Genomic DNA, 230686 nt, shown 5'->3' with positions numbered 1-230686 from the left:
GCCAAATATCGTCTCTAGCAGCAACCCGGTTCGTCAAGTATTCGTTTTGCTTGTTGTTTTTGCCGACTAATATTTCAGCTCCGTCGCTGGACAGATAAGCTTCTAAAACAGGTTTAGCATTTTTTTTCTTCTGGATGTTCGCTCTTTTTTTCAAATATCCCCCTTCAATCAATTCTTCTCGAATTTCCTCTAAGTCTTTAGGAGAAGCTGTTTCAAGCTGCTGGAGAAGCCGGTCAAAATATTCGATTTCTTGTTCTGCTTTTTCGATTTGCGATTTGACAACTAAAACGGAATTTTTGGCTTTTTGATATTTTTGGAAATAACTTTGGGCGTTTTCAGAAGGAGTTTTCAAAGGATCAAGCGGAATTTTGATCTTTTGTCCATCCTCGTCATAATAGTTGATAACTTCGACTTCTTTATCCCCTTTTTTCACTGCATGCATGTTCGCTGTCAATAGTTCGCCGTAAAGCTGTAGCGTATTTGCTTTTTCAGCCTCTTTGAGCGTGTGTTTTAGCTTTTGGATTTTCGTTTCATTCTTTTTTCGCTCGTTGATGATGAAGCGTTCTAAATCCTGTCCTTGCTGCTTCACTCGATCGCGTTCCGCTTTCGAGTAAAAATATCGGTCTAGCAATTCGCTTATGGTAGAAAATGTTTTCCTTTCTCCTTTTACATGCTCTAAAGGCAAAATATAAAAATATTCTTTATTTAAAGTTTTTGTCATTTGCGGAACAATGCTTCCGCTTTTTATTTGATTTAAAACGGACATAAGCGTTCTGGCAACCGATTCCTTATTGGCGATTCCAGAGCGGTAGACGATTTCTTTTGCCAACAGAGGCGAGATGCCAGCAAATTGGTCGACAATTTGTTTTTCAAATTTTCCTGAAAACAGATCAATTTTTTTCAAAACCGTTTCTTCTGAAGCATGAAAAGGATTCAATTTGCCTTGGTCTGGAGGAAAAACATATGCGTGTCCGGGCAAAACAGAGCGATGGCGATTGACTGCAGCTGATACATGTTTGATGCTGTCAATGATCATCTTCTTTTCTTGATCGACTAAGATGATGTTGCTATGTTTTCCCATGATCTCGACAAATAATTGTTTCCTGGTGATATCCCCTAATTCATTGCGGGATCTCATTTGCAGCATGACGATTCGATCAAGTCCGACCTGGCTGATTTCCTCAATGATGCTTCCTTCCAAATGCTTTCTTAAAACCATACAGAACATCGGCGGTTCTTGCGGATTATCATAGTTGGAGGCTGTAAGATGAATGCGCGCAAAATTGGGATGATTGGATATAAGCAGACGATAATTTTTACCTTTCTGACGAATTTGCAAGATAAGATCGTGCTTAGAAGGCTGATGAATTTTTGTGATTTTTCCGCCTTCAAGCTCTTGTTTCAATTCTCTTTGAACACAATATGTAAAAATGCCGTCAAAAGACATATTTGCTCACCCTTTTTCCATGAAGTCCAAGAAAAAACTTACTAAATTATAACATGTTTTAGGACAAGGCTGAATATGTTGTTCTTAGAGCGTGTATCAAAAGGTGAAAAGGGGTGAAACAGAAATTCATGAAATGGCATGAATTGACAGAACAAGAAGTAATTCAATCATTGAATGTCGATATAAAAAAAGGATTATCAGAAAAAGAAGCAGAAAACCGCAGAAAAAAATTAGGATACAATGAGCTTGCAGAAGGAAAACGGCAATCAAATCTTTTGTTATTTTTCGGCCAGTTTAAAGATTTCATGGTTCTTGTTTTAATTGCGGCAACCGTCATTTCCGGCCTTTTAGGAGAGTATATTGATGCAGTTGCCATTATTGCGATTGTGATTTTGAACGGAGTTCTTGGATTTATTCAAGAGAAAAAGGCAGAGAAGTCTCTTGCTGCATTAAAAGAACTGTCAAGCCCGCAGACTACTGTATTGCGCAGCGGGAAGTGGGTGAAGATCCCTTCGAGAGAAATTGTCGTAGGGGACTGCATTAAATTTAAAAGCGGCGATCGAATCGGAGCTGATGTGCGTCTCATTCAAGTATCAAGCCTTGAAGTCGAGGAGTCGGCACTAACTGGTGAATCCGTCCCTGTTGGAAAACATACACGCCCATTAAAAGGGAATCAAGGATCCGTTGGCGATATGCAAAATATGGCCTTTATGGGCACGCTTGTAACAAGAGGAAGCGGAGTCGGCGTTGTCGTGGCTACAGGCATGAAAACGGCAATGGGGCAAATTGCAGATTTGCTGCAAACCCAGGAGCAGCAATTGACACCGATGCAGAGAAAATTAGAAGAGCTGGGCAAAGTTTTAATTGTTGTAGCTCTTCTCTTGACGGTATTAGTAGCAGGAATCGGAGTCATGCAAGGACATGCTGTTTATGAAATGTTTTTGGCGGGGGTCTCGCTGGCAGTGGCGGCGATTCCTGAAGGCTTGCCGGCGATTGTTACGGTTGCATTGGCATTGGGCGTCCAGCGGATGATCAAGAAAAATTCAATTGTCCGAAAGCTTCCAGCTGTTGAAACACTCGGATGTGCAACCGTCATTTGTTCAGATAAAACAGGAACAATGACTCAAAACCAAATGACTGTGACAGACATTTGGATAAGCAATAAATCATGGAAGGTAACAGGTGCGGGCTATCAGCCTGCTGGGGAGTTTTTTGAAAACGGAAAAAAAATTGATCCGGCTGCTCATAAACCGTTGAAGCAAATGTTAATGTTTGGAATGCTTGCTTCAACATCTGATATTATTGAAACAAATGGAGAATATTCCCTTGATGGCGACCCGACGGAAGGTGCGTTGATCGTGGCTGGCATGAAAGCGGGGCTGGCAAAATCAAAATTATTGAAGCAATTTCATATTATGCGAGAATTTCCTTTTGACTCCGACCGAAAAATGATGTCCGTCATTGTTCAAGATAAAGACGGAAAATGCTTTGCAGTTGCAAAAGGAGCTCCAGATGTTATATTAGAACGTTCGACACATGTTCTTTGGCACGATAGAAAAGAACGTTTAACGGAGCAGCGAAAAAATGACATTCAAAAGGCGATTTTTCATCAGGCAAACGAAGCATTAAGAACGATAGCAGTTGCATACAAACCGCTTCATACAGGATCTCTACCCCAAGCTGAAGCGGAATCTTCTCTTATTTTCATTGGCATACAAGGAATGATTGACCCGCCAAGACCAGAAGTGAAACAAGCGGTGAAGGAATGCGGTGAAGCAGGCATTAAAACTGTCATGATAACAGGCGATCATGTTATTACCGCACAAGCTATCGCAAAAGAACTAGAAATATTGCCGCCTAACGGTAAAGTAATGGACGGATCATCTTTGTCCAAGCTCACGATTGAAGAATTGGAAGAAGTAGTTGATGATATTTACGTATTTGCCAGAGTTTCTCCGGAGCATAAATTGAAAATTGTGAAAGCATTGCAAAACAAAGGACATATCGTTGCAATGACTGGAGACGGCGTAAATGATGCCCCGGCAATCAAAGCGGCAGACATAGGCATTTCGATGGGAATGAGCGGCACCGATGTGGCAAAAGAAGCTTCCTCTCTTATTCTCGTTGATGATAACTTTGCCACCATTAAAGCAGCGATTCAAGAAGGGCGCAATATTTATGACAATATCAGGAAATTTATTCGCTATTTATTGGCATCAAATGTAGGAGAGATACTAGTTATGTTATTTGCCATGATTTTAGCATTGCCACTGCCGCTTGTTCCGATTCAAATTTTGTGGGTGAATCTTGTAACAGATGGCCTGCCGGCTATGGCGCTTGGCCTTGATCCCGCAGAAGAAGATGTGTTAAAAAGAAAGCCTCGCGATCCGAAAGAAGGGATTTTTTCGAGAGGGCTTGGCTGGAAAATTTTATCTCGTGGGTTTTTAATCGGGCTGTCCACACTACTTGTCTTTTACTTCATTTATGAACGGAATACAGAACAGCTTGCCTACGCGCAAACAGCTGCTTTTGCAACACTTGTTTTGTCGCAATTGATTTTAGTGTTTGATTCAAGAACGGAAAGAACGATTTTTGACCGGAATCCTTTTAACAACATTTATTTGCTGCTGGCAGTCTTTTCATCCATAATCTTAATGCTTGTTGTCATTTATTATGAGCCGCTTCAACCGATTTTCCATACAACGCCTATCATGGCTCGAGATTGGCTGTTTATTTTCGTCATGTCCGCTCTGCCGACATTTTTGCTGGCAGGATCAATTTTAACAAGAAAAAAACGATAAGTTATGTTATAATTTTTTCAGGTGATAGATGCTATTCTATGACCTTTCTTTTTTTCTTTTGTTTTGAAGGCGACGAAAGAACGGATGTGGTACAATGGTATTAAGCATGACGGGATTTGGCCGCTCGGTAAAAACGGTGCAGCAGATGCAAATAACAGTTGAGATGAGATCGGTCAATCACCGGTTTTGTGAAATCAGCGTGCGGATGCCTAAAAATTTTTTTTCGCTTGAAGAAAAAATAAAGAAAGCCGTACAATCTTATATAAATCGAGGACGTGTGGAATTGTACATCACGGTCAGCGGAGAGGGTCTTTTTTCCAGAACCCTAAACGTTGACTGGTCCCTTGCCGCTCAATACATAGACGCTTTGAACGAAATGAAACGCCGTTTTCATATAGATGATTCCATTCGTTTCATGCACCTTTTGCATGATGAACATATTTTTGAAATTCAAGAGGTTGCGAATGAAAATGAAGAGCTTGAATGTATGATGTTAGAAGCTGTTCATGAAGCGGCCAATCAACTTCTGGAAATGCGGGCTGCAGAAGGAAGCAAGCTAAAAGAAGACTTGCTGAAGCATTTGGAAGCGTTAGAGCAAATCATAGAACATATTCAATCAAGAGCCAGTATTGTCGCAAGCAACTACAGAGATAAATTGCAAAAGCGTTTATCCGAGTTTATAACAGGGAATATTGATGAGAATAGAATATTGTTGGAAGTGGCAATTTTCGCTGACAAATCGGATATTACGGAAGAATTGACAAGATTAGAAAGCCATTTGAGCCAGTTTCGAAAAACGATCGAAAAAGATGAACCGATAGGGCGGAAGCTTGATTTTATCGTACAAGAGATGAGCCGGGAAGCCAATACGATCGGAGCTAAAGGGAATGATTCGGCCATTTCTGCTTTCGTTGTGGAATTGAAAACTGTTATTGAAAAATTAAAAGAGCAAGTTCAAAATATTGAATAAAGGCTTTTTAGGGGGAAAAATCATGGGAATTAAATTAATTAATATTGGCTTTGGCAACATCGTTTCAGCAAGCCGCATCATTTCCATTGTAAGCCCCGAATCGGCTCCGATAAAGCGGATGATTCAAGATGCAAGAGAACGAGGAATGCTTATTGATGCGACATATGGAAGAAGGACGAGAGCAGTTGTTATAATGGATTCTGACCATATTATATTGTCTGCCGTCCAACCGGAAACAGTTGCTCAAAGGCTTTCCAATAAAGATGAGCTGTCTGATGAAGGGTAGGGTAAATTTGAAATGCAATTAAAGAAAAAAGGTTTGTTAATTGTTTTGTCTGGACCGTCCGGAGTGGGAAAAGGCACTGTTCGCAAAGCGTTGTTTGCACAAAAAGACGTCAATTTTCAATATTCGATCTCAGTGACGACGAGAACCCCACGGGAGGGTGAGAAGGACGGTGTAGATTATTTTTTTAAAACACGCGAACAATTTGAACAGATGATTAAGGAAAACAAACTGCTTGAATGGGCAGAATATGTTGGGAATTATTACGGTACACCCGTTGAATATGTAGAGAAAACACTTGCAGAAGGAAAAGATGTTTTTCTAGAAATTGAAGTTCAAGGGGCTCTTCAAGTTAAAAAGGCATTTCCTGACGGGTTGTTTATATTTTTACTCCCGCCTAGCCTGGAAGAACTGAAAAATCGAATTGTCACGAGAGGAACAGAGTCAGCTGACTTGATCAATAATCGGATGAAAAAAGCAAAAGAAGAAATTGACATGATGGATTATTATGACTATGTTGTTGTTAATGATGAAGTGAATCTTGCCTGTGAAAAAATTAAAGCGATTGTGACTGCTGAACATTGCAGAAGGGAAAGAGTTGCACAAATGTACAAAAAATTTTTGGAGGTTGAGTCTTGATGCTTTATCCATCAATTGATTCCCTATTAAACCGTATCAATTCAAAATATACACTAGTAACTGTAGCAGCAAAAAGAGCGCGGCAAATGCAGCAAAACAATGACCAGCAATTGGAAAACACGGTATCTGTAAAATATGTCGGAAAAGCGCTGGAAGAAATTGATGCAGGGCTGCTTAATTATGAAAAGATTGAGAAATAATAGCTGCTGTCATAACAACCTACTTGATAGGTTGTTATTTTTTTAAAAAGCTGAGAAATAGGAGGAGAACAAAGTGGCACGTCCGAGACGTATTTTATTGTGTGTAACGGGAGGAATAGCGGTTTTCAAGGCTGCAGCTTTGACGAGCAAGCTGACACAGGCGGGTTTTGATGTGAAAGTGATCATGACAGAATCTGCTACGAAATTCGTCACCCCTTTGACGTTTCAAGTACTATCGAGAAATGAAGTGTTTTTAGATACTTTTGATGAAAAAGATGCGAAAGTGATTGCACATATCGATTTAGCCGACTGGGCTGATTTAGTGCTCGTAGCTCCAGCAACTGCCAATATCATTGGGAAACTTGCCTCAGGGATTGCCGATGATATGGTGACAACGACACTGCTGGCGACAACTGCACCGGTTTGGATTGCTCCTGCAATGAATGTACATATGTATGGCCATCCGGCTGTAAAACGCAACATTGAAACGCTTTATCGGGACGGCTATCAGTTTATTGAACCGCAAGAAGGACATCTTGCATGCGGTTACGTTGGCAAAGGCCGCCTGGAAGAGCCGGACAAAATCGTTGAACTCATTCAAAACCATTTTTCCGATCAAACGAAGGTACCTTCCGTCTTGAATCAGAAAACAATTATCATTACTGCGGGGCCGACAAGGGAAAAAATAGATCCTGTCCGGTTTTTCTCCAACCATTCAAGCGGAAAAATGGGCTATGCGATCGCCGAGCAGGCGAAGGAGCTTGGAGCGAGCGTAATTTTAATTTCCGGTCCGACTTCTCTTGCGCCGCCGGCCGGGGTGACATTTGTGCCAGTTGAAAGTGCTGAAGAGATGTATCATGAAGTGATGAACCATTTTGACAAAGCCGACATTGTGATTAAATCTGCCGCAGTTTCTGATTATCGGCCGAAACAAACATTTGATCAAAAAATGAAAAAAAAGGACGGCTCATTAGTCATTGAATTGGAACGTACGGAAGACATTTTAAAAAGACTCGGCGAGAAGAAAGGAACAAAATTGCTGGTAGGATTTGCGGCGGAAACGGAAAATGTTGAACAATATGCGCTGCATAAGCTGAATGAAAAGAACTTGGATTTAATTGTCGCCAACAATGTAAATGAACCAGGAGCAGGATTTCAAAAGGATACAAATATAGTGACGATTTTTCATAGAAACGGAGAAAAGAAGGCGTATCCGCTTATGTCTAAAAAAGAAGTGGCAAATGCAATTTTAAGAGAAATTGAAAAGCTTTTGAAAGGTGAATAGATAATGCGGTATGCAAGCGTTGTTGTGGATGTCCCGGCAAAAGGCACTGACAAGCTATTTGACTACGAAATTCCAAATAAATTCGCTGGCGTAATCCAGCCTGGCATGAGGGTCATCGTTCCTTTCGGCTCCCGCAAGCTTACTGGATTTGTCGTTCAGTTAAAAAATGAAACAGATATTGACAGTGTGAAACCGATCCATTCGCTTTTTGATCCGGAACCGGTATTAAATCATGAACTGTTAGAGCTTGGCGCATGGCTTAGTGAAACGACTCTTTGCTATAAAATCACCGCTTTTCAGGCAATGCTTCCGGCTGCGATGAAAACGAGGTACATAAAAGAAATCAAGCCATCGAGCTCCGCTCAATTGGAGGATTTGCCTGAAGAGATCAGGACTGCTTTCGAAAAAGGAGGGCCGCTTTCATGGGAGGATTTACCTTCATCGCTTGTCGCCGTCGTTCAAAAGGAAATTCGTAATGGGAATTTGCAAATCGATTATCGTGTCGAACAAAAGCAAAAAAAACGGCTTGTGAAATATGTAAAGCCTCTTTTGCCGGTTCGTGAGCTTGAAGAACAGCTTCAGCATTTGCCAGCTCGCGCCCATAAACAGAAAGAGGTTATTCAATTTTTTATTGATCATCCTAATCCGATTTTATTAACGGAGTTGACGAACAGCATACAAGGAGCTTCAATTGCCGTCAAAGCGTTAATTAAAAAAGGTATTTTGACAGAGGAGCAAGTAGAAATTTACAGAGATCCTTATGAGCATAAACAGTTTCCGAGAACGAAGCCTTTACCGTTAACTGACGAACAAAAACGTGCAATGGAGCCGATTTTAGACAAGCTGAATCGACACGAGCACGAAGTATTTTTAATGTATGGGGTCACGGGAAGTGGCAAAACGGAAATTTATTTGCAAGCGATCGAGAAGGTATTGAATGAAGGAAAAGAAGCGATCGTGCTAGTACCTGAAATATCGTTGACTCCTCAAATGGTTCAGCGGTTTAAAAGCAGATTTGGCAGCCAGGTTGCTGTTCTTCATAGCGGGTTGTCCAGCGGGGAAAAGTTCGATGAATGGCGGAAAATTTACCGGAAAGAAGCGAAGCTTGTCGTCGGGGCGAGATCAGCAATTTTTGCCCCGTTTCAAAATATCGGCATCATTATTATTGATGAAGAGCATGAAACTAGCTATAAACAGGAGGAAAGTCCTCGGTATCATGCAAGGGACGTTGCCATTTACAGAGGGAAATATCATCAATGTCCAGTCATTTTAGGAAGCGCCACTCCGACGCTTGAATCATTTGCGAGAGCACAAAAAGGCGTTTATACGTTGTTAACTTTAAAAGAACGCGTCAACCGCCGTCCTCTGCCGGAAGTCCATATTGTCGACATGCGGGAGGAGCTGAGAAACGGCAACCGATCGATGTTTTCAAGAACGTTGTTTGAAAAGCTGACAGATCGCTTGAAGAAAGGAGAGCAATCTGTACTTTTATTAAACAAGCGCGGCTATTCTTCCTTCGTCATGTGCAGAAATTGCGGACATGTCATAGGATGTCCTCATTGCGATATTTCCCTTACTTATCATCGGCATGGGGAAAAGCTAAAATGCCACTATTGCCAATTCGAAACAGCCATGCCGTCGCGATGCCCAGAATGTGGAAGCGAGCATATCCGCTTTTTCGGAACAGGAACTCAGCGTATCGAGGAAGAGCTCAACAGGCTTATCCCGGAAGCGCGTGTCATACGGATGGATGTCGACACGACCAGCCGTAAAGGAATGCATGAAAAGCTTTTAAACGCATTCGGCGAAAAAAAAGCAGACATCCTGCTTGGAACACAAATGATTGCAAAAGGATTGGACTTCCCTGATGTCACATTGGTCGGAGTGCTTTCGGCTGACACGATGCTCCATCTTCCTGATTTCCGGTCTGGAGAAAAAACGTTTCAATTATTAACGCAAGTAAGCGGAAGAGCAGGCCGGCATGAGCTTCCGGGGGAAGTGGTGATTCAAACTTATACGCCTGAGCATTACTCCATTCAATTGGCAAGCTTGCATGATTTTGAAACATTTTATCGACAGGAAATGAAAATGAGAAAATCTTTTGCCTATCCGCCCTATTATTTTCTCATTCTCATTACCGTTTCCCATCCAAATGCGATAAAAGCAGCTGAAGTAACGGAGAAAATTGGACAATATTTAAAGCTTCATTTATCAAATGAGGCGCAGATCCTCGGTCCTGTCAGTTCGCCAATACCGAAGATGAAAGATAGATATCGATTTCAATGCATGATAAAATACAAACGGGAAAAAAACTTGTATAAAACACTGAAATTATTGTTCGAGCATTATGAAGAGGACATGTCGCAAACGGATTTAAAATTGATGATTGATCTAAATCCGTATACCATTCTATAAATTGGTTATGTAAATTGTTAGCATCATATCTAGTTTTTAGATGTCGATGAGTTGGAAACAATAGAAGGGAGATATGTATGGCGAAAATTATATTTATGGGCACGCCTGACTTTGCTGTACCAGTGCTAAATCGAATCGTAAAAGACGGTCATGACGTTTGTGCGGTTGTCACACAGCCAGACCGCCCGAAAGGAAGAAAAAAACAATTGACGCCTCCGCCTGTAAAAGTGGCTGCAGAACAACATAACATTCCAGTGCTTCAACCTGAAAAAATCCGTCACAAAGAAGAAATAGAAAAAATTTTGGCGTTAAAACCCGACTTAATTGTAACGGCTGCTTTTGGTCAAATTTTGCCAAAAGAGATTTTGGACGCACCGAAATATGGCTGTATAAATGTACATGCTTCTCTTTTGCCTGAGCTGCGAGGCGGAGCACCCATTCATTATGCCATCATGCAAGGCAAAAAGAAGACGGGAGTTACGATCATGTATATGGTGGAAAAACTGGATGCCGGAGATATTTTAACACAAGTCGAAGTTCCAATTGATGAAAGGGATACGGTTGCTACATTGCACGACAAATTGAGCGAAGCAGGCGCCAATCTTTTATCACAAACGATACCGAAAATTTTAGAAAACAGTATAACTCCAATTCCGCAAGATGAAACGAAAGCCACATTTGCCTGGAATATTCAAAGGGAACAGGAAAAAATCGATTGGACGAAAAGCGGTGAAGAGGTGTACAACCACATTCGCGGGTTAAATCCTTGGCCAGTTGCCTACACGGTTTTGAACGGAAAGACGATTAAAATTTGGTGGGGAGAAAAAGTGAAGAAAGAACACCAAGCAGAGCCTGGAACAATTGTTTCCGTCGACAAGGACGGTTTCGTTGTTGCAACAGGAAATGACGTTTCCATTAAAATTATTGAGCTTCAGCCGTCCGGAAAGAAAAAAATGAGTTGCGAGCAATTTTTAAGAGGAACGCAAATTGAAATAGGGATGACATTCGAATGAAAAAACGAAATGCAAGAGAACTAGCAATGGATTTACTAGTGGCCATCGAAGAAAAACAAGCATACAGCAACCTGCTGCTAAATACATGGATTGATAAATATAAATTGGAGCAAAAAGATGCTGCTTTATTGACAGAGCTTGTCTACGGAACCATCCAGCGGAAGCTGACTCTTGATTACTATTTATCGCATTTTCTAGAGAAAAAGAAAAAAATTAGCAATTGGGTGATCCAGCTTTTAAGAATATCGCTTTATCAAATGGTGTATTTAGATCGGATTCCTGACCGCGCGGTTCTTTATGAGGCAGTGGAAATCGCCAAAAAGAGAGGACATAAAGGGATTGCGGCTCTAGTAAACGGTGTTTTGCGAAATATACAACGAAAAGGCCTCCCTACCATTAAAGATATACAAGATCCGATTGAGCGTACAGCGGTAAAGACAAGCGCTCCGAAATGGCTTGTCGAACGGCTTGCGAGTCAATACGGGTTTGAGACTGCGGAAAATATATTATCCTCGCAGCTTTTGCATGCTAAACAGACAGCTAGAGTGAACAAGCTGAAAACGACAGTTCCTCAGGCGATCGCTGCTTTGGAAAAAGAAGGAATAAAGGCGGTAAAGGGAAAGCTGGTTGATGAGGCCATCGAAGCTGTAAAAGGAAATTTAGCGAATACGAGCCTCTATCAAAAAGGTTGGTTCACCATTCAAGATGAAAGCTCGATGCTCGTCTCGCTAGCTTTACATGTAAAAGAAGGAGAGCAAATTTTGGATGCATGTGCAGCTCCGGGAGGGAAGTCAACTCATATTGCAGAGCTTTTGAATAATACGGGTAAAGTCGTCTCCCTAGATTTGCACGAGCATAAAATCCAGCTCATCGAAAAACAAGCATCAAGGCTTGGGCTCTTGAATGTAAACGCAAAAGTGCTGGACAGCCGCAACGCCTCGGAGCATTTTCCGCCAAACAGCTTCGACAAAATTTTAGTGGATGCACCGTGCAGCGGATTCGGTGTCATAAGAAAAAAACCGGAAATAAAATATACGAAAACAGAAGAAGATATTCTTTCTTTAACATCAGTGCAAAAAAAGATATTAGCTTCCGTAGCTGATTTGGTGAAGCCTGGAGGTTTGCTTGTTTATAGCACTTGCACAATAGATAAACAAGAAAATGAGGAGATGATAAAATATTTTTTAAAGGAGCATGATGACTTTCAATTGGATGAGACGTTAAAAGATCGAATGCCGGAAAAAGTTCGACAATACGTCGAAAACGGCTTTGTGCAAATTTTGCCGCAATATTTCAATACCGACGGATTTTTTATCGCGGCTTTGAGAAGGAAGGTACAATGATGGACAAGATGCAAGTAAAACCATCTATTTATTCGTTAAAATATTCCGATTTAAAAGAATGGCTTGAACAACAAGGAGAAAAAGGCTTTCGAGCAGCACAAATTTTTGATTGGCTGTATAAAAAACGCGCTGCCTCTTTCGATGAAATGACCAATTTGCCAAAGTCATTGAAGGAAGCATTGGCGGAGCATTTCGATTTGACAACATTGAAAACAATTGTTAAGCAAACGTCAAAAGACGGCACGATGAAATTTTTGTTTGAGCTCCATGACGGCTATTCCATTGAAACGGTGTTAATGAGGCATAATTACGGAAACTCAGTATGTGTGACAACCCAAGTTGGCTGCCGAATCGGGTGCACCTTTTGCGCTTCCACATTAGGTGGATTAAAACGAAATTTATCTGCGGGGGAAATTGTAGCTCAAGTCATAAAAGTGCAGCAAATTTTAGATGAAATCGGCGAACGAGTCAGCCATGTCGTCATAATGGGGATTGGAGAGCCTTTTGACAACTATGAAGAAATGATGTCATTTTTAAAAATCATCAACGACGAAAAAGGATTGAACATTGGCGCCCGCCACATTACTGTTTCAACTAGCGGAATTATCCCTAAAATTTATCAATTTGCTGATGAAAATTTACAAATCAATTTAGCTATTTCCCTCCATGCACCGAATACAGAACTGCGCACAAAGCTAATGCCGATCAATAAAGCTTTTAAGCTTCCTGATTTAATGAAGGCAGTCAAATATTATATTGACAAAACAGGGCGGCGAATTTCATTTGAATACGGACTGTTTGGAGGCGTAAATGATCAAGTGGAGCACGCACTCGAGCTTGCTGAGCTAATAAAAGATTTAAAATGCCACGTGAATTTAATTCCAGTCAACTATGTTCCGGAGCGGAATTATGTTCGCACGAGCAAAAATCAAATTTTTCGATTTGAACGGACATTAAAGGAACAAGGGATTAATGTCACGATCCGAAGAGAACATGGACACGATATTGATGCAGCTTGCGGACAGTTAAGGGCAAAAGAGCGAAAAATAGAGACGAGGTGAATAAATGAAAACCGCTGTTTTTACTGACAAAGGGAAGGTCAGAACCCATAATGAAGACGCCGCAAGTGCCATTCTTAACCGACACGGGCAAATTTTAGCTGTCGTAGCTGACGGAATGGGTGGCCACCTCGCAGGCGATGTCGCAAGCAGAATGACGATCGAGCATTTTGAAAAAAGCTGGAACGAAGCGGAAAAAATGGAACATCCCGAGCAGGCGGAGCGCTGGATAAACGATCATATTGCCGAAGTCAACGAAGAACTTTTGACATATGCGAATGAACATAAGGAATGTAAAGGAATGGGCACGACGTTTGTCGGCGCCATCTGTACTGAAAGCTTTGCTACAATCGCCCACATTGGCGACAGCCGATGCTATTTGTTAAATAAAGCCGGTTTTGCTCAAATTACCGATGATCATTCATTAGTGAATGAGCTTGTGAAATCGGGACAAATTTCAAAAGAGGATGCGAAAGAGCATCCGCGAAAAAACATTTTATTGAAGGCTCTCGGCACAGAACAATCTGTCGATGCAGATATTAAAACAGTCGGCCTAGAAGTAAACGATTATTTGCTTCTTTGTTCTGACGGTTTATCGAATAAAGTGCAGGAACATGAAATGGAATCAATTTTATCATCCGACCAATCACTGGAAGAAAAAGCGAAGGAATTAATACGGCTAGCAAATGAAAACGGCGGCGATGACAATATTTCTGTCATTATTTATAAACATGTCATCGGCCACGAGAGTGATGGAACATGCTGATCGGCAAGCGGATTAGCGGCCGTTATAAAATTTTGAAAGTGATTGGCGGAGGAGGAATGGCAAACGTTTATTTAGCAAGAGACATTATTTTAGAACGCGACGTTGCCATTAAAATTTTACGATTAGATTTTTCAGATGATGATGAGTTTATACGAAGATTTAGGAGAGAGGCACAATCGGCAACAAGCCTTGCCCATCCGAATATCGTCAGCATTTACGATGTCGGCGAAGAAGATAACATTTACTACATCGTGATGGAGTATGTGGAAGGCAAGACGTTAAAGCAGTACATCCAGCAAAATGCACCTTTGCATCCTAGAGAAGCATTAAATTTAATGGAGCAAATCGTATCAGCCATTGCTCACGCACACGAAAATCAAATTGTCCATAGAGATATAAAGCCGCACAATATACTTATTGACAACCTCGGGAACATTAAAGTGACCGATTTTGGGATTGCTATGGCTCTGACATCAACAACCATTACCCACACTAATTCCGTGCTGGGCTCTGTACATTATTTGTCGCCTGAACAAGCGAGAGGTCAGATTGCAACAAAAAAATCTGACATTTATTCGCTCGGCATCGTCCTGTATGAAATGCTGACAGGCAGGCTCCCTTTTGACGGGGAATCGGCCGTATCAATCGCTTTAAAGCATTTGCAATCAGAAGCTCCGTCTCCAAAGAGATGGAACCCTGAGATCCCCCAAAGCGTCGAAAATATTATTTTAAAGGCGATGGCGAAAGACCCTCTTCACCGTTATTCCTCTGCGGAAGAAATGGGAGAAGATATTCGCACTGCCTTTAATACAGACAGATTAGATGAAAAGAAATTTGAAATACCTGATAACGACGAAAAAACGATCACCCATCCGATTGTTTTACATGATATACCTGAAACTGGGGAACAAACAATCATTCATCATGCAAAGGATCGGCAGCCGTCGGGATTAGAAAAGGAACAAAAGCATGAAAATATTGTAAGCCCTAAGAAAAAAAGAAAATGGCTGAAAATGTTATGGATGGCGACAGCTGTAGTCATCATAGCCATCATTTTAGCACTTCTCGTTCTTCCTAAACTAATCCTTCCAAAAGATGTAGAAGTGCCTGATGTGAGAGGGAAAACATATGAGGAAGCTGTCAACCAATTGCTGAAGGAAGGATTTGATGTCAAAGACACGATTTTGTTGGAAAACGATGAAATTGAAGAAGGATATGTCATAAGGACAGAACCAGAAGCAGGAGAAATGGTAGAAGAAGGTTCTTCTATTATCATTTATGAAAGTGCAGGCAAGAAAAAGGTAACGCTTGATAATTATATCGGGAAGGATATCGAGAGAGTAAGGCAGCTCCTTGAAGTAAAAGGATTTTCCAACATTACAGTATTGGAAGAATATAGCGGTGAAGAGGAAGGAACTGTCATTGACCAATCTCCGAGTGAGGGAGCAGAGCTCATTCCTGATGAAGATGAAATTACATTAACCGTGAGCAAAGGACCGAGAAAAATCACGCTTGCAGATTTAACGGGATACACAGAAGAAGCTGTTAAGGACTATGTGGAAAAAGAAGGTTTATCTTTTTCAAAGAAAGAAGAACATTCCGATGAAGTTCCTGCCGGTCAAGTGATTTCCCAATCACCGAGCGCAGGAAAAAAAGTGCTTCCGGGTGAAAAAATAGAAGTGGTTATTTCCTTAGGTCCGGAAGAAAAGCCGGACAAAAAAGTCGTCCGTGAAGTAGAGATCCCGTTTGATCCCGAAATTCACGGCGAAGAAGCGGAAGTGGGTATTTATATCAATGATGCTGAGCATTCTATCGGTGAACCTTATGAAACATTTAAAATATCAAAGCCTACCAAAAAGAAAATTGAGCTGACGATTCAACCTGGTCAATCCGCTTATTATCAAGTTTTGCTGAATAATGAAGTGGTGAAAACTGAAACAGTTCCTTATCCTGAAAATTAATGAAAAAGGAGGTCATGTATGCCAAAAGGCAAAATTGTTAAAGCGTTAAGCGGATTTTATTACGTATTGGCTGAAAATAAGCTTTATCAATGCAGGGGAAGAGGGGTGTTTCGAAAAAATAAAATTTCCCCTCTAGTAGGAGATGAAGTTATTTTTCAGGCGGAAAATGAAAAAGAAGGCTACATTCTAGAAATTTTGCATAGAAAGAATGAATTGATCCGTCCGCCCATTTCAAACATTGATCAAGGGATCTTAGTTTTTTCCGCTGTAAGTCCAGATTTTAGTGCCAAGCTGCTGGATCGCTTTTTGGTGTTAATGGAAGCCAAAAACATTCGCCCGATCATTTGTATTACAAAAATGGACTTAATTGCAGATCATGTAATAGATGAAAAGATTCGTCAGTTTGCCAAAGATTATGAAAAAATTGGCTATCCTGTCTTTTTGATGACTACAAAAGAGCCTGAAACAGTTAAACAGGTCATTCCTTATTTAAAAGACAGCATTTCAGTGATTGCCGGGCAATCTGGAGTTGGCAAATCCTCCATGTTGAACTGCCTGGATCACCGTTTGCAATTGAAGACAGGAGAAATTTCCGATCATTTGGGGAGAGGAAAGCATACAACGAGACATGTAGAGCTCATTTCATTGGGAGGGGGACTAGTCGCCGATACGCCCGGATTTAGTTCGCTGGAGTTTACGGGTATAGAAGCTGATGACTTGCCGAATTGCTTTCCAGAGATAAAAGAATTTAGCATTCAATGTAAATTTCGAGGCTGTCTTCATCAGAAGGAGCCAAAATGCGCCGTTAAAGAAGCGGTTGAAAATGGAGATATTTCCTCCTACAGGTACGAACATTATCTTCAGTTTTTAGAAGAGATAAAAGAAAGAAAGCCGAGGTATTGAACATGGTTAAAATTGCACCTTCGATTTTATCCGCAGATTTTTCTAGGTTGGCAGAAGAAATTATTGATGTGGAAAAAGGAGGAGCGGATTACATTCATGTTGACGTGATGGACGGCCACTTTGTGCCGAATATTACGATCGGTCCGCTCATTGTGCAAGCGATCCGCCCAGTGACCAAGCTGCCGCTTGATGTTCATTTAATGATTGAACAGCCTGATCGTTATATTCCTGCTTTTGTTGAAGCAGGAGCCGACTTGTTGTCCGTTCATGCGGAAGCCTGCCCGCATCTTCATCGAACGATCCATTTAATCAAATCGAATGGAGTGAAAGCAGGTGTTGTTTTAAATCCACATACTCCTGTATCGATGATCGAGCATGTAATAGAAGATGTTGATCTCGTGCTTTTGATGACGGTTAACCCTGGATTTGGCGGACAAGCGTTTATTCCATCAGTCATCAAAAAAATTCAGCAAGTTTCCAGCATCTTGAAAGAAAGAAATTTGCAAGTTGAGATCGAAGTGGACGGCGGCATCAACGCTGAAACAGCCAAATTGTGTGTGGAAGCTGGAGCAAATGTGCTTGTGGCAGGATCAGCCATTTATAATGAAAAAGATCGCAAGCAAGCGATCAAATCTATAAGAGGAATGTGAAAGAACCGTTTATATGCGGTTCTTTTCACATTTAAAGGAAAAAATTTTTCATTTTTACGTCGATTCTTCAATAGATGTCAAGTACTTTTTTATTTTTTTCATGCATAAAGATATTGTAAGAAAAGTTGATGAAGACGTTCTAATTAGTATCTAAAATACGGATGATGAATATGCTACTTATAGACGTTTTTTAGATTTCTCATGGGGAGGGTAAATATAAATGAGATTTTATACAATTAAGCTTCCGAGGTTTTTAGGAGGAATTATACGGGCAATGCTCGGTTCATTTAAGAAAGATTAAAGAAGCACCTATCAAGGTGCTTTCTGCTTGTAGACAAAGCCAAATGGTGTGAACTCTACAAGCTTTTTTTATACCAAATTATATTGTGGGGATTTACCATTCTGTTAGAATGTTCGGCTTCAACTGGAAAAAATAATAGAGGACACCGATTAAGTGCATGTTGCCTTCGTTTTTAGCAAACTTTCAACAAATACAGTAAATGGCAGGGGTTTTTGTCTTCAATACTAAAAAGCTGCCTCATTTTTCTTCCATTTTTTTTTGTGTAAAAAAGAATTTTTTTAATTTAAAGTAGACTTTATGCGGTTGATTTTGTGTATGCCAAAAGGAACACGGATCGGGCTGAAGAAAGGCAAGGCAAACTGTTTGAGAAAGTGGAATGTATTCCGATCGTTAATATGTAGTAAATAACCTATGTAGTTTTTTTAGCAGTTTGAAAAAATTTCATATTAACGTGGATTTTAAAGTTGCAGAATTCGCCTAAAAAGAAGAATGTGCTTGAAGAAATGTGACATTGGGAGTGCTTCAAAAGGTGAATAAAGAGTATTGAAACAAAACGGTCAGAAGTTTGTTAAAGCGCCGATTTTTTAAACGCTTATTTTCGAAATACTTTTGATCAGAAGATATCGGGATTCGCCGATTTCTTCTGATCATAATCCAACCTCTTGTCGTCTAACTTTTGTTTTATACACGCTCAACTTTTCCAGATTTAAGAGCACGTGCAGAAACGTATACACGTTTTGGCTTTCCATTCACAAGAATTCGCACTTTTTGAAGGTTCGCTCCCCATTTGCGTCTTGAAGCGTTCATAGCGTGAGAGCGTGTATTGCCAAAGCTTGTTTTTTTGCCAGTAATCACGCATTTACGAGCCATTTCTATACCTCCTAACTTGCAAGGAAATTGCTATTTTGACAATGTTTCAAGATACTATAATAATGTAACATACACCCTTGATCATTGCAATATAAATTCACCTCACTTTCAAGAATTTACGCTTGACATCATCATGTATTAATGCTCTTATTATGTAGGGAGCCATGACATTTCTTTAAATCCAAATCATCATATAGTAAAATGTTTGTAATGAACGTATGCTAAAGGAGGAACTCGAATGTCCATCGAATTAAAAACGAAATATGGCCAGATCGAAATTTCGAATGATGTAGTCGCACAAGTTGCCGGCGGTGCAGCTGTTGATTGTTACGGAATTGTCGGAATGGCTTCCAAAAATCAAATTAAAGACGGACTCTCAGAAATTTTACGGCGAGAAAATTTCAGCCGTGGAGTGATCGTCCGCCAAGAACAAGAGAGCGTTCATATTGATATGTATATTATTGTCAGCTATGGAACAAAAATATCAGAAGTTGCTCATAATGTTCAAACAAAAGTGAAATATACATTAAATCAAATTCTTGGATTATCTGTCGATTCCATTAACATATATGTGCAAGGGGTTCGTGTAACGAATCCGTAGAGAAGGAGGAAACATTTGTGGCCAATACTTTGCTTGATGGGAAGCGCTTTGCGGAAATGGTGATTCAAGGAGCGAATCATCTATCTAATAATGCGAAAGTGGTGGATGCGTTAAACGTTTTTCCTGTTCCGGATGGGGATACGGGAACAAACATGAATTTATCCATCACAGCTGGAGCAAAAGAAGTACAAAAACATGTTTCATCAAATATCGGTTCTGTAGCTGGAGCATTTGCAAAAGGTCTGTTAATGGGCGCGCGTGGGAATTCTGGGGTTATTTTATCCCAGCTTTTTCGTGGGTTTGCAAAAGCGGTTGAAGGAAAAGAATCGATCAATGCGGATGAATTTGCTAAAGCTTTTCAAGCAGGTGTTGATACTGCCTATAAAGCTGTTATGAAGCCTGTTGAAGGGACCATTTTAACGGTTGCAAAAGATGCTGCGAAAAAAGCTGTTAAAACAGCTAAATCAACCGATGATCTGACAATTGTTATGGAAGAAGTGGTAAAAGAAGCAAAGGAGTCATTAAAGAGAACGCCTGAGCTTCTGCCTGTCCTAAAAGAAGTGGGCGTTGTGGATAGCGGTGGACAAGGACTTGTATTTATTTACGAGGGATTTTTGGCAGAATTAAAGGGAGAGAAAATTTCCGAATCCCCTAAGCTTCCTTCGATGGACAAACTGGTAAGTGCAGAGCATCATAAAAATGCACAAAGTCATATTAATACAGAAGATATTAAATATGGATATTGTACAGAATTTATGGTTCGATTTGAAAAAGAAAAAGAGCCGTTTTCTGAAAAGAAATTTCGCGAAGATTTATCCCGGTTCGGAGATTCGCTTTTAGTAATTGCCGATGATGAACTTGTCAAAGTACATATCCATTCTGAACAGCCTGGCGAGGTATTGACATACGGGCAGCGCTACGGCAGCTTATTGAATATGAAAATTGAAAACATGCGCGAGCAGCATAGTACAATTGTCAATAATCAAACGGAAAATGTATTATCTACTGAACCGGCGGCACCCAAAAATGAAAAGTACGGAATTATCGCGGTTGCCATGGGCTCGGGAATTTCCGACCTTTTTACATCAATTGGTGCAACAAAAATTATTGAAGGCGGCCAGACGATGAATCCAAGTACTGAAGATTTTGTAAAGGCTGTCGAACAGTTGAACGCAGAGAATATTATTATTTTGCCGAACAATTCCAATATCATTATGGCAGCCAATCAAGCAGCACAAATAACTGATAAAAATATAAGAGTCATTGAAACGAAAAGCGTTCCTCAAGGATTATCCGCCCTGCTGGCTTTCAATCCTGAACTCGGTTTAGAGGAAAACGTAAAGGCGATGGAGGAAGCAAGCAGGAATGTGAAAACAGGACAAGTCACATATGCTGTAAGGGATACAAGTATTGACGGACTTGCGATAGAAAAAGGAGACTTCATGGGGATTTACGAGAAAACCATCGTCGCAAAAGATAAAAGCAAGCTTGAAGCTGCCAAAAAATTGTTGGATCAAATGATCGATGAAGAGGATGAAATATTGACGATTCTCCAAGGAGAAGATGCATCCGAAAACGAAGTAGACCAATTAGTCCAACATGTTGAAAATCATTATGAACATATCGAAATTGAGGTTCATAATGGAAATCAGCCATTATATTCTTATATTTTTTCAGTTGAGTAGAGCAGGAGGGCTTCGGCCTTCCTCTTTTTATTTCACGGTTTAAGTATTTTTGGTAAACTAAATATCGATATTTCAAACGGTTTTAAAGGAGGTTTCCCGCGGCTAAGTTCAAAGCTGCAAACAGAACATGAACCAATTGCTACAACCGGTCACAGCGGTTAAAGGGGTAGGAGAACAAACAGAACGTTTGCTGCATGATATGGGAATACATACTGTTTCTGATTTGCTTTATTATTTTCCTAATCGCTATGAAGACAACCGTTTAAAGGATCTTGCTGAAGTGAAGCATAAAGAAAGAGTGACAGTCGAAGGAAAGGTTTACAGCGAGCCATTGCTGACCTATTACGGAAAGAAGCGGTCGCGTCTTTCCTTTCGCCTGCTTGTCGGCCGTTATGTTGTCACTGCAGTTTGTTTTAATAGACCATATTACAAACAGAAGCTTGCTATCAATCAAGTTGTTACCGTCTCTGGCATTTGGGACCGCAATCGGCAAACTGTCAATGTTCAACAGATTCATTTTGGGCCTCATAAGCAAAATCAAGAAGTAGAACCCGTTTATTCAGTCCGCGGAAAGCTGACTGTTTCAGAGCTAAAACGGATTATCAGGACCGCCATCCAGTCGTATTCCAGTTTTATTCCAGAAAATTTGCCGGAAATGCTCAGGAAGCGATATAAATTGCCGATGAAAGAAGAAGCGGTAAGAGCCATGCACCTTCCCAAAAATGCCGATGAACTGAAACAGGCAAGAAGAAGATTTGTTTACGAAGAATTTTTATTATTTCAATTGAAAATGCAGGCGATTAAACATTTTCGCAGGTCTTCCTCAAGAGGAATTTCTCATCATTTTGATCGAAAAGAATTGCAATCCTTTATCGACACGCTTCCTTTTTCATTAACAAACGCACAAAAGCGTGTCGTTTCGGAAATTTTATCCGATATGTCTTCACCCTACAGGATGAACCGCCTTCTTCAAGGAGATGTTGGATCAGGGAAAACCGCAGTTGCTGCCATTGTGATGTATGCCGCTGTGTTAAGCGGCTATCAAGCGGCATTGATGGTTCCGACGGAAATTTTAGCTGAGCAGCATGCGAAATCATTGTCAAATCTTTTTTCGCATACGTCTGTCCGCATCGCTTTATTAACAAGCTCAATCAAAGGGAAAAAACGAAAAGAGCTGCTTCTTCAGTTAAAATCCGGGGACATTAACATGATCATAGGGACGCATTCCCTTATTCAGGAGGAAGTGAATTTTTGCCGTTTAGGGCTTGTGATTACGGATGAACAGCATCGGTTCGGCGTCAATCAGCGAAGAATATTGCGGGAAAAAGGAGAATTCCCAGATGTGTTATTTATGACGGCAACTCCTATTCCAAGAACTCTTGCTATAACTGCATTTGGCGAAATGGATGTTTCCATCATTGATGAAATGCCTTCCGGAAGAAAGAAGGTAAAAACATATTGGGTTCGGCCGGAAATGTTAACCCGAATTCTAATATTTATTGAAAAAGAAGTGAAAAAGGGCCATCAAGCGTATGTGATTTGTCCGTTAATTGAAGAATCGGAAAATTTGGATGTCGAAAATGCTGTGACAGTGCACAGTCAATTAACTCAATTTTATCAGGGCAGAATTCAAATCGGCCTTTTGCATGGACGCATGTCACAAGAAGAGAAAAATCAGGTGATGATGGATTTTAGCGAAAATAAAGTGCAAGTTCTTGTCTCCACGACAGTAGTGGAAGTGGGCGTAAACGTACCGAATGCCACGGTCATGTTAGTTTACGATGCGGAGCGGTTTGGTCTTGCCCAGCTCCATCAGCTGCGAGGAAGAGTTGGCCGAGGAAGCTTGCAATCCTATTGCATACTGCTTTCAGATCCGAAATCAGAAATAGGAAAAGAAAGAATGAGAATTATGACGGAAACAGATGACGGCTTCCGTTTAGCTGAAAAAGATTTGGAGCTTAGAGGTCCAGGAGATTTTTTCGGCAAAAAACAAAGCGGCATACCAGAGTTTAAAATCGCCGACATGGTCCATGATTACAGAGCGCTTGAAACTGCGAGATCTGACGCTGCCAAACTGATTCAGTCTGATGCTTTTTGGAAAGATGAACAATTTGCGCCGCTCCGCGATGATTTAGAGGCTTCCGGAGTGTTGAGCGGAGAGAAGCTGGATTAGCCAAAAAAGAATTCATGGTTGCAAACTTATTTCTTTGATTATATACTTGTTATTAGTACCTAGTCTTAATACTAGTCGGACGGTGTAAAAAATGAGACGCAGTAAAAAGGAAAGACAGCGTTTATTGTTGGAAACAATTCAAGAAACGCCTTTTATTACAGATGAAGAATTAGCTGAAAAATTTGGCGTCAGCGTCCAAACCATCCGTTTGGACAGACTAGAACTGTCGATCCCGGAATTAAGAGAACGAATCAAGCATGTCGCTGAACGAAAACTTGAAGATGAAGTCAAATCCCTTCCGATTGATGAAGTGATCGGTGAAATTATTGATCTTGAGCTCGATAAATCAGCTATTTCGATTTTTGATGTTAAAAAAGAGCATGTTTTTAGCCGAAATCAAATTGCACGCGGCCATCATCTATTTGCACAAGCGAACTCTCTTGCCGTTGCTTGCATTGATGATGAATTGGCATTAACGGCTAAAGCGACAATCCGTTTCACACGGCAAGTAAAAGAAAATGAGCGCGTTGTCGCAAAAGCAAAAGTCACTCGCATTGACCGAGATAAAGGCCGAACGTTTGTTGAAGTAAACAGCTATGTCGGCAACGAACTCGTTTTTTCAGGTGAATTTGAAATGTTCAGATCTGCGAATCAATCTAAAAAGGAAGGGGCAAAACATGAAGATAGCCATTGATGCAATGGGGGGAGACAACGCGCCTCAAGCGGTTGTAAAAGGAGCATTAAGAGCGCTTGATGAATTTTCTGATTTGGAAATTGAATTAATCGGAAATGAGTTGCTGATCACTCCATTGTTAGAAGGTAGACATACAAACGTTTCTATTTTTCATACAGAAGAAAAAATTGAAAATGACGACGAACCTGTTCGGGCTGTGCGCAGAAAAAAAAATGCGTCGATGGTCATTATGGCTGAAAGAGTTCGTGATAAAAAGGCGGATGCTTGCATTTCAGCTGGGAATACAGGCGCGCTTATGACTGCCGGTCTGTTTATTATCGGCCGTATAAACGGCATCGACCGGCCGGCGCTGGCACCAACGCTGCCGACCCTTGATGGAAAAGGCTTTGTGATGCTCGATGTCGGCGCTAATGCAGATGCGAAAATGGAACATCTGCAGCAGTATGCAATCATGGGCTCCGTTTATGCAGAAAAGGTGAGAGGGATCAAATCTCCGAGAGTTGGCTTGCTCAACATTGGAACGGAGGAAAAAAAGGGGAACGAATTAGCTAAACAGGCTTTTCAACTTCTGTCTCAATCGCCGATCAACTTTGTCGGCAATGTAGAAGCGCGCGACCTGCTGTCAGGAGCGGCTGATGTTGTAGTAACGGACGGTTTTTCAGGAAACATTGCTTTGAAAGCCATTGAAGGCACAGCACTTTCGGTATTTGCCATGATGAAAGAGGCGTTGACAAGCTCTTTTACAGCGAAAATTGCTGCAGCTGTTTTGAAGCCGAAATTAAAAGGACTAAAGAAAAAAATGGATTATTCAGAGCATGGCGGGGCTTGCTTATTCGGGCTGAAAGCACCGGTGATCAAAGCCCACGGTTCATCCGATGAGCTGGCTATTTTTCATGCTATTCGCCAGGCTCGGGAAATAGTGGCGAACTCCGTATCTTCAACGATAGAAGAAACGATTCAGAACATGCAAATGAAAGGGGATTGACAATGGGGAAAACTGCTCTTCTGTTTCCGGGACAAGGCTCTCAGCAAGTCGGTATGGGAAAAGATTTTTTTGATCAAGTTCCCATTTCCAAGGAAATTTTTCAAAAAGCAAATGAACGTTTAGACTTTGATTTAACTTCTATTATTTTCAACGGTCCGCAAGAAGAATTGACGTTAACATACAATGCACAGCCTGCACTGCTGACGACAAGCGCTGCGATTTTTGAAGCATTGAAACAGTATGAAGTCGTTTTTGATTATGTTGCCGGACACAGCCTGGGTGAATATACAGCATTAGTGGCGGCAAACGTCATGACAGTTGAAGATGCAGTCTATGTTGTAAGAAAGCGCGGTGAACTGATGGAAAAAGCGGTTCCTGCAGGAGAAGGATCCATGGCTGCCGTTTTAGGTATGGTGCAGGAAGAACTTGAAAACATAACAAAACAAATCTCGAATGAAGGCACACTAGTACAACTGGCAAATTTAAATTGTCCCGGGCAAATCGTTATTTCTGGAACAAAAGAAGGAGTACAAAGAGCTGGAGAGCTTGCTAAAGAAAAGGGCGCCAAGCGGGTAATCCCGCTGGAAGTAAGCGGTCCATTTCATTCTGAATTGATGAAGCCGGCTGCCAGCGAGCTGTCCAAAGTGCTTGATGAAGTGACCATTCAAGATGCATCCGTTCCTGTCATCGCAAACGTGACTGCTGCTCCTGTTCAAAATAAAGATGAAATCAAGAGCCTTTTGATTGAGCAGCTTTATTCTCCTGTTCGATGGGAAGAAAGTGTACGGTCGATGATTCAAGCAGGGGTGACAACGTTTATTGAAATCGGTGCTGGAAAAGTTCTGACAGGTCTTGTCAAAAAGGTGGATCGCAGCGTTAAAACATACAATATTTTTGATTTGTCATCATTAGAAGCAGTTGTTCATGACATAAAGGAGGTATGATTATGCTTTCAGGGAAAACGGCCCTTGTAACGGGAGGGAGCCGCGGAATCGGCCGAGCGATTGCTATTGATCTTGCCAAAAATGGCGCGGATGTTGCTGTAAATTATTCTGGTAATGAGGAAAAAGCCAATGAAGTGGTAAAAGAAATTGAATCCTTAGGACGGAAAGCTTTTGCCATTCGCGCTAATGTTGCAAATGCTGATGAAGTAAACAGCATGGTCAATGAAGTAATCGAACGATTCGGCCGTCTCGACATTCTTGTAAATAATGCCGGAATCACGAAAGATAATTTGCTTATGCGAATGAAAGAATCAGAATGGGACGACGTGATCAACATAAATTTAAAAGGTGTTTTCAATTGTACAAAAGCGGTCACAAGACAAATGATGAAGCAGCGTTCCGGCAGGATCATCAACATCGCATCGATCGTCGGTATAGCTGGTAATGCTGGACAGGCAAACTATGTAGCGGCTAAAGCCGGGATTATCGGACTGACGAAGACGACTGCGAAGGAGTTGGCGGGCCGAAATATTACAGTAAATGCTGTAGCGCCAGGTTTTATTTCAACCGATATGACGGATCAGCTCCCTGAACAAATAAGAAATGAAATGCTCAAACAAATTCCGCTCGGACGTTTCGGCGAGCCGAATGATATTGCCAATATGGTAACATTCATTGCTTCTGATAAAAGCTCCTATATGACAGGGCAAACACTTTGTCTCGACGGCGGAATGGTCATGTATTAATTTTGAATTCGTTGTAGTAATATGAAGACAAATCTTCTATAATACTGGAGGGAGGTGAAAGTTATGGCAGATGTATTGGAGCGTGTTACGAAGATCATCGTCGACCGTCTCGGAGTTGATGAATCTGAAGTAAAGCTTGAATCCTCTTTTAAAGACGATCTCGGCGCCGATTCCCTAGACGTTGTTGAACTTGTTATGGAATTAGAAGATGAGTTCGGCATGGAAATTTCCGACGAAGAAGCGGAACAAATTGTGACTGTAGGGGATGCAGTTAATTACATACAGAGCAAACTATAATTGCATGTTTTTAAAAAGTCCCGTATCTTTGCGGGGCTTTCTCCCTTTTCATCCCTTTTTTTGTTAACATTAAGTAGAGGTTTTTTTCATTTGTTTAGAAAATGGAGGTAACGTATGCCTAACAAAACAAATTTAAAAAAAAATTTTTTTAAAAAAATAGAAAAGTTTCGTGATTTCCAAGCAAAAATCGGCATTACGTTCACGAATGAAAAGCTCTTATTTCAGGCTTTTACACATTCATCCTATGTGAATGAGCATCGCAAAAAACCGTATGAAGACAATGAACGGCTGGAATATTTAGGTGATGCAGTATTGGAGCTGACGGTTTCGGAGTACTTGTATAAAAAATATCCGACAATGTCTGAAGGCAATTTGACAAAGCTGAGAGCTGCCATTGTTTGCGAGCCATCGCTTGTTACTTTTGCCAACGAGCTTTCTTTTGGCGAACTCGTTTTGCTCGGAAAAGGAGAGGAAATGACTGGGGGGCGCGGTCGTCCAGCTCTTTTAGCTGATGTCTTTGAGGCATTTATCGGCGCTTTGTATTTGGATCAAGGCCTTGAGTCAGTCACTTCTTTTTTAAATAAGGTCGTTTTCCCGAAAATCGACGAAGGTGCTTTTTCTCATGTGATGGATTTTAAAAGCAGATTGCAAGAGCTTATTCAACGTGACGGAAAAGGTGTTTTGGATTATAAAATTTTGGAAGAAAAAGGCCCCGCTCACAATAAAGAATTTGTTGCAACCGTATCTTTAAACGGAGAGGTGATCGGTTCTGGAGTGGGCCGTTCCAAAAAAGAAGCAGAACAGCATGCAGCTGAACAAGGATTGCAAAAATTAGGCGAATTCCCCCAAAAATAAACGGGGGATTTTTTATTGATATTGCTCCGATCATTTTTTGTTATGGTAAAATAGGAAAGACTTATTTGGAATGAAAGGGGATCACCATGTTCCTCAAACGTTTAGATATCGTAGGATTTAAATCTTTTGCAGATCGGATCAGCGTTGATTTTGCTGGCGGTGTTACCGCTGTTGTCGGCCCAAATGGGAGCGGAAAATCGAATATTACAGAAGCTATTCGATGGGTTCTTGGGGAGCAATCAGCAAAATCGTTAAGAGGATCCAAAATGGAGGATATTATTTTTGCTGGAAGCGATACTCGCAAACGTTTAAATATGGCGGAAGTCACTTTAACTCTTGATAACGGCGATCAGTTTTTGCCGATCGATTATCATGAGGTAAGTGTGACAAGAAGAGTTTACCGCTCTGGAGAAAGTGAATTTTTTATAAACAAGCAATCTTGCCGCTTAAAAGATATTATCGACCTGTTCATGGATTCCGGGCTCGGAAAAGAAGCGTTTTCAATTATCAGCCAAGGAAAGGTTGAAGAAATTTTAAGCGCGAAACCGGAAGATCGGCGAACAATTTTTGAAGAAGCGGCTGGTGTGCTAAAATATAAAACCCGAAAAAAGAAAGCTGAAATAAAACTTGCTGAAACTGAAGAAAATTTAAATAGAGTTCAAGACATTTTATATGAACTGAATGCGCAAATTGAGCCCCTTAAAATGCAGGCATCTATTGCAAAGGATTATTTGGATAAAAAGGAAGAACTGAAGCAGCATGAGGTCGCTCTTCTCGCGCATGAAATCGAAGAGCTTCATGATAGATGGGAAGCATTGAAGCGTTCGGTCGAAGAAAATCGCGATCGCGAACTAGAGCTGACATCGCAAATACAAAAAAAAGAAGCGAATCTGGAAGAAATGCGGGATCAAATCAGTGCATTGGATGAATCAATCAATGATTTGCAGCAAGTTCTTCTTTTGGCAAGCGAAGAACTGGAGAAGCTTGAAGGGAAAAAAGAAGTTTTAAAAGAAAGAAAAAAACATGCGGCGCAAAACGAACAACAGTTGAAAGAGCAAATCGCTGAGCTGACTGAACAAATAAATCAATTATTTAAAGAAAAAGAAGAGCAAAAAAGCGTCTATGAAACATGCGAAAAAGAAGTAAAAGAACTAAAATCCTTCCTGCAAAAAAAAGAAAACGAGCTGCTAAGCCTGGATGGAAACATCGAGGAAAAGCTTGAGCAGCTAAAAAGTGACTATTTTGAAAAATTAAATGAACTGGCAAGCGCTCGAAATGAAATCAATTATATTGAGGAACAGCTAAGCTTGCGAAAAGTCAAAGCAGACCGCTTAGACGAGGCAAACGAAAAATATATTTCCGAAAGAAAAGAGCTGAAAAAAGAGAAAGGGAAAATAGAAGCACAGCTTTCTAAAATCGGAAAAACATTGCAAAATCAGCTTTCCTCTTATCATACAGGCTTAAAAACGTTGGAAAGCCTAAAACAACAATATGAAAAGAAGGAATCGCTGCTTTATCAAGCATATCAATATTTACAAAAAGCAAAATCAAAAAAAGAAATGCTAGAGGCGATGCAGGAGGATTATACCGGTTTCTTCCAAGGTGTCCGTGAAGTTTTAAAAGCAAAAAACAAGCTAAAAGGCATACATGGTGCTGCTATCGAGCTGTTGACAACGAAACATGAATATGAAACAGCCATTGAAATTGCTCTTGGCGCGGCAAGCCAGCATATAGTCGTTGACGATGAAGAATCGGCAAGACAGGCGATTGCGTTTTTGAAGAAAAATGCATTCGGCAGAGCGACGTTCCTTCCTTTATCTGTCATCAAAGGCCGCTCAATCCCGAAATATCAGCTTTCGATTGCAGAAAGCCATCCTGATTTTATCGGGATAGCGTCTCAACTCGTGGAATATGAATCAGCATATAAGCCGATCATAGAAAATCTGTTAGGAAACGTTATTATTGCAAAAACGTTGGAAGGGGCAAATGCGATTGCCAAACAAATTCAGTACTCGCACCGAATTGTTACGCTTGAAGGCGATGTAGTCAATCCAGGCGGATCGATGACAGGAGGAGCGGTGAAGCAGAAATCACCTTCTTTCCTTACCAAAAACCGAGAGCTTGAGTCGATTCGCGACAAAATTGCGGAAATGGAAGAAAAGACAGCTTCGCTCGAAAAAGAAGTAAAAAATCTGAAGCAATCGATTGCCAAAAAAGAGAAAGAGCTTGATGATCTGCGGGAAGAAGGATCTTCTTTGCGAATGGAAGAGCAAGCTTTGAAGGGCAGCTTGAGGGAAATTGAATTAAAAGAGCGAAATATTAATGATCATTTGAAGCTTTACGATGCTGAAAAAATCGCCTATGTAGAAGAACAGGAGAAGTTAGATGAAAGAAAAACAAAATTGCTGTCCTCCATCGAACAAATGGAAGGACAAATACAACAGCTAGATTCAGAGATTCGTCAGCTGGCCGAGAAGAAGGAGAAACAGCAAAAATCAAAGGAAGAATGGATGCAGGAAATAACAGAGCTCAAAATTATTCTTGCAGGAAAAGAGGAATCCTTTAAAAATAGTAAGGAACAATTAGCACGCCTTGAAAAAGAATATCATCTGGCGAATCAAAAAAAGAAAGAGGCGGAAAAAGATTTACAACTATTATTGGATGAAATCGACCGCGATCACTCCGGTGAAATCCAATTGGAAGAAATAAAAAAGGAGAAGCTTGAGGACAAAAATAAAACAATTGAATTGATCGCATCCCGCAGACGCCAGCGAATGAGCATGCAAGAAGAGCTGGAACGAGAAGAAAAAGAATGGAAAGAGCTGAAGCGCGCTCATAAACAACTGACGGACGTTCTAAAAGATGAAGAAGTAAAATTAAACAGGCTGGATGTGGAGCTTGATCAGCTCTTGAATTATTTGCAAAATGAGTATAAGCTAACTTTTGAAGCAGCAAAGGCCCGCTTTCCTTTACAGATGGAGAAAGAAGAGGCGAAGAAAAAAGTAAAGCTGATTAAACTGGCATTAGAAGAGCTTGGAACCGTAAACTTAGGGGCAATTGATGAGTACGAGCGGGTGCGTGAACGGCATGAGTTTTTAACAGAACAGAGGGACGATTTATTGAATGCAAAAGAAACTCTTTTTAAAGTCATCGCCGAAATGGATGAAGAAATGAAAAAGCAGTTTTCCCAAATGTTTGCCAAAATACGTTCTCAATTCGATATCGTTTTTAAAGAACTGTTCGGAGGCGGAAAAGCGGATTTAATTTTGACAAATCCCGACGATCTGTTAAACACCGGAGTGGACATTATTGCTCAGCCTCCAGGGAAAAAACTGCAATATTTAAGCCTGCTGTCCGGAGGCGAACGCGCTTTGACTGCAATTGCCCTTCTATTTTCCATATTAAAGGTACGTCCTGTTCCGTTTTGTGTTCTCGATGAAGTAGAGGCGGCATTGGATGAAGCAAATGTTCAAAGATTTTCTAAATTTTTGAAGCGTTTCAGTGAGAATACTCAATTTATTGTCATCACCCACCGGAAAGGGACGATGGAAGAAGCGGATGCTTTATATGGTGTGACAATGCAAGAATCGGGAGTGTCAAAAGTTGTATCCGTCCGCTTGGAAGATACAGTTAGATATGTGAAATCGTCGTGAAAGGAAGAAAAATAAATGAGTTTTTTTAAGAAATTAAAAGAAAAAATTTCAAAGCAGAAGGATTCAGTAACGGCAAAATTTAAAGAAGGGCTTGAAAAAACGAGAAGCTCTTTTACAGAAAGCTTAAATGAACTTGTTTCGCGCTATCGAAAGGTTGATGAAGAATTTTTCGAGGAATTAGAGGAAATTTTGATTACTGCCGATGTCGGCGTTCAAACGGTCATGGACTTGATCGATGAATTGAAAATGGAAGTGAAAAGGCGAAACATTCAAGAACCGAAGGAAGTGCGCGCTGCCATTTCCGAAAAGCTTGTTGAAATTTACCAAGGAGAAGACGGCGCTCCTACCGATTTAAACATTGAAGACGGCCGGTTAAACATCGTATTGTTTGTTGGCGTCAATGGTGTTGGAAAAACGACGACGATCGGAAAGCTTGCACATCGATTAAAAGAAGAAGGAAAATCTGTCCTTCTTGCTGCCGGCGACACGTTCCGAGCAGGCGCCATCGAACAGCTGGAAGTTTGGGGGGATCGGGTTGGCGTAGATGTGATTAAACAATCGGCAGGCTCTGATCCTGCTGCCGTCGTGTATGACGCCATTCAGGCCGCTCGCTCTCGAAAAGTAGACGTCTTATTATGTGATACTGCTGGACGGCTTCAAAATAAGATGAATTTAATGAAAGAGCTTGAGAAAGTAAAGCGGGTTATCGAACGGGAAATTCCAGGTGCTCCGCATGAAGTGCTGCTTGTCCTTGATGCGACAACAGGACAAAATGCAATGAGCCAGGCAAGACAGTTTTCGGAGGCGACAAATGTCACTGGAATTGCCTTGACAAAATTGGATGGCACTGCGAAGGGAGGAATTGTTCTAGCCATTCGAAATGAGCTGAACATTCCTGTAAAACTGGTGGGGCTTGGCGAAAAAATGGACGATCTTGAGAAATTTGATGCAGAGAAATATGTTTATGGGCTGTTTGCCGATTTAGTAGATGAAGCGTAACGTAATTGTGTTAAGAAAAAAACTTGACATCTACAGTTAGAATCGATACACTAAAAACATGTAAAGGCAATTCACTTAACAACAGGGGGTGTTGATGTTGCTTGAAAAAACAACGAGGATGAATTATTTATTTGATTTTTATCAGTCGTTGTTGACGCCAAAGCAAAAAAGCTACATGTCTCTGTACTACTTGGATGATTACTCCCTAGGTGAAATTGCTGAAGAATACAACGTCAGCCGCCAGGCAGTGTACGACAACATAAAACGGACGGAAATGATGCTGGAGGAATACGAGCAGAAGCTTCAGCTGTTCAAGAAATTTAAAGAGCGTAAAAAAATAATTGAAAAGCTGAAAGGTCTGCCTTTCCAATCAGAAATGAAGGAAGAATTTGACCGACTACTTCATCTTTTGGAAAAACTGGATTAGGAGGAGCCGCCATGGCTTTTGAGGGATTAGCCAACCGACTGCAAAACACGATGGCTAAAATCCGCGGCAAAGGAAAGGTTTCTGAAGCGGATGTCAAAGAAATGATGAGGGAAGTTCGTCTTGCTCTTTTGGAAGCGGACGTCAACTATAAAGTCGTCAAAGACTTTATTAAGAAAGTCAGCGAAAGGGCTGTTGGCCAGGAAGTCATGAAAAGCTTGACACCAGGCCAGCAAGTTATCAAAGTAGTGAAAGAAGAGCTGACCGAGCTGATGGGCGGCGAGCAGAGCAAAATTGCCGTAAGCAAACGGCCGCCGACGGTGATTTTGATGGCGGGCCTTCAAGGTGCAGGGAAAACGACTACGACTGGAAAGCTTGCCAACTACTTGCGAAAAAAACATAACCGAAACCCGCTTCTTGTTGCAGCTGATATTTATCGTCCTGCAGCCATTAAACAATTAGAAACATTAGGAAAGCAGCTTGGCATGCCTGTATTTTCACTCGGCGACAAGGTAAGCCCTGTTGAAATAGCCAAACAGGCGCTGGAATATGCCAAAAATGAGCATCATGATTATGTTCTCATTGATACAGCCGGACGCTTGCATATCGATGAAAATCTGATGGATGAATTAAAGCAGGTGAAGGAAGCTGCAAATCCTGATGAGATTTTTCTCGTTGTCGATGCCATGACTGGACAAGATGCCGTCAATGTGGCAAAAAGCTTTCATGATGAGCTTGGCATTACCGGTGTTATTTTGACAAAGCTTGATGGGGATACACGTGGCGGTGCTGCGCTTTCCATTCGTGCGGCAACAGGTGCTCCGATTAAATTTGCCGGGATGGGCGAAAAGCTGGATGCGCTCGAACCGTTTCATCCCGAACGAATGGCATCGCGTATATTAGGAATGGGAGATGTCTTGACCCTGATCGAAAAGGCTCAAGAGAACGTCGATCAGGAGAAAGCGAAGCAGCTGGAAGAAAAAATGAGGACGATGTCTTTTACTTTTGATGATTTTTTAGAGCAGCTTGAACAAGTAAGAAACATGGGTCCTCTTGATGAGTTGATTTCCATGCTGCCTGGTGCAGGGAAAATGAAAGGCTTGAAAAACATTCAAGTTGATGAAAAGCAGCTAAGCCACGTTGAAGCGATCATCCGCTCCATGACAAAAGAAGAAAAAGAGAAGCCGGAAATTATTAATGCAAGCAGAAGAAAACGGATTGCTAAAGGGAGCGGTACTTCTGTCCAGGAAGTAAACAGGCTTTTAAAGCAGTTTGAAGAAATGAAAAAAATGATGAAGCAAATGACTTCAATGACAAAAGGCAAGCGAAAAGGATTTAAATTTCCTTTTATGTAATAAAAATTTATTCTGTTAAGAAAAAACACTTTACAAACTTTTTGATCATTGATAATATTCTATTTTGTTGAAAATATTTCGGAGGTGTAAAAAAATATGGCAGTTAAAATTCGTTTAAAACGCATGGGTGCAAAAAAATCTCCATTTTATCGCATTGTTGTAGCTGATTCCCGTTCTCCTAGAGATGGACGTTTCATTGAAACGATCGGTACGTACAATCCAGTAAAGGATCCTGCTGAAGTGAAAATTGACGAAGAATTGGCTCTTAAGTGGCTTCAAAACGGTGCAAAACCGTCTGACACTGTTCGTAACCTGTTTTCGAAACAAGGGATTATGGAAAAATTCCACAATGCGAAATATAGTAAATAATGTGTGATTATTATGGAACAGTTAATAACAACAATTGCCAAAGCTATTGTTGATCATCCGGATGAAGTCAAGGTGAACAGAGAGGAGAAAAAAGGTGAAATTGTATATACTCTTTCTGTTCACCAAGACGATATTGGCAAAGTGATTGGAAAACAAGGCCGTATTGCAAAAGCGATCAGGACGGTCGTTTATGCAGCGGCTAGCGGCAAATCAATGAGAGTAACGCTTAAAATTAATGATTAAAAGGTGAGGGGATTGCTCCTCGCCTTTTTTACAAAAGAAGAAAAGCTGATTTCGCAGGATCAAAAAATCACATTTGAAATTGCGACGATTCCAGACCTCCCTCTTCTGGCCAGAAGGGAAAAGCCGGGAGGGATCTTCCATGAATATACTCCTCGGAGCAATTTTATGACTGGAGGAGAGAGGAATGAAAATCATTTATCCGATCACAGTAAAGCAAATATTGACGGAAAACAGCAAGGAAAAACTGATTCATAAATGGCAGGCAAAAAAAGAAGAAATGAAACGGGAATGCGATCAATTATATTTTCAGCTGAAAAAAGCTGAAAAAACAACAAAAAACCAGTCCATCATTTCCCAGTACCATCAGGAAATCAACAAAAGAAAGGAAAAAATGAAGTTGATGGAATTTAAGCTTCAGCAAATCGATATGCTCCCTCTAGGCAGCGAATTAAAAGAACGGGAAGTGAACGCAGTAATCGAAGTAAAAGAAGGCGACAACTGGGATCAATTGCTGAATGAAAAAACGATTGTGATCGAAGATGGAGTAGTAAAAGAGATTCGCTAGAGGTGATCATATGGCCGAAAAATGGTTTCAAGTCGGAAAAATTGTCAATACGCACGGAATTCGCGGCGAAGTGCGCGTCGTTTCCGTAACTGATTTTCCTGATGAGCGATATAAACGCGGAAACCGTTTATACATTTTTCAAAAAGACAAAGAGCCTGTTGAAGTCATTGTCAAATCTCATCGAATTCATAAAAATTTTGATTTATTGTCTTTTGAAGGGTATGATTCGATCAATGAGGTTGAGCCGTTTAAAGGCTCAGACATAAAGGTTCCAGAAAGCCAGCTTGGCAGCCTGGATGAAGGAGAATATTATTTTCATGAAATCATCGGATGCTCCGTGTATACCGAAGACGGTGATGAGCTGGGGATCATAAATGAAATTTTAACGCCCGGTGCCAACGATGTGTGGGTTGTCAAACGAAAAGGCAAAAAAGATTTGTTGATTCCATATATCGAGGATGTTGTGAAACATATTGATGTGAAAGAGAAGCGAGTCATCATTTTTCCTATGGAAGGGTTATTGGACAAATGATTATTGATGTACTGACTTTATTTCCTGATATGTTCGCTGGAGTTTTTAACCAATCGATTTTAAAAAAAGCTCAGGAGAAGGATGCTGTTTCGATTAACGTTATTAATTTTCGAGACTATTCAACAGACAAGCATCAGTCGGTCGATGATTATCCGTACGGTGGCGGTGCCGGCATGGTATTAAAGCCGGAGCCGATCTTTCATTCTGTTGAGGCTGTAAAAGAAAAGCGAAACGCACAGCATTCGAAAGTCATACTTGTTTGTCCGCAAGGAGAACGCTTTACCCAAAAAAAAGCAGAGCAGCTGGCTCAAGCAGATCATCTAATATTTATTTGCGGCCATTATGAAGGCTACGACGAAAGAATCCGTTTTCTTGCGACAGACGAAATTTCAATTGGAGACTTTGTCCTGACAGGCGGTGAGCTTGCCGCGATGGTCATCATTGACTGTGTTGTGCGTCTTCTACCAGGTGTTCTCGGAAATGAAGAATCGCACCAAAATGATTCTTTTTCAACGGGACTGCTTGAACATCCGCATTACACCCGCCCTGCTGAATTCAGGGGGATGAAGGTGCCTGATGTGTTATTGTCAGGCCATCACGAAAAAATAGCCGAATGGCGGGAAAAAGAATCGCTCCGAAGAACATGGGAGCGCAGACCTGACTTATTGGACGGCTATTCTTTAACGGAAAAGCAAAAAAAATGGCTGGAAGAAATAAAAAAGGCGAAATGAATGCTTGCAAATGGTTTGTTTCCTATGATAAGATACGTTTTGTGACATAGACAGCCGGTCTTGTCTTTTTAAAACGATGTTCCGCTGCAAGCATCTTGTATGAGCATCTGTTGGAAGGAGATGATTGCGATGCAAAAATTAATTGAAGAAATTACGAAAGAACAACTTCGCACAGATTTGCCTGAATTTAGACCTGGGGATACCGTCCGTGTTCACGTGAAGGTTGTTGAAGGCTCCCGTGAACGGATTCAGGTTTTTGAAGGAGTTGTGATTAAACGCCGCGGCGGCGGTATTAGCGAAACATTTACCGTTCGTAAAGTTTCTTACGGCGTAGGTGTTGAACGTACATTCCCGCTGCACACTCCAAGAATTGCGAAAATCGAAGTTGTTCGCCGAGGCAAAGTGCGTCGTGCAAAACTTTACTATTTGCGCAATCTACATGGTAAAGCAGCTCGCATTAAAGAAAGATAAACATTCGAACATAAAAAGGGCTTGTATTCAATACAGGCCCTTTTGTCATGTGAGCAGTCATTCACTTATGAATTCATTTAATATTTTTGGAAAAAATTATTTAACGAAAGCATAATCTGTTTAAAAATAGGTGGACATGTTCTTTTGTTAAGCCAATAATTGTATTAAAATAAATAAAAAACCATTTTAAAAACATAAAGGTGTGAAAGAAATGTCACGTAAAAAAAATGAATTTTTTGAGTGGATGAAAGCTCTAGGTGTCGCCGTCTTGTTGGCGGTCGTCATTCGGACGTTTTTCTTTGCTCCGATTGTCGTTGATGGAGTTTCCATGATGCCGACATTACAAGACCAGGACCGAATGATCGTGAATAAAATCGGAACGAAGCTTGGTGAAATAAAACGCTTTGACATTGTCGTCTTTCATGCAACGGAAGAGAAAGACTACATTAAGCGTGTCATCGGTTTGCCTGGCGATCATATAGAATATAAAGATGACACCCTCTACATTAACGGCAAGAAGTATGAAGAGCCATACTTGGAAAAATATAAACAAAACGGCGTGGATGGCCCTTTAACAGAACCATTTAAACTTGAAGACATTATTGGAAGATCAACTGTGCCTGAAGGCGAATTGTTTGTTATGGGTGATAATAGAAGATACAGCAAAGACTCGCGGCATATAGGGACCATTCCGATTGAATCAGTTATGGGGAAAACTAATTTTGTTTATTGGCCGCTTTCTGAATTTGGAGTTGTAAAGTAGGTGAAGTAGATGACGATTCAATGGTTTCCAGGGCATATGGCAAAAGCGAGACGGCAAGTTGTTGAAAAATTGAAACTGATAGATATTGTCTATGAACTTGTCGATGCCCGAATCCCTCAGTCATCGAGAAATCCGATGATTGATGACATTATTGCCAATAAAAAAAGAATTTTAATTTTAAATAAAAAGGATATGGCAGACGAAAGCATTACGAAAGAATGGATTCAGTACTACAAAGAACAGGGCATTGCATCAATAGCCATCGACTCGCAAACAGGATCAGGACTAAAACAAATCGTGCAGCTTTCAAAAGAACTGCTCGAAAAAGAACGTGAAAAAATGAAAGCAAAAGGGGTAAAACCAAGGGCGATCCGCGCATTAATTGTTGGAATTCCGAATGTCGGCAAATCAACGCTGATCAATCGCCTTGCAGGAAGAAACATTGCCAAAACCGGCGATCGTCCAGGCATAACGAAACAGCAAAGCTGGATCAAGACAGGAAAAGAATTGGAGCTGCTCGATACCCCAGGCATTCTTTGGCCGAAATTTGAAGATGAAGAAGTCGGGCTGAAGCTGGCTGCGACAGGCGCCATTAAGGATGAGATTTTAAATTTGCAGGATGTAGCAGCTTATGCGATGCGATACTTGATCAAGCATTATCCAGATCGTTTAATGGATCGCTATCAAATCGACAATCTATCAAATGAAAATGAAATCGTCGACTTATTTGATCATATTGGAAAAAAAAGAGGCTGTTTATCAGCTGGCGGCCTGATAGACTATGACAAGACGGCGGAAGTGTTCATAAGGGATGTTCGGACATTGAAGCTGGGGAAAATAAGTTTTGACCGGCCAAATGAATAAAGGCACGCATTCCGCGTGTCTATATTTTATTTTTAACAAAACTCGTTCACTTGAGAGAAGCGGTGCAATCGGCGCTTAACCGGTTAATCGGTTTTCCTTTCTTGACGGGTAAAGAGCTTTCGGGAAATAGTAAAAAAGTCTTGAAAGTCATTTGAGCATGTGAAAAATAGACGCTTAATCAAATTGCAGCCGAGGAAGCCGTTCATGTACAAACTATTCGAACGAAATTTACAAATGCAAATATTAAGGGAGAGGTTGAAGAAAGTTGAATTTAACGGCGAAGGAAATTGAAGAAAAGCTCAGTGCCATCCATGATATAAACGACCCTTTTTTTCTTGCCTGCCAAAAAGATGAGCGGAAAACCGTCCAAAAATTAGTAAAAAAATGGCTGAAGCAATATGAAAAAGAGCAGCAATTGAGACAGCAGTTTCAAAACATGTGCAAATACGAAAGAGCATTGAAAGAAAAGGGATTTCGAATGCTGGCAGGCATTGATGAAGTGGGAAGAGGGTGTCTTGCAGGTCCGGTCGTTGCTGCTTGCGTGATTTTGCCTGATGAATTTTATTTGCCGGGGCTGACGGACTCGAAAAAAATTTCGAAGCAAAAACGGGAAGAGTTTTTTCAATACATAATGGATCTGGCAGTAGATGTCGGGATTGGGTTTGTGTCGGCAAAAGAAATTGATGAACTAAACATTTACAATGCGACAAAAAAAGCAATGCTTTTAGCCATTGATCAGTTAAAGCAGGCAAAGCCGGATCATTTATTGATTGATGCTCTTGAATTACCAATTAATATTCCGCAGCTTTCCATCATTAAGGGTGATGAAAAAAGCATTACGATTGCAGCAAGCTCCTGCGTCGCAAAAGTTGTGAGAGACAGGTACATGGAAGAGCTGGGAAAGCAATTTCCGGAATACGGCTTTGAACGTCATGTGGGCTACGGCACAAAGCAGCATTTGGAAGCGATCGAGAAGCACGGTGTGACGGAGCATCATCGGAAAAGCTTTGCTCCTGTACAAGATGCGTTAAACTTTTTTAACGGGTGATAAGAATGAATGAAATATCTGCTCTTCTTAGGAAGATAAGTCTTCAATCTCTTTTTGATCCCGCGGCCAAAACATTTCAAGATCAAGAGATTGTGAAAGGAAAAGTGTTGAAAATTTATCCTAATTCTCATGCATTGCTTGCAATTGGAAAAATGAAATTAACCGCTGCTGTTGAGGCGGATATTCAAGCAATGAAAACTTATTGGTTTCAGACTGAAGTAACGGAAAGCGGAATCAGACTGAAGCTTTTGTTTCCGGAAAAAGATGAAGGTCATACAGGCCGAGCTATTCTTGAACATTTCCGCCTGCCTGCTGACAATACGGCCTCGCAGCTTATTGATTTGCTGCTGGAAAATGAAATTCCTTTTTCCAAAAAAGACTTGGCTCTTGCCATCAACATTTTGCAGTCCTTTAAGGGAAAAGCTCCTCGTGAAAGTTTATTTCAGGCGCTTCTCATCGCTTTTGAAAAAAAACTGCCAATTGCGGAGCATGTCATCCGTCCTTTGCTGGCTGTTCTAGACGAGAAGAAGCTGTCTCAGCTCCTTTTTCAATTAGACGAAATGTTAAACAATAGCGGAAGAGCCGAGGACATGAAAGATCTAAACCGAAACCTGTTTCAGCTTACAAACCTTCGTTTTCTTTATAAAGCCGAAGAAGTGAACCAAATATTGCGGGAAAGAAATGACACCTTTTCCAAGCAATTGTTGAATAAGCTTGAATTTTGGATGAAAGAAAATCCGCTAGCCATTAAGCAGCTTATACTGAATGAAAACAGTGAGCAAGCATTGCTTCAACCATTCACAAAAGACAAGGCGGACGGAAGTAGAATTGGACAAATGCTGAACGCGGAAGAAAAAAATACGTTGAAAGCGATGTTTCAGCAAAGCATCCACAACGTTTCCGCTCAAGAAGTGAAACAATTGTTAAAAACAGCGATAGCCAAAATCGGCTTATTTGAACATGCTGAAAGCAGTAGCGGTCAGAGTGAATGGCCATTAAAGACACTGCTTATAAAATATTTGCAAAATATGGAACATTCAAGTTTAAGAGGGGAGATGGAGCGCGCTTTAGATTACATAAACGGACAGCATTTTATGCGGGAACAAAAAGGACCTGTTGAACAATTTTTTATTCATGTCCCCATTCAGTTAGGAGAGCAATGGACGGATATTACAATCCAAATCAACGGAAAAAAAGACGAAACAGAAAAAATAAATCCTAATTTTTGCCGAATCGTTTTTTCATTGTATTTAAAAGAAATAAAAGAAACAGTAGTGGACGTATTCATTCAAAATCGCGCTGTAAAAGTTACGATTTACAACGACATTCTTGAAGAAAGCGATATTGTTCAGCATTTGGGAAGCCTTCAGGAAAATTTAAAACAAATCAATTATGTTTTAACAGGAGTTTCTATCCAAAAGGGAAAAACGGATGAACAAACTCAAAAGGTCATTTCCGGACAACCTTACCAGAAGGTGGACATCAAAATATGAAAAAAGAAACAAAAGATTTAAAAGCTGTTGCCCTCAGCTATAACGATGAAAAGGACGCCGCGCCAAAAGTATCGGCAAAAGGTAAAGGGTATGTCGCTGAAAAAATCATTGAAAAAGCGAGAGAAAACAATGTTCCGATTCAAGAAGATCCCTCGCTTATTGAACTTTTGTCAGAAGTGGAAATAAATGAGCAAATTCCCGAGGAGCTTTATGAAGTGGTAGCTGAGCTTTTAAGCTTTATATACCGCTTAGACCAGCAAAGATGAAATAAACGACGTCTTTTTATAAAGAATGGTAGACAATGATGAAACATTTTTATACAATGAAAGCGCAGTCTAAAATTGCCTCGAAAAGGCTAAGATACATAAGTTAGGAGGATGGGATATGAATATCCATGAGTACCAGGGGAAAGAAATCCTCAGAAAATACGGCGTCACGGTACCGAACGGCAAAGTTGCGTTTTCCGTTGAGGAAGCGGTTGAAGCTGCAAAAGAGCTGGGTACTGACGTAGTGGTAGTCAAAGCGCAAATTCATGCTGGCGGCCGCGGGAAAGCTGGCGGAGTAAAAGTAGCGAAAAGTTTAGAAGAGGTTCGCGAGTATGCTAGTGAATTGTTAGGAAAAACGCTCGTTACACATCAAACAGGACCAGAAGGAAAAGAAGTCAAACGTCTTTTAATTGAAGAAGGCTGTGACATTAAAAAAGAATATTATGTTGGTTTTGTTGTTGATCGCGCAACCTCCCGCGTTGTTTTGATGGCGTCTGAAGAAGGCGGCACCGAAATTGAAGAAGTGGCAGCGAAAACACCGGAAAAAATCTTCAAAGAATATATTGATCCGGCAGTAGGACTTCAACCTTTCCAAGCTCGCCGAATCGCATTTAACATTAACATTCCGAAAGAATTAGTCGGACAAGCTGTTAAATTTATGTTGGGACTTTATCAAGTATTTGTCGAAAAGGATTGCTCCATTGCGGAAATTAACCCGCTTGTCGTTACAGGCGACGGAAAGGTTATGGCTTTGGATGCCAAACTAAACTTTGACTCCAATGCATTATACCGTCAAAAAGATGTGTTGGAATATCGTGATTTAGATGAGGAAAATCCGAAAGAAATTGAAGCTTCAAAATATGATTTAAGCTACATAGCTCTTGATGGCAATATCGGGTGCATGGTAAACGGAGCAGGTCTTGCCATGGCAACGATGGATATTATTAAATATTACGGCGGTGAACCAGCAAACTTCCTAGATGTCGGCGGCGGCGCAACGGCAGAAAAGGTTACGGAAGCGTTTAAAATTATTTTGTCGGATGAAAACGTAAAAGGGATTTTCGTCAATATCTTTGGAGGCATTATGAAATGCGATGTCATCGCACAAGGTGTCGTTGAGGCGACAAAACAAGTTGGCTTGACGATCCCGCTAGTCGTTCGTCTTGAGGGAACGAATGTTGAGCTTGGTAAAAAAATACTAGAAGAGTCAGGCCTAAATATTACATCTGCAGAGTCTATGGCAGACGGGGCGCAAAAAATCGTTTCATTAGTGAAATAGGAAAGCGAGGGAGAAGAATGAGCGTATTTATTAATAAAGATACAAAAGTAATCGTTCAGGGGATTACTGGATCTACTGCGTTATTCCATACGAAACAAATGCTTGAATACGGAACGAAGATTGTCGGCGGGACATCCCCAGGCAAAGGCGGTCAGGAAGTCGAAGGAGTTCCGGTTTTCAACACGGTTGAAGAAGCGGTGAAACAAACCGGTGCCAATGCTTCCGTTATTTATGTCCCAGCTCCTTTTGCAGCGGATGCCATTATGGAAGCGGTTGATGCGGAGCTTGACCTAGTCATCTGTATTACAGAACATATCCCGGTTTTAGACATGGTCAAAGTAAAAAGATACATGGAAGGAAAGAAAACTCGATTAATCGGACCGAACTGCCCGGGAGTCATCACACCTGGCGAATGTAAAATCGGCATTATGCCTGGATATATCCACACTAAGGGACATGTCGGAGTCGTTTCCCGTTCAGGTACTTTGACATATGAAGCGGTTCATCAGCTTTCGCAAGCAGGCATTGGTCAGTCAACGGCTGTTGGAATTGGCGGGGACCCTGTAAACGGCACAAACTTCATTGATGTGCTAAAAGCATTTAACGAAGATCCGGAAACATATGCCGTCATTATGATTGGTGAAATCGGGGGTACAGCGGAAGAAGAAGCAGCTGAATGGATTAAAGCAAACATGACAAAACCAGTCGTAGGATTTATCGGCGGACAAACAGCACCTCCAGGAAAACGCATGGGACATGCGGGCGCAATTATTTCCGGAGGTAAAGGAACAGCAGCGGAAAAAATTAAGAAAATGAATGAATGTGGTATTAAAGTCGCAGATACTCCTTCCGTTATTGGTGAGACGTTAATCTCAGTTTTAAAAGAAAAAGGTTTATATGAAAAATGCAAAACTCATTAAAACAAAAGGAGTAGCCACAAGGCTATTCCTTCTTTATAGAATTGAGGTGAGGGCTATTAATCCTAGAAATTTATTAATAAAACTCGCTCATTGCAAAGGTGCGGCAAAGAGAAGAATCGTTCAGCTTTTTGAACAGGAAGGCATGTATGAAGAAGCTCTGCATCTAACGCCTCAAACATTAGCCACCCGTCTGTTTATTCCTCCTAAAAACTATTCAACGTTTATAGAAGATTACCAATCCATTTCAACGGAGAGCCTGCTAAACTATTATAAAAACAGGAATATCCATCTGATTACGATCATTGATTCCCATTATCCAACGTATTTAAAGCATATTTTTGATCCGCCTCCCGTTTTATTTTGCCAAGGGGATATTAGTCTATTAAAAAATATCCGAAATTTAAGCGTTGTCGGAACCCGTCATGCATCGAAATATGGCTGCGACCTTGTTCAATATTTTGTTACGCATTTGGCGAAGCAAAAATTTACGATAATCAGCGGGCTTGCCCTCGGTATTGATGCGAAAGCCCATTGGACGGCCATTGAGGAGAATTCGAAAACAATTGCCGTAATCGCTGGCGGATTTGATCATATTTATCCGAAAGAAAACATGGAGCTGGCTAAAATCATCCAAAAGGAGCATCTTCTCCTCTCTGAGCATCCTCCATATAAAAGACCGGAAAAATGGATGTTTCCAATGCGAAATAGAATTATTAGCGGATTAAGCTTAGGAACCTTTGTTGCTCAAGCTTCCAAACGAAGCGGTTCTCTTATCACTGCCCAGCATGCTTTGGAACAAGGGAGAATCGTTTTTTCACCCCCGGTGCCATTATTTGATCCATTATTTCAAGGGAATATACAATTGTTAAAGGAAGGGGCAGCGCTTGCCCTGTCACCTGATGAGATTATAGAAGAATTAAAGCCGATGTATGAAGAAAAATAATTTTTTTGCGTCTAAAGGCGGAAGCTGATGAATACTGTTTGACAAAATGCATTGGAATATTTAATAATAGTGAAGATTATTTTAACAGTTGAATGATCAACAATCATTTTCATAAACTGATGCATAAAAAGAGAGAAAACCTCTTAAGGAGGAAAAATGAATGTCGGACTACTTAGTCATTGTGGAGTCGCCAGCAAAGGCGAAAACAATTGAAAAGTATTTAGGAAAAAAATATACCGTGAAGGCTTCAATGGGCCATGTTCGGGACTTGCCTAAAAGTCAAATGGGAGTTGACATAGAGCACAATTTTCAACCAAAATACATCACGATAAGAGGGAAAGGGCCGGTTCTGAAAGAGCTCAAGAACGCTGCTAAAAAGGCGAAAAAAGTTTTTCTTGCAGCCGACCCGGACAGAGAGGGAGAGGCGATTGCGTGGCATTTAGCGCAAAGCTTAGATATTGATATCCAATCCGATTGCCGCGTTGTGTTCAATGAAATTACAAAAGATGCGATCAAAGATTCTTTTAAATCGCCAAGAGCTATTAACATGGATTTAGTTGATGCCCAGCAGGCAAGAAGGGTATTAGACAGGCTGGTCGGCTACAATATCAGCCCGATCCTTTGGAAAAAGGTAAAGAAGGGTTTAAGTGCCGGGAGAGTTCAATCTGTTGCTGTCCGTCTAATTATCGATCGTGAAAATGAAATTAAACATTTCAAGCCTGAGGAATATTGGACGATTAACGGAGACTTTCTTAAAGGAACGGAGTCGTTTGAAGCTGCTTTTTGGGGTGTTGAAGGCAAAAAAAAGGATTTGAAAACAGAAGAAGATGTAAAACAGGTGCTCCAAAAAGTTATTGGAAATGAGTTTACTGTAACGAAAGTAACAAAAAAAGAACGGAGAAGAAATCCTGCACCTCCATTTACAACTTCCTCTTTACAGCAGGAAGCTGCAAGGAAACTCAATTTCCGTGCGAAGAAAACGATGATGGTAGCACAACAGCTGTATGAAGGAATAGACCTCGGCAAGGAAGGCACTGTCGGATTGATTACTTATATGCGTACCGATTCCACGCGAATTTCAGACACAGCGAAATCGGAGGCAATCAGTTATATTGAAAAGATGTTTGGCAGTGAATATGCGCAAGCCAAAACGAGAGGAAGTCAGAAATCAGGCAATGTTCAGGATGCTCACGAAGCGATACGGCCGACCAGCGCTTTTCGAAATCCGGATGGAATAAAAGACTTTTTAACAAAAGACCAATATAAATTATACAAACTGATTTGGGAACGATTTATCGCGAGCCAAATGTCGCCGGCTGTCATGGATACGATGAGCGTTGATTTGGAGAACAATGGTGTTATGTTCCGTGCAAACGGTTCAAAAATCAAATTCCATGGTTTTATGAAAGTATATGTAGAAGGGACGGACGATCAAGAAGAAGATAAAAGCAATCGTCTTTTGCCTGATCTTCAGGAAGGGGATAAAATCTTTTCAAAAGATTTAAAACCGGAGCAGCACTTTACACAGCCGCCTCCAAGGTATACGGAAGCGAGGCTTGTCAAAACGCTGGAGGAATTAGGCATAGGACGTCCTTCTACATATGCACCGACGCTCGATACCATTCAAAGAAGAGGGTATGTTGCGCTTGAAAACAAACGATTTGTCCCAACAGAACTTGGCCAAATTGTCCACGAGCTGATGATGGAATTTTTCCCTGAAATTTTGGATGTGGAATTTACTGCGAAAATGGAGCATGATTTAGATGATATTGAAGAAGGAAAAGTAAATTGGGTAAAAATTATTGATGAATTTTATCATGATTTTTCAAAGAATGTTAAAAAAGCCGAAAATGAAATGGAAAAGGTAGAAATAAAAGATGAATATGCCGGTGTAAAGTGTGAAAAATGCGGAAGCGAAATGGTTTACAAAATGGGAAGGTACGGAAAATTTTTGGCTTGCTCCAATTTTCCAGACTGCCGCAATACAAAACCGATTTTAAAAGAAATCGGTTTGAAGTGTCCGAAATGCCATGAGGGAAATATTGTGGAGAGAAAGTCGAAGAGACGCCGCGTATTTTATGGATGTGACCGTTACCCAGAGTGCGATTTTATTTCTTGGGAAAAGCCGGTTGAAAGAAAATGTCCGAAATGTGGAGAAATTTTGGTAGAAAAACGTTTGAAAAAAGGTGTTCAAGTGCAATGTTCTTCTTGCGACTATAAAGAAGAACCGCAGCGTTAACAAATATCTTCTCTTTGGTGAGCAATGTAAAGCTCACCTTCTTCATGGAGATATTTCGGCAGTTTTTTACGAAAACACAACAAGAAGAGAGCTTTTATAAAGACGGAGGAGTGCTAAAATGAACAATCAAGTTGTCAACGTTATCGGTGCTGGGCTAGCTGGAAGCGAAGCGGCATGGCAAATTGCCAAAAGAGGAATTCAAGTTCGCTTGTACGAAATGCGTCCAAAAAAGCAAACTCCGGCCCATCATACGGATAAATTTGCTGAACTGGTCTGCTCTAATTCGTTGAGAGCCAATTCTTTGACAAATGCAGTCGGAGTATTGAAAGAAGAAATGAGAATGTGTGACTCCGTAATTATTTCGGCTGCTGATCAATGTTCCGTTCCGGCTGGGGGTGCACTTGCCGTTGATCGCCACGAATTTGCGGATATCGTCACTAAACGGGTGAAAGAACATCCCAATATTACCGTCTTTCACGAAGAAGTGACGGACATTCCAGAAGGGCCGACGGTAATAGCAACAGGACCTTTAACTTCAGAAGCATTATCGGAAGCATTAAAAAAGCTTACTGGCGAGGAATATTTATATTTTTACGACGCAGCCGCACCGATAATTGAAAAAGACAGCATTGATATGGAAAAAGTATATTTGAAATCAAGATACGACAAAGGGGAGGCTGCATATTTAAACTGTCCGATGACAGAGGAAGAGTTCGATCGCTTTTATGAGGCATTAATCAGCGCGGAAACTGTTCCTCTAAAAGAATTTGAGAAAGAAATCTTTTTTGAAGGATGCATGCCGATTGAAGTCATGGCAAAGAGAGGAAAGAAAACGCTTCTTTTCGGACCGATGAAGCCTGTCGGCTTGGAGCATCCCGAAACAGGAAAGCGTCCTTTTGCCGTCGTCCAGCTGCGGCAGGATAATGCGGCAGGGACTTTGTATAATATCGTCGGCTTCCAAACTCATCTAAAATGGGGTCCGCAAAAGGAAATCATTCAGATGATTCCGGGGCTTGAAAAGGCGGAAATTGTCAGATATGGAGTGATGCATCGAAATACGTTTATCAATTCCCCGAAACTGCTTAGACCAACTTATCAATATAAAGGGCGCGAGGATTTGTTTTTCGCCGGACAAATGACTGGCGTAGAAGGCTATGTTGAGTCAGCTGCTTCCGGATTAATAGCAGGCATTAATGCGGCATGCCTCGTTTTGGGAAAGGAATTGATTGAATTTCCTGATGAAACAGCAATGGGAAGCATGGCAAAGTATATTACAACGGCAGATCCGAATAATTTTCAGCCGATGAATGCGAATTTTGGTCTTTTTAAACCGCTTGACACCCACATTAAAGTGAAAAAAGAAAGAAATGAACAATTGGCAAAAAGAGCACTTCAAACTATTCAAAAAATTTCGAAAAAATTATAAAATGGATTGAAAGGGCTACTGCAAATGTGATACGATTTAGTAGCCCTTTGTGAGGTGCTAATAGTGGAAAATGTTAAGAATTATTTAAATTTATTCATTGAATATTTACAAATTGAAAAAAATTATTCACAATATACAATTGTGAATTATCTGCATGACTTGAATGATTTTTTTTCTTTTATGGAAAAAGAAGGGTTAGAAAGGCTGGATGACGTTCAATATTCAGATATACGTGTTTTTTTGACGGATTTAAGCAAAAAGTATTCCAAAACATCCATTTCCCGTAAAATTTCAAGCATTAGAACTTTTTATCATTTTCTTTTGCGGGAAAAATATGTAACGGACAATCCTTTTTCTTTAGTGTCACTTCCGAAGCGAAAAAAAGCGATCCCTAGATTTTTATTTGATGAGGAGCTGGAAATGCTGTTTTCCATTTCCGACCTGAATGATCCGCTCGGGCAGCGGAATCAATTGATTTTGGAATTTTTATATGGAACGGGAATCCGTGTAAGCGAATTATGCCAAATTCGCCTTGAAGACCTGGATTTTTCCATTGAGACCATTTTAGTAAATGGAAAAGGAAACAAACAGCGCTATGTGCCTTTCGGAAGCTATGCACGTCAGGCAGCGGAACGATATATCCATGATGGCAGAAGCAAGCTGATGAAAAATCAGTCCGGACAGGATCATCGCTTTTTGTTTGTAAACCATCGGGGAAAGCCTTTAACAGCAAGGGGAGTTCGGTATATCTTAAAACAGCTGATAGATGCTTCAGCAAAAAATCTGCATCTTCATCCGCATATGTTTAGGCATACTTTTGCAACTCACCTCTTAAATGCTGGAGCTGACTTAAGAAGTGTTCAAGAACTTTTGGGCCATGTTCATTTATCATCAACGCAAATTTATACCCATGTGTCAAAAGACCATTTGAAAAATGTTTATATGGCCTACCATCCACGAGCAAAAGATTCTTAAAGGGAGGCTTGCAATTGTCAACATTTCATGCGACAACGATTTTTGCCATTCGCCATAAAGGACAATGCGCGATGGCAGGTGATGGACAAGTAACACTTGGCAATCAAGTTGTGATGAAGCATACAGCACGAAAGGTCCGAAAAATTTATAATGGAAAAGTGCTTGCTGGATTTGCGGGATCTGTTGCTGATGCGTTTACGCTGTTTGAAAAGTTTGAAGGCAGCCTGGAAGAGTATAACGGCAATTTGGCAAGAGCGGCTGTGGAAATGGCAAAAGAGTGGCGAAGCGACAAAGTATTAAGACAATTAGAAGCAATGTTAATTGTGATGGATGCCCAAAAGCTTCTGCTCCTTTCTGGGACGGGTGAAGTAATCGAACCGGATGATGGCATTTTAGCTATCGGCTCAGGGGGAAATTATGCCCTTGCTGCAGGCCGTGCATTGAAACAATATGCCGGTGAACAAATGTCTGCCAAAGAAATCGCTAAATCCGCTCTAGAAATAGCAGCAAATATTTGCGTTTTTACGAACAATAACATTATCGTTGAGGAACTTTAGAAAGGAGGGAGGCGAATGAAAAAAATGCAATTATCTCCGAAACAAATTGTTGAACGATTAGACCAATACATAGTCGGTCAGGAAGAAGCGAAAAAAGCGGTTGCTGTTGCGTTAAGAAATCGATACCGGAGAAGCTTATTGGATGAAAAAATTCGCGATGAAGTAGTTCCGAAAAACATTTTAATGATTGGTCCGACTGGGGTTGGAAAAACTGAAATTGCTAGGAGAATTGCAAAGCTCGTCGGCGCGCCCTTTGTAAAGGTGGAGGCAACAAAATTTACAGAAGTAGGGTATGTCGGGCGAGATGTGGAATCGATGGTCCGCGATTTAGTGGAAACTTCCGTCCGGCTTGTGAAGGAAGAAAAAATGCAGGAAGTAAGAGCTCAAGCGGAAGAAAACGCCAATCGCAGGCTGATCGAGCTCCTCGTCCCGAGTAAGAAAAAACAGGCTGCTTACAAAAATCCTTTAGAAATGCTTTTCGGAGGAAATCAACAAACAAATTCGTTCGAAACGCAGGGAGAAAATGAACAGGATCTAAAGGAGAAGCGGAGAGAAATCGCCCGCAAATTAGCAGCAGGCGAACTGGAAGACCATTTTGTTACGGTTGAAATTGAGGAACAGCAGCCCTCTATGTTCGATCTCCTGCAAGGGACAGGGATGGAGCAGATGGGCTTTAATATGCAGGATGCTTTGAACAGTCTTCTTCCAAAAAGGAAGAAAAAAAGAAAGCTTACTGTGAAAAACGCCCGAAAGGTTTTGACGAATGAAGAAGCAGCAAAACTGATTGATATGGACGAAGTGACACAGCTTGCCATTGAACGCGCGGAACAATCAGGCATCATTTTTATCGATGAAATCGACAAAATCGCCAAAAACGGCCACAACAGTTCTGGTGCTGATGTTTCCCGCGAAGGTGTGCAAAGAGATATACTTCCAATCGTGGAAGGATCTGCAGTTGTAACAAAATATGGCACCGTAAAAACCGACCATATACTCTTTATTGCAGCTGGCGCTTTTCACATGGCGAAGCCATCGGATTTAATCCCTGAGTTGCAAGGGCGTTTTCCGATTCGCGTGGAATTGAAAAAGCTAACGGCAGATGATTTTGTCCGAATTTTAATTGAACCGGATAATGCTTTATTAAAACAATATGAAGCATTATTGGAGACGGAAGGTATAAAATTAGAATTTTCTGACGAAGCTATTCGTAAAATTGCTGAAATTGCTTACCAAGTGAACCAAGATACAGATAATATTGGGGCAAGAAGGCTTCATACCATTTTAGAAAAACTGCTGGAAGACTTGTTGTTTGAAGCGCCGGATATAAATTTAGAAAAGGTTGTGATTACACCGAACTATGTGGAAGAAAAATTAAATAAAATTGTTCAAAACAAAGATTTAAGTCAATTTATTTTATAAAAAGATGAAATTTTTTAGGAGGATTTGAGATCATGGAGTTATTAGAAAAAACAAGAAAAATTAATGCGATGCTGCAAAAGGCGGCAGGAAAACCTGTTAATTTTAAAGAAATGGCGGAAACATTAAGCGAAGTCATTGAGGCAAATATTTTTGTGCTCAGCCGCCGAGGAAAAGTATTAGGCTTCGGCTTGAACAAGCAAATAGATAATGACCGCATGAAAAAAATGCTGGAGGAAAGAAAATTTCCTGAAGAGTATACGAAAAGTTTATTTAATATTACCGAAACGTCACCAAATTTAGATGTATATAGTGAATATACTGCATTTCCTGTTGAGAACCGCGAGCTCTTTAAAAACGGATATACGACCATTGTACCGATCATCGGAGGCGGAGACCGCTTAGGAACCCTTATATTATCTAGACTGGGAACCCAATTTAATGATGATGACCTAATATTGGCTGAATACGGGGCAACTGTTGTTGGAATGGAGATTTTAAGAGAAAAAGCCGAGGAAATTGAAGAGGAAGCGAGAAGCAAAGCGGTTGTTCAAATGGCAATCAGCTCTTTATCATACAGCGAACTCGAAGCGATCGAACACATTTTTGAAGAATTAAGCGGCACAGAGGGATTGCTAGTTGCAAGCAAAATTGCTGACCGCGTCGGCATTACCAGATCTGTGATCGTCAATGCGCTTCGCAAGTTAGAAAGCGCTGGAGTCATTGAATCTCGTTCTCTTGGTATGAAAGGCACATATATTAAAGTGTTAAACAACAAATTTTTAGTTGAACTAGAAAAATTAAAAAACCATTAAAAGAAAGCTGCTCTAAAGGTTTGTTTATCAAACCTTTTGAAGCAGCTTTTTATAAATGTTTTCTACAAATTTCTTCTTGAAAATCGGCTGATTTGTCCAATTTCAATAAGTTCTAACCTCCTACTCATCCCTCTGAAAAAGCTGCAGAATCAAATTCCAATGTTAAAAAAGTGATAGTCATTTAGAACTAGAAAAAAAATAATCGCAATGTACGACGATTTTTTACAAATTATACATAGACTTTAAGCTGTTTCTTTTTTAAAATAATATTTATAAATTAGCAAAATTCGACATTTTTACTTCTTATTTCTTTTGCAATACAAGATCATCATACTTTTGGAGGGAGCAATGAAAATATTTTCTAATTCAATAGCCAATTTGGAGCAGGCAATTCGAATTTCTTCCTTAAACGGAAAAGTTATAGCCAATAATATTGCAAATGTGGACACTCCAGGGTATAAAGCGAAAACAGTTAATTTTAAAAACGTTTTGGATCAACAAATAAAACTGGATGCATATCGGACCAATCCGCGTCATCTTCCTTTTGTGGGCAGCGAAAGCACATCGATTGTGGAAACGAGAACAAACAGTGCTTATCAGCATAATGGGAATAATGTCGACATTGATCAAGAAATGGCAAAGCTTGCGGAAAATCAAATTTTCTACAATGCATTGATTGACAGATTGAATGGCAAATTTAATTCATTAAAAACAGTAATAAAAGGTGGTCGTACATAATGGGGATTTTTCAGTCTTTGAACATTTCCGCATCAGCTTTAACAGCTCAGCGGCTGAGAATGGATGTCATTTCATCGAATATGGCAAACATGGAGACGACTAGAGCTGAATATGTGGACGGGCAATGGCAGCCTTACCGCCGGAAAATGGTTGTAACAGCAGAGGATACAAAACCTTTCTCAGCTTTTCTGAATCAAGAGCTGAACGGCGTTGGAAACGGCGTGAGAGTTCAAGCCATTGTTGAGGACGAGACGCCTTTTAAAATCGTTTATGATCCCGACCATCCTGATGCAGACGAAAATGGCTATGTTTCTTTGCCAAATGTAGATCCTTTAAAAGAAATGGTCGACTTGATCAGCAGCACGCGCTCATATGAAGCAAATGTTACAAGCTTTAATGCATCGAAAAACATGCTGCTGAAAGCATTGGAAATAGGGAAATAGAATAGGAGTGATGTAAATGATTGAGCAAATTTCTTTTCCGACTCAATCGATTCAGCTTGAAAACCGAGCACAAAGTACGGAAAATTCTGGGAAATCATCCTTTTCAGATATGTTGAAAAAATCGCTGGAAGCTGTCAATGAAGCTCAATTAAATTCCGATCGGCTGACAAATGCTCTTGCAGCAGGACAAAATGTAGAGCTTCATGATGTCATGATCGCAGCACAAAAAGCGAGCATTTTACTTGAAGCAACTGTTGAATTCAGGAATAAAGTCATTGAAGCTTATCAAGAAGTGATGAGAATGCAAATATAATTAGTCTATTTAGAAATGGAATGTCATTATCGGGGGATCAGAAAGAATGAATCAAAAACTACTGCAAATAAAGGATACAATTTTGTCATTTTGGAGGCAAAGGACAAAATGGCAAAAAGCCCTCATCATCGGAGGCGCATCGCTCATCATCATTGCCATTATCGTTTCGTCAATAGTTTTGTCAAAACCGAAAATGATACCGCTATATACGAATTTATCATTGGAAGAAGCTGGCCGAATCAAAGAAACCCTCGATAACAAAGGGATTCAATCGGAAATAGCCGATAACGGAACAACTATTAAAGTGCCAGAAAGCGAAGCAAATGCACTGAAAGTGGAACTTGCTGCTGAAGGTATTCCTGAAAGCGGAAATATCGATTATTCGTATTTTGGACAAAATATCGGTTTTGGCATGACAGATAATGAATTTGATGTATTAAAATTAAAAGCTACACAAACAGAACTGGCCAATTTAATTAAAGAAATCGAAGGCGTAAAAAACGCTAAAGTGATGGTCAATTTACCTAAAGAAACGGTATTCGTCGGCGAGGACGCAGGAGAAGCATCAGCTTCCATTGTTTTAAATTTGGAGCCGGGTTACAAGCTTGATCAATCGCAAGTGAACGCACTCTATCACCTTGTTTCCAAGAGCGTGCCGAATTTACCGGTTGAAAACATTGTTATAATGGACCAAAATTTTGATTATTATGATTTGAAACAAGAGGATACACCTGGCACTAATTTTGCTTCCCAGCTTGAAATCAAATCGGAAATTGAAAAAAATATTCAACGGCAAGTTCAAAGAATGCTGGGTACGATGATGGGCCAAGACAAAGTGGTTGTCAACGTATCAGCTGATATTGATTTTACCCAGGAAAAGCGGGAAGAAAACTTAGTGGAGCCAGTTGATGAAGAGAACAATGAAGGAATTGCCATCAGTGCAGAACGGATTACGGAAACATACACAGGTACTGGGGCGCAAGCTGCCGGCGTTGCTGGAACAGGTCAAACAGATGTCCCGAATACATATCAACAGGCTGCCGGTGCAAACGGAGAAGGAGAATATGAAAAAATTGAAGACCGAATCAATTATGAGGTAAACCGGATCAAACGGGAAATTGTTGAAAGTCCATATAAAATTAGAGATCTGGGCATTCAAGTCATGGTTGAGCCCCCGAATCCGGAAAATCCAAATTCGTTGCCGCAGCAGAGTGTAGATGATATTGAACAAATTTTATCAACAATTGTTCGGACAAGCATCTATGAAGATCCGGAGGCCGAGCCGTTAACGGATCAAGACATTGAAGATAAAATTGTAGTTTCTGTTCAGCCGTTTTCAGGCAAAATAAATGCGGATGATTTGGAGGAGCCATCATCATTCCCAATTTGGGGCTATGTGTTAATTGGAGCAGGCATTCTGCTTCTTGGATTGTTATTCCTATGGTGGTGGAAAAGACGGAGAGACGAAGAAGATGAATATGAAGATGATGAATTTGACGAAATAGAAGAAGTGGTACCGCAGCCTGTGCAAGAAGAAGAATCTGTCGAGCAAACGAAAGCAAATGAGCAGCGTAGGAAGCTTGAGGAGCTTGCCAAAGAGAAGCCTGACGAATTCGCTAAACTATTGCGCACTTGGCTCTATGAAGACTAGGGGGAAATGACATATGAAAAAGTTAAACGGTAGGCAAAAGGCTGCTATTTTATTGATCTCCTTAGGTCCGGAAGCTTCTGCTTCCGTTTATAAACACCTCACGGAAGAAGAAATTGAAAAGCTTACATTAGAAATATCGAGTGTACGGAAAGTGGATTCGCAAAAAAAAAGAAGAAGTGATCGAAGAGTTTCATCAAATCGCCCTTGCGCAAGATTATATTGCCCAAGGGGGGATCCAATATGCGAAAGAGGTGCTTGAGAAAGCATTAGGAGGGGAAAAGGCAAGTGAAATAATCAGAAGGCTGACATCTTCTCTTCAAGTACGGCCGTTTGATTTTGTTAGAAAAGCAGATCCGGCTCAAATTTTAAACTTTATACAAAACGAGCATCCGCAAACGATCGCTTTAGTTTTGTCTTATCTGGATGCCAAGCAGTCGGGACAAATTTTATCGAGCTTGCCTCAGGAAGTTCAAGCGGATATTGCAAGAAGAATCGCCATTATGGACCGCACATCCCCTGAAGTAATTAATGAAGTTGAACAAGTTTTAGAGAAGAAACTTTCTTCTACTGTAACGGAAGATTTCACAGAAACGGGTGGAATCGAAACAGTAGTGGAAGTGTTAAACGGTGTCGACCGCTCGACAGAACGAACGATACTGGAAGCACTAGAAGTGCAGGACCCCGAGCTTGCCGAAGAAATCAAAAAGCGGATGTTTGTATTTGAAGATATTGTTACCTTGGATAACCGCGCCATTCAGCGCGTCATTCGCGAAGTGGATAATAATGATCTCATGTTGGCGTTAAAGGTTGCGTCGGATGAAGTGAAAGAAATTGTCTTTAAAAATATGTCAACTAGAATGGCGGAAACATTCAAGGAGGAAATGAATTACATGGGTCCTGTTCGGCTTCGTGATGTAGAAGAAGCGCAATCAAGAATTGTTGAAGTGATAAGAAGATTAGAGGATGCTGGCGAAATTGTGATCGCTCGAGGACAAGGAGATGAAATCATTGTCTAGAGTCATAAAATCCGGCCATGCTTGGTCATTGCACAAGCCGCACAAATTGACGATCAGAACGATCCAAATTCAGGAAGAGTTCGCCGCTTCCGATCAAAAAGAGAACACACAGCGCTCACAGTTCCTTGAGGCAGCCCATTTGGAAGCAGAGAAAATTTTAGAAAAAGCTGAAGAAGAAAAAACGCGATTGCTTAAGGAGATCGAAAAAGAAAGGGAAGCTTGGCAGGAAGAAAAGGCGCGCCTAATAGAAGAAGCAAGAAAAGAAGGGTATCAAGACGGTTTTGAAAAAGGGAAAAAAGATGGACTTCAAGAGTATGAAAATGTGATTGAATCTGCCAGACAGGTAGTCCAGCTTTCCAAAAAAGATTATGAGAAAAAAATAGAAGCTTCCGAGGAAACCATTATTGAAATTGCTGTAAAAGTAGCGGAAAAAATTATTGCAGCCAACCTAAAGCGAGAGCCTGAACTGTTTACTGGATTGGTTCGCGAAGTGATTTGTGAAGTAAAGGAATATCCAGAAGTCAAAATATACGTTCACCCTGACAAATATGAATTTATGCTTGAACAAAAAGAAGAATTAATGGAACTATTTACAACCAAAACAGAGCTCTATATTTTTCCAGATGTAAATTTGCCCGAAAACGGAATTTGTGTGGAATCGCCATTTGGAAAAATTGATGCGAGCATTGATACACAGCTGGAGCAATTAAAAAGCAAGCTGTTAAATCTTGTCAGGGAGGATTGAAGCGATTGAAACTAGCTCAATTGATCGACCATATAGATCGGCTGGACTCTTATAAGAGATATGGAAAAGTGAAAAAAGTAGTCGGACTCATGATTGAATCACGCGGACCTGAATGCTCCATCGGTGATGTTTGCTATGTACATGTAGGGAAAAATGAAAAAACGCTGGCAGAAGTTGTCGGATTCAAAGAAGAAAATATTCTATTAATGCCGTTTACAAAGGTCAACCAAATTGCACCTGGCTGTGTCGTGGAAGCAACAGGCTCGCCCCTGAAAATAAAGTCGGGAATCAGCCTGATCGGAAAAGTATTAGATGCATTTGGCCATCCTATGGATGGATCCAATCTTCCAAAAGGTTTAACGACTATTCTGTCTGAAAATGAGCCGCCGAACCCGTTAACCCGGCCGCCGATCATCCAAAAAATTGAAGTGGGTGTGAAAGCAATTGACGGTTTTTTAACGATTGGGAAAGGTCAGCGGGTAGGTATTTTTGCAGGAAGCGGCGTTGGAAAAAGTACTTTGCTCGGAATGATCGCAAGAAGCTCAGGAGCAGATATAAATGTGATTGCCTTAATAGGTGAAAGGGGAAGAGAAGTTCGAGAATTTATTGAGAGAGATTTAGGCGAAGAAGGGCTAAAGCGGACGATTATTGTGGCGGCAACCTCCGATCAGCCGGCTTTAATGAGAATTAAAGCTGCCTATTCTGCAACGGCGATTGCAGAATATTTTCGAGATAAAGGATATAATGTCATGTTTATGATGGATTCAGTCACGAGAGTAGCGATTGCGCAAAGGGAAATTGGACTGGCTGTTGGGGAACCGCCGACGACAAAAGGATACACCCCTTCAGTGTTCGCCATGCTTCCTCGACTTTTAGAAAGAACAGGAAATAATGAAAAGGGTTCGATCACAGCCATTTATACTGTCTTAGTTGATGGCGATGATATGAACGAACCGATAGCGGATACTGTGAGAGGAATTTTGGACGGGCACATTGTGCTCGATCGCGAGTTGGCGAATAGAGGACATTTTCCTGCAATTAATATTTTAAAAAGCGTCAGCCGCCTTATGAACCATATTGTCGAACCGGCGCATCTGGAAGCTGCGAACAAACTGAAAGCATTGTACTCTACATATACCGAGTCAGAAGATTTAATTAAGATCGGCGCATATAAAAGAGGCTCTTCAAAAGAAATGGATCAAGCAATGGATTATTATCCGAAAATAAACGGATTTCTTCAGCAGCATATGAATGAAAAAATAACATTTGAGGAAAGCGTACAGCAATTAATTTCGCTACTTGAAGAAGGTGACAAGACATGACATACCATTTCCGCTATCAAAAAATATTGGATGTAAAGGAAAATGAGAAACGAAAATCATCAAAAGAATATGAAGATTCCGTTGAAAATTTTAAAAAAGTTGCAACAAAGCTGTACACATTTTTAAAGCAAAAAGAGGAGTTCGTAAAGCTTCAAGAAGAAAAATTGAACAAAGGGATGTCCGTTCAAGAAATTAAGCAGTATCAACAGTTTGTTCAAAATTTGGAAAAAACAATTGAGCATTACCAGCAGCTTGTCATTTATTCTCGTAATGCGATGAATGAAAAACAGTCGATTTTGATGCAAAAACATATAGAAGTAAAGCAATATGAAAAAATAAAAGAAAAAGATTACAAGAAATTTATGGAGCTAAGGAAACGAGAAGAAGGAAAAATGATGGATGAAATATCAATCATTACATATTCGTTTCATAGAAATTAGGTGGAAATGATGGCGAAAAAAGAAAAGAAACGAGGCGGTTTAAAAACTTTCTTGACCATATTTTTATCACTTTTTAGTCTTGGGCTTGTCGCCGTAATCGTCATGTTTTTTCTCGGCATTCTGCCGGCCCAAAATATTCCGATTATTTCGGACTTAGCGCAAGGAGGTCAGAAGCAAGAAAATCTTGAAAGGCTGAACGAGCAGCTGGAAAAAGAGCAAGAAGAGCTCAAGCAAAAGATTGAAGAGCAGGAAAGCACAATCAATCAGCTGCAAGAACAGCTGAAAAGCAAGGATGAAGAAATACAAGAGCTGACACAGCAAATCAACTCATTGGAAAACGCAGCTCAAACCAATCCGCAAAAAAATCAACAACAAGCCGTTGATATTGCGAAAGTATATGGAGAAATGTCAAGTAAAAAAGCAGCTGCCATCATTACAGAGCTTTCTGATGATGAAGCAATCAGCATACTATCATCTTTAAAAAAAGCCGTGCTTGCTAGAATTTTAGAAAAAATGACTCCCCAAGACGCTGCCAAATATACGAAGTTGTTATCCGAGCAATCAGCAGCTCAATCTGAACAACCAGCAGCCGAATCTGTACCATCAGCAACTGAAGAGGCAGCTGCTCAATAAATAACTTACATGACATTCTGATCATATTACAGGAGGTGAACAAATGGATGCCATTAAATTGCAGTTTTTCCAATTGAACACGCGAAACATACAATCAACAAACGGAGAAGAAAAAAAGGAAGAGTCAACTTTTCAAACGTTTTTTGATCAGCTTGTGAACATGAAGCCAGCCGATCAGGTGAAAGGAAATGAACCGCAAAAATTTGAAATCGAAACAACTATCTTAGAAGAGTTGAAAAATGCGATCAAAAATTGGCTCTCTCTTGACATTTTGTACGATCAGGAAACAGACGCTCAAGACAAACAGGAGAGAGAAGACAGCAGTTTATCTTCTGTCAGCCAACCTTCTTCTGAAAAGTTGGAATTGACATTTGCGAGCAATATGGAACTGAATGTTGATCATACGGAGCAAAGTCCGGAAAAAACTGTACTTTTTCAGCAAATCACTGCTATTTTAGCTTATTTACAACGAAATGAGCCGAGCGAGTTTATTCGAATGCTCGAAGTTTTTGAAACCATTACTAGAAAGTATGGCGATCTAGGCAGCACGATGCTTCAAAATATTTTAACAGCTGTTCGGATTGGACAATATGAGAATCACAGTGCTACCATAGCTGACATATTGCCTAATGATCTAGAAACATCAGAGCCGCTTCATTTTATACAACAAATGGACACGAATAAGAAACCATTTGTGCAGCGTGAGGAAATATTGGCAAGAACACATCCTCTAATGGAGTTTGTTCAACAAGAGAGCCGTGCTGAACAAAAAAGTGTTGGAAATTTCCTAACGGGCCAAACGAAGGATACGTTTGAGTTGACTCTTACATCATACATAAACAAATTTGGCTCAGAAAATCCGGCTTCGCAAATTGATTCTGAACTGAGTATAGACGTCCAAGAGGAATTTTTTCAAAAGTTAAAAGACGTAATAAAAACAAGTCGATTTGGCCAGCTTCCCAATGGCGCACAAAAATTGACGATACGACTCACTCCGGAGCATTTAGGGACCATTACCATTCAATTAATAAAAGATGGCGACCAAATGAGCGCCAAAATTAAGACATCGACTCAATCAGCGAAAGAATTGTTAGAGCATAGTATTCAGCAGTTAAAGCATTCGCTGCCGAATGTAACATTGCAAATTGACCGCTTTGATATTTTTGACGAAGAGCATTATTTCTTTCAAGAAAAAAGAGGACGTGGCAATTCGCAGCAACATAACGGGGAAGATCAAGAAAAGCATCAAAATGAACAGCAGAACGACCAAACTTTTATGGAAAAATTAAAAGAGTATGTAAATGCCATTATATAGGAGGTTCTTATGAGCGGAATTTCCATCGACAGCTATTTGTTATCGACCTATACAGAAAACAAAGCAAGGGAAGCTAAGTCAACTCTTGGAAAAGATGATTTTTTGAAGTTATTGATTACCCAATTGCAATATCAGGATCCGCTAAATCCAATGGAAGATAAAGAGTTTATTGCCCAAATGGCGAATTTCTCAACATTGGAACAAATAACAAACATGAATAAATCGCTTGAAGCCTTTTTAAAATCGGATGCACTCATCAAATATTCGCAGCTCATCGGCAAATCGGTAGAATACTCAAAAGAAGGTGAGCAAAAGCAGAGCATTGTCAAAAGCGTGCGGATGAATGGAGATACAGTCATCATTGCGCTTGCCAACGGCGATGAAGTGGAAAGCTCAAGTATTACGAAAGTATCCGAAGCTGGAGAAAACGATTCATCTGATCAGGAAGGATAATAATATTAACATTTTAAAGAAAGGGAGAGGTTCATATGTTGCGTTCCATGTATTCTGGTATTAGCGGAATGAAAAATTTCCAATTAAAATTGGATGTCATTGGCAACAATATCGCGAATGTCAACACGTACGGCTTCAAAAAAGGACGTGTCACTTTTAAAGAATTAGTCAACCAGCAAATTTCAGGCGCTAGCGCCGCTGTAAATGGACGAGGAGGTATAAATCCAGCACAGGTAGGATTGGGTGCGGCAATCGGAACAATCGACACTGTTCATACATCTGGACCAACTCAATCAACGGGAAGACTTCTTGATGTAGCGATCAGCGGAGACGGTTTTTTTCCTGTCGGAGTGATTACCGATTTAACGAGAGTCAACATTGATTACGCAGGGCAATTTGGAGACAATAAAATTTTGGGTGCCATTGATAGAGCAATTGATTTAGCATACACCCGCGCTGGAAACTTTTATTTGGATGCAAACGGATATTTAGTAACTGGCGAAGGGCTTTACTTAATTGGCGAAACAGGTGAAAAAATTCCTCCGACAGATCAAGGAATTCAAAAAGCAAATGCAGCGCTTCAGCAAATCACGTCTTTCAATACACCTTATAAAAATATGTATGAATCGTTGAGAGACATTTCAAAAAGAGCGAATGCATTGATGGAAGCTTATGAAGCATATAATGATGCGGTGGAAATATGGGAAAAAGACGGACGACAAAACCCATCACCTTTATACACCTCTATGCAAAATGCACGTAATGCTTTAATTGATATATGGACAGAGTTTAATGCAGCCATTACAAACCCAACGTCAGGGTTTGGGAATATTCGAAACCAGTTTGAAACGGCAATCGGACAATTAAATAATTCTATTAATAATTTTAACAATACACCGCCATATACTGACGTCATTACAACAATCACGAATCCGATTCTGCCGATTACAGCGGGGGATTATCCGCAAAATCCGTCAACAGCTATCCCGTTAGGTTCAAGTGCTGACACGAATACGCTTGATTTAATGACGAAGTTGATCGGGACAATTGAGAATTATAAAGTTGCCCTTAACAATGTTGGGCAAGCAGTCATTAAATACGAAGATATTGCCGAAAGTTTAAAAGAGGCGCAATGGACGGATTCGTTGAGCGGAGAAGCCGGTCTCATCCAAATTCCGCTTTCGGCTAAAAGCTTTAGCATCGGGCCTGATGGAAAGGTTACGTTTATTGATCGAAACGGTCAGTTAAAAGTCGCTGGACAAATCCGGCTTGCGAACTTTCCAAATCCAGAAGGATTAGAAAAAATCGGAAGCAATCTTTTTAGAGAAACGCCTAACTCTGGTTCTATCGACAAAAATGGCAATGGGCTGCAGCTTAACGAACTTTCCGTTCCAGGAGAGGATGGAGCAGGCTCATTGATTAATAGTTCACTAGAAATGTCCAATGTGGACTTGGCGGAAGAATTTACGGAAATGATTGTGGCACAAAGAGGTTTTCAATCAAATACGAAAATCATCACAACTTCTGACGAAATTTTGCAGGAGCTCCTTGGCTTAAAACGTTAATAGGAAGAACGGGGGAGCTTGAAACGTGATCAAATTAACAAAACTGAATGGCGAAGCTTTTTATCTGAATGTGTTGTTAATCGAACGGATTGAATCGTTTCCTGATACGACTATTACGTTAATATCCGGCAAAAAATATATAGTAAAAGATTCACAGACGGAAGTAGTAACAAAAATCAATGAGCTTTATAAACAATTTGGTTTTGGGAAAGCTTTCTATTTCGGGGGACAAGAAAATGAGTAAAAAATTTATAACTGCATTATTAATCGTCATTTCAACCGTTGGAATTGCTGCACTGACTACGTTTGTCGTCATGGAATTTTTTACGAAGGATCCGGTAGAAGCGAAAAACCGCTCCATCGACGAGGTGGTGGAATCGTCATTTGATGTTCCTGAAATTACGACAAACTTAAAAAGTAAAAATATTGTAAGACTTTCTTTCAAAATTGAAGCATCTGACAAAAAAGCGAGAGAAGAATTAGAAAAGAGAGAATTTCAAATAAAAGATATTATTATAACCGAACTGGCAAATATGGAAGCAAAAGATTTGGAAGGGCAAGCTGGAATGGACCGCTTTAAAGATACGATTAAAAAGAAGGTCGATGCGCTTTTACAAGAAGGAGAAGTGAAACAAGTGTACACGACTTCCTTTATCCTTCAATAGACAAAAAAGGGATAAGGAGGTGATGTTCTCATTATGTCAAATGAAATTTTATCGCAAAGTGAAATTGATGCGCTATTATCTGCATTAACGACCGGTGAAATGAATGTTGATGAATTAAAGAAAGAAGAAGAAGCAAAGAAAATAAAAGTTTACGATTTTAAACGTGCTCTTCGTTTTTCAAAAGATCAAATTCGCAGCATTACTCGAGTGCATGAAAATTTCGCAAGGCTTTTAACGACGTATTTTGCTGCGCAATTGCGGACATATGTCCAAATAACCGTCACGTCTGTAGACCAGCTGCCCTATGAAGAGTTTGTCCGTTCCATTCCGAAAATGACGGTTTTAAATGTTTTTGAACTTGGGACACTTGATGGAAGAATTATTATGGAAGTGAACCCAAATATTGCGTACGCAATGATGGATCGGTTAATGGGCGGTTTCGGGGCTTCCATGAATAAGATTGAACAATTAACAGAAATTGAAATGAAAATTATTGCATCCATTTTCGAAAAAACTTTGGAGCACTACCGTGAAGCTTGGAGTACCATTTTGGACATTGAGCCTTGCATGCAGGAATTTGAGGTAAATCCGCAATTTTTGCAAATGGTATCTCCAAATGACACAGTTGTTGTTATTTCCCTTAATACACAAGTGGGAGAAGCGAGCGGAATGATAAACCTTTGTATTCCCCATGTTGTGTTGGAACCAATTATTCCAAAGCTTTCCGTCCATTATTGGATGCAATCAGAAAGGAAAGCCCAAAACTCTGTGGAAACGGAAGTAATCAAAAACCGGATAAAGCTTGCAGAAGTTCCGGTGGTTGCGGAATTAGGGACGTCCGTTGTGACAGTTCAAGAGTTTCTTGAAATGCGAGTGGGGGATATGATCCGTCTTGATCAATCGACCAGCGACCCGTTGGTGATTAAAGTAGGTGACGTCCCTAAATTTTTTGGACAGCCTGGCAAAAAGAACAAGAAGCTGGCCGTTCAAATATTAGGCCACATAGAGAGAGGTGACGAAGCTGATGACTGATAACATGTTGTCACAAGAGGAAATCGATTCTCTATTAAAAGGGGGAAATCAAGAATCAACTGAAACTGACAATCTATTGAATGATATTGAAAAAGATACGATTGGGGAGATAGGAAATATTTCTTTTGGCAGTTCTGCTACCGCTTTATCATCCTTGCTTAATCAAAAAGTAGAAATCACTACTCCGAGCGTGTCAATTATTAATAAGCAAGAACTGGCAAAGGAGTTTCCACATCCATACGTAGCAATAGAAGTAGTTTTTACAGAAGGGCTGTCCGGCAGCAATCTGCTTGTAATTAAACAAAGCGATGCTGCTGTCATTGCTGATTTAATGATTGGCGGGGATGGTTCCAACCCGGACGAATTGGGGGAAATTCAATTAAGTGCTGTCCAGGAAGCGATGAATCAAATGATGGGATCTGCTTCCACATCAATGTCAACCGTTTTAAATAAAAAAATAGATATTTCACCGCCTCGCCTCGAATTATTGAATGTTAAAGAAGGGGAAGGAACCGATGCTATTCCTGATGATGAACTGCTTGTGAAGGTATCCTTCCGATTAACTGTCGGCAATTTAATTGATTCGAATATTATGCAGCTCTTACCCCTTGATTTTGCTAAACAGCTCGTTGTTGAATTAATGAATAAAGCGAGTAAAGAGGCATCAAATAACGTGCAAACAGAACCTGAAGAAGCGCGAGAAAATCAACAGCTGCATATAGAAAAAAGCGAGAAGGAAAAAGCTCAGCCTGTTGAAGTTAAACCTGTTGAATTTGCGACATTTGATGAACAAACGAATCAATCTGTAGACACGCACAATTTGGAGCTGCTGCTCGACATTCCTTTAAATGTAACGGTTGAGCTTGGAAGAACAAAAAGATCCATCAAACAAATTTTGGAATTGTCTAAAGGATCCATTATCGAGCTTGATAAGCTGGCCGGGGAGCCAGTCGACATATTCATAAACAGCAAAAAGGTAGCAAAAGGTGAAGTAGTTGTCATCGACGAAAATTTCGGTGTTCGCGTAACGGATATCATGAGTCAAGCAGATCGGATAATGAATCTAAAATAGTTGATAGGAGTGAGGAGCAAAATGTCAAAAAGGATTTTAGTCGTTGATGATGCAGCATTTATGAGAATGATGATCAAAGATATATTGACAAAAAATGGATATGAAGTAGTAGGAGAGGCTGCAGATGGTGCGCAGGCAGTCGAAAAATTTAAAGAATTGCAGCCTGATTTAGTCACGATGGATATTACAATGCCTGAAATGGATGGCATCACTGCTTTAAAGGAAATCCGCAAAATTAATCCAAATGCAAAAGTTGTCATGTGTTCAGCGATGGGACAGCAGGCAATGGTAATCGATGCTATTCAAGCTGGTGCCAAAGATTTTATTGTGAAACCTTTTCAGGCCGATCGTGTACTGGAAGCTATTCAAAAGACATTGGGATAAGGAGCATTTGCATTGAAACGACGTATTACATATTTGTGCTGTTTATGGCTGTTGTTTTTTTATGTTCCAATAAACGCCGATTTCGTGCATGCAGCCGTGAAAAATCCCACCGTTGAGGAATATTTAAAACAGCAGACATCCGATCAACAGGATGAAAAAAAAGAAGAGAAAGCGACGAACGAATTGGTTGAAGATGGTGGCAACAGCACCTCCTTATCAGTATTCGATGCTTTGAAAATGATTTTTACACTTATTCTTGTTTTAGGTCTCTTAATCTTTTTATTAAAATTTTTAAACAAAAAAATGAAGCTTCCGCAAGAAACTAAATACTTACAAAATCTCGGCGGCATTTCCTTAGGACAAAACAAGTCCATCCAGCTGGTGAAGGTGGGGAATCGCATTCTAATCGTTGGCGTCGGGGATACGATTGAACTATTACAAGAAATTAATGATGAAGAGGAATATAAGAAAATTATCGACATGCAGAAAGAGCCCGGCAACAATTCTTTTGAACAAAATATGATGCGCTTCATTCTAAATAATCATAAACAAAAGGGTAGCGAGAAGACCTCCTTCAAAAAAGAACTGGAATCACTATTAAAAGAAAGACGTGAACAGATGCAGCGTCTTCGGCAGAAAGGATCAAAAAAATGAGTGAGTTTTTTAGCTATTTTAATCAAAATGATCCGGAAAATGTTGCGACGACTGTGAAGCTTTTGCTTCTGCTCACCGTTTTGTCCATTGCACCAGGGATATTGATTTTAATGACTTGCTTTACGCGCATCGTCATCGTGTTATCGTTTGTGCGAACTTCGCTTGCTACCCAGCAAATGCCGCCCAACCAAGTGCTCATCGGCCTTGCACTTTTTTTAACCTTTTTTATAATGGGACCGACTTTTCAAGAAATACATGAAAAAGCTTTGAATCCTTTGTTCAACAATGAAATAACTATTGAGGAAGCGTATGAACAGGCGGAAAAGCCGATAAAGGAATTTATGAGCAAACATACGAGACAAAAAGATTTAGCTTTGTTTTTAAATTACGCCAATATTGAAAATCCTGAGACGATTGACGATATTCCGCTCGTGGCTTTAGTGCCTGCATTTGCCATCAGCGAATTAAAAACAGCGTTTCAAATAGGTTTTATGATCTTTATTCCTTTTTTAATCATTGACATGGTTGTATCAAGTGTCCTCATGTCAATGGGAATGATGATGCTTCCTCCTGTCATGATATCATTGCCTTTTAAAATATTGCTGTTTGTGCTCGTGGACGGCTGGTACTTAGTTGTCAAATCATTGCTGCAAAGTTTTTAAAATAAGTAGGTGAGCCAATGAGTACCGAAATGATCCTTTCCATAGCAGAAAAAGCGGTTTATACAACTTTAATGATCAGTGGGCCACTTCTTTTAATATCGCTTGTTGTCGGCTTAATTGTCAGCATCTTTCAAGCAACGACACAAATACAGGAACAGACATTGGCGTTCATACCAAAAATTGTGGCTGTTTTGGTCGGATTGATTATTTTTGGCCCATGGATGCTATCTGTCATTTTGTCGTATACACATAATATTTTCAGCAATCTCAATCAATTTGTTGGATGAGTTGAATGATGATGCTGGAGTATTATCCGCTTTTTTTGCTTGTGTTTACAAGAATAACAGCTTTTATTGCAACACTTCCATTATTTTCATATCGGAATATTCCGATGCGGTTTAAAATTGGCATGTCTTTTTTCCTTTCCCTTATCATCGTCATGACGATCGATGAGGGAAAGGTTGACTTAGATGCGAATTTCTACCCGCTGATAATAAAAGAAGTTTTAATCGGACTATTCATTGGTCTGATCGCATATATCATCATGTCAGCTGTCCACATTGCAGGAAGCTTAATCGATTTTCAAATGGGGTTTATCATCGCGAATATTATTGATCCGCAGACAGGAGTTCAAACGCCGTTAATTGGACAATTTCTTTATTCTTTTGCCCTATTGCTCATGCTGAGCCTAAACGGGCACCATATGCTGATTAACGGGATTGTATACAGTTTTCAAGTAATCCCTCCGGATCAATATTTTATTCCGATTTCTGATGGAGCTGTTGCCGAACAAGTTTTGAAGGCGTTCAGCAAAATGTTTCTCGTAGCATTTCAAATGGCGCTTCCGATAGTCGCTTCGCTCTTTTTAGTTGACCTTGCTCTAGGGATTGTTGCCCGGACAGTTCCGCAAATGAATGTATTTGTCATTGGGTTTGCCATTAAAATTGGCGTCAGCTTTCTGATGATGGTGCTCGTTTTAGGCATTATATTTATGCTGATTCAGGGGCTTTTCCAATACATGTTCGATGTGATGAGAACCTTAATGAATTTATTAGGTGATGGCGCATGAATTATTTACCGTTAGATTTGCAATATTTTGCCGGAGAAAAAACGGAAAAAGCGACTCCGAGAAAGCGGCAGGATGTCAGGAAAAAAGGGCAGGTTGCCAAGAGTCCCGATTTGAACACAGCCATCACCATGTTTTTAGTTTTTCTGTCATTGCTGTTTTTCGGGAAAACGGTGATTGATAATATTTTAAACATGTTCCATTCTACTTTTGAAGATTATTTGTTGACGGATATCACAGAAGAAAATGTGCATTCAATCTTTAATAAATATGTATTGGAAGGCGCTCAAATTACCGCTCCATTCATGATAGCAGCCTTCGTTGCTGGGGTTTTCAGTAATTATATTCAAGTTGGATTTCTTTTTACAACTGAACCGTTGAAAATGAAATTAAATAAACTGAATCCGATTGAAGGATTTAAACGCATATATTCCATTCGGGCAATTGTCGAGCTTTTGAAATCGATCTTAAAAGTTTTCTTTATCGGCGGGGTAACCTTTGCGTATATTTATTTCAATTGGCAGGAGATTTTGCGACTTCCGCAAATGCCGCTTGAACGAGCTTTTGCTTCAATTTCAAAGCTGGCGGTGCAGATAGGACTATATGCTTCAGGTGCGCTTTTGTTCATCGCATTGCTAGATTACTTGTATCAAAGATGGGATTTCGAAAAAAACATTCGCATGTCTAAGCAGGAAGTAAAAGATGAGTACAAAAAAATGGAAGGCGACCCGTTAATTAGATCGAGAATTAAACAGAAACAAAGGGAAATGGCGATGAGAAGGATGATGCAGGAAATTCCGAAAGCTGATGTCGTCATTACGAACCCTACTCATTATGCAGTTGCCTTAAAGTATGATGAAAAGGAACACGATGCACCTGTCGTAGTTGCAAAAGGAACAGATTTTGTCGCGCAAAAGATCAAGCAAATTGCCAAAGCCCATGAAATCATAACAGTCGAAAACAGGCAGCTCGCTCGTTCCTTGTATGACCAAGTGGAAATTGGCGAGATGATTCCTGAACAATTTTTTAAGGCTGTGGCTGAAATTTTAGCTTATGTTTATCGTCAAAAACAAAAAGTGTAACAATTTTGCTAGGAGGAAGTATCATGTCAGCAAGAGATTTATCGGTTATAGTAGCTGTCATTTTAATTGTTGCCATGCTTATCATCCCGCTGCCTTCATGGCTGCTGAGCATATTGATTATCATTAATATATCTCTTGCCTTGCTCGTCCTCCTTACATCCATGAACATTGAAAAGCCTTTACAATTTTCAATCTTTCCTTCTCTTTTGCTTTTGTTAACGTTATATCGACTCGGCTTAAACGTTTCCACAACGCGTTCGATTTTAGCTAATGGAGAAGCGGGAACAGTCGTGGAAACGTTTGGAACTTTTGTTGTCGGTGGAAATATCCTTGTTGGTTTTGTCGTATTTATCATTTTAGTTATTATTCAATTTGTTGTCATTACAAAAGGATCTGAACGGGTAGCAGAAGTGGCAGCCCGCTTTACGCTTGATGCCATGCCCGGTAAGCAGATGAGTATTGATGCAGACTTGAATGCGGGAATCATCTCGGAAGACGAGGCAAAAAAACGGAGAGAAACGATTGCAAGAGAAGCAGATTTTTATGGCGCAATGGACGGAGCAAGCAAATTTGTAAAAGGAGATGCGATTGCTGGTGTCATAATTGTGCTGATCAATATTATTTTCGGAATTATCATCGGCATGATCCAGCAGGGGCTTTCTTTTCAAGAAGCTGTTTCAAAATTCACGCTTCTTACAGTTGGAGATGGATTAGTCAGCCAAATTCCAGCTTTATTAATCTCAACGGCAACAGGGATTGTTGTCACGAGAGCTGCTTCTGACGGAAATTTAGGACAAGACATTACGAACCAGCTTTTAGCATTTCCAAAGCTGCTGTATGTTACCGCAGGAATCATCTTTATTTTAGGTATTGTTACTCCGATTGGTCCGATCGTAACAACTCCGATCGCTCTCATGTTTGCTTTCTTAGCATTTGCGATGAATCGTACGAAGAAACAAATTGAAAAAGACGAAGAGATTGTTGAAGAAGAAGTGGAAATGAACGAAGCGAAAAGTCCGGAGCAAGTGATGAATCTTTTATCGATGGATCCAATTGAATTTGAATTCGGATATGGTTTAATTCCTCTTGCTGATAGCGGACAAGGGGGAGACCTGTTGGATCGGATCGTAATGATCAGAAGGCAGCTTGCCGTAGAATTGGGCCTTGTCATTCCTGTCGTCCGAATACGGGATAATATCCAATTAAAGCCGAATGAATACAGATTAAAAATTAAAGGAAACGAAGCGGCGAAAGGTGAAATTATGCTCGATCATTATTTGGCGATGGCGCCAGGAATGGATAATGATTCGATTGAAGGGATTGACACAATTGAGCCTTCGTTTGGACTTCCTGCAAAATGGATCAGCGAACATTTAAAAGAACAAGCTGAATTGGCAGGATATACGGTCGTCGATCCTCCTAGCGTTGTTTCTACTCACATTACGGAAACGATCCGGAGGCATGCTCATGAATTGCTTGGACGACACGAAACAAAACAGCTTGTCGATCATTTAAAAGAAACATACCCGATATTAGTGGAAGAAGTTACGCCGAATCCACTTTCTATAGGAGATATTCAAAAAGTTTTGGCGAAACTGCTTAAAGAAAAAATTTCTATTCGAAATTTGCCGGTTATTTTTGAAACATTAGCTGACTATGCCAAATTTACAACAGATCCGGAAATTTTAGCTGAATATGTAAGACAGTCGCTGGCAAAACAAATTACAAGCCAGTATGCAAAAGAAGGGGAGACATTGAAAGTCATTACTCTCTCCGCTCAAGTAGAAAAAGCCATTGCCGATGGCGTGCAGCAAACGGAACGAGGAACCTTTTTGTCATTGGAGCCGCATGTATCACAAAGGATTGTCGAAGCCATTGCAAAAAATGTGGAACAGCTGGCAATGGAAGAGCAAACGCCAATCTTGCTCTGCTCGCCTTCTGTTAGAATGTATGCACGGCAGCTGATCGAGCGATATTTGCCTGATGTACCCGTATTGTCATACAACGAACTTGAATCAAACATTGAAGTACAAAGTGTCGGAGTGGTGAATATTTAATGAAGATTAAAAAATTCAAAGCCCATACTATGCAAGAGGCGATGAAGACGATTCGCAGCCAACTCGGTCAAAATGCTGTCATCCTCAATTCGAAAGTCGTCTATACTGGTGGATTTCTAGGAATGTTTAAGAAAAAAATGATTGAAGTGGTGGCGGGCATTGACGAAGAAGATGAAATGATCAGCGGGTTCCAAAAAGAAAAAATAGAACATCAAACGGACCAACAATTAGAGATGTCTCCTGTACTGAATGAAATAAAAAAACTGAAGGATCTCGTTCAATCCATGTCCGTAAACAGTACTGTTATTCATCCTGACCTAAAAGAGATCGAACAAAAAATTGATTCGTTAGGTTTGCTGCAGCCGATTAAACAGGATGTAATCGCATCTATACTGGAAACATATTTGATCCATCAAAAAAAGCTGACAAACGAACAGCTGGAATTTCAATTGAAGAAAGAGTTAAAAAAGAGGATTTCGGACATTCCTTTTCACGGCATTACTTTTTCAAAAAAATTTGTGAATGTTGTAGGACCAACCGGTGTTGGAAAAACGACGACATTGGCAAAGCTTGCCGCAATCTGCAAAATAAATTACAAGAAAAAAATCGGATTTCTTACGACGGACACTTATCGAATTGCTGCGATCGATCAATTAAAAACATATGCCGAAATTTTAAATGCCCCGCTTGAAGTTTGTTATAACTCATTTGATTTTCAGGAGGGGAAAAAGAAGCTGAATGACTGCGACATCGTTTTTATTGACACGGCGGGCCGGAACTTCCTTGAACAGCAATATGTGCAAGATTTAAGCGAAACCATTGACTTTCAGGATGAAATGGAAACATTTTTAGTATTTTCTTTAACTTCAAAATTTGAAGATATGGAAAAAGTTTATAACCAATTTTCTCATTTGCCGATTCATCAATTTATTTTTACTAAACATGACGAAACCTCCTCTTATGGAGCTATGTATAACATCGTCTACAAAACAAAGATTGGTGCCGGATATATGACTGACGGTCAAGATGTTCCAGACGACATTCATAAGCTGGATCATGAAACTTTTATTCAATATTTAATGGGGTAGCAGGATATGGATCAAGCAGAACAACTCAGAAGGATTATTCAGCAAAACAAATATGCGGTGATAAAAGACTCTCCGCCTAACCGTCATGCAAAAACAGTGGCTGTGATTAGCGGAAAAGGGGGAGTCGGCAAATCGAATTTCGTTTTAAATTTCGCTTTAAACTTGATCAAAAAACGAAACGACCGTGTGCTGCTGGTAGATTGCGATATTGGAATGGCAAACATCGATCTTTTGCTGGGACAGCAGTATCAAGAAAGATCAATTGTCGATTTGCTGAAAAACCGCATTGGAATTGAACAAATTATCAAAAAAGGTCCTTTAAATTTGCAGTATTTGTCAGGAGGAATGAGCCTTTCCAATATTGTCACAATCGATGAAGCAGAGTTTCAATTTTTTCTTTACGAGCTTGAAAGAATAATAGAGAAATACGACACCATCTTATTTGATATGGGAGCAGGAATTTCGAAAGACAGCTTGAAATTTTTGCTTGCAGTGGACGAAATTATCGTTATTACGACGCCTGAACCGACATCGATTATGGACGCCTACAGTGCGATAAAGCTCATTCACCAGTTTGATCAAGAAAAGGTGATGAAAGTAGTTGTCAATCGATGCAAGAAAAACATTGAAGCGAAAGAAACATGGGAAAAAATTAGAACCACTGCAGAGCGTTTTTTACATAAAACAATTGATTTGCTCGGCAGTTTGCCGGAGGATGATCATGTACAGAAATCAGTCATGGAACAAATTCCGTTTATTTTGCGTTTTCCGAATGCTCCTATATCGAAAGCACTAGAAAATATAACAGAGATGTACTTAAATGGTAAAATAAAAAGAAAAGGATTTATTCATTCTCTTAGATCTTTGTTTTCAAGTAGGTGATGTTTTTGAGTCGTGTAAAGGTTTTGGTTATTGATGATTCGGCATTTATGAGAAAGTTGATTTCCGATTTGCTTTTAGAGAGTCCTTCCATTGATGTGATTGGCACAGCTAAAAATGGAAAAGAAGGAATTGAAAAGATCGCAGAGCTTGATCCTGATGTTGTGACGTTAGATATTGAAATGCCGGTTTTAAACGGGCTTGATACTTTGCAGATTATCATGGACAAGTTTCCAAGGCCAGTCATTATGCTTTCAAGTTCGACGAAAGAAGGAGCCGAAAACACGATAAAATCTTTAGCTTTCGGGGCGTTTGATTTTATCCCGAAACCTTCCGGCTCCATATCTCTTGACATATTTAAAGTGAAAGAAGAATTAATTGCAAAAGTTCTAGCAGCAAAACGGGCAAAAGAAAAAGTTCAGATGTTAAAAAAAGAGATCGACACATTTCCTCGAAAGGAGATGATGAAAGAAAAGAGCCATCGACAGCGAAAAAAATCTTTAATTGCCATTGGAACTTCTACCGGAGGACCGAGCACCCTTCAAAAAATCGTTCCATGCTTCCCGAAAAACCTGAATTCGCCGATTTTCATCGTACAGCATATGCCGCCAGGATTTACAAAATCGTTGGCTGAACGATTAAATGAAATGTCAAACATCGAAGTAAAAGAAGGCGAGCATCAAGAAATCGTCAGAAATGGGGTAGCATACATAGCGCCTGGAGGCAGCCATATGAAAGTAATAGAAAAACAAGGGAATTTATTCATTGAACTGGATCAATCGGAAAAAAAGAGAGGGCACAGACCTTCAGTAGATGTACTGTTTGAATCTTTATCGAATTTAAAATATTATCAAACGATTGCTTGTATTTTAACGGGAATGGGTTCTGACGGGACAAAAGGATTAAAAGCATTAAAAGAAAGGACAGATGCGACAGGGATCGCACAGTCCGAAAAAACCTCCATTATATTTGGGATGCCAAAATCCGCCATCCAAGCGAATGTGGTTGATTACGTGGAAGATTTAATGGAAATTCCGTATTTAATTCAAAAGCTGATCTAAATCCAAGGAGTGTGCTGCCATGGAAATGAATCAATATTTGGACATTTTTATTGAAGAAAGTAAAGAACATTTGCAGTCGTGCAACGAAAAGCTTTTGGAGCTTGAACAAAATCCGGATGATTTAGGAATTGTGAACGAAATTTTTCGCTCCGCCCATACATTAAAAGGAATGGGCGCAACGATGGGGTTTGAAGATTTAGCCGATTTAACACATAAAATAGAAAATGTGTTTGACGCCATTCGCAATCAAAAATTAGAAGTAACGCCTGAAATTTTGGATGTCCTTTTTGAAGCATTGGAGAATTTGGAGGAAATTGTTTTATCGATTGCGGATGGAGGAGACGGCAAAAAAGATGTTTCGGCCATTGTGAAAAAACTGCAAGCGATTGAAAGCGGAGAACAAATTGAAGATGAGACAGCTGAAAATGAAACATCAAGAGAACAAGTGCAGGATGTGAAAAAACTGAAGTTTGATGAATATGACAGGACGGTCATTCTTCAATCAATTGAACAAGGATTTCAAGTATACGAAATCAACATTCGGCTTCGAGAAGACTGCATCTTAAAAGCAGCGAGAGCATTTATGGTTTTTGAATTGCTTGAGAAGCACGGGGAAGTGGTCAAATCATCGCCTTCTGTTGATTTACTCGAAGAAGAAAAGTTTGACAACAATTTTTCGGTTGCCTACATTACGAAGGAAGATAAGGACTTTATCCGGAACAGCCTATTGAAAATTTCAGAGGTTGAAGAAGTACTAGTTGAAAAAGTGAATGTAGAAAAGCCAAGTACTGAAAGAGTACAGCAGTCTGTTTCCAGCATACAATCTAATGCCAGCCAACAAACTGCTGCTAGCAAACAAACTACTGTTTCCAGCAAGCAAAGCCGTCAGCAGAAGGACAGCTCGAAAGACACTAGCCAAAAACAGAAGAAAAACCAGCAAAAGACGATCCGCGTCAACATTGAGCGCCTCGATATTTTAATGAACTTGTTTGAAGAATTAGTCATCGACAAAGGGCGTTTAGAGCAAATATCAAAAGAATTAAATCACTCGGAGCTGAAAGAAACGGTTGAGAAAATGTCCAGAGTTTCAGCTGATTTGCAAAACATTATTTTAAATATGCGCATGATTCCAATCGAAACCGTTTTTAACCGCTTCCCGAGAATGGTGAGAAATCTCGCCCGCGATTTAAATAAAAAAATCAATTTAGTTGTCACTGGCGCTGAAACCGAATTGGATCGGACCGTCATTGATGAAATTGGCGATCCGCTTGTGCATCTAATCCGAAATGCGATCGACCATGGGATTGAAACGCCTGAAACCCGCCTGAAATATGGCAAAAAAGAAGAAGGAACGCTGCGGCTCAGCGCATATCACAGCGGAAATCATGTCTTTATCGAAATCGAAGACGACGGTGCAGGAATCAATCAGAAAAAGGTATTGCAAAAAGCTATTGAGCGGGGAATCGTTACAAAAGAGGCAAGCGAAACATTAACGGAAAAACAAATTCATGAACTCATTTTCGCATCAGGCTTTTCAACGGCTGAAAAAATTTCAGATGTCTCTGGACGGGGTGTAGGGCTTGATGTAGTGAAAAATACAATCGAATCGCTCGGAGGAAGCATCACCATCGAGTCGGAAGAAGGAAAAGGATCTTTATTCTCGATCCAGCTCCCGCTGACATTAACGATTATTTCCGCCATGCTCATTGAAGTTGGAAATGAAAAATACGGTATTCCGATTTCGTCTATCATTGAATCCCTTGTTATTAAAAAAGAAGATATTTTACAGACACATCAAAACAAGGTGATTGATTATCGCGGAAAAATTGTACCTCTAGTGTTTTTAAAAGAAATTTTTGAAGTGGACGCCGAGGATGACCAAGATTATGTTTCAATCGTCGTTGTCAAAAAAGGAGATAAAATGGCTGGTTTAGTTGTCGATTCCTTCATCGGTCAGCAAGAGATTGTTTTGAAATCGTTAGGACAATATTTGACAAATGTATTCGCCATCTCAGGTGCCACAATTTTAGGAGACGGTCAAGTTGCATTGATCGTTGATTGTAATGCATTAATCCAGTAATGCTTGATGGAAGGGGAAGATGAGAATGGCAAATAGTGTATTTAATGAACAGAAGGTCATAGTTTTTCAGCTGCAAGACAAAGAATACGGGGTTTTTGTACAAAATGTGAAATCGATTGAAAAAGTTGACCATATCACCCGCGTTCCGAAAACAGCTGACTATATAAAAGGAGTCATCAATTTGCGCGGTGTTGTCACTCCGATCATAGATTTAAGAAAAAGATTGAATATGCCGGAAAAAGAAATAACAGATCAGACGAGAGTGATTATAGCTGTTCAAAATGAAATGGAAGTTGGATTGATTGTTGATTCTGCCAATGATGTCGTCGATATATCTGAAGACAGTATTGAACCTGCTCCAAGCGTCATCGAACAAGTAGAAACCGAGTTTATAAAAGGAATTACAAAATTGGATAAACGGCTGATTATGCTCCTTGACCTTGAAAAAGTGCTGAGCAAAGAAAATCAGAGGGTAATAGAGCATGAGCAAGTTGTTTGATTTATCAAACAAAAGGATCGATATATTAAAGGAAATTGCCAATATCGGAGCGGGAAATGCCGCAACGAGTCTGTCCCAACTTCTTAATAAAAAAATTGAAATGAAAGTTCCGAACGTTTATGTCGCCTCTTTTAACGATGTGATGGATTTAGCAGGCGGTGCGGAAACAGAGGTTACGGCTGTATACATCCGCATTCAAGAGGATATAACTGGATCGATGTTTTTCATTTTGCCGATCCCGCAGGCTAAAAAATATGCAAAAGCATTAATGAATGATTATGTTCTTCAGGATGCTTCAACTATGAAAGAAATGGAATGCTCTGTTTTGCAGGAGCTCGGCAACATCCTGATTGGATCCTATTTATCTGTTTTATCGAACATGACCAATTTGATGGTTAATCCGTCCGTTCCTGCCATCCAATGTGATATGTTCGGCGCGATTATCAGTCATGCTCTGATCGAGCTTTCGCTTGAAAGTGATGAAGCACTTGTCATCGATGCTGTTATAAAAGAAGAAGGGCATCAAGATTCCGAATTAATAAGAGGGCATATTTTCTTTCTGCCCGACTCACAGTCATATAAAAAAATTTTTGACATATTAGAGGTTTAGTGAAATGGGGCATTTTGAAAATGTTGTAAAAGTCGGTATTTCGGAAATGAATGTTGTGAAAGCTCCGTGGAAAATTCGAACAACTGGATTAGGATCTTGCGTCGGACTCGTCATCTATGATGATGTAAATAAATTGGCAGGACTTGCTCATATAATGCTGCCTGATTCTTCGCTTTCAAACAAGGAGCCTTTAAATTGTGCAAAATATGCGGATACGGCTGTAACAGAATTAATTCGTCTTTTAAAAAACTATGGAGGAAACATCATGTTTTTTAAAGCGAAAATAGCTGGAGGAGCTGAAATGTTTCCGCATCGGCCATCTTCCAAAATCATGCGAATAGGTCCGAGAAATGTTGAAGCGGTCAAACAGCATTTGTTGAGCAGTAATATCCCTATCGTTAGCGAAGATGTTGGCGGTAAAAATGGAAGAACCATTGAATTTGATACGAATTCATTCATTTTGACGATTCGCACCGTCAATCTTGGAGTGAAGCAAATATAGCCGGAGATTGACATTTTAGAAGGAGGAAAAAGGCAATGGTCCAATCGATGACACTGAATGATGAAAGGGTGTACTGGGACAAGTGGTTTCGTCACCGTGATCAAGATGCGGGCAACATGCTCGTCAAAAAATATATGCCGCTTGTCCGCTATCATGTCAGTCGTATTTCAGTGGGTCTTCCAAAAAATGTCGATAAAGATGATTTAATAAGTTTTGGATTGATGGGATTATATGATGCACTGGAAAAATTTGACCCTACACGGGATTTAAAATTCGATACGTATGCATCCTTCCGCATACGCGGAGCCATTCTTGACGGACTAAGGAAAGAAGATTGGCTTCCAAGAAGTTTTCGGGAAAAAGCAAAAAAAGTGGAAGCAGCCATTGAGCGGTTGGAGCAAAAATATCATCGCAATGTGACGCCTAATGAAGTTGCAGAAGAGTTGGGTATGACACCCGAAGAAGTCGTTCATGTCGTCAATGAAAACTTTTTTGCCAATGTCTTGTCAATTGATGAACAATTGCATGACCAAGAAGAAGGGGAACAGATGAACATTGTCCTTAAGGATGATAAAACATTAACTCCGGAAGAGCATCTGTTAAAAGAGGAATTATTTGAGCATTTAACAAAATTGATCTCACAATTAAACGATAAGGAGCAGCTCGTATTAAGCTTGTTTTATAAAGAAGAGCTGACATTAACAGAGATAGGAAACGTGCTGAATTTGTCCACTTCGAGAATTTCGCAAATTCATTCGAAAGCATTATATAAATTAAAAGGAACGCTCGTTAAGCTTTTATCTTAAAAAGAATACAATTAAATGAGGTTGAAACATGGCGGTATTTCTTTTACTGAGCTTTGTTTTGCACATCGTTTCGTTTTACTTTATCATTCTCCTTTATACACGCTATCAAAATGTAAAAAAAATAGAAGAAAAGCAGGAACAATTATTAAAAGAAGCAGAAGATTCGCTCGCGATGTTTTTATTGGAATTAAAAGAAGAAAACAAACAATTTCTTGAACAGCTCGAGCAAAACAGCGCCAAGCCCGGTTCTTTTGATCTCGAAAAATTAGTTACGCAGCTGGAAGACAAGGTGGAAGTGAGCACAATCCAGAAAGACACGAGCGCGGATGTAGAGCCTATCGACAAGGATGCAGAGCTTATAGAAGAGCCTAAAGATAAAAGAAAAAATTTGCATAAACAAGTATTCCAATTATTAGAGAAAGGATATACTATAGACGAAATTGCACAAACATTACATGTCGGCAAAACAGAAATTGAACTCGTCATGAAATTTCAACAAAACGATTGAATTCTTTCTTGATTGCCAAACTTCCATATGTTATATTTGTTTTTGGTGCTAATACACACGTCTGTTGATTTAAGCATCGGTGCTGTTTTGTGCAGTCATGCTTAAAAATGAAGCGGGCGGAGGATGAAAAACCATTAGGAGGAATGAAAATGTCAGTTATTTCAATGAAACAATTATTAGAAGCTGGTGTTCATTTCGGTCATCAAACACGCCGTTGGAATCCGAAAATGAAACGCTATATTTTCACTGAACGGAACGGAATTTACATCATTGACCTTCAAAAAACAGTAAAAAAAGTTGAGGAAGCGTATCAATTTGCAAGAGAGTTAGCTGCAAATGGAGGCAACATTTTATTCGTTGGTACGAAGAAGCAGGCGCAGGAATCTGTTAAAGAAGAAGCAGAACGTGCAGGAATGTTTTACGTCAATCAGCGCTGGCTGGGAGGAACATTAACGAACTTTGCTACAATTCAAAAACGAATTGCTCGTTTAAAAGAAATTGAAAAAATGCAAGAAGACGGCACATTTGATGTATTGCCGAAAAAAGAAGTAGTTCGTTTGAAAAAAGAATTGGAACGCCTTGAGAAATTTTTAGGCGGCATTAAGGAAATGAAACAGCTGCCTGATGCTGTTTATATTATCGATCCTCGCAAAGAGCGCATCGCTGTATCGGAAGCTCGCAAATTAAATATTCCGATTATCGGCATCGTTGACACAAACTGCGATCCAGATGAGATCGATTATGTAATCCCTGCAAATGATGATGCAATCCGCGCCGTCAAATTGTTAACTTCCAAAATAGCAGATGCTGTTTTAGAAGGCAAACAAGGCGAAGAAACTACAACTGCCTAAATGACAAAAGGTGATAAGAGGGGATTTTAGCCTTTTATCACCTTTTTTAAGCATACGAATTGAAGGAGGAACTTTTATGGCAATTACTGCTCAAATGGTAAAAGAGCTTCGGGAAAAAACCGGTGCAGGCATGATGGACTGCAAAAAGGCATTGACTGAAACAAATGGTGATATGGACAAAGCAATAGATTATCTTCGTGAAAAAGGCATAGCGAAAGCTGCGAAAAAAGCTGACCGAATCGCTGCAGAAGGCTTGACATTAATCAAAACTGACGGCAATACAGCTGTTATTTTGGAAGTGAATTCCGAAACAGACTTCGTTGCAAAAAATGATTCTTTTAAACAATTAATTGAAGATTTGGCTAAACACTTGCTGGCAAGCAAACCAGCTGATTTAAAAGACGCATTGGCTTCCAAAATGGAAAACGGTTCAACAGTGGAGGAATACATCCATGCTGCTATTGCTAAAATTGGCGAAAACATTACATTACGCCGTTTTGAAGTTGTCGAGAAAAATGATCAAGATGTCTTCGGCGCTTACTTGCACATGGGCGGACGCATTGCAGTATTAACGGTGCTTGAGGGAACAAATGATGAATCTGCTGCAAAAGATGTAGCAATGCATATCGCAGCGGTTAATCCGCGTTATATTTCTCGTGAAGATGTTCCTCAGGCTGAAGTGGAGCACGAACGCGAAGTTCTTAAAAAACAAGCTCTTCAAGAAGGAAAACCTGCAAACATTGTAGAAAAAATGGTTGAAGGTCGTCTCGGCAAATTTTTTGAGGAAATTTGCCTTTTAGAGCAAAATTTTGTAAAAAATCCTGATCAAAAAGTACGCGATTTCGTCAAAGCACAAAACGCAAACGTAAAAGCGTTTGTTCGCTATGAAGTTGGAGAAGGAATTGAAAAGCGTCAAGAAAATTTTGCTGAAGAAGTTATGAATCAAATTAAGAAATAAAAGTCATGAAAATGTTAAGAAGGGAACACAAGCGAGTGTTCCCTCTTTTTGAAAACCCTTTGTTTCAACTTTTCTATATATAGCGTCAAGAAATAGCTTGGAGGTTAATATGAGTACGCCAAAATATCATCGTATCGTGCTGAAATTAAGTGGAGAGGCGCTTGCTGGAGCTCAAGGCTTTGGAATTAATCCTTCCGTCATACAGTCAATTGCCAGACAAGTAAAGGAAATTGCTGAAATGGGTGTAGAAGTCGCAGTAGTTGTTGGCGGCGGAAACATTTGGAGAGGCAAAATCGGCAGCGAGATGGGGATGGATCGGGCAACAGCAGACTATATGGGAATGCTGGCGACTGTTATGAATTCTTTAGCTTTACAAGATAGTTTGGAAGGACTTGGCATTCCTACCCGAGTGCAAACTTCAATTGAAATGCGACAAGTCGCAGAACCGTACATAAGAAGAAAAGCCATTCGCCATTTGGAGAAGAAAAGAGTAGTCATTTTCGCAGCAGGAACAGGAAATCCTTATTTCTCAACAGACACAACGGCTGCGTTAAGAGCCGCTGAAATCGAAGCAGATGTCATTTTAATGGCGAAAAATAATGTAGATGGTGTATATAGCGCAGATCCAAAAAAAGACGCCTCAGCGGTAAAATATGATGAGTTATCTTATTTAGATTTATTAAAAGACGGGTTGGCTGTCATGGATTCAACAGCTTCTTCATTATGCATGGACAATAATATTCCTTTAATTGTTTTCTCGATTATGGAAGAAGGCAACATTAAACGTGCTGTTTTAGGAGAAAATATTGGAACAATTGTAAGGGGGAAATAAACATGTCTAAACAAGTTCTTTCACAAGCGAAAGAAAAAATGGAAAAAGCTTTATCAGCTTTCAAACGTGAATTAGCAGGTGTTCGTGCAGGCCGGGCAAACGCGTCTTTGCTTGATAAAATTCAGGTCGACTATTACGGAGTTCCAACTCCTGTAAATCAATTGGCATCGATTTCCACGCCAGAAGCACGTTTGCTTGTTGTTCAGCCTTATGACAAATCGACAATCGGTGAGGTTGAAAAAGCGATTTTAAAATCTGATCTTGGATTAACACCGACATCGGACGGATCCGTCATCCGCATTGCCATTCCTCCATTGACGGAAGAGCGAAGAAAAGAACTGACAAAAGTAGTTCGCAAATATTCAGAGGATGCAAAAGTCGCTGTGCGAAACATTCGCAGAGATGCAAATGATGAATTAAAAAAATTAGAAAAAGCGGGCGACATTACAGAAGATGAACTGCGCGGTTTTCAAGATGATGTACAAAAACTGACGGACGAATACATTAAAAAAATTGATTCCGCAACAAAAGAAAAAGAAAAAGAAATCATGGAAGTTTAAACAAAATGAATGTACAATAGAAATGTGCTAAAAACCCTCTTTTCTCACAGGGGGTTTTTTTGTTCAAGAGGATTTGCTACATTTGTTAATGTCATATTATTCTCGGTGGAGGATTCTTATGTTTAATTTTCCTTATAAAAAAAAGAGCAGCAAAGGTTCCAAAAACTTGGTGGCGAAAGAAAACATTTTAGTAAATGAAATACCGGAACATGTGGCCATCATCATGGACGGAAACGGAAGATGGGCGAAAAAAAGATCGCTGCCTAGGATGGCCGGCCATCGGGAAGGAATGAAAGTAGTTAAAAAAATTACGAAATTAGCGAGCGATATCGGCATCAAAGTTTTGACCTTATATGCGTTTTCAACAGAAAATTGGAAAAGGCCAAAAGATGAGGTTAATTATTTAATGCGCCTTCCGGTCGAATTTTTATCGACTTTTTTGCCGGAATTAATACAGGAAAACGTGCAAGTTCGGGTTATCGGCGATCAATCTATGCTCCCCGATTATACGGTAAATGCTGTGAAGAAAGCTGTGAATGAAACGAAGCAAAACACCGGGCTGATTTTAAATTTTGCGTTGAACTATGGCAGCAGAACAGAAATTGTTGAAGCAGTAAAAAAAATATTAAGAGACCGCGAAGATGGAAAACTACATATAGATGACATAGATGAACAATTGTTTTCCAACTATTTAATGACGAAAAAGCTCAAAGATCCTGACCTGTTAATTCGGACAAGCGGAGAAATTCGGCTAAGCAACTTTATGCTCTGGCAGCTGGCTTATACTGAATTTTGGTTTACGGATGTGCTCTGGCCGGATTTTAATGAACACCATTTTTTGGAGGCAATCCGCGAATATCAGCAGAGAATCCGCAGATTCGGCGGCGTATAGAAGGAGCTAAAAAAAATGAAAACACGAATCATTACAGCAATTTGTGCTTTAGCCTTATTTGTACCAATTGTCATTATTGGCGGACTTCCGCTGACAATTGCTATTTATGTGCTCGCATCAGTTGGATTGTTTGAATTATTTAGAATGAAACGATTTCATTTATTTTCATTTCCAGTTTTGTTCAGCTTTATCCTTTTATGGATTTTAATTTTCCCAAACCGTTATATTGATTTGCTTCATCAAATACATATAAGTAAAACTGGCTTTCTTTTTTTTGGCGCGATCCTGTTATTGATCTATACAGTGTTTTCAAAAAATCAATTTTCTTTTGATGACGTTGGATTTGCGCTCATTGCGATCATATATGTGGGAGTCGGATTTTATTTTTTTATTGAAATGAGAGTGTTAGGTCTAGACAAGCTTTTGTTTGCTCTGCTAACGATTTGGGCGACTGATTCAGGCGCTTACTTTATCGGCCGAGCCTTCGGAAAGAAAAAACTATCAGCTGAAATCAGCCCTAATAAAACAGTCGAAGGATTTTTCGGAGGGATTTTCTCGGCAATTTTGGTTGGATTAATTTTCCACTATTTTGCAAATTTTTTACCGACATATGTTCAAACCGTTTTTGTGTCCGTCATTGTTTCTATTGTTGGACAAATGGGGGATTTAGTACAGTCCGCTTTTAAACGCCATTACGGCACAAAGGATTCCGGAACGATTTTTCCAGGCCACGGGGGAGTTCTTGACCGTTTTGACAGCTTGATTTTTATTATGCCGATTTTATATTTCTTCATCCAATTGATCAGTAGACAAGGGGTGACAATGTGAAAAAAATTATTTTGCTGGGTGCGACAGGATCTATTGGGCAGCAAACTCTCGATGTGATTCGAGCAAATCCGGATTCATTCAGGCTAGTTGCGATGTCATTTGGAGAAAATATCGAACTTGGATTGAAGGCTGTTCATGAATTTAAACCAGAGCTTGTTGCTGTCAAAAATCGTGAAATTTATGATCAAATTCGTTTGAACATCCCTTCTAACTGTCAGCTTACATACGGACATGACGGGCTGTGTGAAACGGCTGCTTATCATAAAGGCGAGATAGTAGTGAATGCGGTCATTGGGAGCGTCGGGCTTATTCCAACACTAAAAGCGATCGAAGCGAAAAAAACGGTCGCTTTAGCGAATAAGGAAACACTTGTTACAGCTGGACAAATTGTGACCGACTATGCTCGAAAACACAATGTGCAAATTCTTCCTGTGGACAGTGAACATTCCGCGATTTTCCAATGCTTGAACGGGGAAAAAAAGGAAAGCGTCGAACGGCTTATTTTAACGGCTTCAGGAGGAAGCTTTCGGGATAAATCGCGAAATGAATTAAAGCATGTTACAGTTAAGGAAGCGTTAAACCATCCGAACTGGTCAATGGGCGCAAAAATAACGATCGATTCTGCGACGATGATGAACAAAGGGCTTGAAGTCATTGAAGCACATTGGCTCTTTTCTGTTTCATACGACCAAATTGATGTGCTGCTGCATAAAGAAAGCGTCATTCACTCGATGGTCGAATTTCATGATGGCAGCATCATAGCGCAGCTTGGAACTCCTGATATGAAAATACCGATTCAATATGCGCTTACATATCCAAATAGAATTCCTTCTTATGAAAGCGAAAGATTGGATTTAACAAAATATGGACAGCTTCATTTTGAAAAAATTGATTTTGATCGATACCGTTGCTTAAAATTTGCTTTTGATTCGGGTAAAATAGGAGGTACAATGCCTGCTGTTTTAAACGCAGCGAACGAAGTGGCAGTCAATGCTTTTTTGGAAGATAAAATTCCGTTTTTAAAGATAGAAGAACTTGTAGAAAGGGCATTAGAAGAACATGCTCCGCTTTTCAATCCGACCTTGGAGGATATACAAGAAGCGGATGGAAGGACAAGACAGTTTGTTCAATCTTTAATTAATTAGAGGTGGTTAAATAAGTGAACACGGTGATCGCATTTGTCGTTATTTTTGGCGTATTGGTGTTTTTCCACGAATTAGGGCACTTAGTTATGGCGAAAAGGGCAGGCATTTTTTGCCGTGAATTTGCAATCGGCTTCGGGCCGAAAATTTTGTCGTTTAAACGAAAAGAAACGGTCTATACGATCAGGCTTTTGCCTATCGGCGGCTTCGTGCGCATGGCGGGGGAAGACCCGGAGATGATTGAGGTCAAACCTGGCTATCAGGTTGGACTATTGTTTAATCAGAAAGGACAAGTTGAAAAAATTATTTTAAACAGAAAAGAAAAGTATCCTAATGCAAAAGTGATTGAAGTTGAACAAGCAGATTTGGAACATGGAATGTTTATCACAGGCTATGAAGATGGAGAAGACAGCGGTCTAAAAAGGTTTGAAGTAAGCGAAACATCCTTTTATGTAGTTGACGGTGAAGAAATTCAAATTGCACCTTATAACAGGCAATTTGCTTCAAAAACGCTCGTTCAAAGAACGCTCGCCATTGCTGCCGGACCTTTTATGAATTTTCTATTAGGGTTTTTAGTTTTGTTTTACCTCGGTCTAAGCCAAGGAGTGCCCGTGAATGAACCGGTTTTAGGAGAAATCGTCCCTGACAGCGCGGCTGAACAAGCAGGATTACGGGAAGGCGATGTTGTAAAAGAAATAGAAGGGACGCCGATGAATTCGTGGAAAGATGTCGTTGAAATGATCAGAGCAAATCCGGAGAATGAGCTTCTTTTTTCAATTGAACGTTCCGGAGAAGAATTGGAAATGACGGTAACGCCGGATTCTGTGAAATCCGAAAACAAAACGATCGGCCAAATAGGAGTTTATTCCCCGGTTGAAAAAACATTTTTCGGTTCTTTGAAATATGGCTTAGTTGAGACCTATACATGGTCGAAAGAAATAATATTTGCGGTTGGGAAGCTGATAACCGGACAATTTTCAATTGATATGCTCTCTGGACCTGTCGGCATATATGATATGACAGGAAAAGTTGCAGAAACAGGCTTGACAAGCCTATTAAGCTGGACGGCTCTCTTAAGCATTAACCTTGGCATTATGAACTTGCTTCCAATTCCAGCTCTAGATGGAGGACGCTTATTGTTTTTTGCCATTGAAGCGGTCCGGGGAAAACCGATTGATCGACAAAAAGAAGGGATCGTCCACTTTATCGGATTTGCACTTCTAATGCTGTTAATGCTCGTTGTGACATGGAATGACATCCAAAAGTTTTTCCTTTAAAAAATAATATAGAAATCAAATTCGAGGTGCTTTAAATGAAACAGAGTCAGTCATTTATACCCACAATGAGAGAAAATCCAGCAGATGCGGAAGTTAAAAGCCACCAGCTGCTGTTGCGTGCCGGATACATTAGGCAGACAGCTAGCGGTGTTTATTCGTATCTGCCTCTTGCTCATAGAGTGTTAACCAAAATTGAAAATATTATCAGAGAGGAAATGAACCGGATCGGAGCGGTGGAGCTGCTGATGCCGGCTTTGCAGCAAGCAGAACTTTGGCAGGAGTCTGGCCGCTGGTATTCATACGGATCAGAATTAATGAGATTGAAAGACCGTCATGAGCGTGATTTTGCTTTAGGTCCGACTCATGAAGAAGTTATAACAAGTTTGGTAAAAGATGAGATCAAATCTTATAAACGTCTGCCGCTCACCCTTTATCAAATTCAAACGAAGTTCCGGGATGAAAAGCGTCCGCGGTTCGGTCTTTTGCGGGGACGAGAGTTCATTATGAAAGATGCTTACTCTTTTCATGCTACACAGGAAAGCTTAGATGAAGTGTACGAACAGGTTCGAGAAGCATACAGCCGCATCTTTACTCGATGTGGGTTGAACTTTCGCGCAGTCATCGCTGATTCGGGAGCAATGGGCGGTAAAGATACTCATGAATTTATGGTGCTTTCGGAAATCGGAGAAGATACGATCGCATATTCTGATTCGTCCGATTATGCAGCAAATATTGAAATGGCTCCGGTAATTGCATCTTATGAAAAGGTTGACGAACCGCTCATGGAGCTTGAAAAAAAAGAAACACCAAACAAAAAATCCATTGAAGAAGTGGCGCAGTTTTTCCAAGTTCCGAAGGAAAAATTAATAAAATCCGTTTTATTTAAAGTAGATGAAAAGTTCGTTCTTGTTCTTGTCCGCGGTGATCATGAGGTCAATGACGTGAAACTGAAAAACCTTTATCAGGCATCAGTTGTTGAACTTGCTTCAGCTGAAGAAACAGAGCAGGTAATGGGAGTTTCACCCGGATTTTTAGGACCGATCGGCGCATCCGACAAAGTGGAAATTGTCGCAGATTATGCAGTTCAAGCAGTCGTAAATGGAATATGCGGGGCAAATGAAAACGATTTGCACTATATCGGAGTAAACCCTGATCGGGATTTTACCGTTACCAAGTATGAAGATATAAGATTTATTCAGGAAGGGGACCCTTCGCCGGACGGAAAGGGACGGATCAAGTTCGCGAAAGGCATTGAAGTCGGCCACGTCTTTAAGCTTGGCACAAGATACAGTGAAGCGATGAAGGCAGAATTTTTAGATGAAAAGGGAAAAACAAACCCTATCATCATGGGATGCTATGGTATCGGTGTTTCACGCTTACTGTCTGCGGTGGTCGAGCAATTTCATGATGAAAATGGAATTATTTGGCCTAATAAATTAGCTCCGTTTGAAGTCCACCTTATTCCGGTTAATATGAAAAACGAAGAACAAGTCAAGGTTGCAGAGCAAATTTATCACGATTTGCAGGCGAGAGGATACGAAGTCCTTTATGATGATCGTGCTGAACGGCCGGGTGTGAAATTTGCTGACAGTGATTTAATTGGCATTCCTGTCAGAATAACGATCGGAAAAAGAGCTGATGAAGGGATTGTAGAAGTGAAAGAAAGAAAAAGCGGAAATAGTTTAGAAGTTTCTGTTGATCAGCTAAAAGAGCAGCTTGCCAAACTTCTCCGCTAATGAAGCTGGATGCCGCAGATGAAGCTGGCATAGGTGAAGAGTAGGGGGTCTTGCCTTTATGATAATTTGTCAAACGGGTCAAGCCCCCTATTAACTTTTTGGGAAAGAGGGGAAACCAATGGATGATAAAGACTTGCAGCAGCAAAAAGAACGGTTTCAGATTTTGCTGAAACAGCTTGAAATGACGGATGATCAAATCTACCCTTATTTCCAAAACGGAGCGATCTTAAAATTAACAGTTCATAAAAAATCTAAATTATGGGATTTCTCTTTTCGGCTTGAAAACATTCTTCCATTTCGTATCCTGCAATTGTTTGATAGAAGATTGAACAAAACATTTTCTCATTTAGCCAATGTTACGTTTCACATTACAACTGTGAAACAAGAATATGATGAACAGCTCGTTCAAGACTACTGGGAGTTTTGCCTCCAAGAAATGGAGGGGGTTTCTCCGCCGATATTATCACTGTTAAAAGAACAAATGCCGAAGCTGGAAAAGCAAAAATTAATGATTCGCACGAGAAATGAGACGGAAAATGAAACGATCAAGAAAAAATACGGCCCCATCATCCAGCAGGCGTACGAGAAGTACGGCTTTCCAAAGCTGACTATCGACACGGTGATCGATGCATCTAACGAAGAATGGGAAAAATTTTTGGAGCAGAAGCAAAAAGAAGACGAAGAGCGGATTTTACAAGCAATGATGGAAATGAAGCAAAAAGGAAAGGAAAATCAAACTCAGGAGTCTAAAAAGCTGGAAGGTCCTCTTATTATCGGATACAAAATAAAAGATGACGAAGAAATTCGCACTCTTGATAACATTTTTGATGAAGAGCGGAGAGTCGTCATTCAAGGATATGTTTTTGAGGCGGAAACAAAGGAATTAAAAAGCGGAAGAACGTTATGCACGTTTAAAATTACCGATTATACCAATTCCATTTTAGTCAAAATGTTCGGCCGTGATAAAGAAGATAATGCATTGCTTGCATCGATCAAAAAAGGAATGTGGCTGAAAGTTCGCGGAAGCATTCAAAACGATACATTTGTTCGTGATCTTGTCATGATTGCCAATGACATTAATGAAATCAACCCGAAAAAACGGCTCGATACCGCACCTGAAGGAGAGAAAAGGGTGGAATTGCACCTTCATTCGCAGATGAGCCAAATGGATGCCGTCACATCGATCACAGATCTTGTTGAACAAGCTAAAATGTGGGGCCATGAAGCGATTGCATTGACAGATCACGCAGTTGTCCAATCTTTTCCAGAGGCATATGCTGCAAGCAAAAAGTTTGGCGTTAAAATGATTTACGGTCTTGAAGCCAATATTGTTGATGACGGTGTACCGATTGCTTATAACGAATCGCACAGACTTTTAAGCGAAGATACCTTTGTTGTGTTTGACGTTGAAACAACAGGGCTTTCGGCTGTATACGACACGATCATTGAACTTGCAGCGGTGAAAATAAAAAACGGGGAAATTATCGACCGATTTGAATCGTTTGCCAACCCTCACCATCCGCTTTCAGCAACAACGATAGAACTGACGGGAATTACCGATGATATGGTTCAAAATGCTCCCGACGTCGATGAAGTATTGTACAAATTTAAAGAATGGGCTGCCGACAGCATTTTAGTTGCCCACAATGCAAGCTTTGACATGGGCTTTATTAATGCAGGCTACAAAAAATATTTGCAGGTTAAAAAGGCGGACAACCCTGTCATTGATACTCTTGAACTTGCAAGATATTTATATCCTAATTTAAAAAACCACCGCCTGAATACATTGTGCAAAAAGTTTGATATAGAGCTTGTACAGCATCATAGAGCCATTTATGATGCGGAAGCAACCGGCTATTTGCTTGTAAAATTGCTGCAAGAGGTAAATGAACGAGGAATTCTTTATCATGATGAGCTGAATGAGCGGACTGGGGATTCAAAAGCGTATGAGCGGGCAAGACCGTTTCACGCGACGCTTCTTGTGCAAAATGAAACAGGGCTGAAAAATTTATTTAAGCTTGTATCTCTTTCCCATGTTCAATATTTTTATCGCGTTCCGCGCATTCCCCGTTCTGTATTGTTAAAGCATAGGGAAGGCATTTTAATTGGTTCAGGCTGCGACAAGGGAGAAATTTTCGAAGCAATGATGCAAAAAGGTCCAGAAGAAGTTGAAGAGATGGCTTCATTTTATGATTTTCTCGAAGTGCATCCGCCGGAAGTATATTACCCTCTAATTGAGACGGAGCAGGTTCGAAATGAACAAGCGATCAAAGAAATCATTGCAAACATAGTCAAACTAGGGGAAAAGCTGTCGATTCCGGTTGTGGCAACAGGCAATGTCCATTATTTAAACAAGGAAGATAAAATTTACCGGAAAATCTTAATTTCTTCGCAAGGGGGAGCGAATCCTTTAAACCGCCATACATTGCCTGATGTGCATTTCCGTACAACAAATGAAATGCTGGATGCTTTTCGTTTTTTAGGCGATGAAAAAGCGAAAGAAATTGTTGTGACAAACAGCCAGTACATCGCCTCTCTCATAGGTGATGTAAAACCGATTAAAGATGATCTGTATACACCGAAAATAGACGGTGCCGAAGAAGAAATTCGGGAAATGAGCTACAATCGTGCCAAAGAAATATACGGAGACCCATTGCCGGAAATCGTTCAAGCAAGGCTTGAAAAAGAGTTGAAAAGCATTATCGGCCACGGATTTGCCGTCATTTATTTGATATCTCACAAACTAGTAAAAAAATCTTTGGATGACGGGTACTTGGTCGGTTCAAGGGGATCAGTCGGCTCATCCTTTGTTGCCACGATGACGGAAATTACTGAGGTGAACCCTCTTCCGCCTCATTACGTTTGTCCAAAATGCAAGCATTCCGAATTTTTCAATGACGGCTCTGTAGGATCCGGATACGATCTTCCTGATAAAAATTGTCCTCAATGCGGAGCACCATATAAAAAGGACGGGCATGACATACCGTTTGAAACGTTTCTAGGATTTAAAGGAGACAAGGTGCCTGATATTGATTTGAATTTTTCAGGTGAATATCAGCCGAGAGCACACAATTATACGAAAGTGCTGTTTGGTGAAGATAAAGTGTACCGTGCAGGAACAATTGGCACCGTTGCCGAAAAGACAGCTTTCGGATTTGTCCGCGGCTACATGAACGATCATAATCTGCATTTCCGCAGTGCAGAAGTCGATCGGCTTGTGAAAGGATGTACGGGGGTCAAGCGGACGACAGGACAGCATCCCGGAGGAATCATCGTTGTTCCCGATTATATGGATATATATGATTTTACTCCAATTCAATATCCGGCAGATGATACAAGCGCTGATTGGAAAACGACACATTTTGATTTCCACTCCATTCACGATAACTTATTAAAGCTTGATATACTAGGGCACGATGATCCGACGGTCATCAGAATGCTTCAAGATTTAAGCGGAATCGATCCGAAGACCATTCCAACAGATGATCCGGAAGTAATGAAAATCTTTTCCTCAACCGAATCACTTGGCGTGACAGAGGAGCAGATTGGCTGTAAAACGGGCACTCTAGGGATTCCAGAGTTCGGCACGCGATTTGTCCGCCAAATGTTGGAGGAAACAAGACCGACGACATTTTCAGAGCTTGTCCAAATATCAGGATTGTCCCATGGGACAGATGTTTGGCTAGGAAACGCACAAGAACTGATTCAAAGCGGCACATGTACATTAAGTGAGGTCATTGGCTGCCGCGACGATATTATGGTTTATTTAATCTATCAAGGATTGGAGCCGTCGTTAGCCTTTAAAATTATGGAGTCGGTTCGGAAAGGAAAAGGCTTGATTCCCGAATGGGAAGAAGAGATGAAAAAGAACGGCGTTCCAGACTGGTATATTGAATCTTGCAAAAAAATCAAATATATGTTTCCAAAAGCTCACGCGACAGCTTATGTATTAATGGCTGTGCGGATTGCATATTTTAAAGTGCATTTTCCTCTGCTATTCTATGCAACTTATTTTACAGTCAGAGCGGACGATTTTGACATCGAAACGATGATCAAAGGAAGCACCGCAATCAGAGCGAAAATTGAAGAGATCAGTGCAAAAGGGCTCGATGCTTCTCCAAAAGAGAAGAGCTTGCTGACCGTATTGGAGATGGCACTTGAAATGACGGAGCGTGGATTTTCATTCCAAAAAGTAGATTTATACCGCTCTCAAGCCAAAGAATTCATTATTGACGGCGACAGTCTGATACCACCGTTTAATTCGATACCAGGGCTTGGTACGAACGCGGCCATCAATATTGTCAAAGCGAGAGAAGAAGGAGAATTTTTATCCAAAGAGGATCTGCAGGAGCGGACAAAAATTTCAAAAACGATTATGGAATATCTTGAAAATCATGGCTGTTTGGCATCGCTGCCTGAGCAAAATCAGCTCTCCCTTTTCTGATTTGCGATTCAATTTGCAAACCTGATTAGGTTATGTTATATTCATTTATGGAAATGCTAAAAAAAGCCTAACGAAAGAGTGGGGAAAAAACCCACTCTTTCCTATTGGAACTAGTTTTTTATGACGATTAAATAGATATCTCTTTCTGAAACGCTGAAATTAAGGAGGAAAATATGAGCCAATCTATAACAGATCTCGTCAAAGAACTAGCATCGCCAATTCTTGAAAATTTGCAGCTGGAACTAGTAGATATTGAATATGTAAAAGAGGGGAAAAATTGGTATTTACGGCTTTTTATTGATTCTGAAGATGGTGTCGACATTGAAGAGTGTGGTATGGTAAGCGAACGTTTGAGCGAAAAGCTAGATGAAATCGATCCGATTCCTCACAACTATTTCTTGGAGGTATCTTCTCCAGGCGCTGAACGCCCTTTAAAAACAAAGGCCGATTTTGAAAAGGCTGTCGGGAAAAATGTCGCACTTAAAACTTACGAGCCGATCAACGGGGAAAAACATTTTGAAGGGGTTTTAACGGATTTTGACGGCGAGATTGCCACACTCGAAATAAGAGTGAAAACAAAACCTAAACAAGTGGAAATTCCTTGGGGAAAAATTGCAAAAGCTAGACTTGCCGTTTCATTTAATATTTAAGTGATGAGGAGGAACATCATTTTATGAACAGCCAACTTTTAGATGCCTTGACAGTATTAGAAAAAGAAAAAGGCATTAGTAAAGATGTCATTATAGATGCGATTGAAGCTGCCCTCATTTCTGCATACAAACGCAACTTTAACCAAGCGCAAAACGTGCGTGTCGATATTAATCGCGAAACAGGTACGATGCAGGTGTTTGCGAGAAAAGAAGTGGTGGAAGAAGTAACGGATCCCCGTTTGGAAATTTCCATCCATGATGCGATGAACATCAATCCCCAATATGAAATCGGCGATGTCGTTGAAATTGAAGTGACACCGAAAGAATTTGGACGAATAGCTGCACAAACTGCGAAACAAGTCGTTACGCAGCGAGTTCGTGAAGCCGAAAGAGGAGTCATTTATTCGGAATTTATTGATCGTGAAGAAGATATCATGACCGGAATCGTCCAAAGAACTGATCCCAAATATATATACGTAAGTCTAGGGAAAATAGAGGCTCTCCTCCCACAATCGGAACAGATGCCGAATGAAAAATACGAACCTCATGACCGAATTAAAGTATTCATTACAAAAGTAGAAAAAACAACAAAAGGACCACAAATTTTTGTTTCCAGAACACACCCGGGGCTGTTGAAGCGTTTATTCGAATTGGAGGTTCCGGAAATATATGACGGGATAGTGGAAATTAAATCAGTCGCCCGGGAGGCAGGTGACAGATCAAAGATTTCGGTTCATTCCGACAATCCGGAAGTTGACCCGGTCGGATCATGCGTTGGACCAAAAGGCCAGCGTGTTCAAGCAATTGTAAACGAGTTGAATGGCGAAAAAATTGATATCGTTCGCTGGTCTAAAAATCCTGTTGAATTTGTTGCAAATGCTTTAAGTCCTTCAAAAGTTTTGGACGTTATTGTCGATGAAGAGGAAAAAGCTACAACCGTCATCGTTCCTGATTATCAATTATCCCTTGCGATTGGCAAAAGAGGGCAAAACGCTCGCCTCGCTGCCAAATTAACCGGATGGAAAATTGATATTAAAAGCGAATCGGAAGCGAGAGAGCTGAACATCTATCCTCGCGAAGAGCATGATAGTTTATTCCAATTTGACAATACGGATGATGAACACGGAGAAGAACAAGACGAATAGAGGTGGTTACCAGTGGCAAAGCAAAAGAAAATTCCGATGAGAAAATGTGTGGCGACTGGCGAAATGAGACCCAAAAAGGAGCTTGTTCGAATCGTTCGTTCGAAAGAAGGAGAAGTTTCGGTTGATTTAACAGGAAAGAAAAATGGACGCGGTGCTTATATCACTCTTGATAAAGACTGCATTTTAAAGGCGAAAAAGAAAAATGTGCTATCCGTCCATTTAGATGCGCCTGTTCCGGAATCTATATATGATGAATTAATTCAGCTAGCTGAGAAGGAGAAACCTTCATTGCCATGAATGGACAATGGAAATCTTTATTAGGCCTTGCCTATCGGGCAAGAAAAGTGATTTCAGGAGAAGAACTTGTTTTGAAAGAGGTTCGAAATAAGCGTGCAAAACTCGTTTTATTGGCAGACGATGCTTCTTCTAACACGAAGAAAAAAATTACGGATAAATGTTCGTTTTATAAAGTTCCGCTCGTGATTGCCCCAAACCGATACGAACTTGGGCAATCGATCGGTAAGGAAGAAAGAGTAGTTGTTGCCGTGACGGAAGAAGGTTTTGCCAAGAAGTTGAAGCTTCTACTTGAATAACTACTTTGGGGGTGAACGTATGGGTAAAATGCGAGTATATGAATATGCAAAACAACAAAATATAACGAGCAAAGAAGTAATCCATACATTAAAAGAAATGAATATAAATGTTGCAAACCACATGTCAATGATCGACAGCAATACAATTGAAAAACTCAATGGACGATATCAAAAGGAACAACCTAAGAAAAACGTTCAAAAAGATCATCAACCAAAACAAAAGGAAGAAAAGCATGCAGCATATGATGACATTCCATTTGATGACGATGAGGATATCGTATTGAACAAGAAAAAATCAGGCAAAAAACCTTCTCCAAAACGCGAGGAACGCAAACAAAACGTTCCGATTCAACAAACGAAACATAAAAACAAAAAAAATGGAAAGAAAAACAAAAAAGCGGTTCAAAATGAAGCTCCAAGCAAAAAAGAATTGCCGTCCAAAATTACGTATCAAGGCTCTTTAACAGTCGCTGAGCTTGCCAACAAACTCCATAAAGAACCGTCAGAGATCATTAAGAAGCTCATGATGCTCGGCGTCATGGCAACAATCAACCAAGAGCTGGAGAAGGACATTATCGAACTGATCGCTTCTGAATACGGCGTTGAAGTGGAAGAAGAAATTGTTTTCGATGAAACGGAATTTGAAAAGTATGAAATCGAAGACAAGGAAGAAGATCTTGTCAGCCGTCCTCCTGTTGTGACAATTATGGGGCATGTTGACCATGGGAAAACGACTCTTTTAGATTCCATTCGAAAAACAAAAGTGGCTGAAGGCGAAGCTGGAGGCATTACGCAGCATATCGGCGCTTACCAGGTTGAAGTGGAAGGGAAAAAGATCACATTTTTAGATACACCTGGCCATGCAGCGTTTACAACAATGAGAGCCCGCGGTGCTCAATTAACAGATATTACTGTTTTAGTCGTTGCTGCAGATGATGGTGTTATGCCGCAGACAGTTGAGGCAATTAACCATGCAAAAGCTGCGAATGTGCCGATTATTGTAGCGGTCAACAAAATGGATAAGCCGACGGCAAATCCTGACCGTGTGATGCAGGAATTAACGGAACATGGCCTTGTACCGGAAGATTGGGGCGGCGACACGATATTTGTGCCAATTTCGGCATTAAAAGGTGACGGAATTCCTGAACTATTGGAAATGATCTTGCTCGTTGCGGAAATGGAAGAGTTGAAAGCGAATCCGAATCGTCTTGCAACCGGTACGGTTGTTGAAGCAAAGCTTGATAAAGGCAGAGGTTCAGTTGCAACATTGCTTGTTCAAAACGGAACGCTTCGTGTCGGTGATCCAATTGTTGTCGGAAACACATATGGACGGGTGCGTGCGATGGTGAATGATGTCGGAAAACGTGTAAAAGAAGCTTTACCGTCCACTCCGGTTGAAATCACCGGTCTTCATGAAGTTCCATTAGCCGGCGACAGATTTATGGTATTTGAAGATGAGAAAAAAGCGCGTCAAATCGGTGAAGCCCGTGCGAAAAAACAGCTGGAAGAGCAGCGCAGCGAAAAGACAAAGCTAAGCCTTGATGATTTATTTGAACAAATTAAGCAAAATGATATAAAAGAAATTAATTTAATCGTCAAAGCAGATGTGCAAGGTTCCGTTGAAGCTCTTTCATCAGCTCTTCAAAAAATCGATGTTGAAGGAGTAAAAGTAAAAATTATTCACACCGGTGTCGGTGCCATTACGGAATATGACATCATGCTTGCCTCTGCTTCCAACGCTATTGTGATCGGCTTTAATGTTCGCCCGGATGTGAATGCGAAGAGAACAGCGGAAGCGGAAAACGTCGACATTCGCCTTCACCGCATCATTTATAAAGTGATCGAAGAAATCGAAGCGGCTATGAAAGGTATGCTTGATCCTGAATACGAAGAAAAAGTGATCGGTACCCTTGAAGTGCGGCAAACATTCAAAGTTTCTAAAATCGGTACAATTGCCGGCTGCTACGTCACAGATGGTTCTGTTACACGCGACAGCGGCGTTCGCTTAATTCGGGACGGAGTCGTGATTTTTGAAGGTGAAATTGACACTTTAAAACGTTTTAAAGATGATGTAAAAGAAGTTGCTCAAGGATATGAGTGCGGACTTACGATTAAAAACTTTAACGATATTAAAGAAGGCGACACGATTGAAGCGTTCATCATGGAGGAAGTTAAAAAATAATGCTCGGAATGGTATCATGTGAATGCATGATTTTTGAAGCTTCTTCTTTAAAAGAAAAACGTGCAGTAGTGCAACGAATTATAAAAAGACTGCAAAACAAATTTAATGTCAGTGTTGCAGAAATCGGCTTTCAGGATGCATGGCAGCGGACCGAAATCGGCATTGCCTGCCTTGCATCGAGCCGCGCCATCGCGGAAAAAGAACTGAACCAGGCATTGAAGTTGATCGATTCTTTTCCTGAAATTGAACGAACCATTACAACATTTGACTGGTTTTAGCAAATGAGGTGATGAAATGAGCCTAAGAGCAAACAGAGTAGCTGAACAGATGAAAAAAGAGCTAAGCGATATTATTGGCAGAAAAATTAAAGACCCGAGAATTGGATTTGTAACTGTAACGGACGTTCGCTTAACAGGGGATTTGCAAATCGCTAAAGTATATATTTCTGTATTGGGAAATGAGGAACAGAAGGAAAACACGATGAAGGCGCTGGCGAAAGCCAAAGGATTTATCCGCTCTGAAATCGGGTCGCGGATTCGGCTGCGGAAAACTCCGGAAATTCATTTTGAATTTGACGAGACAATTGATTATGGCAATCGAATCGAATCATTAATCCATGAATTGAAAAAAGAAGAAAGAGATCATGAAAGCTGAGGCATCCCGTTTCACAATTGTGTAACGGGTTCTTTTTTCATGATTGCAGCTGGCAAAAGGAAGGTGTGACTGTGGACGGCGTTCTTCTCTTACATAAACCTAGAGGAATGACTTCAAATGATTGTGTCCAAAAAGTGCGCAAATTGTTTCGAACGAAAAAAGCGGGGCATACTGGTACATTAGATCCGGATGTCTCAGGCGTGCTCCCTATTTGCATCGGCAAGGCAACAAAAATTTCGTCATATTTAATGGCTGAGAATAAGGAATACATTGCTGAAGTAACATTAGGAGCTGCCACTGAAACAGAGGATGCTTCTGGAAGCATTATTGCTGAAAAAGAAGTAAAGCTCCCGCCATCAAAAGAGGAAATTGAACGAGTGCTGGAAAGCTTTCGCGGAGAAATTGAACAAATTCCGCCAATGTATTCTGCTGTAAAAGTGAATGGAAAAAAATTATACGAATACGCGCGTGAAGGGAAAGTAGTCGAAAGGCCGAAAAGAAGGGTTGTCATTCATGCCATACACCTTTTAAGCGATATAAAACAACATGACAAAACGGCTTCCTTTTCCATTCAAGTCTCTTGCTCAAAAGGGACATATATTCGAACTCTCGCGGTCATGATCGGAGAAAAATTAGGGTATCCTGCTCACATGTCTGAATTGGTGCGAATAAGATCCGGCCGTTTTCATTTACATGACTGCGTCACGTTTTCAGCGGTCGAGCAATGTTTAAAAACGGGAGATTTGCCAAACGGTTTTCTTACCATAGAGGAAGCATTAAATCAATTGCCGAAAATTAAAATAAATGATACATTAGCAAAGAAAGTAAAAAACGGAGCGATGTTGGAAATGAACGAGGATTTCCAGCATATTGGACAAAATGATGTTGTAGCAATATGGAATAATCGAGAAATTATTGCCATATATAAAAAGCATTCAGAAAAAAACAATGTGCTTAAACCCGTCAAGGTGTTAAAAACGAATGAATAGGTAAGAAAAGGGGAACTTTCGGTGAAAATGATAAAAATAACACATCCACACCATTTGGCAAAACAAAATGTGCCGAAATCGGTAATGGCGCTCGGATTTTTTGATGGAGTCCATAAAGGGCATCAAAAAGTCATTCAAACAGCTAAACAGAAGGCTGAAGAATTAAATGTTGAATGTGCGGTGATGACATTTGATCCGCACCCATCCATCGTCTTAAAAAAAAATATTCAACAAATAGAATATATTACTCCTTTACAAGAGAAACTGAAGTTTATTGAAGATCTTGGAATTGATCGATTGTATTTAGTCGAATTTACAGAAAGCTTTAGCTTGCTTCAGCCTCAACAATTTGTCGATCAATATATTATCGGATTAAATGCCATTCACGTTGTGGCCGGTTTTGATTTTACATTCGGCCGGTTTGGAAAAGGAACAATGGAAACTTTGCCTTTCTATTCAAGAGGAGCCTTTACGCATACGACGGTTGAAAAGCTGACAGACGGTGAAAGAAAAATCAGCTCTTCCCTCGTTCGAAACGCGATTAAAAATGGTGATGTTTCTTATGCATGCTCTCTTCTAGGGCGGCCTCATCAAGTATCCGGAAAGGTAATCCATGGAGAAAAGCGAGGGCGGACAATCGGCTTTCCAACCGCAAATATTGAACTAAGCGAATCCTACATTACTCCTCCGACAGGGGTATATGCGGTCAAAATCAGCATGAATGGGAAGGAATATGCGGGCATATGCAATATCGGTTATAAGCCGACATTTCATGAAAAAAGACCGGACAAGCCGAGCATAGAAGTTCATATTTTTGATTTTCATGAAGAAATTTATGATATAGATGTGACCGTAAAATGGTTCAAACGAATACGCAGTGAACAAAAGTTTTCTGGTGTGGAAGAATTAATTGCCCAAATCAAACGGGATATCAAGGAAGCTAAAGATTTTTTTCAGCAGCTGGCAGAATCGGATAAAATCACGGCTGAAAAAAATTTTTAATGGAACCTCCTTGCTTTTTCTTGGGAAAAATAGTATTCTTATTCTTGTAACTTTTAACCGCTGCGTGGCAACGCGAGTCACCGACGCTTGCTAGGTAGCCGGGGATTATATTTAGGAGGTGGACAAGGATGGCTTTAACGCAAGAACGGAAAAATGAAGTGATTGAGCAATTTAAAACACATGAATCAGATACTGGTTCTCCTGAAGTGCAAATTGCTATCCTAACTGAAAAAATCAACATTTTAAATGAGCATTTGCGCGTTCACAAAAAAGACCACCATTCACGCAGAGGTCTTTTGAAAATGGTTGGGAAACGCCGTAATTTGTTGACGTATTTGCGCAATAAAGATGTTGCACGGTACCGTCAACTCATCAATAAACTCGGTTTGCGTCGTTAAGTTGTATGGAAGCGGGAGATTTCCCGCTTTTTTACTGTATTCAAAAAAGTTTATGACAGATTACATAAAAACGATATAGATTGAAAAGTTTAAAAATAACATTTTTGTACAATTTATGTGCGAAGATAGACTTTGTCAATGAAAGAGGGGTTCAAAACAAGTATGGATCAAGAGAAACATGTTTTTTCCATAGATTGGTCCGGACGTAAGCTGACTGTTGAAATCGGCCAGCTGGCGAAGCAAGCGAACGGCGCCGTTTTAGTCCGCTATGGAGATACGGTCGTTTTATGTACGGCAACCGCTTCGAAGGAAGCAAAAGGAGTAGATTTCTTTCCCCTAACGGTCAATTATGAAGAAAGGCTTTATGCTGTCGGTAAAATCCCGGGAGGGTTTATTAAACGAGAGGGTAGACCGAGTGAAAAAGCTATTTTAGCGAGCCGTTTAATCGATAGACCGATTCGCCCGCTGTTTCCAGAAGGGTTTCGCAATGAGGTTCAAGTAGTCAGCATGGTGATGAGCGTCGACCAAGATTGTTCTTCCGAAATGGCGGCTATGTTTGGATCTTCGCTCGCGCTGTCAATATCGGACATTCCGTTTGAAGGTCCGATTGCCGGTGTCACGGTCGGCCGCCTTGATGACCAGTTTATCATTAATCCAACTGTCGAACAGCTTGAGAAAAGCGATATCCATTTAATCGTAGCCGGCACGAAAGATGCCATCAACATGGTGGAAGCAGGAGCCAATGAAGTGCCTGAAGAAACGATTTTAGAAGCAATCATGTTTGGCCATGAAGAAATCAAACGTTTGATTGCATTCCAAGAAGAGATTGTAGAAAAAATCGGAAAAGAAAAAATGGAAGTGGAATTATATAAAATCGATGAAGAGCTTGAAAAAAGAGTTCGTGAAATGGCTCTTGCCGACTTATTGCAAGCCATCCAAGTGCCTGAAAAACACGCCCGCGAAGATGCTATTAATGAAGTGAAAGAGAAGACTGTCGCAATTTTTGAGGAAGAAGAAGCAGATGAAGAAACGATTAAGCAAGTAAAAGAAATTTTGCACAAGCTTGTGAAAGAGGAAGTGCGCCGTCTCATTACAGAAGAAAAAGTGAGACCTGACGGACGAAAAATTGACGAAATCCGTCCATTATCGTCTTCCGTCGGAATTTTGCCGCGCACGCACGGTTCAGGTCTTTTCACCCGCGGCCAAACACAAGCTTTGTCTATTTGTACGCTCGGAGCTTTAGGAGACGTACAAATACTTGACGGACTCGGCGTGGAAGAATCAAAGCGGTTCATGCATCACTACAACTTCCCGCCATTTAGTGTCGGGGAAACCGGTCCGATGAGGGGTCCTGGCAGACGGGAAATTGGTCATGGAGCGTTGGGAGAAAGAGCGCTTGAGCCAGTCATACCTTCCGAGCGCGATTTTCCGTACACAATTCGTCTCGTTTCAGAAGTGCTTGAATCAAATGGTTCAACTTCACAAGCGAGCATTTGTGCAAGCACCTTAGCGATGATGGATGCCGGCGTGCCGATTAAGTCGCCTGTTGCTGGAATTGCAATGGGACTTGTAAAATCTGGTGACAACTATACGGTTTTAACAGATATTCAAGGCATGGAAGATGCGCTTGGTGATATGGACTTTAAAGTCGCAGGTACAGAAAAAGGCGTCACTGCGCTGCAAATGGACATTAAAATTAAAGGCTTGTCCCGTGAAATTTTAGAAGAAGCGTTAAAACAAGCTCGCAAAGGCCGCCTTGAAATTTTGAAATCGATGCTGGCGACAATCTCTGAACCGAGAAAACAATTATCGCCATATGCTCCAAAAATTTTAACCATGGTCATCAATCCGGATAAAATTCGTGACGTGATTGGACCTAGCGGAAAACAAATTAACAAAATCATTGAAGAAACAGGAGTAAAAATCGATATTGAACAAGATGGCACAATCTACATTTCTTCCGTAGACGAAGGAATGAATAAAAAAGCGAAGAAAATTATTGAAGATATTGTAAGAGAAATTGAAGTCGGACAAATGTATTTAGGAAAAGTTAAACGGATCGAGAAATTCGGCGCATTCGTGGAACTGTTTAACGGAAAAGATGGTCTTGTCCACATTTCTGAGCTTGCAGAAGAGCGGGTAGGAAAAGTGGAGGATGTTGTGTCAGTCGGTGATGAAATTTTAGTCAAAGTGATGGAAATCGATAAACAAGGTCGTGTCAATTTATCAAGAAAGGCCGTTTTAAGGGACCAAAAAGAGCAGCAAAAGTCTTGACCGGAGCCAGGGAAAACCCGGCTTCTTTTCCATTTTTGCGGTTGGCAGTTCTATCTTGTCCCCTTTTTTCATAGTTTTATAAGTGAAAAAGGGGATGTTGAGATGAAGCGAAAAAAAGGGAAAATAGCCATTTTTATATTGATCATACTTTTTTCTTATGTCATATTGGATAATCGTTATACATTGATCTTTCTTCAGCAATTAAAAGCAAAGCATGAATTGGCTGTATCTGGCGAAAATTCGTTGTATCAAGAAATCGTTGCCAAAGCAAAAGAATATGAAATTCCTCCGGAAAATGCTGAAATACATAGAGTTTGGAAAAAAACGCCCGGTTATAATGGGCGATCAGTCGACATTGACGCATCGTATAAAAGAATGAAGAAAAAGGGTTCTTTTGATCCGAAGCTTCTTGTATTCAAGCAAATTCCACCTTCTGTTCATTTAAGCGATTTGCCGAACGAAGCGATCTACCGTGGACATCCGGATAAGCCAATGGTATCCTTTTTAATAAATGTTGCATGGGGAAATGAGTATCTTCCTAAAATGTTGGCCGTGCTAAAAAAGCACCATGTCAAAGCGACATTTTTTTTAGAAGGAAGATGGGTAAAAGAAAATCCTGAACTGGCTAAAATGATTGTAGAAAGCGGCCATGAAATTGGAAATCATTCATACTCGCATCCAGATATGGCCCGCCTGCCGTCTGCAAGAATTAGACAAGAGATGGAAGAGACGAACAAAATCATCAAAGCGACGACAGGAAAAAACGTGAAATGGTTTGCGCCTCCAAGCGGCAGCTTTCGCAAGGAGGTCGTAGATATAGCGGCAGATATGAACATGGAAACGATCATGTGGTCTGTTGACACGATTGATTGGCAAAAGCCGCGGCCTGAAACGTTAATCAATCGAGTGATGTCAAAAATTCATAACGGCGCCATGATTTTAATGCATCCGACGTCATCGACCGCAGAGAGTCTAGATTCATTAATTAAAAAGATTAAAGAAAAAAATCTTTCCATCGGTTCACTTTCTAGTCTGCTGGATGAAAAACGTCTTGACTGATTGGAAGAACAGGGGGTTACAATTTGATCAAGAAATATACATGCCAAAATGGTGTTAGAATCATTTTAGAATCTATTCCGACTGTTCGCTCCGTTGCTATCGGAGTTTGGATTGGCACAGGTTCTAGAAACGAGACGAAAGAAACAAACGGCATTTCTCATTTTTTAGAGCATATGTTTTTTAAAGGAACAGAAAAAAGAACAGCTAGAGAAATTGCAGAAGCTTTTGACAAAATTGGCGGTCAGGTGAATGCCTTCACCTCAAAAGAATACACCTGCTATTATGCAAAAGTGCTCGATGAGCATGCAAATTATGCACTTGAAGTGCTGGCTGATATGTTTTTCAACTCAGTATTTGAAGAAGAAGAATTAAACAAAGAACGAAATGTTGTTCTAGAAGAAATCAAAATGTATGAAGATACTCCAGACGATATTGTGCACGATTTGTTAAGCCAGGCTGCATTTGGCGATCATCCGCTTGGCTATCCAATTTTAGGCACAGAAAAAACTTTATCTAGTTTTACCGGCGATGCGTTGAAAAGCTATATGGAAAAATACTATACTCCTGACAATATCGTCATTTCAGTAGCTGGAAACGTTCAAGAAAGCTTTATTCAAGAGGTTGAGAAATGGTTCGGCAATTTTAAGTCGTCTCATAAAAAAGAAAAATATAAGGAACCGGTTTTTTTGGACCAAAAAATCGCCAAGAAAAAAGAGACGGAGCAAGCGCATCTCTGCATTGGGTTTAAAGGGTTGAGAGTCGGTCATGACGACATTTACAGCTTAATTGTGTTAAACAATATTTTGGGCGGGAGCATGTCAAGCCGCTTATTCCAAGAGGTGAGGGAAGAAAAAGGGCTTGCTTATTCTATTTTCTCTTACCACACTTCATATGAAGACAGCGGAGTGCTCACAATTTACGGTGGGACTGGAAGAAACCAGCTGAATATTTTATTTGAAACGATTTTTCAAACAATTGAAAAATTGAAAAAAAGCGGTATTACTGAAAAAGAATTAATGCATTCAAAAGAACAAATTAAAGGGAATTTAATGCTTAGTCTTGAAAGTACAAATGCAAGAATGAGCAGAAACGGCAAAAATGAGCTGCTCTTAGGCAAACATCGATCTTTGGATGAAATTATCGAAACGGTTAACCGTGTTGATATCATGAGCGTCAATGAACTTATTCAACATATTTTTACAGATGAATATGCTGTATCTTTAATTAGTCCAGAAGAGAATCTTTCTTCTGCAATTCCAGAATTAAAATGCCTGCTATGATGGATTGGCGGGCATTTTTTATTTGCCAAAAACGTATACATGTATGGAAAGCTATGTTCATCAGTTTCGAATCAATCTCTGCCTGTGAATATGTTCGTATATTTATAATGAAAGAGGGGAGCCAATACTATGCGTTTATCCGAGTTAAGCGGAAAAGAAATCGTCGATGTAAAACGAGCGGAACGTCTAGGCGTGCTCGGTCAAACAGACTTTGAAATCAATGCGGAAACTGGACAAATTACGGCGCTTATTATTCCTTCTTTAAAGTGGTTCGGTTTAAGGAAACAAGGACATGATATTCGAGTACCGTGGGAGCATATCAAAAAAATTGGTCAAGATATGATCATTATTGACGTACCGGAAAATTCCTTAAATAAAATTGATGACTAATGAAGATCCGCCGGCTAAAGAAGCCGGCTTTATTTTTTGGCAATTTTTCGATGCGATTCACCTATCGGCTGCCGCCTACATAATATGCTTAAAACAGGGAGCTAATTATGGTTTTCGAAACTGAACTGAATTGCCATAAAGAAGGTGAAAAAAGGATGTTAACTGGCTTAAACGTTGCTGTAATTGGCGGTGACGCCCGGCAGCTAGAGGTGATCCGAAGGCTATCAGAGCACGATGCCAATCTATTTTTAATCGGATTTGATCAGCTTGAACATGGGTATACAGGATCAGTAAAAATAAACAGCCATAATATTAGTCTGGAAGGAATGGATGCAGTAATATTGCCTGTTTCAGGAACCGGAAGCGAAGGACAGGTCGAAGCAGTTTTTTCCGCTGAAGAAATCGTACTGACAAGAGAAATGGTGGCCTCCACTCCTGAGCATTGCATCTTTTATTCTGGGATACGCACAAAATATTTAGAAGAGTTAATGGAAAAAGAAAAACGAAAGCTTGTACCGATACTGGACCGTGATGATGTAGCGATATATAATTCCATTCCGACAGTAGAAGGGACCATAATGCTCGTTATTCAACATACTGATTTTACCATTCATGGTTCCAACATTGCCGTTATCGGATTTGGACGGACAGGAATGAGTGTTGCCCGCACTTTTGCAGCATTAGGAGCTAATGTGAAGGTAGGCGCTCGCAAACAGAAAGATTTGGCCAGGATCACGGAAATGGGAATGAAGCCGTTTCATTTGAGTGAACTGAAGGACGAATTGTCGTCGATCGATATTTGCATTAATACAGTTCCAGCGTTGGTGTTGTCTTCTGATGTTTTGGCAGCTATGCCTGTCCACGCTCTTATTATCGATTTAGCATCAAAGCCGGGGGGAACCGATTTCCACTATGCTGAAAAAAGAGGTATGAAAGCCATTTTAGCACCTGGTCTTCCAGGAATTGTCGCACCGAAGACAGCGGGCCAGATTTTGGCGAATGCGTTGACAATCCTTTTAACTGAACAGCATCAGCTTGAAAGGAGTATGGATAATGGAAGTGAAAGGTAAACGGATCGGATTTGGTTTAACAGGCTCTCATTGTACTTATGATGCGGTATTTCCGCAAATTCAAAAGCTCGTTGAAAAAGGAGCAAACGTTTTGCCAATTGTCACCTCGACCGTAAAGACGACAACAACTAGATTCGGGGAAGGAGAAGAATGGGTCAAAAGAATTGAAGAAGCGACTGGAAATCAAGTAATTGATTCGATCGTGGATGCCGAGCCTTTAGGTCCGAAAATTCCTCTTGATTGCATGGTCATTGCGCCGATGACCGGCAATTCGATGAGCAAACTGGCGAATGCCTTGACGGACTCTCCTGTATTGATGGCTGCAAAAGCGACTATGAGAAACCATCGCCCCGTTGTACTAGCCATTTCTACAAACGATGCTCTCGGGTTAAATGGCGTAAATTTAATGAAGCTAATGGCGGCAAAAAATATTTTCTTTGTTCCGTTCGGCCAAGATGCACCCCACCAAAAACCGAATTCAATGGTGGCGAATATGGATCGGTTAGTGGAAACAGTTGAACATGCGCTTGAACATAGACAGCTTCAGCCGGTTATTATTGAACATAAAAAATAATCAAACAAATAAAACGCTTTCATGAAAAATCGCTCATCACTTTTTTTGGCTACTGTGATACAATTAAACGTAATACGAATACATGATTATTCGACTCTGATGCATTTTGGAAGGAGATAGATAGAAAATGGCTCAAAAAGGTTTTCATGTAGCAGTTGTCGGAGCAACTGGAGCAGTAGGAACACGAATGATCGAAACATTGGAAAAAAGAAACTTTCCTGTGGAAACTTTAACGCTGTTATCATCCGAACGATCTGCAGGAAAGACAGCTACATTTAAAGGAAAACCAATCACAGTACAAAAAGCGGAACCGGAAAGCTTTGAAGGGGTTGATATCGCTCTTTTCAGCGCTGGAGGAAGCGTGTCGAAGCAGCTTGCACCGGAAGCAGCCAAAAGAGGCGCGGTCGTGATCGACAATACGAGCGCATTTAGAATGGATGAAAACGTTCCTCTCGTAGTACCGGAAGTGAACGAAGAGGATATAAAATGGCATAACGGTATTATTGCCAACCCGAATTGTTCGACGATCCAAATGGTTGTTGCATTGCAGCCGATCCGTAAAGCGTTCGGGCTGAAAAAAGTCATTGTTTCCACTTATCAAGCAGTATCAGGTGCGGGGGCACAAGCGATCCAGGAATTGAAAGAACAGTCTAAAGCGATTTTAGAAGGAAAGCCGTTTGTACCTGAAATTTTACCTGTTAAAAGTGACGAAAAACATTATCAAATTGCGTTTAATGCAATTCCGCAAATTGATAAGTTCCAGGAAAATGGATTTACATTTGAAGAAATGAAAATGATCAATGAAACAAAAAAAATTATGCATATGAAGGATCTGGAAGTTGCAGCGACCTGCGTCCGCTTGCCGGTCGTCATCGGGCATTCAGAATCAGTCTACATTGAAATCGACAGGGACGATGTTACTGTAAATGATATTCGCAATGTATTAAGAGATGCGCCTGGCGTTACGCTTGAAGATGATCCGGCAAATCAAATTTATCCAATGCCTGCTTTTGCAGAAGGCAAATACGATACATTTGTAGGCCGAATTCGCAAAGACTTAGATCGGCCAAACGGCTTCCACCTTTGGGTTGTATCCGACAATTTATTAAAAGGGGCAGCATTAAACTCTGTACAAATTGCCGAAAGTTTAATTAAACTGAAACTAGTATAAGGTGAAAAGAAGAGAGTTGAAGCCATCAGCTCTCTTCTGTTTAGTTATTTTATAGAGGTGAACATCATGAGCATTGTTGTTCAAAAGTTTGGAGGAACGTCTGTCCGTGATGAACAAGGCAGAAGACATGCGTACGAACATATAAAGGAAGCCTTGTCTGAGAAAAAAAAAGTGGTCGTCGTCGTATCAGCGATGGGGAGAAAAGGAGATCCGTACGCAACAGATACGCTGATCAGCCTTGTGGAAGGCGGGATCGACACCATTTCCAAACGTGAACAGGATATGTTGCTGTCCTGCGGAGAAATCATCTCTTCTGTCGTATTTACTAGCATGCTAAAAGGGAAAGGAATAAAAGCGGCAGCTTTAAGCGGAGCGCAGGCAGGTTTTTTGACGACAAATGAACATACAAATGCTAAAATATTAGAATTGAAATGTGATCGCCTGCTCGGGCTTCTAGAAACAAATGATGTCGTTGTTGTCGCAGGCTTTCAAGGAGCACAAGCAAATGGAGATGTGACGACAATTGGGCGCGGCGGCAGTGACACTTCAGCAACAGCACTTGGAGCAGCTTTAAAAGCAGAATATGTAGACATTTTTACAGATGTGGAAGGAGTTATGACAGCGGATCCTCGTATTGTTAAGGATGCAAAGCCCCTTTCATTTGTGACGTATACGGAAATTTGCAATTTGGCCTATCAAGGAGCAAAGGTGATTCATCCGCGTGCGGTTGAAATCGCTATGCAAGCCAAAATCCCGATTCGCATTCGTTCCACTTATTCTAAATCGAAAGGAACGATCATCACTTCTCACCATCAGGACAAACTAGGTGCGGACATAAAAGAACGTTTAATTACTGGAATTGCTCATGTTTCCGATGTCACGCAAATTAAAGTAGATGCAAAAGAAGGGAATTTCCGTTTTCATCAAGAAATTTTTAAAGCGATGGCTACAAGCGGAATTAGCGTCGATTTCTTTAATATTACTCCTAAGAGTGTCATATATACTGTTCATGGGGATGTAACGGATCTTGCTGTTGGAATTTTGAAAGAGATCGGATATGATCCGATGATCACGCGGCATTGTGCAAAAGTCTCAATTGTAGGAGCAGGCATTCAAGGAGTTCCTGGAGTCGCTTCCAAAATCGTTGCTGCTTTATCGGAGGAAGGGATACAAATTTTGCAATCGGCAGACAGCCATACAACAATTTGGGTGCTTGTGAAGGAAAGTGAAATGATTCAAGCAGTTAATGCACTTCATAAAGCGTTTGATCTTGGAAAATAATCGATAAAGGTGTGAGGAACAAGTGGGTATGTTTGGAAGAATTTCAACTGCAATGGTTACCCCGTTTGACAATAACGGGAATATTGATTTTCAAAAAACGGAAAAATTAGTAGAATATTTAATCCATCATGGAACAGATTCAATTGTTGTGGCTGGAACAACGGGTGAATCTCCAACTTTAACAACGGAAGAAAAGCTCGCTTTATTTAAACATGTCGTTTCTGTTGTCAATAAAAGAGTTCCAGTGATTGCAGGGACAGGTACAAACAATACAAGAGCTTCCATAGAACTGACAAAAAAGGCGGAACAAACCGGCGTCGATGCGATTATGCTTGTCACTCCATACTACAACAAACCGAATCAGGAAGGGATTTATCAGCACTTTAAAGCGATAGCAGAAAGCACGCACCTTCCTGTGATGCTTTACAATGTGCCTGGCAGAACATCGTCCTCGATCGCGCCTGAAACGGTTATTCGTCTATCGGAAATTGACAATATCGTTGCGATTAAAGAAGCTAGCGGAGATCTTGATAATATGGCCAAAATTATCGAGAAAACGCCAGATAATTTTGCTTTATACACTGGGGACGACAGCTTAACGCTGCCGACATTATCAATAGGCGGTGATGGCGTTATATCTGTAGCCTCCCATGTTGTAGGAGATGAAATGCAAGAAATGATTCAAGCCTTTTTGTCAGGTGATGTGAAAAAAGCCGGAAGCCTTCATCGAAGACTTCTCCCATTAATGAAAGAACTGTTTAAGGCGCCAAACCCTGTTCCAGTGAAAGCAGCGCTGCAAATAAAAGGTCTGGATGTTGGTCCGGTGCGCTTGCCGTTAGTTCCGTTAACAACAGATGAGCGAACATCATTAGCCGCTGTGATCCATGAATTAGGCTGATCATCGTGATTAGCCTTTTTTTATTTTAAAAATTCCACTCTGCCCCATTCAAAACAGCTGAGTCTAGCGGCTTAATTTTTCGGATAAGTGTGCCTGATATAAATTAACTTGTATTCCATTTCTTTCATCAGGTATAATATTGCTAAGTGCTTTGGACGGGGATATTTAGGGAGGATCACTAACACTTATGAAAAAAGCTGAAAAAATTCAACTTATTGCTTTAGGAGGGGTTGGGGAAGTCGGAAAAAACCTGTACATCGTCGAAATCGACTCGGATATTTTTATTGTGGATGCCGGCTTGAAATATCCTGAAAACGAGATGCTCGGAATTGATGTGGTGATACCGGATATTACATATTTGCTTGAACGTAAAGATAGGGTTCGGGCCATCTTCTTAACAAATGGCAGATTGGATCGGATCGGTGCGATTTTCTACATTTTAAAACATATCAATGCGCCAGTTTACGGAACGAAATGGACAATTGCCTTGACAAAAGAAAGAATGAAGCAATATTCTGTTACCGCTGATTTTCGCGAAGTGAATATGCGAAAGCCTGTACATTTTCCTCAAGTGACGGTTTCTTTTTTTCGCACATTCTCAAATATTCCTGATTCTATGGGAGTTTGTTTCCATACGTCAATGGGAGCGATCGTGCATACAGGCGATTTTAAATTAGAGCAATCCTCGATCGGAAGTCATTTTCTTGATTTTGGTAAAATGGCGGAAATCGGTAATAGCGGTGTTCTTTGTTTGCTTTCCGACAGTATCAATGCAGAAAGACCCGGCTTTTCTGGTTCCGAAGCTCTTGCCGGAGAAATGATCAACGATGTTATGTATAATTCGCCTGGAAGAGTTGTTGTATCTGTAGCAGAGACGAATATTTACCGAATTCAGCAAATTTTCAATGCCGCAGTTGAGACTGGAAGAAAAATAGCAATTATAGGGAAATCGTTTGCCAAAATTATTGAGCTTGCAAGACAATTACGGTATTTAAAGGCTGACGATGATTTGTTTATTCCGGTGTCGCATTTAAAAAAGCTTGAAAAACAAAACTCTGTTCTACTATGTGCAAGCGATTCATTCGATCCGCTTGCGGAAATTTCAAAAATGGCCAAAGGCATTCACAAGCAACATCATATAACTTCCGATGATACGGTTTTAATTGCTCAGACCCCAACACCCGGACAAGAACTTATTTATTCGAAAACGATTGATTTGCTGTTTCGAGCAGGAGCCAATGTTGTTTCGATTGATAAAAAAGCGTTTTTTTCTGGTCATGGCTGCCAAGAAGAGCTGAAGCTTATGCTACATTTAATGAAACCAAAATACTTTATTCCCGTTCATGGTGAATTTAAAATGCAAATAGCGCATGCTAAAATTGCGCAATCGATCGGAATACGCGAAGAAAACATTTTTTTGCTCGATCAAGGAGATGTGGTTGAATTCACCCCTAAATCTGCCAAAACGGTTACAAAAGTACCTTCTGGAAATGTACTAATTGACGGGCTTGGTGTAGGAGATGTTGGAAATATCGTGCTAAGAGACCGGCGTTTGTTATCTCAGGACGGCATTTTAATTGTTGTTGTTACGTTAAACAAAGAGATGAAAAAAATTGTCGCTGGTCCTGAAATTATATCAAGAGGGTTTGTGTATGTCCGTGAGTCTGAAAGTTTAATTTCCAAAGCTACGAAAATGGTGCATGACACACTGTCGTCTTGTATGGAAGATGTTTCAATGGATTGGTCAACAATGAAACAAAACATTCGCGACGTCTTGAATCAATTTTTATATGAGCAAACGAAGCGCCGCCCGATGATTTTGCCAATTATTATGGAGGTTTAGACAAAAAGCAGGCCGACGAAGCCTGCTTTTTTCACATTTTTAAAACGGTTTCCTGGCCGCATGAAAAAATGGATTCCGTTCATACTAACATCATAACGGTAAGAAGAAAGGATGATTGGGATGAACGGAAATGCTGATCAACCGACTGTTCAGCCAGTGGAAAAGGGAAGCGAAAATGTAGTTGACAAAATTCAGCAGTTAGGACAAACAAACATTCCGCAAATGGATCAGGAAACAAACATTCATTGTTTAACCATTATCGGTCAAATTGAAGGACATATACAGCTCCCTGCTCAAAATAAAACAACGAAATATGAACATATCATTCCGCAAATTGTGGCGATCGAACAAAATATGAAAATAGAAGGACTGCTCGTCATTTTAAATACTGTCGGCGGCGATGTTGAAGCAGGACTTGCGATCGCTGAAATGCTTGCTTCGCTTACGAAACCGACTGTATCCATCGTTCTTGGCGGCGGACATTCTATCGGTGTGCCCATCGCTGTGTCATGCGATTATTCATTTATTGCGGAAACGGCTACGATGACGATTCACCCGATAAGGTTAACCGGTTTGGTCATTGGTGTTCCGCAAACGTTTGAATATCTTGATAAAATGCAGGAGCGGGTTATTAGTTTTGTAACAAAGCATTCCAATATTACAGAAGATAAATTTAAAGAGCTGATGTTTTCAAAAGGAAATTTAACAAGGGATATTGGAACAAATGTTATCGGTCAAGATGCGGTTAAGTACGGCTTGATCGATGAAATAGGCGGTGTAGGAAGCGCGATGAAAAAATTGAACGAGCTTATTTTGGAAAGAAAGAATGGAAAAGGAGGGGACATCCTTCAATGATTTTATACACGACTGTTCCTGAAGAGCTCATTTTTCCATCAGATCAAGAAGCTTTTCAAAAAAGGCACATTATTGAGATGAACGGCATTTCATTATTAATAGAAGAAACGGGAGAAAATCAATGCCAAATCGTCAGAGTGCTTTCAACCAATCCAAACCATTATTTATTGGAATCTGTTTTCCCCGGTCAAAAAGTACCTTTTTTTCGAAGCTAACATTCCTTTTAAAGACAACATCGTTGCTAGCATACCTAAATTCAAGTTTGTATGATATAATATGGACACAAACAGTCGTTCGCAGCCAAATAGTGGCTGCGTTCTTGTTTTACATAATACATAGGTGGGATTAAAGTGGCAAAAGTGAAAAGGAAACGAAAAAAGAGAAAAACGGATTGGCAAAATAAACTAAAATTTGAAATAGCGGGACTTCTGCTATTATCATTGTCGATAATCGCTTTAAGCGAATTTGGATTTGCTGGCAAAGCGCTTGTCGCCTTTTTTCGGTTCTTCGCTGGAGAATGGTTTATTATCTTTTTGCTAGGATTATTATGGTTTTCCATATATATATTTTGGAAAAAGACATTCCCTCATTTTTTAACGAGAAGATGGCTCGGGATCTATCTTATAGTTGGCTCAATTTTAATTCTCAGCCATATGAAGCTGTTTGAAAATTTGTCAAAGGGAGGAGTTTTTGCTTCTCCAAGCGTTATATTGAATACTTGGGAGATGTATTTAAAGGAATTAAACGGGGAGGCAAGCGCTCAAGATCTTGGAGGAGGAATGATCGGCGCCGTTTTTTTTGCTGCATCATACTATTTATTTTCTTCAGGGGGCACCCGAATTATTTCCATTGTCTTGATCATAATTGGTTGCATCTTAATTTCCGGAAAATCACTCGGAAACAGCCTCTCCAAAATTGTTGAGTCCATCGGCCGGATTTTCAAAAAACAATTTTTTGCCTTTGTGGATGATATGAAGAACTTATTTTCCTTAGTAAAAAAACAAAAGAAAAAGCAAAAGAAGCATCGCTCCAATAAGGTTCAGGCTGAAGACGATCAAGAACAAGAAGATGAACATTTAGAAGAAAATACATCTGAACCGATTATTTCCAGTTTTACAGACCATCCGGAAATCGTGACAAATGATAAAAAAGAGCCCGAAAATAATTTAAAGCAGGAACAAATTACGCTTGAAGAAAAGGATGAGCCGATCGCCTTTCAGGAGATAGAAAACAAAGATTATAAATTGCCTCCGATTGATTTGCTGTCTCTTCCAAAATACAGCGGTCAGCATGCCGATAAGCGGAATATTTACGATAATGCGAGAAAACTAGAGCGCACTTTCCAAAGCTTTGGAGTGAAGGCAAAGGTTACCCAAGTACATTTAGGGCCTGCTGTAACAAAATATGAAGTGTACCCGGATGTCGGGGTGAAGGTAAGCAAAATTGTCAGTTTAAGCGATGACCTGGCGCTGGCTTTAGCAGCAAAAGATATTCGGATTGAAGCGCCGATTCCGGGAAAGTCTGCAATTGGAATTGAGGTGCCGAATTCAGAAATTGCGATGGTGTCATTGCGCGAGGTGCTGGAATCCAAAATGAACGATCGCCCTGATTCCAAGCTGCTGATCGGTTTAGGACGTGATATAACTGGAGAAGCGGTGCTGGCTGAACTGAACAAAATGCCACATCTGCTTGTTGCAGGTGCAACAGGCAGCGGAAAAAGCGTCTGCATTAACGGGATTATTACAAGCATTTTGATGAGGGCGAAGCCTCATGAAGTGAAAATGATGATGATCGATCCAAAAATGGTCGAATTAAGTGTTTACAATGGGATTCCGCATCTATTGGCTCCTGTTGTGACAAATCCGAAAAAAGCGTCGCTCGCATTGCAAAAAGTAGTAAATGAAATGGAAAGAAGATACGAGCTTTTTTCACATACTGGAACGCGCAATATTGAAGGATATAATGAAATGATCAGAAGGCAAAATTCGCTTTCAAAAGAGAAGCAGCCTGAGCTTCCTTTTATTGTCGTCATCGTGGATGAGCTCGCTGATTTAATGATGGTGGCTTCTTCTGATGTAGAAGATTCGATTACACGCTTGTCACAAATGGCCCGTGCTGCTGGCATTCATTTAATTATTGCGACTCAACGTCCGTCTGTTGATGTAATTACAGGAGTCATAAAAGCCAATATTCCATCGAGAATTGCCTTTAGTGTGTCCTCCCAAACCGATTCACGCACTATTTTGGATATGGGGGGAGCTGAGAAGCTGCTCGGAAGAGGAGATATGCTGTTTTTGCCAGTCGGATCATCAAAGCCGATTCGTGTTCAAGGAGCGTTTTTATCAGATGAAGAAGTGGAAAAAGTCGTGAATTACGTCATTTCACAACAAAAGGCACAATATCAAGAAGAAATGATTCCGAACGAAGATTCCGAGGATCATGGAGATGTTGATGATGAATTATATAATGAAGCGGTTCAACTAGTTGTGGACATGCAAAGTGCAAGTGTATCCATGCTGCAAAGAAGATTTAGAATCGGCTACTCAAGAGCTGCGAGATTAATTGACGCCATGGAAGAGAGAGGGGTAGTCGGACCTTATGAGGGAAGCAAGCCGCGCCAAGTGTTGATTTCTAAAGAAGAGCTGGAGGAACGTTTGTCATAAAAATTTTCGTGTTTTTCATGCAAAAATATTTTAATAACGGGCATACTAAAACTACATTTACTAGAAAGTGAGAGATCGATGGATGGCAAAAGATGCGAAACGTAAAAAAGCAAAAAGCAGTTTGAGCAGCGCCCAAGAAGTCACTTATTCGAGAGCGTTTAAAATGGCTGACAGAGCGGGAGGCTTTTCAGAAAAACATGAAAGCCATTAAAGCATAAAAATGCCAATTATAAAATGCTCCGAACATGTCACCCTAATGGATAGGACATGTTGTGAAAGCAACTGTCTACACCCTCTTTGCGGAGGTGCGCAAAATGGGAAGAGCACATAAGCAAAAAGCGCGTGATAAAAACAAAGCTAAGCTGCCGCAAGTGCCAAAAAATTTGAAGTCAGACGGCAAAAGTATTGAATTTTCAAGAGAGCTTGCAGACAAGGACGATCTTCAAGCATTGGCTCGCTCTGCTGCAGCGGACAAAAGGCAACAGAAAAGAACATAAAGGTTGTTTCAAAAGCTGTGCCTGAAAAATAATGATGAAAGACAACAGAATTCATTTTCTGTTGTCTTTTTAAGTATATGGTATTTTTTTACTTAAAATTGAACAATAAACTGAAACACACAAAAAAGTATTGGGCAACGATCAATAGTGTGTTTTCTCCGAGAATCTGCTAAAGACTTTTTAATTCCTGCATGTTATCGTATAGTATACCCATATTTTATACATAAGAAGGATGTCATAACTCAGCTGATCTGGCTAGAGACATCCTTGCTTTTTGTAAATAATTAACAGTAATATAATTATGTAAACTTTAAATAATAATTCATTTCGTTATGATTTCCTTCAATATCCTATGATTGATATAATTACTAATAACGTGTTTTTTCATGATTGGAAACAATAACATATAGAAAGCTTTCAGGCTTAGGAGGGATAGAATGGGTTTTTTACAAGAGCAAGTAAGCGAAATAAACGGGATTCAGCTGCATACCGTTTCATCAAATGCTTTTAAAACAAATTCACTCATTTTAAGGTTAAAGGCGCCGCTATCGGAAAAGGATGTAACCATTCGAGCTTTGCTTCCCCATGTTTTGCAAAGAGGTACAGCATCCTACCCATCCACAACTGAATTAAGGAAATATTTGGATGATTTGTACGGTGCAACACTGCAAGTCGATTTAGCCAAAAAGGGAGAAAACCATATCATTACGTTCCGGATGGAAATCCCGAATGAAAAATTTTTAAAAGATAAGACACCTTTATTGGAAAAAGGGATCGAATTGTTGTCCGAAGTACTTCTTTCGCCTCCTCTGCAAGAAGGGGTGTTCAATCAAAGCATTATCGAACAAGAAAAGCGGACATTAAAACAGCGCATTCAAGCGGTTTATGACGATAAAATGCGTTATGCGAATTTACGTTTAATCCAAGAAATGTGCAAAACTGAGCCGTACCGTCTGCATGTCAACGGAGAGAAAGAGCATATCGACCAAATTTCTCCTCAACAGCTGACGGATTATTATACAAACATGCTGCAGCATGATGAAGTCGATTTATTTGTGATCGGGGATATTGAAAACGAACAAGTGGCTGATATTGTCAGGAAATATTTCCGTTTAACAAAATCCAATCAACAAGCTAGGGCTGAAAGTGTTGAAAAAAAAATTGAGAAGGTTAACGAAGTTATCGAAGAACAAGACATTACCCAAGGGAAATTGAACATCGGGTACCGCACGCACACAACATATAGTGATCATGATTATTACGCATTGCAAGTGTTTAACGGCATTTTTGGGGGATTTCCGCATTCGAAGCTGTTTCTAAACGTTCGCGAAAAGAACAGTCTTGCTTATTATGCTTCCTCGAGAGTGGAAAGCCATAAAGGCTTGTTAATGGTGATGTCAGGAATTGAAATGAAGAACTACGAACGCGCTCTCACGATTATTCATGAACAAATGGAAGCGATGAAAAAAGGAGATTTTACAGATAAAGAATTGGAACAAACGAAAGCGGTGATCAAAAATCAGTTGCTGGAAACAATCGATACCCCTTACGGAATGACGGAAGTGCTGTACCACAATGTTGTTGCGAAAACAAACCGAACTATTGAAGAATGGATCGAAGGGGTAGAAAAGGTCCAAAAAGACGAAATCGTCCAGCTTGCTGAAAAAATTCAACTGGATACGGTTTATTTTTTGAAAGGGGGCGGATCTTTATGATAAAAGAAATTACATTCGATCAACTGAAAGAAACGTATTATTATAAGAAAATGGAAAATGGATTAGATGTTTATGTCCTTCCAAAACAAGGGATTCATAAAACGTATGCGACATTCACCACTAAATACGGTTCTATTGACAATAAATTCGTTCCAATTGGCAAAGAGGAAATCGTTCACGTCCCGGATGGCATTGCTCACTTTTTGGAACATAAGCTTTTTGAAAAAAAGGATGGGGACGTATTTCAACAGTTTAGTGAACAAGGGGCATCGGCCAATGCATTTACATCCTTCACGAGAACGACATATCTTTTTTCCAGCACGGCAAATGTTGAAAAAAATTTAGAAACGTTAGTAGATTTTGTCCAAAGTCCTTATTTTACTGACCAATCCGTTGAAAAAGAAAAAGGCATTATAGGTCAAGAAATCAACATGTACCAAGACAATCCTGATTGGCGGCTTTATTTTGGACTCATCCAAAACATGTATGAAAGCCATCCAGTACGGATTGACATTGCCGGCACAATTGATTCGATAAATCAAATTACAAAAGAGCAGCTTTATGAATGCTACGAAACGTTTTACCATCCCAGCAACATGCTCCTGTTTGTGATCGGGCCTGTTCAACCGGAAAAAATTATCAAGCAAGTGGAAGAGAATCAGGCAAAAAAAGATTTTAAAAAGCCAACCAATATTGTTCGTGAACAAGTACATGAAAGAGATGAAGTGTTTAAAACGAGTGAAAAAATTTATATGAATGTCAAGTCGTCGAAATGCTTAGTCGGCTTAAAGGCAAAACATCCTTTCCGAAAAGGGGAAGAGCTGCTTACGCATGAGCTTTCCATGAATTTAATTTTAGAAATGCTTTTTGGCAAAAGCTCAAAGCTTTATTTGGAATTGTATGAAAAAGGGCTCATTGATGATACGTTCAGCTTCGATTATACAGAGGAGTACAGCTTCGGTTTTGCTATGGTCGGCGGCGATACCGACCGGCCGGATGAGCTGAGTGAATATATAAAAGAAGCTCTTATGAAAAGCAAGCAATCGTTATTTACCGATGAGCAGCTGGAAGCCGCCAAAAAGAAAAAAATCGGCTCTTTTTTAAGGGCTTTTAATTCTCCTGAATTTATCGCCAATCAATTTACCCGGTATCAATTTAACGAAATGAATCTGTTCGATGTTGTGCAAGCTTTAGAAAATGTAAACATGGACACGATTGAAGCAGTTTTAAAAGAAGCGATTGATGAAGATTATTTAACAGTTTTCCAAGTTTTGCCGAAATCATAATATTGCGGAGGGGAAATCTTGAAAACAGCGTTAGTAACTGGAGCCAGCGGAGGAATCGGAAAAGCGGTTGTAGAAAAATTGGCTCAGGAAGGATATCAAATTTATGCTCAATACTTTCGAAACATTGAACCGTTAAAAGAAGCAATGAAGTTATATGATCAGATCATTCCAGTTTATGCGGATTTGTCATCGGAAAGCGGGACGGAACAATTACTTGAAAACATTCCAACTTCTATAGATGCTCTTATTTTTGCTAACGGTATTTCCCACTACGGACTGATTCAAGATGTTTTGATGGAAGATTATCAAAAAATTATACAGCTTCATCTCACGTCGCCTTTTTTTATTACTCAAAAAGTAGTCAGTGGAATGATAAGAAAACAAAAAGGAAGCATTCTTTTCATCTCCTCTATATGGGGGCAGACAGGAGCCAGCTGTGAAGCTTTGTATTCCATGGCAAAAGGGGGGCAAATTTCCTTTGTGAAAGCACTAGCGAAGGAATTAGCGCCTTCCAATATTCGCGTCAACGCCGTTGCGCCAGGCATGATCGATACAAGTATGAATGATCGATTCTCTCCTGAAGAATTGGAAGATATTAAAAACAGCATCCCCCTTGAAAGAAATGGAAAGCCTGAAGAAGTCGCGAATGTTGTTTTATTCCTTATTAGCGAGCAAGCTTCCTACATTACAGGTCAGGTGATTGCTGTCAATGGAGGATGGTACTGCTGATTCCCTCTCCCGTATAAAAACTGCATGATCAAGGGAAAATAAAAATTGATTAAACGATAAAGGAGGGGAACATATGTCAGTATTGGAAAATTGGAATCAATGGAAAGATTTTTTGGCGGATCGCCTCCAGCAAGCAGAAAGCGGCGGATTGTCCCAAGAGGTTATTTCCAATTTAGCGTATGAAATCGGTGATTATTTAGCAAAGCAAGTGGAGCCGAAAAACCCTGAAGAAAAAATTCTTCACGATCTGTGGAGTGTCGCTTCAAAAGAGGAGCAACATGCAATCGCCAACATGATGGTGAAACTTGTTCAAAATGACAGCGTCCATTAGGATGTTTTTCATTTATTACTGTCAAGTTAGGGCACTTGGTGAAATGACCAAGATGCCCTTTATTTTTTCCTTGCAATTATCCTTTCTTCTTTATCTAAAATGATTTATTATAAATTTATAGGTGTGTTATTTGGGGGTCTTTGAAGGTGGAAAAAACTGAATGGTATTTAGAATATAAAATTCAAAAAAACCGGCCGGGGCTGCTGGGAGATGTTTCGTCTTTGCTCGGTATGCTGAACATTAATATCGTTACGATTAACGGCGTTGATGATATGCGCCGCGGGATGCTTCTGCGCTGCGAAACGATTGAACAAATTAAAAGGCTTGAATCTATTCTGAATACGATGGACAACATAACAGTGACAAAATTGCGGCAGCCTAAGCTGAGAGATCGTCTTGCTGTCCGTCATGGCTTTTATATTCAACGGGATGCAGATGATAAAAAGACGTTCCGTTTTGTTCGCGATGAGCTTGGTATTCTTGTTGATTTTATGGCCGAGCTCTTTAAACAAGACGGTCATAAATTAATCGGCATACGCGGAATGCCGCGTGTCGGAAAAACAGAATCGATCGTAGCGGCGAGCGTCTGTGCGAATAAAAGATGGCTTTTTCTCTCTTCAACCATGCTGAAGCAAACTGTCCGGGAAAGGCTGATTGCTGATGAATACCGGACAGATAACGTGTTTATTTTAGATGGAATCGTCACGATGAAAAGAGGCTCTGAACAGCATTTGCAATTAGTTCGGGAAGTGATGCAGCTTCCGGCAACGAAAGTCGTGGAGCATCCAGATATTTTCGTTCAGAGCTCCGAATATACTTTGGATGATTTCGACTACATTATTGAACTTAGACATCACCCTGATGAAGAAATTACGTATGACGTTGTAGAAAATAATCATCAGCCGTTTGGCCACTCAATTTATAATGGATTTGATTTTTAGAAAGGTGGGTACGTTTTGAGCGAGTTAGGTAACCATCTGAGACAAGCTAGGCTGGAAAAAAACATTTCACTCGATGACTTGCAGGAAATAACTAAAATTCAAAAGCGCTATTTAATCGGCATTGAGGAAGGAAACTACTCGATCATGCCGGGGAATTTTTATGTGCGTGCGTTTATTAAACAATACGCGGAAGCGGTTGACCTTGATCCGGATGTTTTATTTGAACAGTATAAAAATGAAATACCAAGTACATATGATGAGATACCTGAGAAATTGTCCCGCGTTCAAACGCATAAAGAGCTTCCAAAGCCGGCTTCCAAATTTTTAGAGCTGTTGCCGAAGCTTGCCGTCATCGCTGTTATTATTTTGGTGGCGATTATCGTTTGGGTGCTTTCCCAGCGTGGAAGCACAGATGAAGGCGTTCAGACGGAGGACGATACAAAATCCGTCAAAATAGAAACCTCTGGCGTGGAGCCTGAGAAAAAAGAGCAAAATAATATTGTCGATGAAAAAGACCGTTCGGTTGAAGAAACAGAACAAGAGGAGAAAAAAGATGAGAACGCCGAAAATGAAACGAAGCAAACATTGACGGTAAAAGAAGTAAGAGGGAAAGAAACCGTATATGAATTGTCCAATGCGGACAAATTGGTGATCGATATTTCAACCAATGGGAATTCGTGGATAGAAGTGAAGAACGGAAAAGGAAAATCGTTTTTTGCAGGAATGATGCGACAAAATGAGCAGAAAACGGTTGATGTAACAGCGGAAGAAGAAGCAAAAATCGTTGTAGGCGATGCTCGATTTACGACCATTCAAGTGAATGGAGAAGCCGTTTCTTATGAAACGGACCCGAATAAAATGGTTCGGCAGGATATTATCATTTTAAATAACAAGAATGAATAAGTCATCGTATGAGATGGCTTATTCTTTCTTACTTTATGCTAGTGGAGGTACAAAATGAATTTGCCAAATCGAATTACTGTATCAAGAATTATGCTAATTCCAATATTTATGATTGTGATGCTGGGCGATTTTAATTGGGGAAATTGGTCGGTCGGTGAAGAAGTCATCCCTGTCAAACATGTCGTTGGCGCCCTCATTTTTATTTTAGCTTCGACGACCGATTGGATTGATGGATATTATGCACGCAAGCTTGGACTTGTGACAAATTTAGGAAAGTTTTTAGATCCTCTTGCCGATAAATTGCTCGTTTCTTCAGCTCTCATCATATTGGTGGAAATAGGTGCTGCTCCGTCTTGGATTGTCATTCTGATCATCAGCCGTGAATTTGCCGTAACCGGATTGCGTTTAGTTCTGGCTGGTGAAGGAGAAGTCGTAGCAGCTAACATGCTCGGCAAAATAAAAACATGGACACAGATCGTGGCTATTTCCGCTTTGCTTTTACATAATATACCTTTTGAATGGATTTCGTTTCCATTTGCAGACATTGCTTTGTGGGTTGCGCTCTTTTTTACCATTTTATCTGGATGGGACTATTTCATGAAAAATAAACACGCGTTTGTCAATTCGAAATAACCATGTGGAGGATATTGTATGAATGTGAATGCTGAAATTATTGCTGTCGGTTCAGAACTGTTGCTTGGACAGATCGCCAACACAAACGCCCAATTTATATCAAAAAAGCTTGCTGAAATAGGTGTTAATGTTTTTTATCATACGGTCGTTGGAGACAATGCTGAGAGGCTCAAGCATACGATCGAAACGGCAAAAAAACGGTCGAATTGCATCATTTTTACCGGCGGGCTCGGCCCGACAAAAGATGATTTGACGAAAGAAACGATTGCACGTATTTTGAATAAACGCCTCGTGATCGACGAGGCGGCGATGAAAAACATTGAGGATTTTTTTAAACGGACGAAACGGACAATGTCGGAAAACAATCGGAAACAAGCATTAGTTTTGGAAGGTTCTACTGTTTTGCCAAATCATTACGGAATGGCGCCAGGAATGGCGTTAGAGGCGAACGGAATTACATATTTGCTAATGCCGGGCGTTCCGAAAGAAATGAAGCCGATGTTTATCAACTACGGTGTGCCGTTTTTGCAATATCATTACGGGTTAAAAGAAAAAATCATATCGCGTGTACTTCGTTTCTTTGGCATCGGCGAATCTCAGCTTGAAACAGATATAGAGGATCTGATTGATCAGCAAACAAATCCGACCATCGCGCCGCTGGCAAAAGACGGCGAAGTAACATTGCGCCTGACAGCAAAACATGAAGATGAGTCGACTGCGCTGAAGCTGATTGACGAAACAGAAAAAAAGATTTTAAGCCGTGTTGGCCGATATTTTTATGGACACGGTGAAACTTCGATCCAAGAGCAGCTTATGAAGCTTCTAAAAGAAAAGCAATATACTATTTCGGCTGCAGAAAGTTTGACGGGCGGTCTTTTTTCCGAACAGCTGACCCATTTTCCAGGCGCTTCGAATATTGTGCTTGGAGGAATTGTCTGCTATACAAACGAAGTGAAGCAGCATGTTCTTGGCGTGTCGGAAGAAACGTTGAAAACAAAAGGAGCCGTTAGCTCTGAATGTGCGAAAGAAATGGCGGAAAATATAAAAAAATTGACCGGCAGCAATATCGGCATCAGCTTTACGGGAGTGGCAGGACCTGATCCTTCTGAAGGAAAAGAAGTTGGGACTGTCTATATCGGTATTCAAATCGACGATCGGCCGACGGCAGTCTTTGAGCTTCATCTTTCCGGTACTCGGGAAGGGATCAGGCACAGAACGGCAAATTATGGCTGCTACTATGTAATGAATGTAATAAAGGAAATGGAAAACCGGTTATGAGCGTCTTCATCCGGTTTTTTAATTTTTATATAATGAAAATTAAAAAACGAATAAATGTTCCCTTTTTTCTTGGCAAACAGGAAAAAACACGGTATATTTATTTTGAAGCTATCAATTTTTTAAGGAGGAAATTGTATTGAATCATGATCGTCAAGCTGCCTTGGAAATGGCGTTAAAACAGATTGAAAAACAATTCGGAAAAGGTTCGATAATGAAGCTTGGAGAACAGGCTGAGCGAAAAGTTTCAACAGTTCCAAGCGGATCGCTGGCATTGGATGCAGCTCTTGGCGTCGGCGGATATCCTCGAGGTCGGATTATTGAAATATATGGACCGGAAAGCTCCGGTAAAACGACAGTGGCCCTTCATGCCATTGCTGAAGTTCAAGCTCTAGGCGGGCAAGCAGCGTTCATCGATGCGGAACATGCGCTCGACCCTGTCTATGCGCAAAATTTAGGTGTTAATATTGATGAACTGCTTTTGTCGCAGCCCGATACCGGCGAGCAGGCTCTTGAGATTGCAGAAGCTCTCGTTCGCAGCGGTGCAGTCGACATCATTGTCATTGACTCGGTCGCAGCACTCGTCCCAAAAGCGGAAATTGAAGGCGAAATGGGCGATGCGCATGTCGGATTGCAGGCGCGTCTTATGTCACAAGCGCTTCGGAAGCTTTCAGGAGCCATTAGCAAGTCGAAAACCATTGCGATTTTTATTAATCAAATAAGGGAAAAAGTGGGCGTCATGTTCGGAAATCCCGAGACAACTCCAGGGGGACGCGCGCTGAAATTTTACTCATCTGTCCGCCTTGAAGTGCGCAGAGCTGAACAGCTGAAACAAGGAAATGATATGGTAGGAAACAAAACGAAAATTAAAGTTGTCAAAAACAAAGTAGCGCCTCCTTTTAGAACGGCAGAAGTTGATATCATGTACGGGGAAGGGATTTCAAAAGAAGGAGAAATCATCGACCTGGGAACGGAATTGGATATTATACAAAAAAGCGGTTCGTGGTATTCTTACCAAGAGGAGCGTTTAGGACAGGGAAGAGAAAATGCAAAGCAATTTTTGCGCGAAAATCCGGATATTCGCGATGCCATTCAGCAAGAAATTCGCAAGGCATATGGCCTTGAAACGAATGAACCTGTGCAAGAGGGGCAGGAAACGTTCGAGCTTTTGGATGAATAATGTACGCACATCTTAGCGTAAGGCTGGCGGAGTAGCCGGTCTTATTTTTTTGGTCAAAAAAAGCCCCATCCTTTGTTCGACAAGATGAAAACTTGACAAGGGTTATTCCCACATTTAAAATGGATATGTATATTTTTTCATTTTTGCAATATATTTAACATATTTTTTTGGAAAATGTTATTGGGAGAGTAAATGTGTAATGCCGACACTTTCTTTGTGACAAGTTCATAGCAAGAGGAGGTGAAAGAATGGAACTCATTGAAATCATCTCCATTTTGCTTGGCCTAATCGTCGGTGCAGTTGTTGGTTATTTTGTTCGAAAATCCATTGCTGAAGCGAAAATAGCGGGTGCAAAAAACGCCGCGGAACAAATTCTTGAAGATGCTAAGCGTGAAGCTGAAGCAACGAAAAAAGAAGCGCTTCTGGAAGCAAAGGATGAAATTCATAAGCTTCGTTTGGAAGTAGAAAAAGAAATTCGCGAAAGAAGAAATGAACTTCAAAAACAAGAAAACCGTTTAATGCAAAAAGAGGAGAATCTCGATCGAAAAGATGAATCATTAGATAAGCGTGAGGCGATGCTAGATAAAAAAGAAGATTCTCTAAATGAAAGACAACAGCATATTGAAGAGATGGAAAGCAAAGTGGAAAAGATGGTGCAAGAAGGACAAATAGAGCTTGAACGCATTTCGGGTTTATCGCGTGAAGAGGCGAAACAAATCATCCTTGAACGAGTGGAAAAGGAACTTTCTCATGATATTGCTGTAATGGTGAAAGAAGCAGAAACAAAGGCGAAAGAAGAAGCAGACAAAAAAGCAAAGGCAATTCTTTCCCTTGCTATACAGCGCTGTGCAGCAGATCATGTGGCTGAAACGACCGTTTCTGTTGTGAATTTGCCAAATGACGAAATGAAAGGCAGAATTATCGGCAGAGAAGGAAGAAATATCCGCACTCTAGAAACGTTGACAGGGATCGACCTCATCATCGACGATACACCGGAAGCGGTTATTTTATCAGGATTTGATCCGATTCGCCGTGAAACAGCAAGAATTGCGCTTGACAAGCTTGTTCAAGACGGGCGCATTCATCCAGCGCGAATTGAAGAAATGGTGGAAAAATCGCGGCGGGAAGTGGACGAGCATATTAGGGAAATCGGAGAACAAACGACATTTGAAGTTGGCGTTCACGGTCTTCATCCGGATTTGATCAAAATTTTAGGCAGATTGAAATTTCGAACGAGCTATGGCCAGAACGTGCTGAAGCATTCAATAGAGGTTGCCTTTTTAACCGGATTGATGGCTGCCGAATTAGGTGAGGATCAAATCCTTGCAAGACGTGCAGGGCTTCTGCACGACATCGGAAAAGCCATTGACCACGAAGTAGAAGGAAGCCATGTTGAAATCGGCGTGGAGCTGGCAACGAAGTATAAAGAACACCCGGTTGTCATCAACAGCATTGCTTCCCATCATGGGGATGAAGAACCGACATCGGTAATTGCGGTTTTAGTTGCAGCGGCTGATGCTTTATCGGCAGCACGGCCGGGTGCCCGCAGTGAAACGCTTGAAAATTATATTCGCAGGCTTGAAAAATTGGAGGAAATTTCCGAGTCGTTTGAAGGTGTGGAAAAATCGTACGCCATTCAAGCAGGCCGCGAAGTTCGCATCATGGTAAAACCGGATGCAATAGATGATTTAGAAGCTCATCGATTAGCAAGAGATATTCGCAAGCGGATCGAAGAAGAGCTTGACTACCCTGGACATATTAAAGTGACCGTCATTAGGGAAACTCGTGCGGTTGAATATGCCAAATAAAGTGGTACATGAAAATGTGCCGCTTTATTTTTTTTTCAATTTATGCAAAACTATATAATAAACATTTAGAAAGGAATTCATCATGAAAGTTTTATTTGTAGGCGATGTGGTAGGAGCAAAAGGGAGAGAAATGGTTGAACAATATTTGCCGAAGCTGAAGAAAAAATATAATCCTGAAGTAACAATTGTCAATGGTGAAAATTCTGCACATGGCAAAGGAATAACTATGAAAATTTACCAGAAGCTTCTTTCATTGGGAGTTCAGGCAGTGACAATGGGCAACCATACTTGGGATAAAAAAGAAATTTTTGAATTTATCGATGAAGCAAAAGCGTTGGTTCGACCGGCTAACTTTCCTGAAGGCACACCAGGAAAAGGAATCGTGTACGTGGAAGCGGATGGAAAAGAGCTTGCAGTCATAAACCTCCAAGGAAGAACATTTTTGCCGGCAATCGATTGCCCTTTTCGGAAAGCGGATGAATTGATTCAAGAAGCGAAGAAAAGAACTCCATATATTTTTGTTGATTTTCATGCGGAAGCAACGAGCGAAAAACAAGCGATGGGCTGGTATTTGGATGGGAAAGTTTCCGCAGTGGTTGGCACTCATACACACGTTCAAACTGCCGATGAAAGAATTTTAGATAAAGGAACGGCATTTATTACCGATGTCGGGATGACAGGACCATATGATGGTATTTTAGGAGTTGACAGGGAAGCAGTATTAAAAAAATTTTTAACGAATCTCCCTGTTCGGTTTGAAATCAATGAAGGCAGAGGACAATTGAATGCCGTATTAGTGGAAATTGAGGAAGGAACCGGCAAAGCGAAATCGATCAAACGAATATTAATCAATGATGATCACGTTTATTTTGAATAAATTAAATAAAAAAAAATTAAAAATAAGCAGGAATACTGCCAAACTTTAGGGAATATAGTAACTATGGGATGGAACCAATTGTTCAAGAGGTGATGGGTCTTTTGAACAATGCATCTAACAGCATTTGTTCCAATAAATTTTCACGAACCATTGTAAAAAATGAAGGGGGAACTAGGAAATGGAAATATTAAAAGTTTCAGCAAAATCTAATCCGAATTCTGTCGCCGGAGCGCTAGCAGGGGTGCTGAGGGAGCGTGGAGCCGCCGAAATTCAAGCGATTGGAGCTGGAGCATTGAATCAAGCTGTAAAAGCGGTAGCGATAGCAAGAGGATTTGTAGCTCCGAGCGGTGTTGACTTAATTTGTATTCCGGCATTTACAGATATTCAAATAGACGGTGAAGAACGAACAGCCATTAAATTGATTGTTGAGCCGAGATAACATGTTTAAATAAATTAGCTAAACAGTCTGCACTCCTTTTCGGTTGCAGACTGTTTTTTGCTTAAAATGTTGATAATATTTATCGGTTTTATTATAATTTCATTATACAGAAATAAAGAATGGTGAATATTTAAAATTTTTTGTCATTACAAGCATTTAAACTTGTAATTTTGATTATTTAGGGATAAAATTGAAATCGTTTAGGATTATCCCAAAAATTTTAAGGTATGGTGGTTTTGCTGCCAGAACAAGGTTATTATGGCTAAAAATAGCATAATTCATCATCATAGACTTTTCGACAGGGCAGTGGGCCTCTAAAATACCGGAAATGATAAAGATATTTTAGATCCAAAGGAGTGTAACATAGAAATGGTAAACCAACTCTCATGGAAAGTCGGTGGGCAGCAAGGAGAAGGAATCGAAAGTACAGGAGAAGTCTTTGCAATTACGCTCAACCGGCTTGGTTATTACCTATATGGATACCGCCACTTTTCTTCACGAATTAAAGGGGGACATACAAACAATAAAATTCGTGTCAGCACGAAGAAAGTTCGAACGATAAGCGATGATTTAGATATTCTTGTTGCTTTTGACCAAGAAACGATCGATTTTAATTTTCATGAATTGCGGGACGGCGGAATTATACTTGCCGATGCAAAGTTTGGACCGAAAATCCCTGAAGGAAGCAATGTTTCCTTATATTCAGTACCTTTTACGGAAATCGCTTCAGAGCTGGGAACATCTTTAATGAAGAACATGGTTGCAATCGGTGCAACAAGCGCAATTTTGAATCTTGACCCGTCATTATTTCAGGAAGTTGTACAAGACACTTACGGAAGAAAAGGCGAACAAGTCGTCTTAAACAACATGGAGGCGATTAGAAAAGGCGCCCAATATTTAAAAGAAGAATTAGGGTTTGACCGTTCAGATCTTTATTTGGAAAAAGCGGATGGTCAAAAGCGGATGTTCATGATTGGAAACGACGCCATCGCTCTAGGTGCGATTGCCGCTGGTGCACGCTTTATGGCTGCCTATCCGATTACTCCCGCTTCGGAAATTATGGAATATTTGATTAAAAAGCTTCCAGATTTAGGAGGAGCTGTCATTCAGACGGAAGACGAAATCGCTGCAGCCACAATGGCGATTGGAGCCAACTATGCCGGTGCTAGGGCATTTACTTCCTCTGCTGGTCCAGGTTTATCATTAATGATGGAATCGATCGGTCTGTCAGGCATGACGGAAACTCCGCTAGTCATAGTTGATACACAGCGCGGTGGTCCGAGCACTGGACTTCCAACTAAGCAGGAGCAATCGGATTTAATGGCTATGATTTACGGAACACATGGAGAGATACCAAAAATTGTTATTGCACCGAGCACGGTGGAAGAAGCATTTTATGATACGGTTGAGGCGTTTAACTTAGCGGAAGAGTACCAATGCCCTGTGATTGTACTTTCTGATTTGCAGCTTTCTCTTGGTAAGCAAACGGTTGAACCTCTTTCCTATGAATCTATCCAAATTCGGCGCGGAAAACTATTAAATGAAGAATTAGTTCCGGAAGCAGGCAATCAAGGGTATTTCAAACGCTATGAAATAACAGAAGACGGTATATCGCCGCGAGTGATTCCTGGAATGAAAAACGGCATCCACCATGTGACAGGTGTTGAGCACGATGAAACCGGAAAACCTTCGGAAGCTGCCGCAAACAGAAAGGCGCAAATGGAAAAACGGCTTCGCAAATTAGAACAAATAGAGTTCAACAATAAAGTTCATAAAAATGACAAGCATGAAGAGCCGGATATTTTGTTCATTGGCTACATTTCGACAAGAGGGGCCATTGAGGAAGCGATGGAACGTCTAGAAGAAGACGGAGTGAAAGTGAACCATGCGCACATCCGTCTCATTCATCCATTCCCGAAAGAGGAAATTCGCCCGCTCATTGAAAAGGCCAAACAAGTCATCGTTGTGGAGCATAATGCAACAGGACAATTAGCAAATCTTATAAAAATGAATGTCGGATTTGCTGACAAAATTCAATCTCTATTAAAATATGACGGAAACCCGTTCCTGCCGAATGAAATTTATACGCAAAGCAAGGAGTTCACAAAACAAGGAGTGTTGTTCTAAATGGCCACTTTTAAAGATTTTCGCAACAATGTCAAACCGAATTGGTGTCCGGGTTGCGGCGATTTCTCGGTTCAAGCAGCTATACAGAGGGCAGCGGCTAATGTCGGTTTGGAACCGCATCAGCTTGCAGTCATTTCCGGAATTGGATGCTCAGGAAGGATTTCAGGTTATATATATTCTTACGGCTTCCATGGAATTCACGGTCGTGCGCTTCCGATCGCACAAGGTGTAAAAATGGCGAACCAAGATTTAACGGTCATAGCAGCTGGCGGTGACGGCGATGGGTTTGCTATTGGTACGGCGCATACCATTCATTCGATGAGAAGAAATATCGACATTACGTATATTGTGATGGACAACCAAATTTACGGGTTAACAAAAGGACAAACGTCCCCAAGAAGTGATGTCGGTTTTAAAACAAAAAGCACCCCGCAAGGTTCAATTGAATCTCCGCTGTCCGTAATGGAATTGGCGTTAACAGCAGGTGCTACGTTTGTTGCGCAAAGCTTTTCGACAGATTTAAAAGATTTAACTTCCTTGATCGAACAAGCAATTCAGCATAAAGGCTTTTCCTTTATCAACGTGTTCAGTCCTTGCGTTACTTATAACAAAGTGAACACATACGACTGGTTTAAAGAGAATTTAACAAAGCTGAAAGATATTGAAGGATATGATCCTTCTGACAAAAAACTTGCGATGCAAACGTTAATGGAATATAACGGTCTTGTAACAGGTCTTATTTATCAAAATAAAGAACAAAAACCATATGAAGAGCTTGTTCCAGGATTCGGCGAAGTGCCGCTTGCAAAAGCTGAACTGAAACTTAGCAAAGAGAAATTTGACGAATTAGTAGCAGAGTTTATGTAGGAGAGGGGTTCCCCTCTCTCTTTTTTTGATTTCAATTGTTAAAGGAAGAAATCTACTTTTTGCTTATTTCTAGAAATCTTGTATCGAAAATTTTTAAAAAAAGTGTCTTTATTATAAAATAATGGTGCAATATTGTGTTCTGCTACTTAACACGATATACTATAAAACAGTGTACACTTTTAAACATGAAGGAGTAATGCGCCATGAATGAAAAACAACGATTAGCAACCACGCTGGTTAATCCTTCGGACAAAAAATCCGAGAAGGATTACAGTAAGTATTTCGAGCGTGTTTACATTCCGCCTTCTTTAAAAGATGCGAAAAAGCGCGGAAAAGAAGAAGTGAAATACCATAAAGATTTTGTCATTCCTGAACATTTAAAAGGAATGGGAGAAGGCAGAAAGTTTTATATTCGCACATACGGATGTCAAATGAATGAACATGATACGGAAGTGATGGCCGGTATTTTTATGCAGCTCGGATATAAGCCGACTGACAGCACAGAAGATGCTGATGTTATTTTGTTAAACACATGTGCGATCAGGGAAAACGCTGAAAACAAAGTATTTGGGGAAATTGGGCATTTGAAGCCGCTCAAAATGGAAAAGCCGGATCTTATCTTAGGTGTTTGCGGCTGCATGTCCCAAGAAGAATCTGTTGTCAACAAAATTTTAAAGCAGTACCAATATGTTGATTTAATTTTTGGAACACACAACATTCACCGCCTTCCGCATTTGTTGAATGAAGCGTACATGTCGAAGGAAATGGTCGTGGAGGTTTGGTCAAAAGAAGGCGATGTGATTGAAAACCTTCCGAAAGTCCGGAAAGGAAATATTAAAGCTTGGGTCAATATTATGTACGGCTGCGACAAATTTTGCACATATTGCATTGTTCCGTACACTCGAGGCAAAGAACGGAGCCGCAGACCGGAGGATATTATTCAAGAAGTTCGCCACCTTGCAGCGCAAGGGTATAAAGAAATCACGTTACTTGGTCAAAACGTAAATGCCTACGGGAAAGATTTTGACGATATCAAATACGGCCTAGGCGATTTAATGGACGAGCTTCGAAAAATCGATATCGCCAGAATTCGTTTTACCACAAGTCACCCGAAAGATTTTGACGACCGTTTAATTGAAGTTTTGGCCAAAGGCGGCAACCTTGTCGATCATATCCATCTTCCGGTGCAGTCAGGCAGCTCGGAAATATTGAAATTGATGGCACGCAAATATACGCGCGAACAGTATTTAGAATTAGTGCAAAAAATTAAAAAGGCGATTCCAAACGTTTCGTTAACGACTGATATCATTGTCGGCTTTCCAAATGAGACGGATGAGCAGTTTGAAGAAACACTCTCCCTCTATCGCGAAGTCGGCTTTGACAGTGCCTATACGTTCATTTATTCGCCTCGGGAAGGAACGCCTGCTGCTAAAATGAAAGATAATGTCCCGATGGAAGTGAAAAAAGAACGGCTGCAGCGATTAAATGCATTAGTCAACGAAATTTCCGCCCAAAAAATGAAAGAATATGAAGGCAAAGTCGTTGAGGTATTAGTTGAAGGCGAGAGCAAAAACAATCCTGACATTTTGGCAGGGTATACGAGAAAAAATAAACTAGTTAACTTTAAAGGTCCGAAATCGGCGATTGGTCAGCTTGTAAAAGTAAAAATTACAAAAGCCAAAACCTGGACTCTTGATGGAGAAATGGTGGAAGAGCAAATTGGGGTGACATTGTAATGGCGTATACGAAAGACGATATTTTAGAAAAGGCAAAAGAACTGGCGCAAATGATAGCCGAAACAGAGCAAGTTGACTTCTTTAAAAAAGCGGAAGAACAAATTAACGAAAATCAAAAAGTTCGGGAAATGATTGCCAGCATTAAAAGCCTGCAAAAACAAGCCGTCAATTTTCAGCATTTCGGAAAGCATGAAGCTCTCAAACAAGTGGAGGAGAAAATTGACAGCCTGTATGAAGAATTAGATCAAATTCCGATCGTCCAGCAATTTAAAGAATCGCAAATTGAAGTTAACGATCTTCTTCAATTAGTAGCGAATACAATTTCAAACCATGTGACAAATGAAATTATTCGTTCAACTGGAGGTAATCTGTTAACGGGTGAAACAGGCGCCCAAATTCGGAATAAACATGGATCTTGCCATTAATCGTATTAAGGTTTTCAGGCTATTTTTGAAAAAATAAAAACCGTTTGAGCTTATGAACAATCGGTATTTCTATGATTTCGGCCAACCCTCCCTCATTTTGTTTAAAGACGCGTCAGCGTCTTTTTTAATTTTTGGTACATATTTTCTGGCTCATGCATAGAATGAACTAGAAGGATTTATGAAAATATCGAGCTTGTCCTAGCGAAAATCTTTTTACGATCGTTTTGAGGAGGGTTTGGCAAATGGCAGAATATAGGGAAATCATAACGAAAGCGGTAGTAGCAAAAGGTCGAAAGTTTACTCAAGCAACACATACGATTAGTCCTGAGAAGAAACCAGCAAGTATTTTGGGTGGTTGGATTATTAACCATAAATATGATGCGCAAAAACGGGGGAAAACAGTTGAAATCGAGGGAACATATGATATTAACGTTTGGTATTCATTTGATGAAAATACGAAAACAGAAGTAGTTACAGAGCGTGTCAAGTATACAGATGTGTTAAAATTACGATATAAAGATGACAACTATTTAGATGACGAGAACGAAGTGGTTGCCCGTGTTTTGCAGCAGCCGAATTGTCTGGAAGTCACCATTTCTCCAAACGGCGAAAACATTGTGGTTCAAGTAGAAAGAGAATTTTTAGCAGAGGTCATCGGAGAAACGAAAGTGGTCGTCTCCGTCCATCCTAACAACTTGTCTGAATCCGATGAGGAATGGGATGATTGGGAAGAGGATTTAGAGGATGAAATAGAAGATTTGACGCCAGAGCTTTTAGAAGGTGAACCAGAAGAATAATGAAAAACTAGGAGGGCTGCTTCCTAGTTTTTTTATGTCAAAGATTTGATGGAAAAAACTAATTTGCGATAATCGCGCACTGGTTTCCTTGTTTTTTAGTCAAATGTTTGACGGAATAAATAATCTGCGAATAATCGTGCCCTTGCTTCCTGTTTTTTATGTCAAAGATTTGACGGGAAAAACTAATTTTGCGATAATCGCTCGCTGGGTTCCTTGTTTTTTCGGCAAATGTTTGACGGAATAAACAATCTACGAATAATCGTGCCCTTGCTTCCTGTTTTTTATGTCAAAGGTTTGGCGGAATAAACTAATTTGCGATAATCACGCACCTGTTTCTTAATTTTTTATGTCAAAAGTTTAAAGGAATAAACAAATCCGCCATTAATCATGAACATTTATGTCAAAGGTTGACGCAATAAACAAATTTGCGAATAATCATGTATGTGCTTTTTAGTTTTATTGTTTTGTCATAGGTTATTTGAGCGAATAAGTTTTTTTCGGAATAAAGAGTTTGTGCTATAATAAAAGATGTTAACTTTTACATACAGTCGGGGGATGAACATGGCACAATACACGCCAATGATACAGCAATATTTAAACATCAAGGCAGACTATCAGGATGCCTTTTTATTTTTTCGTTTAGGCGATTTTTATGAAATGTTTTTTGAGGATGCCATCAAGGCTTCTCAAGAATTGGAAATTACGTTAACAAGCCGTGATGGCGGGGGCGAGGAAAGAATCCCAATGTGCGGGGTGCCGTATCACTCAGCCTCAAGCTACATCGAACAGCTCATTGAAAAGGGCTATAAGGTGGCAATTTGTGAACAAACAGAAGATCCGAAACAAGCAAAAGGTGTTGTGAAGCGGGAAGTCGTTCAGCTCATTACACCAGGGACATTAATGGAAGGAAAAGGGCTAGGCGAGAAAGACAACCAATATATTGCTTCCGTTACGGTCTTTGAAGCGCTTTTCGGCTTAGCTTTGACAGATATTACGACAGGGGAATCATATGTCACCCTTCTCTCCACAATGGAGGACTGCTTGGGAGAGCTTTATTCCCGCCAAGTGAAAGAGATTGTAGTGGCAGATGATTTTCCTGAGAAACTAAAAAAAATGATATTAGAAAGACAGCCTGTGACATTTTCGATTGAAAAAGACGCAGCTTATCTTGAAAAATTAGACAGCATTGCAGGACATTTGCAAGATCAGCGGCTGAAAATAACGTTTGCAAGGCTATACAACTATTTAGAACGGACGCAAAAACGGACGCTTGAGCATTTGCAAAAGGTGGAGTTTTATCAATTAAATCAATATTTAAAAATTGATATGTACTCGAAAAGAAATTTGGAGCTGACCGAGACGATTCGGTCGAAAGGAAAAAAAGGCTCTCTTCTTTGGCTGTTAGATGAGACGAAAACAGCTATGGGCGCGCGTCTGCTGAAGCAATGGATTGACCGTCCGCTTATTGACAAAAAAGAAATTGAAAAGCGGCAAAATATCGTTGGAATGTTGATCGACCGCTATATCGAAAGAGAAGAACTAAGGGAATTGCTGAAGGAAGTATACGACTTAGAAAGACTGTCAGGAAAAATTGCGTTCGGAAATGCAAATGCAAGAGATCTGATTCAATTGAAAAAGTCGCTTGAAAAAATTCCTGAGATCCGCTCAATCGTTGCTTCGTTAGGAATTGCTGATTCGGAGCAAATAAAAAAAGAAATTGATCCTTGTGAAAGCTTGAAGGAGTTGCTTCAAAAAGCGATCATCGAAAACCCGCCGATTTCAGTCAAAGAGGGGAACATCATTAAGGACGGATTTAACGAAGAATTGGATCGCTACAGAGATGCAGCGAGAAACGGAAAAACGTGGATAGCAGAGCTGGAAAAAAGAGAAAGAGAGCTGACAGGAATTAAATCGCTTAAAATCGGCTACAACAAAGTGTTTGGATATTATATTGAAGTAACGAAAGCGAATCTTCATCTTTTGGATGAAGGAAGATATGAACGGAAACAGACGCTGGCCAATGCCGAACGTTATGTGACACCAGAGCTGAAAGAGAAAGAAGCGTTGATTTTAGAAGCGGAAGAAAAAATCGTTGATCTTGAGTATGAATTGTTCGTGCAAATTCGCGACGAAGTAAAGCAATATATTCCTAGATTGCAGCTCTTGGCTAAAAAGATTGCCGAGCTTGACTGCCTGCAATGCTTTGCTGTAATCAGCGAAGAACGACATTATACGAAACCGTCCTTTTCCGACTCCGAGCTTTACATAAAAGACGGTCGTCATCCAGTCGTAGAAAAAGTGATGGAATCCGAAAACTATGTTCCGAATGATTGCTGGATGAAAGAAGGAAGGAACATTCTTTTAATCACCGGTCCAAACATGTCAGGAAAAAGTACGTACATGCGGCAAATTGCTTTAACGGCTGTTTTGGCGCAAATCGGCTGCTTTGTCCCTGCCAGTGAAGCGGTTCTGCCGATCTTTGACCAAATTTTTACTAGAATTGGAGCGGCTGACGATTTAGTATCAGGGCAAAGTACGTTTATGGTGGAAATGCTGGAAGCCAAAAATGCGATTGTACATGCCACGAATCAAAGCTTGATTTTATTTGACGAAATCGGGCGCGGGACATCGACATATGACGGCATGGCGCTTGCTCAAGCGATAATCGAATACATTCACGACCACATCGGAGCCAAAACATTGTTCTCGACCCATTATCACGAATTAACTGTGCTTGGAGATGAATTGCAAAATGTGCAGAACGTCCATGTTAAGGCAATAGAGGAAAACGGAAAGGTTGTTTTTCTCCATAAAGTGGATGAAGGGGCGGCTGATCAAAGCTACGGAATTCATGTTGCTGAGCTTGCGGAACTTCCTGAAATTCTTATCCAAAGGGCAAAAGAAATATTGAGCAAGCTGGAAGGAGACAATCAGAAAGAGAAACATACACCATCCGTCATCGAGCATTCGGTGGAACGGAGCATCGAGTATTCTGCGGAGCCAAGCCAGCTTTCTTTATTCGGCGATGAAATAGCAGAGAAGAAAAAAGAGCCGGCAGGGAAAAAGCTTTCATCAAAGGAAAAAGAGGTGCTCTCCATCATTTCTTCCTTAGATCTATTGGATATGACGCCTCTTGAAGCATTAAACACACTGTATGACATCCAAAAGAAATTGAAATAGGTGATGATGATGGGAAAAATCATCCTTATGGATGCTAGTTTATCCAACAAAATTGCCGCTGGGGAAGTCGTGGAGCGGCCGGCTTCTGTTGTGAAAGAACTAGTCGAAAATGCGATTGATGCAAACAGCACAGTGATTGAAATTGAGGCGGAAGAAGGCGGTTTGAGCAAAATTCGCGTCGTGGACAATGGGGACGGAATGGAGCCAGATGATTGCGAAAAGGCGTTTAAGCGGCATGCAACAAGCAAAATTAAAGATGAAGCGGATTTATTCCGCATCCGAACTCTCGGCTTCCGAGGCGAAGCGCTGCCTTCGATTGCCGCCGTTTCTCATCTGGAAATGAAAACTAGCACTGGGGATAAACCCGGGACGAAAATTACTTTAATCGGCGGGAAGGTAACAGCAAAAGAGACAGCATCAAGTCGAAAAGGAACGGACATTACGGTCACGAACCTGTTTTTCAATACGCCGGCGCGATTGAAGTATATGAAAAGCTTGAATACGGAGCTTGGGAGAATAACCGACATAGTCAATCGTCTTGCGCTGAGCTATCCAAACATATCGTTTAAATTTACGCATAACGGCCGGCGACTTCTATATACGAACGGCAAAGGAGATGTACGGCAAGTTCTTGCAGCGATTTACGGGGTTCCCATTGCGAAAAAAATGTTTCCAGTCCATTTCCGTTCGCTTGATTTTGACATACGCGGCTATTTATCGTTGCCGGAAGTGACAAGAGCATCCAAAAACTATATTTCTACGATGATCAACGGGAGATTTATTAAAAATCATTCCATTACGAAGGCGGTGGAAGAAGGGTACCATACGCTCCTGCCTATAGGGCGTTTTCCGGTCGTCTATCTTCATATTGAAATGGATCCGATCTTAGTGGACGTAAATGTTCATCCTGCCAAACTGGAGGTCAGAATCAGCAAAGAAGCGGAATTATTTGAAGTCATCGCAAAAGGCATCCAGGATGCATTTAAGAAAAAAGAGCTTATCCCAACCTCTGATACAGTCAAAAAGAAAAAAGAGCACCCGGTAAACGTGCAGCAGGAGATCCAATTTGAACATCTGATCAATGAGGAAAAACAGGATCCAGAATGGACGTTTCAACCAAAAACGGCTGATAATCAATGGAAAGAAGATGATTTGTATTCGATTGATCATAGAGGAGCGGATGAAGAGCAGCAACAATCCTTTTCCTCTGAAAAAATAGCTGAACCTAAAGTTGTCGATGGAGAAACTGAAGTACAAGAGTATTTGCCAAATAACAACGAAGAACATGAAGAGAAGGTTTCGGACAATAATAGGTTGGATGAAAGCCGAGTTCCTCCAATGTATCCAATTGGACAGATGCACGGCACTTACATTTTGGCGCAAAATGAAAAAGGATTATATATAATCGATCAGCATGCTGCCCAAGAAAGAATCAAATATGAATATTTTCGCGAAAAAGTTGGGGAAGTGGCGAGCGAAGTGCAGGAAATGCTTGTTCCCCTAACACTGAGCTTTTCCTCTGATGAAGTCATGGTGATCGAAGAGCATAAAGAAGAGCTGGCTGAGGTCGGAGTGTTTTTGGAGAATTTTGGACCGAACACCTATATCATTCGATCTCATCCAACATGGTTTCCGCAAGGTGAAGAAAAAGAAATTATTGAAGAGCTGATCCAGCAGGTGCTTAATGAAAAAAAGACGGATATCCACAAGCTTAGAGAAGATGCAGCCATCATGATGAGCTGCAAAGGATCAATTAAAGCGAATCAATATTTAAACAATGAAGAAATATTCGCGTTACTAGAATCGCTAAGAAAAGCGTCAGATCCATTTACTTGCCCTCATGGCCGGCCGATCATCATTCATTTTTCCACCTATGAGCTCGAAAAAATGTTTAAGAGGGTTATGTAATAGTTTTCTGCTGCATGTAAAAGATCGTTGTCAAGTTATGAGGTAAATGGAGATGAGAGCAATGATTGGACAAGAGTTGTTTTTTTCGGATTAGAGCAGTATAAAGAGAATATGAAATCAATTGAAAAGAGTATACTCTATGATGAAAAAGGGTATAATACATTGGTGTTTTCTTAAAAATCATGATACGATGAAACAGTGAGTATTTTTTGAAAGTGTGGTCAATATGGAAGAAGAAAAGGATAGACTTGTTGTTTTAATTGGCCCAACTGCTGTCGGAAAGACGAAACTAAGCATTGAATTAGCCAAAAAATTAAACGGCGAAATTATCAGCGGCGATTCCATGCAGATTTATAAAGGAATGGATATCGGAACAGCAAAGATAAAAGAGCATGAAATGGAAGGAATCCCCCATCATTTAATTGACTTAAAGAATCCTTCGGAAGAATTCTCCGTTGCCGAGTTTCAAAAGCTTGCGAGAAAAGCAATTGCCTCGATAACTAAGCGCGGAAAAATGCCGATGATTGTTGGGGGAACAGGCTTGTACATTCAAGCGGTTCTATATGATGATTACCAATTTTCCGATATTCAATCTGACCCTGAAATAAGAAAAGAACTGGAAAATTTTTTGCATGAGCATGGGAATTTAGCATTACACGAGCGTTTACAGGAAATCGACCCTGACAGTGCAGAACGAATTCATCCAAACAATGCTAGGAGAGTCATCCGTGCTTTAGAAATTTACTATAAAACAGGAAAAAAAATGAGCGAGCATATAAAGACGCATGAAGCAAATGAGCGCTATCATACTGCCATTATCGGCCTTACGATGGACCGCGATGTATTGTATCAACGCATTGATAAAAGAGTTGACGAAATGATTGAGGAAGGTTTGATTGAAGAAGCAAAATCACTGTATGATTCTGGAGTTCGCGGTGTACAATCTGCGCAGGCGATTGGATATAAAGAATTATACGATTTTTTTGATGGCAAGGCTTCTCTTGCAGAAGCAATTGAAACGTTGAAAAAAAACACAAGAAGATATGCGAAAAGGCAACTAACATGGTTTCGAAACAAAATGAATGTCAAATGGTTTGATATGACTCCACCTGTCTCGATGGAAGAAAAAGTTAGTGAAATTTTTCATTATATAGCAGGAAAGCTTCTTTCTGAGAAGAAATAATAAATATAGAGGATATGAGGAGGACGAATGATGAAGCAACCGATAAACATTCAAGATCAAGTGTTAAATCAGTTACGAAAAGATGGCACTTACGTGACCGTGTTTTTATTAAACGGTTTCCAAATTAGAGGACAAGTAAAAGCATTTGATAATTTTACGGTCCTCATCGAATCAGAGGGCAAACAGCAGCTCATTTACAAGCATGCGATCTCAACATTTGCACCGCAAAGAAATGTACAAATTGACATTGAAGCATGACGAAAAAACCGGAGATGATCTCCGGTTTTTTCATGAGAAGGAAAGGTTTCGTGGCAGCGGTTCCGAGATGTCAGGTATTTTCTATCTGCAATCCATGTTTTCCTAATTATCGGCTAAACGCAGATAATTTGAATGGTCGTTATTTTTGCCCTTCGCTAATATTTAACTGACCTGTCCTAGAATCTGTACTTGTCCAGGCCGCAAGCCACCCAGGCTTCAGAAAAATACTGCTTAGTTTTTATTAAGACATAGATGAAAAGAAGGTTTGTACTACTTGGCTTTCAGCATAAATATTAATAATAACAACCTTTTTCCATGACATGTTCCTTTAAACAAAGTAGATGTAATTTAGAAGATAAATATAAAAATGAGGTGAAGCCTGTGGAGCGAGCGGTCACCTTCAAAAATAACGGCCAAATGAATATTGTCTTAGGACAGAGCAAAACTGAACTTGAAGGTAAAAAGGAAAAAATCGCGACATATGATCTTTCCATTTCCAAAGCGGCTGTCGAACACAGTGTATTAAAAGAGATTGAACAGGAGATGGGCGCATTAGTTGGAATGGAAGAAGTGAAAAGATTATTAAAGGAAATATATGCATGGATTTTTGTGAATAAAAAAAGAGAAGAACAGGGGTTAAAAACCGGAAGGCAAGCGCTTCATATGCTGTTTAAAGGGAATCCCGGAACGGGAAAAACAACGATCGCGCGATTGATTGGAAAGCTTTTTTTCCAAATGAATGTTTTATCGAAAGGGCACTTAATTGAAGCGGAGCGGGCTGATTTAGTAGGTGAATATATCGGCCATACAGCACAAAAAACGCGCGATTTGATCAAAAAATCACTTGGCGGAATTCTTTTTATTGATGAGGCATACAGTTTAGCCCGCGGAGGAGAAAAAGATTTCGGAAAAGAAGCAATTGACACCCTTGTCAAACATATGGAAGACAGACAGCATGATTTTGTGTTAATTTTAGCTGGATATCCAAGGGAAATGGATCGTTTTTTATCTTTAAATCCCGGACTCGAATCCCGTTTTCCGATCGTAGTTGATTTCCCAGACTATTCAGTCGATGAGCTGATGGAAATAGCAAAATTAATGATGAAGGACAAAGAGTATCGATTTAGCCATGGAGCTGAATGCAAATTGAAAGAGCATTTGCTAAAAGTGAAATATGCGACTCACCCAACGAACTTTTCAAATGGAAGATATGTTCGCAACATTATCGAAAAATCTATACGGGCACAGGCAATGAGGCTCCTGCTTTCTGATAAGTTTGGCAAGGAAGATTTGCTTCTTGTAAAAGAAGAAGATTTAATATTAAACGTATAAGCAGCCCCTAGGCTGCTTTGCTTGATTATTGAAAAGAATTGATTGATAAATCTTTATTTAAATGGGCTTTGAAGAAAGCTCCTGTTTCATTGCTGCACATAATTTACACAAATTCGTTTATTTTTCTCACATAGTTTAGAAAAGAATTTAATTGGCTGAAACGATTAGAATTTGATACTCTTAACGTTGACTCAATAAGTTTTTCTAGTGTTGAAGTGCGTTGATGATTTAAGTTTGGTAATCATTATTTTGACTCAATACGTTTCTGTTTTTAAAGCATACTGAAGATGATTTAGTTGAGTCCTAATTTTGAACTTAGAAACGTTTCTAATCTTGAAGTGCGCTAAGGATGATTGGAGTTTGTATCCTAATTTTGAACTTAGAAACGTTTCTAGTGTTGAAGTGTGCTGAAGATGATTTGGATTTGAACTCAGTACGTTTTGTTTTGAAATGTGCTGAAGATGAATTGAGTTTGATCATCCTACCTTTGAACTTAATAATGTTTCTAAAGTTGAAATGTGCTAAATGATCCTACCTTTGAACAGAGTACGTTATTGTCTTGAAGTGCGCTAAAGAATGATTGGAGTTTGTATCCTAATTTTGAACTTAGAAACGTTTCTAGTGTTGAAGTGTGCTGAAGATGATTTGAATTTGAACTCTGTACGTTTTGTTTTGAAATGTGCTGAAGATGAATTGAGTTTGATCATCTTACTTTTGAATTCAATACGTTTCTTTTGTCTTAAAGTGCACTAAAGATGATTTAAATTTGATAACCTTATCATTGAACCGTTTATCGAAGGTTTAATTCATAACGCATAGCTTATAAATTTGCAGCATAATTGGAGGAAGAAGACGAGTGGAAGAGAAAGAACAGGTGATTCTCGTTGGCGTCAAGTTCATGGAAACCGATGAAGAACAGTTTTTTTATTTAATGGAAGAGCTGAAATCGCTCACGGCTGCTGCGGGCGGCCAAGTCGCAGCTGTTTGCACACAAAATCGATTGAGGGCCGAACCATCTACATATATTGGAAAAGGAAAAGTTTATGAGATTAAACAGCTTATCGAAACGACAGAGGCAAATACCGTTATTTTCAATAATGAGCTGTCGCCCAGCCAGCTGCGAAATTTAGCTCGTCTGTTAGAGGTAAAAGTGATCGATCGGACTCAGCTAATTTTGGACATTTTTTCAAAAAGGGCGAAGTCAAGAGAAGGGAAACTTCAAGTTGAGCTGGCACAGCTTGAATATTTGCTTCCGAGACTTTCGGGACATGGATTGAATCTATCTCGGCAAGGAGGAGGAATCGGGACAAGAGGTCCGGGAGAAACGAAGCTTGAAACGGATCAAAGGCACATCCGAAATCGCATTCACGATATAAAACAACAGCTGTCCCATATTGTTTCCCATCGCGAGCGTTATCGTTCGCAAAGAAAGAGTAATCATCAAACTCAAATCGCTCTTGTTGGCTATACCAACGCAGGAAAGTCAACGCTGTTCAATAAGCTGACAGCTGCTGATTCATTTCAGGAGGATATGGTGTTTGCCACATTGGATCCTATGACAAGGAAAATGTTTCTCCCATCCGGCATGAAGGTGCTCATGACTGATACTGTCGGCTTTATCCAGCAGCTGCCAACAAGCCTTATCGCTGCTTTTCGTTCTACGTTAGAAGAAATAAAGGAAGCAGATTTGCTTTTACATATCGTCGACAGCTCTCATCCTGACTATATTCAGCATGAAAACACTGTGAATGAATTATTAAAAGAATTAGGAACGGACGGATTGCCTGTTTTAACAGTGTACAATAAAAAAGATCAACAACTAGAGCATTTCTTTCCTTCTTTAAAGGAAGACTATATTGTCATTTCTGCTTTTTGTGACGAAGATATAGAACGGTTAAAAACAGCTATTGAAGAAAAATTAAAGAAAAAAATGCATCCTTACGTTGTCTCCGTTCCAACAGGTGATGGGAAACGTCTATCGTTGTTAAAAGCAAATACGCTCGTTTCAACCTTGCAATTTGACGAACAAAATCAGCACTATATCGTTTCTGGTCTAGTGTTTCGCGACCATCCAGTATATGATCAAATTATGAAGAATAAGTAGAAAGGGTTTTACAGATGTTTCAATATTTTACACATGGAAAAAAAATTATGGAGATAGCTCAAAAAGTAGAAAAAAAAATAAAACCATTTCACGAAGAAATTGACAAAGTAGTGGAAGTAAATCAGCTTCGCGTGCTCAGAAGCTTTCAAAAGCATCGGGTGAGCGATTCCCATTTTATTCCCTCAACAGGATACGGATATGATGATATCGGCAGGGATACATTGGAAGATGTTTATGCTGATATTTTTGGATGTGAAAAAGGACTTGTCCGGCCGCAAATCATTTCTGGTACACACGCCATTTCAACGGCTCTCTTCGGCGTATTAAGGCCCGGTGATGAACTCATCTATATTACCGGCAAGCCGTATGATACGCTTGAAGAAATTGTCGGTATCCGCGGAAAGGGGACAGGCTCTTTAAAAGAATTTGGCATTTCTTATCAAACAATTGATCTGACTTCTGAAGGACGAGTTGATTTTGACCGAGTAAAAGCGGCAATCAGTGATAAAACAAAAATGATCGGAATTCAGCGTTCTAGAGGATATGATGTCAGACCGTCATTTTCCATTCAGGAAATTAAGGAAATGGTTTCTTTCATCAAATCAATCAATGAAAAAATTGTTGTTTTTGTCGATAATTGCTACGGTGAGTTTACCGAAGATCAGGAGCCGGGACATGCAGGTGCTGATCTTATTGCAGGCTCTCTTATAAAAAATCCTGGAGGAGGGCTTGTGAAAACGGGAGGATACATCGTTGGAAAAGAAGAGCTCGTGGAAGCTTGCGCGTACCGGCTCACTTCGCCTGGTATCGGAAGGGAAGCCGGTGCAATGCTTTACAGTCTTCATGAGATGTTTCAAGGTATTTTTCTCGCTCCGCATGTTGTTGGACAAGCGCTAAAAGGAGCGATTTTTACCGCTGCAATGCTGGAAGAAATCGGGTTGCGAGTCAATCCTAGCTGGAATGAGAAAAGATCAGATCTAGTTCAGTCCGTTCAGTTTGATAATGCAGATATGATGATTGCGTTTTGCCAAGCGATTCAATCTGCATCGCCCATAAACTCACATGTAACACCGGTTCCAAATGAAATGCCGGGTTATAGCGATCAAGTCATCATGGCGGCCGGGACTTTTGTCCAAGGCTCCAGCATCGAGCTTTCAGCGGATGGACCGATTCGTCCTCCATATGTGGCATATGTGCAGGGAGGCTTGACGTTTGAACATGTCAAAATCGCTATTTTCCATGCCGTCAATGAATTAATAGAAAAACGATTAGTCGAACTATAAAAAAACATTTCATCTGGTTCAGCGTTCTGCTTACGGTTTCTAGGGTAGTTCCGATCATATTTGCCAATTCTCGATTCGTTAAATGGGCTGTCAAACGATAAAGTTTTCCTTGTATAAAAAACCATGTTAAATTTTATGACATTATATTGACATGATATCTTACATTCATCTATAATGTAGATAAGCAAAAGGAAGGAGGGGCTAAAAGAGCATGAATGATCAAGACCGCCGTTCCATGCCGTTGTTTCCAATTAGCATCGTAAAACAGCTGACGGAACTATCTGCCAGACAAATAAGATATTATGAAGAACATGGTCTTATTTCCCCTGCGAGAACGGAAGGCAATCGCCGGTTATTTTCCTTCAATGATGTCGATAGATTGCTTGAAATTAAATCGTTGATTGAGCAGGGTGTCAATATGGCAGGTATTAAGCAAATATTTGCGTATAAAGAAAACGAACAAGAAAGACAAACTTCCGAAAGATCCTCATTGGCAAAAGAAAAATCAGATTTATCTGATGCCGAACTTCGCAAACTATTAAAGGAAGAACTTCTCCATGCTGGAAGAATGAACCGTGCAACATTAAGACAAGGAGACCTTTCACGGTTCTTTCATTGATAATATCGCTATCTAAATTTATTTTTTATATATGAGAGGAGAAATAATATGCCAAAGTACACAAAAGAAGATATTATTCGTTTAGTCCAAGAAGAAAACGTAAAATTTATCCGCCTACAGTTCACTGACATTTTGGGAACGATTAAAAACGTTGAAATTCCTGTTTCCCAATTAGAAAAAGCGTTGAATAACAAAATGATGTTTGACGGATCATCGATTGAAGGCTTTGTCCGCATTGAGGAATCTGATATGTATCTGTATCCTGATTTAGATACGTTTGTCATTTTCCCATGGACAGCGGAAAAAGGGAAAGTTGCCCGCTTAATTTGCGATATTTACAATCCTGATGGAACGCCTTTTGAAGGAGATCCGCGCAACAACTTAAGACGAGTACTGAAGGAAATGGAAGAGCTCGGATTTACCGCTTTCAATTTAGGTGCTGAGCCGGAATTTTTCTTATTCAAACTGGATGAAAAGGGTGAACCAACATTAGAATTGAATGATAATGGCGGATATTTTGACCTTGCGCCGACTGATTTAGGCGAGAACTGCCGCCGCGACATTGTGTTGGAACTTGAGGAAATGGGATTCGAAATCGAAGCTTCCCACCACGAAGTAGCACCTGGTCAGCATGAAATTGACTTTAAATATGCAGATGCCATCAAAGCTTGTGATGACATTCAAACATTTAAGCTTGTTGTGAAAACCATTGCCCGTAAACACGGCTTGCACGCAACATTCATGCCAAAACCATTGTTCGGCGTCAACGGTTCAGGTATGCACTGCAACCTTTCTTTATTCCGCAATGGTGAAAATGCATTCTACGATCCAAATACAGAAGATGGATTAAGCGAAACAGCTTTACAATTCATTGCAGGTGTCATCAAACATGCAACAAGCTTTACAGCTGTGACAAACCCAACTGTTAACTCTTACAAACGTTTAGTGCCTGGCTACGAAGCTCCTTGCTATGTTGCATGGTCCGGCCGCAACAGAAGCCCGTTAATCCGGATTCCTGCATCTCGCGGCATGAGCACTCGTATTGAAGTGCGCAGCGTTGACCCATCTGCAAACCCATACCTTGCCATGGCTGTACTCTTGAAAGCTGGTCTCGATGGCATTAAAAACAAATTAACTCCGCCAAAACCAGTAGATCGCAACATTTATGTGATGACAAAAGAAGAACGCATCGAAAACGGCATTGTCGACCTTCCAGCAACATTATATGAGGCACTTGAAAACTTAAAACAAAACGAAGTCATTGTCAGTGCTTTAGGATCCCATTTATTCGAACATTTCGTCGAAGCAAAAGAGATCGAATGGGATATGTTTAGAACTCAAGTGCACCCATGGGAGCGCGAACAATACATCACTCAATATTAATCCCGAAACCCCTTGACGCTCAAGCGTTGGAGGGGTTTTATATTTGTGGGTGAAAACAATAAATCTAACTTTCAATAAAAAGCACCCACAAAAATTGAAAAAAATTACTCCATAATTGATGAGGTGTATTCTTCATATTTACGCATCGAATCTTGATCAACCGTGAAAGCAGATTTACGGCAAATTCAATTATTCCACACAGACAGAGGCAATGAATTCAAGAACAAGACAATTGATGAAGCTCTAGATACTTTTCAGATTAATCGGTCGTTAAGCATGAAGGGTTGTCCCTATGACAACGCAGTAGCTGAAGCAACCTTTAAAATTATCAAAACAGAATTTGTTAAAGGTAAATATTTCGAAAATTTAGACCAGTTGAAACTGAAATTAGATGATTATGTTCATTGGTTTAATATATTAGAATCCATGGAACACTTGGGTATTTAAGCCCGCTGGAGTACAAAGAGAAACACCTCAAACAGAAAAAATCACCAATCATTTTTCAGATCATGTTCTTATTTTAGATCGTAAGAACCGATTGAATAGACCTAAACCAATTTTTCCAGAATGAAACGTTAAATATGGTCTCACTCTTCCTTCAAATGAATGAGAAGGGAATGAACCGGATGTTTACTTTATTAAAACGGATGGATCAGGTAAAATGGTTGATAAAACACGGATTTCATTGTCGGCAGGCAAACTTTGAAATCTGTTTTAAACGGAAATAAAAAAGAGTCGTCGACCCCCAATCGTGGCAAAAATCCCCGGGGATCGACGACTCTTTCAAATCTTCATTGAGCCCAAGCAAATCAAAGATTTGATAAAAATTCCACTTTTCGCTAAAATAAAAATAACCAGTCAAGCATTAAAAATGAAATGCTTATTTAACAACTTTTTTTGGGGTTTTTATCTTAACTATGAGGAATTGAAACATGATTTTGATAGAAATTTTCTATGGGACTGTGGGGTTTTTATCTTAACTATGAGGAATTGAAACGCTAATATGTGTCGCAACGTATAGTAGTCCAAGTCGTTTTTATCTTAACTATGAGGAGTTTTCATCTTAAATTATGAAGAAAAGCTTTAAACAAAAAGCACGGCCTTTTGATATGATCCCCTTATAGTAGACAGAAAAAAGAAAGCCCATTAATCTGTCTACTATGGAGGGGATTTTTCTATGATATGATGGAAAGTTTAAAAAGAAAGCTGTGGATTTATATTTGAAAGAGGGTATGGGATACAAAGCGGTGGCAAAAGAATTGGGAATAAGTCATTCCATGGTACGTCTTGGCTGAAACTTTTACATAACTGAACCGGATTATTCTAATCGATTTACATAAGCATTTGATCATTCTTCAGTATTTTTGGTTGAGGTTGTCTTCCTGGATCATAAATATGGGGTTGCATTTTTTTGCTTTATCACATATAGTAAGTAGTAAGTGATAAGTAGTAAGTAGAAAGTAGGGAAATCGAAAATACATTTTTAAGGAGGTAAGTCAATTGTTAAAAGATTTAACTATTCCTCAAGAATTTGTATTATTAGCTTTAGACCGTGAAACAAATAAACTAAAATCGATTTTCCGGCAGCATATCGCACTCTATACAGTCATGGCCTGTCTAGTCGAGTTATCTCTAAAAGGAAAGGTACAATTTGAAGACGATAATACAGTAACTATCTTGGATTCTACTCCTACTGGAGATAAGGCCATTGACCGTTTATTAGAAATCATGACTTCGAAAAAACCGAAAAAAGTTAAAAATTGGGCATCTTATTTTTATCAGCATTGGTATAAGCAACGTGAAATTTATAAATTAGTGGTAGAAAGCCTTGTAGAAAAAGATGTTCTAAAAGTGGAAAATACCGAAATCTTGTTTGTCTTACCAAAGAAAAAATATGTAGATGTTGCAAGCACCCGCAATTACATTGTTGAAAAAATCCGTGCTGAATTATTAGAAGAAGGTAATGTGGAAGAGCATACCGTTGTATTAGTATTGTTCTTAAATGCGAAGAAAATGTTAAATGATTATTTTTCTGATTTCGAGCGCAAAGAATTGAAACGAAAAATAGAGCAACTAAAAAAAGAAAAGGTATTTGAAACCATTAAATCTATTGATAAAGCAATTCGAAATATGGATGCTGCAATTACTACCAGTGCATCTGCTGCAACATAAAAGGTGAAAGTAAATGGCAAAACGGAGAAGTTTAGAGAAAATCAAGAAATCAGAGTTTGTAAGTATTAGTGAATTAGTTCGACTTTCTGGTGTTCGTTACAGTACCATTAAATTTTATACCGAGGAGGGACTCGTTCCTTTTGAACAGGAAGATACCAGATTGATGAGAAGATATCCTCGTGTGAAAGCACTTGAACGATTGAAAGAAATAAAAAGGTTGAAAGAAGAAGAAGGGTTAACAATAAAAGAAATTAAAGAGAAGCTGTTATAGTTGTTAATTTGGTCAAATGCTGACAAGCTGGGCTCAGATCTGGTTTAGATCTGAGCTCTTTTAATGTAACACATCATTTTGCATAAATTGGAAATATAATTAAATGGTATCGTATTGATTAGATAATTTGTGGAATTTTCTTATAGTTGATGAGTTTGTCCAATCTAACTCTTTTTTAAAAACATAACTTAAAAGTAGGGATCGCAATTAGCCGTTCACCAATATTCAAAAATCTCCTTGTCAGAAAGGAGGGATAAAGTGGAACATTTAAGGAGATATCAGGGAGAGCCAGTTGAGGTTATCGATCGTAATGGATGGGTTCATAGAGGAGTAATAGAATGGGTCGATCCAGTACGAGGAGGAATGTTTATTCGCACCGGCTTTAGAAGAAGATTTATCCCATTTTTCTTAATCGCTGCTCTTTTTCTCTTAAGATTTGGAAGACGGCGGGTTTTCTAAAAACGATAACTAAAAATCTTTGTCCCATCATTTGAATCCACGTTACTCGATTTGTAAACTGAATAGATGTTTAATCAACACATCTTTAAAGAGCATATAGGTTCTTTTCAGCTATCCCATTTTGTCAACAAGCTATAACCTTGCCGTTTGGCAGGGCTTTTTTATTTTAGTGGAATGAATTATTTGGAGGTGATGCCGCGCTTGAAATTGTTGGGAGGCTGCGCTGTCCCATTTGTGTTTTTTGCAAATTAAAAGTGCAGAGAATTGCAAAATCCTTATTCAGTGATATGCAATGGGCTTTACATGGAGGAGGAGCCATGATAACCTTTTTTGGTTTTGCCGAAACTGTTGAAGCTGGCGCTTGGCTAAAGAATCATGGCTACAGAGGATCCATGTCAAGCTCTTGATGGATAGATCATATATATGTATATTTATACAAAATTTTGATAAAGATATACTGCAACACTCTGTAATTTTTTCTTGCAAAAAACAGATTAAACGTCGAGGATATGGATACAGAAATATCCAACGTTTTACTTTGCGTATCCGTTTATAGACCTCTATCACATTTTAATGTAAAAATCAAGTACATCTTTTGGTGGTGAACCAAATAGAAATAAAAAAGGGAATTTTAAGAAAAAACTACCGGGAAGTTTTTAGATTATTTTCTTAATAATTAGGTAATAGAAGCCGATCAGACATAGGTAGGGTTTTCCTTTCTCTGTAATGTTCCATTTAAATATTTATCAACGGTTCTACGATTTACACCTAGATCTCTAGCTAATTGACTTTTATTCATTTTCATCTTCAAATGCTCCATTAGTTGTTTTCATTTTGGTAAGTCTTCAAGACTCATAATCTCAAAATCAGATTCGACATTAATCGATATGTACATACTAATCACTTCATGATTAGTATGAAATCTAAAGTCAATTTTGTACATTATTATTCAAGCATTTGTGTACATATTTAAATTATCATTTCTAAACGGATCAGGACTGGGAGGAAATGTGCCTTTCCAATCGACCGAAAAGGATTGATTTTACGGACTGGAAGTGGAGCTGGATACAGTGAGTAAAGAGAATAGATTAGGAGGTTTTTGAATTATTTTGTAATCTTTAAAGGGTCATTCGGTGGATGTACATTTAAAAAATTTGAAACGTTAGATGAAGCAAAGGAGAGCGTAAAAGAGTTATATGAAATAGGCTGTAGAGAAGTTTACATGTCACAGGAAGTTCCGATGAAAGTGACGGTTGAGTTTTGAAGTTACGTTTTTAGAAAGAAGAATGAAAATGTTGAAAAAATTGTTAGTTTGTTTAGCAGGCAAATATGGGAGGTAATCTATCTGATACTAGCCCACACATCAACACCCCCATCATCATATGATACGAGGAAAATGAATGAAGGGGGAAAAACGATGGAGATACCCGTTAGCGACTATTTGGTTCATTCTGATGATTCTGATTCGCATCACTCGCATAACTTGTATATTACTACTTGGGACGGCAGGCCTGTACATGTTCACCAATTCTCCGGAGTTACTTCTTTTGATGTAGGCCATAGTCATAAATTTGTTGGTGTGACAGAACCTGCACCAAGTGGTGTTCCACATACACACCGTTATTTTACCTTTACCTCCTTCAATGATGGGCATAGGCATGAGATAAGTGGCGTTACCGGACCGGCTATTCCACTTCCAGGAGGGGGACATTATCACGAATTCTCTGGAGTTACAACAATAAACGGACGAATACCTCACACGCATCAATACAGAGGAAAAACAAGTAGTGAATAAAACTTGATGTGGGGATTTGAAAAAACTCATTCGAAGATTGGATGCAGCGGAACCGAGGTTATAGGCTTAAAAAGGACAAGGTCGTTCTACAGGAATACGAGTCCTCGAGCTGGTGCAGGTAGATTTGACCTTGTCCACTGACTCAACAGATTCGAAATGAGTATCTCAAGTCACGAAAGATTTACGGAAGACCAAAAATTACGCAAGAACTACGCAAACAAGGGATTCGTGTGTCTCAAAAGACGGTCGCTAGAATCATGAGCGAAGAAGGCTTGAGATGCATTACTGTCCGTAAATTCAAAGCCACACGAACAGTAACCATCCTTACAACGTATATTCTAATCTATTGAAACAAAACTTCCAAGCAACGGTTCCAAATGAAGTATGGATGGCCGATATTACGTACATTCCTACTGATGAAGGATGGTTGTATTTATTGAGCGCTATAGATTTATATACACGAAAGATCGTAGGTTGGTATATCGATATACGAATGACCAAAGAATTAGTCATCAAAACGTTACAACGGGCTCTAAACAACGAAAAACCAACGGAACGAGTGATTCATTATTCGGATTGTGGAAGTCAATATGCTTCGAATGACTATCAGCAACTTTTACAGGAACATCATTTTCAAGTGAGCATGTCGAGACGTGGGAACTGTTACGACAACGCTTGTATAGAGTCGTTTCATAGCCTCATCAAGAAAGAGTGTATTTAGCTGAAGCGATTCCGCACGCGGAAAGAAGCGAAACAAGCCATTTTTGAGTATATCGAATGCTTTTACAATCGTAAAAGAAGTCATTCTGCCCTTGGCTATGTATCGCCATGTGAATTTGAAGCTGCATATTACGTTAACCAGAGAAAAGTAGCTGCATAAATTCAGCTATTTCTCTCTGTTAACGTGTCCGTTTTCTTGACATAACACCAAACTTTCCTAACAGGAATGCTCCTATTTAATTGTATTACCGCCATCTATTACAATGTTCTCCCCTGTAATGAAGTTTGCTGCATCACTAGCTAAAAATAGTGCAACAGCAGCTACTTCTTCAGGATATCCGAAGCGACCAAGTGGAATTTCTTTCTTTGCCCTTTCTCCCTTTTCACCACTCCATGCTTTTTTACCTAATTCAGTTAAGATAACTGTCGGGGAAATAGCGTTTACATTAATTTTAAATTGTGCCCATTCATAAGCTAAAACTTTAGTCATTCCAATTACGCCGGCTTTACTTGCACAGTAAGCAACATGATTATCCAATGCGATGAGTGCTGCCTGTGAAGCTAAATTAATAATTTTTCCCCCATAACCTTGTTCAATCATCACATTGCCGATTTTTTGTGACATTTTAAATGTACCGGTTAGATTAATGTCAATCGTTTTTTGCCAATAATCATCGGAAATTTTTTCAGCATCATCAAGTAAAGCAATGCCAGCACAGTTTACAAGAATATCAATTTTCCCAAAGTAATTTTTCGCCATTTGTATTGCTTGGTCCATGCTATCATTATTTGTTACATCACAATAAATCCCGATTGCTTTTTCATCATTAATTTCTTTTGCGATATTACTTACATTTTCTTTTAAATCGAAAATTGCAACCTTTGCTCCCTTTTCAAGAAACAGTTCTGAAATTGCTTTTCCGATCCCGCTAGCACCACCGGTTACGATTGCAATTTTATCCTTAATGTTAAAGTTTTTATCATATCCTTGAAAAGACATGAATACCATCCTTTCTTTTTTATAATATTAAAAATAAAAAATATTAATTTTCGCTTTTTTATGCATTTTATTTCATTTTTTATTATTAGTCAATAAATGAAGGTAGTATATTTTCATAAAGAAACAAAAAATAAAAATAAATAAATATTATTGACAAAAAAGAAAAGTAAGTGATAAAATAAAACCACCAAATGAAAGCGATTGCATTTTTTCTTTTCTTTTATTTGTAAATATTTACTTTTAAATGACGATTAAAATTTTTGGAAAGGGGATAAATAATAATGAAATTAACAGCTATTAATAACAAATCGCAAAATTTTGAAATTCCAAAAACAATGAAGGCAGTTGTTGCTTATGCACCAGGAGATTATAGATTAGAAGAAGTAGAGACTCCCAAGATTGAAAACGATAAAGAGATAATTGTAAAAGTGGAAGCTTGCGGTATTTGTGCCGGTGATGTAAAAGCATTCTATGGAGCGCCAAGTTTCTGGGGAGATGAAAAACAGCCTCCTTATATTAAAGCGCCTATGATTCCAGGACATGAATTTATTGGACAAATTGTTCAAAAAGGTGATGCTGTTACAGATTTTGAAATTGGTGATCGCGTAATTTCCGAACAAATTGTCCCATGCTGGGAATGCCGTTTTTGTAAGCGTGGTCAATATTGGATGTGTGAAAAACATGACCTTTACGGATTTCAAAACAATGTAAACGGCGGAATGGCGGAATACATGAAGTTTACAAAAGAAGCAATTAACCATAAGGTTCCGAAAGATCTACCAATTGAAAAAGCTATTTTAATAGAACCATATGCTTGTAGCTTACATGCTGTACAACGTGCGCAGATTGAATTAGGAGATGTCGTTGTACTTTCCGGAGCCGGTACATTAGGTTTAGGAATGATAGGTGCAATTAAGAAATCCGGGGCCAAAACATTAGTAGTTTTAGATCTAAAAGAAGATCGTTTAGAGTTAGCAAAAAAATTTGGTGCCGACATTGTTATGAATCCGACTAAAGTTGACGTAGTACAAGAAATTAAAAATATGACTGACGGCTACGGTTGTGATGTATACATTGAAGCTACAGGTCATCCTTCTTCCGTTGAACAAGGTCTTCTTGCCATTAGAAAATTAGGTCGTTTTGTTGAGTTTAGTGTATTTGGCAAACCTGTAACAGTTGACTGGAGTATTATCAGTGACCGTAAAGAGCTTGATCTTTTAGGATCACACTTAGGACCTTATTGCTACCCGTTGGTTATTGAAGGAATTGCTAACGGTGATTTCCCAACTGAAGGTGTTGTAACTCATAAGTTACCGCTTGAAGAATTTGAAAAGGGATTTGAATTGATGGAAAAAGGGGAAAAATCTTTGAAAGTCATTTTAGTGCCGTAATGTCTTTCAGAGAAAAAGGGGGGAAATTAATGACAAATTTAACAAAAAAACAGTCGTTTTTGGATCGTATTGGTATTCCTTCTCATCTGTTTTGGGGATATGTTGGAGTTTTAATCTTTATGATGGGTGACGGATTAGAACTTGCTTGGATAAGTCCCTATCTCGTTGATCGTGGGCTTACCGTCCAACAAGCTGCCGGTCTTACAACCGCATATGGAGTAACGATTGCGATTGGGGCATGGTTTTCGGGTGTATTGGTAGAAGCCATAGGTCCACGAAAAACAATGTTGCTTGGTGTGTTGGCTTATACTATAGGTCAAGTACTATTTCTAACTATTGCGTTACCTGAATTACATTACGGTTTGATGATCCCTACATATGCTGTTCGGGGATTTGGCTATCCATTATTTGCCTACGCATTTTTAGTATGGATTACTTATCGGACACCTAGCTATCAATTAGGGAAAGCTGTTGGTTGGTTCTGGTTTGTGTTTACTGGCGGATTAAGTGTACTGGGGGCATATTTCTCCAGTTGGGCCATACCGGTTATTGGCCACATAGGTACTTTATGGGTAGCACTTGTATTTATCGCATTTGGAGCATTTTTAGCGGTAGTTGTGAACCGCGACCAAATTGATGTTAAAAAAGTGGATGAATCTAAGAAAGAAAATAAATTGAAAGAGCTATTAAATGGTATTTTAATTGTCAAAAAAGAGCCGAAAGTTGGAATTGCCGGGATTGTACGTGTTATCAACCAAGCTTCTCAATATGCTTTTCCGTTGTTTTTACCGATTTATTTGGGAAAACAAGGAGTTAGTACAACCGTTTGGTTGAATATTTGGGGAACAATTTTTATTTCTAATATCGCTTTCAACTTAATCTTTGGATATGTTGGTGATAAGTTAGGGTGGAGAAGAACGGTTAAATGGTTTGGTGCTGTAGGTTGTGGTGTATTCACATTAATGCTATTCTACATACCATATTTCTTTGAAGAAAATGTATTTCTAGTCGGTCTAGCAGGTATACTTTGGGGAGCTTGTTTAGCTGGATTTGTTCCACTATCAGCTTTAACTCCTTCTTTAGTTGGTGACGGAGATAAGGGAGCTGCAATGTCAATTTTAAACTTGGGGGCTGGTTTATGTGTTTTTGTCGGCCCTGCAATAGTAACACTATTCTATGATGCTCTTGGCGTTAAAGGTTTAATGTGGTTATTAGCTGGATTATACTTTATAGCGGCTATTTTAACAAACTTTTTAAAACTTCCTGATGAAACGGTCAAAAAAGTATCTAAGAATGTAAAAGAAAAAATAGTTTAAAAACTAAAAATAGTAGTACTATTAAAAAGAAAAGGATTAGCATTAATAATAGTATCATTAATCAAAGTCCTGCGGTAATATGTCAAGGTGAAAAATCATAGAAATTGGAAATTCCCTTGTCCGATGATCCGAAAAAAGGCAATACTGAAGAAACCCAGTATTGGTACATGTAATAAACTGGGTCTAAAGGTTGATATTGGTATACCAGATCGATCCTCTTATCGATCTTCCCCCTTTCTTGGCGTGTAGATTTGACCGTTGCGTAGCAGCGCATCGATCACACGCACGAGTTTTCTAGCGGTGAGGACGAGGGCTCGTTTATGTTGGTGTTTGGGCACTTCCTCATACTTCTTCCGGTAGTACGCACGAAACGTCGCATCATGCCGTTGCACCGAGTTGGCAGCCTCCACTAGGTAGTAACGGAGATAGCGATTGCCGGAACGAATGAGGGAGGTGTCCTCGGCTTGAAAACGGCCCGATTGGTGCTTGGACCATGTCAAGCCGGCATATTTTGCCAAGGCGGCCTGGTTGTGAAACCGCTCGATTTGCCCGATTTCGGCCAGGATGCCTGCGGTATAAACCGGTCCGATGCCTGGGATGGTTTGCAGTGTGTTCGGAATGCCTTCAAGATGGCGGGTAATGGCTTTATCGAGCTCTTTGAGCTGCGATTGCAGGCTGCGGATTGATTGAATCGACAGCCCTAACAGCAAGTCGATGGAATCCTCGACACACTTGGACAACCGATACGACGAACGGGCCGCCTTTTGAATCGACTTGGCGATGCATTCCGGATCGGCAAAGCGATTGCGCCCTTTTTGGCGCAGGAAGTCGGCCAACTGCTTGACATCCATTTGGCAGATGTCATCGAGGCTCCACGACTCAAGCAGCAGTTCGAGAATGGCATGTCCGAAGATCGAACTGTCCACCTCTTGGGTAAAGGAACTGCATTTGTAAAACAAGTGCTGGAGAAAATACTGTTTCTCACGGGTTAACTGGTGGACGAGATGATATCGCATGCGTGTCAGTCGCTGAAGCGCGAGAAACTGCTCCTTGAGGACAGCCGTCATCTTCAGACGGCCGAAGCGAAGCCGATCCGCAATGATCCAAGCATCGATGTCATCCGTTTTCTCCAAGTCGACATAGGCTTCTTTAAACTTGCGAATGAGCTTTGGATTGATCGTAAACACCTTGACGTTCCAAGCCTGCAAGGCCTCCTGCTGGTGGAAAAACATAGCTGGATGCCAACTGTAGACCGAGGTGGCTTCCATCCCGATCAGAATTTCGGTTGGCTTTCGCTTGTTAGCCCACAGGAGGATTTGATCCCGAAGGAAGGTGGCGCCCAGAAGATGATTATCCACTTTGAAGCGTGCGCACGTATTTCCTTCATGATCCATAATGCAGGTGGCTAAGTCGCGTGAGCTCACGTCGATCCCGACGTAGAGTTTCATGAGATCACCTCCTATTGTTGTAGGATCGAGGGGTAGGACTCTTCGGGATGCCCCCGGATCGCGCCTGTTGACCAGTCACCCTCGCATATGAGAACTCACGTTGGACCATGGGCTGCCCTGGAAGCTGCTCCTTCCAGCATGGGGAAAACCAACGGGAACAGCCTGCGGGTTAGACGTCCAAACAGGGGCCGAGGAGACAGACTTTACAAGTAGTCAAAGCTACAGGAGTGAGAAGAGTATCCCCGATGATCCTAAGACCATTATCCAGGAACATTGCGAAAAGTCCAACCCCGGTACGCTCAACCCTTTGTGGGAGGGGCGCGCCCCTCCCACAAAGGCAACCACCCAAGATATGCGATTGTCAAGGAGCGTATCGGACTGGAAATTCGATAAAAAAACTTTCTGAAACTTAGTATACGAGGAGTGTACGTCTGTGAAGAAACTGATAAATGATCCGAAAAATGTTGTAGAAGAAATGATTGAGGGCTATGTAAAAGCCTATCCAGACTATGTTAAACAACTACCTGAAAATAAACGAGCAATAGTTACAACACGTAAAACTCGAGAAGGGAAAGTAGGTATATTAATCGGAGGGGGTTCTGGTCATGAACCAGCCTTTATGGGTTATGTTGGTGAGGGAATGGCAGATGGTGTAGCAGTTGGCAATATTTTCGCCTCTCCATCTCCAGAACCAATTTTGGCAGTAACAAAAGCAATTGATAAAGGAGCAGGGGTCGTCTATTTATACGGTAATTATGCAGGTGATGTAATGAACTTTGGTATGGCAGCTGAAATGGCTGAATTGGATGAGGATATATGTGTAGGTACTGCTATAACAACTGATGATGTGGCATCTGCACCAAAAGAAGAAAAGGGAAAACGCCGTGGGATTGCAGGTGAATTCTTTGTATGGAAAGCAGCGGGTGCAGCAGCTGATTTTGGTTATAATTTAGACGAAGTTGTTCGGGTTGCAAAAAAGGCAAATGAAAATATTCGATCAATGGGTGTTGGTTTAACACCATGTTCATTACCTCAAACCGGTAAACCAAGTTTTGAAATTGGTGATGATGAAATGGAAATTGGACTTGGACACCATGGGGAACCGGGGATAGAAAAAGGTCCGCTTAAACCGGCAGATGAAGTAGCAGATCGCTTAGTTAATGAAATTTTAGAAGATATCGAAATCGAAGAAGGGGATAAAGTGGCTGTCTTAGTAAATGGCCTTGGTTCTACACCATATATGGAACTCTTTATTATGTTTCGTCGAGTTGAAAAATTATTAAGTGAACGTGGGATTAAGATATATCGTTCATATGTTGGAAATTATATTACTTCATTAGAAATGGGTGGCTGTTCAATTACATTAATGAAATTGGATGAGGAATTGGAAAAAATGATTGATCATCCAGTTAATACACCAATGTTTGTACAGAAATAAGTAAGGAGGTCTCTAAATGGAATTTACAGCAAAAGATTTCATGCGCTATTTTAAAGCAGTTGTAGATGTAATAGAAGAACAAAAAGACTATCTGTGTGAATTAGATCGCAAACTAGGTGATGGTGACCATGGTGTAACAATGTCCATAGGCTGGCAAGCTGTAAACGAAAAATTAGAAAATGAATTAGCAAATGAAGAAGATCCCGCTAAAGTAAATACAACTGTCGCCAAAACGTTCTTAAATGCAGTCGGATCATCTGTTGGTCCTTTATATGCCACAGGTTTTATACGTGGTGCAAAAGTCATAAAAGGGAAAACAGTGATTAATGATCAAGATTTAGCGGAATATTGGATAGCTTTTGGAAGAGGGATTCAAGAACGCGGTGGTGCACGGGTTGGTGAGAAAACAATGGTTGATACGCTAGAACCTTTTTTAAACGAACTTGAAGCAAAGGTTAAAAAATCCGGTGACTTTGTTGGTGCATTTACATCTGCTGTGCATCAGGCAAAAAAAGGAATGGAATCTACAAAAGATTTGCTATCGAAAAAAGGCCGTTCTAGCCGGTTAGGAGATCGTTCAATTGGAGTTCAAGATCCGGGAGCAACTTCCTGTTATCTTATATTAGAAACATTCTTAAATTATGTAAATAATAAGGTAGAAAAAGTCGGTTAAAAATCAACACAAATGAATCCATTCTTATTATTTAATGGCACCTTTATTGTATCAAATGTAATAAAGGTGTCTTTTTCAAAAAGAAAATACACCTTTCACTTTATAAATCTTTTAAATGGATAAAATGGATATATAAAAACATAATTTTTTATTATAAGATTCGAATTCTAGGAAAAAACAATAAAAAATAAAGATTTATCATTAAATTTTGTGATTTAGACAAACAATGAAAGCTCTTCTGAGATCCCGATTTTTGAATCCTTTGTAGGAGAATGATTTCCTGGAGTAGTCTATACCCTTCATTCCATGAGGTAGCCCAGATAATAGAAAATTAAAAAGGTGAAATCTCCCAATATTTCTTATCTAGGGAAGCAAATATAAGATTAAAAATAGAGCATATTACAGAAATTTAGAACGTTTTCGATTGTATTTCTTGAATGTGCTGGATTTACTTAACAACAGACGTTCTGCCCTCTCCTTCCTCATCATTTTTTGTGATTGTATTTTGAAGGGATGAAGAAGGAGAGGTCTGCTTGTATCTTAAACTATCCAACTTATTATAAGAATTTTAATTAATTACAAAAAATGTTGATTAAATATAATAAAAAAGTAATCGTTAAACTTTGCACATTTTCTAGGCCTGATTATATTATGAGATAATCTCCTCATGAATCTATAGTATTGTGAAGACAAAGAAGGAAAATTTTTCAATCCATTTTATTATCTTTGCTATCTGTTTAAGAAATTTCTAAATCAAATATAGATAAGAATGATCGATACGGACGCCTTGATCAGCTACTTCCATGCATAGTCAGAAACGATCCCATTATATTGTCGTGTTTTTAATAACCTTACATCCAAATAATACATCCTTACTCTGATAAACAGGTTGGATTATTTTACTCTTACATAAAAAAGAGATGCAGCCAAAAATAATAATATTATGCACCTCTATTTTGAAAAATTTTTATAAAATTTTTATGTTATAATTAATCAGCTGATTATATAAATCGCTTGAAATATTTTGATCAGTAATTAATGTATCAATTTCCTCACAAGTAGCAAAGGTTGCAATTGAACTTGTTCCGATTTTTGATGAATCCAATAGGGCAACAACTTTGTTTGCCTTTTCAACCATCACTCTTTTTAATTCAACTTCATACACATTAAAATCGGTAAGTCCCTCTTCAACTGTAAAACCACTAGCTGATGTAAACAATGTATCAATATTAATTTTGTCCAACACGCTTTTACCAAGGAGTCCTTCGATTGCCATGGATCCCATTCTTGCGATACCGCCGATTAATATAACATTAATTACCGGGTTCTCCTTTAGTTCCAATACTTGAGAAAGGCCGTTTGTTACGACTGTAATATGTTTGTTTGACCCACGTAAAAGCCGAGCTAATTCAAGAGATGTTGTACTCGCATCAAGAAGTATACAATCTTTATGAGAAATTAAATCAATTGCCTTTTTAGCAATGGCAATTTTGGATTCTCGGTTTTTCTTTTCCCTCTCAGAGAAACTCTTTTTTGCAGGAAGATCTTCATTCAAAACAGCACCGCCATGTGTACGAGTTAAAAGCCCCTCTTCTTCTAATATGTTTAAATCAGCCCGTAATGTCGCCTCGGAAACGTTTACATATTTAGCTAAGTCTTTAACAGTTACTCTTTTTTTCTCCCGTAATATATTTAAAATTAACTGTCTTCTTTCTGTCGCAAATAATTTATTCATTTTTTATCCCTCCTAACCTACATAAATTGTATCAATAACGTTTCATTAATAAGTAAAAGTAATTAAAAACAAATAAAAACAACCATAATAATACTTATATCAGTTTAAACAATTATTTGCAATATGGCAAGTAAATAAAAATTTAAAAATAATAAAAAGTTTTGTTTATATTATCGAAACGAAAATAAACGAAAATAAAACTTGAAAATAAAAAGTAAATATAATAAAATGATAATGGATAGTAAAAAATAAAAAAATTAAGATGAATTTGAAAGGGGAAACAAATATGAAAATTGGAATCGGATGTGATCATAATGGTTTTGAATTAAAAGAAATAATAAAAAATTTTATAGAGGAATTAGGACATGAGGTTATAGATTACGGCTGTTATTCGATAGATGCAATTGATTATCCTGACGTTGCATTTAAAGTGGCAGAAGGGGTCAACAAAGGGGAGATAGAACGCGGTATTCTTATTTGCGGTACAGGAATTGGTGTATGTATTGCTGCGAATAAATTTCCGGGTATCCGTGCAGCATTAGCTCATGATGTCTATTCCGCTGAAAGGGCACAGTTAAGTAACGATGCGCAAATTCTTACAATGGGTGCACAAATTATTGGACCGGAAGTGGCAAAGAAAGTTGTATCCGCTTACTTAAACGTTGAATGGCAAGGCGGCTCTCAACGGAAGATAGATAAAATTGTAAAGAAAGAAAAACAATTTTTAACCGAACAAGGTCAACAAGCTATTGCCGGTTCATGTGGTTGCTAAATATGTCATTGTTTTATTTAAAAAGGGGTGGACGTCAGTGCATCGATTAATGTTCGATTTTTTAAATGTGACTGAAACAGCGGCATTGGCTTCGTTTGCATGGGTTGGAAGCGGGAATAAGATGGAAGCGGACCGAGCAGCAACAGAATCAATGCGTACTTTGTTAAATCAGATCCCCATGTCCGGTACAGTCGTGATTGGTGAAGGTGAAATAGATGAAGCACCAATGCTTTATATTGGAGAACGGGTCGGTAAAGGAAGCGGTCCTGAAATTGATTTAGCCGTCGATCCAATTGATGGCACAACTCCAACCATAAATGGTCAAAATGACGCCATAGCCGTTATCGCCGCGGCTCCTAAGGGCGCTTTGCTCAATGCTCCGGATATGTATATGGAAAAAATCGCTACCGGACCTAGAGCAAAAGGTATAATTGATATCAATCAATCATTGGAAGATAATTTATATGCTGTAGCGGAAGCAAGTGGAAAGCAAGTAAATGAATTAACAGTCATTATTCAAGGGAGGGAACGCCATCAAGGAATGATAGATAGTATTCGTAGTCTTGGTGGGAAGGTACTTTTATTTGAAGAAGGTGATGTTATTCCTGCGATTTCCACATGTGTAGAACATTTAAATATTGATATGTTTATCGGCATTGGAGGTGCTCCTGAAGGAGTTTTGGCAGCTGTCGGTATAAAAAGTTTAGGCGGTGATATGCAGGCTAGACTCCTGCCGAGAACAAAAGAGGAGTATGAGAGATGTAAAAAAATGGGGTTATCAGATCCTGAACAAGCGCTTATCCTTAACGATTTAGTCAATGCTGATGATTGTCTTTTTATTGCAACGGGTATTACAAACAACATGTTAATAAGAGGGATTCGTCAAGACAAAAATAAGTTTATTACTCATTCATTATTAATTAACGGAAGAGATAAAAAAATGCGATATACCGAAACTGAGCATTTTTTCACAAGAAAGGCAGCTCTAACAGTATAAGTCCTGCGGTAATATGTCAAGGTGAAAAATCATAGAAATTGGAAATTCCCTTGTCCGATGATCCGAAAAAAGGCAATACTGAAGAAACCCAGTATTGGTACATGTAATAAACTGGGTCTAAAGGTTGATATTGGTATACCAGATCGATCCTCTTATCGATCTTCCCCCTTTCTTGGCGTGTAGATTTGACCGTTGCGTAGCAGCGCATCGATCACACGCACGAGTTTTCTAGCGGTGAGGACGAGGGCTCGTTTATGTTGGTGTTTGGGCACTTCCTCATACTTCTTCCGGTAGTACGCACGAAACGTCGCATCATGCCGTTGCACCGAGTTGGCAGCCTCCACTAGGTAGTAACGGAGATAGCGATTGCCGGAACGAATGAGGGAGGTGTCCTCGGCTTGAAAACGGCCCGATTGGTGCTTGGACCATGTCAAGCCGGCATATTTTGCCAAGGCGGCCTGGTTGTGAAACCGCTCGATTTGCCCGATTTCGGCCAGGATGCCTGCGGTATAAACCGGTCCGATGCCTGGGATGGTTTGCAGTGTGTTCGGAATGCCTTCAAGATGGCGGGTAATGGCTTTATCGAGCTCTTTGAGCTGCGATTGCAGGCTGCGGATTGATTGAATCGACAGCCCTAACAGCAAGTCGATGGAATCCTCGACACACTTGGACAACCGATACGACGAACGGGCCGCCTTTTGAATCGACTTGGCGATGCATTCCGGATCGGCAAAGCGATTGCGCCCTTTTTGGCGCAGGAAGTCGGCCAACTGCTTGACATCCATTTGGCAGATGTCATCGAGGCTCCACGACTCAAGCAGCAGTTCGAGAATGGCATGTCCGAAGATCGAACTGTCCACCTCTTGGGTAAAGGAACTGCATTTGTAAAACAAGTGCTGGAGAAAATACTGTTTCTCACGGGTTAACTGGTGGACGAGATGATATCGCATGCGTGTCAGTCGCTGAAGCGCGAGAAACTGCTCCTTGAGGACAGCCGTCATCTTCAGACGGCCGAAGCGAAGCCGATCCGCAATGATCCAAGCATCGATGTCATCCGTTTTCTCCAAGTCGACATAGGCTTCTTTAAACTTGCGAATGAGCTTTGGATTGATCGTAAACACCTTGACGTTCCAAGCCTGCAAGGCCTCCTGCTGGTGGAAAAACATAGCTGGATGCCAACTGTAGACCGAGGTGGCTTCCATCCCGATCAGAATTTCGGTTGGCTTTCGCTTGTTAGCCCACAGGAGGATTTGATCCCGAAGGAAGGTGGCGCCCAGAAGATGATTATCCACTTTGAAGCGTGCGCACGTATTTCCTTCATGATCCATAATGCAGGTGGCTAAGTCGCGTGAGCTCACGTCGATCCCGACGTAGAGTTTCATGAGATCACCTCCTATTGTTGTAGGATCGAGGGGTAGGACTCTTCGGGATGCCCCCGGATCGCGCCTGTTGACCAGTCACCCTCGCATATGAGAACTCACGTTGGACCATGGGCTGCCCTGGAAGCTGCTCCTTCCAGCATGGGGAAAACCAACGGGAACAGCCTGCGGGTTAGACGTCCAAACAGGGGCCGAGGAGACAGACTTTACAAGTAGTCAAAGCTACAGGAGTGAGAAGAGTATCCCCGATGATCCTAAGACCATTATCCAGGAACATTGCGAAAAGTCCAACCCCGGTACGCTCAACCCTTTGTGGGAGGGGCGCGCCCCTCCCACAAAGGCAACCACCCAAGATATGCGATTGTCAAGGAGCGTATCGGACTGGAAATTCGATAAAAAAACTTTCTGAAACTTAGTATACGAGGAGGTAGTAACATGAAATTTTTCCTTGACACAGCTAATATTGAAGAGATAAAACGAGTAGCAAGTCTTGGATTAGTCGACGGTGTAACGACAAATCCGACAATTATTGCCCGCGAAGGAAGAGATTTTGAGGAAGTTATTAAAGAGATTTGTAGTATTGTGGACGGACCAGTTAGTGCTGAAGTTATCGAGTTGACTACCGAAGAAATGGTGAAGGAAGCACGCGTATTGGCCGGTTGGGCGCCTAATGTTGTTGTAAAAATTCCGATGACTGAAGCGGGATTGGAAGCGGTTAATATTCTTTCAAAAGAAGGAATCAAAACAAATGTTACTTTAATTTTCACAGTTGCCCAAGGCTTAATGGCTGCTAAAGCCGGTGCCACTTATGTAAGCCCATTCGTAGGGAGACTTGATGATATCGGTACAGATGGTCTTCAATTAATTAGAAGCTTAAAAGTCGTACTTTCCAATTACAATTTTAAAACAGAAATTATTACGGCAAGTGTTCGTAGCCTTGAACATGTCGAAGAAGCAGCAGTTGTCGGTGCTGATATTGTAACAATCCCGGGTAACCTATTCCCCAAACTATGGGGACATCCATTAACAGATAAAGGAATTGAACGATTTTTAGAGGATTGGAAGAAAGTTCCGATAAAGGGTTAATTTTATTTGAAAGAAAAGGGCAATCGGAAGTTGACCGATTGCTCTTAGGCATTTATAAAATGTAAGGAGGAACACCAATGGTCAACACAGTTTCCATAGAACAATTATCCATTAATACAATTCGTACTTTGTCCATTGACATGATCGAAAAAGCCAACTCCGGACATCCCGGATTACCGATGGGGGCGGCTCCGTTGGCTTACGTTCTTTGGACGGAATTTATGAAACATATCCCGAAAAATTCAAAATGGTTCAATAGAGATCGCTTTGTTTTATCAGCAGGTCACGGTTCGGCACTTTTGTACAGCTTACTTCATCTTTCCGGTTATAACGTAACAATGGATGATTTGAAAAACTTCCGTCAATACGGTTCAAAAACACCGGGTCACCCCGAAGTGCATCATACAGACGGCGTGGAAGCAACAACAGGCCCATTGGGACAAGGAATTGGGATGGCTGTTGGAATGGCGATGGCAGAAAGATTTTTGGCAAGTAAGTATAATAAAGAAGATTTGTCGGTTATTGATCATAATACATATGCCCTTGTCGGTGACGGCGACTTGATGGAAGGGATCTCTCACGAAGCCGCGTCGCTTGCCGGTCACTTAAAATTAGGCAAACTTATTGTTTTATATGATTCCAATGATATTTCCCTTGACGGTGACTTAAACCGCTCTTTTTCCGATCAAACGGCAAAACGTTTTGAAGCATACGGATGGCAAGTTTTACGAGTAGAAGACGGAAATGATACGAAAGAGATTTATGATGCGATTAAAAAAGCCCGGGAAAATACGGAACAACCGACATTAATTGAAGTAAAAACCGTGATCGGTTACGGTTCGCCGAATAAAGCCGGTAGGTCCAAAGTTCATGGTGCACCGTTAGGTAAAGAGGAAATACAATTAACGAAAAAATTTTACGGTTGGAATCATCCGGATTTCCATGTGCCGGAAGAAGTTTATGCAGATTTTCATAAGAAAATAGTTGAGCCGGGCAAAACTACTGAGGATGCTTGGAATCAATTGTTTACCACTTATAAAGAAAAGTACCCGGAACTTGCCGCAGAATTGGAAGCAGCAATAAACGGAGAGCTTCCGGCCGATTGGGATCAAAAATTGCCGGAATTTACACCAGGTTTTGATACTCTTGCAACACGTGTGTCTTCCGGAAAAGTGTTAAACGCCCTTGCGAAAAACGTACCATACCTATTTGGCGGCAGTGCGGACCTTGCAGAATCAAACAAAACTTACTTAAACGGAGAAGGTGACTTTTCTGCCGAAAATTATGCCGGACGGAACATTTGGTTTGGTGTTCGCGAATTCGGTATGGGTGCGGTATTAAATGGAATGGCACTTCACGGCGGGGTGAAAGTGTACGGAGGAACATTCTTAGTATTCAGTGACTATTTAAAACCGGCCATTCGTTTGGCAGCTCTTATGAACGTACCGGTTACGTATGTGTTTACCCATGATTCCATTGCTGTCGGTGAAGACGGTCCGACTCATGAACCGATTGAACAATTAGCCGGATTGCGTTCCATTCCAAATCTTTTGGTTATACGCCCTGCAGACGGTAACGAAGTCCAAGCGGCATGGCGCCTTGCCCTTGAAAGTAAAGATCAGCCAACCGCATTAATTTTAACAAGACAAAACTTGCCGACATTGAAAGGTACGCAAGAGCTTGCTTATGAAGGGGTAAAACGCGGTGCTTACGTAATAAGTAAAGGAGAAAAAGAAGTACCTGATGCATTGTTGATTGCGACTGGTTCTGAAGTGCAGCTGGCTGTCCACGCACAAAAAGCATTGAAAGAAAAAGGAATTGAAGTTAATGTGATCAGTATGCCGTCTTGGGATCGATTTGAAAAACAAGATGAGACTTATAAAAATGAAGTGTTACCAACAACGATAAAAGCAAGAGTCGCAATTGAAATGGCTTCTCCGCTCGGGTGGAAAAAATATGTCGGCGACCACGGCATCGTAATGGCAATCGACACATTTGGTGCATCCGGAAACGGCAATAAAATCATTGAAGAATACGGCTTTACGGTTGAAAATGTTGTTAATCAAGTTGAGCGGTTAGTAAAATAAATGTAGAAATTTTATGGCAAAAGAGTCGGACGGATGTCCGATTCCTTTTTTTGTGCGCTAGGGTAAAAGTCCTAATCTGTGATAGTAGAAGTAGCGGTTAGCTTAACTCAAGGATCTGAACGGAAGATGTTTGTAGTGATAAGGAATTTGCAGGAAACGAGCGACGCTCTGGAAATAAGCCGAGCGACGGTTATGGGAATATTAGGTATCTAGGATAATATAAAAATCATAATAATGAGATGGGAAAGAGCGAGAGTAAGTACTATCGTTTAAAAGCAAGGGCATTTTTATAAGCTTGCCTTTGCTCAGCGAATCGAGGTGTACAAGTCATGAATTTTGAGTAGTTGATATTTAACCATTTATCGCTTGCCATAACATTAAAAATACATCGGTGTCAACCAGGACTTAATGGATCGGGCCAGATGAATAAATCGGTCTTTTCTGTCAGTATTGTTCAACTATTGAACACGATAGTTGAAGTAAAATTATCACAATCTTTTTAAATCTTACCGTTTGAACAAGTACCTTTTCTTCTTTTACTCTTTTGTTTAGTAAAAAGTCTAAAAAACAATTGAAAGAGGAAGAAGCAGTTAGTTGAGTAAAATAAGAATTGAAAATAAAAAAGCACCCATTTATACATAAGTTAAATGGTGCTTCCAAGTATTTGAAATATAAGTTAATTTCAACAATTGTTCTTTAATCGTTTATTGTAAGAAAATAAAGAATAGAATAGGGGGATGTATCTTCCAAAGTACAAAAATTATTCTACTATTGTTGAAATCTGCCAGGTTATGCCGAATTTATCTCTAACTTGTCCATATGATGGACTCCAGTGAGTTTCTTGAAGTGGCATGATTACTTCGCCACCTTCCTGAAGTTTTCCAAATACTTCTTTTGATTTTTCTACATCATTTAAAGTGATCGCTACTTCAACTTGTGAACCAAGTTGATATGGTTGACCTGGAAATGTATCAGATAGCATAAGAAACGTATTTCCGACTCTTAATTGTGCATGTATTACACGATCTTTTGCTTCAGCAGGAAGAGCGAATTCTGGGTTTTCAGGCAATTCACCGTAAGTTTGAACTCCCAGAACTTCTGCATCCAGTGCATTTTCATAAAATTTCACTGCTTCTTTTCCATTACCATCCATTCTTAAATAAGCATGAACTCCTAAAATCATAAAACACACCTCTTTTTTTCAATTTTTTATCATAATCATCAACAAGAACATACATTCGTAATAATATCACATATTGCATGTGTATGGAAGCACCACATTAAAACAGAGTCAGTCAAGACTTTGTGGGAACTTTTTTGATTCGCTGAAAACAGATGTAAGTCATAGGTTAGCGAACCATTTTTTTGAATTTCATCCGTGAGCGCTTTCGGACTCTCATCCCTTGCCATGACGGACGTATATGTGGTAGCTAACATTATTGCCAGGTTTTCGTAAGTGTTTTCTTCTTTTTTGCCAAAATCACAAAAAGTGGTGATGAATCAAATTTTTTAAGGGGATCATTTTAATTGAAAAACATTTTATTCGTTTTTTTATTAGTATTCTTGGGGGATGCAGTACGAGCAACAAGGATGTAACGGCTGATGCTGATGAATCATCATCCACTTCTCTTAAGGTAGCTGAGGAAGAGGAGGGAAAAGAGGTTATTGAAAACAATGATGGTGAAAAGCAAAAAAATGACTCTAAACGGAAAGCAATGTAAAAGAAAATGTAACTGAGGAAAGTGATGATCAAGAAAAAGGGGAAGAAGTTTTAAAAGAAAATGTAACTAATGAAACGAATGAGAAAGAAAAGGAACCAGAAATGCAGTTCAAAATGAGAAAGCAACAAAAGAAAATAGTGAAAAAGAAGAAAGACAAGAGGAGAAACCTTTTAAAAAAAGCTGAAAACCAAATTGATAACGATTTTATAAAGAATAACTTAAAGATAGGGATGACTCAAGAAAAAGTAAAGAATTTATTAGGGGAACCAAAAGCTATTGGTACTAGTGCTTTGGAAAGCCATAAAGTATGGAGACATGGTTATGTAATCAAAGAAGGCTATGTTTTTGGGGAACAGAAGGATTTTCAAGAAATGGGGATTCGATACGGTGGATGAAAAAGGTCTAAAAATGGAGATTTGCGGATGCAATTGTTCATATTATGGACAGATGAAGGAATTATAAATTATTTTTCTAACTTATTATATTGATAAAAACAATAAACACAAGGAATATCGTGTGTTTGAGGGCGGAACAGTTAAGCAAACAGAACTTTAAATTTTGTAAAGATAAAAATAATAAAAGAATTTTACTTAGTTCTTCCAATATTTTTGGAATGAAAGTTAAAACTATAAAAAGCATTGATATTTACAAATATATAAGGATTTTCTTTTGAAAAGCAAAAATAAAAGCAAGTACAGAATCAACACTAAAGTACACTCTTGGGAACAAGAACACACAATATTAATACTGAAATAACAACATGTTTATTTTGTTTTTGGCATTAAAAAAATGTGGTTGCATTTGGACGACCACACTTTTTTTATTTTGCACAATGATTAGTCCAACAAATGAAAAACAGGATTAGATATACCAATATGAACACTCTTTCGGGTGTTTTTCTTTTTTTGGCAGGAAATCGACACATTTTGTCGAATTGAGTAGACCAAAAGGAGGTTGGTTTAAAATGAAAAAGTTTTTTCAATGTGCCAAAGATCAAGCAATCTGGATTTATTCAGGTATAGCCTGTGCTGTGTTGATCTTATTTCTAAAATAGAATTTAAAACAATAGTATCCTTCGGGGTGCCTTTTTATTTGGAGGAATGACGAACTGTATATATTTGTATCCTTCGTAGGAAGTATCATTAAGATTTTGAGAGTTATTGGATTAGCTTTCACAAATAGTATTTTTTGTATTCCTTGAAAGATGGAACGGAACGTTTTAACGATTATATTGAGAGCTTGTTGAAGAAAGAGATGGACAGAGACTAGTCAATGCATACGGAAGGTTGGCTTTATCTAGCTAGTATTATGTTTGTTTTCAAGGAAAATAGTCGGCTGGCATATAGACTGTTCCATGAAAAAGGAGCTACAGATTAACTAAATTTGTGATTTAACATTATATCTTATTCAATTAACGTGGCGGGATAGTTTAAGAGCTAACATTAAAAATACGAAGAAAGACAGGATGAGCTGTAAATGAAAAAAGTAATAAAGGTAATTTTTAGTATTAGTTTCATATTTTATTTATTAGCACTGGTAATGCTGTTGTTTGTAGGAGTTATGTTTGTGGGAATTAGAGGTCATATATGGACAGACTTATCGTTAATAGAATATTTAAGGAGTTCTTCAAATTTCGTTCCATTTAAAACTATTAGTACATATATTACGGCAATGTTTGACGGAAGTTTGAATATAGGTATACCTATAAAAAACCTCTTTGGTAACTTAATTATGTTTTTACCAATGGGAATTTACCTACCTTACTATATTAAAAAGATAAACAAGGTAGGTGGATTTACGTTCTCAATGATTATATTGTTATTTGTTATTGAAGTAACACAATTAGTTACAAGAAGAGGAAGTTTTGATATTGATGATTTTATACTTAATATGGTAGGTGCTTTGATAGGTTTTGGTATTTGGAAAACAAAAATAGTTCAGAGGTTACTTAAATAGATGTCTCTTACTCTTCAACTAAAGGGGGCTTTAGGTGAATAAGACTAAACTACGATATATAACTTCCAGATAATTGGAAGTTATATTTTTTATATAAAATCAACATTAAACTTTAACATAGCCATTTTTAAAAGGCCACCAAACGATAGCGCGGTAGCTGCGAAAAAAAATTTATAAATTTTTGTGTCTACTTTATTGACCTAATATCAAATCTCCAGTGAATAGTTGTAAAAATATATAAAGAAAAAACGCCTCTCTCATCATTTTCCAGCACCTCGTATCAAATGTAATTATCTCAATTTTTTACTATAAATTTAGAAAGCCGTTTTGCGCCAACATATACTGCGTGAATACATAAATACCCGAAAAACAAAAATAGGGAAACATAAAGACGACCTTTTTCTGTCATTACAATTTCATTAGATAGAAGAGAATAAAAGAACACATACAAATAGAAAAAGGCGAGCATGAGAAGAGCTTCGGAAATATAACCAAGAATTCCTTTTGCACGGTTTAACACGGCGGAAAATATCATATCCATGATCACTGTAATAAAGAGAGTAGTTACAAAAAATTTGAGAACAATTTTTATAGAAGATAGGGTTCCCGATGCATGAATATGAACATCGTTTGTCCATGAAATAAGATGCATTACAAAATAAAAAACAAGAAAAGGAAAAGAAATAATGGCTAAGCACATGAAAGATACAACTGTTTTAGCAAAGATGTGATCTGCCAAAGAATATTTGCTTCTATCTTTCTTTTTCATAATATGAAAAATTCCTCTCTAATTTATTTATTAGAAACGGGAATCGATTTTCCAGATGTTGATTTAACAAAATTAGAAGAAAGTTCGCAAATGCCTCCGTATCAAAACTGGAGGAAATATTAAATTCTTCATAATTAGGACGTTCTACTTGAAGGGTTCAGTTGCTGCTGCAATTAGAGAGTGGCTAAGAGCACTATAGTTGCAAAACAGCATGTAACGAAAGTATGAAAAGCTGTAAAAAGGTATAAAATTATGAAAAAAATATTGGTACTAAGACAACGATTTTTGTTTTAAATTATAAAGAAGGAAATAAGCGGACAACTAAAATAAAATTAGAAAGCATCATATTAATCCCAAATGGGGAGACAAAAAATAGAGGTGCTTGCTTATGATACAATATAAATTTGACATTGAGAAAAACCGTTCGAAAGAGATATTGGAAAATATTATAAATCAATTGTTTCCTCAAAAAAGAATAATCTATGCAATGATTCCTGATTACTACGATGACTTCCTTTTAGAGCTTTCTCCAAAGTTTGTAACAATCAAAAACATTTTGGATGAAAAATATTCCTTTCCGAAAACAGAATACATATTAGGTTATGCAGAGGCTGAAGACTTGTCCTTAGTTTATGAATTTTATGAGCGAGCCAGCGTTATTCCATTTGTTGTTGCAAGTCAAGATATTCCATTCTCCGCTGGCAGAGAAATTGTTGATTTCGAAAAATTTTATGATTACTTTAAAACGAATCTTATTTCTCACTTGACGATAGGTTATGATCAAAAGTTTTTAACCTTTTACAAAAATGAACCTTTACAGCATTAAAATTTTATCTAGCTTTAAAAGCACACTAATCCAAGATGAACTGCTTCCTTTCAAGCAGAACGTGGAAACAATCAGCGGTCTCGATCCTAAACTTCGAATGACTAAGACCATAAAGGGATCGACTGCATTAAGATTGGAGTCGCTAGTCTTGATCCGCAGGACTAAGGCCGTTTAATCATTTTTGATAACGGTGGTTATGGTAAATTTGATTTATTCGTCAACTAAATTTTTTCACATTTGATGTTAGTCAAAAAATGTAAATGGAAACAGAGATTCGAGGTGTCCAAATCGGCCAACAAGCAGCCGATATAAATTATCAGACTGGATCTTTATTTCTTTTGCCATTTACAAACGCCCAAACTGAACCAGAAACAATAGACAGAATTCCAATAAATAAAGAACATTTTTGAAGAATATCGTTACTCTGTTCCGTTGTCAGACATATTAGAAGCAAAGAAAAACCTATAAGAAATTGAGAAATCACCATATTATCTATTTTCAAATGAAACACCTCCCAAGAAAATAATACCATATTTTATGGTGTTTTAGTGCATACGTGAAAAAGTGATTTGAAGAATTTGCGAAACAAAATTGTGTTAAATGAAAAGTATTTAAAAATGCTTTTTTCCATTTTAGAAACGAGTTAAAAGTAATTGCTTACTTTATTAAGGAGTTTGGATTCTTAAAATAAATCGAATTGTAAATATGGCTATTGTAAAAATTGATCGTGAATTATCAGCTTTCTTCCATGGAGAAATCAAGTTTTTCTTGAAAGCATATGAAGAGTAGTAGCACAGACTCCGGCCAATGTCTGTGTTACTTTAGTAGATGTGGAGAAAAGGTCTTAACAGTCCTAAAACATGAGTTCATACAAAAAATCTGGCTTCCTACCATTGTCCTTGCCAGAATCAGTTTCAATGTTGGACCCGGCTGATGCTTGCTGTTTTCAGGATGTCGTAATGTCACAATTCCCAATTCAACATGTCCTTATCGAGTTCCGCAAAGAAAATCTGCAAAACGACGATTGCCCTTGATCTTAGCTAGTCGTTTTTGTTTTAGTATTTTTTAAGCGTAACCTTCTTTTTATTTGGTCAAAGAAATCAATCGTCTTGTTCTTTTCTTTTTTTGCGACTTGCCTGTCTCTAGATGTTGTTCAGCTTCTTTTTCAGTTGTGTTGATTCCTGATGATGTTGCAGCGTTTCATATGATTCAACATCATCACATCAAATATAAAATGAAGGGTATCTTTGCAAGTCATCACCAAAGAGACAGGACATACCTTTCAAACGCTTAAAACATACCGATAAAAGAGATGGACATCAACTATCCCAGTTAAGAAGCATCCTTTGAATAGTACCGCTATCTAACTAATGATTCTAGAAAGGATTGGAGACATTTGAACGTTACGAGTTAAGCCGAATTTTCTCGCAAACTTTCTTGAATTCTTTTGCCCTTTGCTCAATCGTTCGCAATAGTTTTGCATCATTTGGATATATCAATTCAATAGCAGCAATAATATGACCGCTTGTGTTTTTCAAAGGAGCGGCGACAGTGATGAAATCTTGATAATGTTCATCCGCTGAAATTGCATATCCATTAGTTTTTACATGTTTGAGTTCAACTAAAAAGTCCTCAATATTTGAAAAAGCGGTAGCAGTTAAAAGATATTGTTCGGAATAATTGATAATTTCCTCTTCAGATAGTTGCGACAATAAAATTTTTCCAGCACTTGTATAGTGTAAAGGTACCTTTCTTTCTATGTACGTCACATACCCCATGATAAGATGTTCGTAGTCTGTTTTATTAATATAGTAAATGTGTTCGCGGTGCATCACACCAATTTGAACCGTTGCTTTAAATTGAGAAGATAATTTCTTAAGTAAATAGGTAGAATTGCTGATAAGTTTTGTGTGGGCTGTCACAACAGAACTTAAGGAAAGAATGGACACACTTAATCGGTAGCTGTTCAATATGGAATCTTTTACAATAAAGCCTTCGTCTTCAAGATTTTTTACTAGCCGATGAGCAGTGCTGTAGGCGATTCCAAGTTGATCTGAAATTTCTCTAATGGAGTATTCACTTTTTTCCATGGTAAATAAATCGAGAATTCTTAAGGCATTTTCTAAAGAAGAGTAAGTTTTCTTTTTCATGTAATTTAGCAACTCCCGCCTAAAGATTAATTAAAATATCCGAGCATTTTCGAAAGCTTTTTGGCGGCTCGGATGACTTCTTGGGTAAAATAGGGAATATCCTCTTTGGTAATCCGATTACTTCTTCCTGTAACACTAATCGCTGCGATGACTTCATTTGTATAATCATAAACAGGAGCACCGATGCTAATCCCCTGGTAAAATTCATCAATACAAATAGCAAAACCTTGTTTTTGAATTTCCTTTAATTGAGTGATCAGTTCGTGAGCAGATGCAACAGTATTTTGTCCATAACGTACAATCCCGTTTTCTTCAATTTTTTTCACTAACTTTTCTCTTTTCTCCTCTTTTTGATAAGCTAACATGATTTTTCCGCAGGCTGTACAATAGGATGGATTTCTTTTCCCGATGTGTGAATTTAACCGGATCGGATGTTTGCTCTCAATTTTGTCTAAGTATGCGATATCAGTTCCTTCCAGGACTCCTAGATGAACGGCTTCATCCAATTTTTGAACGAGTTCTTCTAAAACGGGTCTGGCTTCTTTTCGAATTTCCATTGTTGTTGTAATGATTTCAGATAAATGGAGAAACATATAGCCTAGCCTATATCGTTTTGATTGAGAATCTCGCAAGATGTAGCCATAATCTTCAAGGGTCACCAATAATCTTTTGGTCGTGCTAATGTTTAAATGAAGCTGTTTCGAAATCTCTGATAGTTTCCATTCAGGATTCTCCTTCGTAAATAGTTTTAGAATGTTCATGGCATTTTTGATTGTGTGAATCGAATAGGTTTCATTCATATGCTTCCTCCAAAATTTTTGAAATTATCATATAGCGAGAATCTATATTTTTATACAACTATTTTTTTGATAAATGTCATATAGCGGGAATGTATACTTTTATTTAACTGTTTTTTATTATAACATCAAATCGAAAAATTCAATAAAAACAAAATATTCATAATTTAGGTGGGATAAAAATGATTCTGAAATTTGAAAACGCATTCAACGAACCTTATGTGGAATTGAAGGATTTTCAAGAAATAAAACTGAGGAAACAAATAAAGTATGTGTATGAAAATTCCCCATTTTATAGAGAAAAATTTAGACAAGCGGGAATTTCGCCTGAAGATATTCAAACGATCGGGGATTTAGAGAAAGTACCTTTTACAACAAAGGATGAGATAAGGGAGAGCCAAAGAATTCAGCCGCCTCTAGGGTTGCACGCGGCCGCTTCTTTAGAAGATGTCATTCGGGTGCATTCTTCATCAGGAACAACAGGGAAGCCAACATATGTTGGGATCACAAGGCATGACTGGGATGTATGGACAGAAATTCTTGCAAGGGTATTGACGACCCACGGGATTGGAAGAGACAGTCGAATCGTTTTTGCCATGGGACTTAGTTTTTTCGTTGGAAGTTCAATGAAAGACGGCATTGAACGATTAGGTGCAACATTTATTCCTATTGGTACCGGCGCTTCTGAACGCGTAGTTCAAAGCATTCAAGATTTTCAGGCGGATGTTCTATTTTGCACCCCTTCCTATGCAAGCTATTTAGCAGAATATGTACGGGACCATTTTCATATGGAGCCTAAAGATCTTGGCATAAAAATTATGTCTGTAGGAGGCGAACCGGGAGGTGGTCTGCCGGAAGTAAGAAAAAAAATAGAGCAAGACTGGGGATGTAAAGTTTTAGAGGCAATGGGAAATGCAGATATGGCTCCTGTCTTGTTTAGCGAGTGTCCGGAACAGGATGGAATGCATTTTATAGGCTCAGACTTTGTCATTTGCGAAATCATTGACCCGAAAACGGGTAAAACGATTCCAATAGCTGATGGAGTAGAAGGGGAACTCGTTTATACAGCGATCGATCGCGAATGCTGTCCGCTCGTTCGCTTCCGCACGAGAGATTTAATTCGGGTTAAAACAGGTGAATGTAAATGCGGCAGAAAAAGTTTCAGAATCAGATGCATCGGACGAACTGATGACATGCTTATTGTAAGAGGTGTCAATGTTTTTCCATCAGCTATTAAAGATGTGGTCAGCAGCTTCCGTCCACAAGTGACGGGAGAAATTCGAATCTTGTTAAAACAAAAACCGCCGTTAGTACATCCTCCTTTACCCATTCAAGTGGAGGTTGAAGACGGGTTAACCGAAAGTGAGCAATCGGCATTGAAAAAAGAGATAGAGAGTACTCTTCGTTCGAAACTGATTTTTACCTCTGATGTTCAACTTGTTCCAAAAGGAACATTACCAAGGTTTGAAATGAAAGCGAAATTAGTTGAAGAAATAAATGTGTAAAAAATTTTTCTATATTAATACTGACTATTTGTTAATAAGATTCATAGAATTTTCATATAGCGAGAAATGTTACTTTTATAAGAAATTTTAAAAAATTTATGGAGGGATAAAATGAATTTACAATTTGTTGATACAACGTTCCGCGATGGATCCCAAAGTTTGTGGGCAGCCGGAATGCGAACAGGAATGATGGAAGCGGTTGCAGAAGACATTGGAAATGCTGGCTTTCGCGTTGTTGAAGTACCCGTTATGCCGATTAATTTCAAAAAGATGATAAGAGATTTAAAAGAAGATCCTTGGAAATTGGTTTGTATGTTGGCGGAAAAAATGCCAAATGTAACAAAAGGTACTATGGGGGAACCGGCCATTTTTCCCTTTGAGATTATAAACGCCCCTGTTGAAGTTGTGAAACTGTTTTATAAGCGGATTGTGGAAACGGGAGTATTAAACAGGGTACAAATTATGGCAAATATTTTCGGGAATGTAGATAAACTTTATCCATGGTATCTTCCGTTTTTAAGAAGTTTAAACTTAGAAGTTGTTCTAGCTCTTTCTTATACTGTTTCACCACGGCATACGGATGAGTATTATGCCGAGAAAACCCGTGAGTTAGCTGCAATGAAACCGGATGTTATTTATTTAAAAGACCAAGGAGGTCTTTTAACACCAGATAGAATCAAAACGTTGATGCCGGTGATTTTGGAAAACGCGGGCGGCATTCCTGTTGAACTCCATTCCCATTGTACAACGGGATTAGCCGAAGCGGTGTATATGGAAGCGGTTAAACTTGGCGTTCGGACCCTTCATACTGCCATTCCGCCGTTAGCGGACGGATCTTCTCAGCCATCCGTTTTCAATACAGTAAAAAATGCCGGATATTTAGGCCATCAAACAAGCTTAGATTTAGAAAGAATCCAGCGGGCTTCAGATAAATTAATGCAAATCGCGAAAGAAGAAAATCTGCCTATCGGACAACCGCTCTATTACGATTATTCCCAATATGTTTACCAAATTCCGGGCGGAGTGATATCAAACTTAAAACACCAATTAAAAGAATTAAAACTTGAAAACCGATTAGATGAAGTATTGGAAGAAACGGTGCGTGTTCGTGAAGATTTAGGCTATCCGGTGATGATTACTCCGTATTCTCAATTTGTTGTCAGTCAAGCTGCGATCAATGTTGCTACAGGCGAGCGCTACAAAGTAGTAATTGATGAAATTATTCAATTCGCTCAAGGAATATTTAGTGAAGACTCTGGTTACACTTGGATGGATCAAAATTTACGGGATAAGATTTTATCTTTGCCGAGAGCAAAACAGTTGTCAAAACCGTCAGATCGAGATGTACCTCTTCATAAAATAAGAGAGCAATTCGGCGGTCCTGATTTATCGGATGAAGAGTTTTTGCTTCGCTATATTATGAAAGGAACAAAAGAAATTGAAGAGATGCGTAAAGCAGGGCCTCATAAGACCTATTTTTCAGCGTCAACTCCATTAGTACAACTGCTAGATAAACTTAGTAAGCAGCAAGATATCACACATGTGCAAATACAAGGTTTTAACAGCTCTTTAGTTTTAACAAAATAAAAAAAGTTTCGGATAGACAGCGGTTGTGTCAAAGAAAACGTAGGAGGGGAAAATATGAACAAAAAAGGATTGGAAATTTTAAGTGAAATGGATGTACAAAACCTTACGGCTCTTATTGAAAAATTAGAGGCATCTTCTTTTAACTTTTTAAAGCTTGAGAATGAAGATTATAAAATTGTAATCGGCAAAAATGGTGTGATCGAATCAAGTGAGACTGAAAAACAAACTGTCCAAGTCGCTGCTGAAACTCCTGTAGAATCAAAAACACAAGAAATTCAGTACCAAGAGGCAGCTGCAACGGAAGAACAAGTGGTGATTGAGGAAGCACCTTCAAACACTTCTAAAGAAATACCTGCCATACAAGAAGGGATTGAAATTATTAAAGCGCCAATGGCCGGTTTGTTTTATGCTCAATCTGAACCAGGTGCTCCTCCATATGTGAAAGTTGGCGACCAAGTTGAAGAAAAGACAACGGTTGGATTAATCGAAGTCATGAAGGTATACAGTGCAATTCATGCGGGAGTAAAAGGAGAAATTGTCGACATTCATGTTGAGGATGCACAACTAGTAGAATACGGCCAACCGTTATTTTCAGTTAAAGTCAAATAGACGTAAGCACCTTTATCATATCGGAAAAAATATAAAATGGTATATCGATTTTTAAGTTCACAAATAGAGGGATCGGTTTTATACCGATTTCTTCACTTTACGTTGCTCTTTTGATGATTGGAAAAACTTAATTTCTATTAAATGAAAGATAGAGGGTGCAGGTCAAATGAATATTAAAAAAATTTTCATCGTCAATCGAGGCGAGATAGCAGTTCGAATTATAAGATCTTGCAAGGTTTTAGGAATCGAAACAGTTCTTGCCGTTTCTGAAGCTGATATAGACAGTCTTCCAGCTCGATTAGCTGACAAAACCGTTTGTATCGGACCAGCTAATTCAACCAAAAGTTATTTAAACATTCCCGTGATCATTACAGCAGCGAAATCAGTTGGGGCAGATGCAATACATCCAGGGTATGGATTTTTATCGGAAGTAGCGGAACTTGCACAAAACTGTCAAGATCAAGGTCTCATATTTATCGGTCCAAAACCGGAGCACATTTCGAAAATGGGAAACAAACTTGTCGCTAGATCAATCGCACAGCAATGCGGCGTCCCTGTTTTGCCAGGTTCCGAAAAAGTGGCATCCTTTGAAGAAGTAATTCAAACCATTGAAAAAATAGGTTTACCCATTATGTTAAAGGCCGCAGCTGGAGGAGGGGGCCGCGGTATGAAAATTATTACCGATTATGCCAATATTAAAACGGTTTTTGAATCAGCCTCAGCTGAAGCGAAAGCAGCTTTCGGTGATGGAACTATGTACGTTGAAAAATATATCCCTAACGCCCGGCATATTGAAGTGCAAATCCTTGGCGATCAACACGGAAATGTTATTCACCTTGGTGAAAGGGATTGTTCAACACAACGCCGGCATCAAAAATTAATTGAAGAAGCGCCCGCATCTAATATTTCTGAGAAACTTCGCCAAGAGATCCGTGAAGCAGCAGTGAAGCTAGCCAAAAACATTTCCTATGAAAATGCAGGGACGGTTGAATTCATTGTGGATCAAGATGAACAAAAGTTTTATTTCCTTGAAATGAACACAAGAATTCAAGTTGAACACCCAGTGACTGAAGCCATTACAGGTGTTGATTTAGTACAGGAACAAATAAATATTGCACGTGGTGAAAAACTTCGCTTTACCCAATCAGATATTCGGTTTACTGGTCATGCAGTCGAATGCCGAATCAATGCGGAAGCACCGGAAGAAGGGTTTCGACCAAGTCCAGGATTAATTTCAAAATGGGAAATGCCGCAAGGACCTGGAGTGAGGATTGATACCCATTGTTACCAAGGCTATTCAGTGCCTTTGTTTTATGATTCCATGATCGCTAAAGTCATCGTCCATGGTTATGATCGAACACATGCCATGAAACGAATGCTTGTCGCATTAGATGAATTTACAGTTGAAGGGATTAAAACAACAATCCCATTTTTAAAAGAAGTTTTACAGGACGAAGAATTTGTTAGCGGAAATGTCAATACCCGTTTGCTTGAAAAAGTTATGAAGTAAACAATGCAAGCAGAAATAGACAGGGCTGTTCAAAAATCGATGAAAGAGCAGTCCTGATTTTTTTATTTTTAAAACATAAGCAAATTGTCTATTTTACTTTTAAATGATATAAATGATGAAGGAGTTAGATTTTACTTCGAATGTCTAGCAAAACATAACTTTATTTAACTTTTCAAAAGAGGTTATCGCAAAACTGTCGATTACCTCTTTTTTGTCTTAATTTTATCGATCTGGTTATAAAAAGTCTCACAAACGGATTCCCGTCTTCTTTATTCACATATTTTTTAACTGTTTTAAAACTTTCCATGTTACTTTGGCGATGTTCTCAGAGACATCCCTTAATACAAATAGTTGATATGATGTTGTTGAATTATTGCAAGCATTTTTCTCTACTAACTGCCTTTTTTGTCCAATTAGAAGGCGACGGAGGTAGTGTCAAAAGAAATATGAAAACTCTTCGAATATTGAAGGCTTGACATTGAGCCTCCACGAGCATGATTCTTTACGCAAAGACGCAGCCAATCCTTGTTGCGTAAGGCTTTATAGCCTATCATACTCGTCACTCAATGTAAAGCCTCGGTGGAAAGATGCAGTCAGAATTTCTCTCCTAAAGGGGGGAGAACGTTTTTTACCCACATGTCCATTCATACCAAGAGTTTTACAGGTTTTTATTAAAAAATTTTTGACAATACGAAAAAATTTAGGGGGAGAGAAAAATGAAAAAATTTAAAATAGTGGTTACTGATTATGAATTTCAAACACTAGCTCCTGAACAAGAAGTGCTTTCCTCATTGAATGTAGACTTCGTAGCTATACAGTGCCGCACTGAAGATGAGGTAATCGCTGCCTGCAAAAATGCCGATGCGATTATTAATCAATACGCTCCTATCTCTGCAAAGGTAATTGCAAACTTAGAAAACTGTAAAGTTATCTCACGATATGGGGTAGGAGTCAATACCATCGATGTGGATGCGGCTACCCAAAAGGGCATCATCGTTGCCAATGTCACAGATTATTCGGTAGATGAAGTATCTGACCATGCTTTTGCTTTGTTGCTTTCATTGGTGCGCAAAGTTGTCAAGTTAAATAGTGAAGTAAAAAATGGAGTGTGGAATTTTAATTTAGGAAAACCAATTTATCGATTACTCGGCAGAACACTTGGACTTGTAGGACTAGGAAGAATTCCACAGGCATTGGCTAAAAAAGCACAATCTTTTGGCTTAAATATCATTGCTTATGATCCATATATCCCGCAAGAGGTAGCCAATCAATTAAATGTTCAATTGGTAGAATTAAACGATCTATTTAAACAATCTGATTACATTTCCGTCCATGCTCCGTTGACGAAAGATACACATGGAATGATCAGCGACGAGCAATTTGATCTTGCGAAAAAGGAACTATTTATCGTAAATACAGCCTGCGGTCCTCTTATTGATGAGGCTGCATTAATTCGTGCTTTGCAGAATGGAAAGATTGCAGGTGCAGGTCTAGATGTTACGGAATATGAGCCTATTCAACCGGGTAATCCTCTTCTCAAAATGGAGAATGTGATTATTACACCGCATGTTGCTTGGTACTCTGAGGAATCGGAAAGTGAACTGAAGCGAAAAACTGCCCAGAATGTGGCTGATGTATTATCGGGATATTATCCTAAATATATAATGAATCCTAGCGTGAAAGAGAAAGTGCATTTAAGAGAAAAGGAATTGTACGTATAAAAGCAACCCGCCGAACTCGGCATCACCCTTTCTCAATTGGCGCTTGCCTGGGTATTGCGCCACCCGAACATCGCAAGAGCGTTAATTGGCGCAAGCCGTCCGGAACAAGTCGAAGAAAACATCAAAGCCGTCGACGTCCAATTAACGGAAGATGTGCTGGAGAAAATCGAGCAAATTCTTGCATAGGTATAAAAGAATGATGAGGAGATCGGTCGAGGTCCAATGATTGTGTAAAATCCACCTCCTGTCCAGCAAACTTAGATATCTGGAAAATAAAGCCACATTATGCCATTTATTTTTATACAAAGTTCTTTATTTGAGATCTATGGTATATCATATACACTTTCTACAATGTTAGAAAGGATGTCAAAAAAACGCTCCTAAAACAGCTACAACCTTTGATATATCCACATTTATAAAAAGAGGCAAGCGAAAAGATTGCCTCTTTTTTGTCGCGTCAGATCGATGCAAAGGATTTCTCTTGAGCGCAGCGAAAAATATGAACAGGAAGGGGAAGGAGGGACTTTGCATGTACAGAAGTATGCATGGATGTGAAAAAATCGTGTTGCGTGTCGATCAGACGTTGAAAGAAGCAGTGCAGCTGTTTATCTGCTACGAGATAAACGAAATTCCGGTAATTGACCGTCAGCGGCGAGAGATCGGTCGATTGACATACAGGATGCTACTAAAAGCGTTGGCGGACAAATGGGATGACGACACAACAATAGAGGCGCTATGGAACGTGCAGGAAACGACAGTGGAACATACAGAAGAACAGCAGGCCGATGTTCCGACTGAAAGCCATGCGCCCGTTTCGGAGCTGGTTGCCGATATCCAGCGGTTGGAACAGGAATTGCAAGGGGCGCATAGCATGGTGGAGATGATGAAAACTGTTCTTGATTCGGCATATGAAGGAATTGCTGTCGTGGACGCGCAAGGCATTATTCGGGAAATAAACAAGGCGTATTGTCAATTTCTCGGCATTCGCCGGGAAGATGCGATCGGAAAACATGTGACAGAAGTCATTGAAAATACGAGATTACATATTTGCATCGAAACGGGTATTCCGGAAAGAGGATTTATTCAAAAAATTTTTGATCAGACGATGATTGTGCATCGCATTCCAATTTGGCGCGAAGGAAAAGTGGTCGGGGCAATTGGAATGCTTATTTTTCAAGGAGTTTCGGAAGTGTATCAAATTTTTCAGCGAGTACAAGAGTTATCGCGTCAATCTAGTCAAAAAGAAAAGCAAGTAAAACGTGCGGCTTCTCCAAAAAAACAAATTTCAGGTGCGGATAGCATTGTCGGCCGCAGCCCAGCGATCGCGAAAATTAAGCAAATGGTGAGAAGAGCAGCGCGTGTGCCATCTACTGTGTTAATTACCGGAGAAAGCGGAACGGGAAAAGAAGTGTTGGCGAAAGCGATTCACCAATCGAGTCCGTATGTTGATGGCAATTTTGTCAGCGTCAACTGTGCAGCAATTCCGGAATCGCTGCTCGAGGCAGAATTGTTTGGCTATGAAGAAGGAGCGTTTACCGGAGCGAAAAAAGGTGGAAAGCCGGGAAAGTTTCAACTTGCCCATAAAGGGACGTTATTTTTAGATGAAATAGGCGATATGCCGCTATATATGCAAGCGAAAATACTGAGAGTGTTAGAAGAGAAAAAAGTGGAGCGAGTCGGAGGCGTGGCGGAAATGGAGCTTGATGTTCGCATCATCGCCGCTACGAATAAAAATTTAGAGGAAATGGTACAAAAAGGTGAGTTTCGCGAAGACCTTTTCTACCGCCTCAATATTATTCGCATTCATATACCTGCCTTGCGGGAGCGAAAAATGGATATCCCTTATTTGCTCGCCTACCATATGGAAAGGATTTGTAAGCAGTTCGGCTTAAAACAAAAAGAATTCACAAAAGAGGCGATGCAAGCGCTTATGGATTATTCATGGCCGGGGAATATTCGCGAGCTTGTCAATGTAGTGGAATGGTTGGTTGGAATGGTGGACGGGCAAAAAATCGAAAAGGAGCACTTGCCTTCTCATATTCTTTCTTCAGCTTTGTTTATGAAAAACGGTCGTGAAATGGAAGAAAGAAAACATATCATCGAACAAACAGATGTTCATTGGCGGGATATTGTCGATAATTATGAACGTGAAAGAATCAAGCAAGCATTAATTGATGCGAAGGGAAATAAAACAGCGGCAGCGCGAAAACTTGGCATGCATCGGTCCACACTTTATGAAAAACTGAAAAAATATAATCTATAAACACGTTGGAATAATGTACAAATATGTCTGGAATATGTCGGATAATTGTCGGTGCATCATTGTAGTAATAAAAAACTGAATATTTAAACTAGCAAAAAAATAGTGGTAGTTCCGGCTTGGCATGACTTTTGCATAATCATTATATTGAAAGCGTTATCAAAAAAGGAGGAAGAACGATGTCACAAGTGTATCAACTTCTCATGCCGAGCCGGATTTTATATGGACGCGGTGCATTTAACGAAATTGGGAATCAGGCGCGTCTGCTTGGGAACAAAGTGCTTATTATCAGTGATCCAGTCATGGAGAAGCTCGGCAATGTCGCGATTTGTGAAGAACATTTACGAAAAAAAGCGCTTCCATTTGCCAAGTATACTGGGGTAGATACGGAGCCGACCGATATTCATGTGAAAGAAGCGCTTGAAATTTGCCGTACAGAGCAGTGTGACGTCATCGTTGCGATCGGGGGAGGGAGCAGCATTGATACAGCGAAAGCGGTGGCGGTCATGATGACGAATGAAGGAACGATTAGCGACTATGTTGGCAATGTCAAGCTGTTTGCCAATAAACCGCTTCCGCTCATCGCCGTTCCGACGACCGCAGGCACCGGTTCCGAGGTCACGAAAGTCACGGTCATTATTGATACGAAAACGAACGTCAAAATGATGATTTCCCAGCCAGAATTATTGCCTGCCGTGGCGATTGTCGATCCGCTTTTAACCGTATCGTGTCCGCCATCGGTTACTGCAGCAACAGGGGTAGATGCGCTATGTCACGCGATTGAAGCCTATATTTCGCGCCGTGCCCATCCACTGACAGATGTGTTGGCTCTATCAGCGATTGAAGCGATCATGGGGAATTTGCGCAAAGCGTATGAAAACGGCAGTGATATCGATGCACGCGAGAAGATGGCAATTGGCGCGATGGTGGCAGGAGCTGCGTTTTCAAACGCATCGGTGACGCTTGTCCACGGGATGTCCCGACCGATTGGGGCACTATTTCACGTGCCGCATGGCGTGTCGAACGCGATGCTGCTGCCGGGGGTGCTGGAATTTACAAAAGAGAGCGCGAAAGAAAGACTTGCAGTGATCGCCCGTCTGATCAAACCGGAATTAAAGACAGCCTCCGATGAAGAAGCGGCCGATGCGCTTATTTTGGAAGTGAAGCAGCTCTGCCGGGATCTCCATATTCCAAATATGAAAACATGGGGAATTGAAAAAGAGCAGTTTGATAAGGTCGTTGATAAAATGGCAGCCGATGCGCTAGCGAGCGGCAGTCCAGGAAATAACCCAAGAGTTCCAACCCATGAAGAAATTGTGCAACTCTATCATGTTTGCTATGATTATGATTTTCGTTCAACGCATTTATCGCTCTAGTCAAAGAAAGGAGTTAATAGGGGAAGGGGGGAAAAGATGATGGATCTTTTTGTAATCGTTCTTGCTGAAGCGATAATGATGAGAGTTAGGTGGAAAGGACTGAATCAACAGACTCAGTCCTTTTTGTTGTATAGCAGTGCTTAGCAGGCGAGTTGTTGCAGATCTATTTTATTATTTGGCTTTGTTAAATTACAATGTTATCTTCTAATATTTTAATACTCTGAATGCATCTCGAACTTTTTTAGCAAATTCCAGTGGCGGCTCGATTGATTGAAAATGCATATACATTGCTCTTGGTTGGTCAAACAACCAGTGGTTATGGATTGCTGTTACAGTAATGTTTCTTTTTCTTAATTCTGTTAACAACGGATTAACCTCTTCTTGAAGCAGTACCGTTTCACCTAGATTTAGAGCATTTCCTTGGAAGTCTAAATTTTCAAAGGAAAAAAATTGAGGGTTAACTAGCGGAGAATTTGTTCTTCTTCCAAGTATTTTAAATGGAATGTCTCTGAATTTCTGCACAAGACATACTCCATTTATAACAGTGCCAGTTCCACCAAGGATTCTTGCAAATTCCCTGCATAGGTCTTTTTTTGAATCTAAACTCATCAATCATCCCTCTTTTCAAAAAAGTATTTAATATCCTTATTGTTATTTGTATGATTTTGGGGCATTTATGAATGGGAAAAAGGTTTACGACAAAAGTGGAATTTATAAAATGCAATATATCGTGGTTAATTGTTTAAAAAAGTCGAATCAAAAACGCCTATTATTAAAAAATGACAATAATGTGTCGGACAAAATGATATTTACTTATCGTTGAATACTCCCTGTAAGCGCTTTAAGATAAAGGTACAGTAAGCAAAAGGAGGAAATGAAGCATGACTCATACAACAGAAAGCCAGTCTAGCTTTCGTGTAAAGATTCAGCGTTTTGGTAGTTATTTAAGCGGAATGATTATGCCGAATATTGGGGCATTTATTGCGTGGGGAATTATTACAGCACTATTTATCCCGACAGGATGGCTGCCAAATGAAACATTTGCGAAGCTTGTCGGCCCGATGATAACGTATTTATTGCCATTATTAATTGGTTATACGGGCGGCAAAATGATTTATGATGTTCGCGGTGGCGTTGTTGGTGCCACAGCGACAATGGGAGTCATTGTCGGTTCGGAAATTCCGATGTTTCTAGGAGCAATGATTATGGGGCCACTCGGTGGTTACCTAATCAAAAAATTTGACCAGCTGATTCAAGGTAAAGTGAAACAAGGCTTTGAAATGCTTGTCAATAATTTTTCCGCTGGAATTATCGGTGGGCTGTTAACATTAGTTGCATTCAAAGGGGTTGGGCCAGTTGTTTCGGGAATTAGCAAAACGTTAGCAGCAGGTGTAGAAAAAATTGTTGATTTGCACTTATTGCCATTGGCAAATATTTTTATTGAACCAGGAAAAGTGTTATTCCTCAATAACGCGATCAATCATGGAATTTTAAGTCCACTTGGCATTGAACAGGCAACAAAAACAGGAAAATCGATTTTATTCCTGCTTGAAACCAACCCTGGTCCGGGTCTTGGTATTTTGTTAGCATATTGGTTGTTTGGAAAAGGAATGGCAAAGCAATCTGCACCGGGTGCGGTAATCATCCATTTCTTAGGCGGGATTCATGAAATTTACTTCCCATATATTTTAATGAGACCAATTTTAATTTTAGCTGCAATGGCTGGTGGAGTGAGCGGGGTATTAACATTTACCATTTTCGACGCTGGGCTTGTGGCGGTTCCATCTCCAGGAAGTATTTTTGCGCTATTAGCAATGACGCCAAAAGGTAATTATCTTGGAGTTTTGGCAGGCGTATTGGTCGCAACGGCAGTGTCATTCTTCGTCGCATCGATTTTCTTAAAATCGGCAAAAAATAACGAAGAAGAAGATATAACAAAAGCGGCTGAAAAGATGCAACAATTAAAAGGGAAAAAGAGTGATGTTGTTGCTGTGTTGAAAAATGAGGAAAAAGCAGTCCCAGCCAACGTCAAAAAGATTGTATTCGCTTGCGATGCAGGAATGGGCTCAAGTGCGATGGGGGCATCTATAATGCGGAATAAAGTGCAAAAAGCAGGGCTGGACATTGAAGTAACGAATACGGCGATTAACCAGCTTCCGCCAGATGCGGATATCGTTATCACCCATAAAAATTTGACGGATCGCGCAAAAGAAAAATTGCCAAACGCTTTCCATGTATCAGTGGAAAATTTCTTGAGCAGTCCAAAATATGATGAGCTCATTGAAATGTTAAAGAAATAAAGGTAGGCGTTTGCTTACCTTTTTTCTTTTCGCAAGAAAGTATTTTATTAAAAGATGGCAACAATAAAAAGGACGAAAAAGCAATATCTATTTCTTGTAATAAAAGGGATCGAGGCCTAAAATTTTTATTGAACAGATTATTTATTATTCTAAATCATGTCAACAATGGTTGCGCATGACGGGGAGGTGAAGGGGCCATGTATATATCTGCGCGGGAGCGAAAAATACTAGATATTTTGTTGTCCAATGACGAAGAAATAACGGTAGGAGAACTTGCTCGGCAACTAGACGTCAGCAACCGTACCATCCACCGGGATTTAAAAGGGATCGAACATATTTTAAAGGATTACCGACTGCAACTTGTTAAAAAAGCAGGGGTCGGCATTCGGGTTATTGGGGAAGAAGAAAAGAAAAAAGAGCTAGCGCTTCATCTATTTCATTTGTCCCATAAGGAATATACACCAGAGGAACGACAGATGATCATTCTGATTGCTTTGCTGGAAGCAACAGAGCCTGTCAAGCTTTTATCGCTGGCAAACGACCTCAACGTTACTGTCGCAACCATTAGTCATGATTTAGATAAAATCAATCAAATGATAGAAAAATACGGACTCTCCTTAATCCGAAAACGAGGATATGGAGTAGAAATTGCTGGATCCGAATCCGCAAAGCGGAGAATGATGAGTGAGCTGCTATTTCGTCACGTGGATGAACATGAGTTTCTTTCGTTAATGAAAGAGTCTATTCAAAAAAAGTCCATCAACACATTAAATACGGTCACAGAAAAACTTCTCGGGCTAGTCGATAGAAAAAAATTGGCCACCATTGAACAACAAATTGAACAGATCAAGGAGGAGCTTCCTTTTACGATTGCCGACAGTTCATATATTGCGCTAGTGGTCCATCTTGCCTTAGCAGTAGAGCGAATCAGCCATGGGGAATCGATTAATTTTGATCAGCAATATTTAGAAACGATTCAGACAACAAAAGAATATAAAACCGCGGAAAAAATTGCGCGATCGTTAGAGCGTGCTTTCCGCATCACGATTCCAAAAGAGGAAATCGGTTATATTACCATGCATTTAATGGGAGCGAAACTTCGCGACCGCCAAGGTTATATGCTAGAAGAGGCAAGTTTTGAAGTAGGCATTAAAGCGCAAGAGCTAATTCGGTTTGTCAGCGCTGAACTGCATGTAGATATTACAAACGATTATACGTTATACGAAGATTTGGTCGTTCATTTAAAACCAGCACTTTATCGCATCCAGCATAACATGGGGATTGCCAATCCGCTTTTAGAAAAAATTGTGCAAGATTATCCGGAACTTTTTGCGGTATTAAAAAAAGGTGTGAAACAAGTATTTCCGGATGTAACCGTTCCAGACGAAGAAATTGGTTATTTAGTTCTCCACTTTGCGGCGGCATTATTAAGGGAAAAGAAAGGATTGCGTGCGTTAGTGATCTGTTCGAGTGGACTAGGGACGGCAAAAATATTAGCAACAAGATTGAAAAAAGAAATTCCCGATATTGTACACATGGAACAGATTTCTGTTTTTGAATTGGGAAACACGGATGTAACGCCATACGACTTGATCGTTTCGACCGTCCCAATTGATGGCTTGGCAAAACCGTATTTCGTTGTCAGTCCAATGCTGCGGGAAGAAGAGATTGTGTCGATTAAACAGTTTTTAAAAAGCAGAAATGCGGTTTCCCGTAAGGAAGATGTGGACGACGCAGTAGGAAGATCTCATGATGTGGTCAAGAAAATGGCTTCCATTCAAAAAATGAGCGAAACCATTCTCCGAATTTTGGAAGGGTTTACGTTACAACAGGTAAATAGCCGATCCATCAAAGAAGTATTAGCAGAGGCATGTCATCAGCTATGGCAAAAAGGAATCATTTTCAACTCTGAGAAAGTTCTTACAGAATTGTTGCGGAGAGAGACATTAGGAGGATTGGGAATACCGGAAACGTCGCTCGCATTGTACCATACTCGAAGCTCTGCGGTGCTTGTTCCTTCTTTTACGATTTATCGGTTAACGGAATGCCAAACAATCAAAGGAATGCACGATCAGCCGATGGCTGTAAATACTATTTTACTGTTGTTAGCGCCCGATTCACCTAGTCAAGAAATGCTTTCCGTTCTAAGCCATATCAGCTCATTGGTCATTAAAGATGAAGATAGCATGGCCTTATTTGCAAAAGGGAATCGCGAACAGGTGTATTCATTTTTGAGCTATCATTTAGACAAGTTTTTTCATGACTATTTTTAACAGCGTAGGGGAGTGAATAACATGTCAATGCCAATTTTACAGAAAGAAAATATTATGTTAAATGCACGAGTAGAAAATAAAACGGAAGCCATTCGTTTAGCAGGGCAAATTTTAGTGAATCACGGTTATGTTGAAGATTCTTATATTGATAAAATGTTTGAGCGAGAAGCGTTAACAACAACATATATAGGAAATTTCGTTGCGATTCCGCATGGTACAGAGGATGCGAAACAACTTGTCAAACATTCTGGTATTTCGATTGTACAAATTCCTAATGGGGTTGATTTCGGAGATGGCAATATTGCCAAACTATTGATTGGAATCGCTGGAAAAAATAATGAACATTTGGAGATTCTCTCGAAAATCGCCATCGTTTGTTCGGAAGAGGAAAATGTAGAAACGATGATTAATGCGGCGACAGAAGATGATATTCTTCGCCTTCTAAATGAGGTGAATTAAACATGTTGGCTGTTCATTTTGGCGCAGGAAATATTGGAAGAGGATTTATCTGGAGTTTGCTTTCTCAATCCGGCTATGAAGTGGTGTTTGTCGATATTAATGATGAAGTGGTCTGCTTATTAAAGGAAAAACAGGAGTATCGGGTCATCATTGCCGATGAACATAAACAAGAGCAGCTGATTCGCAACGTTTCTGCTGTCAATAGTCAAACAGAACGTGAAAAGGTCATTGATTATATCACAAAAGCTCACCTCATTACAACGGCGGTCGGACCGCATATCTTACCGGCTATCGCCACGATTCTTGCGGAGGGGCTGCAAAAAAGAGCCGAGATCAATCAAACACCGCTTCATATTATTGCTTGTGAAAATATGATTGGCGGAAGTGAAGTGTTAAAAAGCCATGTTTTTGCAAAGATTTCCGAAGCAGATAAGCCGTTGTTCGAAAAGTATTACGGTTTTCTAAATTGTGCGGTAGACCGTATCGTTCCGAATCAAAAAAACGAAGATCCTCTCTCCGTTATGGTCGAGCCGTTTTATGAATGGGTGATCGAAAAACGAAACATCATTGGCGACATTCCGCCGATTCAAGGAGCATATTTTGTTGATGATTTAAAACCTTATATTGAGCGCAAGCTTTTTACCGTAAATACCGGGCATGCGATTGCTAGTTATTTAGGATACTATAAAAAATTGCAAACGATACAAGAAGCAATGAATGATGGAGAGATACGCTCGGATGTGGAAAAAGCGCTGCAAGAATCAGGTGCGGTGTTAGTAAAGAAATATGGATGGAATGAAAACGAACATCAAACTTATATTCAAAAAATCATTCAACGTTTTATGAATCCTTCCATTTCTGATGAAGTCGTCCGGGTTGCTCGTTCTCCAATTCGCAAACTTGGGGCGAATGATCGCCTCATAGGACCGGCCACGCAATATTATGACTTGTTGGGACAAGTACCGCTTGGTTTAGTCAAAGGAATTGCCGCACTGTTATTGTTTGACTATGAAAACGATGACGAAGCAGTTGCGTTGCAAAAAACCATTCAAGAAACAGGAGTAGAAGGGGCCCTATACCAATATTCACAATTAGAAAAAGATCATCCTCTTGTTATAGCAATAAAAGATCAATGGCAGCATTTAAAGTAAACGGATGACCTGCCTTGCCAAAACATTGGCAAGGCAGGTTTTTTTCATGGTTTATTAACAACGTTTGGCAGCAAGACAAACGTTTTATAAAAATATTGCGAAAATACCGCAGACCATGTCGATAATGTTCTGCAAAACATATAACGAATACATAAATGCACATAAAATTTTGAAAGCGCATCATTTTTAGAAGTCTGATTACAAGGTTGTAAAAACTTTGTAGTCAGCTTTTTTAGATGTTGGTGTGTGAAAATGTCGATAGATGAGAAACTTTCCGCAGTTCGAAAATACGACGAAAATGTAAAATCGATGAAGTATTTTCACCAACTGTCGTAAGAAATCAAAAAAGTTAATCCGACGTATCGAAATAATGCTTATCCAGTAATAAAACAATATTTTCTTGTTTTTTTAAATTTCTAAATTGACTAAATTTTTATTTTGTCTTACAATATAAAAAACTTACAAACAAACAATAAAAAGAGGGGAGGCCTAAGACTAGACAAATTTAAATTTAAAAATTGTTATTATCTAAATTATAATTGGTGATTTAACTTATCAATGTGAATAAGAAGGGTGTAAATAGAGAAGAAGTAAATTAGATCATAATATCAAGATTAATTATCCATATTGCATACAACAAATAGCGTTTATAAACCAACAAAAAGATTTTTGTAAGCGATTACCTTATGCTTTGTATGAAAAAATGTTTAAATATTAGCAATTTACTGACCCTAATAATAAACAGAACTTATCTAGAGTTAGTAGTTATTACATATCGAAATAGTCGAAGCAATGAAAAATATAGACTCAATGTTAGATGTTGTAATTATTAAATGTTCAAATCATCGTGACGTGAGATGCTGACAATACTAATGTTAAAAAAGAAGGAGGAATAAATATGTTAGAAACAAACACAAATAAAGAAGCCATCGTACAGACAAAATTAAAAAGAAGCCAAGTTCGCTGGTTCATTGTTGCCATGCTGTTTTTAGTCACTTCTGTCAACTATGCTGATCGCTCAACTATTTCTATAGCAGGACCAGCTATACAGAAAGAACTAGGCTTAAGCGCTGTCTCAATGGGGTATATTTTTTCGGCCTTTGCTTGGGCTTATGTTATTGGGCAGATTCCTGGAGGATGGTTTTTGGATCGCTATGGTTCTAAAATTGTCTATGCTTTTAGCATCTTTTTTTGGTCACTTTTCACTTTGCTTCAAGGGTTTGTTGGTTTTGTTAGCGCTGGTGCTGTTGTTGTGCTTTTATTTGTCTTGCGTTTTCTTGTGGGACTATCTGAAGCACCATCATTCCCTGCGAACAGTCGAATAGTAGCGGCTTGGTTTCCATCTCAAGAACGTGGAACAGCTGCCGCTTGCTTTAACTCCGCTCAGTATTTTGCAACAGTTATTTTTGCACCTATTTTAGGTTGGATCACAAGTTCTTTTGGCTGGCCATATAACTTCGCATTTATGGGTGTTTTAGGAATTATTTTGTCTTTTGTTTGGATGAAAGTGATTTACAATCCTAAAGATCATCCCCGTGTAAACCAAGCAGAGTTAGAATATATCGAGCAAGGTGGAGCTCTAATTGACATGGACAAAAATAAGAATAGCAACAAAAGTGATGAAAAACCAAAATTAGTTTATCTGAAACAACTATTAAAAAACCGTATGATGATTGGGATTTATATAGCTCAATTCTGTATTAATACACTTACTTACTTCTTTTCAACTTGGTTCCCAGTATATTTAGTTCAGGAACGCCATATGTCTATTCTTAAAGCAGGGTTTGTTGCCTCTCTTCCGGCAATTTGTGGATTTGCAGGGGGAATTTTAGGTGGTATTTTCTCTGACTATTTGCTAAGAAAAGGCTATTCTTTGACAGTAGCAAGAAAAGTTCCTATCGTTCTTGGGATGTTTATGTCTATGAGTTTGATTATTGCTAACTATGTAGATATGAATTGGATTGTTATTGTTGTAATGGCCCTTGCTTTTTTCGGAAAAGGATTTGGCGCATTAGGATGGGCTGTAATGTCCGATACCTCGCCGAAGGAGTTAGCGGGATTAAGTGGTGGTTTATTCAATACATTCGGCAATATTTCAGGAATTACAACACCGATTATCATAGGTTATATTGTTGAAGGAACTGGATCTTTCAACGGAGCACTTATCTTTGTAGGAGTGAATGCACTAGTAGCTATATTCAGCTACCTTGTTATTGTTGGTGAAATCAAACGTGTGGAACTAAAAAAAGCATGATTAGAATGCACATGCTATCAAGTAAATATAAAAATCTTAATGGAGCATAGATGTCCACATCATGCTCCATCTTATTTATAGCTGCCGGAGACCTTTATAGAACATATTGAAATAAGGAATGGAAGCCGCTTATGTAGGTGGGACTAGTGACCTACTATTAATCATTTCATGGATTTCCTACTATCTCATAAAGATAGATTTTAATATTTAATTTTCTCGCAAAATAAAAAATTTAATTGATTATTTATAAATTTATAAATTGACTAAATATTCATTTTGTCTTACAATATAAATAACTTACAAATAAACAATAAAGGAAACTAATTGGATAATCAGGTTTAACTTTGCGATTTTTTATTTACAATCGAGCAAAAAATAGAAAATAGCTATATTTAGCTTAATTCATATGTGATTTATTTTTTAATATCCAACTCCATAAATAATAAATCAATTTATGAGGTGATAAAATGTTTCAAGTTTCAGTTACAGTCAATACTACCAATTTAACTGATCTCGATTTGAAACAATTGTGTCAGCTCGGTGTAGATTGCATTGACTTTGGTAATGGAAATTCTTTCGAAGGGGTTAAAGAACAAGGATATCCTGACTTAGATAAGCTGTTAAAACTAAAAAAGAGAATCCGCTCATGGGGAATGGATATTAATCGGGTAACTCTTCCTAACATTACAGAGAATTTTATGAAAAACCGTCCTGGAAGTGAAAAGGAACTAGAAAATTCATGTAATGCGGTTAAAGTTTTCGCGGAAGCAGGGATAACACTTGTACGGCAACGTTTTGAAGGTGATGTATTTGAAGGTCTTTCTAGAAAATATAAAGCAGTTCAACGTGGAGGAGCTATTGCGCGCGGAGAAAGTATCGGCCTTATGACAGAAAAACGGCAAAAACCTACATTTGAAGAACTTCAAGACTGGTGGAAATCTTTCCAAATCGCTTATAGAGAGCTAGTCCCTATAGCTCAAGAAAATAATGTCAGAATAGCGATACATCCTTCGGATACGCCACATCCAGATTCACCTTTTGGTGGATTAGGGCTACACAGAATTATTGACGATTTTCCAAATAAAAATGTAGGGTTTGTTTATTGTGTTGGAACAAGAGCTGAAGCAGGAGGGTCATCTTTAGTTCTTGATGAAATCAACTACTTTGGACGAAAAGGAAGAATATTTTTGGTTCATCTTCGTAATGTAAGAGGAAGTTTACCAACCGAAGGGGCATTTGAAGAAGCATTATTAGATGATGGTGATTTAAATATGTTCAGAATATTGCTTGAACTTAGGAAGGTTGGTTATCAAGGATGTATCAATCCCGATCATGTTCCAATTCTGACCGGAGATGAACCGGACTACGACGACAGATGGAAGTATTCCAATATCGGTTGGAAGACTTCCAGCATAGGATTTGCTTATTCCATAGGATATGTAAAGGCCCTAATAGCAGCAATGTATGAATTTGAGGGAAGACCAATATATAAATAATCAATACTGAAGGGGGAGTAATTTTGAAAGTTTATAGAAATAATCGCCCACCATTGTACATACAGGTACATCCGGATGACAATACGGCTATTATTGTAAATAGTGGCGGATTGGATGAAGGCACTGAATTTCCTTGTGGCTTAAAATTAATCGAGCGAATACCGCAAGGGCATAAAGTTGCCCTCCGCGACATTTATGAAGGTGAAGAAATTGTAAGATATGGAGAAGTTATCGGTTATGCCAAAACTACAATAAAAAAAGGGAGTTGGGTAAAGGAATCATTAGTGCTTATGCCGACTCCTCCAAAACTAACTTCTTTAACCTTTTCTAATAAGGTTAAAGAAGTTCTTCCGTTAGAGGAGGAATTCACTTTTTTAGGATTTCGCAACGAAGATGGTACAGTAGGCACCAAAAATATTCTGGGGATTACTACAAGTGTTCAATGTGTAGCTGGTGTTTTAAATGTTGCTGTAAAGAAAATAAAGGAGGAACTTTTGCCTCTATTCCCTAATGTTGATGATGTTATTGCCCTAAATCATGCTTACGGTTGTGGTGTGGCAATCAATGCACCTGATGCAGTAATCCCGATTCGTACTCTTCAAAACTTAGCGAGACATCCTAATTTCGGTGGGGAACTGATGATTATCGGATTAGGATGTGAAAAATTATCTCCCGATCGTTTAAACAATGGCATTAATGACAACATCCTCATTTTACAAAATGAAAATGGATTTATGAATATGATTAATTCCATTATGGAAATGGCCGAAAAAAAGTTAAAAAAACTAAACGAAAGAAAGAGAGAGAAAATCCCTGTTTCAGAATTGGTTATAGGCGTACAATGTGGTGGAAGTGATGCCTTTTCCGGGGTAACTGCTAATCCGGCTGTAGGTTATGCTGTTGATCTCTTAATTAAGTCAGGAGCAACTGTATTATTTTCGGAAGTTACTGAAGTGAGAGATGCGGTGCATCTGCTGGCACCACGTGTAATTAATGAAGAAGTAGGAAAAGCGCTAATCAGAGAAATGGGATGGTATGATAATTACTTAAGAAGAGGGGAAGCCGATCGTAGCGCTAATCCGTCTCCAGGAAATAAACGTGGTGGATTAACAAATGTTGTAGAAAAGTCACTTGGTTCCATTATCAAATCCGGAAGCACACCGATTGTAGATGTATTAGCTCCAGGGGAAAGAGTAAGAAAAAAAGGACTTATTTTCGCAGCTACACCTGCCAGCGATTTTGTTTGCGGAACTCTTCAATTAGCATCAGGAATACATTTGCAAGTTTTCACAACAGGAAGAGGCACACCTTATGGATTATCAATGGTTCCAGTAATCAAAGTATCTACTCGAAGCGAACTACGCGAACAATGGCCTGATCTGATTGATATCGATGCCGGAAAAATCGCTACTGGAGAAGCAACAATTGAAGAAGTTGGTTGGGAGATTTTTAAAGAAATTATAGAAGTAGCAAGCGGAACAAAAAAGGCATGGGCCGATAAATGGAAAATTTATAATGATTTAGTTTTATTTAATCCATCTCCAGTAACATAAATAAAAAATATTAAAAACATATACAATTGTCTTACAATATTATTGACTTAAGTATATAATTAAAGAAAGGCGGAACTTACTTATGGATAAATTAAGAAAATCCCCTAGGGGGATTATGGGATTCCCAGTGACGCCAATGGATTCTAGAGGCAACATAGATCTTGATGGTCTAAGGGCAAATATCGATTTCTTAATTAAATCCGGGCTATCATCAATATTTGTTGTTTGCGGAGCCGGAGAACTGCAATCAGTTAGTAATGATGAATATAAGGAGATTGTGAGAGTTGCTGTAGAGAGAACGAAGGGAAAAGTTCCTCTTTATACAGGAGTTGGAGGAAATATTAAACAGGCTTTGGAACAGGCAAGAATTTCGCAAGAGTTAGGAGCCGATGGATATTTAATCTTTCCTCCTTATCTCATAGACCCTTCCCAAGACGGTTTATATGCTTACTTAAGCACCATTATTAATAGTACAGACTTAAACGCTATCGTATATAACAGAGGCAATTGTTTGTTAGAAGTCGAAACGCTTCAAAAATTATGCGAATTACCACAACTAGTGGGTTTCAAAGATGGAATAGGTAATATTGAGTTGAATGCGGAACTTACGCATGCCATAGGCGATCGCCTCGAATGGATTAATGGAATGCCCTTAGCAGAAGTAACAATGGCTGCTTATCTTAATCTTGGCTTTAAGTCTTATTCATCTGCTATTTCTAACTATATTCCGCATATTTCTATCAAATACTATCATGCGCTGTTAAACGGAAACAAGGCGGAAGCACGTGAAATCTACGAAAATGTAATTCTTCCTATTCATAGAATTAGAAAAAAGAAAAAAGGATATGCAGTAGCACTTATTAAAGCAGGCATGGAAATAGTAGGTTTACCAGTAGGTACTAATGTAAGACCGCCGGTTACACCAGTGGAGAAAGAACATTATGAAGAGCTCGAACACATAATCAAAAAAGCATTAGAAAAATATCCAAATGATGTAAAGGTTTAATTAGGAAACTATTCTTGAAGCAGGATTTGTTTCTATACTTCCTGTCTTATTTACTTTTATTGTCTTTGTACTTGGAGAAACTTTTTTAATAAAGAATGCTTGGTATCTAATCAAATGGCTGTGCCTTTGTTTTTCTAAACAAAGTGTATGTCCGACCTCCATCTCATGGATAGGTTGAACGAAGGAATTCGTGAGATATGGGAGGGTACACCGCCATGAGAAAGGTGAAGATCCAACTGGTGCGATCATCGGAACGCCCATCTCTATTTCCGAGAAATGGGATCGTAGGGGATCTTCCTCCAGAGCTGTTGTATCCAAAAGTTTAAATATATTCAAGATCTATCCTGCCTTCTGGTGCTCATTCTGGATGCATCCTTGCGAAAATCGAAGAAATTCAAAGAAAAAAAGAGAAAATCGATATTTTTATAGAGGGAGGGAGATTAAATGAGTGAACTAAAATACGCTGTAAGTTCGGTACGCAGGAGTACTTTGTCGCAACAAGTTTTAGAACAATTGATACAGCTTCTAGTAAGTGGTAAGTTGAAACCAGGAGATAAATTACCATCTGAGATAGAATTAATGGAACAATTAGAAGTAAGTAGACCTGTTCTGAGAGAAGCTCTAAGATCCCTTGAGACACTAGACATTATAACAAGGAAGCCACGTGGAGGAACATATATTAACGATAAAGTGGGAAGTGATCCTTTTAAGGCGATGCTTGCTGTGTCAATTAATAATGTTCCAGCCATCATTGAAGCTCGTATGACATTAGAGCTCGGATTAGTGACGATTGCTGCTGAAAAAATAACGGATCAGCAGTTAAAAAAATTAAAAGATACCATTGATCAAATCAGAGAACATGCTGATAGTAACTATGGATTTTTAGATAAAGAATTTCATCGAATCATTGCATTGAGTGCTAATAACCCTATTGTTGAAGGAATGATTATTTCCTTACTCATCACACATGAAAAAACAGACAGTTTGATTAAATATAGAGAGCCAGATATTACAATCGAACATCATCTTGCAATTTACGAAGCGCTTAAAAATAGAGACCCAGTAGAAGCTTTCAAACAGATGTACAGGCACTTAAGTTTTGTGCGCAATAAGATTTTAGCTGATTATGAAAATGAGTAATATATGTAATATTAAATATTCAATTAGGGGAACTTTTCATGTGAGTCATTACTCTTTATTGTTTAGGCGAGCGTATTAAAATGTTTGAATCTGATTTTAAAATGCTTAAGCATATGAAAGGAAATAAACCCCTTTTCGAAATTATTTACTGTAAATGGTTGTATTTTCCACAAAATTCCTTATTGCAATAAACGAGTCAAGCCATTTTTCGAGATTAAGGCATGGCTCTATATTCGCATTTTCAAGTGACAAGGGGGATATTAACATGGCGGTATCGGAAGTTAAAACTAAAAAACAAACATATCTCAATTATATAGATGGCAAATGGGTTCACTCATCCACAAAAAAAGTTGATAAAAGCATCAACCCAGCCAATAAAAATGAAATAGTAGGGTATGTTCAACAATCCAATGAAGAAGATGTAAATAAAGCCGTAGAAGCGGCTAAGAAAGCGCAAGTTAATTGGAGAAGACTATCTAGTGTTAAAAGAGGGGAATATCTTTATAAGGCTGCTAGTGAACTGGAAAAAAGAATGGATGAAATCGCAGAAACAATGACGCGGGAAATGGGCAAGACATTCCCTGAGTCAAAAGGAGAGGTACAGAGAGGAATTGCAATCCTTCGTTACTATGCGGGAGAAGGAATGAGAAAGATTGGTGATGTTATTCCTTCTTCAGATAGCGAAGCGCTTATGTTTACAACCCGTGTACCACTTGGTGTTGTAGGAGTTATCACTCCATGGAATTTTCCTGTAGCCATTCCTATTTGGAAAATTGCCCCTGCCATTATATATGGAAATACGGTTGTATTCAAACCGGCTCAAGAAACAGCAGTGACTGCTGCTAAAATTGTTGAATGTTTAGATCAAGCTGGTTTGCCAGCTGGTGTTGTTAATATGGTAACCGGCAGAGGATTGGTAGTAGGAAATGCTATAGCCGAACATCCAGATATTAATGCAATTACCTTTACTGGTTCAAATGAGGTTGGAAAAACAATTGCTCAAAAAGCAGTGGCACGGGGAGCTAAATATCAGCTTGAAATGGGTGGCAAAAACCCTGTAATTGTATTGGATGATGCTGATCTTGACCAGGCTGTGGAAGCAACTGTTAGTGGAGGACTGCGCTCCACTGGACAAAAATGTACAGCAACAAGCCGAGTGTTCGTTCATAGTAATGTATATGATGAATTCAAGGAAAAACTATTATCGAGGGTAAAACAAATAACAATAGGCAATGGATTAAATAATGATACATGGATGGGACCTTGTGCTAGCGAAAAACAGTTAGAAACAGTTCTGTATTACATACGCAAAGGAATCGAGGAAGGTGCCACTTTACTGTACGGTGGTAATCGTTTAGAAGATGGGGAATTTAAAAATGGATTTTATGTGCAACCAACTATCTTTGAAAATGTCTCTCCTAATATGACAATTGCTCGAGAAGAAATATTTGGGCCTGTATTAGCTTTAATTAAGGTGGATACGTTGGAAGAAGCATTAAATTTAGCAAATGATACTCCATTTGGCCTTAGCGCCTCTATCTTTACCAAAAATATAGGAAACGCTCTATCATTCATAAATGAAATTGAAGCGGGATTAGTTCGCATTAATGAAGAAAGTGCAGGCGTAGAGCTACAGGCTCCTTTTGGAGGAATGAAGCAATCTAGTTCACACTCAAGAGAACAAGGACGAGCTGCCATTGAATTCTTTACATCAATTAAAACTGTTCTTATTAAAAGTTAAAAGTGTCTGTTTGTCGCATTCCTAAATTATTGAAAATTAATGGAATATCAGAAAAAGAGAGCCTATCTATCTGTAACTATAACTGAACTGAACCAAAAAGTTAGACACGGAAATTTAGACAATGATTTGGGTATGAGTTCGGTATTGAACCGGACTCATGCCTTTTAATTTTGCCTTGATTCGTTTGTGATTGTAATAATGAATATAATTCTCTAATTCGTGTTTAAAATGCTCCATGCTCTCAAATTCCTCGTATACTAAGTTTCAGAAAGTTTTTTTATCGAATTTCCAGTCCGATACGCTCCTTGACAATCGCATATCTTGGGTGGTTGCCTTTGTGGGAGGGGCGCGCCCCTCCCACAAAGGGTTGAGCGTACCGGGGTTGGACTTTTCGCAATGTTCCTGGATAATGGTCTTAGGATCATCGGGGATACTCTTCTCATTCCTGTAGCTTTGACTACTTGTAAAGTCTGTCTCCTCGGCCCCTGTTTGGACGTCTAACCCGCAGGCTGTTCCCGTTGGTTTTCCCCATGCTGGAAGGAGCAGCTTCCAGGGCAGCCCATGGTCCAACGTGAGTTCTCATATGCGAGGGTGACTGGTCAACAGGCGCGATCCGGGGGCATCCCGAAGAGTCCTACCCCTCGATCCTACAACAATAGGAGGTGATCTCATGAAACTCTACGTCGGGATCGACGTGAGCTCACGCGACTTAGCCACCTGCATTATGGATCATGAAGGAAATACGTGCGCACGCTTCAAAGTGGATAATCATCTTCTGGGCGCCACCTTCCTTCGGGATCAAATCCTCCTGTGGGCTAACAAGCGAAAGCCAACCGAAATTCTGATCGGGATGGAAGCCACCTCGGTCTACAGTTGGCATCCAGCTATGTTTTTCCACCAGCAGGAGGCCTTGCAGGCTTGGAACGTCAAGGTGTTTACGATCAATCCAAAGCTCATTCGCAAGTTTAAAGAAGCCTATGTCGACTTGGAGAAAACGGATGACATCGATGCTTGGATCATTGCGGATCGGCTTCGCTTCGGCCGTCTGAAGATGACGGCTGTCCTCAAGGAGCAGTTTCTCGCGCTTCAGCGACTGACACGCATGCGATATCATCTCGTCCACCAGTTAACCCGTGAGAAACAGTATTTTCTCCAGCACTTGTTTTACAAATGCAGTTCCTTTACCCAAGAGGTGGACAGTTCGATCTTCGGACATGCCATTCTCGAACTGCTGCTTGAGTCGTGGAGCCTCGATGACATCTGCCAAATGGATGTCAAGCAGTTGGCCGACTTCCTGCGCCAAAAAGGGCGCAATCGCTTTGCCGATCCGGAATGCATCGCCAAGTCGATTCAAAAGGCGGCCCGTTCGTCGTATCGGTTGTCCAAGTGTGTCGAGGATTCCATCGACTTGCTGTTAGGGCTGTCGATTCAATCAATCCGCAGCCTGCAATCGCAGCTCAAAGAGCTCGATAAAGCCATTACCCGCCATCTTGAAGGCATTCCGAACACACTGCAAACCATCCCAGGCATCGGACCGGTTTATACCGCAGGCATCCTGGCCGAAATCGGGCAAATCGAGCGGTTTCACAACCAGGCCGCCTTGGCAAAATATGCCGGCTTGACATGGTCCAAGCACCAATCGGGCCGTTTTCAAGCCGAGGACACCTCCCTCATTCGTTCCGGCAATCGCTATCTCCGTTACTACCTAGTGGAGGCTGCCAACTCGGTGCAACGGCATGATGCGACGTTTCGTGCGTACTACCGGAAGAAGTATGAGGAAGTGCCCAAACACCAACATAAACGAGCCCTCGTCCTCACCGCTAGAAAACTCGTGCGTGTGATCGATGCGCTGCTACGCAACGGTCAAATCTACACGCCAAGAAAGGGGGAAGATCGATAAGAGGATCGATCTGGTATACCAATATCAACCTTTAGACCCAGTTTATTACATGTACCAATACTGGGTTTCTTCAGTATTGCCTTTTTTCGGATCATCGGACAAGGGAATTTCCAATTTCTATGATTTTTCACCTTGACATATTACCGCAGGACTTAAGGTACAGTAATTCAGACTTTAATAAGCCAAAGAAATTCTCCATGACCGCATTATCCAAACAATTTCCTTTACGCGACATGCTTTGGGCAATCCCTCGTTCTTTTAATGTGTGTTGATACTTTTTCATTTGATAATGTCAACCTTGATCGGAATGGAGGATGGGGGCGTCTCCTTCTTTTAAACAGTCAAAAGCTTTGTCCAACATTTTGGAAACAAGCGAATAAACAGGCCGACTTTCTATGTTGTAAGCGATAATTTCTCCGTTGTATAAATCTAGAATTGGGGATAAATATAGCTTCTCCCCATGCAAATGGAATTCTGTCACATCTGTCACCCATTTCTCATTTGGTTTCGATGCGTGAAAGTCACGCCCTAAAATATTAATCGCAATGTTCCCCACTTGCCCACGATAGGAGCGATACTTTTTCATGCGGACAAGACATTTTAATCCCATTTCATTCATTAGGCGCCGGACTGTTTTATGATTGATTTTTAACCCTTGATTACGTAATTCTAATGTGATACGACGGTATCCATACCTTCCTTGATGTTCCTCAAAAATTTCCTTCATCCATTCCTTCATTTCCTTATATTTATCTGGACGATTCATTTGTTTGACCCAGTAATAATACGTACTGCGCGCAATGCCAGCGACCTTTACTAGATCGGTGGCTTTAAATTCATGCCTAAATTCAAAGATGATTTGCGCTTTGTCTTGTTCTGTAATTTTTCCTTTTCTTGAAGTAACTTTTTTAAGTAAGCATACTCCATACGTAAACGCTCATTTTCAGCTAATAATGCTTCTTGTGACCCTTCTACTCGTTGAGATTTCTTTGTTTCTTTTTTCATGGATGGACGCTCCTTTTTCTTTGGTTGAAGAGCGTCCATCCCTTGTGTTTCGAATAAATGCCTCCAATTCCACACCGTGCTCGAGGAAGGGATGTTAAATCGGGCAGAGGTTTCTTCGATAGACGCTCCTGTTTCGTTCATATAGTTGATTACGTCCATTTTAAACTCCATGGAGTAATTTGTATACATTTTTTGAAATGCTTCTGATCCATGTTCTCTGTACTTAGCCACCCATTTTTTTAACATCGATACACTTACATGATACTTTTGTGCGGTTACCTTAAAGGAATCTACCTCTTCAAGATAAGCCCTAACTGCAGCTAATTTAGTTTCTAAACTGTATTTAGTCATATAAAAACTGTACCTCCAATGGTTAGTTGTGTCTAACAATTGGGGTGCAGTTCAAACCCGGCTCTCTTTTTTATCGTTTTTGTCGGTGAACTCCGGTTTAATACCTTGATTTTTCATCTAAAAATTTAAGCAGTTTCTAACGATGTATGGGATGGCAATTTCCTTATCTCTGATTGGCTAAAGGTGAAATAGGGATTGTAAAACGCTTTCAATTATTGTATGATGGTACTAAACCGGTTTATGAAAACGCTTATAAATACTAAATCGATTTAGTAATGAAAGAGGGATCCCTTTGAAGAAAGTTACGATGGCTGACGTCGCAAAGTTGGCGGATGTCTCGAAAAGCACCGTGTCGCAATATTTAAATAAACGCTATGAATATATGAGCGAGGAAACGAGAAAACGAATTGCCATGGCGATTAAGGAATTGGGATATCAACCGAATTTTATCGCCCGCAGCTTAAAACAGAAAACAACGATGACAATCGGAGTGATCGTCTTCAACATTATGCATATGCTTACGACGCAAGTGCTGCATGCGATTGAGGAAGAGTGCCAAGAGCGGGGTTTCCATGTTATCGTCTCTAATTCCGATGATGATCCGGAGAAAGAAAAGAAATATATTGAGATGCTGCGGGCAAAACAAGTCGATGGTTTGATTATTTTTCCAACAGGAAAAAACGCTGATATATATCAAAAATTAATTGAAGAACGGTTTCCGCTTGTGTTTGTCGATCGGATGGTTCCGGAGGTCAAAGCGGACGCAGTTCTGCTTGATAATCAAAAGGCTGCTGAATTGGCGGTCGAATATTTTGCTGAGCGTGGTTACGAACACATCGGAATTGTCACTCCGCCGCTTGTTTCCCATATCGTTCCGAGGATGGAGCGCATTGAAGGATTTCGGCAAGCGTTAGTAAAAAAGGGACTTCCAGTTGTTGACGATTATTTTATCACAACGGAGATCCCGCGTATTCAAAAAGAATTGACAAGGTTGTATGAATCCGGACGCTTGCCGGAAGCATTGTTTGCGATCAATGATTTAACATTGATGGAAGTTTTGTATTTTATTAAAGGAAATCATATTAATACTCCTGACGAATTGGCGATCATCAGCATTGACGATGTGCCGTTTGCCCATGTTTATACGCCGACGTTGACGACGATCTCGCAGCCGACGTTTGCCATGGGGAAAAAAGCGGCAGAACGGCTTTTTTTGCAAATCGAAAAAAAAAGCGAGCATCAACCGCAAGTTTTTCGTTTTTCGCCTACGTTTATCGAACGAGGATCGGTAAAGGAAAAAACATCATAGAAAGAGGGAGCAGACATGGAAGCAAAACAACCAGTTGTAATTGGTGTCGATATCGGAACGACGAGCACAAAAGCGGTGGCGTTTGGCGAACAGGGGCGGACGCTAGCCTCCCACGCAATTGATTATCCAATAATACAGCAGCATCCAGGCTGGGCGGAGCAGGATCCGGAGGAGATTTTCGCAGCTGTTGTGAAAACTGTAAACGCTGTTATTTCTAAGTTAAAAATTCCTTCTAGCCAAGTGAAGGCGATCGGATTCAGCGCGGCGATGCATTCATTAATGGCGCTTGATGTATCAGGACGCCCGCTTACCCGCTGCATTATTTGGGCCGATAACCGCAGTGTCGAACAAGCGGAGCGGCTTTTGGATGAATTAAGCGGCATAAGCATTTACAAACGGACTGGAACCCCGATTCATCCGATGTCCCCGCTTCCGAAATTGCTTTGGCTGAAAGAGGAACAGCCTGATTTATTCCGTCAGACGCACAAATTTGTATCGATGAAAGAATATGTGCTTTATCAATTATATGGCCAATATGTTGTCGACTATTCGATCGCTTCAGCAACGGGTCTGTTCCGCTTAGATACGCTTGATTGGGATGAGGATGTTCTTAAACTTCTCGGAATGACAAGAGCGCAGTTATCGAGCTTGGTGCCAACGACGCACATATTGCGGGGGATGAGGAAAGAATGGGCTGAGCAAATGGGCTTGGATCCGAACGTCCCTGTCGTTGTCGGAGCTAGTGACGGGGTGCTCGCTAATGTCGGCGTCGGAGCGATTTTGCCCGGGGAGGCGGCGGTTACGATTGGAACAAGTGGCGCGGTGCGGACGATTTCCCCAATTCAAAAAACAGATGAAAAAGGGCGGACGTTTTGTTATGCGCTTACACCAAATCATTGGGTCGTTGGCGGGCCGACGAACAATGGCGGTATTTTGCTGCGTTGGCTTCGTGACGAATTTGGCAGCCCAGAGCGCGAAGTGGCGAAAAGGCTCGGCATTGATCCATATGAACTGCTGACAAAGTACGCTGAAAGAGTTCCAGCAGGTTCAGAAGGATTGCTGTTTCTTCCGTTTTTGTCTGGCGAACGTGCACCGTACTGGAACGCGAACGCAAGAGGGACTTTTTTCGGCATCAGCCTCCGTCATAAGCGGGAGCATTTTATTCGCGCGGTGATGGAAGGGGTATGTATGAGCGTCTTTTCTGTCGCTCTGGCGATTCGCGATGTCACAGGGCCGCTGTCGGAAATCCGCGTATCTGGCGGTTTTGCGAAATCTCCGTTTTGGCGGCAAATGCTTGCCGATATGATGGGAAAAGAGCTGTTAGTACCGGAAACGCACGAGGCGTCTGCGCTAGGCGCTGCAGCATTGGCATTGTATGCGCTTGGCGATATTCCTTCGCTTGATACGGTGAAAACGTGGATTCATATTTTATCACGCCATGTGCCAAATGAAGAAAATACGCTTATTTATTCCGAACTATTTGATATATATACACGATTATATGATCGCTTAAAGGATGAGTTTGATGTGATTGCTTCTTTCCAGCGTAGAAATGGATAGCTACTAAATCGGTTTAGTTCACATCAAACAGAAAAGAGGAGGAATGGAAATGGGAATCGCGATTGTTATTGCTGCGATTGTTGTGTTATTGCTGCTCATCACGGTTGCGAAAATGCATCCGTTTGTCGCTTTGATTTTGACATCCGTTGGTGTAGGGCTGGCAATGGGAATGCCGCTGATCGCACCGTCGCCGGAAACGCCGGGAATTATTGATTCGATTAAAGCAGGTCTTGGCAATACGCTTGGCTTTTTGGCGATCGTATTGGCGCTTGGAACGATGCTTGGAAAAATGATGGCGGAGTCCGGAGGCGCTGAACGCATTGCGAAAACATTGATTGACCGTTTTGGCCAAAAACGCGTCCATTGGGCAATGATGGTCGTCGCATTTTTAGTGGGGATCCCAGTATTTTTCCAAGTAGGATTCGTGCTATTAATTCCGCTTGTGTTTACCATTGCAATGGAAACAGGAATTTCGCTTGTGACAATTGGTATTCCGCTTGTTGCCGGATTATCTGTCGTGCATGGACTTGTTCCGCCGCATCCGGCTGCGATGGCTGCCGTCGGCATTTTTAAAGCCGATGTCGGGACAACAATTCTTTATTCGCTTATTGTCGGGCTGCCGACAGCCATTATCGCCGGACCGTTGTTTGGAAAATGGATCGGGTCGCGCATGTATAAACAAGTGCCTGGTGAAATCGCCGAGCAGCTTGTACAGCATAAAGAAAAGAAAGACCTCCCTGGCTTTGGCAACACGTTATTTACGATTCTGCTTCCGGTTATTTTAATGCTGGTTGCTTCCATAGCTAATGTTACGCTGGATCAAGCGTCGGAAGCATCGAAAGTGTTGCGCTTTATCGGGGATCCGATCATCGCGCTTTTGATCGCGACGATTTATTCGTTCTTTAGCCTTGGCTACGCTCGAGGATTCAATCGCGATAAAGTATTAAAATTTGCCAATGACTGCCTTGGTCCTGTCGCAAATATTTTGCTTGTCATCGGAGCTGGCGGGGCGTTCAATAAGGTGTTGCTTGATTCTGGCATTGGCGACCAAATCGCAGACTGGGCTACACATTCGCAAATGTCTCCGCTGCTGTTAGGTTGGGGAATTGCCGCGCTCATTCGGATTGCGACAGGTTCTGCGACGGTATCGATGATGACAGCGGCAGGCATTGTTGCCCCAATTGCCGCCAGCATTCCTGGCACGAACGCTGAATTGCTTGTATTAGCGACAGGAGCGGGATCACTCATTTTATCGCACGTCAACGACTCCGGCTTCTGGATGATCAAAGAGTATTTCGGCATGACCGTCAAAGAAACGTTGATGACATGGACCGCAATGGAGACAATTATTTCTGTCGTCGCTTTTGCGCTGATTGCGTTGCTGGATTTATTAGTGTAAGATATAAAAAATGTCAGGCGCTTTCGCAAAACCCTGTCAAGTGGGCATTTCCGACTGAGATCGAATAACAATGCTGTAATAGTCACTTGCACATAACTCTGTCAAGCAGATATTAAAAAAAGAGTATATGAAGCTGCGGCCTTTTCTCGATACTCAACCGGGGAAAGGCCGTTATTTTTTCTTGGAAACGACTGTAATGGTAAAAAATGAATATATTCTTCAATCGAATTACAAGCCTTAAAGAATCACACATTTATTTTTTTTGATCATCAAACTAACCCAGCAGGAAATTGCGTAAGGACTTCTAAAAGCGTGAGACTAATCGCTCGCTGAATCGTATAAAAAAGGAGATGCCGTCAAAACTATGTGTTTTTTGTTCATCTAAATGTAAAAAGCAGGTGAATATGCGAAATTAGAAGAACGGAACATTCGTTAAAAATTCGTCCAACGAAATAAAATTTAGAAGTTGTATTTGATAGAGCATTTTTATTTAGGTTCAAAAGAAAAATCCTTGGACTATTGTTTATTGCTATTATATTTTTCGAATAAATTCGTCCACAGAATAATAGAACACTGCACGAATAACTGCATAAATCAGTAATTCAGGAGGAGACTGTAATGCAAATATAGATTTAGAAAGACAGTATACAATTGCTTGGACTAATAGTCGATTTTCTTTTTTCGTAATACTTTTTTACTTAAAATTTCAGAGAGGATTGATGCGGATACCCCATATAACAAAACAATGAAAGATACATAGAAGCAGCAGATAAAAATATAGGAAATATTTACATCCTGAATCTAGGGATTAGACAGATCGTTATCAGTACTGATACCAACAAATATGTTGTGAGATTTCTAAATAAAAATGCTTTCATTCATACTACACGACCTTTTTCATGTTTATCCATCGATTTTAATACAATGTAAATTAGCAGTAAATGGCAGTTTTATAGAGATTTTATGTTAAGCAGCGATGGATAAATGAATGCGGAGTTGAAAAATATTAAAATATATAGTCCTGTTTGTTTGGACAACTCTTTTTTTGTATGTATACGATATGATTATGCCGAAAAATTTTTTATACATCTTGATAGGAATACCTGTTTTATTAGTAAGTTCATTTTTTCTTTTGAAAATTTTTAATGAGAATCGAGCAAACGATTGAGTTTTAAATATCGACATTTTGAAATTCAAAGGATAAGAATGTAATTTAATTACGGTTCTATGTCAATTGTTTTGGCGATCATTATTGGACGAAAAGAAGCCGGACGTAAAACTCCTGCCTTCTTGACCACAAGGCGACTACAAAAATTTAATGACATTCGAGCTATTAAGGACGATACAAAATGGCTACGGCTAACGATCACAAGCGCAATTATTGTGTAAGTGATCGGAGGAGTCGTAGCTATTATTTTTGCTGCATTGAAGTAAGTGTTTAGTGACGGAAAAAATCGTGCGGTAGACAAGTAACTAATTTGTTGAATTGCTATGCTTCTGCTGTTTCTCTTGCCCTAGGTCTTGAATACACTAATGTTGGAGCAATGACAATTAGAAAGGAGAGATGTTTAAATGGAAGTTATTCTATCAATTGAGTTCACTGCATATGTGGCATTAGCCGTTTTGCTGTACGCAATCCGTCAAGCAACCAATCTTTCGAATCGCTACATTCCGATTGTCGCAGTTGTACTTGGCGTTGCTTTCTCTATTTTTGAAGCCAGCGCTTTCTCATTTGAGGTTTTAGTAAAAGGATTAAAATATGCCTTGTATGGGATCGGATCCGTCGCTGCAATCAAATATGCTCTTGAAAAGACAACGGAGAAATAATGGCAGACATAAATTCGGGGCGGCTGGTTGGAAAAGTATAAAGTGTTTCCTTTCTTGACAGCTGCATAAGCGTACTTGAATCAGTTCGAGGAACAAGCGGTTTGGCCGGAAATGGTAACAACCAGATGGTTCGTTTTTCGGGCAACACCATCACAATGCCAACCAAAGAATATAAAGGTTTTGTTGTCAATGTGAAGTTAAAAAGTACGAAATCTGGGCAGGAAGCGTCGAACATCTAGACGCTTTTTTGTTGATAATAAACGTTGCAAAGCTGAACTTGGTGAAAAAGATTATGTTTAAACCGTAAAGAAGTTAACGCTGCCGGCTATGTATGCGCCTGAGCGGACGAGTTGACCCAAAAATGCTTGAGAAATATTGTTCATATAATTTTTGGATTTCACAATCAATTCTTGTATAAATTTACATCTGGTGTATAATCAATTTGAGATTCAAAGGCAATCACCATATTACAAAATCAATAGATCAAAATGTTCCAAAGAAAGAAGAGATCGAGAAAAAGCTGGTGGAATATTGTCTATGATACAGAAGCAGCAGTAAAAAGCATTCTGGAAAAAACACGGATTTAAACAAATTTGAATTGTCGATCTGCAGACAAACGTTATGTTTTAAAAATAATGAAATTTGTCGTCGACCTCCAATCGTGCAAAAAACCTGGGGGATCGACGACTCTTTCAAATCTCCATTGAGCCCGCACAAATTAAAGGATTGATAAAATATAACTCCTTCGTTAAAATGAAAATAACCAATCAACCATTTAAAACGAAATGCTTATTTAACAACATTTTCTGGGGTTTTTATCTTAACTATGAGGAATTGAAACTGGCGATAAAAAAGACGCGAATGAGTGCGGCGTTGGTTTTTATCTTAACTATGAGGAATTGAAACCCGAACCGGTCACCCAGTCATGACCGTTCCATTCGTGTTTTTATCTTAACTATGAGGAATTGAAACATTTTACATTGACAGTGTTTTCTGACTTCAGCACAACATGTTGATTCTTCTATTTTAATGACTAGGATGATGAAATTTTGCTTGACATCCTCTAGGAAAGTACTAATAGTCGAAAAATTGGAGTGCAATATCACTTGGCTATATGGGGTATTCCCTCATTACAATCACGTAGTGGGGTAAAGGCCCCATAATCATTTCATCATAAATAAGTGGTATGTCAACACTAAACTAGACAATTTTTTGAGGTGTTTCTCTTTGTACTCCACCGGGCTTAAATACCCAATTGACGGTGGAGAAGGAGAAAGCGTACATGGTGAATTTGGTCATAAAGATGTTTTTCCAGACATGTTTTCTAAAATACTATCGTATTCATCCTTAAGGTTTCCCGCGCCTTTTCGCTTTTGTAAAATCATACGGATATGTGAAAATAATTCATTAAACTGTTCACGACCAAGCGCACTTTCAATATCTTCCCATTTTTCTGTGTAGATTTCTTGCTCGCTTTCAGGAATTTTACCGATAATTTTAGCTTTTAAAATATCAGTAACCATTAAATCAAGTCCACGGTCGTTTAAAACAGTAAAGATACGAAAGGCAGAGTCAAAATTCGGTGTGGACACAATAACCATATAGCATAGCGTAGCAATGACACTCGGTAACGTTTTCAAAGTAGATTCATCAAGGTCGTTAAAACGCTCTAAATAAAATAGCGCATTATCCCTAATTAATGCTTGACTGTCTGTTTTTACAGGGGTTTGTTTTGTTAGTTTTGTAATTCCATCGCGCTCTTGAATGTATTTTTTAAAAAAGTCATTGTCTTTCTTACGTAAACGAAGACGATATGTATCTTCAATTTTACGAATTCGGCTACCGCGCTGAACAATAAGTTCGTCAATTTCATTCGCATATTCTTCTGGTAAATAACTGCGAAGAGCAGATAATAAGATAGTTAAAGTCGTTAAACGCTGCTGCCCATCCAATACTTCTGCCTCTGGTTTCTCCCCTTTTACAAGGACAATGCTTCCAAGAAAATAAGGTTCCGGGATTTGCTCAATATTTTTTTCAGTGATTCCGTGATGTTCAATGAACTCAAGTAAATCATCTAATAACTCTCCTGCTTGCTCAGTAGTCCAAGAGTAAGGTCTTTGAACAGAAGGAATGGTAAATAAAAAATCATCACTAAATACTTTATGTAGCGGCATTTCTTGAGCGTTCAGAGGGGTGTGCATCTATTTTCATCCTTTCTTTTCTTTCATAAACTTTAATGAGAGTTAATTAGTTTTTCGTCTCCTAATATATTGTAATATTTTCTTAGCTGTTGATGCGAGAAAAAATCACTCATTGCTCCCATATTATAAATAATATGGAATGGATTGAAACGAACATGTAACTTTCTTCTTGTCAACAATCGAGAATAATAGCGAGAAGAATTTGAGACTAAAAAACATTGCCATAGTTTGTCGAATGTCTGTTGTTGTAAAATGATGTCGAGTATAATGGAAGTATATACTATGTTCGGTAGCGTAAGTAATAGTGGGATTTACATTTGGGAGGTCTAATGAGTGACAACACCATATCAAAGCAAATACTTTGCTTATGAATTAACGAAACAAAATTCCTCACATTCGATAGGGCGGTTAAGTCAATCGCTCATTAATGCGACGGTTGATTTAAACCCACATCAGGTGGAAGCCGCTTTATTCGCCTTTCGTGCTCCATTAGAGAGGGGAGCGATCTTAGCTGATGAAGTAGGATTAGGAAAAACAATTGAAGCGGGACTTATTATTAGTCAATTGTGGGCAGAAAGAAAGCGGAATATTCTTATTATCGTGCCACCTCCACTAAGAAAACAATGGAATCAAGAGCTTTGGGAAAAATTTTATATCCCCTCGATTATTCTAGAAAGTAAAAATTTCAACGAGATGGTACGTTCTGGTCATCGGAATCCTTTCTTACAACAAGATCAAATTGTTATCACTTCGTATCAATACGCTCGAAATAAAGCGGATATGCTACAAAAAGTAAATTGGGATTTAATTGTCTTTGACGAAGCGCATCGTATGCGGAATGTGTATAAAAAATCAAATAAAACCGGACGTACATTACGAGCAGCAACAGCTGGCTATCCAAAAATCTTATTGACGGCAACACCATTACAAAACTCTTTAATGGAATTGTACGGGCTTATTAGTTTTATCGATCCTCATATTTTTGGAGATGAAACAACGTTTAGACGTCAGTTTGCCCGCGGTACGAAAGAAATGTCGGAAATAGATTTTATTGATTTAAAACAACGTATTAAACCTGTTTGCCATCGTACGTTAAGACGGCAAGTTACCGAGTATGTGAATTATACACAGCGTATTCCGATTACTCAGGAGTTTATGCCAACGAAAGCCGAATGGGAACTGTACGAAAAAGTCTCCGCATACTTACAGAGAGACAGACTCTTTGCTTTACCAACAAGCCAAAGGGCATTAATGACATTAGTTGTCCGGAAATTGCTGGCATCTTCTTCCTTTGCTATTTCTGACACATTGCTTTCTTTAATTAAACGACTTGAGCAGTTGTTAGTGGAACTAGAGCGAGGAAAAACAGAAATAGCCGCAGAGCATTCGGACGTTTACGCAGATGTTGATGAATTTGACGATACAATGGAAGAGTGGAGAGAAGAGGAACAGCCATCATACATACGTGAATTATCGTTAGCTGAAATGAAACATCTTGTCCAAAAAGAAAAACAAGAATTAGAAGAATATTATTCACTAGCGAAGTCGATTAAAGAAAATTCAAAAGCGGAAGCATTGTTAATTGCACTTGAAAAAGGATTTGAAAAATTAAGAATGTTAGGTGCAAACGAAAAGGCGGTCATCTTTACCGAATCACGGCGAACGCAAGCTTATTTGCGTGAATTTCTCGAGCGTAACGGTTACACTGGCAAGATTGTATTATTTAATGGAGAAAACCAGGATGAACAGGCGAAGCAAATTTATGAACAATGGCTGGAAAAACATCAACACGATGATAAAATTACCGGCTCAAAAACAGCCGATATGCGTGCAGCCCTTGTTGAATATTTCAAAGAACAAGCATCGATTATGATTGCGACAGAGTCGGCATCAGAAGGGATTAACCTGCAATTTTGCAGTTTAGTCGTTAACTATGATTTACCTTGGAATCCACAGCGGATTGAACAGCGGATCGGACGTTGTCACCGTTACGGTCAAAAGCATGATGTCGTTGTGATTAACTTCTTAAACCATAAAAATGAAGCTGATAAAAAAGTGTATGAAATTCTCTCAGAAAAATTCCGCTTGTTTGAAGGAGTGTTTGGTTCTTCAGATGAGGTACTAGGGTCGTTAGAATCTGGTGTCGATTTTGAAAAACGAATTCAACAAATCTATCAAACTTGCCGCACCGCAGAAGAAATTGAACAAGCATTTAAAAAATTACAAGCGGAGCTGGATGAGCAAATTCAATTAAAAATGAAAGAAACACGTATGCATTTATTGGAAAATTTTGATGATGAGGTCAGAGAGAAGTTACGAGACCATTATCATCAAACAAGCTTACATCTCAATCGTATGGAACGCTACCTTTGGAATTTATCAAAATACGAAGGTGCGAAGGAAGCAACGTTTGATGATGAAACATTGAGTTTTGTCAAAGATCATGAAACATATCAAATGATCTCGCAAGCGAAAAAGCAAGAAAGAGAGAACGTCCATCACTATCGTTTTTCTCATCCGCTTGCACAAAAATGGATTGAGCAGGCAAAGAAGCGAAAACTTATACCAAAAGAAATTACATTCCGTTATTCTGATTACGAAGGGAAAGTGAGTATTTTAGAACGCTTGATCGGAAAAGAAGGATGGCTATCGTTAGACTTGCTTCATGTCGAATCGCTGGAAAATGAACAGCATCTTATTTTTTCAGCGATTGATTTAGAAGGAGAGCAACTCGATCAAGAAATGTGCGAAAAAATGTTTGAACTTCCTGCTGTTGAAGGGGAAGAGATTGAGCTTTCCGAGTCGATTTACAATACGCTTCGCCGGATTAGCGAAGGGCAACAAGAAGCAATTTTAAATGAAATTATGGAGAGAGCATCTGCTTATCTTGATTCTGAATTAGAAAAGCTGGAAAAATGGTCGCAAGACTTGAAAAATAAGCTCGAAAAAGATATAGATGAGATGACAGTTGAAATTGAACATTTAAAAAGAGAAGCAAAACTGACGCGCAATCTAGCAGAAAAGCTTGAAATGAACAAGCAAATTAAGGAACTCGAAAAGAAGCGAAACGAGATGCGGCGAAATCTCTATGACCAGCAGGATGAAATTGATGCACAAAAAGATCGGCTATTTGAAGAAGTAGAGAAAAGGCTAGAACAGCGTACCTCAACAGAACATCTCTTTACGATAAAATGGAGAATCGTGTAACAATAGGAGGGAGTACATTGGCTCAAAAACAAAAACTAGAACTAACGTGGATTGGCAAAGACGAACAACCAAAGCTTGAACCGCGCATTCTTCTCGAAGATCTGGAACTTTCTTATCACGCGAAGGAACGAGTGACGGAAAATGATATTTTTGATAACCGGCTTATTTTCGGCGATAACCTGTTAGCATTGAAGGCGTTGGAACAGGAGTTTGCAGGGAGAATAAAATGTATTTTTATCGATCCTCCATATAATACAGGAAATGCATTTGAGCATTATGATGATGGATTGGAGCACTCTATTTGGTTAAATATGATGAAGAGTAGACTAGAAATATTAAAAAATTTGTTGTCCGATGATGGTTCTATTTGGATAGCAATTGATGATACAGAACTACATTATTTAAAAGTAATGTGTGACGAAATTTTCGGCAGAAGCAATTTTTTAGCAAATATTATTTGGCAACATAGCGTACAGTCTAAAAATGATGCTAAGTTTTTCTCTTTACATCATAATTCAATTCTCGTATATAGAAAATCAGAAAAATTCGTATTAAATCGTCTACCTAGAACGGAGGAACATAATACGGCATATAGAAATCCGGATAATGATCCCAAAGGTCCTTGGAGAAGCGGGGATGTAAGGAGTCCGAACTATCGTGAAAATTTAAGATATAAAGTTATAACTCCAAACGGAAATGTTATTGAACCACCGGAAAACGGTTGGAGATGGAATGAAGAAACATTCTGGAAAAAGGTGGATTCTGGTGAAATTATTTTTGTTGAAAACGAAACAAGAGTTCTAAGAAAAATATATCTATCTGAGCAAAAAGGAAGGGTTCCTGAAACTATTTGGTTTGGCAATGAGGTGGGTACTACAAGAGAAGCTACAAATGAAGTTGCTAGGGTTGTATCAAATGAAGAGAAATTTGCTACTCCTAAGCCAGAAAGATTAATTCAGCGAATAATTGAACTTGCAACAAACGTAGGAGATTGGGTTCTTGATTCTTTTGCCGGTTCAGGTACGACTGGTGCGGTGGCTCATAAAATGGGGCGTCGTTGGATTATGATAGAACTTGGTGAGCATTGCCATACGCATATTATTCCGCGAATGAAGAAAGTGATCGATGGGACCGATCAAGGAGGAATTAGTAAAGCGGTGAATTGGCAAGGCGGAGGCGGATTCCGCTATTACAAGTTGGCGCCAAGCCTGTTAAAGAAAGATAAATTTGGTAATTGGATTATCAATCCGGAATACAATGCGGAAATGCTGGCGGAAGCAATGTGCAAACATGAAGGATTTACGTACAATCCTGATCCAGAAGTGTTTTGGAAGCAAGGTCAATCGACGGAGAATGATTTTATTTATACAACAACACAGCTTGTTACGCAGCAAATGGTTGAGGGAATCGTTGAACAAATGAAAGAAAATGAAACATTATTAATTTGCTGCAAAGCATTTAATGTTAATATCGATGATTTCCCGCAAGTAACGATTAAAAAAATCCCACAGGCAATTTTAAACAAGTGTGAATTTGGTCGCGACGATTATAGTTTAAAAATTAATGAATTACCAATGAAAGAAAAAGAACCGGAACAATTAGAGCTATTTTAGGGGGAAGAGAGATGAATCGTATCGTTAGTGCTATTTCATCCCGGCTTAGTCTTCGAAAACCACAAAAAGAATCACTTGAAATTCTTGCCGAAGTGATTGAACACTTCGGCTTAAATAAACATAATGATCCCGAATCTTTGAAAGAAAAGCTAGAGGCTGTTAATGGGTTATTCCCGTCAGTGACTGATTTTGAACGAGAGTTTCCTTCGCTCTGTTTTGCGTTGGCAACCGGTGTCGGAAAAACACGTTTAATGGGAGCGTTTATCGCTTACTTACATATTGCAAAAGGAATTCGTAATTTTTTTGTTTTAGCCCCTAACTTAACAATTTATGAAAAATTAATCCAAGATTTTACGCCAAATACACCGAAATATGTATTTAAAGGGCTTTCCGAGTTTGCTAATAAACAGCCAAACATTATTACCGGGGATAACTATTTTCAACAGGCACTTTTTTTAGATGATCCAGAGATTGTGAATATTAATATATTTAACATTTCTAAGATTAATAGTGAAGTGAGAGGCGGAAAATCGCCAAAAATTAAGCGGTTAAGTGAGTATTTAGGGGAGAGTTACTTCGATTATTTGAAATCCCTTCCTGATCTTGTTCTATTAATGGATGAATCGCATCGTTACCGCGCGTCTGCTGGGGTTAAAGCAATTAATGAATTAAACCCAATTCTCGGCTTAGAATTAACAGCTACACCACAGGTGGAAAGCGGAAATAAGACGATTCCTTTTAAAAACGTGATTTATAGCTATCCTTTGTATAAAGCAATGGAGGATGGTTATGTGAAAGAGCCGGCTGTAGCGACGAGGGAAAATTTTAATCCAGTAAAATTCGACAACGAACGAGAGTTAGAACGTTTAAAATTAGAAGACGGTATCCGTGTCCATGAAGAAACGAAATTAGAGTTAGAGTTGTACGCTCGGGAAAACAACGAAAAATTAGTAAAGCCGTTTATTCTTGTCGTTGCCCAAGATACGAATCACGCCGAAGAACTTATGAATATTATTGAAAGCGATGACTTTTTTGATGGGCGTTATAAAGGAAAAGTCATTACTGTTCATTCCAATCAGCGTGGCGAAGAAAAAGATGAAACAATTAAAGAATTACTTGCTCTTGAGGATCCAAATTCAAAAGTTGAAATTGTCATTCATGTGAACATGTTAAAAGAGGGATGGGACGTAACGAATTTGTATACGATTATTCCACTCCGTGCCGCAAACTCAAAGACGTTAGTGGAACAGTCCATTGGTCGCGGTCTCCGTCTTCCATACGGAAAACGCACAGGGGTGCCGGCAGTCGATCGTTTAACAATTATTGCTCATGATAAATTCCAAGAAATTATTGATGAGGCGAATAATCCGAATTCCATTATTCGTCGCGGGGTTGTCATTGGCCGTGATGTGGCACAGACAGAAAAGAAATTAATCACAATCGAATCGAACGTAGAAGTATCATTAATCGATGAGTTAGTTGGAAGGAAGGAATCCGCCACTCCTGAAGAGGAAAAGAAACTAGAAATCAAGAAAAATATTGCGGAAACCGTTGTAAGAGCCATTGCCAAGCAACAAACGTTATATAGTTCTAAACAACTAAAAGATCCTGCCGTCCAACAACAAATTATTAGTGATGTTAAGGAAACTTATACGGTATCCCAGTTGTCTTTATTTGAGGAAGAACCCGAAAAAGTGATTGAGGAAATGGTTGCAAAAGCAGTTGGTTTACTTCCTGATCTGTCCATCGAAATCCCGAGAATTATCTTGCAGCCGACCGGAGAAATCTCATGGGGCTATCACGATTTTGATTTAGATTGCAGCTTAATTCCGAAACTGCAACCAGTTGCTGAAAATATTTTGATTGAGCATTTGCGTACTCATCAAAGAGAAGTGTTACAAATTAAAAAAGATGTAAATACAACAGAAGAGCGTTTAGAAGATTATCTTGTCTTTCACCTAATGGATTATCCGGCTGTTTCTTATGAAGATCATGCTGAATTGTTGTATAAGCTATCGGGACAATTGATTACGTATCTTCGCAGTTATTTAAAAACAGAAGATGATGTAAAAAATGTAGTTGTTTACAATCAAAAACGTTTAGCACAGTTAATTTACGCGCAGATGAAAGAGCATTATTATGAAGAGCCGACAAATTATGAGGTCATCGTTCGAGTTGGTTTTGATACATTAAAAAGCAGCAGCGTAGCCGTGGACGCCAATGAGGAAGTACGTGATTTCCGACAGCCAGTAGCAAATAAAGCGGCGATTCGCAGTATGTGTTTTGGTGGCTTTAAGAAATGCCTGTACCGAACACAAAAATTTGAATCTGACGCTGAACGAAAATTTGCCGTAATTTGTGAAAGCGATCCGTCCGTTTTAAAATGGCTGAAACCAACGCAAAATCATATCAAAATTTACTATAATCAAACACAAGCATACATCCCGGATTTCATTGTTGAAACAGATGAAAAAATGTATTTATGCGAAATCAAGGCAACAAACAGAATCGAAGAAGACCAGGAAGTAGCACTGAAAGCCCAAGCTGCCATCACCTGGTGCCAACACGCTTCTAAACACGCCCGCGAAAACGGCGGCAAAGAATGGGTATACTTATTAATCCCACACGATGATGTCGATTCGAATAAGACGATTAAAGGGTTAGGAGCGGTTTATAGGCAGAATTAAGCTTGCAAGGATTCCAGAGAAGATAAATGGTTAATTATTCATTTCCGGCAGAAGTTGTCATAGCTTCTGTCTTTTTTGTTTTTTACAACAGAATTCGACAAATATTTTTGATGACTTTTGATATTGTTTGGGGTGTATATATAGGCCTACTTTATCCAAAAATAAGGGACATGCCGTTTCATTCGGTTATAAGTTAAAACTTTTAGTTTATGTAGCTAATAAATCTACTTGACAAATAGTTATCAAAGAAAGGCTGTAGAGCATAAGATATCAACACTTCTATAGAGAGGAATCTTAAATGTCGGAGGGCAAAGTGATTTTTTTTCTAAATATGAAGGGTGGTGTATGTAAAACAACCCTATGGCTGGCATGAGAGATATGATAATTCACGGCTATTTCTCCATTAATTATCGAATTGTCTGGGATGTTGTTCAGAATAAGATTCCTAAGTTAAAACTACATGTTGAGCAGTTACTAATTGAAAATTAGAGTGGATATTTTTAAAGACCAAATCTTTTTGAGTTAGCATAGAAGATGATAATCGATAATAATTTACTGTCGTTAAAAATCCATACTATCTATTTTCAACCGGCGTTCTCTTAAACTCAAGTTTGACAGAGTACACTAAAGAAAAGCCCGAAAATACTGGTGTTTTGGACTTTACCCACAACACGTACCACTACACTTGTTAGTGGCACGTGTTTTTTTCTAATACTCTAGGAGGCGCTTGTGTGACAAGTGCTTCAAATGCTAGATTTGCTTGACCTTGTAATTCTGTACGAACGATTTGCTCTTCACCATTCACGCGTATTTTCGAGGCCTTCATCTGGCTTACATCATGCAAAATATCCTTTACACTTGTTTGGCATCCTATTTCTTTTAGCTTATAGGCCAAAAAGGATTCCATGACAAGCGCAAGGAAACAAACCATGATATGGCCTCGAATACGAGATTCCACTCGATGGTACATCGGGCGAAGTTCTAGATTCGACTTCAGGTTACGAAAGGCTTGTTCCACTCTCCACAACTCTTTATAGGCAAGTGCTGCCTCTTCATCCGTTAATGACGAGTTGGTACGAATGGCGTACTTTCCGTCAAACTTTTCGTCATTGGATACCTTCTCTTCATCAATTTTGGCCGATGCTTTTTCTATCGTTAAAAACTTGGAATACGCACGGTTTTTGACGAGTCCAGATGGACCGAGTTCATCAAGCTTCGATTGAAGGTTTTCTAACACGACTTGACGACTCGCTCGATCACGTTCTTCAGCGTCCGGATTGTAACAGAGTACATACGTTTCGCCATCGATTTTCTTTGACTTCACTTTTAGATTCGGGAGAACCTTCTTATATGGCCCACGGATGGATAATAGCTCTTGGGCTTTCTTCGACTTTCGTAATTTGACACCCACAATATATTCCATGCCCAGTTCACGAATTTGATCTAAGTTGGCTTCACTAACCATTCCGCGGTCTCCCACTAGAATGACTTTCTGAATAGGATAGCGCTTCTTCAGGTCTTCAACCACCATGCCAAACGTCTTCGTATCATGCATGTTTCCAGGGAAGACTTGATGTCCAATCGGAATCCCTGTTTTGGTCATTAATAAGCCAATCACGACTTGTTTTCGATCTCCACGATGATCTTTGGAGTAACCATAGTGAGCCAGCAGTTCGTCTGCTTCCTCTCCTTCGAAATAGGTGCTTGTCGTGTCGTAAAACACGATATCTACTTCTAATGAGGTTAAATCGGTTAAATGTCCATAAAGTTGTTCCTCAATTTTTTCTTTTTGTTCACTTAAGAAGTCTAATGCACGATAGTAGTGATGGAGTTGGATGTCTGAAAGACCTTCTGCATAAATCGTGTCGATCCATTGTTTGAAGATATAATGTTTACTATTGGGATCCATGAGACGGTTTAACACCATAGCAAAAATGGCTTCGTCATACTGAGAAGCAGCCTCGGAATCATCCATGATTTTACGTAATAGCCGACCAAGCCCTAACTTTTCCCATACCTTTCGGAACAGATAAACCGGCCCAAACTCTTTCGTCCAAAGCACGGAGACAGAAGAGGAAGAGCCTTACCCGTGAATTCGGTCAAAGTAACGCTCTGAAAATTTGGCTAATCCCTCGATTATGTTATCGACAGAGCCATTCTCTAATAAATGTTCTAACCTCCCTAGATTACAAAGCGTTTGTTGCCGAACTTTATTGTCTACACGAAAAGTACGACATATTTGTAGATATTGACGAACTGAACCATTTTTATTTTTTTGCTTATTAATTCGAATATACATAGCACTAATAGTATAACATATATTACATATTATTGGATATACAAAAGTTATCCACATAACACTACATAATGATTATATTTTCGATAAAAAAAGTGGATAACTATTGGTATAATCACCTTTAGTTATCCACATGTAGTGAAATGGTGTCAAACTTGAGTTAAAATCTCTAGTTGCTCATCAAATGTAGTTGGACGTTTAACATTTGCTGTATTTTCTAACCCCCATAAATAAAAAAGCCCCACCTTGGTACACATTGTAAGAGTCGAGGTGGGTTCTGCTAATTTAATCGTAATCTTGTGTAAGTGAAGTGAAATGAAACATACACACATTTCTATAACTAAGATTAAAACAACTTCATCTGTTCGTTGTACAAAGTGTTTTTTTCATCTAACACATAGCCCATGGCGCGGTATCCCGCCAATCTTTTTTCAAACATCTTTTGCATCATCGGGATGTTTTTATCCACGTAGTCATATACACGTACTTCTTGTTTATTTGCATGAATTCGATGCAAGCGTCCGACATATTGTTGCAGGGTGCCTTTCCATGAAATCGGCATGGCTAAAAATAGAGTATCTAACCTCGCATCGTCAAATCCTTCACCGATATATTTTCCTGTTGCAATCACTAATCTTTCCATGTCATCAGGAATGGAAGAAAGTCGATGCAATTGTTCCATCCGTTCTTTTTTCGTCATATTCCCGGAGAGTACAATAATATTTTTAGCAAATCCTTTAAATAATTGCTTTAAAATTTCAACATGTTCAATTCGTTCTGTTAAGATTAGCGGACAACGACCTTCTTCAAGCGCAGATAACACATCATCAAATAATTGCTGATTTCTCTGTTCATTGAGTGCTGTTTCTTTATAAAGTTGCTGAATATCGTTGTGTGAGGACGTAAAGTTCGTATACCTCGGAATTAAACGATGAATAAATGGCCTTACTTTTGCTTGGGTTTTCCCGTCAATTTTATAACGAATAGGACCACATTGCATGTGAATAATAGGGTGTAAACCATCTTTACGAATCGGTGTAGCCGTTAGCCCATACACATACTTGGCGCGAACTTGTTTTAACACTTTCTCAAAGCTAAAGGCAGAAATATGATGGCATTCATCGACAATGATTTGGCCATATCGGGTAATAAATGACTTCAACTGACCTTTGTAATTTAAGCTTTGAATGGTTGCTATATCAATTTTTCCTGTTATTTTGTTTTTTCCGCCGCCAATTTGTCCGATTTCTTTTGATGAAATATTAAGAAACGTTGATAATTGCTCCAACCACTGTTGCATCAACTGTGTCCGATGAACGATGACTAGCGTATTAACTTTTCGTTCCGCAATAAGAGCGGACGCTATAACTGTTTTACCAAAACCAGTGGCTGCTGAAAAAACACCTGTATTGTGTTTCAATAATTGCGATATGGCATCGTGTTGCTGAGAAGTTAACTCACCTTGAAATTCCACCTCAATTGTCTGGCCATCGAATTGATCATCAATGATTTCAGTTTGAATGGATAATGACGATAAAAGGTTAATAACCTCCTCCAAACAGCCGCGCGGTAAGACTAAATATCCTTCCTCATCCCAAGAGCAATTAATCACTCGTGGTATTCCGTATGTAGACATGCGATTTTTCTGAGCTTTATAAAATTCAGGATTCGCTAATGTTGCTAGTTTCGTCAACTTAGTTAAAAGAGAAGAGGGGACTCTATCATTTGGAATGTATAGACCATTCTTTAATTCAATAGTAATTTTCTCTGGATAAACTTCGTTTACAGTAATAGATTTATTTTCGTAAAGCTGTACCACATCTTGTACTTCTTTTTTTGTCATCGTTTGAACAGAAGATAGATACAGCCATTGGTCTGGATAAGGAGTAAAGGATTCATCGACAAATACACTATTGCCGTTTATCCTTGGCTTTCGCTGAAGCGGCAATGCGATTAAATTTCCGAATCCGCCTTTTGGAAGCGTATCTTGATTCGGGAATAATCGATCATAGGAGTCTAAACCTATTTCATATCGTTTTTCCATTGTTTTAGTGAGCAATGTCATTCCCATTTTGCGAGCTAATGAAGCAGGAATCTCTTCGGAGAAGAAAATCCATACGTGTGCACCATTCCCAGATCTTGATCGTTCAATGCTATACGGTACGGAAAACTCTTTACATACACAAACAAACGCCAACACATCTTCTTGCCAATTCTTTTTGTCAAAATCAATCGCCAAAAAGAAACACGTTTCATCTTTTTGCATCGGATAAATTCCAACCGTATGCTTTCCGCTTAAATGATCGTACAGTACTTGATCATTTAGCGGTAGCAATATTCGATGCGGACACTCACTGCATTTGATCTCCGGTTTTCGACAAAGAGGTGGTTGCCACTCATAGGCACAGGCAGGTGTATATCCCGCACGGCCGTTTTTTGACTCCCAGCGAACCGCATATACATCAGTCCGTCCTCGAAAAAGCCGCTTGAATAATCGTATCTTTTCTTCAGGGGACGATTGGTTGTTGACTATAGAACTAGCCGTAGTTACAGAATTACTTTTTTCTTTCTTTTGCATCATCGTTGAAAGAATGTGTTTTAAATATTCATTTTCTTTCCTTAAACGTTCGCATTCCGCAAGAGCTTCTTGCAACTGAATCCGGATATCCATGACTTTACCTCGTTCGTTAAGTACCTTTGTAATTTTAGGACTACCATATAGGCCTCTTGATTCTAAATGTGCACGTTTAATCTTAGCTGCTAGCTTTTCTTTTCGTTTCTTTTGTTAACTCTTTTCACGCTTTTTCCAAGCATAATATCCACTTTTTGCAACACCTAATACTTGGCACATCTTCGCTACACGAAACTCGTGTTGGTGTTTTTCAAGTAAGCGTAAAATAATCCCCACCTTTTAATGATAGGGATTAAATACTATTATTGTGATAAGTTATTAAAAACCCGACAATTCAAAGGAATTGTTTTGGACCAAGGAAGTAGTTGATCAAGCTCATCCATATTGCTTATATCCATATTGGGAAGCCTTTCAAATAAGTAGCGAAGATAATAAAATGGATTTAATTTATTCTCTTTTGCTGTCTCCACAATACTGTAAATGATTGAGCTGGCCTTAGCTCCTTTCGGAGTATTGCTAAAAATCCAGTTCTTCCTTCCGATCACAAATGGTTTAATGGATCGTTCACTTCGATTATTATCGATTTCTAAACGTCCATCCTCTAAAAATGCCACGAGTTTTTCCCATTGGTTGAGGCAGTATGTAATGGCTTGACCTAATAGACTCTTTGGTAAAACATTGCTTTTCTCTGTTTTTAGCCATGCTGAAAAAGCCTCCAACAATGGTTGGCTGTGTTTAAGTCGTTTTTTATATCGTTCTTCTGGTGTACATTCTTTCAAATCACGCTCGATGGCAAATAGCTGATTACAGAAATTGAGTCCTTCCCGAGCTGTGACTGCTGAATGACGTTTGGATTCAGGAAGTACGTTTAAAGCCTCATCGAACTTTCTGCGGGCATGAGCCCAACATCCAACTAATGTTACGCCGGATACCTTATGGTATCCTGCATATCCATCGACATGCAGGTATCCTTTAAACCCTTTTAGGAATTCTTTGGCATGTTCTCCTGCTCTAGTTTCCTGATAGTCATAAAGGACAAGTGGTGGATCCTCTCTTCCAGTCCGATAAAGCCACATGTAAGATTTCGATGTGCTTGACCTTCCAGGTTCATGTAAAACCTGAACAGTTGTTTCATCCGCATGTAGAATGTCTTTAGAGAGGAGATGCTCTTTCATTCGTTGATAAATTGGCGCAAGCCATTTTTCGGCACCATAAAGCATCCAATTGGCCATGGTTTGCCTGGATAAGATCACACCTAATCGTTTGAACTGTTGTTCTTGGCGATATAGAGGTAGCCCCTCTACATATTTTTGATTCATAATATATGCCATGCTTGACGGTGAAGCTAAACTTTTTGGATACACAGATTTTGGGGCAGGTGCTGTAACGATTGGTGTCTCTATTTCATTACGCTCACAATGACGGCATCCATAGACATATCGAACGTGTTTTAAAACTTTGACTTGAGCCGGAATAATCACTAATTCTTGTCGTACTTCTGTGCTCATTTCGTGTGTTTTTTCACCGCAACACGAACAGACCTGCTCTTCTTCGGGTAAACGATATTCAATCGTTTCCATAGGCAGGTTTTCAAACGTAGCTTGACGTTGACCACGTTTCTTTTTACGACGATATGTAATTGTTTCAACAGTTGGCTCTTCGGCTTTTACATTAGACTCTACCTCTGCTTCATTGAATAAAGGTAGTTCTAATTGATTAGGATTTGTTTTTTCGCTTGAAGAGCCAAATTTTCGTTTTTGACTAAGACGATACTGTTCTTCATACCATTGTAATTTCGCCGTCAATTCAACGATTTGCTGTTGAAGTTTTTCAATTAATTCAAATGGGTTTTGGTTAGGATTCTTTAAATTTTTCATCATGTAGTAATAATTCGACGGTTTTAGCTATTTTCCTCCAAGGTTTTTGTTAAAAGTAAAAAATTCATATAACTGTTCTAGCCTTTACTTCTGGGTGTGCTTTCTTTTGCTCCATTGCAAGACCATCCAATAACCAGCGTAATTGCCGATAACTAATTTGTATCGTTCCAGTGTCATTTTCATTTGGCCATTGAAATTTTCCTTTTTCCAATCGACGATAATAAAGCCAAAAACCATTATAGTCCCAGTGAAGAATTTTTAATTTATCTCGCTTTCGATTACAGAACACAAAATAGCTTGATGAAAAGGGATCTAAATCAAATCCCTCTTTCACCAAAGCAGCTAATCCATCAATGGATTTTCTCAAATCAGTACTTCCTTTTGCCAAGTAAACTCGTTCAGCTCTTGTACCAACTAACATGTTGATTTCAACGTCCTAACCACTTCTGAAAGAAAGGCCGGATCGAAACCAGGTTTTACTTCAATTGAAATCCCACTAATTTCAATCCGTAATGAATTTTCAACTGTTTGTGAATGATCTTCTAGGGTAACGGATGCCCATTTTGTAGACTTTCCTTGATTTTTTATTGGATTTTCAATTTTTCTTAACCAGTATTTAAACTGGTGAATATTCCATTGATTTTCCTTGCACCAGTTTACTTGAGTTTGACCGCTTTTACGATAGTCAGCGATTCGTTGTTCCCAAACCTTTCGTAATTCAGGATTCTTAGGCATAAAAAAACCTCCTTCAATTTCATCTTGAGGAGATTATCTCATGAAATTAGCACACCAAGAAGGTGTGCAAGATTTGACGCTTACAAAATAAGAGCTTTGGTTAGTTTTGCGGGTAAAGTTACAATGGCCCCTGGACAAATCCGCGATGTTCCGGATGATATTGCAGAAGATTTAATCCAGGCAAAATATGCCGAAAAGGTGACGACTTCCAAAAAGTCGGGTGCAAAAAGTGAAAATAAGTGAAGTCACTATTGATGATTTAAAAAAATATGCTCATGTTTATCACAGCGAGGATGATTCTTTATTTGAAAGTATTTTAGTAGCTTGTAAGAACTACATTCAAAAATACACTGGATTGTCAAATGAGCAAATGGATGAAAATGAAGATTTAACAATGGCTTTGTTTGTATTAGCCAATGAATTATACGACAATCGCACCTACACGGTGGATGGCGACAAGGCAAATGTAGTTGTTAAATCCATTTTGGATATGCACTCCATTAATTTGTTGTAGGGGGTGCTTCTGATGAAGAAATATAGGATTAACCCAGGAGAATATCGGCATATCATTACAATCCAACAAAAAACTAAAATCCAGAACGATTATGGTGAAGAAATTGAGGATTGGGTAGATTTGGTCACTACAAGAGCTGGTATTTATCCCATTAGTGGCAAAGAGTTTTTTGCAGCTGAGACGGTAAACAGTGAAGTTACCCATAAGGTGAATATGAGGTATATCCCAAATAAACATATTTCTCCTGATATGAGAGTTAAGTTTGGTGATCGATATTTTCATATTGAATCCGTCATTAATTTCCAAGAGAAAAATGTTGAATTGCAGCTCATGTGTAAGGAGTTGGTCAAATGAGTATCAGGTTTAAGGTCGAAGGCATGGATAAGCTGCAAAGAAAGTTGAAACGTCTTGGTGATGTGCCGCAAAAATATGTCACTCAGTCGTCGAGAAAAGCAATGCGTATTGCGTTGAATGCGGCCAAACAAAATGCACCGGTAGATACTGGGGAATTAAAGTCTGGTATGAAAATGGTTGGCGAACGTTCTAGGGTAAAAGGAAAGAAAGTCTACCGGGTTGTATTCGATCGTGCCAAAAATGACGTATTCCAAAAGAAGAATAAAAAAGGAGAAATCATCGGATACTATCCAGCTTCTCAAGAATATGGATTTTTTGCGCGGAATGGTCGTTATATACCGGGCTATCATTTCCTTGAAAAAGCATTGACTGGTAACGCTAGAAAGATCGAAAAAACAATAGTAGATGAGATGATGAAACATGTTGATAAAGCATTAAAGG

General features: G+C 39.7%; 203 protein-coding genes and 11 pseudogenes (2 of these 214 only partly in view). 191 read left to right on the top strand and 23 right to left on the bottom strand.

Annotated features, from left to right (window positions below):
* A protein-coding gene (locus tag RI196_RS11015; protein WP_063388458.1) for an Rqc2 family fibronectin-binding protein crosses the window boundary here: on the bottom strand, positions 1-1447 show its 5' portion. The gene continues 260 nt to the left of window position 1, outside the view; 1447 of the gene's 1707 nt are visible here — the first part of the coding sequence; it begins with the start codon at positions 1445-1447; the stop codon falls past the left edge of the window.
* A 128-nt stretch (positions 1448-1575) separates the two neighbouring features.
* Between RI196_RS11015 and RI196_RS11010 the strand changes: the two genes are divergently transcribed.
* The 15 genes from RI196_RS11010 to spoVM all read left to right on the top strand — a co-directional run bounded on the left by RI196_RS11010 (position 1576) and on the right by spoVM (position 18035).
* Positions 1576-4248, top strand: coding sequence for a calcium-translocating P-type ATPase, SERCA-type (locus tag RI196_RS11010; protein WP_311067352.1), 2673 nt, complete (start codon positions 1576-1578; stop codon positions 4246-4248).
* A 94-nt stretch (positions 4249-4342) separates the two neighbouring features.
* Entirely contained in the window at positions 4343-5218 is an 876-nt protein-coding gene (locus RI196_RS11005; protein ID WP_063388457.1) for a YicC/YloC family endoribonuclease, read from the top strand.
* Between the two features lie 22 nt (positions 5219-5240).
* Positions 5241-5504 (top strand): extracellular matrix/biofilm regulator RemA, encoded by a 264-nt coding sequence (gene remA / locus RI196_RS11000; RefSeq protein WP_063388456.1) that lies wholly within the window; start codon positions 5241-5243, stop codon positions 5502-5504.
* Between the two features lie 12 nt (positions 5505-5516).
* On the top strand, positions 5517-6140 hold the full coding sequence (gene gmk, locus RI196_RS10995; protein ID WP_063388455.1) for a guanylate kinase: 624 nt from the start codon (positions 5517-5519) through the stop codon (positions 6138-6140).
* A complete protein-coding gene (gene rpoZ, locus RI196_RS10990) occupies positions 6140-6340 on the top strand; it encodes a DNA-directed RNA polymerase subunit omega (protein WP_063388646.1) in 201 nt (66 codons plus the stop codon). The genes gmk and rpoZ overlap by 1 nt, the downstream gene beginning before the upstream one ends.
* Before the next feature lie 73 nt (positions 6341-6413).
* Positions 6414-7625 carry a bifunctional phosphopantothenoylcysteine decarboxylase/phosphopantothenate--cysteine ligase CoaBC gene (gene coaBC / locus RI196_RS10985; protein WP_130158138.1) on the top strand — a complete coding sequence of 404 codons (1212 nt, stop codon included), beginning with the start codon at positions 6414-6416 and terminating at the stop codon, positions 7623-7625.
* Between the two features lie 3 nt (positions 7626-7628).
* Positions 7629-10040, top strand: a complete 2412-nt coding sequence (gene priA, locus RI196_RS10980) for a primosomal protein N' (protein WP_144597708.1) — start codon at positions 7629-7631, stop codon at positions 10038-10040.
* A 77-nt stretch (positions 10041-10117) separates the two neighbouring features.
* Entirely contained in the window at positions 10118-11053 is a 936-nt protein-coding gene (gene fmt, locus RI196_RS10975) for a methionyl-tRNA formyltransferase (protein ID WP_311066241.1), read from the top strand.
* Positions 11050-12396, top strand: coding sequence for a 16S rRNA (cytosine(967)-C(5))-methyltransferase RsmB (rsmB, locus tag RI196_RS10970; protein ID WP_066246553.1), 1347 nt, complete (start codon positions 11050-11052; stop codon positions 12394-12396). The genes fmt and rsmB overlap by 4 nt, the downstream gene beginning before the upstream one ends.
* Positions 12393-13457, top strand: a complete 1065-nt coding sequence (gene rlmN, locus RI196_RS10965; protein ID WP_144597706.1) for a dual-specificity RNA methyltransferase RlmN — start codon at positions 12393-12395, stop codon at positions 13455-13457. Before rsmB ends, rlmN begins: the two co-directional genes overlap by 4 nt.
* A 4-nt stretch (positions 13458-13461) precedes the next feature.
* Positions 13462-14220, top strand: coding sequence for a Stp1/IreP family PP2C-type Ser/Thr phosphatase (locus tag RI196_RS10960; protein WP_063388449.1), 759 nt, complete (start codon positions 13462-13464; stop codon positions 14218-14220).
* Complete coding sequence (gene pknB / locus RI196_RS10955) at positions 14214-16181, top strand: Stk1 family PASTA domain-containing Ser/Thr kinase (protein WP_311066240.1); 1968 nt, start codon at positions 14214-14216, stop codon at positions 16179-16181. The genes RI196_RS10960 and pknB overlap by 7 nt, the downstream gene beginning before the upstream one ends.
* Positions 16182-16199: 18 nt before the next feature.
* Positions 16200-17084 carry a ribosome small subunit-dependent GTPase A gene (gene rsgA, locus RI196_RS10950; RefSeq protein ID WP_311066239.1) on the top strand — a complete coding sequence of 295 codons (885 nt, stop codon included), beginning with the start codon at positions 16200-16202 and terminating at the stop codon, positions 17082-17084.
* A 2-nt stretch (positions 17085-17086) separates the two neighbouring features.
* Positions 17087-17734 carry a ribulose-phosphate 3-epimerase gene (gene rpe / locus RI196_RS10945; RefSeq protein WP_063388446.1) on the top strand — a complete coding sequence of 216 codons (648 nt, stop codon included), beginning with the start codon at positions 17087-17089 and terminating at the stop codon, positions 17732-17734.
* Between the two features lie 220 nt (positions 17735-17954).
* On the top strand, positions 17955-18035 hold the full coding sequence (gene spoVM / locus RI196_RS10940; protein ID WP_063388445.1) for a stage V sporulation protein SpoVM: 81 nt from the start codon (positions 17955-17957) through the stop codon (positions 18033-18035).
* 681 nt (positions 18036-18716) lie between these two features.
* On the opposite strand, the gene rpmB is transcribed toward spoVM, so the two are convergent.
* Positions 18717-18905, bottom strand: coding sequence for a 50S ribosomal protein L28 (gene rpmB, locus RI196_RS10935; protein WP_063388444.1), 189 nt, complete (start codon positions 18903-18905; stop codon positions 18717-18719).
* A 238-nt stretch (positions 18906-19143) separates the two neighbouring features.
* Here rpmB and RI196_RS10930 point away from each other — a divergent pair, with 238 nt between their 5' ends.
* From RI196_RS10930 to RI196_RS10315, 125 genes and pseudogenes are all read left to right on the top strand, one after another.
* Positions 19144-19506, top strand: a complete 363-nt coding sequence (locus RI196_RS10930; RefSeq protein ID WP_063388443.1) for an Asp23/Gls24 family envelope stress response protein — start codon at positions 19144-19146, stop codon at positions 19504-19506.
* A gap of 17 nt (positions 19507-19523) precedes the next feature.
* On the top strand, positions 19524-21191 hold the full coding sequence (fakA, locus tag RI196_RS10925) for a fatty acid kinase ATP-binding subunit FakA (protein ID WP_066246543.1): 1668 nt from the start codon (positions 19524-19526) through the stop codon (positions 21189-21191).
* A gap of 127 nt (positions 21192-21318) precedes the next feature.
* Positions 21319-23364: an ATP-dependent DNA helicase RecG gene (gene recG / locus RI196_RS10920; protein WP_311066238.1), complete on the top strand. Its 2046-nt coding sequence runs from the start codon at positions 21319-21321 to the stop codon at positions 23362-23364.
* Positions 23365-23455: 91 nt separating this feature from the next.
* On the top strand, positions 23456-24058 hold the full coding sequence (gene fapR / locus RI196_RS10915) for a transcription factor FapR (RefSeq protein WP_063388440.1): 603 nt from the start codon (positions 23456-23458) through the stop codon (positions 24056-24058).
* Entirely contained in the window at positions 24042-25043 is a 1002-nt protein-coding gene (gene plsX / locus RI196_RS10910) for a phosphate acyltransferase PlsX (protein ID WP_311066237.1), read from the top strand. Before fapR ends, plsX begins: the two co-directional genes overlap by 17 nt.
* 2 nt (positions 25044-25045) lie before the next feature.
* Positions 25046-25987 (top strand): ACP S-malonyltransferase, encoded by a 942-nt coding sequence (fabD, locus tag RI196_RS10905; protein WP_063388438.1) that lies wholly within the window; start codon positions 25046-25048, stop codon positions 25985-25987.
* A 2-nt stretch (positions 25988-25989) separates the two neighbouring features.
* Entirely contained in the window at positions 25990-26733 is a 744-nt protein-coding gene (gene fabG / locus RI196_RS10900) for a 3-oxoacyl-[acyl-carrier-protein] reductase (RefSeq protein ID WP_063388437.1), read from the top strand.
* Positions 26734-26796: 63 nt separating this feature from the next.
* A complete protein-coding gene (locus RI196_RS10895; protein WP_063388436.1) occupies positions 26797-27030 on the top strand; it encodes an acyl carrier protein in 234 nt (77 codons plus the stop codon).
* 114 nt (positions 27031-27144) lie between these two features.
* Entirely contained in the window at positions 27145-27885 is a 741-nt protein-coding gene (gene rnc / locus RI196_RS10890; protein WP_063388435.1) for a ribonuclease III, read from the top strand.
* 86 nt (positions 27886-27971) lie between these two features.
* A complete protein-coding gene (smc, locus tag RI196_RS10885) occupies positions 27972-31538 on the top strand; it encodes a chromosome segregation protein SMC (RefSeq protein WP_066246535.1) in 3567 nt (1188 codons plus the stop codon).
* Positions 31539-31553: 15 nt separating this feature from the next.
* A complete protein-coding gene (gene ftsY / locus RI196_RS10880; protein WP_063388433.1) occupies positions 31554-32537 on the top strand; it encodes a signal recognition particle-docking protein FtsY in 984 nt (327 codons plus the stop codon).
* A gap of 94 nt (positions 32538-32631) precedes the next feature.
* On the top strand, positions 32632-32964 hold the full coding sequence (locus tag RI196_RS10875) for a putative DNA-binding protein (RefSeq protein ID WP_311066236.1): 333 nt from the start codon (positions 32632-32634) through the stop codon (positions 32962-32964).
* Between the two features lie 11 nt (positions 32965-32975).
* The gene (gene ffh, locus RI196_RS10870) at positions 32976-34316 is read left to right on the top strand and encodes a signal recognition particle protein (protein ID WP_066246533.1); all 1341 of its coding nucleotides are present in this window, start codon (positions 32976-32978) and stop codon (positions 34314-34316) included.
* A 96-nt stretch (positions 34317-34412) separates the two neighbouring features.
* Positions 34413-34685: a 30S ribosomal protein S16 gene (gene rpsP / locus RI196_RS10865; RefSeq protein ID WP_063388430.1), complete on the top strand. Its 273-nt coding sequence runs from the start codon at positions 34413-34415 to the stop codon at positions 34683-34685.
* Positions 34686-34697: 12 nt separating this feature from the next.
* On the top strand, positions 34698-34928 hold the full coding sequence (locus RI196_RS10860) for a KH domain-containing protein (RefSeq protein ID WP_063388429.1): 231 nt from the start codon (positions 34698-34700) through the stop codon (positions 34926-34928).
* 184 nt (positions 34929-35112) lie between these two features.
* On the top strand, positions 35113-35493 hold the full coding sequence (locus RI196_RS10855) for a YlqD family protein (protein ID WP_063388427.1): 381 nt from the start codon (positions 35113-35115) through the stop codon (positions 35491-35493).
* Positions 35494-35503: 10 nt separating this feature from the next.
* Positions 35504-36025, top strand: a complete 522-nt coding sequence (gene rimM, locus RI196_RS10850; RefSeq protein WP_066246531.1) for a ribosome maturation factor RimM — start codon at positions 35504-35506, stop codon at positions 36023-36025.
* A complete protein-coding gene (trmD, locus tag RI196_RS10845; protein WP_063388425.1) occupies positions 36022-36756 on the top strand; it encodes a tRNA (guanosine(37)-N1)-methyltransferase TrmD in 735 nt (244 codons plus the stop codon). The genes rimM and trmD overlap by 4 nt, the downstream gene beginning before the upstream one ends.
* Positions 36757-36885: 129 nt before the next feature.
* Positions 36886-37227 (top strand): 50S ribosomal protein L19, encoded by a 342-nt coding sequence (gene rplS, locus RI196_RS10840; protein WP_063388424.1) that lies wholly within the window; start codon positions 36886-36888, stop codon positions 37225-37227.
* Between the two features lie 211 nt (positions 37228-37438).
* Positions 37439-37990: a signal peptidase I gene (gene lepB, locus RI196_RS10835; RefSeq protein WP_063388423.1), complete on the top strand. Its 552-nt coding sequence runs from the start codon at positions 37439-37441 to the stop codon at positions 37988-37990.
* A gap of 9 nt (positions 37991-37999) precedes the next feature.
* Positions 38000-38854: a ribosome biogenesis GTPase YlqF gene (ylqF, locus tag RI196_RS10830; protein WP_063388422.1), complete on the top strand. Its 855-nt coding sequence runs from the start codon at positions 38000-38002 to the stop codon at positions 38852-38854.
* 265 nt (positions 38855-39119) lie between these two features.
* A complete protein-coding gene (gene rnhB, locus RI196_RS10825; RefSeq protein ID WP_375338750.1) occupies positions 39120-39902 on the top strand; it encodes a ribonuclease HII in 783 nt (260 codons plus the stop codon).
* 5 nt (positions 39903-39907) lie between these two features.
* Entirely contained in the window at positions 39908-41395 is a 1488-nt protein-coding gene (locus RI196_RS10820; RefSeq protein ID WP_311066235.1) for a hypothetical protein, read from the top strand.
* Positions 41392-41661 (top strand): EscU/YscU/HrcU family type III secretion system export apparatus switch protein, encoded by a 270-nt coding sequence (locus RI196_RS10815; protein WP_063388419.1) that lies wholly within the window; start codon positions 41392-41394, stop codon positions 41659-41661. Before RI196_RS10820 ends, RI196_RS10815 begins: the two co-directional genes overlap by 4 nt.
* Positions 41662-41779: 118 nt before the next feature.
* Positions 41780-42940, top strand: a complete 1161-nt coding sequence (gene sucC / locus RI196_RS10810; RefSeq protein ID WP_063388418.1) for an ADP-forming succinate--CoA ligase subunit beta — start codon at positions 41780-41782, stop codon at positions 42938-42940.
* A gap of 17 nt (positions 42941-42957) precedes the next feature.
* Positions 42958-43860 (top strand): succinate--CoA ligase subunit alpha, encoded by a 903-nt coding sequence (sucD, locus tag RI196_RS10805; RefSeq protein ID WP_066246522.1) that lies wholly within the window; start codon positions 42958-42960, stop codon positions 43858-43860.
* Complete coding sequence (dprA, locus tag RI196_RS10800) at positions 43838-44803, top strand: DNA-processing protein DprA (protein ID WP_082830336.1); 966 nt, start codon at positions 43838-43840, stop codon at positions 44801-44803. Before sucD ends, dprA begins: the two co-directional genes overlap by 23 nt.
* 160 nt (positions 44804-44963) lie before the next feature.
* The gene (gene topA / locus RI196_RS10795; protein WP_063388416.1) at positions 44964-47042 is read left to right on the top strand and encodes a type I DNA topoisomerase; all 2079 of its coding nucleotides are present in this window, start codon (positions 44964-44966) and stop codon (positions 47040-47042) included.
* Positions 47043-47160: 118 nt separating this feature from the next.
* A complete protein-coding gene (gene trmFO, locus RI196_RS10790; protein WP_066246520.1) occupies positions 47161-48468 on the top strand; it encodes an FADH(2)-oxidizing methylenetetrahydrofolate--tRNA-(uracil(54)-C(5))-methyltransferase TrmFO in 1308 nt (435 codons plus the stop codon).
* Positions 48469-48531: 63 nt separating this feature from the next.
* The gene (gene xerC, locus RI196_RS10785; RefSeq protein ID WP_311066234.1) at positions 48532-49443 is read left to right on the top strand and encodes a tyrosine recombinase XerC; all 912 of its coding nucleotides are present in this window, start codon (positions 48532-48534) and stop codon (positions 49441-49443) included.
* A gap of 14 nt (positions 49444-49457) precedes the next feature.
* Positions 49458-50000, top strand: coding sequence for an ATP-dependent protease subunit HslV (hslV, locus tag RI196_RS10780; RefSeq protein WP_082829323.1), 543 nt, complete (start codon positions 49458-49460; stop codon positions 49998-50000).
* A gap of 15 nt (positions 50001-50015) precedes the next feature.
* Positions 50016-51419 carry an ATP-dependent protease ATPase subunit HslU gene (hslU, locus tag RI196_RS10775; RefSeq protein WP_063388413.1) on the top strand — a complete coding sequence of 468 codons (1404 nt, stop codon included), beginning with the start codon at positions 50016-50018 and terminating at the stop codon, positions 51417-51419.
* A gap of 32 nt (positions 51420-51451) precedes the next feature.
* Complete coding sequence (gene codY, locus RI196_RS10770; RefSeq protein WP_066246516.1) at positions 51452-52231, top strand: GTP-sensing pleiotropic transcriptional regulator CodY; 780 nt, start codon at positions 51452-51454, stop codon at positions 52229-52231.
* A 348-nt stretch (positions 52232-52579) separates the two neighbouring features.
* Positions 52580-52969: a flagellar basal body rod protein FlgB gene (gene flgB, locus RI196_RS10765; protein WP_063386658.1), complete on the top strand. Its 390-nt coding sequence runs from the start codon at positions 52580-52582 to the stop codon at positions 52967-52969.
* Positions 52969-53412, top strand: a complete 444-nt coding sequence (gene flgC / locus RI196_RS10760) for a flagellar basal body rod protein FlgC (protein WP_066246514.1) — start codon at positions 52969-52971, stop codon at positions 53410-53412. Before flgB ends, flgC begins: the two co-directional genes overlap by 1 nt.
* A 16-nt stretch (positions 53413-53428) precedes the next feature.
* Positions 53429-53725: a flagellar hook-basal body complex protein FliE gene (fliE, locus tag RI196_RS10755; RefSeq protein ID WP_063386660.1), complete on the top strand. Its 297-nt coding sequence runs from the start codon at positions 53429-53431 to the stop codon at positions 53723-53725.
* A gap of 46 nt (positions 53726-53771) precedes the next feature.
* Positions 53772-55376, top strand: coding sequence for a flagellar basal-body MS-ring/collar protein FliF (gene fliF / locus RI196_RS10750; protein WP_311066233.1), 1605 nt, complete (start codon positions 53772-53774; stop codon positions 55374-55376).
* Positions 55377-55389: 13 nt separating this feature from the next.
* Positions 55390-56392: pseudogene (gene fliG, locus RI196_RS10745) on the top strand (flagellar motor switch protein FliG).
* Positions 56385-57137, top strand: a complete 753-nt coding sequence (gene fliH / locus RI196_RS10740; RefSeq protein ID WP_311066232.1) for a flagellar assembly protein FliH — start codon at positions 56385-56387, stop codon at positions 57135-57137. The pseudogene fliG and the gene fliH overlap by 8 nt, the downstream one beginning before the upstream one ends.
* A 5-nt stretch (positions 57138-57142) precedes the next feature.
* A complete protein-coding gene (fliI, locus tag RI196_RS10735; protein WP_311066231.1) occupies positions 57143-58459 on the top strand; it encodes a flagellar protein export ATPase FliI in 1317 nt (438 codons plus the stop codon).
* Entirely contained in the window at positions 58456-58899 is a 444-nt protein-coding gene (gene fliJ, locus RI196_RS10730; RefSeq protein WP_063386665.1) for a flagellar export protein FliJ, read from the top strand. Before fliI ends, fliJ begins: the two co-directional genes overlap by 4 nt.
* 9 nt (positions 58900-58908) lie before the next feature.
* On the top strand, positions 58909-59532 hold the full coding sequence (locus tag RI196_RS10725; RefSeq protein ID WP_311066230.1) for a MotE family protein: 624 nt from the start codon (positions 58909-58911) through the stop codon (positions 59530-59532).
* Between the two features lie 43 nt (positions 59533-59575).
* Complete coding sequence (locus RI196_RS10720; RefSeq protein ID WP_311066229.1) at positions 59576-60847, top strand: flagellar hook-length control protein FliK; 1272 nt, start codon at positions 59576-59578, stop codon at positions 60845-60847.
* Between the two features lie 9 nt (positions 60848-60856).
* Positions 60857-61300, top strand: a complete 444-nt coding sequence (gene flgD, locus RI196_RS10715; RefSeq protein ID WP_063386668.1) for a flagellar hook assembly protein FlgD — start codon at positions 60857-60859, stop codon at positions 61298-61300.
* Positions 61301-61335: 35 nt separating this feature from the next.
* The gene (locus tag RI196_RS10710; RefSeq protein ID WP_094246041.1) at positions 61336-62865 is read left to right on the top strand and encodes a flagellar hook protein FlgE; all 1530 of its coding nucleotides are present in this window, start codon (positions 61336-61338) and stop codon (positions 62863-62865) included.
* 25 nt (positions 62866-62890) lie between these two features.
* Positions 62891-63109, top strand: coding sequence for a flagellar FlbD family protein (locus tag RI196_RS10705; RefSeq protein ID WP_063386670.1), 219 nt, complete (start codon positions 62891-62893; stop codon positions 63107-63109).
* A complete protein-coding gene (gene fliL / locus RI196_RS10700) occupies positions 63102-63530 on the top strand; it encodes a flagellar basal body-associated protein FliL (RefSeq protein WP_066246495.1) in 429 nt (142 codons plus the stop codon). The genes RI196_RS10705 and fliL overlap by 8 nt, the downstream gene beginning before the upstream one ends.
* A 33-nt stretch (positions 63531-63563) precedes the next feature.
* Positions 63564-64562, top strand: a complete 999-nt coding sequence (gene fliM / locus RI196_RS10695) for a flagellar motor switch protein FliM (protein WP_063386672.1) — start codon at positions 63564-63566, stop codon at positions 64560-64562.
* Positions 64555-65634, top strand: a complete 1080-nt coding sequence (gene fliY, locus RI196_RS10690) for a flagellar motor switch phosphatase FliY (protein WP_063386673.1) — start codon at positions 64555-64557, stop codon at positions 65632-65634. Before fliM ends, fliY begins: the two co-directional genes overlap by 8 nt.
* 21 nt (positions 65635-65655) lie before the next feature.
* A complete protein-coding gene (locus RI196_RS10685) occupies positions 65656-66018 on the top strand; it encodes a response regulator (protein WP_063386674.1) in 363 nt (120 codons plus the stop codon).
* 12 nt (positions 66019-66030) lie between these two features.
* Complete coding sequence (locus RI196_RS10680) at positions 66031-66672, top strand: flagellar biosynthetic protein FliO (protein WP_311066227.1); 642 nt, start codon at positions 66031-66033, stop codon at positions 66670-66672.
* Positions 66669-67334, top strand: a complete 666-nt coding sequence (gene fliP / locus RI196_RS10675; RefSeq protein WP_063386676.1) for a flagellar type III secretion system pore protein FliP — start codon at positions 66669-66671, stop codon at positions 67332-67334. Before RI196_RS10680 ends, fliP begins: the two co-directional genes overlap by 4 nt.
* A 17-nt stretch (positions 67335-67351) precedes the next feature.
* The gene (gene fliQ, locus RI196_RS10670; protein ID WP_063386677.1) at positions 67352-67621 is read left to right on the top strand and encodes a flagellar biosynthesis protein FliQ; all 270 of its coding nucleotides are present in this window, start codon (positions 67352-67354) and stop codon (positions 67619-67621) included.
* 5 nt (positions 67622-67626) lie between these two features.
* The gene (fliR, locus tag RI196_RS10665; RefSeq protein ID WP_066246491.1) at positions 67627-68403 is read left to right on the top strand and encodes a flagellar biosynthetic protein FliR; all 777 of its coding nucleotides are present in this window, start codon (positions 67627-67629) and stop codon (positions 68401-68403) included.
* Positions 68400-69482 (top strand): flagellar biosynthesis protein FlhB, encoded by a 1083-nt coding sequence (gene flhB, locus RI196_RS10660; RefSeq protein ID WP_063386679.1) that lies wholly within the window; start codon positions 68400-68402, stop codon positions 69480-69482. The genes fliR and flhB overlap by 4 nt, the downstream gene beginning before the upstream one ends.
* Before the next feature lie 23 nt (positions 69483-69505).
* A complete protein-coding gene (gene flhA, locus RI196_RS10655; protein WP_066246489.1) occupies positions 69506-71539 on the top strand; it encodes a flagellar biosynthesis protein FlhA in 2034 nt (677 codons plus the stop codon).
* Complete coding sequence (gene flhF, locus RI196_RS10650) at positions 71539-72627, top strand: flagellar biosynthesis GTPase FlhF (RefSeq protein ID WP_144597747.1); 1089 nt, start codon at positions 71539-71541, stop codon at positions 72625-72627. Before flhA ends, flhF begins: the two co-directional genes overlap by 1 nt.
* Positions 72628-72633: 6 nt before the next feature.
* Positions 72634-73509, top strand: a complete 876-nt coding sequence (locus RI196_RS10645) for a MinD/ParA family protein (protein ID WP_311066226.1) — start codon at positions 72634-72636, stop codon at positions 73507-73509.
* A gap of 5 nt (positions 73510-73514) precedes the next feature.
* Positions 73515-74567 (top strand): protein-glutamate methylesterase/protein-glutamine glutaminase, encoded by a 1053-nt coding sequence (locus RI196_RS10640; protein WP_063386683.1) that lies wholly within the window; start codon positions 73515-73517, stop codon positions 74565-74567.
* 19 nt (positions 74568-74586) lie between these two features.
* A pseudogene (locus RI196_RS18740) lies at positions 74587-74820 on the top strand (Hpt domain-containing protein); the annotation flags it as partial.
* 234 nt (positions 74821-75054) lie between these two features.
* A pseudogene (locus tag RI196_RS10635) lies at positions 75055-76647 on the top strand (chemotaxis protein CheA); the annotation flags it as partial.
* A gap of 25 nt (positions 76648-76672) precedes the next feature.
* Positions 76673-77146 (top strand): chemotaxis protein CheW, encoded by a 474-nt coding sequence (locus RI196_RS10630; protein WP_063386685.1) that lies wholly within the window; start codon positions 76673-76675, stop codon positions 77144-77146.
* Positions 77130-77756, top strand: a complete 627-nt coding sequence (locus tag RI196_RS10625; protein WP_066246481.1) for a chemotaxis protein CheC — start codon at positions 77130-77132, stop codon at positions 77754-77756. Before RI196_RS10630 ends, RI196_RS10625 begins: the two co-directional genes overlap by 17 nt.
* Positions 77757-77760: 4 nt before the next feature.
* Positions 77761-78258, top strand: coding sequence for a chemotaxis protein CheD (locus RI196_RS10620; protein ID WP_063386687.1), 498 nt, complete (start codon positions 77761-77763; stop codon positions 78256-78258).
* A gap of 35 nt (positions 78259-78293) precedes the next feature.
* The gene (locus RI196_RS10615; RefSeq protein WP_063386688.1) at positions 78294-79064 is read left to right on the top strand and encodes a FliA/WhiG family RNA polymerase sigma factor; all 771 of its coding nucleotides are present in this window, start codon (positions 78294-78296) and stop codon (positions 79062-79064) included.
* Between the two features lie 28 nt (positions 79065-79092).
* Positions 79093-79572: a DUF6115 domain-containing protein gene (locus RI196_RS10610; protein ID WP_066246479.1), complete on the top strand. Its 480-nt coding sequence runs from the start codon at positions 79093-79095 to the stop codon at positions 79570-79572.
* A 149-nt stretch (positions 79573-79721) separates the two neighbouring features.
* Positions 79722-80423, top strand: a complete 702-nt coding sequence (gene rpsB / locus RI196_RS10605) for a 30S ribosomal protein S2 (RefSeq protein ID WP_063386690.1) — start codon at positions 79722-79724, stop codon at positions 80421-80423.
* Positions 80424-80499: 76 nt separating this feature from the next.
* Complete coding sequence (gene tsf, locus RI196_RS10600) at positions 80500-81381, top strand: translation elongation factor Ts (RefSeq protein ID WP_063386691.1); 882 nt, start codon at positions 80500-80502, stop codon at positions 81379-81381.
* A 109-nt stretch (positions 81382-81490) separates the two neighbouring features.
* Positions 81491-82213, top strand: coding sequence for a UMP kinase (gene pyrH / locus RI196_RS10595; RefSeq protein WP_063386692.1), 723 nt, complete (start codon positions 81491-81493; stop codon positions 82211-82213).
* A gap of 2 nt (positions 82214-82215) precedes the next feature.
* Positions 82216-82773 (top strand): ribosome recycling factor, encoded by a 558-nt coding sequence (gene frr, locus RI196_RS10590; RefSeq protein WP_063386693.1) that lies wholly within the window; start codon positions 82216-82218, stop codon positions 82771-82773.
* 118 nt (positions 82774-82891) lie between these two features.
* Positions 82892-83665, top strand: coding sequence for an undecaprenyl pyrophosphate synthase (gene uppS, locus RI196_RS10585; RefSeq protein ID WP_063386694.1), 774 nt, complete (start codon positions 82892-82894; stop codon positions 83663-83665).
* 15 nt (positions 83666-83680) lie between these two features.
* On the top strand, positions 83681-84493 hold the full coding sequence (locus tag RI196_RS10580; RefSeq protein ID WP_063386695.1) for a phosphatidate cytidylyltransferase: 813 nt from the start codon (positions 83681-83683) through the stop codon (positions 84491-84493).
* The gene (gene dxr / locus RI196_RS10575) at positions 84490-85638 is read left to right on the top strand and encodes a 1-deoxy-D-xylulose-5-phosphate reductoisomerase (protein ID WP_063386696.1); all 1149 of its coding nucleotides are present in this window, start codon (positions 84490-84492) and stop codon (positions 85636-85638) included. Before RI196_RS10580 ends, dxr begins: the two co-directional genes overlap by 4 nt.
* A 14-nt stretch (positions 85639-85652) precedes the next feature.
* Positions 85653-86912, top strand: a complete 1260-nt coding sequence (gene rseP, locus RI196_RS10570) for an RIP metalloprotease RseP (RefSeq protein WP_311066223.1) — start codon at positions 85653-85655, stop codon at positions 86910-86912.
* A gap of 35 nt (positions 86913-86947) precedes the next feature.
* Positions 86948-88648 carry a proline--tRNA ligase gene (locus RI196_RS10565; protein WP_311066222.1) on the top strand — a complete coding sequence of 567 codons (1701 nt, stop codon included), beginning with the start codon at positions 86948-86950 and terminating at the stop codon, positions 88646-88648.
* A gap of 118 nt (positions 88649-88766) precedes the next feature.
* Entirely contained in the window at positions 88767-93092 is a 4326-nt protein-coding gene (locus tag RI196_RS10560; protein WP_311066221.1) for a PolC-type DNA polymerase III, read from the top strand.
* Positions 93093-93265: 173 nt separating this feature from the next.
* A complete protein-coding gene (gene rimP / locus RI196_RS10555; RefSeq protein ID WP_311066220.1) occupies positions 93266-93742 on the top strand; it encodes a ribosome maturation factor RimP in 477 nt (158 codons plus the stop codon).
* A gap of 23 nt (positions 93743-93765) precedes the next feature.
* Positions 93766-94887, top strand: a complete 1122-nt coding sequence (gene nusA, locus RI196_RS10550) for a transcription termination factor NusA (RefSeq protein ID WP_311066219.1) — start codon at positions 93766-93768, stop codon at positions 94885-94887.
* Positions 94888-94899: 12 nt separating this feature from the next.
* A complete protein-coding gene (rnpM, locus tag RI196_RS10545) occupies positions 94900-95184 on the top strand; it encodes an RNase P modulator RnpM (protein WP_063386702.1) in 285 nt (94 codons plus the stop codon).
* On the top strand, positions 95181-95480 hold the full coding sequence (locus RI196_RS10540) for a YlxQ family RNA-binding protein (RefSeq protein WP_063386703.1): 300 nt from the start codon (positions 95181-95183) through the stop codon (positions 95478-95480). Before rnpM ends, RI196_RS10540 begins: the two co-directional genes overlap by 4 nt.
* A gap of 19 nt (positions 95481-95499) precedes the next feature.
* Positions 95500-97662 carry a translation initiation factor IF-2 gene (gene infB, locus RI196_RS10535; protein WP_311066218.1) on the top strand — a complete coding sequence of 721 codons (2163 nt, stop codon included), beginning with the start codon at positions 95500-95502 and terminating at the stop codon, positions 97660-97662.
* A complete protein-coding gene (locus RI196_RS10530) occupies positions 97662-97940 on the top strand; it encodes a DUF503 domain-containing protein (RefSeq protein WP_063386705.1) in 279 nt (92 codons plus the stop codon). Before infB ends, RI196_RS10530 begins: the two co-directional genes overlap by 1 nt.
* A gap of 16 nt (positions 97941-97956) precedes the next feature.
* A complete protein-coding gene (gene rbfA, locus RI196_RS10525) occupies positions 97957-98316 on the top strand; it encodes a 30S ribosome-binding factor RbfA (RefSeq protein WP_063386706.1) in 360 nt (119 codons plus the stop codon).
* A 107-nt stretch (positions 98317-98423) separates the two neighbouring features.
* Positions 98424-99305, top strand: a complete 882-nt coding sequence (truB, locus tag RI196_RS10520; protein WP_311067349.1) for a tRNA pseudouridine(55) synthase TruB — start codon at positions 98424-98426, stop codon at positions 99303-99305.
* A gap of 21 nt (positions 99306-99326) precedes the next feature.
* The gene (gene ribF, locus RI196_RS10515) at positions 99327-100307 is read left to right on the top strand and encodes a bifunctional riboflavin kinase/FAD synthetase (RefSeq protein ID WP_311066217.1); all 981 of its coding nucleotides are present in this window, start codon (positions 99327-99329) and stop codon (positions 100305-100307) included.
* 128 nt (positions 100308-100435) lie between these two features.
* Positions 100436-100705, top strand: a complete 270-nt coding sequence (gene rpsO / locus RI196_RS10510; protein ID WP_063386709.1) for a 30S ribosomal protein S15 — start codon at positions 100436-100438, stop codon at positions 100703-100705.
* Positions 100706-100867: 162 nt separating this feature from the next.
* Positions 100868-102979 carry a polyribonucleotide nucleotidyltransferase gene (pnp, locus tag RI196_RS10505; RefSeq protein WP_063386710.1) on the top strand — a complete coding sequence of 704 codons (2112 nt, stop codon included), beginning with the start codon at positions 100868-100870 and terminating at the stop codon, positions 102977-102979.
* Between the two features lie 102 nt (positions 102980-103081).
* The gene (locus RI196_RS10500) at positions 103082-104038 is read left to right on the top strand and encodes a polysaccharide deacetylase family protein (RefSeq protein ID WP_144597755.1); all 957 of its coding nucleotides are present in this window, start codon (positions 103082-103084) and stop codon (positions 104036-104038) included.
* Positions 104039-104061: 23 nt separating this feature from the next.
* The gene (locus RI196_RS10495; protein WP_066246458.1) at positions 104062-105318 is read left to right on the top strand and encodes a M16 family metallopeptidase; all 1257 of its coding nucleotides are present in this window, start codon (positions 104062-104064) and stop codon (positions 105316-105318) included.
* Positions 105319-105447: 129 nt separating this feature from the next.
* On the top strand, positions 105448-105708 hold the full coding sequence (locus tag RI196_RS10490; RefSeq protein ID WP_063386713.1) for a YlmC/YmxH family sporulation protein: 261 nt from the start codon (positions 105448-105450) through the stop codon (positions 105706-105708).
* Positions 105709-105863: 155 nt separating this feature from the next.
* Entirely contained in the window at positions 105864-106778 is a 915-nt protein-coding gene (gene dpaA / locus RI196_RS10485; RefSeq protein WP_311067348.1) for a dipicolinic acid synthetase subunit A, read from the top strand.
* Positions 106762-107352 (top strand): dipicolinate synthase subunit B, encoded by a 591-nt coding sequence (locus RI196_RS10480; RefSeq protein WP_063386715.1) that lies wholly within the window; start codon positions 106762-106764, stop codon positions 107350-107352. Before dpaA ends, RI196_RS10480 begins: the two co-directional genes overlap by 17 nt.
* 127 nt (positions 107353-107479) lie before the next feature.
* Complete coding sequence (asd, locus tag RI196_RS10475) at positions 107480-108523, top strand: aspartate-semialdehyde dehydrogenase (RefSeq protein ID WP_063386716.1); 1044 nt, start codon at positions 107480-107482, stop codon at positions 108521-108523.
* Positions 108524-108589: 66 nt separating this feature from the next.
* Positions 108590-109804, top strand: a complete 1215-nt coding sequence (dapG, locus tag RI196_RS10470; protein WP_063386717.1) for an aspartate kinase — start codon at positions 108590-108592, stop codon at positions 109802-109804.
* Between the two features lie 22 nt (positions 109805-109826).
* Positions 109827-110702: a 4-hydroxy-tetrahydrodipicolinate synthase gene (gene dapA / locus RI196_RS10465; RefSeq protein ID WP_094246018.1), complete on the top strand. Its 876-nt coding sequence runs from the start codon at positions 109827-109829 to the stop codon at positions 110700-110702.
* Positions 110703-110889: 187 nt separating this feature from the next.
* Positions 110890-112545 (top strand): ribonuclease J, encoded by a 1656-nt coding sequence (locus tag RI196_RS10460; protein ID WP_063386718.1) that lies wholly within the window; start codon positions 110890-110892, stop codon positions 112543-112545.
* A 120-nt stretch (positions 112546-112665) separates the two neighbouring features.
* On the top strand, positions 112666-113400 hold the full coding sequence (locus tag RI196_RS10455) for a ClpP family protease (RefSeq protein WP_066246454.1): 735 nt from the start codon (positions 112666-112668) through the stop codon (positions 113398-113400).
* Positions 113397-113615 carry a YlzJ-like family protein gene (locus RI196_RS10450; RefSeq protein ID WP_066246452.1) on the top strand — a complete coding sequence of 73 codons (219 nt, stop codon included), beginning with the start codon at positions 113397-113399 and terminating at the stop codon, positions 113613-113615. Before RI196_RS10455 ends, RI196_RS10450 begins: the two co-directional genes overlap by 4 nt.
* 135 nt (positions 113616-113750) lie before the next feature.
* Positions 113751-116063: a DNA translocase FtsK gene (locus tag RI196_RS10445; protein WP_144597757.1), complete on the top strand. Its 2313-nt coding sequence runs from the start codon at positions 113751-113753 to the stop codon at positions 116061-116063.
* A gap of 82 nt (positions 116064-116145) precedes the next feature.
* Positions 116146-116274, top strand: coding sequence for a YfhE family protein (locus RI196_RS10440; RefSeq protein ID WP_311066216.1), 129 nt, complete (start codon positions 116146-116148; stop codon positions 116272-116274).
* 103 nt (positions 116275-116377) lie between these two features.
* Positions 116378-116560 carry a YfhD family protein gene (locus RI196_RS10435; protein ID WP_063386722.1) on the top strand — a complete coding sequence of 61 codons (183 nt, stop codon included), beginning with the start codon at positions 116378-116380 and terminating at the stop codon, positions 116558-116560.
* A gap of 437 nt (positions 116561-116997) precedes the next feature.
* Positions 116998-118275, top strand: coding sequence for an EF-P 5-aminopentanol modification-associated protein YfmF (yfmF, locus tag RI196_RS10430; RefSeq protein ID WP_063386723.1), 1278 nt, complete (start codon positions 116998-117000; stop codon positions 118273-118275).
* On the top strand, positions 118272-119561 hold the full coding sequence (gene yfmH, locus RI196_RS10425; RefSeq protein ID WP_311066215.1) for an EF-P 5-aminopentanol modification-associated protein YfmH: 1290 nt from the start codon (positions 118272-118274) through the stop codon (positions 119559-119561). Before yfmF ends, yfmH begins: the two co-directional genes overlap by 4 nt.
* A gap of 15 nt (positions 119562-119576) precedes the next feature.
* Entirely contained in the window at positions 119577-120290 is a 714-nt protein-coding gene (gene ymfI, locus RI196_RS10420) for an elongation factor P 5-aminopentanone reductase (protein ID WP_232515766.1), read from the top strand.
* 73 nt (positions 120291-120363) lie between these two features.
* The gene (locus RI196_RS10415; protein WP_063386726.1) at positions 120364-120621 is read left to right on the top strand and encodes a DUF3243 domain-containing protein; all 258 of its coding nucleotides are present in this window, start codon (positions 120364-120366) and stop codon (positions 120619-120621) included.
* A 146-nt stretch (positions 120622-120767) separates the two neighbouring features.
* Positions 120768-121562: a YmfK family protein gene (locus RI196_RS10410; RefSeq protein ID WP_066246441.1), complete on the top strand. Its 795-nt coding sequence runs from the start codon at positions 120768-120770 to the stop codon at positions 121560-121562.
* Positions 121563-121577: 15 nt separating this feature from the next.
* Complete coding sequence (locus RI196_RS10405; protein WP_094246010.1) at positions 121578-122465, top strand: helix-turn-helix domain-containing protein; 888 nt, start codon at positions 121578-121580, stop codon at positions 122463-122465.
* 54 nt (positions 122466-122519) lie between these two features.
* Positions 122520-123098, top strand: coding sequence for a CDP-diacylglycerol--glycerol-3-phosphate 3-phosphatidyltransferase (gene pgsA, locus RI196_RS10400; protein ID WP_094246009.1), 579 nt, complete (start codon positions 122520-122522; stop codon positions 123096-123098).
* Between the two features lie 24 nt (positions 123099-123122).
* Positions 123123-124376, top strand: coding sequence for a competence/damage-inducible protein A (locus RI196_RS10395; RefSeq protein ID WP_094246518.1), 1254 nt, complete (start codon positions 123123-123125; stop codon positions 124374-124376).
* 166 nt (positions 124377-124542) lie between these two features.
* A complete protein-coding gene (gene recA / locus RI196_RS10390) occupies positions 124543-125553 on the top strand; it encodes a recombinase RecA (protein WP_063386751.1) in 1011 nt (336 codons plus the stop codon).
* Between the two features lie 248 nt (positions 125554-125801).
* Positions 125802-127361 carry a ribonuclease Y gene (rny, locus tag RI196_RS10385; protein ID WP_063386730.1) on the top strand — a complete coding sequence of 520 codons (1560 nt, stop codon included), beginning with the start codon at positions 125802-125804 and terminating at the stop codon, positions 127359-127361.
* 82 nt (positions 127362-127443) lie between these two features.
* A complete protein-coding gene (gene ymdB / locus RI196_RS10380; protein ID WP_063386731.1) occupies positions 127444-128238 on the top strand; it encodes a 2',3'-cyclic-nucleotide 2'-phosphodiesterase in 795 nt (264 codons plus the stop codon).
* Between the two features lie 178 nt (positions 128239-128416).
* Entirely contained in the window at positions 128417-128677 is a 261-nt protein-coding gene (gene spoVS, locus RI196_RS10375; RefSeq protein ID WP_003181955.1) for a stage V sporulation protein SpoVS, read from the top strand.
* Between the two features lie 369 nt (positions 128678-129046).
* Positions 129047-130804, top strand: a complete 1758-nt coding sequence (locus RI196_RS10370) for a 2-oxoacid:acceptor oxidoreductase subunit alpha (protein ID WP_117016773.1) — start codon at positions 129047-129049, stop codon at positions 130802-130804.
* Entirely contained in the window at positions 130805-131671 is an 867-nt protein-coding gene (locus tag RI196_RS10365; RefSeq protein ID WP_063386733.1) for a 2-oxoacid:ferredoxin oxidoreductase subunit beta, read from the top strand.
* A 203-nt stretch (positions 131672-131874) separates the two neighbouring features.
* Entirely contained in the window at positions 131875-133407 is a 1533-nt protein-coding gene (gene miaB, locus RI196_RS10360; protein WP_063386734.1) for a tRNA (N6-isopentenyl adenosine(37)-C2)-methylthiotransferase MiaB, read from the top strand.
* A complete protein-coding gene (locus RI196_RS10355; protein ID WP_063386735.1) occupies positions 133407-133832 on the top strand; it encodes a YlbF/YmcA family competence regulator in 426 nt (141 codons plus the stop codon). Before miaB ends, RI196_RS10355 begins: the two co-directional genes overlap by 1 nt.
* A gap of 242 nt (positions 133833-134074) precedes the next feature.
* Positions 134075-134629 (top strand): outer spore coat protein CotE, encoded by a 555-nt coding sequence (gene cotE, locus RI196_RS10350; protein WP_063386736.1) that lies wholly within the window; start codon positions 134075-134077, stop codon positions 134627-134629.
* Positions 134630-135190: 561 nt separating this feature from the next.
* Complete coding sequence (mutS, locus tag RI196_RS10345) at positions 135191-137809, top strand: DNA mismatch repair protein MutS (RefSeq protein ID WP_311066214.1); 2619 nt, start codon at positions 135191-135193, stop codon at positions 137807-137809.
* 9 nt (positions 137810-137818) lie between these two features.
* Positions 137819-139717 carry a DNA mismatch repair endonuclease MutL gene (gene mutL / locus RI196_RS10340; protein ID WP_311066213.1) on the top strand — a complete coding sequence of 633 codons (1899 nt, stop codon included), beginning with the start codon at positions 137819-137821 and terminating at the stop codon, positions 139715-139717.
* Between the two features lie 226 nt (positions 139718-139943).
* The gene (miaA, locus tag RI196_RS10335) at positions 139944-140900 is read left to right on the top strand and encodes a tRNA (adenosine(37)-N6)-dimethylallyltransferase MiaA (protein ID WP_311066212.1); all 957 of its coding nucleotides are present in this window, start codon (positions 139944-139946) and stop codon (positions 140898-140900) included.
* Between the two features lie 30 nt (positions 140901-140930).
* The gene (hfq, locus tag RI196_RS10330; RefSeq protein WP_066246428.1) at positions 140931-141158 is read left to right on the top strand and encodes an RNA chaperone Hfq; all 228 of its coding nucleotides are present in this window, start codon (positions 140931-140933) and stop codon (positions 141156-141158) included.
* A 417-nt stretch (positions 141159-141575) separates the two neighbouring features.
* The gene (spoVK, locus tag RI196_RS10325; RefSeq protein ID WP_232515765.1) at positions 141576-142490 is read left to right on the top strand and encodes a stage V sporulation protein K; all 915 of its coding nucleotides are present in this window, start codon (positions 141576-141578) and stop codon (positions 142488-142490) included.
* Between the two features lie 898 nt (positions 142491-143388).
* Entirely contained in the window at positions 143389-144594 is a 1206-nt protein-coding gene (gene hflX, locus RI196_RS10320) for a GTPase HflX (RefSeq protein ID WP_311067346.1), read from the top strand.
* Positions 144595-144608: 14 nt separating this feature from the next.
* Entirely contained in the window at positions 144609-145877 is a 1269-nt protein-coding gene (locus tag RI196_RS10315; protein WP_311066211.1) for a methionine gamma-lyase family protein, read from the top strand.
* 7 nt (positions 145878-145884) lie between these two features.
* Here the strand turns inward: RI196_RS10315 and RI196_RS10310 are convergent.
* Positions 145885-145989: pseudogene (locus tag RI196_RS10310) on the bottom strand (helix-turn-helix domain-containing protein); the annotation flags it as partial.
* A gap of 99 nt (positions 145990-146088) precedes the next feature.
* On the opposite strand from RI196_RS10310, the gene RI196_RS10305 reads away from it, so the two are divergent.
* From RI196_RS10305 to RI196_RS10285, 5 genes and pseudogenes are all read left to right on the top strand, one after another.
* The gene (locus tag RI196_RS10305; RefSeq protein WP_130158320.1) at positions 146089-146496 is read left to right on the top strand and encodes a MerR family transcriptional regulator; all 408 of its coding nucleotides are present in this window, start codon (positions 146089-146091) and stop codon (positions 146494-146496) included.
* A 48-nt stretch (positions 146497-146544) separates the two neighbouring features.
* The gene (glnA, locus tag RI196_RS10300; protein WP_311066210.1) at positions 146545-147879 is read left to right on the top strand and encodes a type I glutamate--ammonia ligase; all 1335 of its coding nucleotides are present in this window, start codon (positions 146545-146547) and stop codon (positions 147877-147879) included.
* A 162-nt stretch (positions 147880-148041) separates the two neighbouring features.
* A pseudogene (locus tag RI196_RS10295) lies at positions 148042-148403 on the top strand (transposase); the annotation flags it as partial.
* A 976-nt stretch (positions 148404-149379) separates the two neighbouring features.
* A complete protein-coding gene (locus RI196_RS10290; RefSeq protein ID WP_311066209.1) occupies positions 149380-150051 on the top strand; it encodes a GOLPH3/VPS74 family protein in 672 nt (223 codons plus the stop codon).
* A 13-nt stretch (positions 150052-150064) separates the two neighbouring features.
* Entirely contained in the window at positions 150065-150322 is a 258-nt protein-coding gene (locus tag RI196_RS10285) for a helix-turn-helix domain-containing protein (RefSeq protein WP_063386746.1), read from the top strand.
* Between the two features lie 1189 nt (positions 150323-151511).
* Here RI196_RS10285 and RI196_RS10280 read toward each other — a convergent pair.
* Positions 151512-151676: pseudogene (locus RI196_RS10280) on the bottom strand (IS21 family transposase); the annotation flags it as partial.
* A gap of 204 nt (positions 151677-151880) precedes the next feature.
* On the opposite strand from RI196_RS10280, the gene RI196_RS10275 reads away from it, so the two are divergent.
* The 5 genes from RI196_RS10275 to RI196_RS18580 all read left to right on the top strand — a co-directional run bounded on the left by RI196_RS10275 (position 151881) and on the right by RI196_RS18580 (position 153456).
* Entirely contained in the window at positions 151881-152045 is a 165-nt protein-coding gene (locus tag RI196_RS10275; protein ID WP_311066208.1) for a hypothetical protein, read from the top strand.
* A 153-nt stretch (positions 152046-152198) separates the two neighbouring features.
* Positions 152199-152576, top strand: a complete 378-nt coding sequence (locus RI196_RS10270) for a YmaF family protein (RefSeq protein WP_311066207.1) — start codon at positions 152199-152201, stop codon at positions 152574-152576.
* 137 nt (positions 152577-152713) lie between these two features.
* A complete protein-coding gene (locus tag RI196_RS18590; protein WP_375338813.1) occupies positions 152714-152926 on the top strand; it encodes a helix-turn-helix domain-containing protein in 213 nt (70 codons plus the stop codon).
* The gene (locus tag RI196_RS18585) at positions 152923-153297 is read left to right on the top strand and encodes an IS3 family transposase (protein ID WP_375338749.1); all 375 of its coding nucleotides are present in this window, start codon (positions 152923-152925) and stop codon (positions 153295-153297) included. Before RI196_RS18590 ends, RI196_RS18585 begins: the two co-directional genes overlap by 4 nt.
* Positions 153298-153456, top strand: coding sequence for an IS3 family transposase (locus RI196_RS18580; RefSeq protein WP_130157903.1), 159 nt, complete (start codon positions 153298-153300; stop codon positions 153454-153456). It begins immediately after the preceding gene.
* Positions 153457-153528: 72 nt separating this feature from the next.
* Here the strand turns inward: RI196_RS18580 and RI196_RS10265 are convergent, their stop codons facing one another.
* Positions 153529-154296, bottom strand: a complete 768-nt coding sequence (locus RI196_RS10265) for an SDR family oxidoreductase (protein WP_311066206.1) — start codon at positions 154294-154296, stop codon at positions 153529-153531.
* Between the two features lie 281 nt (positions 154297-154577).
* Here RI196_RS10265 and RI196_RS10260 point away from each other — a divergent pair, with 281 nt between their 5' ends.
* Together RI196_RS10260 and RI196_RS10255 are read left to right on the top strand one after the other, a co-directional pair.
* Positions 154578-155687 carry an MDR/zinc-dependent alcohol dehydrogenase-like family protein gene (locus tag RI196_RS10260; protein ID WP_311066205.1) on the top strand — a complete coding sequence of 370 codons (1110 nt, stop codon included), beginning with the start codon at positions 154578-154580 and terminating at the stop codon, positions 155685-155687.
* Between the two features lie 29 nt (positions 155688-155716).
* Positions 155717-157003, top strand: coding sequence for an MFS transporter (locus RI196_RS10255; RefSeq protein ID WP_311066204.1), 1287 nt, complete (start codon positions 155717-155719; stop codon positions 157001-157003).
* Between the two features lie 218 nt (positions 157004-157221).
* Here RI196_RS10255 and RI196_RS10250 read toward each other — a convergent pair whose 3' ends face one another.
* Positions 157222-158451, bottom strand: coding sequence for an IS110 family RNA-guided transposase (locus RI196_RS10250; protein WP_027725928.1), 1230 nt, complete (start codon positions 158449-158451; stop codon positions 157222-157224).
* 433 nt (positions 158452-158884) lie between these two features.
* Here RI196_RS10250 and dhaK point away from each other — a divergent pair, with 433 nt between their 5' ends.
* Together dhaK and dhaL are read left to right on the top strand one after the other, a co-directional pair.
* Entirely contained in the window at positions 158885-159889 is a 1005-nt protein-coding gene (gene dhaK / locus RI196_RS10245; protein ID WP_311066203.1) for a dihydroxyacetone kinase subunit DhaK, read from the top strand.
* A gap of 16 nt (positions 159890-159905) precedes the next feature.
* Complete coding sequence (gene dhaL, locus RI196_RS10240; RefSeq protein ID WP_063388759.1) at positions 159906-160562, top strand: dihydroxyacetone kinase subunit DhaL; 657 nt, start codon at positions 159906-159908, stop codon at positions 160560-160562.
* 967 nt (positions 160563-161529) lie between these two features.
* Here dhaL and RI196_RS10235 read toward each other — a convergent pair.
* Positions 161530-162297 (bottom strand): DeoR/GlpR family DNA-binding transcription regulator, encoded by a 768-nt coding sequence (locus tag RI196_RS10235; protein WP_063388751.1) that lies wholly within the window; start codon positions 162295-162297, stop codon positions 161530-161532.
* 286 nt (positions 162298-162583) lie between these two features.
* Between RI196_RS10235 and rpiB the strand changes: the two genes are divergently transcribed.
* Both rpiB and glpX read left to right on the top strand, forming a co-directional pair.
* Positions 162584-163069, top strand: a complete 486-nt coding sequence (gene rpiB, locus RI196_RS10230) for a ribose 5-phosphate isomerase B (protein WP_063388750.1) — start codon at positions 162584-162586, stop codon at positions 163067-163069.
* A 37-nt stretch (positions 163070-163106) separates the two neighbouring features.
* Positions 163107-164066, top strand: a complete 960-nt coding sequence (gene glpX, locus RI196_RS10225; protein WP_311066202.1) for a class II fructose-bisphosphatase — start codon at positions 163107-163109, stop codon at positions 164064-164066.
* Between the two features lie 152 nt (positions 164067-164218).
* On the opposite strand, the gene RI196_RS10220 is transcribed toward glpX, so the two are convergent.
* Entirely contained in the window at positions 164219-165448 is a 1230-nt protein-coding gene (locus RI196_RS10220) for an IS110 family RNA-guided transposase (protein ID WP_027725928.1), read from the bottom strand.
* A 432-nt stretch (positions 165449-165880) separates the two neighbouring features.
* On the opposite strand from RI196_RS10220, the gene fsa reads away from it, so the two are divergent.
* Both fsa and tkt read left to right on the top strand, forming a co-directional pair.
* Positions 165881-166531 carry a fructose-6-phosphate aldolase gene (fsa, locus tag RI196_RS10215; protein WP_063388749.1) on the top strand — a complete coding sequence of 217 codons (651 nt, stop codon included), beginning with the start codon at positions 165881-165883 and terminating at the stop codon, positions 166529-166531.
* 77 nt (positions 166532-166608) lie between these two features.
* The gene (gene tkt, locus RI196_RS10210; RefSeq protein ID WP_311066201.1) at positions 166609-168618 is read left to right on the top strand and encodes a transketolase; all 2010 of its coding nucleotides are present in this window, start codon (positions 166609-166611) and stop codon (positions 168616-168618) included.
* A 760-nt stretch (positions 168619-169378) separates the two neighbouring features.
* Here tkt and RI196_RS10205 read toward each other — a convergent pair.
* Positions 169379-169801: a VOC family protein gene (locus RI196_RS10205; protein WP_063388747.1), complete on the bottom strand. Its 423-nt coding sequence runs from the start codon at positions 169799-169801 to the stop codon at positions 169379-169381.
* Between the two features lie 651 nt (positions 169802-170452).
* On the opposite strand from RI196_RS10205, the gene RI196_RS10200 reads away from it, so the two are divergent.
* Positions 170453-170734 carry a hypothetical protein gene (locus tag RI196_RS10200; protein ID WP_311066200.1) on the top strand — a complete coding sequence of 94 codons (282 nt, stop codon included), beginning with the start codon at positions 170453-170455 and terminating at the stop codon, positions 170732-170734.
* A gap of 1081 nt (positions 170735-171815) precedes the next feature.
* Positions 171816-172295 carry a VanZ family protein gene (locus tag RI196_RS10195; RefSeq protein WP_063388207.1) on the top strand — a complete coding sequence of 160 codons (480 nt, stop codon included), beginning with the start codon at positions 171816-171818 and terminating at the stop codon, positions 172293-172295.
* A 295-nt stretch (positions 172296-172590) separates the two neighbouring features.
* On the opposite strand, the gene RI196_RS10190 is transcribed toward RI196_RS10195, so the two are convergent.
* Positions 172591-173064, bottom strand: coding sequence for a hypothetical protein (locus tag RI196_RS10190; protein ID WP_063388206.1), 474 nt, complete (start codon positions 173062-173064; stop codon positions 172591-172593).
* 388 nt (positions 173065-173452) lie between these two features.
* Between RI196_RS10190 and RI196_RS10185 the strand changes: the two genes are divergently transcribed.
* On the top strand, positions 173453-173890 hold the full coding sequence (locus RI196_RS10185; protein ID WP_311066199.1) for a hypothetical protein: 438 nt from the start codon (positions 173453-173455) through the stop codon (positions 173888-173890).
* Between the two features lie 316 nt (positions 173891-174206).
* On the opposite strand, the gene RI196_RS10180 is transcribed toward RI196_RS10185, so the two are convergent.
* From RI196_RS10180 to RI196_RS10170, 3 genes are all read right to left on the bottom strand, one after another.
* Positions 174207-174392, bottom strand: coding sequence for a hypothetical protein (locus RI196_RS10180; protein WP_063388204.1), 186 nt, complete (start codon positions 174390-174392; stop codon positions 174207-174209).
* 901 nt (positions 174393-175293) lie between these two features.
* Entirely contained in the window at positions 175294-176040 is a 747-nt protein-coding gene (locus tag RI196_RS10175; protein ID WP_311066198.1) for an IclR family transcriptional regulator, read from the bottom strand.
* Between the two features lie 26 nt (positions 176041-176066).
* Positions 176067-176840, bottom strand: a complete 774-nt coding sequence (locus RI196_RS10170; protein WP_063388202.1) for an IclR family transcriptional regulator — start codon at positions 176838-176840, stop codon at positions 176067-176069.
* 179 nt (positions 176841-177019) lie between these two features.
* Between RI196_RS10170 and RI196_RS10165 the strand changes: the two genes are divergently transcribed.
* The 8 genes and pseudogenes from RI196_RS10165 to RI196_RS10130 all read left to right on the top strand — a co-directional run bounded on the left by RI196_RS10165 (position 177020) and on the right by RI196_RS10130 (position 187405).
* Positions 177020-178342, top strand: a complete 1323-nt coding sequence (locus RI196_RS10165) for a phenylacetate--CoA ligase family protein (protein ID WP_311066197.1) — start codon at positions 177020-177022, stop codon at positions 178340-178342.
* Between the two features lie 111 nt (positions 178343-178453).
* Positions 178454-179929 carry a hydroxymethylglutaryl-CoA lyase-like TIM-barrel protein gene (locus RI196_RS10160; RefSeq protein ID WP_094245982.1) on the top strand — a complete coding sequence of 492 codons (1476 nt, stop codon included), beginning with the start codon at positions 178454-178456 and terminating at the stop codon, positions 179927-179929.
* 54 nt (positions 179930-179983) lie between these two features.
* A complete protein-coding gene (locus RI196_RS10155) occupies positions 179984-180538 on the top strand; it encodes an acetyl-CoA carboxylase biotin carboxyl carrier protein (protein ID WP_311066196.1) in 555 nt (184 codons plus the stop codon).
* A gap of 166 nt (positions 180539-180704) precedes the next feature.
* Entirely contained in the window at positions 180705-182048 is a 1344-nt protein-coding gene (accC, locus tag RI196_RS10150; protein WP_311066195.1) for an acetyl-CoA carboxylase biotin carboxylase subunit, read from the top strand.
* Between the two features lie 716 nt (positions 182049-182764).
* A complete protein-coding gene (locus RI196_RS10145) occupies positions 182765-183769 on the top strand; it encodes a C-terminal binding protein (protein ID WP_311066194.1) in 1005 nt (334 codons plus the stop codon).
* Positions 183770-183955: pseudogene (locus tag RI196_RS10140) on the top strand (aldo/keto reductase); the annotation flags it as partial.
* A 343-nt stretch (positions 183956-184298) separates the two neighbouring features.
* Entirely contained in the window at positions 184299-186032 is a 1734-nt protein-coding gene (locus RI196_RS10135) for a sigma 54-interacting transcriptional regulator (RefSeq protein WP_311066193.1), read from the top strand.
* A gap of 185 nt (positions 186033-186217) precedes the next feature.
* Positions 186218-187405 (top strand): iron-containing alcohol dehydrogenase, encoded by a 1188-nt coding sequence (locus RI196_RS10130; protein WP_311067345.1) that lies wholly within the window; start codon positions 186218-186220, stop codon positions 187403-187405.
* Positions 187406-187609: 204 nt separating this feature from the next.
* Here the strand turns inward: RI196_RS10130 and RI196_RS10125 are convergent, their stop codons facing one another.
* Positions 187610-188014 carry a DUF1259 domain-containing protein gene (locus tag RI196_RS10125; protein WP_311066192.1) on the bottom strand — a complete coding sequence of 135 codons (405 nt, stop codon included), beginning with the start codon at positions 188012-188014 and terminating at the stop codon, positions 187610-187612.
* A 272-nt stretch (positions 188015-188286) separates the two neighbouring features.
* Between RI196_RS10125 and RI196_RS10120 the strand changes: the two genes are divergently transcribed.
* The 10 genes from RI196_RS10120 (at position 188287) to gucD (ending at position 202778) form a co-directional block, all read left to right on the top strand.
* Entirely contained in the window at positions 188287-189705 is a 1419-nt protein-coding gene (locus RI196_RS10120) for a PTS mannitol transporter subunit IIBC (protein WP_311066191.1), read from the top strand.
* Positions 189706-189902: 197 nt separating this feature from the next.
* On the top strand, positions 189903-191978 hold the full coding sequence (locus tag RI196_RS10115) for a BglG family transcription antiterminator (protein WP_311066190.1): 2076 nt from the start codon (positions 189903-189905) through the stop codon (positions 191976-191978).
* 21 nt (positions 191979-191999) lie between these two features.
* Positions 192000-192437 carry a PTS mannitol transporter subunit IIA gene (locus RI196_RS10110; RefSeq protein ID WP_311066189.1) on the top strand — a complete coding sequence of 146 codons (438 nt, stop codon included), beginning with the start codon at positions 192000-192002 and terminating at the stop codon, positions 192435-192437.
* A 2-nt stretch (positions 192438-192439) separates the two neighbouring features.
* The gene (locus RI196_RS10105; protein ID WP_311066188.1) at positions 192440-193588 is read left to right on the top strand and encodes a mannitol-1-phosphate 5-dehydrogenase; all 1149 of its coding nucleotides are present in this window, start codon (positions 192440-192442) and stop codon (positions 193586-193588) included.
* Positions 193589-194486: 898 nt separating this feature from the next.
* Entirely contained in the window at positions 194487-195842 is a 1356-nt protein-coding gene (locus RI196_RS10100; protein WP_311066187.1) for an MFS transporter, read from the top strand.
* Between the two features lie 467 nt (positions 195843-196309).
* Positions 196310-197338, top strand: coding sequence for a mannonate dehydratase (locus RI196_RS10095; protein WP_311066186.1), 1029 nt, complete (start codon positions 196310-196312; stop codon positions 197336-197338).
* 23 nt (positions 197339-197361) lie between these two features.
* Positions 197362-198891: a galactarate dehydratase gene (gene garD, locus RI196_RS10090; protein WP_311066185.1), complete on the top strand. Its 1530-nt coding sequence runs from the start codon at positions 197362-197364 to the stop codon at positions 198889-198891.
* Between the two features lie 82 nt (positions 198892-198973).
* On the top strand, positions 198974-199897 hold the full coding sequence (gene kdgD / locus RI196_RS10085) for a 5-dehydro-4-deoxyglucarate dehydratase (protein ID WP_311066184.1): 924 nt from the start codon (positions 198974-198976) through the stop codon (positions 199895-199897).
* Positions 199898-200341: 444 nt separating this feature from the next.
* Positions 200342-201037 carry a FadR/GntR family transcriptional regulator gene (locus RI196_RS10080; RefSeq protein ID WP_311066183.1) on the top strand — a complete coding sequence of 232 codons (696 nt, stop codon included), beginning with the start codon at positions 200342-200344 and terminating at the stop codon, positions 201035-201037.
* 265 nt (positions 201038-201302) lie between these two features.
* The gene (gucD, locus tag RI196_RS10075; protein ID WP_311066182.1) at positions 201303-202778 is read left to right on the top strand and encodes an alpha-ketoglutaric semialdehyde dehydrogenase GucD; all 1476 of its coding nucleotides are present in this window, start codon (positions 201303-201305) and stop codon (positions 202776-202778) included.
* A 114-nt stretch (positions 202779-202892) separates the two neighbouring features.
* Here gucD and RI196_RS10070 read toward each other — a convergent pair.
* A pseudogene (locus tag RI196_RS10070) lies at positions 202893-203039 on the bottom strand (IS3 family transposase); the annotation flags it as partial.
* Positions 203040-203448: 409 nt separating this feature from the next.
* On the opposite strand from RI196_RS10070, the gene RI196_RS10065 reads away from it, so the two are divergent.
* Positions 203449-204678 carry an IS110 family RNA-guided transposase gene (locus RI196_RS10065; protein WP_027725928.1) on the top strand — a complete coding sequence of 410 codons (1230 nt, stop codon included), beginning with the start codon at positions 203449-203451 and terminating at the stop codon, positions 204676-204678.
* A 136-nt stretch (positions 204679-204814) separates the two neighbouring features.
* On the opposite strand, the pseudogene RI196_RS10060 reads toward RI196_RS10065, so the two are convergent.
* A pseudogene (locus tag RI196_RS10060) lies at positions 204815-206034 on the bottom strand (IS3 family transposase); the annotation flags it as partial.
* A 292-nt stretch (positions 206035-206326) separates the two neighbouring features.
* Here RI196_RS10060 and RI196_RS10055 point away from each other — a divergent pair.
* The 4 genes from RI196_RS10055 to RI196_RS10040 all read left to right on the top strand — a co-directional run bounded on the left by RI196_RS10055 (position 206327) and on the right by RI196_RS10040 (position 212129).
* Complete coding sequence (locus RI196_RS10055; RefSeq protein WP_311066181.1) at positions 206327-207343, top strand: LacI family DNA-binding transcriptional regulator; 1017 nt, start codon at positions 206327-206329, stop codon at positions 207341-207343.
* 15 nt (positions 207344-207358) lie between these two features.
* Entirely contained in the window at positions 207359-208903 is a 1545-nt protein-coding gene (gntK, locus tag RI196_RS10050; protein ID WP_311066180.1) for a gluconokinase, read from the top strand.
* Between the two features lie 49 nt (positions 208904-208952).
* Positions 208953-210302, top strand: coding sequence for a GntP family permease (locus RI196_RS10045; RefSeq protein ID WP_130157838.1), 1350 nt, complete (start codon positions 208953-208955; stop codon positions 210300-210302).
* 1572 nt (positions 210303-211874) lie between these two features.
* A complete protein-coding gene (locus RI196_RS10040; RefSeq protein ID WP_311066179.1) occupies positions 211875-212129 on the top strand; it encodes a hypothetical protein in 255 nt (84 codons plus the stop codon).
* 1295 nt (positions 212130-213424) lie between these two features.
* On the opposite strand, the gene RI196_RS10035 is transcribed toward RI196_RS10040, so the two are convergent.
* Positions 213425-214330: a DUF262 domain-containing protein gene (locus tag RI196_RS10035; RefSeq protein WP_311066178.1), complete on the bottom strand. Its 906-nt coding sequence runs from the start codon at positions 214328-214330 to the stop codon at positions 213425-213427.
* A 333-nt stretch (positions 214331-214663) separates the two neighbouring features.
* On the opposite strand from RI196_RS10035, the gene RI196_RS10030 reads away from it, so the two are divergent.
* The 4 genes from RI196_RS10030 (at position 214664) to RI196_RS18575 (ending at position 222326) form a co-directional block, all read left to right on the top strand.
* Entirely contained in the window at positions 214664-217537 is a 2874-nt protein-coding gene (locus tag RI196_RS10030; protein ID WP_311066177.1) for an SNF2-related protein, read from the top strand.
* Between the two features lie 17 nt (positions 217538-217554).
* Positions 217555-219150, top strand: a complete 1596-nt coding sequence (locus tag RI196_RS10025; RefSeq protein WP_311066176.1) for a site-specific DNA-methyltransferase — start codon at positions 217555-217557, stop codon at positions 219148-219150.
* An 11-nt stretch (positions 219151-219161) separates the two neighbouring features.
* Entirely contained in the window at positions 219162-221837 is a 2676-nt protein-coding gene (locus tag RI196_RS10020) for a DEAD/DEAH box helicase (protein ID WP_311066175.1), read from the top strand.
* Positions 221838-222197: 360 nt separating this feature from the next.
* Positions 222198-222326, top strand: coding sequence for a HepT-like ribonuclease domain-containing protein (locus RI196_RS18575; protein ID WP_375338748.1), 129 nt, complete (start codon positions 222198-222200; stop codon positions 222324-222326).
* 199 nt (positions 222327-222525) lie between these two features.
* Here RI196_RS18575 and RI196_RS10015 read toward each other — a convergent pair.
* The 6 genes and pseudogenes from RI196_RS10015 to tnpA all read right to left on the bottom strand — a co-directional run bounded on the left by RI196_RS10015 (position 222526) and on the right by tnpA (position 229377).
* A pseudogene (locus tag RI196_RS10015) lies at positions 222526-224136 on the bottom strand (IS1634 family transposase).
* Between the two features lie 343 nt (positions 224137-224479).
* Positions 224480-226804, bottom strand: coding sequence for a TOTE conflict system archaeo-eukaryotic primase domain-containing protein (locus RI196_RS10010; protein ID WP_311066173.1), 2325 nt, complete (start codon positions 226802-226804; stop codon positions 224480-224482).
* 6 nt (positions 226805-226810) lie between these two features.
* Positions 226811-227011 (bottom strand): annotated as a pseudogene (locus RI196_RS18735) (IS3 family transposase); the annotation flags it as partial.
* Positions 227012-227067: 56 nt separating this feature from the next.
* Entirely contained in the window at positions 227068-228645 is a 1578-nt protein-coding gene (gene tnpC / locus RI196_RS10005; protein WP_094245431.1) for an IS66 family transposase, read from the bottom strand.
* Between the two features lie 61 nt (positions 228646-228706).
* Entirely contained in the window at positions 228707-229063 is a 357-nt protein-coding gene (gene tnpB / locus RI196_RS10000; protein WP_003352857.1) for an IS66 family insertion sequence element accessory protein TnpB, read from the bottom strand.
* On the bottom strand, positions 229057-229377 hold the full coding sequence (gene tnpA / locus RI196_RS09995) for an IS66 family insertion sequence element accessory protein TnpA (protein ID WP_311066156.1): 321 nt from the start codon (positions 229375-229377) through the stop codon (positions 229057-229059). Before tnpA ends, tnpB begins: the two co-directional genes overlap by 7 nt.
* A gap of 229 nt (positions 229378-229606) precedes the next feature.
* On the opposite strand from tnpA, the gene RI196_RS09990 reads away from it, so the two are divergent.
* The 3 genes in view from RI196_RS09990 to RI196_RS09980 are tightly spaced (at most 12 nt apart) and all read left to right on the top strand, a layout consistent with a single transcriptional unit that may run on beyond the window.
* Positions 229607-229891: a head-tail connector protein gene (locus RI196_RS09990; protein ID WP_311066172.1), complete on the top strand. Its 285-nt coding sequence runs from the start codon at positions 229607-229609 to the stop codon at positions 229889-229891.
* Between the two features lie 12 nt (positions 229892-229903).
* Entirely contained in the window at positions 229904-230245 is a 342-nt protein-coding gene (locus RI196_RS09985; protein WP_311066171.1) for a phage head closure protein, read from the top strand.
* Positions 230242-230686: the 5' portion of an HK97-gp10 family putative phage morphogenesis protein gene (locus RI196_RS09980; protein WP_311066170.1), read on the top strand. 5 nt of this gene lie beyond the right edge of the window; 445 of the gene's 450 nt are visible here — the first part of the coding sequence; it begins with the start codon at positions 230242-230244; its stop codon lies beyond the right edge, outside the window. Before RI196_RS09985 ends, RI196_RS09980 begins: the two co-directional genes overlap by 4 nt.

It is taken from the genome of Aeribacillus composti (genome assembly GCF_031760945.1).
Lineage (GTDB): Bacteria > Bacillota > Bacilli > Bacillales > Aeribacillaceae > Aeribacillus > Aeribacillus composti.
This window is presented reverse-complemented; position numbering and strand designations above follow the sequence as displayed.

Bases quoted from the DNA above. Each gene is read 5' to 3' on its own strand.
- RI196_RS10645 (WP_311066226.1), top strand. From the start codon at position 72,634: ATGGATCAAGCAGAACAACTCAGAAGGATTATTCAGCAAAACAAATAT.
- RI196_RS10615 (WP_063386688.1), top strand. From the start codon at position 78,294: ATGGTCCAATCGATGACACTGAATGATGAAAGGGTGTACTGGGACAAG.
- rimM (WP_066246531.1), top strand. From the start codon at position 35,504: ATGGCCGAAAAATGGTTTCAAGTCGGAAAAATTGTCAATACGCACGGA.
- ftsY (WP_063388433.1), top strand. From the start codon at position 31,554: ATGAGTTTTTTTAAGAAATTAAAAGAAAAAATTTCAAAGCAGAAGGAT.
- RI196_RS10685 (WP_063386674.1), top strand. From the start codon at position 65,656: ATGTCAAAAAGGATTTTAGTCGTTGATGATGCAGCATTTATGAGAATG.
- mutL (WP_311066213.1), top strand. From the start codon at position 137,819: ATGGGAAAAATCATCCTTATGGATGCTAGTTTATCCAACAAAATTGCC.
- fliL (WP_066246495.1), top strand. From the start codon at position 63,102: ATGAGTAAAAAATTTATAACTGCATTATTAATCGTCATTTCAACCGTT.
- RI196_RS10260 (WP_311066205.1), top strand. From the start codon at position 154,578: ATGAAATTAACAGCTATTAATAACAAATCGCAAAATTTTGAAATTCCA.
- RI196_RS10165 (WP_311066197.1), top strand. From the start codon at position 177,020: ATGATTCTGAAATTTGAAAACGCATTCAACGAACCTTATGTGGAATTG.
- RI196_RS18575 (WP_375338748.1), top strand. From the start codon at position 222,198: ATGGCTGGCATGAGAGATATGATAATTCACGGCTATTTCTCCATTAAT.
- RI196_RS10265 (WP_311066206.1), bottom strand. From the start codon at position 154,296: ATGTCTTTTCAAGGATATGATAAAAACTTTAACATTAAGGATAAAATT.
- truB (WP_311067349.1), top strand. From the start codon at position 98,424: ATGACTTCAAATGATTGTGTCCAAAAAGTGCGCAAATTGTTTCGAACG.
- RI196_RS10285 (WP_063386746.1), top strand. From the start codon at position 150,065: ATGGCAAAACGGAGAAGTTTAGAGAAAATCAAGAAATCAGAGTTTGTA.
- RI196_RS10710 (WP_094246041.1), top strand. From the start codon at position 61,336: ATGTTGCGTTCCATGTATTCTGGTATTAGCGGAATGAAAAATTTCCAA.
- flhB (WP_063386679.1), top strand. From the start codon at position 68,400: ATGAATTATTTACCGTTAGATTTGCAATATTTTGCCGGAGAAAAAACG.
- hflX (WP_311067346.1), top strand. From the start codon at position 143,389: ATGGAAACCGATGAAGAACAGTTTTTTTATTTAATGGAAGAGCTGAAA.
- flgC (WP_066246514.1), top strand. From the start codon at position 52,969: ATGGGGATTTTTCAGTCTTTGAACATTTCCGCATCAGCTTTAACAGCT.
- hslU (WP_063388413.1), top strand. From the start codon at position 50,016: ATGAAAAAAATGCAATTATCTCCGAAACAAATTGTTGAACGATTAGAC.
- spoVK (WP_232515765.1), top strand. From the start codon at position 141,576: ATGAATATTGTCTTAGGACAGAGCAAAACTGAACTTGAAGGTAAAAAG.
- RI196_RS10195 (WP_063388207.1), top strand. From the start codon at position 171,816: ATGAAAAAAGTAATAAAGGTAATTTTTAGTATTAGTTTCATATTTTAT.
- fliP (WP_063386676.1), top strand. From the start codon at position 66,669: ATGAGTGAGTTTTTTAGCTATTTTAATCAAAATGATCCGGAAAATGTT.
- rpsB (WP_063386690.1), top strand. From the start codon at position 79,722: ATGTCAGTTATTTCAATGAAACAATTATTAGAAGCTGGTGTTCATTTC.
- fliE (WP_063386660.1), top strand. From the start codon at position 53,429: ATGATTGAGCAAATTTCTTTTCCGACTCAATCGATTCAGCTTGAAAAC.
- RI196_RS10115 (WP_311066190.1), top strand. From the start codon at position 189,903: ATGTATATATCTGCGCGGGAGCGAAAAATACTAGATATTTTGTTGTCC.
- uppS (WP_063386694.1), top strand. From the start codon at position 82,892: ATGTTTAATTTTCCTTATAAAAAAAAGAGCAGCAAAGGTTCCAAAAAC.
- RI196_RS10610 (WP_066246479.1), top strand. From the start codon at position 79,093: ATGGCGGTATTTCTTTTACTGAGCTTTGTTTTGCACATCGTTTCGTTT.
- RI196_RS10175 (WP_311066198.1), bottom strand. From the start codon at position 176,040: ATGAAAAAGAAAACTTACTCTTCTTTAGAAAATGCCTTAAGAATTCTC.
- RI196_RS10040 (WP_311066179.1), top strand. From the start codon at position 211,875: ATGGAAGTTATTCTATCAATTGAGTTCACTGCATATGTGGCATTAGCC.
- RI196_RS10110 (WP_311066189.1), top strand. From the start codon at position 192,000: ATGTCAATGCCAATTTTACAGAAAGAAAATATTATGTTAAATGCACGA.
- fabG (WP_063388437.1), top strand. From the start codon at position 25,990: ATGCTTTCAGGGAAAACGGCCCTTGTAACGGGAGGGAGCCGCGGAATC.
- RI196_RS10490 (WP_063386713.1), top strand. From the start codon at position 105,448: ATGCGTTTATCCGAGTTAAGCGGAAAAGAAATCGTCGATGTAAAACGA.
- fliY (WP_063386673.1), top strand. From the start codon at position 64,555: ATGACTGATAACATGTTGTCACAAGAGGAAATCGATTCTCTATTAAAA.
- rbfA (WP_063386706.1), top strand. From the start codon at position 97,957: ATGAGCCTAAGAGCAAACAGAGTAGCTGAACAGATGAAAAAAGAGCTA.
- RI196_RS10530 (WP_063386705.1), top strand. From the start codon at position 97,662: ATGCTCGGAATGGTATCATGTGAATGCATGATTTTTGAAGCTTCTTCT.
- rpsO (WP_063386709.1), top strand. From the start codon at position 100,436: ATGGCTTTAACGCAAGAACGGAAAAATGAAGTGATTGAGCAATTTAAA.
- frr (WP_063386693.1), top strand. From the start codon at position 82,216: ATGTCTAAACAAGTTCTTTCACAAGCGAAAGAAAAAATGGAAAAAGCT.
- rpiB (WP_063388750.1), top strand. From the start codon at position 162,584: ATGAAAATTGGAATCGGATGTGATCATAATGGTTTTGAATTAAAAGAA.
- RI196_RS10135 (WP_311066193.1), top strand. From the start codon at position 184,299: ATGTACAGAAGTATGCATGGATGTGAAAAAATCGTGTTGCGTGTCGAT.
- rnc (WP_063388435.1), top strand. From the start codon at position 27,145: ATGCCTAACAAAACAAATTTAAAAAAAAATTTTTTTAAAAAAATAGAA.
- gmk (WP_063388455.1), top strand. From the start codon at position 5,517: ATGCAATTAAAGAAAAAAGGTTTGTTAATTGTTTTGTCTGGACCGTCC.
- gntK (WP_311066180.1), top strand. From the start codon at position 207,359: ATGGAAGCAAAACAACCAGTTGTAATTGGTGTCGATATCGGAACGACG.
- priA (WP_144597708.1), top strand. From the start codon at position 7,629: ATGCGGTATGCAAGCGTTGTTGTGGATGTCCCGGCAAAAGGCACTGAC.
- fsa (WP_063388749.1), top strand. From the start codon at position 165,881: ATGAAATTTTTCCTTGACACAGCTAATATTGAAGAGATAAAACGAGTA.
- ymdB (WP_063386731.1), top strand. From the start codon at position 127,444: ATGAAAGTTTTATTTGTAGGCGATGTGGTAGGAGCAAAAGGGAGAGAA.
- dprA (WP_082830336.1), top strand. From the start codon at position 43,838: ATGAAAAATGCAAAACTCATTAAAACAAAAGGAGTAGCCACAAGGCTA.
- tnpA (WP_311066156.1), bottom strand. From the start codon at position 229,377: ATGCCTAAGAATCCTGAATTACGAAAGGTTTGGGAACAACGAATCGCT.
- RI196_RS10855 (WP_063388427.1), top strand. From the start codon at position 35,113: ATGAAAATCATTTATCCGATCACAGTAAAGCAAATATTGACGGAAAAC.
- flhF (WP_144597747.1), top strand. From the start codon at position 71,539: ATGAAGATTAAAAAATTCAAAGCCCATACTATGCAAGAGGCGATGAAG.
- RI196_RS10305 (WP_130158320.1), top strand. From the start codon at position 146,089: ATGAATGATCAAGACCGCCGTTCCATGCCGTTGTTTCCAATTAGCATC.
- fapR (WP_063388440.1), top strand. From the start codon at position 23,456: ATGAGACGCAGTAAAAAGGAAAGACAGCGTTTATTGTTGGAAACAATT.
- RI196_RS10125 (WP_311066192.1), bottom strand. From the start codon at position 188,014: ATGAGTTTAGATTCAAAAAAAGACCTATGCAGGGAATTTGCAAGAATC.
- RI196_RS10450 (WP_066246452.1), top strand. From the start codon at position 113,397: ATGATTTTATACACGACTGTTCCTGAAGAGCTCATTTTTCCATCAGAT.
- RI196_RS10720 (WP_311066229.1), top strand. From the start codon at position 59,576: ATGGATGCCATTAAATTGCAGTTTTTCCAATTGAACACGCGAAACATA.
- RI196_RS10365 (WP_063386733.1), top strand. From the start codon at position 130,805: ATGGCCACTTTTAAAGATTTTCGCAACAATGTCAAACCGAATTGGTGT.
- tnpC (WP_094245431.1), bottom strand. From the start codon at position 228,645: ATGATGAAAAATTTAAAGAATCCTAACCAAAACCCATTTGAATTAATT.
- RI196_RS10815 (WP_063388419.1), top strand. From the start codon at position 41,392: ATGAAAAAAGAAACAAAAGATTTAAAAGCTGTTGCCCTCAGCTATAAC.
- fliR (WP_066246491.1), top strand. From the start codon at position 67,627: ATGATGATGCTGGAGTATTATCCGCTTTTTTTGCTTGTGTTTACAAGA.
- ffh (WP_066246533.1), top strand. From the start codon at position 32,976: ATGGCTTTTGAGGGATTAGCCAACCGACTGCAAAACACGATGGCTAAA.
- RI196_RS10190 (WP_063388206.1), bottom strand. From the start codon at position 173,064: ATGAAAAAGAAAGATAGAAGCAAATATTCTTTGGCAGATCACATCTTT.
- RI196_RS10035 (WP_311066178.1), bottom strand. From the start codon at position 214,330: ATGCACACCCCTCTGAACGCTCAAGAAATGCCGCTACATAAAGTATTT.
- trmFO (WP_066246520.1), top strand. From the start codon at position 47,161: ATGAACAATCAAGTTGTCAACGTTATCGGTGCTGGGCTAGCTGGAAGC.
- RI196_RS11010 (WP_311067352.1), top strand. From the start codon at position 1,576: ATGAAATGGCATGAATTGACAGAACAAGAAGTAATTCAATCATTGAAT.
- RI196_RS10120 (WP_311066191.1), top strand. From the start codon at position 188,287: ATGACTCATACAACAGAAAGCCAGTCTAGCTTTCGTGTAAAGATTCAG.
- rsgA (WP_311066239.1), top strand. From the start codon at position 16,200: ATGCCAAAAGGCAAAATTGTTAAAGCGTTAAGCGGATTTTATTACGTA.
- yfmH (WP_311066215.1), top strand. From the start codon at position 118,272: ATGATAAAAGAAATTACATTCGATCAACTGAAAGAAACGTATTATTAT.
- sucD (WP_066246522.1), top strand. From the start codon at position 42,958: ATGAGCGTATTTATTAATAAAGATACAAAAGTAATCGTTCAGGGGATT.
- RI196_RS10105 (WP_311066188.1), top strand. From the start codon at position 192,440: ATGTTGGCTGTTCATTTTGGCGCAGGAAATATTGGAAGAGGATTTATC.
- RI196_RS10100 (WP_311066187.1), top strand. From the start codon at position 194,487: ATGTTAGAAACAAACACAAATAAAGAAGCCATCGTACAGACAAAATTA.
- RI196_RS10630 (WP_063386685.1), top strand. From the start codon at position 76,673: ATGGCAAATAGTGTATTTAATGAACAGAAGGTCATAGTTTTTCAGCTG.
- RI196_RS10875 (WP_311066236.1), top strand. From the start codon at position 32,632: ATGTTGCTTGAAAAAACAACGAGGATGAATTATTTATTTGATTTTTAT.
- codY (WP_066246516.1), top strand. From the start codon at position 51,452: ATGGAGTTATTAGAAAAAACAAGAAAAATTAATGCGATGCTGCAAAAG.
- cotE (WP_063386736.1), top strand. From the start codon at position 134,075: ATGGCAGAATATAGGGAAATCATAACGAAAGCGGTAGTAGCAAAAGGT.
- flgD (WP_063386668.1), top strand. From the start codon at position 60,857: ATGAGCGGAATTTCCATCGACAGCTATTTGTTATCGACCTATACAGAA.
- RI196_RS10220 (WP_027725928.1), bottom strand. From the start codon at position 165,448: ATGAAACTCTACGTCGGGATCGACGTGAGCTCACGCGACTTAGCCACC.
- fmt (WP_311066241.1), top strand. From the start codon at position 10,118: ATGGCGAAAATTATATTTATGGGCACGCCTGACTTTGCTGTACCAGTG.
- topA (WP_063388416.1), top strand. From the start codon at position 44,964: ATGTCGGACTACTTAGTCATTGTGGAGTCGCCAGCAAAGGCGAAAACA.
- RI196_RS10625 (WP_066246481.1), top strand. From the start codon at position 77,130: ATGAGCAAGTTGTTTGATTTATCAAACAAAAGGATCGATATATTAAAG.
- RI196_RS10370 (WP_117016773.1), top strand. From the start codon at position 129,047: ATGGTAAACCAACTCTCATGGAAAGTCGGTGGGCAGCAAGGAGAAGGA.
- tsf (WP_063386691.1), top strand. From the start codon at position 80,500: ATGGCAATTACTGCTCAAATGGTAAAAGAGCTTCGGGAAAAAACCGGT.
- RI196_RS10205 (WP_063388747.1), bottom strand. From the start codon at position 169,801: ATGATTTTAGGAGTTCATGCTTATTTAAGAATGGATGGTAATGGAAAA.
- fabD (WP_063388438.1), top strand. From the start codon at position 25,046: ATGGGGAAAACTGCTCTTCTGTTTCCGGGACAAGGCTCTCAGCAAGTC.
- RI196_RS09985 (WP_311066171.1), top strand. From the start codon at position 229,904: ATGAAGAAATATAGGATTAACCCAGGAGAATATCGGCATATCATTACA.
- RI196_RS10255 (WP_311066204.1), top strand. From the start codon at position 155,717: ATGACAAATTTAACAAAAAAACAGTCGTTTTTGGATCGTATTGGTATT.
- fliJ (WP_063386665.1), top strand. From the start codon at position 58,456: ATGACATACCATTTCCGCTATCAAAAAATATTGGATGTAAAGGAAAAT.
- plsX (WP_311066237.1), top strand. From the start codon at position 24,042: ATGAAGATAGCCATTGATGCAATGGGGGGAGACAACGCGCCTCAAGCG.
- RI196_RS10580 (WP_063386695.1), top strand. From the start codon at position 83,681: ATGAAAACACGAATCATTACAGCAATTTGTGCTTTAGCCTTATTTGTA.
- RI196_RS10065 (WP_027725928.1), top strand. From the start codon at position 203,449: ATGAAACTCTACGTCGGGATCGACGTGAGCTCACGCGACTTAGCCACC.
- rlmN (WP_144597706.1), top strand. From the start codon at position 12,393: ATGATGGACAAGATGCAAGTAAAACCATCTATTTATTCGTTAAAATAT.
- nusA (WP_311066219.1), top strand. From the start codon at position 93,766: ATGAACAGCCAACTTTTAGATGCCTTGACAGTATTAGAAAAAGAAAAA.
- recG (WP_311066238.1), top strand. From the start codon at position 21,319: ATGAACCAATTGCTACAACCGGTCACAGCGGTTAAAGGGGTAGGAGAA.
- RI196_RS10620 (WP_063386687.1), top strand. From the start codon at position 77,761: ATGGGGCATTTTGAAAATGTTGTAAAAGTCGGTATTTCGGAAATGAAT.
- kdgD (WP_311066184.1), top strand. From the start codon at position 198,974: ATGGATAAATTAAGAAAATCCCCTAGGGGGATTATGGGATTCCCAGTG.
- RI196_RS10315 (WP_311066211.1), top strand. From the start codon at position 144,609: ATGTTTCAATATTTTACACATGGAAAAAAAATTATGGAGATAGCTCAA.
- remA (WP_063388456.1), top strand. From the start codon at position 5,241: ATGGGAATTAAATTAATTAATATTGGCTTTGGCAACATCGTTTCAGCA.
- RI196_RS10895 (WP_063388436.1), top strand. From the start codon at position 26,797: ATGGCAGATGTATTGGAGCGTGTTACGAAGATCATCGTCGACCGTCTC.
- rpoZ (WP_063388646.1), top strand. From the start codon at position 6,140: ATGCTTTATCCATCAATTGATTCCCTATTAAACCGTATCAATTCAAAA.
- RI196_RS10820 (WP_311066235.1), top strand. From the start codon at position 39,908: ATGAATGAAATATCTGCTCTTCTTAGGAAGATAAGTCTTCAATCTCTT.
- spoVS (WP_003181955.1), top strand. From the start codon at position 128,417: ATGGAAATATTAAAAGTTTCAGCAAAATCTAATCCGAATTCTGTCGCC.
- infB (WP_311066218.1), top strand. From the start codon at position 95,500: ATGGGTAAAATGCGAGTATATGAATATGCAAAACAACAAAATATAACG.
- rpsP (WP_063388430.1), top strand. From the start codon at position 34,413: ATGGCAGTTAAAATTCGTTTAAAACGCATGGGTGCAAAAAAATCTCCA.
- RI196_RS10080 (WP_311066183.1), top strand. From the start codon at position 200,342: ATGAGTGAACTAAAATACGCTGTAAGTTCGGTACGCAGGAGTACTTTG.
- RI196_RS10185 (WP_311066199.1), top strand. From the start codon at position 173,453: ATGATACAATATAAATTTGACATTGAGAAAAACCGTTCGAAAGAGATA.
- tkt (WP_311066201.1), top strand. From the start codon at position 166,609: ATGGTCAACACAGTTTCCATAGAACAATTATCCATTAATACAATTCGT.
- RI196_RS10960 (WP_063388449.1), top strand. From the start codon at position 13,462: ATGAAAACCGCTGTTTTTACTGACAAAGGGAAGGTCAGAACCCATAAT.
- lepB (WP_063388423.1), top strand. From the start codon at position 37,439: ATGTCACGTAAAAAAAATGAATTTTTTGAGTGGATGAAAGCTCTAGGT.
- miaB (WP_063386734.1), top strand. From the start codon at position 131,875: ATGAATGAAAAACAACGATTAGCAACCACGCTGGTTAATCCTTCGGAC.
- rimP (WP_311066220.1), top strand. From the start codon at position 93,266: ATGAGCCAATCTATAACAGATCTCGTCAAAGAACTAGCATCGCCAATT.
- gucD (WP_311066182.1), top strand. From the start codon at position 201,303: ATGGCGGTATCGGAAGTTAAAACTAAAAAACAAACATATCTCAATTAT.
- RI196_RS10540 (WP_063386703.1), top strand. From the start codon at position 95,181: ATGAATGGACAATGGAAATCTTTATTAGGCCTTGCCTATCGGGCAAGA.
- RI196_RS10270 (WP_311066207.1), top strand. From the start codon at position 152,199: ATGGAGATACCCGTTAGCGACTATTTGGTTCATTCTGATGATTCTGAT.
- RI196_RS10155 (WP_311066196.1), top strand. From the start codon at position 179,984: ATGAACAAAAAAGGATTGGAAATTTTAAGTGAAATGGATGTACAAAAC.
- RI196_RS10560 (WP_311066221.1), top strand. From the start codon at position 88,767: ATGGATGATAAAGACTTGCAGCAGCAAAAAGAACGGTTTCAGATTTTG.
- RI196_RS10095 (WP_311066186.1), top strand. From the start codon at position 196,310: ATGTTTCAAGTTTCAGTTACAGTCAATACTACCAATTTAACTGATCTC.
- RI196_RS10930 (WP_063388443.1), top strand. From the start codon at position 19,144: ATGTCCATCGAATTAAAAACGAAATATGGCCAGATCGAAATTTCGAAT.
- RI196_RS10725 (WP_311066230.1), top strand. From the start codon at position 58,909: ATGGCGAAAAAAGAAAAGAAACGAGGCGGTTTAAAAACTTTCTTGACC.
- RI196_RS10250 (WP_027725928.1), bottom strand. From the start codon at position 158,451: ATGAAACTCTACGTCGGGATCGACGTGAGCTCACGCGACTTAGCCACC.
- asd (WP_063386716.1), top strand. From the start codon at position 107,480: ATGGCTCAAAAAGGTTTTCATGTAGCAGTTGTCGGAGCAACTGGAGCA.
- dapG (WP_063386717.1), top strand. From the start codon at position 108,590: ATGAGCATTGTTGTTCAAAAGTTTGGAGGAACGTCTGTCCGTGATGAA.
- RI196_RS10355 (WP_063386735.1), top strand. From the start codon at position 133,407: ATGGCGTATACGAAAGACGATATTTTAGAAAAGGCAAAAGAACTGGCG.
- fliF (WP_311066233.1), top strand. From the start codon at position 53,772: ATGAATCAAAAACTACTGCAAATAAAGGATACAATTTTGTCATTTTGG.
- tnpB (WP_003352857.1), bottom strand. From the start codon at position 229,063: ATGTTAGTTGGTACAAGAGCTGAACGAGTTTACTTGGCAAAAGGAAGT.
- sucC (WP_063388418.1), top strand. From the start codon at position 41,780: ATGAATATCCATGAGTACCAGGGGAAAGAAATCCTCAGAAAATACGGC.
- spoVM (WP_063388445.1), top strand. From the start codon at position 17,955: ATGAGATTTTATACAATTAAGCTTCCGAGGTTTTTAGGAGGAATTATA.
- rpmB (WP_063388444.1), bottom strand. From the start codon at position 18,905: ATGGCTCGTAAATGCGTGATTACTGGCAAAAAAACAAGCTTTGGCAAT.
- RI196_RS10010 (WP_311066173.1), bottom strand. From the start codon at position 226,804: ATGGATATCCGGATTCAGTTGCAAGAAGCTCTTGCGGAATGCGAACGT.
- pknB (WP_311066240.1), top strand. From the start codon at position 14,214: ATGCTGATCGGCAAGCGGATTAGCGGCCGTTATAAAATTTTGAAAGTG.
- pyrH (WP_063386692.1), top strand. From the start codon at position 81,491: ATGAGTACGCCAAAATATCATCGTATCGTGCTGAAATTAAGTGGAGAG.
- pnp (WP_063386710.1), top strand. From the start codon at position 100,868: ATGGATCAAGAGAAACATGTTTTTTCCATAGATTGGTCCGGACGTAAG.
- fliM (WP_063386672.1), top strand. From the start codon at position 63,564: ATGTCAAATGAAATTTTATCGCAAAGTGAAATTGATGCGCTATTATCT.
- RI196_RS10145 (WP_311066194.1), top strand. From the start codon at position 182,765: ATGAAAAAATTTAAAATAGTGGTTACTGATTATGAATTTCAAACACTA.
- RI196_RS10435 (WP_063386722.1), top strand. From the start codon at position 116,378: ATGGGAAGAGCACATAAGCAAAAAGCGCGTGATAAAAACAAAGCTAAG.
- RI196_RS10480 (WP_063386715.1), top strand. From the start codon at position 106,762: ATGGAAGTGAAAGGTAAACGGATCGGATTTGGTTTAACAGGCTCTCAT.
- fliQ (WP_063386677.1), top strand. From the start codon at position 67,352: ATGAGTACCGAAATGATCCTTTCCATAGCAGAAAAAGCGGTTTATACA.
- flhA (WP_066246489.1), top strand. From the start codon at position 69,506: ATGTCAGCAAGAGATTTATCGGTTATAGTAGCTGTCATTTTAATTGTT.
- pgsA (WP_094246009.1), top strand. From the start codon at position 122,520: ATGAATTTGCCAAATCGAATTACTGTATCAAGAATTATGCTAATTCCA.
- RI196_RS10455 (WP_066246454.1), top strand. From the start codon at position 112,666: ATGAACGGAAATGCTGATCAACCGACTGTTCAGCCAGTGGAAAAGGGA.
- mutS (WP_311066214.1), top strand. From the start codon at position 135,191: ATGGCACAATACACGCCAATGATACAGCAATATTTAAACATCAAGGCA.
- recA (WP_063386751.1), top strand. From the start codon at position 124,543: ATGGCGTTAAAACAGATTGAAAAACAATTCGGAAAAGGTTCGATAATG.
- rplS (WP_063388424.1), top strand. From the start codon at position 36,886: ATGCAAAAATTAATTGAAGAAATTACGAAAGAACAACTTCGCACAGAT.
- trmD (WP_063388425.1), top strand. From the start codon at position 36,022: ATGATTATTGATGTACTGACTTTATTTCCTGATATGTTCGCTGGAGTT.
- RI196_RS10500 (WP_144597755.1), top strand. From the start codon at position 103,082: ATGAAGCGAAAAAAAGGGAAAATAGCCATTTTTATATTGATCATACTT.
- dpaA (WP_311067348.1), top strand. From the start codon at position 105,864: ATGTTAACTGGCTTAAACGTTGCTGTAATTGGCGGTGACGCCCGGCAG.
- RI196_RS10045 (WP_130157838.1), top strand. From the start codon at position 208,953: ATGGGAATCGCGATTGTTATTGCTGCGATTGTTGTGTTATTGCTGCTC.
- accC (WP_311066195.1), top strand. From the start codon at position 180,705: ATGAATATTAAAAAAATTTTCATCGTCAATCGAGGCGAGATAGCAGTT.
- RI196_RS10235 (WP_063388751.1), bottom strand. From the start codon at position 162,297: ATGAATAAATTATTTGCGACAGAAAGAAGACAGTTAATTTTAAATATA.
- glnA (WP_311066210.1), top strand. From the start codon at position 146,545: ATGCCAAAGTACACAAAAGAAGATATTATTCGTTTAGTCCAAGAAGAA.
- RI196_RS10565 (WP_311066222.1), top strand. From the start codon at position 86,948: ATGAAACAGAGTCAGTCATTTATACCCACAATGAGAGAAAATCCAGCA.
- rpe (WP_063388446.1), top strand. From the start codon at position 17,087: ATGGTTAAAATTGCACCTTCGATTTTATCCGCAGATTTTTCTAGGTTG.
- miaA (WP_311066212.1), top strand. From the start codon at position 139,944: ATGGAAGAAGAAAAGGATAGACTTGTTGTTTTAATTGGCCCAACTGCT.
- hfq (WP_066246428.1), top strand. From the start codon at position 140,931: ATGAAGCAACCGATAAACATTCAAGATCAAGTGTTAAATCAGTTACGA.
- RI196_RS10160 (WP_094245982.1), top strand. From the start codon at position 178,454: ATGAATTTACAATTTGTTGATACAACGTTCCGCGATGGATCCCAAAGT.
- rsmB (WP_066246553.1), top strand. From the start codon at position 11,050: ATGAAAAAACGAAATGCAAGAGAACTAGCAATGGATTTACTAGTGGCC.
- RI196_RS10460 (WP_063386718.1), top strand. From the start codon at position 110,890: ATGAAAAAAGCTGAAAAAATTCAACTTATTGCTTTAGGAGGGGTTGGG.
- RI196_RS10170 (WP_063388202.1), bottom strand. From the start codon at position 176,840: ATGAATGAAACCTATTCGATTCACACAATCAAAAATGCCATGAACATT.
- flgB (WP_063386658.1), top strand. From the start codon at position 52,580: ATGAAAATATTTTCTAATTCAATAGCCAATTTGGAGCAGGCAATTCGA.
- yfmF (WP_063386723.1), top strand. From the start codon at position 116,998: ATGGGTTTTTTACAAGAGCAAGTAAGCGAAATAAACGGGATTCAGCTG.
- RI196_RS11005 (WP_063388457.1), top strand. From the start codon at position 4,343: ATGGTATTAAGCATGACGGGATTTGGCCGCTCGGTAAAAACGGTGCAG.
- smc (WP_066246535.1), top strand. From the start codon at position 27,972: ATGTTCCTCAAACGTTTAGATATCGTAGGATTTAAATCTTTTGCAGAT.
- RI196_RS10415 (WP_063386726.1), top strand. From the start codon at position 120,364: ATGTCAGTATTGGAAAATTGGAATCAATGGAAAGATTTTTTGGCGGAT.
- RI196_RS10440 (WP_311066216.1), top strand. From the start codon at position 116,146: ATGGCAAAAGATGCGAAACGTAAAAAAGCAAAAAGCAGTTTGAGCAGC.
- RI196_RS10860 (WP_063388429.1), top strand. From the start codon at position 34,698: ATGGAACAGTTAATAACAACAATTGCCAAAGCTATTGTTGATCATCCG.
- dhaL (WP_063388759.1), top strand. From the start codon at position 159,906: ATGGAATTTACAGCAAAAGATTTCATGCGCTATTTTAAAGCAGTTGTA.
- RI196_RS10200 (WP_311066200.1), top strand. From the start codon at position 170,453: ATGAGAAAGCAACAAAAGAAAATAGTGAAAAAGAAGAAAGACAAGAGG.
- RI196_RS10020 (WP_311066175.1), top strand. From the start codon at position 219,162: ATGAATCGTATCGTTAGTGCTATTTCATCCCGGCTTAGTCTTCGAAAA.
- rny (WP_063386730.1), top strand. From the start codon at position 125,802: ATGGAACTCATTGAAATCATCTCCATTTTGCTTGGCCTAATCGTCGGT.
- ylqF (WP_063388422.1), top strand. From the start codon at position 38,000: ATGACGATTCAATGGTTTCCAGGGCATATGGCAAAAGCGAGACGGCAA.